Origin of the sequence: Maribacter ulvicola, assembly GCF_900155985.1 — a bacterium.
GTDB lineage: Bacteria > Bacteroidota > Bacteroidia > Flavobacteriales > Flavobacteriaceae > Maribacter > Maribacter ulvicola.
In genome coordinates, this window is record NZ_FTMA01000007.1 from 1 (window position 1) to 187,768 (window position 187,768).

Here is a 187,768-nt window from a genome sequence, read left to right on the forward strand (position 1 = left end):
CGTTGGGGGACATGTCCCCCAACGAATATATCGAAAAGAATCAAAATAGCCCGGATTCTCTACTTTTGACCGGTACATAATATGGGAGGAGGTCAATCTTTTAGATAAACAATGTTTTATAAGGAGTCTCTAAAGGTAAGTTAAACCATCATTCCTTAAAACCCATGATTAGAAAAACAAAATTGGCAGATGATAAAAGCAGTTTAAGAATTCTTTCCAATAAAATATTTTTATTCTAAAAAGATTATAGCTGTCGTAGGTAAATTAACTCAAAAAGAGATGGAAATTGATTTTCCTTGAAGTAAAATGGCTAGCTATTCTTTTAAATTTTATGATATAACAAGATGATTCATTATAATTTTGGCTTATTTTTTTAATAAAACACAAAATGTTGTTCAGGGTATATTTTCAGGTGTTTAGCTAAATTAACACATATGCAATAAACTTAAATGGGTACATTGAAAAAGCTAAATGGTTATGAAACTATTATATTTTCAATTTTTATACCCATTGAATTGAATGTTTTTATTTAAAAAATTTAAGGCATTGGAATGGGAATAGCATCGTTTTGCAATCAGTAGTACGTAGGGTAGTGTGTTTAGAGAGTTGCTTTAGTAAAATATAGGAGAATAGTATAACCTAGAAATATGGATAAATGGAAGTTTTAGATACATTGTATAATGAGGTAGTAGGATTTTTGGGAATATCACAAGCCTGGGAAATTTTACAGTCTGGTAATTATAGTACATTTAAAACATATGATGGGGTGGTATCGCTAATCTACCCAATAATTCCTTTGTTATTAATTTTAGAACTTATTCTAGGCTTGATTTATAAGAAGCCAGATACTAAGGTGTATAAAATAAATTTTCTAATTTATATATTCAATAGGTTTATAGGGAGGTTTATTGCGATAGCCATGATTACTATTTGTATTGGTCTATTTCAAAAATATGCTCCTTTTCAGACAGAGATGACATGGTATTGGTTCGTTTATGCCTATATCATATGGGAATTTGCACATTTTCTATATCATTATTGGGGACATAAAGTCCGCCTTTTTTGGTGTTTACATTCCACACATCACGCACCGGAAAATATGAATTTGTCGGTAACACATGCACATTTTTTCTTAGAAGCGCCATATGCAGATACTATTAGAACAACTGTATGCATTCTTTTGGGCGTGCAACCAGAATTATTGTTTTTGATCATGTTTATTGATGGTACCTATGGTGCTTTTATTCATATAGGGGAAAATGTTATTAAAGATGCGCGGTTTGGTCCCTTAAATAAGATTATGTTGACCCCTTCTCATCATAGAGTGCATCATGCAAGAAACCCTTTATATATGGATACCAATTTTTGTAATCTTCTTAATATTTGGGATCATGTTTTTGGCACCTATCAAGAAGAGGAAAAAGAGGTGAAAATAGAATATGGCATTACAAGAGAAATGGATTCTGGCAATTTTATGGATGTATATTTTGGGGAGTTTGTGGCCTTGTTTAGAGATGTTATAAAAGCACCGGGTATTAAAAACAAAATGCTATACATTTTTATGCCACCCGGTTGGAGCCATATTGGAGACCATAAAACATCTAAGGTTACACGTGCAGCATATTTTAAGGATAACCCCACTTATATTACTCAAAATAAATGGAAACTTACCAAAAATCTGAAAAGTGAGGTATAAGGTTTTTAATTTGTGAAATCTTTATGGAAACCACGAAATTATTATCATTTTTTCAGGACTTAACATTTTATAAACTGTTAAATTCTAGTAATTTTGTCGCTTTAAAAATGAAGTACATATCATTATAGTTTGCAAAATTTTTTCTTAGTAGTTTCTGTATTTGGGTTGGTATTGGCAATTTCATTATTTACCCGTAAATCTGTAAATAAACTACCAGCTTTTTTCTTAGGATTATTTTACATCATATTTTCTATTTATACCCTGCAAACCTATATTATTGAGTCTGGTTTACTTTTAAAATATACTTGGTTTTATGTTTGGCCGCTTCCTCTATATAATTTAATAACTGTACCCATATTTTTTTATTTCTTAATCTTAATAAAAGATAAATTTGTATGGCATTGGTTGTATTTACTTGTTTTTATTCCTTTTATCATTGGCGTTGTAGATGTTATAAATGTCTACGCTAAAACGCAAGAGTTTTATGATACAATTGTTTCAAATGCCTATTTAAAACCGTCAGAGCGACTTAAAGTTACGTACGGTATTTTAAATATAAACCAGCATTATGCTATGCGCTTTTTGTGGCAAATTCTAGCATTGATCAGCCTATTGCCAATTCTGGTTGATTTTGTGCGTAGTTTAATGAAAGAAAAGGACAAGAAATTGTTGATATGGGTTGTTACGTTATATTCTCTTTTTATGCTAATGTCTATATTGTCTACCATGTTTGCACTTGAAAAATTAGTTGAAGTCAGTTTTTTACGGTCCACGGGATCCGTTTTAAGAACGGTAAATTTTGTTTTCTATGTGATTATTTTTGCCATTGGAATTATGCCTATATATTTCCCTTCCATATTACTTGGTTACCCTAGAAAGGATAAACAAGAAACAAAACTAAGCGGTCCTTTAGACAGTAACGAGGTAGAATTAAAATTTGGGCTAGATGTGATTAAAATTTCTAACGGATTAGAAATATTGAGCGTAAAAGGCTTGTTTTATCAAAATGATTTTAACCTGAACAATTGTGCGAAGGCTTTAGAAATACCCCCACATCATTTATCACATTTTCTTAACCAGCACCGTGGTGTAAGTTTTGCTATTTTTAGAAATACAGTTCGTATAGAACATGCAAAAAATCTTATAGCATCTGGGTTTCTTGATAAAAGTACCATAGAAGCACTAGCAGCACAATGTGGTTTTGCAAATAGAAGTTCATTTAGTAAAATATTTAAAAAAATTACCCACAAGAATATCACTCAATTTGCTTCAGAAGTGTAGGGCGGTAGATATACAGCGTAGGGTGCTTAGCTTATGTTTACTTTCTAGATAATCTAGATATAAATGCTCTGACCTTTACGTTGAACTATTGACTATATTTTCAATTTATTGTCTCTCTCCACCTTTCTCCAAAATTATTTAGAATTCATAAATAGTAATGAAACTTCATTGCTAAGAAGCGGTTTTAACGTAGCTATTTTACGTTGAAATACATTTTTATGTGTCCAAATTCGATTTGGACACATAAAAATCAATAAAATTTTAGGCAGTATTAAATGATGAATTTTTTTCACGCCTTCTGTAATGTGTTAAGTTTTAATTATTGATGTACAGTTAGTTGTAGGGTTTCTTGGTGCGCTTCTGTCATTTTTTCAACGGCAATGTATGTGTCCAAATTTAATTTAGGCACTATTTTAGGCTAACGAAGATATATGAACTTAAGAATTCATCCGTTGTAAGCCTATCACAATTTAAGTAGGTAAATTATTACAATAACTAGAATGTGGTCATCATTAAAATATAAATACAACCAATTAATTTTTTTATGAAAAAACACTTAAAAAAAACGCTATTATTTCTCATCTGTTGCAGCAGTTTTGGCATTTTGCAAGCCCAGAATGCTCCTGTTATTATTTCTACGCCAATTGCAGATGCCACAGAAGATTCGGCTTATAACTATTCATTTAGGGCTGTCGATTCTGATAATGATGAAGTAAGCTTATCTGTAAAAAATGGAACTGCACTACCTTCTTGGTTAAATTTTGGCTCAGGAAGTTTAACAACGACCGATTTTGGAGATCCAATAGATCGTCCAGGAGGTGTTGCTATTGATGACCAAGGCAACGTTTATGTGGCAGAACAAAATGGTAGCTCTATTTATAAAATTACACCAAATGGAACAACCACTGTTTTTGCAACAGTAACCCCAAATCGTAAATTTGGAATGTTGGTAGATGGTACTGATCTATATATCTCTTATTTTGATTTAAATAAGATTACAAAGTTAGATTTAAATAACCCAGGAGCGGGAGAGGTAGATTTTGTTGCGGTCATAAACGGTCCTTTGTCCATAGTGAAAAAAGACGGCTATATGTATGTAGCACAATATAATGAAAGCAAAATAAGCAAAATTGATATGGCTAACACCAATGTGTCAGATTTTGTAACGGGATTAGATGGACCTTTTGGATTGGGCTTCGATTCTAACGGAGTACTTTATATAGCTAACTTTGACGGCCGTAATTTGTCAAAATTTGAAAATGGGGTGCTTACTAAAGATATTATGAGCTTTCCCTACCCTGCGAGCGACGTAAAATTAGATGCCGATGATAATATATATATTAGTAGTTATACAAGTGGTGTAAAAAAAATAGCTGCCGATCTCTCAACTACTACTGATATCTCTACTACAGGTATTGTTTGGGGGATGTCTATTTCAGCCAATGGTACCTTAATCTGGGGTATTGAAAGTCTAAACAAGGTGGTTAAATTAGAAACAGGTGCTGTATTAAGTGGTACCCCAACCAACGATGATGTAGGTGACCATAACGTGTGCTTATCTGCTACTGATGGTATTACAACGGTTGATCAGTGTTTTACCATTACGGTCACCAATGTAAATGATGCGCCTACAATTACAGGTACGCCAGCCCATGTAATAAACGTTGGAGAAGTATATGGCTTTACGCCAACAGGCAATGATGTAGATGCCTTAGATGAACTTACCTATAGTATTGTAAATAAGCCAAGTTGGGCCAGTTTCGATACTGCAACAGGTAAATTGTACGGCACTCCAGAATTTGTAGATCTTGGAGATTATTCAGGAATTGTAATTAGTGTAAGCGATATTGAAAGTGCATCTGTGTCTTTAAGTGGTTTTAGCATCACGGTAGAGGATAATATAGCACCAACAGCACCAGTTGTAACCTCTAATGCCCTACAAAACACACTTGAACCTATATTTACGGGTACGGCCGAGGCCAATAGTAGGGTTGTACTGAGTTTTAGTGATGGTACCAATAACCTTCAATATACTGTTCTGGTAGATGCTGAGGGAATTTGGAAAGTAGATACGGCAAATGCAGATGACAATGCCATAATACCAACCATCGTTGAAGGTGAATTAGAAATACGTTTAACGGCCACCGATGCCTCGGATAATACCTCTACCCAAACTATTCAGACCTTACAGATAGATACAACAGCACCGGTCTTACCGATCGTGCTTAGTCCGGCTAATGATGTATTGGTAAGCACAACAACCTATGACATTAATGGAACCCATAATGAAGATTCAATAACTATCTTATTATATGCAGATGATGATAATGATGGTGTTGCAGATACCAATACGTTTTTGACCAGTACTACGGTTGGAGAGAACACCAGCTTAACATGGTCTTTACAAGTTACCTTATCACTAACTGAACCAAACAATTTCGTGATAATTGCTGAAGATGATTTTGGGAATAGGTCACTTGCAGTAAATGTACCTACGATAACCATAGACACGGATAATGATGGTGTTCCAGATAATGTAGATGCTTGTGCCAATACACCTACCGGAGAAGCGGTAGATACCAATGGTTGTTCCGATAGTCAAAAAGATGCGGATAATGATGGTGTAAACGATGCTGAGGACGATTGCCCCAATACACCTACCGGTGAAACGGTAGATACCAATGGCTGTTCCGATAGTCAAAAAGATTCCGATTTTGACGGAGTAAACGATGCGGACGACCAATGTCCGGATTCACCCGAGGACGAAGCTGTAGATGCTGAAGGCTGTGCAGCGAGCCAGAAAGGTGTGGATACCGATGGTGACGGTATACCTGACGAAGAGGATACCGACGATGACAACGATGGTATTGCGGACACGGAAGATGCCTTTCCTTTAGATGAAGAAGAAGATACCGATACTGACGGTGACGGAACAGGGGACAATGCAGATACCGACGACGACGACGACGGCTATACCGATCAGGACGAGCTAGAGGAAGGCACCGATCCTTTGGAGGCGGACAGTTACCCTACGGATGATGAGGCCACCGTTGAAGAAAAGACCTTGGTTCCGGCACAGGCCTTTACACCCAACGGGGACGGAAATAACGATACATGGGTTGTTCCGGGTATTGAGAACTATCCAGGGAACATAGTCAAAGTTTACAACAGATGGGGACACGTAGTTTTCGAGACCAAGGGCTATAGCAATAACTGGGGCGGATTCTATAACAGCAATAAAGAACAACTTCCGGTAGGGTCCTATATGTACGTCATAGACCTTGGCAATGGCAGTGCGCCGCTTCAAGGATGGATCTTTATCAATAATTAACACCAACAAATAACCATAAAATGAACATATACCATAAAATTAAATTAATGGCCACAGCTTTACTGTTTGCTACGGCCATGTATGGACAACAAGACCCTAACTATACGTTTTACCGCTATAACATGAACATTTATAACCCTGCCTTTGCAGGAAGTTCAGATGTTGCGGAACTTTCATTGGGAATGCGAAGCCAGTGGGCTGGGGTGGAAGGGGCACCACAGAGCCAGAGTGCCATATTCGATATGCCGCTTGGAAAGAACATAGGGGTGGGCGCATCCATACTAAATGATAAGACCTTTATAGAACAACAAACATGGGTGGGCATAGATGTGTCCTACAACATTCAGTTAAGTGAGGACCATCGCCTATATTTTGGAATCAAGGGAAGTGCCAACTCCTATGATGCCAATACCCAGGGACTGGTGACTTACGGCGTGGGACAAGATGGCGCCCTGATGGATTTTAAGGGAAGGTTTACGCCCAATGTGGGAGCAGGTCTCTACCTAAAACATTACAGGTACTTTGTATCTTTGTCAGCCCCAAAACTATTTACACCAGACAGGCTGCAGGAAGAAGATGGTAACGCATACCTGGGAACGGATCGTCTGCATACCTATTTAAGCGGAGGCTACACTTTTATATTGGGCGGAAAAATAGATTTGAAAACAATGGGAATGCTTCGCTATGTGAACGCGGCACCCTTGTCTACGGAACTGACCGCCATTTTAGATTTTGGACAACGTTTTGAGCTTGGTACAAGTTACCGCTTTAACGAGAGCGTCAGTGGTCTTTTTCTTCTCAATATCAGTAGCGGGTTTCGTCTTGGCTATGCCTATGAAGCTGCTACTCAAAGTGCTATTTCCGGTATGGAATCCGGTACACACGAGCTTTTTATGAAAATACAACTATAGGTATATAGTGATCGAAAAAAGAGTCTCTCTATAGGAGGACCATTTTTAAAAAGTAAGATGTTAAACCTGAGGAGCTAGCTCCTCAGGTTTTTTTATGCTAAGAGGTTTTATAGTCCAAAGGCAAGCATGGTCCATAAGTTTTAAGCTTTGAAAATGAATTACTTCAAATAAAGAAACGGTACTTTTTTGATAATCAATAGTATACGGGTTAGTTGCTTGCAACAAAAGAGTAGAATTTGGATCTACCATTTTAAAAAATAACATGTGTAGTTATGACTATTGAAAGCGGAATATCATTAGATGATATTAGGATATAACGCCAGAAACATGAAGCTTGATTTAATTACCGTTTTTAAACAAGGAAGCTCTTAAGTGGCTGATTTTAAAATAAATGTCTCTAAAGCTAAAGCGTACAAATTAGGATAGGGTAAAACGAAACTAATAATTCACCGCAAATAATAGTAATGGAGTACGGAAATCCGTAATACTATTCCCCTTGTTATTTCTATAATTGTGTAGAACTTCATCTACCTAATGGTAAAATAAAATGAGCCCAGGGTATTGTAATTATAACCACGGATAAAAAATAATATGAATACAAATAAGAAAAAGCCAAAAAATATCTGCGAAAGTTTTACCCCAGAATTAACAAGACAATTCATAATTGATATTGATATAGCGCTAAAGAAAATTGATATTAATCCAGTAAAAGAACTTTTGGAGAAATATCATATTGAAAATTTTCAAGATTCTATAGATTTCATAGAAGCGCTAGACTATTGTCTTAATGGTTGGAAAAAGGAACATATGGGCTCCAAGATATACGGTGAAGTAACTACTTCAGACAGTAAATGCATTGCCTGTGAACATGGTAAGGGTATGGTTGTGTATGAATTTGAGTACATTCATTCGCTAGCTCCAGAGCCTATGAATAGGGTAGTGTACGGCAGAGATTTTGGGATCTTATTCGATATTAGAAATGAGATTCTTTTTGAGATCAGGGTATGCAATGCGTTTTTGGATAAAGGGGAGATGGAGAGATTGAGGATTGTTTAGGATTACCTAAACTTATTATATTATTCGTTCACCCTACGGAATCCCGTAACGCTAATTCTATTAAAGTTATAATTTGCAGAATGGTTATAGTAATGATGATTTAATTAATCATATATGTTTTCATTAATAATTATAAGTGGTAATTGATTAAAGGAAATGTGACTAACTATTTTTGTTATTTTTCTAATTACTAATGGTTTATAAATCATATGATTTTGACATTGAATACAAGGTGAAGTAATCGTATATTTAACCTCATAGTCTTTTGTTGAAATTTCCCTCGTATTCAACAAATTAGTTATTATTTAAGTAGTATAAATTAGTTCTGTTTTAATAGTAAGTATTATTGTTTTGTGAACTGAAGGATGAATTTTAAATGAATAAAAAAGACCTTTCCGAAAGAGATATATGTTCCAATTGTCATATTAGAGACAGAAAATGTAGAAAAGTCCGTTTGTTCCTTTCCACAATAGAAGAACAAAACGCCATTGCAGAAAAAGTAAATGCTTTAATGGGTTTGTTTGATGCTTTAGAGCAAGAAGTACAAAAAAGCCAAGTAAATAGTGAGATCCTAATGCAGAGTGTTTTGAGGGAGGTTTTTGAGGGGGTACGCAAAGTAGTTGAGATATGAAAATATTTCATTTAAATATTAATGATTCCTTATTGCAATCGGTTAAAGAAATATCTAACCCATGGGCGTGCTATGTCCTTTATCAAAATACTCCTATTTCTAGATTAGGCGGTATAGATTCAAAAGGTATTTTATACATAGGTAAAGCAGATAATTTATATAATCGTGTAGCTTCACTACAAAAATCAGTGCTTAAGAATTGTAACAACAATTATAAAGTTAAAATAGGAGGACATCAATCTTTAAGTAAGAAAGTATTTAGAATTCAAAGATTCCTTGATGTTTCTAACATGACAATTAAGATAGTTGTTTTACCAACTTATGAAAGCATATTGTATACAGAGAGCTACCTTTTAGAAGATTATGTGAACCAATTTGGAGAATTACCGCCGCTTAATGGACAATACGGTAATTATGAATTTAATGATGCTAAACAATATTTAGAAACACATAAAATTAAATTAGAGATTTAATTTCGCAAATGTATTAAGCTAAAAGAATATATAACTTAAAATAATAACCATCTTTTAACGCGAATTTTTATGATTAGCTTAAAAATGGAAAACAAAGAAATCCCAGAAATAGAACTCTTTACAGATGGCGGAGCAGACCCCAACCCCGGTAAAGGTGGATATGGGGTAATCCTCAGATATAAAGGAAGGCAGAAGGAATTCTTTGAAGGGTATGAGATTACTACCAATAACCGCATGGAGCTTATGGCAGTAATTGTTGGTCTAGAAAAAATAAAGACAAAATCAAAAGTAACCGTGTATTCAGATTCTAAATATGTGGTAGATGGCATAGAAAAAGGTTGGGCAGAAAATTGGGAACGAAACAATTGGATCAGGAAGAAAGGCAATCTAGTACTCAATAAAGATTTGTGGGAGCGCTTGTTAGATGTTATAGATGAACATGAAGTAACATTTAATTGGGTGAAAGGGCATGCAGGTCATATAGAGAATGAACGTTGTGATGCTTTAGCCACTAAAGGTATTAACGCTGAGAACAAAATTGAAGATGAAGGCTATTTGGAATACTTGAAGCATATAGATTGGTACCAAGAACAGAAAATAGAAAAAGTGGGTGATTTATGCAGAAAATGTAATACAGCCGTTATAAAAAAGACCCCAAAGAAAAGAAAGATAAAACCAGGGCAAAATTATTATTATGAGTATTATCTCTTTTGCCCAAATTGTAAAACCATGTATATGGTAGAAGTTGCAAAAAGAGAAGTTACAGATAACAAATTGTTTTAATGCAGAATATTCTCTTTTTAGATATAGAAACCAATCCTAAAAGTAAAAGCGTTGATTACGGTGCAGTATTCAATGGTAAAGAATTACATGAAAGGAATACTGGTAAACTTGAGCAATGGATAAAAGAGGCAAAATACATTTGTGGTCATAATATCATAAAGCACGATATCCCTGAACTTAAAAAAACTTAGGAAATTCAATTTTTGAGAATAAGAAATATGTAGATACCCTACTATGGTCACCGTTACTTTTTGTAAAACGTCCTAATCACAAACTCACCAAAGGCTACAGGATTGTAAATCCTTCAGAAGTAAACAATCCACTTTCGGACTGTAAGTTAACCGAGGATTATTTGATAAAAGAATGTAACAGATTTAATGCTTTAAGTAGTTCGGAGAAGAGCGTTTATTATTCGCTTTTAAAAAATCTACCTACGTTTAATTCTTTTTTTGACTTGGTTGGTTTTAATAGCGACAATGCAGAGGTAACCAGTGTAAAAAAAAATATTAGGAGAGACTATTTGTTCTAATATCGATTTAGAAAATTATATACAAAACAACCCAATTGATTTATCATATGTGTTTACATTGTTAAAATTAGGCGATAAAGACGCTGTATTACCACCATGGGTTCAACACGAGTTTCCAGAGACGGAACAAATTCTTGATCAAATCTGACATAAACAACAATTATTTATCGAATTTAGAGGTGTCCTAAAAAGAGGAAGGCTACAATAGCACTTGATATTAAATGGTTAAAAGCCAGCCAGTCTATTCATCTTTAATTTATTTTCTGTATTTAATAAATATTGAAATCAGCAAACCCACACCAACCACCACATCAACTATATTCCATAATTCCCTACCCAAAGCAATTTTATAAAAGGGCTGAAAGAGTAGGGCAAGCGCTATATAAATAAATACCTGCTCGCTCTTCTCTACTTGATTAGCCTTGTACGCTAAATAACCAAAACCTGCGAATGCTAGAAAGCGTACAAATTCGTAGTAGCCATAAGGCATGTCTAATAGGCATAGGAAGAAGAGGATTGCTAGGATTGATTTGATGAGAATTATAACCTTCATTCTTATTTTTTGAGTTAGTGTTTTTGATTTATAGAAATACTAAAGTCAATATTATATTTCAATAACTATTGCGGATTCCCGTAATGCACCTATTTATTTTGCTTTTTTATAAAGCACAATTGAAGATTTAGCCAATATCTGTGGTAGTAATTCATCGATTAAAATAAAAAATATGCCCCCTTTACGGAATCCCGTAAACATAAACTATTAGGTCGTTTTACATTTAGCACTCAATTACTAAAGGAAACTTCTTAATGAGAAAGACTTTATTACAATGTAGTGTTATAACTATTCTATTAGTGGTCTTCTGTTCTTGTGAAAGATCAGATCGCAGAGTGACTAAGGCAGAGCAGACCGTGGCGATAGATACAATAGCTAATTTAGAAACACCTGAATCTACCATTGCAGAGCAAAAAGCCTTAAAGGTTAAGTTGTACATAGAAAATTCAGGGAGTATGTTCGGCTATGTAAATGGAGGAACACAATTGAAAAATATGCTTCAGAATTTACTGGTTGATTTGAAACACAAGTATGATGAAGACAACATAGAACTTTATTTTGTTGCATCTAAAATTTATGCCAATCCCATAAAGACTGATGTTGTTGGTTTTGCTAATAAATTAGATATTTCTTCAATTCAAAAAGCAGGAACAAAGAGAGAGCGTGCTACTAGTGACTTGAATGATATTTTTAGACAAATTACAAACGAGATAGAAGATAATAGTATCTCTATTTTGTTATCTGACTTTATTTACTCCGTAAATGAAAGTGGAGAAGGTTCTACTGTAAATCGCTTGGGAGAGGCAAAAGCATTAACTAAAGATGTTTTTTTAACAGCTGATAAAAAAGGACAGAAACTTACCACCAATGTTTATCAGTTTGTGAGCGATTTTGATGGAAAGTATTATGATTTTAATGATGAAGGAAAAAAATTTAAAGGGCAAAGGCCCTATTATTTAGCAGTTATTGGTGAGCAGAGTACTATTAAGCAATTCACTAATCAAATGACTAATCAAATTGGACTAAAATTTCCCAATTACAAAGGCTATTCGAATGAATATTTGCTTACTGCAGAAGATTTTAAAGTTGAAGATTATACTGTGCTTAGCTCTACGTATAATGTTGGGAGAATTAAGCCAGTTAGAGGTAGTGAAGTTAATGGTCAGGTAAGAAAAATTGAAGTGGAAGATAGTGGCAGAGGTGATGTTACTTTTCAAATGGCAATTGCTGTCGATTTATCATCACTTGCTGTAACCAATAATTACATCACCAATATTGAAAATTATGAACTGGAGAATGATGATTATACACTATTTGAAATTGGACAAATAGAGGATGAAAATATAGTGTTTATTAATGGAGAGAAGCAGCCCATTTCTAAAACAGATTTAAACCATATGGCATTTAATGCTACACATGCTTTTATATTTCAATCGACCAACCCCAATAGTGGAAATCTAAGTTTTCGACTTAAAAATAATATTCCAAAATGGGTTAATGAGTCTAGTCTATTAGATGATATCGATTTAACTATTAATACAAATAAGCAAAACAAAACTTTTGGTCTTGAATACCTAATAAACGGTATCTCAGAAGCTTATTTACAAGCCACTAAAAAAGTAAGCTATTTCGATATAGACATTACGATAGAAAAACCTAAATCAAGTTCCTTTTTAGGTACGGCATTTGGAATTCTCTTTGTCTTATTACTTATCTCATTAATTGTAATTATGATTTTAAAACAAAAAACCAGAAAATAATGTCAGAACAAATTGCTGTCCTTTACGAACTTGGAAATTTCAATTATCTAGGTCCCTTTTCAGACCTTATGTTTGAAAATAACTTTTACACAGTTGTTGCTTTATATACGCTACCTATGGTGTTGGTATGCACTTTTTTGTACTATTATGTATTTGATAGACCTAAAACCAGTAAGCTTTGGGTATGGTCATTATGGTTGTTGACTATAGGGATTATAGCTTTTGTTATTGCTTATGTAACCGTAGAGAATAGTTTTTACGAAGTAGGTCAACTACCTAAAGATTATACAGTAGAAAATCTCATTTTTTCAGCTACCAATATGGTATACGCTTGTATCATAATGTTTTTGTTTTCTCTATTGATAAAATGGAAAAGCACTAATTCATCTCATGTACCTTTTTAAATAAAAAAATATGTCCAAATTATACGTTTTCGGAATAGGAGGTACTGGTGCGAGAGTACTTAAATCCCTTAGTTTTTTATTGGCATCTGGTGTTGCCTGTAAAAGTGATTCAATAGTTCCAATAATAATTGATCCAGATTCTGCCAATGGTGATCTAAGTAAGACTACCAATATCTTAAGGCATTATCAAAAAATAAGAAAAGAATTAAGTTTTGATACTTCATCGAAAAATGAATTCTTTAAAACCCCAATCGAAAGCTTAAGCCCAAATTTCAGTATTAAGGTTCAAAATTCTAATAAACGATTTAAAGAGTTTATAGACTATGGTACTTTAGATAGTAAAAACAAGGCTTTGATTTCGCTTCTTTTTAGTGAGAAGAACTTGAATGCAGATATGGAGGTCGGGTTTAAGGGTAACCCTAATATGGGTAGCGTAGTGTTAAATCAGTTTAATCAATCAGATGATTTTAAGGCTTTCGCAAGTAGCTTTGCCCAGGGTGATAAAATATTCATTATCTCTTCTATTTTTGGGGGTACGGGAGCTTCTGGTTTCCCACTACTACTTAAAAATATACGCTCTGCAGATTCGTCATTAGATAATTTTTCATTGTTGCAAAATGCGCAAATTGGAGCCATATCCGTACTACCATATTTTGGTGTTAAGAAAGATGAGGGTAGTGATATTGAGAAATCTACATTCGTATCTAAAACAAAAGCTGCACTTAGGTACTATCAACATGGTGTTAACGACAGTGTAAATGCAATGTATTACATAGGTGATGATGTTAATAAGGATTATGAAAATAATGAAGGTAGTACAGCTCAAAAAAACGATGCGCATTTTATAGAATTAGCTTCTGCATTGGCAATTTTAAATTTTGCAAATACTTCTGAGAGTGATGAGAATCAAGTAAAAGAATTTGGAATTGAGAATGATGTCAATAGCATAACATTCAATCATTTAAACGATAAGACAAAGTTTACAATTTATAAGCCGCTAACGCAATATTATCTTTTTCATTTATACACTAAAACTAAGTTAAGAGGCAAGTTGGATATGAATTTTGCGGCTAACATTGGTATAAATTCTAATTTCTTAGCAGAAGACTTTTACTCCACTTTAAGAGGTTTTAATGATGCTTATTGGCAGTGGCTAGTACAGATGTCAAAAAACGAGAGAGGTTTTAATCCATTTACACTAGAAGAAAGCAATGAAAATGTTTTGGATAGTATAAAGGGGATTCAATTAAAAAATGGCGGATTTCTGCAAGGAACAAGTAACTATGAACGCTTTACTGAAAAGCTGAATAAAACCTCTAAGCAAATTAATAAGTCTGTGAATATTGAAAATCGGTTTGTTGAAAATTTCTACTTGGCAACTGAAAATTTAGTTAAAGAAAAATAGCAACATGGCAAAAGTATTTAGATTTCATGACGGTAATGATTTATATGATTGGCAAGATTCCAATCCGTTAAATGATAAGGCTATTGCAGCTATAGTGGATCCTAATGGTGAGCACTCTTCAAGGGAAATAACATCTATACCTAGTCCGTTTGCAAGAATTGATTTGGTAAGAACGGCTTTTAATGTTGTATCTAAAATGGGTCCAGAAGGAGATAGTATTCATCATAAAATGGTATCTGATGCCTTAGATATTGGACAGATTTTCTTCAATTATGAAAAGTTCAAAGATAAAATTGAAATAATAAGTTGGAATCCAAGAAACGACCTTGAAGCATTGTTAAACAATGGTAACCCTAGTCATAAATTACTAGGTGAAAGCTTAAGATTATATTACGTGCAAGATGCTGACAACTATAATTTTAGCTATGATAGTAAACTCTATCTTATTAACTATAAAGACGGTCAAAACCCTATTAATATTATAGGCGGTACGTCACCAGCTTCTTTATTTTTTACATCAGCCAATACCTACAACTTAGATTTTGGTGATGGATCTGATATCTTTTTAGATGATGAGTATTTACCATTGCAAAAGAGGGATCCGGAGTATATTAAATATCTATATGCTCTAAAAGAAAGTATACCGAATTTCAGCTCTAAATTTAACGAAGTTGATGAGTATTTATCTATGATATTTCCGTTATTAACGCCAGAGTTAAGAACTTCAATAAAGAATGAAACAGTTAGTTTTTATAATTCATTATCAGATTTAAATATAGATGGCGGTGGCGAAGTTGTTGAAATTTTAAACACGCCTCTAAAGAAAGGAAAGGATAAAAGGGATAAAATAAAGGAGAGCAATTTTGTAATTGAACCGATTAATAATGTTGATCAAGAATTATTGCCTTTGGTGCTACCTAACGATAATTTTTCTGGTCAGTTAATGTATGTTACCGATTTTTGGAAAAATACAGATAAGACACCACATTATGACGCTACTCCTATCAGTGAACGTATTTTACCCTTTGATGGAAATAAGTTTCCTTACTTAACAATTAGTGATTTATTAGAGCCTGTTATCATAAGAACTGAATACCCTATAGATGGTTTTTATTTTGATAAGGCTAATTTCAATGGAGATAAGAGTTTTCTTCTTCCCTTGAAGCCTTTGTTCTTTAAATATTTCTCAACGGACTTTTTATCTAGTGTTATCAATAGCGAACGAGTTTTTGAATTAAAATCGTTACCAGCAGGTAGTGTAGAGGCTATACTTAGGGTGCCGGTAAAAAACGGGAATCATATCACTTTTAAAAGAATTTATTACAATCCTGTCAATCAGTCGCACAAACCAGAATTTAGTGAATTGGATAATAAAGGCGCTGTAATTGAAAATAGAATCAATATAGCAATTACTCCTTTTTACGAATTTCCAGAATCTATTCAACCAGCATATAATATAGCCTATTATGATGCTGATAGAATTCCTCTTTTAGAAGGTAATGTTTTTGATTATGAATATTACAGTTCTAAAAATGATTTAATACGAAACGTAGAGCCGGTTAGAAGGTAATGTTTTTGATTATGAATATTACAGTTCTAAAAATGATTTAATACGAAACGTAGAGCCGGTACAAAGGAGATTTAAGAAGGAAGAGAATGTTAATATGTTTGCGAACTTAGTTAAAGAAAATTTTAGCTATATAAGGTTAAAACATGGTTTTGCTAATGGTTTATTGATTCCTAAATTTAATAATAAAGTTAGTAACGGTACGTCGCAGTTTTCTTTTGCCATCGATTTTGGTACTACTAATACACATATAGAATACAAGGTTAATGATGGTATACCTAAACCATTCGAAATTGTAAAGAATGAGCCTTACCATTGCGGTAGGTTAATTAAAGATTCAGATTATGATGAAGCATATCTAAAACTAAGTAAAGATGATGTGTTGCCAGAAGAAATTGCGGCAAACAAAGAGTTTGAACTGCCACAACGTACTGCGATAAGTTATCATGGAAAAACTGATTTTAATAGAACTGTTTTTTCAATGGGTAACATAAATATTCCATTCAAATATGAGCGCTATTCCTTTGCATTAAATACGGAAGTTAAAACGAATTTAAAATGGAATACCGAGCATAACAGCGCAGCCATAATAGAGGGCTTTTTTGAGCAACTAATAAAAATGATACGGAATACTGTATTGGTAAATAATGGCAATGTAGATAAGACAAAGATAATATGGTCATATCCGGCAAGTATGTCTGGTTTTCAATTGTCATTACTTGAAGAGAAGTGGGAAAATACTATTCATAAATATTTTGGAAAAGAAGTAAGTATTCAAAAGGTTTGTGAGAGTTTAACTCCTTTTTACTACTATACAGGGGCACTAGGTGTTCCATCATTTAAACCAGTAGTCTCTATAGATATCGGTGGAGGAACATCTGATGTAGCAATATATCAAAATAATTCACCAATATTATTTTCATCATACAGGTTTGCGGGCGATGCCATTTTTGGAGATAATTATAAGAGAAATATCAATATTAACGGATTCGTCAATAAATATTTTACTAAAATTCAGTCCATATTAGAATCCAACAAACAAGCAGGTTTAAAAAATATATTAGACGAAATTAAAGCGAGAAACAATTCTAACGACATAGTAAATGCTTTTTTTAGTTTAGAAAATAACAGGCAGTTGCTAGACAAGAATATTACCATAAATTTTCTTGATCAGCTGAAAGGAGATACAGAATTAAAAATAATCTTCTTATTATTTTATACCTCGCAAATCTACCATGTAGCTCAGTTGCTGAAGTCTAAAGATATTGCAATACCGCACACCTTTATATTTTCTGGTACAGCTTCAAAATTATTATCGGTGGTGGATTCTTCTAGTAATAAGAAAAATTTACAAAAGATAATTAGTCTTGTTTTAAATGAAGTGTTTGATTCTAATGAAACCTATGCAATAAAGTTAGAATTACCAGAAAACCCTAAAGAACTTGCAAGTAAGGGTAGTTTATATTTTGAAGCTGATACAGAAATAGAATTAAGGGACATTAAAGAGGTTCTGATTTCTGAAGATGTGTTATTTGAAAGAGAAAAAGGACATACCTATGACAAGGTTGAGAAATTAGAAACAAAAGCTTTAGAAACATATAAAAACTTTTTGGACTTCTTTTTTAGTATGAATTCCAAAATACCGTTCAGGGATACTTTTGGCATTGAAAAAGATGCTATGGAGTTTTCAAAATCATTCTTATATGAAAAAGCTGAGGATAATTTAAAAATGGGTATTCAGACAAAAATACAAGAACTACAAGGACAAAGTGATGAGGAGATTGGCGAAACGCTATTCTTTTATCCATTGGTCGGTAGTTTAGGGTCATTAGCATTTGAATTGGTAAATAGAGAATAATATTTATGAAAATTATATATAAACTTATTTTAATAGGCAGTATTGTTACTAATACGATATACTCCCAAAATAGTATTGAAGAAAATGATGATTCTCGTTTTTCTCAAAAAGAGTGGAATAATTTAGTCAATTATCTGAATGCAGAAATAACGGCAATAGCAATTACTAATCAGGTAGAGAATAATGAATCTATAAGTTCTGGCGAAAAAGAAGATTATCAGGTGTTCTTGGAATCATTAGAAAATAATGAGCAAGAAAACCCTAAATCTTTTGTAGAAATCACAAAACAACTTAAAGATAATTGGGGGGTAACATTAAAAAATATTAGTCAACCAATAGACTCCTTAAAAAGATATGAACCAAGAATAATAGATTCATTGTTTGCTGAAATTGAAAATATAAAATCTTATAAAACATTAAAAATAGGCGAATCTAAAGATTACGCTGATTTAAAAAGTTTTTATATACCAATTTCGAAATCAATAGACCTTGTCAAAAAAGAAATTAAACAAGAAGTTAGCCAACCGGTAGTTGTAAGAGAGTCTAACTTTCAAAGAAAGAAGAACAGTTCGCTATTTAAATATTTGATAATACCTGCGTTACTTTTTTTTATATCTACAATAGTATTTTTTATAAAGTGGAAAAAACAAAATAAAAAATATAGTGATTTAAAAATTCGTAAAGAGAATGACTATAAAGAAAGAGAATCTGATATTAAAAACTTGAAAATAGATAATAATAGCCTAAGAAACGAAAATGCCAATTTAAAGAATGACTTGAAACAAATTAAGCAAGAGAAAGCTTTAAAGAAGCCAGAAGAAAGAAAGATTATTAAAGAGGAGACAAAGTCGCCAGCAATAGAATTAGTTGCAGAACCAGTTATTAAAGAACCTAAAGTGCTTTATGCAGGAAAGCCAACAACAGATGGTAAATTTATTCCAGTTTCTTCCTCTCCTTTATATGGGCAAACTATTTATAAGTTATACGTAAAGGAAGATGGTCTTTCTGCAGATTTTGAAATAGAGCTTGTTGATCAATTCATTACCAGAGAAGTTACCAATGCCCCAGATGAATATTTGTATAGGGTATGTAATCAAGAGAATTCAAACAAAGAATTTAGTAGAGAAATAACAACCACTAAAAGGGGTCTTGCTGTTTTAATCAATGACGAATGGCTTGTAAAAGAAGAGAATAAAGCAACAATAAAATTTCAGTAATGGACGAACAAATATTAAATATCATTATTGCCGTCATTATAATAATTCAGGTCATTGTATTTATTATAAATATGACAAGAATATTCGCTTATAAACAATCTATAGGTAACATACAAAATTACAAAATAAAGGACGCATTTGTTCCTGAAAAATATATGAATAGTATTACTGTAAGGGAGATATTGACAGACAATATTCCAGAGTCTTATATGCAACCAGTGCCTGAAAATGTTGAATATGTCACTGATGAAGAAAAAGAATATTACGATCCAAATTCTGAGCAGAGTTTAGGGGGACAGGAAGACGAAATTCTATAATTAATATTACTTGTTATAAGTATATCATAAACATAAAACTAAAATGAATATATCGCTTATTGATTTTAAGGGTAGAAAAAATAGATCTCAATATGAGATTTTAAAATCTATAAATAATTATTTACTAAGAAATAAAGGTGCAATTAGCGACTTTATGTTGGTGAAGGATATAGTTGATAGAAATATTGACAAGACCGATGATCAAATTACCAGTAGTATACCTACGCCTCTTTATTTAGGATTAATGGGTACCATGTTGGGTATTATCGGTGGCTTATATTTTATGCCTACAATTGCTGCACCTGTTCCTGGTGGCGTTGAGAGCGCTGACCCTATTTCTGGTATAGATTCTTTGTTAGACGGCGTTAAAATAGCAATGATTGCTAGTGTAGTCGGTTTGTTTTTGACTGTTATTAGTAATGTTGTTTTTTTAAGAGTGAGGAAATCTGTTGAGAATCAAAAAAATGATTTGTTTACATTTATTCAAACAGAACTACTGCCAATACTTTCAAAAAACACAGCATCAAGTTTACATACTTTACAGACCAACTTATTAAAATTCAACTCTGATTTTACCTCTAATATGACTCAATTTAGTGGTATAATAACAGCAGTAAAAGATACATTCGATAGTCAGTTAGATGTAGTTGAAGAATTAAAAAGAATCGATGTTGCTAATATTGCCAAATATAATATTGATGTGATGCAGCAATTAAAATCTTCTTTTAGAAACCTAAAAGACCTATCAGAGTACTTGCTAAAGACCAATAGTTTACTTAAAAATACCGAACAATTAAATCTTTCGATTAATAGTCAATTAGATAAAGTTGGTGATATTTCTGAAATGGTTAAAAAGTTTGATGCTCATGCTTCTCATATTTCTGATAATTCAAAATACCTAGCTTCTCATTTTGAGAATTTTGATGAAAGAGAGCAAGCTATCAATAATAGAATGATTGACTATGATAGAAATACAGGTAAAATGATTGACGAATTGTCACTTTCTTTCCAGAATAGAAAAGATGAATTTAATAAAAAAGATGTAGAAATATCTTCTGATTTCAACAAACTATTCGAAAATCTAAAATCAAAAACTGAAAAGGTTTTTGATGATGAGAGCGGGAATATTAAAGCAATAATGTCTAATGTAAAAGATGTTAAGAGTGATGTAGACAATTTGCAAGGAGTATCTTCTGAGTTGTCCGGTCTTAAAAAGAGCGTATCATTCCATGATGATACGATAAAAGATTTATTAGAGGTCATAAAAACCCAATCCATAATTGTTGAAAGACCTAAAATTATCAATATTGGCACAATTACATTTCTAAGTATCGGTATTATAACGTGCTTAGTAGCCATTTATAAATTATTGACTTACTAATGGCAGCAAAGAAAAAAAGTAGTGATTTCTTCTGGGTGAGTTTTGCAGATTTAATGACAAGTCTGTTTTTTATCATGCTTGTTTTGTTTGTGTTGACAGTAGTTTATTTACGTGTTGAGCAGAATAAAATAATAGCGGAAGTAGAGGAATTAGAAAAAATAGTACAATTAAAAGAGCAATTTAAAGCACTGCAAGGAGATGAAGATTTTTACTACTTGGAAGAATGTAAAAAATACGTTGCTTCAAGCTTAATGGGGATAGAAATTTTTGAACCTAATAAAACTGAAATTTTACCTGAGTATAGGGAGGTAACCTTAGAGGTGGGAGAAAAAATCGAATATTTTTTAAATACGCTACAAGAGAACAATCCAGATTTTTCTTATCTCGTAATAATTGAAGGTAACATGGGAAATTCATATGACATGAAATTTTCGCCTGATACAAAATTTGGTTATACGAGAAGCTATGATAGGGCATTGGCAGTATATAATTTATGGACTGAAAATGAAATAGATTTTAGAAAATCTAACGTTGAGGTTTTGATTGCAGGTAGTGGATTCAATGGACTGTGTAGAGAAGAAGATGAAGAAAAAAACAAACGGTTTTCCATTCAAATAATACCTAAAGTAAGTAGTAGATTATGAGGTTATTTATACTGATAATTTTGATTGTTTTTTCGTCGTGTAAGCGACCCAATAGAGGTAATAGCCCCAAACCTAGTTATAGCACACAGCAAGAAAATGTTTCTAATACTAGAGCACGAAAAATTACTGGTTCAGAAATTAAAATGATTTATGAAAATGGGGTTTATAAAATACCAACAGAAGTGAATGGTATTTCAATGAAATTTATATTTGATACAGGAGCAAGTACAATTTCTATTTCAGAAACTGAAGCATTGTATCTCTACAAGCAAGGAGCTATAAATGAAGAAGATATTTTAGGTAGTGTATATTTTCAAGATGCTACAGGAAATATTTCGGAAGGAACAGAAATTAATTTGAAATCTGTAAAAATTGGTAGTTACACCATGACCAATGTAAAAGCCTCTGTTGTACATAATTTACAAGCACCATTGTTATTAGGGCAATCTGCATTATCTAGATTTGGGAAAGTAACAATTGACTATGATAAAAGCATAATTCGTTTTGAATAGAAATATATATTACATTTTAGTATTGTTCTTGAGTCTAAGCTGTAAAAGAAATAGACCTCAGACTACTTTTAAGAAGGAAGCCGTTGTTGAAATACCGGTAGAATCTACAAGGGAATCTGGCGAGGCGAGAAAGAGCAAGGTTACTAAGAACAAAATTTTAGATGCTAAGATTATTAAAATAATCGACGGAGATACTGCTGAAATTTTATATGATGAATTACCCATTAAATTACGTTTAGCTCACATAGATACCCCTGAGAAACGAGGGAAGCAACCATATGGTAACAGAGCGAAAATTGCTCTTTCAGATTTATGCTTTGGTCAAATGGTAAAAATTCATACAGAAGGTAAATATGATGGGTTTGGAAGACTAATTGCTGTTATTTATAATAATCAAGGTCTTAATGTAAATAAAGAAATGGTTAGATTAGGTATGGCTTGGCACTATAAAAAACATTCTGATGACCACAGTTATGATGTATTGGAAAAGGAGGCGAGAAGCTTAAGAGTTGGTCTATGGCAAGACAATAACCCAATTGCCCCATGGAACTACAGAAAATAATACAAATAGGTTAGAAAATGGATTTAAATTCAATTAGAAGAATTATTTGTTTAGTTCTTTACTTATTAAGTTTCAACCTTTCTTCCCAAGAACAAATAAGCCTGATTTCTTGGAACATTAGAGACTTTGGTAAAACCAAAAACAGCGAAGAGTTAGATAGCATGGCAGAAATTGTACGTTATGCGGATATTGTAGCCATACAAGAAGTAGTAGCAGGCTTTGGAGGTGCACAGGCGGTGGCTAAACTTGCCGATAACCTCAATAGAAAAGGAGCTAAGTGGGATTATGTAATTAGCAACCCTACCAATAGCACAAAATACGTTACCGAGCGCTACGCTTTTATTTGGAAGACGAAGAACATAAAGATAAAAAATAGAGGAGCATTAATTTCTGAACTGGATGCTCTTGTTGATCGAGAACCATTTTTTCTTGATTTTTATGTAGATGGCCAAAAATTATCCATAATTAACTTTCATTCAAGGCCGCATGATAAAAACCCGGAAAAAGAAATTTTGGCAATTACTGATTATTTAAATTCAGATGATTTTCAACATCCAATTATATTGGCGGGCGATTTTAATTTGGATCAAAAAGAATCTGTTTTCATGGGTTTAAAGGCGCAGGGCTACAACGCCTCGGTTATAGATACTAAAACTACATTGAAACAAAATTGTTCAACAAATGGCTATTTAAATTACCCTATTGATAATATTTTCTATTCAAATAAAATTTCTGCCAAAAGCAGTTATGTAATTGATTATGTAAAAGCTTGTGAGAATCTTTCTAGTGCTAGAGCGTTGTCTGATCACCTGCCAGTGTTACTGAATTTTAGTTTGTATTAGTATTTTAATAAAAAAGAGGAGTGAGCAAATATTTACTCATTCCTCTTTGTAATTTAACTTAATTTGAAAGGTCAGGTGGCGGTGGAGGAGGTGGAATATCTCCGCCATCACCACAGCAAGCTTGAAGTTCTACTTCTTTTTCAGATAGATCTTGTGGGTCACATGATAAATAGACAGAACTGAAAATAACGGTTAATAAAACGATATATATTTTCTTCATTTTGTTTAAGATTTTTGGACATACCAATGGCTGTCCGATTTTGAAATCAGTGAATTGTGGCGATAGAAATCGCACATAAAAATGAAGGGACGTCTCCCTGGTTTGAGAAGTGGAAATCCAAATACGGTAGTGCCTAGTTACTTCTCAATCGGACTAGTTACCGACCGTATTTTAGATTCCCGAGCGTTTGATTTATATATGAGCTCTGGTAGCAATGCATAGCTCTAAATCAACCTGAAACAAAGAAAAGAGAAGTTGATGGATTAGGGCTAGACATAACCCCGACTTGTGTTCGACAAGTATTTGACACCAATGATAACGGTGCTTGGAAGAGGTTTTGTTAAGGATTGATAAAAATTAATTTGTAATTTTAAGACTATGAATGAGGAAAATATTAATGAAATAGTTGAGAAAGTTTTCCAAAAGGCGAAAAGTATTTGTTCAAAAAAATCAAAACATGCACTTAGTAAGCATATCGCAGAATCAACTTTCGTAAGTTCTAGAACAATTGAAAGACTTTATGATAAATACCTTGATAAAAAAGAAGGGGTAGGTGAGCAAAATGAACACACTATAAATGTGCTATGCCAATATCTGGGGTATGATTCTTATGCAGATTACGTTAAACAAAATGGTCTCTATACAACAATTTCAAATGTAGAGGCTCAAAAGAATGACAAGAGTAAAGTAGGTAAGGACGATTATAGGATATGGAAGGTATTGGCAGTGGTAAGTTTAATAGTGGTTGTTGGATTAATTCTTGGGTTAAGTGAAAAGCATAAGGAGACCTTGTGTATGACGTGGAAAACTGATCATTTTGAAAAGGTAGCGTGTGTGGCAGGAACTAATGAAAGCATAATTCCATTAGATGAAGTAAGGTTACGGAATTTTAGAAAAGTTGAGGTTGATTTAATTACAGATTTTTTTGATGAAACTACTCAGATGCCATTGATATGGTATTATAAGTCTGGAGGTAAGATGGAATATTATACTGCACCCGGGAAGCACCCCATTAACGGAAAAACCTTAAAAGAAATTACTGAGCATATGGTAGATACATATGTACCCCTTCATACGTATAAGAAAAATTCATTTGTAGAATAAATTAGTTTCAGAAATATTTTATGTGGAAATATTAACGATAATGAAATAAAATTTGGCATAAAAAAAACGGTCTAACTTTCGTTAAACCGTTGCTGTGCCTTTGCTTATTGTAGCGAGAGGGGGGCACGATCCCCCGACCTCCGGGTTATGAATCCGACGCTCTAACCAACTGAGCTACCTCGCCATATTATTTTTAAACGGCTGCAAATATAGTGGTAATTTATTAGTTCTTCAACAAAAGTTGATTAAAAAAATAATAATGGCCTTTTATTTTTTTATCATATAGAAATATATATATTGCTCGTAATTAAGTAGCATGAACATGAGCGATAAAATAAAATTTGAAATAGAGTTTGTAATTCAGTCTTCACCACAGATGTTATATCAATACCTGGCAACCCCATCTGGACTGTCAGAATGGTTTGCGGACAATGTGAATTCTAGAGGTGAAAGGTTTACATTTATATGGGACGGAGCTGAAGAGGAAGCTAAATTGTTGAAAAGAAAAACAGATGAGTTTGTTCGCTTCGCCTGGGAGGAAGCTGATGATGACAGTTTCTTTGAAATGAAAATAATAGTAGACGAAATTACTAAAGATGTTTCGTTATTTATTACCGATTATGCAGAAGAGGACGAAATTGATGAGTCTAAAATGCTTTGGTCCAACCAAGTGTCAGATTTAAAACAGGTGTTGGGATCATCTTAAAAATAGCCTTATTTACAGTATCTTTGAGCCTTAATTTTTTAAGGCTTTTTTTATGTTCAATTTTAATGGTGAACTTCTTGACGATAACACTTCTTTTTTAAACGAAAATAATAGGGGAATACACCTTGGCGATGCCGTTTTTGAAGAGCTTCGCGTTTTAAACGGAGATATTATTTTTTTAGAAGACCATTACTTGCGTTTAATGTCTTCTATGAGAATTCTTAGAATGGAGATACCCATGTACTTTACGATGGAGTTTATGGAACAGGAAATTCTTAAAAGTATCTCGGAAAATGGATTAAAAGAAGCCAAACATATAAAGTTTACGGTTTTTAGGAATAGCCAGAACAACTTTTCTATTTCTGATCATAGTATTTCATATTTAATCACTGGTAAAACGCTTACCAATCCTTTTTTTATTTTAAATGAGGGCGCATATGAAGTAGAGCTTTTTAAAGATTTCTATAAGAATTCTAGTATGCTCTCCAATTTAGATACCAATAATAAAATATTGAATGTCGTAGGAGCTGTCTATGCTCAAGAAAATGATTATCAAGATTGTTTGCTGCTGAACGAGAAAAAGCAGGTCATAGAGTCCTTAAATGGCAATTTGTTTGTAGTAAAAGGGAATCAAATCAAGACAGCACCAGTATCAGATGGCTGTGTGCACGGTATTCTAAGAAAAAAACTTATAGATTTGGTATCTAAACTTAATGATTTTGATGTTCTTGAAGAAAGTATTTCGCCTTTTGAGCTTCAAAAAGCAGATGAATTGTTCCTAGTAAATAATATTGAAGGTATTGTATCTGTAACAAAATATAGAAAAAAAGATTTTGTGAACACTACTGCCAAAAACCTGATCGGTAAATTAAATGCTGCGGCCAGAATGTCTTTAAGCTAGTATGTCAGTTTAAACTTGGGTTTTCAGGTGCATTGGACCATAAAAGGTAGTCGCCGCCTAGCTGGATCATATTTTCTTTCCAAATGGCTTTTGCCGCCTTTTGAATGATTCTGCTTTCGTGTTCATTTTCAACAACGATCCATGATTTAGAAGTAAGTTCTTCATCTAATTGTAATGAAGACCAACCGGAATAACCTAGAAAAAATCTAATATCGTCTTCAGATATAATTTCTTTATTGATGAGTTCTACGGTAGTTTCAAAATCTCCGCCCCAATAGATACCATCAGAAATTTCAACGCTATTAGCTATTAAATGAGGTACTTTATGAATAAAGTATAGATTGTCTTGTTCTACTGGTCCACCATTGTATACCTGAAAAGGTATTTCAATATCCGTAATCAATTCGTTAATTAGGTATTCTAATGGCTTATTTAAAATAAAACCAACAGAACCTTCAGTACTGTGTTCTGCTAACAATACAACGGACCTATTGAAAGAAACATCACCGGTTAGTGAAGGTTCTGCAATTAGTAATTTTCCTTTGGTTGGCTTTAATGCGATCATAAATTTAGTATGATTATCTACCTAAAGTAAGACAAATCCTCTTAAAACCAAAAACATACAAACAAAAAAAGCACCTATTAAGGCGCTTTTAATACATTTATCAGTGTAAAATTAGTTTACAGCTTTGCTTAAATCAGCACCTGCTTTAAACTTAACTACATTTTTAGCAGCAATTTGGATAGTTTTTCCAGTTGATGGATTTCTACCTTCTCTTGCATTTCTTTTAGATACGGACCAAGAACCGAAACCTACTAAAGAAATTCTATCTCCTTTTTTAAGAGAATTTTCAACATTTCCCAAGAAAGATTCCAATGACTTTTTAGCCGCAGCTTTTGTGATGCCAGCGTCAGCTGCCATTGCATCGATCAATTCTGTTTTGTTCATAATTTGATAATTAATTGTGATTAAATAATTTATACCTACTAACAAATTTATATGGATTTCTGAGCAACGCAAGTAAAACAGGGGGAAATACCATGTTTTGTTGATAACTCAGCGTGTTTGTTAATAAAGTAGGTTTTTTTTTACGTTTGTCGCAGCCCAATAAACACGGGGTCTCACCCCATTTTTGCATTTTCTTTCAAATTAAGGCCATTCAGTAGATCTCTTACAAGCATTCTTTTCTTGCCTTGTAGTTGTATTTCATCGAGATTTAAGTACCCGCCCTGTACGGCAACTTTCATCTCCTTTTTTGTGGAAATCAAAGATCCATACGGCATATTGTGGTTTGCGGCTTCTATATTCGCTTTGTAAATTTTTGCAATTATCGTTTGGTCTCCATTGTAAAGTGTAGTCCAAGCTGCAGGGTACGGACTTAAGCCTCTTATAAAATTGTATATATCTTCTGCCGGTGCACTCCAATCTATTTCACAGGTTTCTTTAAAAAGTTTATGGGCATCTTTTAAATCAGCTGAATCTGATTGTTTGGTTGTTTCAAAATTTCCTTCTTCTATACGTGCAACTGTTTTTACCACGGTTTCTGCGCCTAAATGCATTAACCTGTCATGTAAGTCTTCTGCATTATCTGTTTTTTCAATGGTTGCTTGATCTTGCAATATAATGGCACCGGTGTCAATCTTTTCATCAATAAAGAATGTGGTCACCCCTGTTGTAGTTTCCCCATTAATAATTGCCCAATTAATTGGTGCTGCACCTCTGTATTGTGGCAATAGTGATGCATGCAGGTTAAAGGTTCCGTATTTTGGCATATCCCAAACAAGCTTTGGTAGCATTCTAAAGGCTACTACTATTTGTAAGTTGGCATTTAAAGATTTTAGGGTTGCTAAAAAATCCGGATCTTTTAAATTAGTAGGCTGTAATACTTTAAGGTCGTTCTTTACTGCAAATTTTTTTACTGCAGACTCATTTAGCTTTCTGCCTCTTCCTGCAGGTCTGTCTGGTGCTGTGATGACACCAACTATATTATATTCCTTTTTTACCAGCGTATCCAAGATGCCCACGGCAAAATCTGGAGTTCCCATAAATACAATTCTCAATGCTTCCATATTATAATAGTTGGTATTCGTTTATTGTGTTTAATGATATAATGTTATCTTCTAGTAGTTCTTGTAACGCGGCAATTACTATTTTTTGTGAGATATTCAGGTGTTTTTGTAATTCTCTAGAATTTGCCGTTTGTCCTTTTAATATTTGAATGATCTTTATTTTGGCGTGAACGATATCATTATTGCCGGTTTTATGACTGATGCAAACATCACATATACCACATTCCTTTTCTTGAACTTCTCCAAAATATTCCAATAACTGAATACTTCTGCAGATAGTGTCAGTTTCAATGAAATTCAGCATCTTGGTTACTTTATCAATTTTAAGTTGGTTTTGTTCTTCTATATTTTTTGCGAACATGTTTATGGTACGGTCATCATCCCTGGGAACTAAAAACAGCATTTCTAAATCACTTGATGCACTGGTATATGCTATAATTTCACCTTTTGCCAACTGTTCAAAATTTTGATGTATCAATGATTCTGATATTGATGTTTTTTTGGATAATAGATACGTATTTATTTGGGTGTCATACTCAAAGAGACCGCCATAGGTTCGTAATACAACCTTAATAAAGTTGGCAAGTTTAGTGTTTTGATCTATATATCTATATAAAGTATCTTTATCTGTAATAAACTTTATGGTGATTTTTTTAGAGAAATTTTCAGACAATGATATCACTGAATTTCTATCTAATAGCTGTAATGCATTGTATGTTAAAAATGTATTCAGTTTATAGATGTTACAAAATTCATTAAAGTTAAGATAGTACGTAGCCTCTGTGAACTCACCGTATCCTATTTGAAAAAATGTGTTTAACTTTCGGTAGATCATTTTTACATAGGCTACATCCGGTAAAATCTCAATGAACTGTTTTTTGACCAATACCTTATCTGTAGTATTGGTAAGTAAAATTGCTTTGGCAAAATTTCCGTTTCTACCGGCCCTACCGGCTTCTTGAAAGTAATTCTCTAGACTATCCGGTATTTGAAAGTGAACCACCAACTCCACATCTGGCTTGTCTATACCCATACCAAAGGCATTGGTGGCAACCATAATTTGAATTTTATCCTCTAACCAAAGATTTAGGCGTTCGGTCTTCTTTTTTTGATCTACACCGCCATGATAGAACGTTGCCTTTATATTATTTTGAACAAGGAACTTTGATAGTTCTTCTGCTTTTCGTCTACTTCTAACATATACTATAGCACTATGTTCTATTTGTTGACAGTATTGTTTTAAACGGCCATTCTTATCTTCGGTCAATAGGACTCCAAAACCAATATTTTTTCTAAAGAAAGAGTCTTTTACGACAAAAGGATAGGTGAGCTCCAATGATGTAATGATATCATCACTAACTCTTTTTGTGGCCGTGGCCGTCAGTGCTACTATAGGTGGGGCGGGGTGTAGTTCTCGCAATATGGAGCAACTTAAATATGCAGGTCTAAAATCGTGACCCCATTGCGAAATACAATGTGCCTCATCAATAACGAACATAGATACGTTCATTGCCTTTATGCGTTCTTGAACCAGCTCTTGTTGTAAACGTTCTGGTGATAAGTACAAGAATTTATAATTACCGTAAATACAATTGTCCAACAACTTATCTACCTCGGTAAATTTGAGTCCGCCTCTTAGTCCAATGGCTTTAATGCCAAGTTTTTGAAGGTTGTCTACCTGATTTTCAATTAGTGCGATCAATGGGGAAATAACAATGCAAATACCTTCTTTCATTAATCCTGGTACTTGAAAACACAAAGATTTACCACCTCCTGTAGGTAGTAGACCTAGAACATCTTGACCGTTGGATATGGCGTTGATGATTTCTTCTTGAGAGCCTCTAAAGCTGTCAAAGCCCCAATATTTAGATAAGATTTCTTTTGGTGTGTTATTCACCCGTTTTATTTATAAAATCTACTACAAATTGCATACGATTTTCAATAGTGCCAAAAGGTACTTCTATTGGTGTATACCCAAGGTTAATATACGTTTGTTCAAGCTTTTCGTGAATTCCACAAGCTTGTTCAAAATTTTCCATTCGTTCGTTGTCCTGAACATAGATTTCTTTCCATGGTGGTAAAATCAATACCTCGTCATACCTGTGTTCTAGGCATAAATCAGCATAATATTGCTCAGAGGACTGACCAAAATAGTCCATATAGGCAATTACATCTGGCAAGCCACGATCATAGAACAAATGATCTTTTTCTATTTTATTACCGTTAATGAAATGTTGTAGACGAGCATTGATCAATTCATCATTAAAACTTTTAGCATCTTTAACAAAATCAATGGGATTAATTAATTGGTCATCTAAAGCTATATCTCCCAAAGCATCTAATGTCATGGTTCTTATTACTTCGTGAAAGCAATAGTAGCCATTTTCTTCTAGAGAGGATATCAATACTGTTTTGCCTGTTCCCGGACCTCCTGTTACAACAATTCTCTTGCTTTTCAAACTCTTAATTTATAAAAGCAAAAGTACAATAATCAACAGTATTAAAAAACTGGCACTTTACACTTATCTTTGCATAAAATACTAGTAATGGACGAGAATAACCCTGAAGAATTTTATAAAAAATTACACGAGCAACTATCAGAAACATCAAAGTGGCCTTCTGACTATCTGTATAAGTTTATAGTGGAGACCGCATCGGATAAGATTGATAAAATAAATACCATTTTCGATAATACGGGAGCGGTAATCAATTTAAAAAAATCTAAAAATGGTAAATATACCAGTGTTTCTATAACAGTAAACTTGAAGAACCCAGACGCGGTAATAGAAAAATATAAAGAAGTAGGTAAATTAGAGGGCGTAATATCCCTGTAAAATAGCATTTCATCCATAATTTTCTTATTTTGGCATCGTTATAAGAATACTTCTCAAATACATTAAGCTAAAATTTTCAATTTGCAATTAGTAGAAAACCTAGAATATAATACGGAGCGTGAGCATTTGATTATACCTGAATATGGTCGTCATTTTCAAAAAATGGTGAACCATGCAATATCAATTGAAGACCGTGAAGAAAGAAATAAAGTGGCGCAAGCAATCATTAGCGTCATGGGAAACATACAGCCCCATTTGCGCGATGTGCCAGATTTTCAGCACAAATTGTGGGATCAGTTGTTCATTATGTCCGATTTTAAGTTGGATGTAGATTCCCCTTTTCCAATTACCTCTAAAGAGGTATTAAGAAAAAGACCTGAGCCATTAGAGTATCCGCAAAATTTTCCTAAATATCGTTTTTATGGAAACAATATTAAACGTATGATCGATGTTGCGGTAGAGTGGGAGAAAGGTGATAAGCGTTCTGGTTTGGAATATGCGATTGCCAATCACATGAAAAAATGTTACTTGAATTGGAATAAAGACGTAGTTGATGATAAAGCTATATTTAAACATTTATTTGAACTAAGCGATGGTCGTATTGATCTTGCTGCGGAAGGCGAAAGTTTGACGGACAGCGGACAATTCCTTAAGAACAGAGTTGCAAAATCTCCTCGTTCCAATAATTCAGGAAAGAAAAATCAAAGAAATAATAATAACCGCGGTAAAAAACGCTATTAAATTTCCACTTCTCTAGATGGGGACATTCAAAATTGAAGGAGGGCATCAGTTAACTGGTGAAATAACACCTCAAGGAGCAAAGAACGAAGCTCTACAAATACTTTGCGCAGTACTACTTACAGATGAAAAAGTAACGATCAACAATATTCCGGACATTGTTGATGTAAATAAACTCATAGCTCTTTTAGAGGATCTTGGCGTAAAAATTCAAAAGAAAGGGAAAGGGTCTTATACTTTTAAGGCAGATGACGTTAACCTAGAATATTTGCAATCCGATCAGTTTAAACAAGATGGTAGAGGCTTAAGAGGTTCTATTATGTTAGTTGGACCGTTATTGGCACGTTTTGGTAAAGGTTATATCCCTAAGCCTGGTGGTGATAAAATTGGTCGTAGACGTTTAGATACACATTTTGAAGGGTTTATTAAACTTGGAGCTCAATTTCGCTATAATAAAGAGGAATACTTCTATGGCGTAGAAGCAGATAAGTTGAAAGGAACTTATATGTTATTGGACGAAGCTTCTGTAACCGGAACCGCTAACATTGTTATGGCAGCTGTCTTGGCAGAAGGACAAACAACAATTTACAATGCGGCATGTGAGCCTTATTTACAGCAGCTATGTAAAATGCTAAATAGAATGGGCGCCAAAATATCTGGTGTTGGTTCTAATCTTTTAGTTATTGACGGAGTTGAAAAATTAGGAGGTACAGATCACCGTATGTTACCAGATATGATAGAGATAGGTAGCTGGATCGGTTTAGCTGCAATGACTAAAAGTGAATTGACTATTAAAGATGTTAGTTGGGATGATTTAGGTCAAATACCCACTGTATTTGGTAAACTAGGTATTACGCTAGAAAGAAAAGGAGACGATATTTATATTCCTGCCCATAAAGACGGATATGAAATACAAAACTATATTGATGGTTCTATTTTAACCATTGCAGATGCACCGTGGCCAGGATTGACTCCTGATTTATTGAGTATCATTTTAGTGGTAGCCATACAAGCTAGAGGAGAAGTTTTAATTCATCAAAAAATGTTTGAAAGCCGCTTGTTCTTCGTAGATAAATTATTAGATATGGGAGCAAAGATTATTCTTTGTGATCCCCATAGAGCTACGGTAATTGGTCATGATTTTCAGTCTACATTAAAAGCTACTACAATGACCTCTCCAGATATTAGAGCGGGTGTTTCTTTATTAATTGCTGCTTTATCGGCAAAAGGGACTTCAACAATTCATAATATTGAACAGATAGACCGTGGTTACGAAAATATAGATGAAAGATTACGTGCTATAGGTGCTAAAATTGTTAGGATATAGGTTTTTACTTATATCTAATATAAAACTCCATAATCAGGTTTTAGACCTAATTATGGAGTTTTTACGTTTATACTATTTAGAAATTACTTTTCTATAACTGTGCCATCAGGATATTTGGCAAAACGTCCTTGGTTTATTTCATGTACATGATCAGGGTGCCTCCACGGCCAACCGCCAAACTGCGTAGTTCTAAATTCATTCATGGCATTTTGTAATTCTTGATCGTTATTCATAACAAACGGTCCGTATTTAGCCACTGGCTCATTAATGGGTTTGCCTTGTAACACAAGAATACTTGCAGCTTTATCAATAGCCTTAATTACTATTTCTGAAGTAGCCTCTACCTCAATACCATGATTAAGAGATATTGATTTGCCCAGAACTTCAATGGTATTACCATCATAGAAATAAATGGTTCGGGTAGTCCCTTCATTTGCTTTTGGTAAGGTTATGGCGCCTTTAGGTGCAATTTTTATATTCCAGACGGCTACATTGTTATCTTCAGCAGCAGCCCATGAATCTGGAGCTGGTGCTATAGCTTGTTGATCGTTGAAACTACCGGCAATTATTTTTACAGATGATTGTTTTAATTTCAGTATTGGTATATCTTCATGCCATAGCATTTTAAAATGAGGGTCTACGAATTTACTTTTTGAAGGTAGATTCAACCAAATTTGAAATAGCTCTAGTGTGTTTTCTTTATCTGTATGAATAAGAGGAAACATTTCTGCATGCTGAACGCCACTGCCGGCGGTCATCCATTGTACATCTCCTTCTCCAAAACGACCTGCGGCACCTAGAGAATCTGAATGATCACAAAACCCTTTATTTGCCACGGTAATAGTTTCAAATCCGCGATGTGGATGTGCTGGGAACCCGGGCACCGTAGTGCCGTGGTACATTCTATATCCGTTCTTAATTTGGAAATCATTACCTAGATTTCTTCCTTCTAAAGAATCTAACGGACCTAGTTCACCATTTCCTTTTGGGTAGTGGTCTAAATGGTAAACGCAGAATAAAAAAGGATCTTGCGTTTGCCAGGGAAAACTTAATTGAAAAATCTGTTTTATCTCGTTGCTCATACTTAACAAATTACATAGAATTAATGAGCCTCATTGTTAATTTCAACCCAATTGTTTTCTGGGGCTTTTAAATATATCTGTCGTACTCCGATTGTCCTTAGAGCAACTGGATTTTCTTTACTTGATCAGTTGAAAAAGTTTATTTAAAATAATACATGTTAATAATTTTTTTATGGTTGTTTAAGTTTGATAGTTCTTAGTACTAAAAATGCAAGAAGCTATCTGTTAAGATAGCTTCTTTATAGTAGTGTGTTACTTTCCATCTAATGGTGGTGGTCCATCGATCATGGGTTCATAAATTTCATCACCTTTACGTGTTTTAAATTCTTCTTTGACCTTGCTCACCAACTTCGGATTTTGAAACAAATCTAGCATGGTCATTCCCATGGCTTTAGATGCGTATATCATTCCTTTGTGACCAATAGACATCCCGCCGCAGGCAACAACTGCCCATGAATGCCAAGGTGTGCCTGTTGGTGCCACGGAAACCCCTAAATTAATGTTAGGTACATTCCAGCTAACATCGCCTACATCAGTAGAACCACCACCTGGATTTTCAAGTGTTTCTCTTAGTGGGTGAACAGTACCATCAAAGCCAACCTCTGGTTTTCCCGTAGCTTTCTGTATGGCTTTACCGAATACTGTTTCTTCCTCGGTATAGGTGATAGGACCTAATAATTCTAGATTGTTCTGCATAATTTCTCCACCCGAACGATTTACCAATGTTTCATAAATACCCGAAACTAACGAGATTTTATATTCTACATTCGCCATAATTGCAGCACCTTCTGCCATGGCTTTTACGCGCTCGTATGTTGGTAACATTTTAGACCTTTTAGGATCTCTAACACGTACCCAAAGTTTAGCATAATCTGGTACCACATTTACAACTTGACCGCCATCTTGTATATGGTAATGTATTCTTGAAGACGGTAAAATATGCTCTCTGTAATAATTGATTCCGGTAGTGTACAATTCTAATGCATCTGATGCGCTACGGCCGTTCCATGGATCCATAGAGGCATGTGCAGCCTGACCATAAAATTCTACTACGAAATCTATTAGTGATAATCCACTTTGTACATCGGCTTCAATGTCTGCAGATGGGTGCCAGCTTATATTGACATCTACATCATCCCAAAGTCCGGCTTTTACCATCCATACTTTTGCAAAATATTTTTCTTCGGCCGGTGTACCTAAGAACTTCACGGTACCTTTAATTTTTCCGGTATCCATCAATTCTTTAATAGCAATGGCAGAACCCAAACTGGCTGTACCAAACATGTTATGACCACAACCATGACCGGCAGCACCTTCTTTAAATGGTTCTTTTACTGGAGATGTTTTTTGCGAAATTCCCGGTAGTGCATCAAATTCACCTAAAATACTTATTACCGGACTTCCTGAGCCATAGGTCGCTGTGAATGCTGTTGGTATATTTGCTACACCTCTTGTTACGGTCATTCCGTTTTTCTCGGCATAATCTGCTAAAATTCTTGAGGATTCTGTTTCGTCAAAAGCGGTTTCGGCTAAAGCCCAAATAGAATCACTGATTTTAATAAGTTCTTCTTTATGTTGTTCAACAGAAGCAATAATCATGTTTTTGTCCTTACTCATTTTCTGAGCAAAAAGGGATATGCTCATGCAAAAGCATAGAGCCGTTAAAATGGTTTTTTTCATTATAGTAGTTTTGGTTATTTTCAACTCCAATTCATGATAGTGTTAACTACCTGATATTAAAGCATTAGTAAATATACCAAATTATGCGCTTTAATTCATGAAGATTAAATAGTGCTGACTATGAGAAAGATATGGTTATTTAGCTTTTAGAATTTATATCCTTAAAAAATGGACAACCTCTATTTACAGTAGCAATGTTTTATATTTCTAAGCAGTTATTAATTGTAAATGGTTTTACACAAGGAACTAATTAGAATATGAACATTATGGGGTTTTGGTCGTTACTTTTTTTTAATGGGGTTTGTTGTTCTATTACTGGAATGCTAATATATAGGGTGTCCAAGGCTTAGGTATCCGGAGTAAATAATATTATGAATGTAGCGATGGGAGTAAAGGAAATACTTTGAAAATAAAAAGTATGGGTTGATATGGATTTGGGATATCTCTAGATACACTCAATTTTAGCCAAGGAAAGTACTAAAATCTCCATTATGGAAATAAAATTAGGATAGAGACGAGGTGAAAAATTTCAAGTTATTCTAACCTTTGGAGTTCCTAAGGATACCGTTATGAAGTCAAGTGTCATTTCGGCGGAGCCTTTAAGGCAAATTATGGATCCTATTTTGCAAAGTTTAAAAAGTTGCTAAACCATATTTTCACCAACAAAAAATGCGTAACTATAGGTAAATATGCTTAGACGAAAGGTGGTTGCCTCATAGGAACTGCATCTTTAATTGGCGAAATAATTTAGCTGACCGCAGCCTTATACGTTTCTAAACATCTTTCTCTAGCCATTTTATGGTCTACCATTTTTTCTGGATACTTATCTGTGCCGTATTCAGGAATCCATTTTTTAATATATACCTTATTCTTGTCGAATTTATCTACTTGGGTCATAGGGTTGAATATTCTAAAGTAAGGAGCTGCGTCTACGCCACTGCCAGCCGCCCATTGCCAATTACCAATATTAGAGCTCATTTCATAATCCAATAACTTTTCAGCAAAATAGGTTTCTCCCCAGCGCCAATCTATTAATAGGTGTTTGCATAGAAAACTAGCCACCAACATACGAACCCTATTATGCATGTATCCGGTTTCGTTTAATTGACGCATACCGGCATCTACTAAAAGATATCCTGTTTCTCCATTTTTCCATTTTTCAAATTCATCTTCATTATTACGCCATTCTATACGGTCATATTTTGCTCTAAAAGCATTATCAACTGTACGGGGAAAATGATACAAAATGGTCATGAAAAATTCGCGCCAAATCAGCTCGCTCCAAAAAACCTTATTGTCTTCCGCAATGGCTTTTTTCATCATTTTACGCACAGATACTGTTCCAAAACGTAAATGTGGACCTAGTCGTGAGGTACCGCTTTCTTTGGCAGGGAAATTACGGGTGTCTTCGTAATTATCAATTAGGGTAGGGGTTACATTATATGCTGGAACCTCTATTTTAGATTTCACAAAACCGATGTCGCTTAGTGATACGTTTGGTAAACGTGAGTTTTTAATCAAGTTAGATAAATGTTGATTCGTGTAGTGAATCTCTAGATCTCTATCGGCGTTAAAATGCTCTTGCCACTTATTTTTATAGGGCGTATATACCACATATGGGTCGCCATCTCCTTTTACTATTTCTGACTTTTCAAATATCACTTGATCTTTAAAGGTTTTGAAAGTAATATCATTTTCAGATAAAAAGTCAGATATTTTTTTATCACGCTCCTTGGCATATGGTTCATAGTCTCTGTTAGTATAAACGCACATGACTTGGTAATCTTCTATAAGATTTTTTAGTATATCTATAGGTTTACCATGAAACATTGCTAGTGAGCTATCACGCTCTTCCTGTAGCTGATTTCGCATGCTCTGTAATGTTTCATGTATAAAAGTGATCCTTGCATCATCTTTCGGTAATTTGGAAAGAATTTCTTCATCAAAAATGAAAATAGGCAGTACAGGATAATCTCCTTTTAAGGCTTCAAGAAAACCAACATTATCGTCTAATCTTAAATCTCTTCTAAACCAAAATATAGCTACTTTTTTTAGCATTTAGTTAATGTTTAAAGTTGATAGTCCGCCATCTACGCCTATAATTTGTCCGGTTACCCATGTGCTTTTATCACTTAAAAGAAAAACTGCCGCATTGGCAATATCTTCAGGATTACCAACTCTTTTTAAGGGGTGGCGCTCACTCATCATATCACGTTTTTTATCGTTATTTAAAAGTCTTTTAGCTAATTGGGTATCCACCAAAGATGGCGCTACAACATTAACTCTAACTTTAGGGGCGTACTCTGCTGCTAAAGACTTGGCAAAACCCTCAATTGCCCCTTTGGCTGCAGAAACACTGGTATGAAACGGCATGCCCGTATTTACGGCAATAGTACTAAAAAAGACCATGCTTGAACCCTCGTTCATTTTTGAAATTACTTCTTTGACCACTTTCACCATGGAAAAGAAATTAAGTTCCATGTCTTCTTTTATGGTATCTAAAGACATCATTTTAAACGGTTTGAGATTTATACTACCAGGGCAATATACAAATCCGTCAAGTTTTTCGGGTAGTTGAGAAATATCTAGTTCGTCTTTAGTTACATCGAATTCGATATGAGTTATGTTTTCGTGCTGCAATTGTTCATCTGTTCGTGATGCAACAAATACATTATGCGTTTCTTGTAATTCTTTAACCATTGAAAGTCCAATACCATGAGACCCTCCAATTAATAATATATTTTTCATTTAAAAAGATTTTAGTTGAAGTTCATTAGGGATGGAATTTATAGTGCCGAAGAGCTCTTTCAGTTTGTCTTCTCTGAACTTAAATATTTCAATCAACTGTTTTTTTACGATGATAGGATGTGCTAATTGACCTAAAAGTCCTAATGGAATTTTGTAATCTATAATATCTTCCATAATTACACCTTCATCAATTTCATTGATAAAGTGCTTGTGGTGCCAAAGTGCATAAGGACCAAATCTTTGCTCATCAACAAAGTAATTACCTTGATTTACATGTGTTATTTCAGTTACCCATTTGGTGGTATACCCAGGGAAAGGAGAAACTTTATATTGTATAATTTGACCAGGAAACATGTCTCTATCTGCACCATCAAGTATATTAAAACCCATATGATCAGGAGTAATCACCTTTAAATTAGCAGGGTCTGATAAAAATTTCCACGCTACTTCTTTAGTAATTGGTAAGGCTTGTTTAGAATGTAATTGATATAGTTTCATAAATGCAACATTGAAATTTCAAGACCAAATAAATGTCTAACATAAGTCAAAAATAGTTAAACAAATTTTAATATGCCTTTTTATGGATTTAAAAATTAACTTTATCGATTAAATTAAATTTAGGTCGCTAAAATACAGTTCATTAACTATATTTTGGCTTATTTTATAATGATGAAAATTTTTACTCAACAGTTTGGCTTTATAATGCTATTCTTTTACACAGCAATTTTAGCTGCTCAAGAGAATGTGCAAACTATTGGGGAATTGCCTAGTGCTGTTTTTGAAACTTCAGGCTTGCTTTATTTTAATGGGAATTTAATAACCCATAATGATTCTGGTAACGAAGCCATTTTATATGAGTTAGATACGCTAACACTAGCTATTCAACGAAGGGTTACAATTCATAATATTAATAATATAGATTGGGAAGCGATAGCACAAGATGAAGATTATATTTATATAGGTGATTTTGGCAATAATGTAGGTATTAGAACAGATTTGGCGGTACATAGAATTTTAAAAGAAGCATATGTAAGTTCTAATTCCGTATCTGCTGAAACTATTAATTTCTCTTATGAAGATCAACAGGATTTTGAAAATACTGGAAATAGCGATTGGGACGCAGAAGCATTTTTTGTTATAGATGATAAGATAGTAGTCTTGACAAAACAATGGCAATCGTTTGGGTCGGTAGCTTATGAGTTTTCTAAATTTCCAGGAACACATGTAGCCAGTAGAGTAGGGGCAATTAATGATGTTGGTTTAATAACCGATGCGTCTTATGATACGGAATCAAATAGATTAGTGGTTATTGGGTATTCCTCTATTTTGAGTCCGTTTGTGGGGATGGTAGAACATTTCAATTTCAACGCTGTTTTTGAGGGGTATAAGCAACGATCTTTAGGACTCAATTTTATTCAAGCGGAAGGAATAACCCAAACAGGATCAGAAAGTTATTTCTTTTCATCTGAATATTATGCTAGGCAAACGCCAACCATTGAATCTGCATCACGTTTATTTTCTTTCCAAATCCCTTATGTGGAGACGGAAGAGCCAGAAGCTCCCGAAGAACCTGAGCATCCAGAAAATCCAGAGGAAACAGAAACGCCTGAGAATCCAGAAATTCCTGAAAACCCTGATGGTTCGTTACTACCTGAAACCCCAGGAAATGCCGCTCAAGATGATACACTAATAATATTTAGAGATCTTACTACTAGCCGTTATTATTACTCTATAGCTACGGATAAAACAGTTTTTGGGCAAGTTATTTATGATGTATCAGGGAAAGAGGTTTGGCAAAATACCGGGGATATTGAGAAGAAGGGTATTATTTCTCATCATTTGAAATCTTCCATTTATTACCTAGCCTTGTTTTTAGAAGATGGTGTCATTGCTACTTCTTTTGCCGTTTACTAGTATTTAAGAAATTGTTAACATTTTGACCTCTCCTTTATAAGTAATTTTGCTGTCAATAACTAATCAGTTAAACAATCATGAATAAAGTAGTACTCTTTTTATTGGCAATTGTAGCTTCCTTAACTGTTGAGGCACAAATAAATACACCTGCACCTAGTCCTGCAGCAAAAATAATGCAGACCGTTGGTTTAACCGAGGTAAGCATTGACTACTCTAGACCTTCAATGAGAGGTAGACAAGTATTTGGCAACCTAGTTCCTTTTGATAAATTATGGAGAACAGGAGCAAACGGATACACTTTAGTAACTTTTGATGCTGATGTTACTATAGGTGGTAAAGAAGTAAAAGCGGGAACATACTCCATATTAAGTAAGCCAGGAGCTTCTAATTGGGAGGTTTTTATCTATGCGGATACTGTTGGTGGAGGTACACCAAGAAATTGGGAAGATAGCAAGGTAGTTGCCCAATTATCTGTACCTGTTTACAATATTGAAATGCCTGTTGAGACTTTTACAATCACTTTTGATGATGTAAAAAGTAATGGCGCTAACATTGGTATTATTTGGGAAAATACGTACGTGGCAATTCCTTTCACAGTTGGTACTGATGCTACGGTAATGAATAGTATTGATAAAGTTTTGAACGGTCCTTCTGCTGAAGACTACTATGCTGCGGCCGTTTATTATTCTAGCGAAGGAAAAGATATTAAAAAAGCTAAAAAATGGATGGACAAAGCAATGTCTATGATTGAAAAACCAGCGTTTTGGCAACTAAGACAACAATCTTTGATCCTAGCAAAAGCAGGTGATAAAAAAGGAGCAATTGAAGCGGCTAAAAAATCATTAACGGGTGCAACTGCAGCCGGTAATAATGATTATATTAAAATGAACAATGATTCTATTAAAGAATGGAGTTCTAAATAAAAGCTATCTTATAAAACCAAAAAGTCCGTGTTGAAAAACACGGACTTTTTTTATGGAACTAAGTTTAAGATTTATTCAAATACCTTTACACCATCATCAATTGCTAGATGGTAGTATTCTGCATCAATAGTAGTTTGTTCTTTATACTGTTCTAGCACGGATTTTATACTAGTATCTAGCTTATCTGTTTTCATAAGGTTAATGGTGCAACCACCAAAGCCGCCACCCATCATTCTAGATCCTAATACCCCATCTAGGCTTTCGCCAATTTTTACTAAAGCGTCTAATTCGCTTGTGGTAATTTCATATTGTTTGGACATTGCCCAATGCCCTTCATTTAAAACACCACCAACAGCTTTTGCATCGCCTTCTACTAGAACTTTCATCATTTTACGAACACGATCATTCTCTTCAATGACATATTTGGCGCGTTGTGCATCAATGTTGTTGACGTCTTCTTCTACCTTAGTAATATCTTCTAAGGTTACCTCTCTTAAAGAGGTTATTTCCGGTTTGTACTTTTGAACCTGTTTGACAATGTTCTCGCAAGAAACACGTCTTTTGTTGTATTCAGAATCTACTGCTAAATTATGTTTGATGTTAGAATTGATCAACACCCAGCTATAACCTTCTAAATTGATAGGAATATAATTGTGACTTAAATCTTTGCAATCTAAAAAGAAAGCATTTCCTTTTTTACCAAAAAGCACAGCGTATTGATCCATTAAGCCGCAATTAAGTCCAATTTTGTGTTCAGCTTCTTGTGCAATCAATGCAATATCCTCCCTTGAAATTTCTTTTCCTGATATTTTGGTTATCGCATAAATAAATCCGCAACAAAGAGCAGCAGAAGAGGAGAGCCCAGATCCTATAGGTATGTCACCGCCAAAAACACAATCCATTCCTTTTAACGGGTATTCCCTAGCAACAAGTATTTCTATAATGGCTTTGAAATAATTGCCCCAGAAGGCCTCAAATTTTTTATGATCACCATTTAATTGAAAAACAATTTTCTCTGGCTGTGTTAAAAATGTTTCAATTAGAATATTACTTTGGTCATTGCCGGATACGGCAAAATAAATTCCTTTTTCAATAGATGCAGGTAGTACTAAACCTTCGTTATAATCAGTATGTTCACCAATTAAATTAATGCGTCCGGGAGCTTTTATAAGAGTAGGTAGATTGGTATAATTCTCTTTAAAATAAGACGTTATTTCTTTATGTATCATTTATGGTTATAGGTTGTTCTTAATGAGATGCTAATGGTTTATTGAGCATACGGTCAAAGGCTTCAAAAATAAAGGATATGGCAATGACCAAAGCTGCACCAAAAAAGTTAAGCCATAGATAGCCTAATTTTTCTTGACCAGAAGGATAGATATGAATTAGATAATAGTAAATAACACAAATGATAATTTGCGTGATTACGGCAGCAAAGAAAACGGCGTTTCCTTTAATAAATTTAAAGAAAAATGCAATCAAGAATATTCCCAAAACATTACCATAAAAAATACTTCCAATGATATTTACTAGTTGTATTAAATTATCAAATAGGTTGGCTACACATGCTATTAATATGGCGACAATTCCCCAGATTAATGTAAAAAACTTTGAAGCTTTTACATAGTGCTCTTCAGATAGGTTTTCTTTTTTTCTATTTCTTTTATATAGGTCTAATGCCGTAATAGTGCCTAACGCATTTAACTCTGACGCTGTTGAGGACATGGCTGCAGATAAAATAACCGCTAATAATAAACCTATTAAACCTGTTGGTAAATTGTTTAGGATGAAGTGAATAAAAACGTAATCTTTATCGTTGGATTCTACGACATCATTTGCTTGTTTAATTAATGATTTGGCAGCGATACGATTGGTGCTATCTTTTTGATTGATGCGTATAATCTGTTTTTTGGCTTCTTCAACTGCAGTATATTCCTTTATTTCTAAAGCAGCAGAAAACTTATTTTGTGCAATTCTTTTTTCCGCTTCTAGAGCAACTTGCCCTTGCTGTAATAATTTGTAATCCTCTGCGTAACTTGATTCCATCACGGCCTGTGTTGCAGACGGATTAAAGTTTAAAGGTGACGGATTGTATTGGTAAAATACAAATACCATAACACCTACTAAAAGAATAAAGAACTGCATGGGTATTTTTAGAACAGCGTTGAAGACTAGACCTAACTGACTTTCTTTAACAGATTTACCAGACAAATAACGTTGAACCTGACTTTGGTCTGTGCCAAAGTATGCTAAGAAAAGGAAGAGTCCGCCCGTAATACCACTCCAGAACGTATATCTGCTAGAAGTGTCCAAATCAAAGTTTAATATTTCTAGTTTATTACTTGCGCCAGCAATTTTCATAGCCTTGCTAAAGGTGATATCAGAAGGTAAATAACCTAATATAAAAAAGAAGGTAATGAACATACCTGTCATAATGATGAACATCTGCTGTTTTTGGGTAACACTGACAGCTTTAGTACCGCCCGATACGGTATAGATGATTACCAATGTACCTATGATAATATTTAATGTCCTTAAATCCCAACCAAGTACGGCAGATAGAATAATGGAAGGGGCAAATATGGTGATTCCTGCTGCAAGCCCTCTCTGAATCAAAAATAGAACTGCTGCCAATGAACGGGTTTTAAGGTCAAATCTACCTTCTAAAAATTCATAGGCGGTGTATACCTTCATTTTATGGTATAGCGGAACAAATACCATGCAAATGATAATCATGGCTAAGGGAAGTCCAAAATAGAACTGAACAAAGCCCATACCGTCATGAAATGCTTGACCGGGAGTAGATAAAAATGTAATTGCACTGGCTTGGGTTGCCATCACGGATAAACCAATGGTCCACCACTTAGAATCATTACCACCACGAACGTAGTCATCTACATTTTTGCTTCCTTTTGTTTTCCAAACTCCGTATACTACGATAAAAAGAAGTGTGCCGGCAAGAATAATCCAATCTAATCCTCCCATATTAATTGAATGAAGTCATTACGTAATAAAAAATAAGAACATAAATAAGATTGAGTACCAAAACAATACTGTACTCTTTTTTCCAAGTTTTATTTTCATCCCGTTCTTTGCTCATCCTTTGATTTTGGCTTTCGTTACTACTTTATTCTTTCCCACAGATAACATGTTAGAGAATAATTTATATGCACCTGGAACACCCACTGGTAATTCTCTAAAAAAGCTCAGTCCGGTATAAATATAGTTTCCCTTTCCGTAAGGGGCAATTAATAAGCTACCTTTTGTTGATTCTTCACCATCATCATGCATTTCTAATACGGGCGTAAATTCTGCACTCCACTTGTTAGGGAAATATAACCCGCGCTCCTGAACCCAACCATCAAAATCACTATGGCTAATTTCATTTGGGAAATGTACAAGCGAATTATCTTTTGCAATAATTTTTACTTCAGAATTTTCATTGGTAACACGATCTCTAGATATTTCTAAGGCATAAGGCGCTATATTTTCAAATTGAGCTCCCCATCTGCTAGCTGTATTGTACTGAACAATTACTGTACCACCATTCTTTGCATATTCTAAAATGAATTTTTGTTTAAATTTAAGCTCTTCAACAACATTGTAAGCCCGTATACCAAGTACCACCGCATCATATTTCTTTAATGATTCTTTAGTGATCGTTGTAGGGTCTATAAGTTGAACGTTATAGCCTATTTGTTCTAAACTGGTAGGAACTTCATCACCAGCTCCCATAATGTAGCCAATATTTTCGCCTGCTTTTTGAATATTTAAACGAACTACCTTAGTTTCTGATGGTAGTAATATTGTTTGTGTAGGTACATGGTCATAAGCTATAGTAACCAACTCTTTGGTAATCTCCTTTCCGTTTAGTTTAATGATAGGGGAGATGCTACTTTCGTTTTCTGTAGCTGGCGGACTCAAGGTGAAATAAACGGTTTGTTCATCTCCTTTTTTAACAATTGAAAATGGTTGTGATTTTTTGTCTACTTGCCATCCTTTGCCAAATATTAAATCAACAGTCCCGGAAATATTGTCTTTATGGGCCTTGATAGTAACAGGAATTCTCTTTGGTAATGCGTCTGCAAAAATTAGGACCTTATCTGTAAAACTGGCGGTAGCTTCAGGTACCACTTCAAAAGGTTGGTACAGTTCTCCTTTATCTGGTTTTGCATATTTATACACTATAGGTTTTGTAATAGGAACGGAAATTCCATTTATAGATATATTGAATATTGCATTAAAAGCTCTGGGTGTTTCCGGTTTACCTATTAAGTCTGTATTACTGACAGAATATGTGCCTAGAGTTCCCTTTTCCATTAACCAATACGGACTGGTGAAATTCGTAGTAGAGGGAATGTGTACATCAATTTTCTTTTCAAACAGCTCATTATTGTTCAAAGCACTACTTTCAATAGTAGTATTCTGTTCATTAAGATATACCGATTTTAATTCAATAGTAATATCACTTCTATTTAATGCTTGTATTTGAACATCTACATTTAGACCAGGATTAGAAAACGGTATTTTTGTAATAGCTTCTAAATGTAATCCTGATATTGCTGTAATTATAGCGGTTAACTCTGCGGTCTTTAAATTCTTCCAATGCTCATCAGAAACGTTCTGTAGTAACTGATAAGCTTTTAATAGGTTGGTTATGTGAACTGTAGGGTTTTTGAAATTGAAATTTTCTTGTACATCATAAAGAATATCACCAATTGCTTTTCCTCCATCAATTCTAGACCAGCTAGTGTCAATACCATCAAAAAGATTCGATTTGTCGTTTGGTAGACTGCCTTTTAACAATTCAACATATTCATCCGCTGTACCTCTAGAGCTTAGTCTGCCAAAACCTTGGCACAGATGTTGACTACTGGCTAATGATGCAATTTCGTTGTTAGACATGCCAAGCATTGGGTAGTAGGTGCCTACATCCATGTGCAACATTTTAGATTTGTCTGCTGCTTTAAATTTTTCTTCACTACCGTAAAACCACCAAGATGTATTGAAAAATAATCGTTTGGGTTGCCACGTATTTGTTGATGATAATTGCTCAGGGAAAGCGCTTGCATTATTTGCTAAGTCGAATGCTTCAAAACTTAACATGGCCGAAGAGGTATGGTGACCATGCGTTGTACCTGGGGTTCTATGGTCAAATCTATTGATGATTACATCTGGTTTAAACTTTCTAATGGTACGTACAACATCACTAAGAATGGCTTCTTTATTCCAGATTTCAAGGGTTTCGCCTGGTTGTTTAGAATAGCCAAAATCATTGGCGCGACTAAAAAATTGTTCTCCGCCATCAACTCTTCTTGCTGCAAGTAACTCTTGAGTTCGTAATACACCTAATAGTTCGCGTAATTCTGGACCAATTAAATTCTGCCCACCATCACCTCTTGTTAAGGATAGGTAACCCGTTCTAGCCTTAACATTGTTAGATAAATAGGATATTAAACGTGTATTTTCATCATCTGGGTGTGCCGCTATATAAAGTGCGCTGCCTAAAAAATTAAGCTTTTCAATAGCGTGGTAAATGTCAGTAGCAGAACTATTTTTAGGAGATTGAGCTTTCAGGGTGCTGAGTACAAAAAGACTACAGGTGAATAACCCTAATAAGTATCGCATTTTAAGTTGGTTTTGGTAGTAGTTTCAAATATAATAAGATTACTACCTAAGCTTACGTTTTTACGACTTCTTTAACAAAATCAAATATTTTGTTCTTTCTCTTCCTCCGAACTTAAAAACTCACCTTGTTGGTAGGTGGAAATTAGAATTACTCCTTTTTGAAGTACTAAGTTGTTGGGATAAGTTAAAATCTCGCCATTGCTTCTTCGTAAATGCAAATGAAAAGCTCTAATGTCCTCAATTACAAATGTATCTAAATCTGAGTTGTTAGGGTCTAGTAGTTCTTTATCTAAAATACGGATGGTGTTTCCTATTTTAAAAGGGAATGAAAAGAAAATAATTACACCGGCCGTAATATTGCTTAAAATAGACCATTGTGCAAATAATGCTACGCCAATTACGGCAAAGACAGATGATAGCATAACACCTAAATCTTGGTAGTTGACACTCCAGACCAAGGTTAGCGCCACTAAAGAGACTATGGTCAATGCAATATTTATGAACTTGATAATTAGATTGGTGCGCACAGGATTGAAATCACTGATCTTGCTAACTTTTTTTACCGCAGTGGTAAATAAAAACTTTAAAACTAAGATTACAAAAAGAACAATAAGACTGTAAATAAGCTCATTGTAATGCTCATTAATAAATTCTTTCATCTGTTATAAACCTAAACTATCGCGTAAAGATAAATCGTTATTCGAATTCTTTTGCCAGTAGGGTGTTGTAATCCTGTTAATTCTTGTTGCTTTAGAAGTTAAAAGTTTTTTATTATTGCCAAACCCATCATAGTAGGTGTCTGTCCAACTTTCTACTACATAAGGAAATCTATTTTCAAAGTTAATTTTTAAGGTACGCTCTAGCTGTGGGTAGTTAATTTTATAAGTTCTTATACCATCTACTTCTGTTAACGAGGTAATTGCTTTATAAGCCTTGAATTCTTTATGAGACAACCGTGTAAATTCTAAGGAGGGGATCATTGATATTTCGCCTATTGGCAAGTTTGAAGGATTGACTCTAATTTTATTCCATATTTCATTTTCAAGATGCGCTTTGTCTAATTGATACTGTTGGTCACCTTCAGATTGGAAATAGGAGTTGCTCATCATTTCAAAATGATCTTTGTTGTTCAACTGTGCATATACATGACCACACCACTCCTGAGAAGAAAAAGATAATTTTAGTGCATGTTGGTTATCATGTACGGGGTAAAAACTACTTGTCATAATGGAGTAGGGGTAAATTCCGGTAATGTAATTTTTGGTAGAATTCAGTTTTAAAACAGGAATGTTCCTTTTGTTGTTATTGTCTGCCTTTACCTGAGCATCAGGTAAAAAAGGTTCGGTAACATATATCATTACAGCATTACCTTTCCTTATCTCGCCATATCTAGCTTGTTCTAAATGGTAAGAAGTAATCTCTGCATTACCATTGTACCAATAATCTTTGAACTCTTGTGAAAGTTGCTTTTTAGGAGTTGGTACATTTGTAACGGTATTTCCCATGGCTATGGTGTTACTATTACTTTTAGATCTTTCTTTGCAGCTTGTAAGAAGTATTGCTATTGCGAAAATGCTGTAAATTACCGAGTTTAATTTTAATAGTCTCATGCTTGTCATGGGTTTTATTAATGCTATGTTACCAATTGCGATAAAGTTTTATAAACTAATTGTGTTGGTAAACCAACAACACTGGTATATGAGCCTTTGATCTTTTCAATACCTATGAGTCCTATCCACTCTTGAATGCCATATGCACCAGCTTTATCGTATGGTTTATATTTAGTAATATAATGGCGGATTTCGTCTATAGATAAATTTTTGAACTTAACTTTGGTTATGGAGCGTTGTACTATTTGTCGTTCAATTGTGGTAAAACATACAGATGTAATTACTTGATGCCAGTCTCCTGATAGTTTTTTGAGCATCTCTTCCGCTTCTGTACTATCCTTTGCTTTGGCTAAAGATTCGTTATTATGCCATACTACCGTATCTGAGGTTATTAAAATGTCCTTTGGTTGAAGTTCGGTAATAAGTACTTCTGCCTTTAGTTTTGCTAGGTAATCAGATATTTCCGCTCCTTTTAGTTCAGTAGGGTAAACTTCGTCTACCGATTTAACTCTTACTTCAAAATCAAGCTCCATTTCCTTAAAAAACTGGTGCCTTCTTGGAGAACCGGAAGCTAGTATTAAATGGTGCTCTTTTAATTCGTTCTTCAACATATGTTAATCGTTTGCAGCACTGAAATGGCTGGTCCAATCGCCTCGTACTTTTAAAACTTGTTCAATAACATCACGTACACAGCCATGACCCCCGTTAATGTGAGAAATGTAATTACTTACATTTTTTACCTCGGCAACCGCGTTCTGCGGACAGGTAGCTAATGCCACAGCTTTCATAGGGGGAATATCTGGTATGTCATCGCCCATATATAGAATATTCTCAGCTTCAATATGGTAAATATCCATATATTCTTCCAAAGCATCCATCTTGTAATGTGCGCCCATATAAATATCGGTAACTCCAAGAGCTTTTAGTCTTGTACGAACCCCTTCGTTTGTCCCGCCGGTGATAATACATACCTTATATCCTTTGTCCAAGGCAACTTTTATAGCGTAACCGTCTTTTACGCTCATGTTTCGTAATAACTCTCCTTTGCTGGTAACTAAAAGACTTCCATCTGTAAATACGCCATCTACATCAAATATAAATGTGGTTATGTCCTTTAAATACTCTTTATAGCTCTTTTCCATGTTTTTCTTTTATTGCATTACTTAAAAGGGTATAAAGTTCCCTTTGGTGTTTGTCTTTTATAATTTGTAGATGATTGTGTAATGTTTTTTGATCTCCACGTTTTGCGGGACCTGTTTGTGCTTGTATAGGTGTTAATGTATCTAATTTAGAAGCCGTCTCTTTTATAAGTGGTTTTAGTAATGAAAAATCAATGTTGTGCGCTGCACAAATCTCTGAACCCATAGTGTACATATAATTGGTAAAGTTATTCACAAAAACTGCAGCTACATGAAGTGTTTTTCGTTGTTCAGAGTTAACTTCTAAAACACTTTTGCTTAGTTGATTGCCTAAGGTTTTTAATATATTAAGGTCCTTTGAGTTGGTTGCTTCTAAACAAAGAGGAATAGTATCAAGTGAAATTATTTTACCTATTGTAAATGTCTGTAATGGGTAAAAAATACCTGGTCGTTGTGCAAATTTGATAGCATCTAATGAAGTTGCACCAGATGTATGTGCCAAAACTCCGTCTATCCCCTTAAACTTCTGGGCAACGGCACTTATAGCATCATCACTAACTGCTAATATGTAAACATCTGCGGTGATGTTATTAGAGAAATCAGTACTGATAAGCGCCTTGTTTTGGACAAAAGCTAAATGCTCCCTATTTCTGCCTATTACCTGTTTAATGTTTATTTCAGAGCTCTTTTTAAAAGCATGATAAAGATTCTGAGCTACATTTCCGGTACCAACTATTACAACTGATATCATTCTGCAAAAATACAAAGTTTATAGAAGTCTTGTTGTATTAAAATTAACAGTTTCATTGATGTTTAAAAGCGGTAAAAGGCATCGGTAAATGATGAAAAGGGCTTATTTTTGCAACTTGCAAATCAACTCTTTTCTTCCATGACGGAAATGTTAAAAAAAATTATCTTTTCTACTCGTTTAATGTCCATCTTATTTATCGCTTTTGCTATTGCCATGGCATTCGGTACTTTTATTGAAAGTTGGTATAGTACGGAAACAGCAAGAATCTGGATTTATAATGCATGGTGGTTTGAGCTGATCATGGTTTTCTTCGTGATAAATTTTATAGGTAATATTTCAAGATATCGATTATTGAGATTAGAGAAATGGCCGGTATTGATATTGCATTTGTCATGGGTACTGATTATTATAGGAGCCTTTGTTACACGTTATATCAGTTTTGAAGGTATTATGCCCATTAGAGAAGGAAAAACGGAAAATGTTTTTTATTCTGATAAAACTTATTTAACCGTTTATGTAGATGGTGAAATTGACGGAGAGGCTAGAAGAAAAATTTTGGAAGATGACCTGATCGTTACTCCTGAAGCTATAAAATCTAACTTACCTTGGAATGCTGATTTTAATGGTGAAGATTTTAGCATATCATATGTTGAATTTATTAAAGGAGCAAAACAAGGTCTTTTGCCAGATGCCAACGGTAATAAATTTCTTAAAATTGTTGAAGCCGGTGATGGTGAACGTCATGATCACTACTTAGAAGACGGTAAGGTAGCCAGTATACATAACGTGCTTTTTGCCTTGAACAATAAAACAGATGGTGCCATCAATATTATGACAACAGATTCTGTATACCAGATTCTAACACCTTTTGAAGGTGATTTTATGCGTATGGCAGATCAGTTTAAAGGGGTATTGGAAAAAGATAGTCTGCAGCCACTGCAATTACGTTCGCTATATAATACGGCAGGTATGCAATTCGTAATTCCAGATTCTATTACACAAGGTTCTTATGGTATTGTTGAAATACCTGAGGCCGAGAAAACTAAAATGGATCAAGATGCAATCGTTTTTGATGTTTCTGCCAACGGGGAAACCAAACAGATAAAACTTTTAGGAAGTAAAGGACCTTCTGATTTTAGTGAGAAAGTAAATATAGGCGGCCTCAATTTTTCTATACGCTATGGTTCTAAAGTGCATGAGTTGCCTTTTGGTATTAAGTTGAACGATTTTATTGCCGAAAAATATCCTGGAACAGAGAAAGGATACGCCTCGTTTATGAGTAGGGTTACCATTGAAGATGAACGGCCTTTTGATTATGATATTTTCATGAACCATGTTTTGGATCACCAAGGGTATCGTTTCTTTCAATCGAGTTTTGATCCCGATGAAAAAGGTACGGTGTTATCGGTTAACCATGACTTTTGGGGAACTTGGATCACCTATATTGGATACTTTCTTTTATATATAGGATTAATGGGGATTATGTTTTTTGGAAAAACTCGTTTTCAGGATCTAGCAGATTCTTTGGATAAACTTAAAATTAAAAAGAAAAAAATGTTCGGGGTAATTGCTGTTTTAATGGCTTTCTCATTCTCGTCATTTGCGCAAGAACAACATTCTCCAGAAGAAGGACATCAACAGGCGCCAAGTAAAGTACAAATAGATTCTTTGCTCAAAGCTAGTATGATAGCTAAAGAGCATGCCGATAAATTTGGTAAATTGGTTATACAGGATGAAGGTGGGCGTATGAAGCCAATTAACACCTTTTCGTCTGAACTACTTCGTAAGTTAAGTTTAAAGGATTCTTATTTAGGCTTTACTTCTGATCAGATATTACTTTCAATGATGATGATGAATCCTGCGGTTTGGTATAACACAGAGTTCATAGCCTTAGATAAGAAATCACAGAATGATAGTATTAGAAAAGTCATTGGTATTCCGTCTGGTCAAGAATATGTAAAGGCTACAGATTTCTTCGATAAAAAAGGCCAGTATAAATTAGAGCCATTTTTACGAGAAGCGACAGCAACTACTAATCCGAATAAATTTCAACAAGATTTTAAAGATGCCAATATTAGATTAAGTCTATTAAATCAGGCTTTAGGCCAAGATATCGTTAAGATATTTCCGCTATTGGATGATGAAAACAATAAATGGATATCAGCTGTAGAATATAGAGGCGGACAGTATGAAATTAGAGATTCTTTATACTCCAATTTTGTTAAGAATGCCATGCCATATTATTTAATGACGCTTGGTAAGGCTCAGCAAAGTGGTGATTATGCTTCTGCCGATAAATTGTTGGCTGCCTTTCAACAGAATCAGCTCAATCACGGTAGTGAAGTTTTACCATCTCAACAAAAAATAGATACAGAGGTTATTTATAATAAGTTGAACATATTCAATAGATTATATAGATTTTATGCTGTAGTTGGTCTATTGATGTTCTTTGTTTTGGTATTCCAGATTTTTAAGGATCGTTCTATTTGGCGCGTAGCTATTTACTTCTTTAAGGGTACAATAATGCTGCTTTTTATTTGGCATACTGCCGGGTTAATATTACGTTGGTATATCTCTGGTCATGCCCCTTGGAGTAATGCCTATGAAAGTATTTTATATGTTGCTTGGGCTACTATGGGTATTGGTTGGGCTCTTGGTCGTAAAAGTGATATGACCTTTGCTGCCTCTGCATTTGTAACTGCCATGTTGTTATGGATTGCCCACCAAAGTTGGATTGACCCATCTATTGCAAATTTACAGCCTGTTCTGGATAGTTATTGGTTAATGATACACGTTGCCGTTATTGTTGGTAGTTATGGTCCTTTGACAGTTGGTATGATATTAGGTCTTGTTTCATTGATATTAATGATTCTAACGACCCAAAAAAATAAAGAACGTATGGCAATCAACATCAAAGAATTGACTATAATCAATGAATTGGCATTGACCACAGGTCTTGTGATGCTTACTATTGGTAACTTTTTAGGCGGTCAATGGGCAAATGAAAGCTGGGGCCGCTATTGGGGCTGGGATCCAAAAGAAACTTGGGCATTGGTTTCTATTATGATATATGCTTTTGTAATACATACTAGATTAGTACCTGGTTTAAGGGGCAAGTGGACATTTAATTTTATGAGCGTTGTTGCCTTTGGTAGTATTATGATGACTTATTTCGGGGTAAACTTTTACCTAGTAGGTCTACATAGTTACGCTAGTGGAGCACAAGTAATTACTCCGACTTTTATTTATTACTTGGTAGCGGGAGTTTTAGTTTTGGGCGGAATAAGCTACTGGAGATACAAAGTTAATTACAGTAAGTAAAAAAAATATATAATGTAAAAGCCTCATGATAAATTCATGAGGCTTTTTGCTTTTTTAATGGTTTGTTATTATTTAATCTTGGCCTTCAAGTAGGTCCATTAATTCTTCGGCGGCAACTTTTCCTTTTTCTTTAAGAAAATCTCTTGGCGTGTTATCTCCTAATTCAAAAACGATAGCAGGCATACCGTGATTTACGTAAAAGTAATTACGTGATACCATAGTAGGTTTAATAGTTGTAGAAGGCTTTACATTAGTGTGTTTCTGAGGTAATTTATTGGTGATGTTATTAATCCAGTCAAAAACAATTTTGCCTTTTTCACCCGTAATTGTAGAATCTATAGGGTAGTAGATATCATCCCATGTAGAATGAAAATCTGCACCGAAAACAAACTCATACCCTCCAGATTCCTTTTTTATAAGAAAATCCCGTACACTCTGCGTTTCTGGTTGATTGAAATTTTGCCAATCCCTGTTCAAATCTATACCGCCCATATTATGTCGCCAATTGCCATTATCTACACCATCTGGGTTCATTAAAGGAACTACAAATAAATCATACTTATCTCTAAATTTTTGAGCTTTTGGAGAGTCTCCACATAACGTTTCAATGAAAGATTTCATGGCTAGGAAACCGGTAACTTCTGGTGGGTGCTGTCTAGAGATAACCATTACCGCCTTTTTATGTTTTCCATTACTTACTTCCATCAAGTTCACGGCTCTTTTTTCCCTACTTCTCCCTATTTCATAGGTAGATATAAAAGGTTTGGTAGCTAAAGAATCTATCCAATTTTTAACTCTTGTGGACCCGTATAACTCTTGTGCAGTAATAAATATAGGTTTCTGGCTTATGTTGACTGATATTTCTACAATTTCTGGTACGGCTTTTATGCCAAAAGAACCGGTACCTTTGTTAATTCCGGTAAAGTTAGCGCTGTCTAATGGAGTAAAGTTAACGCCATCTGTACTTATTTTGGGATAATACCTACTACGTGAATCTTGGTAAGTCATTTTTATTGTGATCGTCTTTGGGGTGTTTGACCATACTTTAAAAGCATACCACGGACTCACATTTATCGGGGTGTTTTCAGCTGTGATCAGTGCAGTGTAATGATTGTTTCCGTCAGAAGTGATTCCGTTTAATCGTCCGCTTTCAAAATCGTTACTAAAGAAAACAGATTCATTATCAAAAGACCATATGCCTTTCCATTGCTTTTGTACTGGTTTAGATAAAGTTGAAACCACCGCACTTTTACCTTGACCTTGGTAACCTTGAGCAGCAGTTTTTTGATTTTTACAAGCAATTAAGGAAAATATGAAAAATGATGTATAAAAGATTTTTTTCATAATTGTGTTATCTATAGTTAGGAGAAATGTTCTTTAATATGGTTAGTGATAGGCTTTTATAAATTTATCGACAAATATGGATATAATTCTGCGTTTACTGTTGAATTTTATAAAGTAATCTATATTGAATGCATCTTACCTTCTTTTATTGGATTATTGATGAAAATAAGCGGTTTATGAAAGGTTCTAACCATTTTTTAGACCTATGGGGTAACATTTAAAATAGTAGCACTTGCAAAGGGTTATAGGAGTTGTTTACATTCTAATTCCTTACCTTTATTTTTTATAATTACTAGCAAATGAAATCGAATATAAAAGGGTTGAACACCATATGTACACATATTGGTGAATTAGAAGATACACAACACAAAGGAGCTATTTCTCCTTTATACATGAGTACATCTTATGCTTATGAAGATGTAGATGTAAAACGATATCCTAGGTATTTTAACACGCCTAATCAAGAAGGGCTTTGTAAAAAAATTGCAGCCTTAGAACATGCAGAATCGGCTTTAATTTTTGGTAGCGGAATGGCAGCTGTGAGTACGGCATTATTGGCATTCTTAAATGCAGGTGATCATGTTGTTTTGCAGCAAACTCTTTATGGAGGAACCTATAATTTGGTGAACGAAGAGTTTTCTAAATACGGAATAGAATATTCTTTTACCGATGGATGGAAGGCTGATGCTTTTGAGGCTCAAATAAAAGAGAATACAAAGGTAATTTACATAGAAACACCGTCTAATCCTTTATTGACCATTACCGATTTGGAAGCGGTTGCTGCCATTGCTAAAAAACACGGTGTGGTTACAATGATCGATAACACATTTGCAAGTCCGGTGAATCAGAATCCTATTGATTTTGGTATTGATGTGGTGATACATAGTGCAACAAAATATTTGGGTGGCCACTCAGATATTTGCGCGGGTGCAGTTGCGTCTACAACAGAACATATGGACCGTATTTTTCAATTAGCTAAAAATTTTGGAGGCAGTTTAAGTGATTATACGGTTTGGTTATTGGAAAGAAGTATAAAGACTTTGGGTATTCGTGTAAGCGCACAGAATAAAAATGCACTGGCAATGGCACAATTTTTAAATGAATTGCCTGATGTGGAAAAAGTCTACTACCCGGGTTTACCTTCTCACCCAGAGCATGATTTGGCTAAAAAGCAAATGAAAGGTTTTGGGGGTATGCTATCTTTTGAATTAAATGCTAATTTAAATTCATCTCAATTTCAGAAAGCATTACAGTTAATTAAGCCATCAATGAGTTTAGCGGGGGTAGAAAGTACTGTTATTTCGCCCACACAAACATCGCACGCTTTAATGAGTGCAGAAGTAAGGGCTGAACAAGGTATTGCTGACGGATTAATTCGTTTTTCCGTGGGTATAGAAGAAGTAGAAGATTTAAAGCAAGATATTTTACAGGCTATTGCACTTATAAAATAAAGTTGTCAATTACAATTAGTAAAAAATGAAGTTGGATATTTTAGTATTTGGAGCGCATCCAGATGATGCAGAACTAGGAGCAGGGGGGACCATTGCCAAAGAAATTTCCTTGGGTAAAAAAGTAGGTATCGTAGATTTAACCCGTGGAGAGTTGGGCACAAGGGGGTCTGCAGAAATACGGGATAAGGAATCAGCAGCTGCCGGCAAAATCTTGGGAGTAGCAGTGCGTGAAAATTTAAGGTTTAAGGATGGTTTTTTTATCAACGATGAAATACATCAATTAGAAATTATTAAAATGATTCGTAAATATAGACCGCATACAGTTTTATGTAATGCTATAGATGATCGGCATATAGATCATAGTAAAGGCAGTAAACTGGTAAGTGATGCCTGTTTCTTAAGCGGGCTAAGACGTATAGAAACCAAGTTGGAGGAGGAAATCCAGCAAGAATGGAGGCCTAAGTTAGTATATCATTATATTCAGTGGAAGAATATAACCCCAGATTTTGTAGTAGATATTAGTAATCACATGAAAGCTAAAACTGATGCTATTTTGGCGTATACTTCGCAGTTTCATGATCCTGGCAGCAACGAACCGGAAACACCTATAAGTAGTAAAACATTTATAGAGAGTGTACAATATAGAGCTAAAGATCTAGGTAGGTTGGTAGGTGTGGATTACGCTGAAGGTTTTACCGTTGAAAGATTGGTGGCGGTAGCTTCTCTAGACCATTTAATTTAGGCAGATTCTTTATATTGTTTTTGTATTCTAGGTATAGTAAAATAAAAACTAGAACCTTTACCCAGGGCACTATGAACCCATATTTTACCATTGTTTTTCTCCACCATTTCTTTGCATAAAGAAAGTCCTAGTCCGGTACCTTTTTCATCATTGGTACCGTAGGTGGTATGGTTAGAATCTTTCGTAAATAGTTTACTTATAATATCCTCACTCATACCCAGCCCATTATCTTTCACATATATCTCGCAAGTTTTGATCTTTTGAATTGCACCAATTATAATTTGCCCGTTGTTTGGGGTAAACTTTAAAGCATTGCTTAAAAGATTTCTAATGATAATGTCTATTTGATTTGGATCTGACCAAACTTGGCAATTAGGTCCAATTCTATTGATTAATGAAATAGATTTAGATTCAGCAATTTCAGATAATAAAGCTATATTTTCTTCTACTATATCATCTAAATTAGTTACTGAATGTTTAGTGATAGCCCCATTCATTTGAGTTTGTCCCCATGATAGTAAGTTGTTAAGTGTAAAGGAGATAGTATCAATGTCTACTTTTAATTTAGGTACAAAGTTCAAGAATTCATCTTTGGTCATTTCTCCTTCTTTAAATAATTTCAAAAGCCCTTGAAATGCTCCTATTGGTCCTCTTAGATCATGACCAATTATGGAGAATAATTTATTTTTTGTCTGATTTAATTCATTTAAATACGCCTGCTTTTCTTCAAGATCAGATTTTTTATTTCTCAATTCTAAATTTAATTTTTTCTGCTCCTGTTCATTTCTATAAATAATAAACGTTATAATCGCGAAAATAAAGAGGACAATTATACCAACGTAGATATATACTTTTTGTTTTGCTAGGGCTTTTTCATTATCAATTATTAACTGTTGTTTTTGTTGATTGTATTCCATCTTGGTTTTTAGCATGTTCAGAGCATTTTCATTTCCTGCCTGAGTTAAAGATTCATACGTAACCTGATACATTTCATGAAACCATAACGACTTCTCATAGTCTTTTTTGTTCTTATATATTTTAGATAATTTATGTGCGCTGTTCTTTATTCCACTTCTTAAACCTATTTTTTTTGAAAGATTGTATGCGTTTAATGCGTACACCTCTGCTATACTATCTTTATTTTGATTCATGAGCGCTTCGGTCATACCATTTAATAAATCAATTTTTCCGCGATCATCCTCTATTTCTTTATGTAATAATTCACTTTGTTTATACCAATAAATTGCCCATGTGTTTTTATTTTTCTTAAGATAGATTTTTCCTTTAATTTCGTAACAATAGGCTAACCATTCTAGTATTTTTTCTTTTTCAAATGTAGCAATACTTACATTGATGTTATACATGGCGTAATCTAACTCGTTCATGTCAGCATATGTAGAGGCTATGTTACTAAGGGTTTCTGCTAAAAAAATAGGATTGCCAATTTCTTCGTGTATACTTTTAGACCGTTGTAAAAAAACCATTGCTTGTTTATAGTCTTTTTGGGCAAGATAGAGATGTGCAATATTGTCGTTTACAATGGATATAATATTTTTGTAATCATATTTTTCGGCAATTTCTATGGTTGCTAAATACCACTTTAAAGCTTTTGAGTACTCCCCTTTATAACCATATTCTTTGGCTAGATCATTTAAAGTTCTAACTTTTAAGAAATGATTTTCATGCATATTTGCTAGTTCATATGCTTTTATAAAATAGGAAATTGCTATATCTATCTTTCCTTTGTCCGAATAATAACCGCCTAATGAATGGTAAGAACTTATTACGCCATTAATAAAATTTGCTTTTTTACTAAGATCAAGACTTTTTTTACTTAAAATTTTTAAGCTGTCTAAATTATGAAAACGGTATTCGGTCGCTAGATTTTGAAGATGGTTTATATAGGTAGTGTCTTTAGTGCTGAAATTAGTAGATTTCTTAATTTGCTCAATTTCACTTAAAAGTTTATCTCTATTTGTATTTTGGGCATTTATGGTATGAACTGCTATTTTAATAAACAAGCATATAAACAAACAACCCCTAAAAAGGTAGTACAGTTTATAAATTTGTAAATGTCTATTATTCATATATTTTGCTCAATAATCTGATTCTAAAACTAATCTAGATAAATGCGGTGTAGTAATAAATGTTGTGAAATGCAGTTTATTGTGTGTTTTAACGTTGCAAACGTGTAGTTCGTCGATAATTTGATTTTTTGACACTGTATTGTGTCTAACCTAGAATATTCACGGTTAAAGCTTTAGGCATGTTATACATGAAGTTAAATACGATAGATTGTAAAGTCCAACTTTGCTACGTTGCTTGATCAACAGGAAGCTCAATTATGAATTGACTTCCTTTATTAGGTTGGCTTTTAACAGTGATATTTCCATTATTATTTATAACCATGGCTTTAACGAGACGTAAACCTAACCCTGTTCCTTTTTCTAAATTGGTCCCGTAATTGCTAAAATTTTCTGTGTCGCTAAATAGTTTGGACACATCAGCCTTTGCCATTCCAACACCGGTATCTGAAACTATAATAACTAATTTCTTATTTTTTATTTTAGTTGTAATAGAAATAGTGCCTTCATTCGGAGTAAATTTAATAGCATTGCTAATTAGATTTCTAAATATAATGTTGAATTGCTGTAAGTCTGCAAATACTTTATCATGTACAGAAACATTATTTTTTATATTTATAACCTTCTTATTAATTTCATTGCGGTATAGTTGTAAAATAAAATCCAATTCCTGCTTTACCATTATACTTCTAGAATGTATAGTATTTCCTTGCATTTGTGTTTTACCCCAGTGTAAAAGGTTATCCATAGTAAATTGTACTTGTTCTATATCTTTTTTTAATTGCGGGGCAAACTTGTCAAAATATTCTTTTCCTTCTGGATCTTCTAAGTATAAGGTTAAAATTTCTTTTAATGAGATAACGGGACCTCTTAAATCATGACCAACAATTGAGAATAACCGGTCTTGATTTGCGTTTATCTGAGTAAGCTTATTTTGGTTTTCATTTAATATCTCTGCTTGCTTGGCTAATTTTTTATTAAGAATTTTTTCTCGATTATTGGCTTTTAATATAAGGAATACAATTACTGTTAAACTTATAAGCCCCGCTATTGACCACTTAACATATTTACGTTGTTGATCTAAGGCTTGTTCATTTTGTGCTTTTAAATTTTCTGTTTCCTTTTCAAATTTTAGTTTAGCATTGAGCATCATTAAATTTTGCCTATTCTTTTTCTTAAAATTGTCATTAGAATGTTTTTCTGTCAATTCTAAATATTTTAGTGATTCTGCTGTTTTATTCTGTTTTTTTTTAATTTCATATAAGCTTCTGTAGGCTTGTTCTAAACCCATCTCATATTCAGAAGATTGATATAGTGCAAGACACTCAAGGATTGTCTCTTCAGATTTTGATAGCCTATTTAAGCCTAAATAGGCTCTTGCCAGACCATATGTCATATCGGCATTGGTTTTTACATCATTAAAGCCTTTGTGCAGCTTTAAAGCCTTCTGATAGTTTAAGACAGCATTTTCGTAATCCTGTAATTTTAAATAATAAAGTCCTAATGTAGAATGGGTCCAAGCCAACCAACTTGTATTATTATAAGTTTCGAATAACTTAAAAGCTGCATCGAGATTCATTTTAGCTTCCGTTAAGTTTTCTAGTTCAATGTTTAAGAATGCCATATTACTTAACATCATTACCTCTTTGGTTGGATCATTTAACTTTTTAACTGCTTCAAATGCCGGTAGGTAGTACTTTAGCGCTTCATCAGAATTTTGTAGGCGACTAAAAATAGTTCCTAAGTTCATATTCATTTGAAACAATTGTTGTTGGTCACTATTTTTTTCTGCTATTGAAAGGGCATGTAAAAATTGAGTATATGTAGAAGGATAATCGTTTTTATAAAAATAAGCTTGGCCGAGAATATTGTAAATTCTCATTTCTGTCTTCGGAAAATTCTTTAACTCAGAATTATTAATGATACGTAAACTAAAATTAATGGATTTATCTGTTTCTCCCTTATACAGATATAAAGTGGCAAAATTTGTTAACGCCTCAAGTTCACCATACGTATAATTATTTTTTATACTGAGTTCAAGTGCGGTTTCTGAATGAATTAACATTGAAACTTGTTCAGTTAATCTTTGATAGTAAGAGAGTTGGTTTAAATTATCAATATATTCAAGCTTGTTCTCATTAAAATCAGAACATTTAACCAATGCTGAAATTTTTGTCTTGAAAAATTGAATGCTATCTACTTGTGAAAAACCTGAGAAAAAGTTTAGAGTTACTAATGCAAGGAGTAGGAAATTATGTTTATAATTTGATATATAGTGCATTAGGAAGATTGTAAAAGCCAAGTAGGTTATTGTATATAAAACTTGAAGTTAAAAATAATAAATAGATGAATTCCAGAAATTAATTTTTTATTTAAAAACTCATTAATTATTTGCTAGAACTGTTTTAAAAAATTATCTTTGCACTCGCTTACAAATGGTGGTTGTAGCTCAGCTGGTTAGAGCATCGGTTTGTGGTACCGAGGGTCGCCGGTTCGAACCCGGTCTTCCACCCTAAAGCAAGTAAAAAGTCTTGGATTAGTTTCCAAGACTTTTTTATTTTATAGCTTTATCAACTAATGTGAAGCGTACAAAAAAAAAGCCTAATAGATTCTATTAGGCTTTTTTCATTGATGTAGGCTATATTACTAGTCTACTTTTAATTTTTTCTCTCTATTGGCAATTTCCCAAGCTGTGTGAAAAACTAATCTACTTCTATTTTCTAATAGGTCATAGTTAATCTTGTCTGGGGTGTCACCTGGTTTGTGGTAGTCTGCATGGGTACCGTTAAAGTAAAATATAATAGGAATATTGTTTTTGGCAAAGTTATAATGATCGCTTCTATAGTAAAAGCGGTTAGGATCATTCTCATCGTTATAAGTATAATCTAACTCTATATTCATAAACTTCTTGTTCACTTCTTCAGATAGTTCATGAAGTTCTAAACTTAGCTTATCGGAACCTATTAAATAGATGTAGTTACGGTCACCTTCACGTTCCGGATCTATTCTACCGATCATATCAATATTTAAATTGGCAACAGTATTTGCTAACGGAACAATTGGGTCTACATCTGTATAATATTTTGAACCTAATAATCCTTTTTCTTCGCCTGTTACATGTAAGAAAAGAATTGATCTTTTTGGACCTACACCTGCATCGGCTGCTTTCTTGAATGCCTCGGCAATTTCTAAAAGGGCAACTGTACCGGAACCATCATCATCAGCGCCATTATTAATTTCTCCATCACCGGTAATACCAATATGATCTAGGTGCGATGAAAGAACTATATATTCATTTGGTTTTTCTGATCCTTCGATCAGTGCCGCAACATTTTCAGATTCAATTTTTTCATTAGAGCTTTCAAAACTTAACTCTAGGTTTTTAGATAATACTTTAGTTTCATTATCGGCCTCTATAGTAGGCAATAGGTTTGTCGCTAATGTATGATCTATGAACAAGCTGTAAAATTCTGGTGCGTTTTTGTCAACCACTTCCATTCTACCACTATGATTTTGTTTCATAGATTCAAATCTGCGCTTAAACCTGCTAAAATTATCAGCATCATAAAATAAGACACCAATAGCACCTTTATCAACAGCAATTTGTATTCTCTTGGTTAGTGATTCTGACATATTACTCCAAATTGAAGCCTCCGTGGTTCCAGAAATAGTATATTTCCCATCAGAATTCTTTGGTTCGCCAGATTTTAATAATACAATTTTTCCATTAACGTCTATATCTTTGTAACTAGAATAAGTGGTGTCTTCTATACCGTAACCCACATATACTACCTTATCTACAGTGGTATTTGCTGCGGTAAAGGTTAAAACATGCTCGCCAATAGGAAAATCGGTGCCGTTTAAACTTAATTTTCCCACAGGAAGTTTACTAATTTCCAAAGGTACTTCTTGAAAATAATTACCATCTTTCTTTGCGGCAGGAATACCTAATTTTTCGTATTCTTCTTTTATGTATGCTATGGCCTTTTTTTGACCAGGTTGACCAGTTTCTCTTCCCTCAAATTCATCTGAGGCATAGATATATAAATGGTCTTTTAATTCTGTTTCTGTAATAGTTTCTGCAAAAGTAATTTCTGATACCGCAGTTGAGGCCTCTGTTGTACCATCTTTTATGGTTTTTTGAGATGAATTACATGAAATGGCCGTTGCGACCAATAAGAATAATGTTTTTTTCATTTTTATAGGAATCAAATTTTTTCAAAAATAATCAAATCTTTTCTAGTTTAAATGGGTAAGTTCCATATTCAAAAACTTTAATGAATTTTAATGGTTCAATGCGGCTGTAATAGCAGCTTCTACCAATGGTTCCATCACTTTATATCCCTCAATAGTGGGGTGGACTTCATCTTTGGCATATTTTTTAGGTAGGCCTTGACGTTCATCTACCATGGCAGAGAAGTAGTCTAAATAAATATGACCATTAGCGTGGGCGTATGCTTTTATCATCTTATTTAATTCAATGATTTTGCCGGAAGGCTCTATTCCTGGTTTCCATGGATAATCATAAACTGGTAGGGTAGAGGATAAAATAACTTTTATTTCGTTTGCAGCTGCTAATTCGGCCATACTCTTGAGGTTGTTCATAATCATCTTTAATGTAGATGGTCCTGTATTTCCTGCAATGTCATTAGTGCCTGCTAAAATGGTTACTACTTTAGGGTTGAGTTCAATTACATCTTGTCTAAAACGAATGAGCATTTGCGGTGTTGTTTGTCCACTTATGCCACGATTTATATACGGTTTTCCATTAAAAAATTCAGGTCGTTTATTTAACCATCCAATAGTAATAGAATTACCCATAAATACGACGCGGTCTTTATTGTTTTGCATTTCATGAACAGTTGCATTGGCTTGTTCAAAATGTTTTAAATCTGCCCAGTCTTGTGCGTTTATGATGGTTAACCCAAACAATGCTAGCATACAAGTAATAATTGAAGTATACTTTTTTTTCATTTTATTTGTTGTTTATGCTTGTTGAACCTGAATTTTTTCTTCTTTTGATAAGGGAGTGTTTTTAATGATATTATCTTTATTTGGTCGTTGTACCCCTAAATATGCTAATAGACAAATTGATATAACCAATGGTAACGCATTACCTGTACTATAATAGGCAAAAAGTCCAATAAAAGCAGGTATTTCTATAAGCGCATATTTTAAATGCAATGCAGATTGATATTTTTTTAATTTATCTCCTAACTTAATGTTGCCCTCAATTTTAGAAGTCATTTTTTTAAATACCCATTGACTGCCAAAATAGCCTAACATAGCAAACACAGGTACGATATATAAAAATATGCTTTCCCCATTACTGCTGGTGTTAAAGGTGTTGATTTGAAAAATCACCCAAATGGTAAAGATACTTAAACCTGCAAGTAAGAACAGATGCATGATAGATAGGCTTTTGATAAAATTTTTTAGTTCCATATGATTTTTAAAATTGTAAGATAATATAAATTATAGCTATAGAGAATTTAAGCAAGTAATAGTAATGATTTTTATACCTTATGCGCTCTGTAGAATTTTTATCTTTACCCGATATGAAAAAATTAATAGTAATTATCATTTTCGTTTTATCGTTACAAAGTGTTGTCGGTCAGATAGAACAAGATAAAGTCCTACACTTTTTAGGTGGTAATTTATATGGTCTTGTTGGTGCAGGAGTTGCAAATGAAATTTCGGAAGGAAATAGAACGTGGACCTTTATTGGTGCCGTAGGGGGCAGCTTGTTAATAGGCTTGGCAAAAGAGAGTATAGATCAACATCAATATGGCGGGTGGAGCAATGAAGATTTATTAGCTACCGTTTCAGGGGGTATTACTGTTGGGGTTACTATAGATATATTTAAGAAGAAAAAGCAGCGTAAAAGAGCGCAATTGTATAAAAATGCGACTACAACAGCCAATGTCAGTTATCAAAAAATATTCCCAAAAGAAACAATAAAAATAAATTCATTGCTTGTATTGGGAATGTCTACTACTGTTCTAGAAAAATAAATTAGAATAAATTTTAATATTTAGCGCTTTTATCCGTTGCAATGGTGCGTTTTATAAAGTCGCGAATATCGTTATTTGCATTTTTTAGATCTTCTCTTCTCAAATACATCATATGTCCTGATCGGTAGCCTTTAAAGGAGAACCTATCTTTCATACGACCGCTTGGGTCTACTTGCCACATGGTATATTTTGCATTAAAATACGTAGTAGCCCCATCATAGTAACCAGACTGTATCAATACATTTAAGTAGGGGTTTTGTGCCATAGCCTGTCTTAAATCATCTCTTGTAGTATCATTCTCATTGTTCCATGGGTGAACGGGACCAAAAAGGTTGTACTTGACATCGGTTTTAAAGTTCAATTCTTCTTGTAGGTAGTAGTTAATCGCAGGTGTAAAACTATGTAACCAAGAGGTAAGTTCAGAATTGTAGTCTGGTTTCATACCTGCTAGTTGTTTGTCAATACCTAAGTATCTAGAATCTAGACGACCAACGGTGTAGCCGCTTTTGTCTTTTAACAAGTTTTTCCAAAAGAAAGATGTGGGTACTACCAAGTTGTGATCAAGAATATCTTTTTTGTTTAATCCTGAATAATATGCCATTTTATCAGCTATAGCATCTTTTTCAGTGGCATCTAAAAATCCACCTTTTGCCAAAGCAGGTATTAATCTATCTATGGTATATGCTTCTGATTCCGGTAATATTTCTAATAAATCTTTGCTTTGTAATGCAGGTGGTAAAACTTTGTGATGCCAAGCTGCTGCCGTATAATACGGCAAGTTAATTGCTTCGGCTACTGGACCAGAATTACGAATTACCTTATAATCTGCCGGTGAAACCATAATAACACCATTCAAATACATCCATTGCTGGTTTTGTAATGCTAAGGAAAGCCCCATAACGCGAGTACCACCATAACTTTCTCCTATTATATATTTTGGTGAGCGCCATTTATTGTTTCTGGTTACAAAAGTATTCAGCCATTCTGCCAAATACTTTATATCGGCATTGATTCCGAAAAATTTTTCCCTATCAATCTCTTTTCCGCTTACGGGTATAGTTCTGCTGTATCCGGTGTTTACGGGGTTTACATATACAATATCTGCAATATCTAAAACAGAATACGGATTTTCACTTACGCCGTATGGTTGAACAGGGTAGCCTTCATTGTCTATTTTTAAAACCTTTGGGCCTGTGTAGGCTAAGTGCATCCAAACAGAGCCAGATCCTGGTCCGCCATTAAAGGATATTAACAATGGTCTTGCAGCTGTATCTTTAATATTGTTCCTGGTATAATAGGTGTAATGCAATGAAGCAATAGGTTTAGCATTTTCATCCCATACAGGTTGTGTACCCGTTTGCGCTGTGTATGAAAAAGTTGATCCATTTATGGTGGCCGTATGCTGTGTGGTAATTATAGTGTCTATAGGTAATTCCCTAGATTGGCCAACGGCAAGGACAGTGGCCATGCAAATTGATAGTTGTAGTAATTTTTTCATGGTTTGATAAGGTTCTGTTGTCTAACGAAAATAAGAAGAATTTTAAAAAACATCTATGTTAACAGTCAAAACCATATCGTAGAATTTTTTGATAGTGCGTGGTAGGCGCTATTTTTTATTTTGAATACAGCGCGGTAATCATTTACGCATAGTATAAAGACATATTTTATTATAAGAGTAAAGCTATGTCTTTATCTTTCTGATTATCCTATTAGTTATTGTATTGCGAGAGTATTTTTAATATCTGAACTTCAGTCATTATAATAAAAATACAATGTTAATTTTAAAACGATTACCAACGCTACTAGTAATTTAGATTCTATAACGATTATGAAAGCTACAGTTTAAAAGGTTGATTTAAAAGAGGGTAGAGGTGTGGTTACACCTATTATAGGGGGGTAGTCATCTGTTATTTATTTATTTATTTTTGATAGTACTATAGGTAAAAATTCAAGTGTCTTTTTAAAACAATCCATCAACCTTTTTGTGTCTATCTAAAATGGATTCTAAAGTAAATACAGCTTTAAAGGACGTGTTAAGTGAATAGATATCTGAAAATGTGTTTTAGAATTTCTCAAATACCCCCAGGCCAAATAAGGCAAAATCATATTTAACAGGATCTATTGGGTCTAGCTTTCTTAAGTTCCTATCTAACTCTGCAAGGGCTTTGGCATCGTTCTGTTTCCGTTTTAATAGTCCAAGTTTTCTTGCTACGTTGCCGGAGTGAACATCTAAAGGACAAGATAGTTTTGAAGTATCAATATTTTGCCAGATCCCAAAATCTACTTGCGTAGAAGGATCTCTAACCATCCATCTTAAAAACATGTTTATTCTTTTAGCTGCGGAACCTTTTATAGGGTCAGAAACATGCTTGGTTGTGCGTAGCTCATGCGGCAATTCAAAAAATATTTTCTTGAATTGAGAAATTGTAGGCTGTAAACTATCCTTGTCTTGATGTGTTGTAAAAATACCCTCTAGGCCGTTGTGGTTCGCATAGATGTTTTTAAGACTTCGAATAAAATATGTTAAATCAATTTCATTGAAAGTTCTATGAACAAACCCGTTTAAATTTTCAAGATGGTCATTAGTATGATTAAGAACAAAATCATATGGACTTTGACCCATTCTTTCCATGAGTTTATGTGAATTATTGATGATACTTTTTCTATTTCCCCATGCTATTGTTGCTGTTAGAAAAGCACTGATTTCAATATCTTCTTTGTCTGTAAAAAGATGTGGAATTTGTATGGGGTCTGTTTCTAAAAATTCTGGATTGTTGTATTGCAGAACCTTCTCGTCTAAAAAAACTTTTAATTCACTTTTTGTCATTCAATAGGGATATCTAAAAGTTGCATAATTAGTATGGGTAGCACCAAAACCATATTGTAGAGTGCATGTAAGGCCATAGACCAAACCAGTCCAAATTTAACACGTATAAATCCTAGTAAAAAACCAACACCTATTTGTGGTGCTACCAATAATGGAGAAAATAGTAACACTTGGGTGTTCATTTCAAAATTACTGATGTGCATAAAACCAAAGGCAATGGTAAAGAGGTAGAAGGCATGTTTAAAGTATTTAGAGTGCTTAAAAAATACTAATGGCCCCCTGAACAATAATTCTTCAAAAAAAGGTGCTATTATTACAGCTAAAAAGAATATTAGAACAACTGAGTAGTGATCCAATAAATCGCTCATTGCATGTTTGCCCATCTCTAGCTCCAGTAGATTTTCTACTGCACCGGCAAGCATTAATAGTAAAATACTGGAGCATAGTCCTATTATCAATAATGTAAAGAAAACCCTTAATTTATTAGAAAACGAAGTTGTAATGTTTGGCTCGTAAACAGGATTTTTAATAAAAAAGAGCAGTTCTTGTAGCATTGGTTGTTTGCTTATGCTAGAATAATTTCTTTGTCTACAATCTTGCCATCTACCATAGTTAATTTGCGGTCCGCCATTTCTGCCAACTCGCCATTATGGGTTACGATAACAAAAGTTTGTCCAAATTTTTCTCGTAATTCAAAAAACAATTTATGTAGGTTGTCAGCACTTTCAGAATCTAGATTGCCACTTGGTTCATCAGCAAAAATTATTGACGGATTATTGATCAAAGCCCTTGCTACTGCTACTCGTTGTTGTTCGCCGCCAGATAATTCTGATGGTTTGTGATTATAGCGATGAGATAAACCCAAAAAATCTAAAAGTTCTTTAGCTCGGACTTCAGCGACCGCTTTCGGTGTTTTTTTAATAAACGCAGGTAAGCAAACATTTTCAATAGCGGTAAATTCTGGTAATAATTGGTGAAATTGAAAAATGAAACCTATATGTTCATTTCTGAATTTTGCTAAATCCTTATCATTTAGATTTGTGGTTTCTATGCCGTTGATAAGTAGTTTGCTATCATTTCTGTTAGACTGCAGGTCCAGTGTTCCTAAAATTTGCAACAGGGTTGTTTTACCAGCCCCTGAAGCACCTACAATTGATACTATTTCTCCCTTTTTTATATGTAGGTCAACTCCTTTTAATACTTCTAATTCTCCGTAGTATTTATGAATGTTAGAAGCTTTTATCATGAGTTATCGTTTGTTTAAGGTAAAAGTTAGTTGCTATTCAAAATTAATGAAAAAGAAGCATGCTAAAAATAGTTATTCGTTTTATGTTCTTATCCTAGTACAGTTTTAGCTTGTTTAGGTAAAGCAAAGCCCAAATATGAACTATTTATGATATTTTTACGTTTGATGATGAAAGAAAATATTAAATTGTTCAACCTATGATTAAGTTATTTGAAACGCAAATAAAAATTTATGTCTCCTTATAAAAATTTAGAAGAATACAATCTTGAAATTACCGATGAAGTTAAAAGTAGATATTCATCTATTATTGATGAAATTGGCGAAGATGTAGCTAGAGAAGGTCTGGTTAAAACACCGGAACGTGCTGCCAAGGCTATGTTGTTTTTAACACAAGGCTATCAACAAGATGCAGTAGAAATTTTACAAGGGGCAATGTTCAAAGAAGATTATGATGATATGGTCATTATAAAAGATATAGAACTATACTCTTTATGTGAACATCATATGTTGCCTTTTTTTGGTAAAGCACATATTGCTTATATACCTGATGGACAAATAGTTGGTTTAAGTAAAATACCACGTGTAGTAGATGTTTTTGCTAGAAGATTGCAAGTGCAAGAAAGGCTTACACATGATATTTTAGAATGTATTAATAATACTTTGAAACCTAAAGGAGTGGCAGTTGTAATTGAAGCTTCGCACATGTGTATGATGATGCGTGGTGTTCAGAAGCAAAATTCCGTAACAACAACATCAGGATTTAGAGGTCAGTTTGAAAAGATTGAGACCAGAAATGAATTCTTAAAATTAATTAGCGCAAAACTTTCTTGAGAAGACAACGGTTCTATATTTTAATTTTTTAATTATAGCATCTTTGTTGTATTATTTAGTTAGAATAAGTAATTTTTCAGCATGTCAATTTTAAAAAATAAAAAATACAAGCAGCTTTTTATGGGATTGCTTTTTGATGGTATAGGCATGCTGTCATTCGCTATTCCTTTTATAGGTGAATTTTCTGATATTGTATGGGCACCATTATCGGCTTGGTTAATGACTCGTATGTATAAAGGTAAAATTGGTCAAGCGGCCGGTGTATTTACTTTCGTTGAGGAAATTCTACCGGGAATTGACATCATACCTTCATTTACCTTAATGTGGTTATATACCTATATTTTCAAGGGAATAAAAAATGGAAAGACAATAGAAGTGTAGAAATTACCTTTATTTTTATAAAATCTATTAACTTTACCTCAAATACAATGAATTTTGAAAAGAAGAAGTTTTGTTGCAAAATCTAGTTTAAGCGGTTTAGCTGCTTTACTAGGAGTAGATATCGTTTTTAAAGAATTAATGCCAGCTGATTATACGCTAGTGGCTTTACAAGATGCTGATCCATTTAAATTATTCAATAAGGATAAAGGTATGGTCGTTTTAAACGATAAACCGTGGAATATAGAAGCGCAAGCTCATCTTTTAGATGATAAAGTGACTCCTAACAAGTCTATTTTTGTTCGAAATAACGGACTAATACCTGAAGAAATAGATGTTAAGAATTGGACGCTAACTATAGATGGTGAGTCTGTAAAACAAGAGAAAACCTATACGCTTGCAGAGTTAAAATCAAAGTTTGAACATCATACCTATCAATTAACCCTAGAATGCGGAGGTAATGGTAGAAATGAATTTGATCCACCGGCAAAGGGAAATCAATGGTCAATTGGCGCGGTATATTGTGCTAGCTGGACAGGTATTAGATTACGGGATGTATTAGAAGATGTGGGCATTAAAGAAGATGCTGTTTATTTTGGATACCATGCGGCAGATGTACACCTTAGTAGAGACCCAACAAAGGAACCAATTTCTAGAGGTGCTCCTATGTCAAAAGCAATGCAGGATGAAACTATATTGGCATTTAAAATGAATGGGGAGGATATTCCTTTAGCTCACGGTTATCCTTTACGGGTAATTGCGGGTGGTTGGCCGGCATCAGTTTCAGGGAAATGGTTACAACGTATTAGTATTAGAAACATAGTTCATGATGGAACTAAAATGACAGGTACGGCTTATAGAGTACCTTGCAAGCCTGTGGCGCCTGGTGAAAAGGTGGCAGATGAAGATATGTGTATTATTGAATCTATGCCGGTTAAGTCTTTAATTACTTACCCTAAATCAGGGGCTACCTTAGCTAAAGGAAAGAAATTGAATATTAGAGGTCATGCCTGGGCTGGTGAATTAGAAGTTTCTAAAATGGAATACTCCATAGATTTTGGAGCTACTTGGCACGCTTGTCCTGTAGAAAAACCGGCCAACCGTTTGGCATGGCAGCATTTCTCAGCTTCTATATCATTTCCGCAAGAAGGGTATTATGAAGTATGGGCCAGAGCTACCGATGCCAATGGTGTTAGTCAACCCATGTTATTGCCGGGTTGGAATCCTAAAGGATATTTAAACAATGCTTGCCATAGAATAGCTGTAAAAATCGCATAGATGAAAAAGCAAAACCATGACAAATTAAAACGCGATTTTCAAGAATTATATAGAAAGACCATACTTGCAAGTGCTGTTATAGCAATAGGAGGGATTGCGTTGGTATATTTTATTGTAGATCCTAGTTTATCTGCTTTTAAGACCAACAAGCCAATAACGGAAATTGTTGATGTGCCTGTTGAAGAGGATTACGATAAAATAGAAAATGGTATTCATGTGCGCACCGGTTTTATTGATGCGCCCGGAATGATGGAAACTGTTCAGAATTGTACTAACTGCCATTCATCTAAATTGGTTATGCAAAATAGAATGAATGAAGAGCGTTGGAAGTCTACTATAAAATGGATGCAAGAGACTCAAAATCTATGGGATCTTGGAGAAAATGAAAGCGTAATTATCAATTACTTAGTAACAAATTATCCGCCTAAAAAAGTGGGTAGGAGAGCGGCTTTGGCTAATGTTGAATGGTATCAATTAGAAGAGTAATTTTAATAAAAGAGCTTGTTACCGCTTACCGTAATAAGCTCTTTTATTGATTTAATAGATTAGAGTGGTATGTTAATACTTAAATTGATGTTTCTACCAATGTTAGATATTCCATCAGTTTTAAGTCTTGATAAGTGCGATATGTATTCTTTATCTAAAATGTTATTTGCACTTAACTTTAACTCCATTGGCTGATTTGAGATAGTTATTGTGCCTCCTATACCTAAGTTTAATAGGGAATACCCATCAGATTTAGTTTCAAAATCACTTACATTATTCTGTGCAAAATAGGATTTTATGGTTACAAATCCGTATCCGTTATTAAAACTTTCATTGATTTCATTAACCTCTATTCGTAAGGTGTTTGCCCAATTATTAGCAGGTATTAACGGTAGGTAGCCACTGCTTTTTAATTTTCCGGTCACAGAAGAAAAATTACTTTCCATATGTAACCAATCTAGTGGATGTGGGTGGTAATGTATACCTGCTTCACCACCATAAAGATTGGCATCTTGTTGTTGATATAGGAAAACCGCATCTCCATTTAACGTTGTTCCGTTTGGTTCTAAGTAAATGTAGTCGGAAATAGAATTATAAAATCCGTTAACGTAAAATTCAAAATGCTCATTTGAAAATTCCAAAGACAAATCGGTCTGAATATTTCTTTCATTGTTTAAGTTGGCATTTCCTATTTCAAATCTATTGGTGCCTTCATGTGAACCGTTAGAAGTTAGTTCAGCCAAGTTAGGGGCTCTAAAGCCAGAGGCTATATTTAAACGGGTAATAAAGTTATTTGAAACATCTAATTTATAACCTGCAGCAATATTAAAACTGTTGAAATTTCTATCTACGGTTTCTATAAAACCTTCTTCACCTGCTGTACCTGATGCTTCAGCTACAATACTTCTTATATCGTAACGAACACCTAGTTGAATATCACTTTTACTAAAATGAATATGAGAAGTGGCTAAAAGTCCAATATCATTTGTTGTAGCATCCGGAATTAATATTTCTTCACCATAATTGCTATTTTTTTGATTCATGCCCTGTAGGCCAACTATGGTCTCTACTGCCCCTATTTTAGGCATATTATATTGTAAATTGTAACTTAAAGTTTCAAGCAGCATGTCTAATGCAGCGCCTTCTTCTTCATGTTCCTCTTCATGTTCCTCTTCGTGCTCTTCTTCGTGCTCTTCTTCATGATGATGGTCCTCAAATTCCTTTCTGTCGTTTCGAGTAAATCCAATTATGGCCTGAAGACTAGAATTGTTAAAGTATAAATTAGATTTAGAGCTAATAATATGGCTGGTGATATCTTGAAATGGTTCAACTGCTGAGCGGCTGGTGGTTTGTGCACCAATTTCTTCGGGAATACCTAATTCTGAATTATTGTAATTGTAGCGTAACTCAGTTTTAAAATGAGCTAATTGATACGCTAAACCTGTTTTTATATCTTTTTCGTTAAATCTAGAATTGGTAACTCTTTCATTGTTACCTGTCTTATAATCAACATGAGAACTACCACCAGCTCTAAGTAGAAATTTTATTTTTTCTGAAGAAGTTTTAAATCCGGCGCTACCATTATATCCTTGGGTGTTGGTAAAATAATTAAAGTTTACATCACCTTCTACATCATTAGAATTTGCAAACTTCTCAGGATTTAGATATAATACCCCGCCAAGTGCATCTGAACCATATAATAATGATGCGGGACCTTTTATAACTTCTACACTTTCTATGCCTGCATCACTTATGCCTAAGCCGTGTTCATCACCAAATTGTTGATTTTCTAGACGAATACCTTGGGTGTAGGTCAATACTCTGTTAGCGCTTAGTCCGCGTATGACCGGTTTCCCAATTCCAACTCCTGTAGATACACTTTCTACTCCAGGTATAGTGGTTATGCCTTCGGAGAGATTGATAGATCCTGCATTTTTTAAATCTTTAATGCTGGTTCTTTCTACCTTCATTACATTTTCACGTTGTAATTTGTGAAAAGGGGTAGATACAATTACTTCCTCTATTTCTATAGCGCTGGGCATTAAATTGAGAGATAGCTTAGTGTTATTGTTTTTAATTTCAACAGTTTGTGAATATGTTTGAAACCCTATATATGATATTACGATTTTAAATTCACCTAAAGGTAAATTGTTGATTTCATAATATCCAGCTGAGTTTGTAACCGTACCTTTTTCCAACTGAGGAAAATAAATTGAGACTTGTTCTAAAGGTGTTTGATCATCTTGACTATTAATAGTGCCCTGTAATGTGTTCTGTGCGAATGTAAATTGCACCAACAATGCTAACAGCATTGTTATATAAATATTTTTCATATAAAATTATATTAAGATTTTTAGACTTTACCGTAATTAAAATAATGACTTAATACGAAGGTGGTCCTCTTAATACAAAATGAAGTTGCTGATATTTGGTTAAGAAGTAGTAATTGTTGATATTAACTTTTGTAATTGGTGCGAATGCAACAAACTCAGGATATAAGAAATCTGGGTAAAATAACGAAGCTATCTGATAATGTTCAAAATCGCAATCGAACTCGATAGCATGAATATGTAATTCTTTAGAGACACAATGCAACTCTTTATGTTCATTTACTGCATGCGAAATTTTAACAAAATATGGTCCCAATAAGCCTGCCAATAAAATTACGGCAATCAAGGGATAGATAATTTTGTCTTTCACAAAACTCATTACGGCAAAACTAATTAATGAAGATATGTTAAGTGTTAAATAACTATTAAATTAATTGAATAAAAAACCTAGACCTATACGTTTAAGCATTTTTTTCTCAAAAGCCCAAAAGAATTTGAATTGACCCAATAACCACCCATAAATTATCAAAAGAATTTGGTAAAATGGGAAAATTAATAAAATTCTTAAAATCCAATAGATGGTTATTCCCCACCATGCATCTGGAAAATTAGATTGCTGTAAGCCTATTAAATTTAGAAAAGGTTTAGCAACATAGACCGAGGAGGATCCTGTAATTGCAAAAACAATGAAAATAATGGTTAATTGAAAATTGCCGGTAACGCCCCAACGTTCTTTTAATCTTTGCATGACATAAATTGAATACCGCAAATATACTTTTTATATGCGGGGTACAAAAGGACCTAAACGTTGATTGTACTTTCTTTGAAAATAGATAAAGTAATTATATAGTTTGTAATTAACTTCATATCCGTAATCTATTTGACTAGAGTAATCTATTTGTAGTTCATATAAATTAGGATCATAGCGAGAAGATTGTATAACTCTATTGTTCCATTCTAAGACCATAATATAATTTCTGTTTTCAAGGAAACTTTGAGAATGATACCCTTGGGGCTTTGCAACTGAGCTTAACCAAAAATTAAAGCCTGGTTCAATAATTATTATGTCATATTCTGTTTTGTCACTAGATATATTAATGGTATCCCCTTCTATTTGATTAAAAGCTTGTTGCTCGTCTTTTGAAAAAGACAATGACTTTTTTGTGGGGCTACAACTCATCCATAAAAGTATAATAGCTCCTAAAACGGATATGTTTATAAATAGAGAGTATTCTTTTTTCATAAATATAAGATACAAAAAAACCCGCTTGCAACTGCAAGCGGGTTTTTTAATTTAATCTTAAAATATTATTTGCCGAAAAGTCCCCCTAAAAGACCTCCAATTCCTCCTTTAGTTTTATTGCTTCCCATTACCATACCGGCTACGTCATCTAATATGCTACCATCACCATCGGCATCTAACAAAGAAGTAATTAGACTTTGGTTTTCTTGTGGCTGTCCACCTAGCATGCTGCCTAAAAGCGCATTCATGCCTGAACTATCATTTACATTACTTTGTGCAGTTTGCTTACCTAAAAACCCCATTACAATGGGGGCAGCTATTTTTAATATTTGCGCAACCGATCCGGCATCTAAACCAGATTTCTGACTTAATGCGTTTTCAACTTGTGGTTGTTTGTTGCCAAATACATGGCCTAATATACCAGCGCCATCAGCCATTACGCTGTCATCAACACCGCCACCAAAGAGACCGCTTAAATTGTCTAAGATACCACCATCATGATTGTTAGATGATAATGCGCTCATTAAGCCTTGAGCTCCTTCTGGTGTAGAAACATTTTTCTTCATTGCCCCAAGTATAAGTGGCATAGCCATACTTAGCACATTTGCGGTTTTGTCTTCAGGTTGATTTGTCTGCCCTGCAACACCACTAATTAATTGTTGCCCCATGGGGCTGTTCAATAAATCTAATAATCCAGCCATTGTAATAGTTAATTTAATGTTTATGCTGAAAAATACGAAAAAGAGTCAATAAAATAAGTTATTGAGTATCATTAATTTAATAAGGAAATGATTTGATCTGCCAATTCTAGTCCAATTCTTTCCTGTGCCTCAAGTGTTGCTGCACCAATATGCGGAGAAAGTGATATGCTAGAGTGCATCAATATTTTAATTTCCGGCTTTGGTTCAGATTCATAAACATCTAAACCTGCAAAGGCTACTGTTCCATTTTCTAGCGCTTCTATAAGTGCTACTTCATCTAAAACACCACCTCTTGCAGCATTTACGATTCCTACACCTTTTTTCATTTTTGCAAATTCAGATTTTCCAAGAACATAATTGTCTTGTCCTGGAATATGCATTGAAATATAATCTGCCTGTTTAAGTAAATCTTCTTTCTGTGTATTTTTAAGGTTGAAGTTCACTTTCTGACCATCAAAAAAAGAAATTTCAATATTGGCCTGATCCACTTCTGGGTCACAATACACCACCTTCATACCTGCGCCAATGGCAAGTTTTGCAGTCGCTTGACCAATATTTCCAAAGCCAAAAATACCTAAAGTTTTACCTCTTAGTTCAGTTCCTTTTGAATACGATTTTTTAAGAGCTTTAAAGTTGCTATCTCCCTCTAAAGGCATATTTCTGTTGGCATCATATAAAAAACGAGCGCCACCAAATAAATGGGCAAATACGAGTTCTGCAACAGATTCTGATGAAGCAGCCGGTGTGTTTATAACATGAATACCTTTTTCTTTTGCGTAGGCTACATCTATATTGTCCATGCCAACACCACCACGACCAATTAATTTTAAGCTGGGGCAGGCGTCTATTAGATCTTGCCTAACCTTGGTAGCACTACGCACTAACAAGGCAGCAATATTATGTTCGTTTATATAATGGGCCAGCTGTTCTTGCGCAACGGTTGTTGTTAAAACTTCAAACCCTGATTTCTCTAGCGCAGAAATACCGTTCTGAGAAATACCATCATTTGCTAATATCTTCATATGTTTTACTCGATAATCGAGATATTAATGTTCTTAGGCTAGCTAGTGCTTGCCATTTGGACAAACCTCGAAATTTTACGTATATTTTCTAAAGCAATACTTTATAGGTTTCGCTTAAAGTGTATTACTCAATTTTTAATTTAGAACTGAATGTAAGGAAAGCTTTCAAAATAAATCGTTTAAACCAATTATCCTTTACGCTCCATTTCACTCATTACATCAACCAATACGCCAACGCTTTCTAAAGATAGGGCGTTGTACATGCTAGCTCTGTAACCACCCACAGAACGGTGCCCGTTTAAACCATTTATTCCAGCTTCTTTCAACATAGTATCAAAAGTGGATTTCAAAACCTCGTCTGTAATATTAAATGTAGCGTTCATTAATGAGCGATCTTCAATATTTGCATAGCCTTTAAATACAGGGTTTAAATCTATCTCAGAATATAATAATCTTGCTTTTTTCTCATTAACCTCTTCTATGGCAGCTATACCACCAAGGTTTTTTAGCCATTCTAATGTTAGCATGGATGTATAAACCGCAAAAACTGACGGAGTGTTGAACATGCTATCTTTGGCTATGTGTACCTGATAATCAAGCATAGAAGGAATTTTTCTAGAAACCTGTCCTAAAATGTCCTCTTTTACTATAACTAAGGTTGTGCCTGCTGGACCCATGTTTTTCTGTGCACCTGCATAGATTAAATCGAACTGAGAAAAATCCATAGTTCTAGAAAAAATATCAGAACTCATGTCACATACCAATGGACAATCTGTTTTTGGGAACTTCTTGAACTGGGTACCGTAAATGGTATTGTTTGATGTTATGTGAAGATAATCTAAATCAGATGGAACTGAATACTCTTTAGGAATATATGTAAATTTTTCATCTTTAGAAGAACCTACTTCAACAACATCCCCAAATAATTTTGCTTCTTTAATTGCTTTGTCGCTCCAAGTGCCGGTGTTTAAATAGCCTGCTTTTTTTTCTAATAAGTTATAAGCAACCATTAAAAACTCAAGACTTGCTCCACCTTGTAGAAATAGTGCTTTATATCCTTTATCCTTAAGGTCTAAAAGTTCTAGTGCTAAAGATCTTGCATTTTCCATTACAGCAACAAAATCTTTACTTCTATGTGAAATTTCTACTAGTGAAAGTCCAGAACCGTTGAAGTCCATAACTGCTTCAGAAGCTTTTAACAATACTTCTTTTGGTAATATACAAGGACCTGCGCTAAAATTATGTTTTTTCATCTGTGTGTAAATTAAGGATGCAAATGTCAGGATTTTTTAAAGATTTTTCGATATGGAACGGTATTTAATTCTATGAGGTCCGCAATAAGAAATCAACCGTGTCTATACCATCGGCGTAATCATTTAAGGAAGGTTTTTGGGTATTGCCAAAAGAAATCTCACCATCAATAAAGCCTGAAGATACAATACATTGAATTTTTTCTTCTTGATTTTTTAAGGTTGATTTTAAACGAGATGTATCTTCATAATACTCAAAAAATAACGATGCAATAGGAGAGCCAAAACTTTCTTCTTCTTTTAAAATAAGAAAACCGTTATCCAATATTTTAAACTCGCTCATTAAATAAACTGCCTTGTTGTAGTCGTAATTATTGGCATATTTATTATGGTTTATAATATCACTATAGGGAAACATCGCTTTAAAAAAGGTGTCAATAGTATAGTCTTTTGGGATGTAAATTTTAGAGACACTTCTACAGCCTAAGCCAAAATATCTAAAAATATCTTCGCCAAGAGCGGTTAGTTCTTCAATTGTTTCTGTTCCGTTTAATACAGCTACTGAGTTTCTGTTTTTGCGGATAATGTTTGGTTTTTTGCTAAAATAATACTCAAAGTATCTGGCGGTATTGTTGCTTCCGGTAGCAATTACGGCATCATAATTTTCAAGCTTTTCCTTTGTAAAGGTTACTTTATTCTCAAAAGATGGTTCAATGTCAATTAAATAATCTATTAATAAAGGAATCAGCTTTTGATCGTTGCTAGATAATTTTATTAGAGCCTTATTTCCTGTAATTAGAACGCATAAAAGGTCATGAAAACCAACTAAAGGAATATTGCCGGCCATTATCAACGCAACAACTTTTTCTTTATTAGCGCTTAAATCATAGTTGTTTAGCCAGGTTTCTATGTTTTCTTTGGTAAGTGTATTGCCCCATTCTTGGAATGCGTGTATGCAATTTTCTTCTGTAAACCAACCATTATAGTGCTGTGCTCTTTCGGCTTCGGTTTTAAAACGCTCGATCCATTTGTCATTTAAATGATCAGAAATGGTATTTGTTGTGACTAAATTGCAAAATGTTCTTAGAAAATTTCCAAGTTTAACAAAAGCTTCTGTCGTTGGGTTGCTATGGGTCATTATATTTGTATACTAGTTGACTAGGAATTACCTTTGTGCAAAAATAAGCATGCCCGTACTTTTTTGGGCATTTTAATGTAGAAGAAATTATGGCAATAATAATAACAGATGAATGTATAAATTGTGGGGCTTGTGAACCTGAATGTCCAAACACTGCAATATATGAAGGAGCAGACGAATGGAGGTACGCAGATGGTACTTCTTTAGATGGCAATGTTGTTTTACCAGATGGCAAAGAAGTAGATGCCAATGACGTTCAAGAACCTATTAGTGATGAAGTGTATTACATAGCGCCAGATAAATGTACAGAATGTATGGGCTTTCATGAAGAGCCACAGTGTGCAGCGGTTTGCCCTGTAGATTGTTGTGTGCCAGATGATGACCATGTGGAAACCGAAGAAGTACTTTTGGCGAAGCAACGTTTTATGCATCCGGAGTAAGCCTGCAAAGCATTGTATTGAGAATTTAATTTAAATCTTGATAATCGAATATAAAGTATTTAATTTTCTTAAAGGATGTGGGATTTCAAAAAATTAAAATGTGAGTGTTATTTAACCTACTATTAATTTAATTACTAGAGAAACTAAGAAATCACTTAACATACTTATACTAAAAGAAAAAAAGCTACCTAAATTAATGGGTAGCTTTTTTTTATAAATTAAATCGACCTAAAATTTGTAATTCAAGGAGAGGTTGAACATTGCCCCTAATTGACTAAAGTGATAGCCGTCATAGGTCATTTGAGAATAACGCTGGTTGAAAGTAATCAAATTAGATTGGTTTTGAGTCTGGGCGGCATCTGCTAAAATAGCATCACCTACAGCGTTCTTGGATTTAAAACTCCATTCAGGTAAAACATTCAATAGGTTGTTAATGTTTAATGCTAAAGTCAACTTATTTGTAGCACTGTAGTTGATCCCTAGATCAGTAACAATTTTTGGAGTAAACTCTGTGAATAAATTGCTGTCTAAACCTTGTTGTTGAAAAGTTGTTTTTCCAAAATAGGTATTGTTCAAAGAAATACCAAATTTGTTGATATCATAGTTGGCACCTAAAATCCACTTTGTTTTTGGTCTAGAAGTAAAGAATAAAGCTTCTTGGGTTTCATTTACAACAGATTGGCCTGAATTGGCTACCAATGGTACATCCTTTACAGCCCCATCCCTTTCGTTTTGAATGGTGTAGTTACCAGATAAATTTAAATCAAGGCTACCTGCGCCAATCTCAATTCCTTTATAAGCAAGAACAACATCTATACCAGAAGTTTTAGTGTCTATTGCATTAGAAAAGAAACTTACGTCACTTAAATTGTTGTTCGTTAACAGAATATCAAGAGGATTTGCAGCATCTCCGCTCGGACCAATTTCAGACCCTAATACTATTCTATCTTTTACGGCAATATTATAATAATCTAATGTATAGCTGAATTTGTTATCGATTTTACCGCCAAAACCTATGGTGAAATTTGTAGATGTTTCAGCATCTAATTGAGGTATACCTAATAATTTAGCTTGCGTAGAAACATTGTTAATTAAACCACCAACTTGAATACCTTGGCCCGGTACAAAGCTATACTGGGCTTTCTGAGTATAAATTTGGTGTAGAGTAGGAGCTCTGAAGCCAGAAGAGATAGAGCCTCTTAAAGTGAAGGCATCACTAACTTTATAACGTGAGCTAAACTTATAAACGAATGCGTTGCCAAAATCTGAATAATTCTCAGTTCTAATAGTACCGCTTAATAAGAATGCATCAGATACGTCATAATCCAAACTTAAATATCCGCCAATATTGTATCTGTTGAATTTTCCTGCATTTTGAGGAGAAGCACCTGCAAAAGAATCTGCCCCACCCCCGTCATAAGAAGCTAATTCACCTTCAATAACCTCAAAAGTCTCAGTTCTGAACTCAGCACCAACACCGATACTAATTTTATCAGAAAGAATTCTAGAAATATCAATGTTACCTACGTTATGGGAAAATCTGGTTCCTCCTGGATCAAATGATTGTTGACTGTTTTCTCTGTATAATTGAGATCCTTCGGTAAGTTCACCGTCATCTACAGAGCCATTTCCATTAGAGTCAACCCAAGTAGAAGGTGAGTATACTACATTTCTATTATGAGTTTGGTTTACCTTGTATGTCTGTGTGTTTCCACCTGTTGTAAAGCTGGCATCTATATTCCATTCGTTAATGGTAGATTTAAATCCTATGGTTCCGTTGTAATCACTTAATAAACCCTCAAATGTTGGTACATAACCGTCGTACCCACCAGCTGTGTTTGGATTGTTTCCGGGGAAAAAATCAGCCAAATACGGAAAATCATCTACTGTTCTCCAGTATGGGGTTCTGTAGTTTGCAAAACTGTTCACCGCTTTATAAACGTAAGCAGCATTGGCATATAGGGAGGTGTTATCGCTTAGGTCGTAGCCAAAGTTTAGAGAAAATTTAGCAGCTGCCGTTTCGGGAGACCCGTTAATGTTTCCTGCGTCGGGTCTTCGTGATAAAAAGGATTGCACATCAGCAATATCAGCACCAAAATCTGCTGCTTCACCTGCTGCATTAACAGTGCCCGGTCTATTAGCTTGGTTAACTTTGGAGAAATCTGCTGTATAGTTGACGAATCCTTTGTCATCGGCAATAGAAGAGCCGTTGTTCACCGCTACTCCAAACATTTCACCATCACCTTCAGAGGTTATGCCTGTTCTTACGGTGGCAGAGCCATCATTTGGAGAGTCTTTAAGTATAATATTCATTACACCGGCAATAGCATCAGAACCATATTGGGCAGATGCGCCATCACGAAGAATCTCAACTCTTTTAATCGCATCTGTTGGTATTGCTGAGATATCAGCTCCTGTTTCACCACGCCCCGGAGATGTTTGTGTATATAATAATGCACTGAGGTTTTTGCGTTTACCGTTTATCAATATTAACGTTCTAGAAGGTCCCATGTTTCTTATTTCATATGGGTCCAATAAAGAAGTTGCATCATTTACAGGAGTTTGTACTGTGTTAAAAGAAGGGATTTTGTATTGTAACGCCTTATCAAAGGTTGCTTGGCCTGTTGAGCTTAAATCTTTAGCTCCAATAACATCTACAGGTAATGGCGTGTCTGCATTACTTCTAGGAGCGGTTCGTGAGCCTACTACGATAAACTCATCTAGTTGCATACCTTCAGATAATTGTACGTTAATGGTGTTTTTTCCGGCGGTTGAAACTTCTTGAGTAGCAAAGCCAACATAGCTAAATACTAATTTTGTGTCATCTGTTATATTGATTGTGTAGTTGCCATCAAAATCTGAAGTAGTACCGTTAGTTGTACCTTTTTCAATAATATTAACCCCGGCTAATGGCATTCCAGAATCATCTGTTACTTTACCAGTAATGCTATTTTGAATTTTTTTATTTAGAGTCATCGCTGTGATGCCATTGATGTTTAAGTTGATTTTCATAACCTTAACCCTTTCTGGCTTCTTGTGGTAAACCACATAATATTTGTTACCTAAATATTCAAAATCAAAACTAGTCTGGCGTTCAAGTTTATTGATAATCTTATCTAGTACAGGGAATTTGTATTCCTCAGGGTTTAAACTGGTGCTGGATACCAGTGCGGGGTTGTAGGTAAAAAAGACCTCATGTTTTTCACTGACCTCATTAAGAAACTCGCTTAGGGTTACATTTTTTTTGAGTTCATTGGTGGCAAAAACGCTGGTAATGCTAGAAAAAAGCATTACTGCAAGCAGTAATCTCATTAATTTGTTCGTTCTCATAACTAAAAAATTTAATTAATAAATAGGATTTTCTTGTATGCGTAATATGTTGTCTTTGTGTATAATTCTTGTTCCTGTGGCTTTTTCTATTGCGGCAATGCATATTTGTAAATTGTGATTGGGAATACCTCCGGAAATTAGTATTTCCATTAATTGATTTGATTCATATTGTACTTCTAGTCCATAGGTGATTTCTAGGTTAAACATAACTTCCTTTAGGGGTATTTCATTGAAAGCATATGTGCCACCACGCCATAGTGCATAGGGGGTTTCGGTATCCACTTTTCGGTGGATTAGTTCTTTACTTTTGTTTGAAAAAGAAACCATTTCACCAGGAATCATTTTAGTAACTTTTCCATTGTTTAGCTCTAATTGAATAGATCCTTGGTCAAGCACTACATTGGTTTTTTGTTTTCTCGTATTTACATGAAATTGGGTTCCTAGTACCGCTACTTTGAGATCTTCTGTAGCTACCCAAAATTTTGCGTTCGTATTTGGAATGGGCTTTACTTTAAAGTACGCTTCCCCTTTTAAGTGTATGTATCGGGGATTTTCGTTTTCATACCATATTACTGAGTTTCCATTCAGTACAACTGAGGTGCCATCTGGTAATTTTAAATCAATGATCTCTCCAAAGTTGGTTTTGTGAACCGTTGAAGAATTGGAATTAAAAAATGAATAGCTGGTGTAGCTTATTAGTACAAGTAACACTGCAGCAACAATAGTAAATAAAGAGCTGTTTATAGTACGTGTTTTGTTAAGTTTAGTTTTAGTAGAAGGTTTAAGACCTATTTTAGGTAAAACACGTGCAAGAGCCTGATCTACTTTTTCGTTACTTGGGTAGTGTTGATTAAATTTAATTCCGGTAATTATAGATTTAGCATTCTCTACGGTTTCTATATGCTCAGCATTGTTTTGGATCCAATTATTCCAATAGGTGATATCATTTTTGTTTAAGCCCTTTGCCCAATTTTCAAATGATACATCCGATAGGAAATAATGTAGGTCGAATTTATTTTTGTTGTCCATGTAGTATGGTCTTCCATTTATAAGAGATTTAATTCTTAAAAATATACCCTACTATTTTTAACTTTTTTTTAAAATATTTCTAATCTGTTTATTTTCAGATGATTTGCGAAGTTTTGATAACCCTTTTTGCAAAACATTCAGAACGCTTTGGTAACTTATATCCATAACTTCTGCAATGTCAGCACTTTTCATTCCGCTATAATATTTTAAATATAAAACCTCTTTTTCTCGTGATGATAGTTTGTTTATAAGGGTAGCTAGGGTAGAAGTACATAGAAATTGTATCTCCTGATGTACGGAAATTTCTTCTGCAGAAAACGTAAAATTAGATTTAAATAACTGGGCTTCTATGATAGGGATATTATTCTGATTCTTTTGAAGTTGTTTTATTAATCTTCTTTTAAATGATACAAATAAGTAAGCTTTTAAGTTGTTAATGGAATTTTGTTTATGTCGGTCTTCAAATAGTTGAATGAAGAAATTCTGAAGACAATCTTCCGTTAGTGCCTGATTATTGCTAAGCTTTAATCCATACACCTGTAATGGAGGGTAATATTTTTTAAAAAGTAGGCTAAAACCGGTAGCCTCACCTTTCTTGAAAAAATACCATATAGTTTCATCTGAGTGAAGTTCCATAAATTCTTACATGTTCTGTGTACAAAGTAATAATTATTTCTTAAATTATGTTAAAAATAGCCAATTTTATTATCATTAGTCTAAATTGTTTTAATATTAAATAAATTAATTGTATGGTTTAAGTGTTGATTTTAGATGTAAAAATTGGATGCAATTTGCGTAACTAAAAACTATATTTGCACCCTTGAAATATTCTAAATTATGAAAGCAGGTATTGTAGGGTTGCCAAATGTTGGTAAATCAACACTTTTTAATTGTTTGTCCAATGCGAAAGCTCAAAGTGCAAATTTTCCCTTTTGTACAATTGAGCCTAATATAGGGGTTGTAAATGTGCCAGATTCACGGTTAGAAAAACTTGAAGAGTTGGTAGTTCCAGAAAGGGTTTTGCCTGCTACTGTAGAGATTGTTGATATTGCGGGACTGGTTAAAGGTGCTAGTAAAGGTGAAGGACTGGGGAATCAATTCTTAGGAAATATTCGTGAAACTGATGCTATTTTGCATGTGTTGCGTTGTTTTGATAATGATAATATTGTGCATGTTGATGGTTCTGTGGATCCAATTAGGGATAAGGAAACTATTGATATGGAGCTTCAATTGAAAGATTTGGAGACTGTAGATAAGAAGTTAGAGAAGGTAAGGAGAGCTTCTAGGACTGGTAATAAGGAAGCTCAGAAAGAAGAAGCTGTGCTACTTGCTATAAAAAACGGATTGGAAGCTGGTACTTCGGTTAGAGCTATTGAAATTGAAGAGGAGTCCAGATTGGAGTTTGTAAAACCTTTACAGTTCATTACGGATAAACCGGTGATGTATGTTTGTAATGTAGATGAAGATGCCGCTGTTTCTGGTAACGCTTATGTAGAAAAGGTGAAAGAAGCTGTAGCTGCTGAAAATGCTGAAGTTATCTTCTTGGCGGTTGGTACCGAAGCAGACATTACAGAATTAGAGACCTATGAAGAACGCCAAATGTTTTTAGAGGATCTAGGTTTGGAAGAGCCTGGTTCTGCTAAATTGATCCGTGGAGCTTACAAGTTATTGGATTTGGAAACTTATTTTACCGCAGGTGTAAAAGAGGTGCGTGCGTGGACTATTCCTGTTGGAGCAACTGCTCCACAAGCAGCGGGAGTTATACATACCGATTTTGAAAAAGGCTTTATCCGTGCAGAAGTAATTGCTTATGATGACTACGTTGCTTTTGGCAGTGAAGCAAAAGTAAAGGAAGCCGGTAAAATGAGAGTAGAAGGTAAGGAATACATTGTTAAAGATGGCGATGTAATGCATTTCCGTTTTAATGTTTAATGTTCATATATAGTCAACCGGTCACGTAGCAGTTTTAATTCTTGCTCTAGCCGGTTGACTTTTTTTATCATATGGTTTAAGGTGTCTATGCCTTCCATATTTATACCGAGTTCTTCTCGCAACCTATAAACACGTTCAATTTCTACAATATATTGTGGTTCAACGTATATTTTATTTTCAATTTGCTGTACTTCGATCATTTCAAATTCTAGAAGGTCCTCTATGAATTCCATCGGAGTTTGCGTTTGTTGGCAGTATACTTCTATTTGTATGTAGTTTTCTGAATTCATATTATCGTAATTCTGAAAGTTGTTTAAATAATTCTTTTTCTTTTTCTGATAACTTTGTGGGCATGGTCACTTTATAGGTGATATATAAATCTCCGTGCGCACCTTTTTTCTTATAAACCGGCATACCTTTTCCTTTTAACTTCACCTTGGTGTCATTTTGGGTTTCAGGCTTCACTTTTAATTTTACTTTTCCTGTCAAAGTTTCTACTTCTATAGCGCTTCCTAGCATTGCATCATATAAAGAGATAGATTCATTTTTGTATAAATCGTTCTTCACTCTTTTAAAGTTGGTGTTGTTGTTTATTTCAAAGGTTAGGTATAAATCTCCCTTCGGTCCGCCATTGACACCTTCACCACCATAACCAGAAATTTTAATGGTTTGCCCATCTTCTACACCTGCAGGTATGGTTATTCTTATTTTTTTAGAACCTAGGTCCAAAGTTTGTTTTTGATCCTCAAGAATATCTAGTAAGTTTAATTTTAAAGTAGCATTTAAGTCTTGTCCCTTAAATTGTGTAGCTCTTTGTCTTCCTCCTCCGCTAAAACCACCGCCGGTGCCGCCAAACATAGATTCAAAGAAATCTGAAAAATCTTCTTGTGATCCTGTAGAACTAGAATATGTTCTTCTGTTTCCGCCAGAAGAACTGCGTTGTTTTCTTTTGGCTTCCTCAAAAGCATCGGCATGTTCCCAATCTTTGCCGTATTGGTCGTATTTTTTTCTTTTTTCTGGATCACTTAAAACCTCATTTGCTTCGTTTACACGTTGAAATTTCTCTTGTGCAGTTTTATCATTCGGATTTAAATCTGGATGAAGTTTACGTGCCAACTTACGATATGCTTTTTTAATATCGGCTTGTGATGCTTTCTTGTCAATTTCAAGAATTTTGTAATAATCAATAAATTCCATAGCTGTTTAAAATCTAGTTTAAAGATATAAAAAGCTTAAAATTATTTTTATGATACATGTCATCATTTAAATAGTCTTTTTTATTATTTACCTGTAGTTTGATTTTGTTATATTTAGCATTAACCCATTCGGATATCAACAAATAGGTTTGTTTTATTGTTAATTACTTTAACAGGTAGGTGTTTTATTTTTTGCCGAGTGGTGCTATCTTTAACCCAACTTTCTTAAATTTTTTTAGATGTCTCAAGACCCAACTCAATATACTGAAGATAATATACGCTCGCTAGATTGGAAAGAACATATCCGATTACGACCAGGTATGTATATCGGTAAATTGGGAGATGGTTCGTCTGCAGATGATGGTATTTATATTCTACTGAAAGAGGTTATAGATAACTGTATTGATGAGTTTGTAATGGGTGCCGGTAAAACCATTGAGATTTCTATTAAGGATAAAGTGGTCAAGGTTAGGGATTATGGTCGTGGTATACCTTTAGGTAAAGTTGTGGACGTGGTTTCTAAAATGAATACCGGTGGTAAGTATGATAGCCGCGCCTTTAAAAAGTCAGTAGGTTTAAACGGGGTAGGTACCAAGGCGGTAAATGCTTTATCCAGTTTTTTTGAAGTTCAATCTTCTAGGGATAGTCAATTAAAAACGGCCCAATTTAGTTCTGGTAATCTAGAGAGTGAGGTTGGTCCTGAAGATACAGGTAAGCGGAAAGGAACAAAAGTTACTTTTATACCGGATGAAGCCATATTTAAAAATTATAAATATAGAAACGAGTATGTGGAGCGCATGCTTAAGAACTATGTATACTTAAATCCGGGTCTGACTATTGTTTTTAATGGTGAAAAGTTTCATTCTGAAAACGGATTAAAAGATCTTTTAGAGGATAACAATAATGTAGATGATATGCTATATCCTGTCATTCATTTAAAAGGTGATGATATTGAAGTAGCTATTACCCATAGTAGAACGCAGTATAGTGAGGAGTACCACTCTTTCGTTAACGGTCAACATACAACTCACGGTGGTACGCACCAAGCTGCTTTTAGAGAGGCTATTGTAAAAACTATTCGTGATTTTTACGGGAAAACATATGATGCATCTGACATTAGAAAATCTATCATCTCCGCAATCTCCATAAAAGTAATGGAGCCAGTTTTTGAGAGTCAGACAAAAACAAAATTAGGGTCTACGGATATGGGAGGTAATTTTCCAACGGTACGAACCTATATCAATGAATTTATTGGCAAATATCTAGATAATTATCTTCATAAGAATGCGGACACTGCCGATAAGCTTCAGCGTAAAATTATGATGGCCGAGAAAGAACGTAAGGAACTTTCAGGTATTCGTAAACTTGCACGTGATAGAGCTAAAAAAGCAAGTTTACATAATAAAAAATTACGGGATTGTAGAGTGCACCTTAGTGATATGAAGCATGACCGTAGGCTAGAAAGTGCTCTGTTTATTACAGAGGGTGATTCCGCTTCTGGTTCTATTACAAAATCAAGGGATGTAAATACACAAGCGGTATTCAGTCTTAAAGGAAAGCCGCTGAATTCTTATGGTATGTCCAAAAAGATTGTGTACGAGAATGAGGAATTTAATTTGTTGCAAGCAGCTTTAAATATAGAAGAGTCTATTGAAGATTTACGCTATAACAATATTATAATAGCTACTGATGCCGATGTTGATGGTATGCATATTCGTTTACTATTGATTACATTCTTTTTGCAATTTTTTCCAGAATTGATTAAAGAGAATCATTTATATATTTTACAGACGCCTTTGTTCAGGGTTAGAAATAAGAAAGAAACGGTTTATTGTTACAGCGATGAAGAGCGTCAAAAAGCAATAAATAAGTTATCTGGAAAACCTGAGATTACCAGATTTAAAGGTTTAGGAGAAATATCCCCAGATGAGTTTAGGCATTTCATAGGAGATGATATTAGATTAGAGCCTATTATGCTTGACAAGGCGATGTCCATTGAAGAACTGTTAAGTTTTTATATGGGTAAAAACACACCGGATAGACAGAAATTTATTATCAACAACCTTAAAGTTGAAGTAGATTTAATTGAAGATAAAGTAGTATAAACTAGATTAATACGATTGCTTCTGAATGGAGGAAAATGACGATTTGAACGAGGAAATTAACGACAACCTTTCCGAAGAAAATAACGAAAATACAGAGCCCTCTGAAGCATTGACGAGGGTTACTGGTATGTATAAAGACTGGTTCTTGGATTATGCTTCTTACGTAATTCTGGAGCGAGCGGTACCTGCAATTGAAGATGGGTTTAAACCGGTGCAACGCCGTATCATGCACTCTTTAAAAGAACTTGATGATGGTCGTTATAACAAGGTGGCCAATGTTGTTGGTCATACCATGCAATACCATCCTCATGGAGATGCTAGTATTGCAGATGCCATGGTGCAAATTGGACAAAAAGACCTTTTGATCGATACTCAGGGTAACTGGGGAAATATTCTTACTGGAGATAGAGCTGCTGCATCTAGATATATTGAAGCCAGACTTTCTAAATTTGCCCTTGAAGTAATTTTTAGCCCTAAAATAACAGAATGGCAGGCTTCTTATGACGGTAGAAAAAAAGAGCCGGTTAACCTACCTGTTAAGTTTCCTTTACTCTTGGCTCAAGGGGCGGAAGGTATTGCTGTTGGTTTGTCAACAAAGGTGCTTGCCCATAACTTTGTAGAGCTTATTGATGCTTCTATAAAACATTTAAAGGGACAACGATTTAAGATTTATCCTGATTTTCCTACGGCAGGTATCATAGATGTTACAAATTACAATGACGGACTTAGAGGTGGTAAAATAAGGGTTCGTGCAAAGATATCACAGGTTGATAAAAATACACTGGTAATCAATGAAATACCTTATGGAACTAACACTGGTAGTTTAATTGATTCTATCTTAAAGGCTAATGAGAAAGGGAAGATAAAAATCAAGAAAATTGAAGATAATACCGCTGCAGATGTTGAAATTTTAATTCATTTGCCTTCAGGTATTTCTCCAGATAAAACGATTGATGCATTATACGCGTTTACCTCCTGTGAGTCTTCAATTTCTCCGTTGGGTTGTATAATTGAAGATAATAAACCACTATTTATTGGGGTTACGGAAATGCTTAAAAGATCCACTGACTCTACAGTAGATCTGTTGCGGCAAGAGTTAGAGATTCAATTGCGAGAATTAGAAGAACAATGGCACTTTGCTTCTTTAGAAAGAATTTTCATTGAGAATCGTATTTATCGTGATATAGAAGAAGAAGAAACTTGGGAAGGTGTCATTAATGCAATTGCCAAAGGTCTAGAGCCGCATACCAAACATTTAAAGCGTGCAGTTACTGAGGAGGATATTACAAGACTTACTGAAATACGTATCAAAAGAATATCAAAATTCGATTTAGATAAGGCGCAGCAGCACTTAGAGAGTTTGCAAGAGCGTATTGCAGAGGTTAGGCATCATTTGGCCAATCTAATTGAATTTGCAATTAACTACTTTAAAAATCTTAAGGAAACCTACGGTAAGGATAGAGGACGTTTGACTGAAATTCGTGTTTTCGATGATATTGAAGCTACCAAGGTCGCTATCAGAAATACCAAATTATATGTGAATAGGGAAGAAGGCTTTGTGGGTACCTCCTTAAAGAAAGATGAGTATGTAGCAGACTGTAGTGATATAGATGATATTATCATGATTACCAATGAAGGTAAGATGATGGTGTCAAAAGTAGATTCAAAAATATTTGTGGGTAAGGGTATTATTCATGTTGCGGTATTTAAGAAGAAAGATAAGCGTACTACTTATAATTTGGTATATAAAGACGGAAAAGGCGGTCCTGCTTATATAAAGCGCTTTAATGTAACCAGTGTTACTAGAGATAGAGAATATAACCTAACTACCGGTAAAGCTGGTTCTCAGGTGTTGTATTTCTCTGCTAACCCAAATGGGGAGGCTGAAGTGATTACGGTTTTGCTTCGTCAAGTGGGTAGTATTAAGAAGTTGAAATGGGATATTGATTTCTCTGATGTGCTTATTAAAGGAAGGGCGTCAAAAGGAAATATTGTAACTAAATATTCTGTTAAAAGAATAGAACTAAAGGAAAAGGGGGTCTCTACCCTTAAACCAAGAAAAATTTGGTTTGACGATGTTGTTCGTAGGCTGAATGTTGACGGAAGAGGAGAACTGCTAGGTGAGTTCAAAGGGGATGATTTAATTTTGGTCATTAATCAGAAAGGTGTAGCAAAAACCTTCTTGCCCGTACTGACTTCCCATTTTGATGATGATATGATAGTGTTAGAGAAATGGATACCTGAGAAACCTATTTCCGCTATCTATTGGGAGGGAGAAAAACAGCGTTATTATATTAAGCGATTTTTAATTGAAAGTGAAAACAAAGAAGAATTGTTTATTTCTGAGCATCCAAAATCGTTCTTAGAGCTTGTTTCTACAGATTGGAAGCCAATGGTTGAAATTGAATTTCCTAAGCCAAGGGGTAAAGACCCTAAGGAAAACGAATCTGTTGATGTAGAGAATTTTATAGCAATTAAAGGAATTAAAGCTTTAGGTAATCAATTTATCACTGAGAAGGTTAAAAATATTAATCTTCTTGATCCTTTGCCATACGAGTCTAAGGCTCCGGAAGAAGTAGAAAATATTGAAGTTGTAGATGAGGAAGCTGTAGGGGCAGCTGATGATGAAGGGAAATCTAAAGGGGAGGACAGTGCTTCTGCAGATGAACCAACATTATTTGATTAATTGATACTATGAAAAAGTTTTTAGAAGAATTTAAGAATTTTGCCATTAAGGGCAATATGATTGACTTAGCTGTTGGTATCATTGTAGGTACTGCATTCAATAAAGTTATAAGTACGATTGTTTCTGCTGTTATTATGCCGCCACTTTCGTTATTGACTGATGATGTTAAACTATCAAATAAAAAATGGATTCTTAGGGAAGCTGCTGATTCAGTGGAAGAAGTTGCCGTAGGTTATGGTGAGCTTATTGAGTCGCTAATAGATTTCGGAATAATTGCTTTTACCATTTTCGTAATGGTAAAATTTATTAATAGATTTAAAGAGAAATCGGAAGACCCCTCAAATAAAGAGGTGGAAACTCCAAAAAACATTGCTCTGCTGTCAAATATGGAAAAACTACTACAAGAACAAAATGCTATACTTAAAAATAAAAAGTGATTAAACTGTTTAATTATTGAGTTGTCTTATCATAAGATAGAATGTTAAGATTAGACAAATTTTAAGAGCAATAGCTTTTATAACTACCTTTACAAAAATTTAAAATTAATGGATTTTACGAACCCCCTGGTGTATGGCGCACCAGCTTTTATTGCCTTTATTTTATTAGAATTGACCTACAGCAAAACCCATGGAGATGATGACCTTTATGATTGGAAAGATTTTGCAGCAAGTAGTGTAATGGGAATTGGATCAGCAATTATTGGTCCTTTGCTAAAAGTGATCTTATTGGTAGTGCTCTTTGAGTATGCTTACGAGTTGTTCAACCCAATGGTTGACGGTGTAAGAACTAATATTATGGGGTATAAGTCTTTTGGTTACGCTTGGTATGTATGGTTGCTTTGTCAGTTGGCAGATGATTTCACCTATTATTGGTTCCATAGAGCAAATCATGAGATTCGTATACTGTGGGCTGCTCATATTGTGCATCATTCATCAGATAATTTTAATCTTGGTACCGCCATTCGTAATGGTTGGTTTACATTATTGTATAAGCCATTTTTCTATGTTTGGATGCCAATTATTGGTTTTCCGGTAGAAATGGTAGTAGTTTGTCTGGCTATTGAGTCTTTCTGGCAATTTCAATTACACTCACAGTATGTTCCTAAAATGGGGTTTATTGAAAAAATATTCAACACACATACTATGCATCAGGTGCACCACGCTCAAAACGTAGAGTATTTAGATAAAAACCATGGTGGGTTTTTGAATTTCTTCGATAAAATTTTTGGTACATGGAAAGAGTTTGATGAAGATATAGATGTTAAATTTGGTGTTATTCACGCTCCTAACTCTAATAACCCAATTGTTATTCTTACTCATGAGTTTAAGGATATTTGGGCAGATACCAAAAAATCAAAAAAACTGAGTCATAAGTTGATGTATATTTTTGGACCTCCGGGATGGAGTCACGATGGCAGTACAATGACGGTTAAGCAGCAGCAGCGATTATTTAAAGAACAGAAGAAGGCAAATCCAAGTGTAGCTTTTGATAGGCCTAATTAAATTACTTAGAACGGCTGAAATAATAAATTAAATCAGTTTGGCATGTTAATGTCCTTGTCAAAGAAGCCTTAATTAAACATTCGTTTAATTAAGGCTTCTTTAATTTTGTATATGTTGTTATAATCCTTTGTTGCGTGCCTAAGTCAGAAAGCACTGTAATGAAAGGGAATGTTATATGGTAAGCGTTTTAGTATCCTATTTTTCAAATATTGTATAATGCGGTAATTGAATCAACTCAATTTTAACTTGTAAGTCATCTTGCTTTTTAAGATGACAGGCTTAGTGTTTGAATTAAAGAGAGTCTGTTTGTAAATTCATCTTGTCGGTTTATTCCAAAATAGAGTATTAAACACTCCTAAGCTTGTGTCAAAATATTAATAAATTCCTTATGGCTTTGCTCTCGTGTATATTTACCAGAAGTAATTTCAGTGAGAAATACACGTAATTGTGTTTAAAGTAATTTTCAAAAATAGTTTGTATGGCTCGTGTAATTCAGCTGACCGGTAGCATAAATAATTGGAATATTTTTAGTCAATTTTAATGGCGGTTCCCGTTTTTACGATTAACTGTTTATTAGGATCCTTTACAGCGGTTTTATATTGAAAAGTATAAGAGGAATCTGTAGTACTAATAATTTTGTAGTGTATGGCCGCTTTACTGTTGATGTCTTGTAGCACAAATTCACAATCATTAAACCAGCGCACCGTAGCACTATCTATTTTGTTATCGTAATAGTCTACACTATAATCTTTGGTTCTTGTAAACTTTCCTTCTTTTGTCATTCCTTCAACTTCATAGTTAAACTTAAAAGTGCCGGTTTTATATTTTTCACAATCACGTTCAGGTTCATAGCATGATCCTAAAATTAAACATAAAGCAACGGTCAAGAGTGTATATTTTATCATGCTGCAAAATTATGAAAATAGAGGTGATTTGGTTAGAGAAAACAAAGAATAGTTCGCGATAATAATAGCTTTTAAAGTTCTGTATATGTTTTAAATGTTCCATCAGTATAAAACATGATTATTCGCTCTAAACGTTTTTCATTTTCGTTATTTGTTCTTTGAGTTGGAACGTTTTTAGAAGTAGGGGTAGGGGTCTTTTTTTTAGTTTTAGGGAAGGTGCCTGATCCATATAATAACCACTGTAAATCAACCTCGGGAAATGCATCGTTTACTTTCATGATAAACTCCAAACTAGGTTTGTTTCTTCCGTTTAATAAATGTGAAATACTAGACCGTTGCACGTCAACTAGATCCGCAAAGGCTGCAGATGATAGGTCGTTGTGTTCTAAGATTGTCTTTAATCTTAAGAGAAAAGAAGCAGTGTTCAGCATGTTTACAAAGTTAATGTATTCTTTATCCCTGTATAATATAAGCGTCATAATATTACCTTAAATACGGTTAAAAAAATGAAAGTTTTAATTTAGATTAAACTACCTAAGTGTCTGAATTTAAATAATTTGGATTATAATAGTATTAAAAAGTTAAAATTGTAAAAAATCTAAAGTTTTTTAATGGAGTTGTTACATATTTAAATGTTTACAATTGTAAACATAGGCTGTAGTATTTTTGCTGTTTGTTAAATTGATGTGAGGATGGATGATTTTAATTATGATAAAATAAAGGTGCCTACTATTTCTGGGAGGTACATTAACTATGACCATATTGCCGAATTTTTAAGGGCACTACCAGCTACTTTTGATATAGAAGTTGTAGGTAAATCTGTTAGAAAAGAATCTATATTGAGTATTACGTTTGGTAGTGGTCCTAATAAGATTTTAATGTGGTCTCAGATGCATGGTAACGAGTCAACAACCACTAAGGCGGTTATTGATTTGTTAAGCTATCTAAAAGAAGGTAATGCCGGAGTTTCTGAAATTAAAGATTCTTGTACCATAAAGATTATACCAATATTAAACCCAGATGGAGCTCGTGATTATACCAGGGTCAACGCTAACGAAATTGACCTTAATAGAGATGCTCAAGATTTGTCTCAGCCAGAGAGTTTGGTTTTAAAAAAGGTCTATGAAAATTTCAAACCTAATTATTGTTTTAATCTACATGATCAGCGTACCATTTTTAATGTAGGGGAAACAAACAAACCTGCGACGGTTTCATTTTTGGCGCCGGCATTTGATGAAGAGCGAAACAACTCGTCTTCACGTTTATTAACTATGCAAGTTATAGCAGCTATGAATACTATGTTGCAGAAAGAGATTCCTGGTCAGGTTGGTAGGTATGATGATGGTTTTAATGCAAATTGTGTTGGCGATGCTTTTCAAATGAAAAAAACACCTACCATTTTGTTTGAATCTGGACATTTTCCGGGTGATTACGATAGAGACAAAACCAGAGAGCTTATTTGTAAATCAATCTTAAAAGGAATTGAGGTAATAGCCAAAGATCTTGTTTCTAATTTTCCAATTGAACACTATTTGTCCATACCGGAGAACGGAAAACAGTTTGTTGACATTCTTGTTATTAACCCTAATAACATTAAAAGTAATATGACGAATACTCAAAGCGTGCCTATACAATATAAAGAGGTGTTGCAAAAAAATAAAATAGTCTTTGAGCCTCATTTGCATTATTTTGATAAGGAGCCAAAGGTCATATTTGCGCATAAGACATTGAATTGCAATGATGAAAATGATGTTACATGGTTAAAAGATAATAATTTAATGCATCTACTTTCTTGATATTTATTGTTTTATTTCTTTGAAAATGTATTATTGTTTACGTTTTCATTAAATAAAAACAAGTTTCAATAAATTTAATGTGATTATTTTTTATTTTTGGCAAAAATTGTACAACTATGGGTAAAGTCAAATTAGACGAAATAGACCACCAAATTCTGGATATGTTGATTGACAACACCAGAACTCCTTTTACTGATATTGCAAAGAAACTTCTTATATCTGCCGGTACGGTACATGTAAGAGTTAAGAAAATGGAAGAAGCAGGTATCATAAAAGGTTCTTCACTTACTTTAGATTATGTAAAACTTGGTTATGCTTTTATAGCATACGTTGGTATTTTTCTTGAGAAAACACACCAAACTAAATTTGTGTTGGAGCGTTTAAATCAAATACCTAACGTAACCATTGCACATATTACAACAGGTAAGTTTAATATTTTCTGTAAGATTAGAGCAAAAGATACTACACATGCTAAAAATATCATCTTTAAAATTGATGATATAGATGGTATTAGTAGAACGGAAACAATGATTTCATTAGAGGAAAGCTTTAACGACAAAAAACGTTTAATGCATACCATCTTTAATGAATTATAAATAAAGGTTGTTCAACTAACTTTTAAAAAAGCTCGGTTATATTTTATGATTGGGCTTTTTTTTATTTATGATATTTAAATATTTAAAATGACGGTTAAAGATTTACGGGAAGATGAATTGCAATTTTTTTATAGTACTTATTTAAAAACTCTTGATGAGCAAGAAGATTTAAGGTCTGCTTTGTTGAAAGGGCGAAAAAGTTTTGAAGATTTAGTTCGTGGTTTGACCAATGAACAATTTCTGTTTAGCTACGGAGAAGATAAATGGACTGTTGCGGAAGTACTGGTCCACATAATTGATACGGAGCGTGTATTTCAATATAGAGCATTTAGAATATCTAGAAATGACAAAACTTCTTTACCAGGTTTTGATCATAATGTCTTTGTTGAGGAGAGCAAAGCTAATTTGCGTACAAAAGAAGATATTTTATCGGAATACCTATCTGTTCGTAATGCATCTATTAGCTTGTTCAACACAATAATGGATGAAAATTTAAAAAAAATAGGTACTGCTAGTGGTATTCCTTGGTCTGTTGCCGCTTTAGGACTGGTAATAAGCGGGCATCAAAAACACCATGTAAATATATTGCAAGAACGCTATCTTAATTAATCTAGCTCTTCTTCGCTCTCGGTTTCAAAATTAAGGTAAAGTGCTTTGGTCATATCTTCGGAATGCATTACTTCCTCTGGAGTTTTTGATTCTAGCTCTTTCACAATATTTTCTTCAAAATTGGCAATAAAGTTAGAAAGGCTTTTGCTTATTTTGACTAGGTATAAGGTGTCATTTGTTTTAATTTCAACAGCTTCAACATAATCTCCTTTTACATTCTTGAACGATATGATGTCTTCATCGCCATATCCATAAGGGTAGGTTTCAATTAAAAGGGCAGCTAATTGGTGATTTAATTTGCGATAATCAATAAGGCGTCTTGTCATAACTATTTTATTTATAGTGAGTTGGGTTTATCTATAACTAAACTAGTCATAATACCTACATCTCTCTTTATAGAGTTGTGAAAGTACTATTTTTGGTATGTGAAGTTTTTAAACTTTGTAGTAAGCGAACGCTTCGTTGAATAATTCTAAAGGAATTTCAACATCAACCTTAGGCTCCCCAATCTGTTTTAGCAGTACAAAATTTACTTTTCCGTGAGAGTTTTTCTTATCGTACTTCATCAATTTTAAAATGTTCGCAATATCATCTTCAGAAAATTCAATTTTATCGTATCTGTCCAAAAAAGTAGTTTTAATATCGTCTAAATATTGCTCAGATAAACCTAAAAGTTTGTGAGATAGGTAAGCTTCTAAAATCATACCTATAGCAATAGCTTCGCCATGCAATAACATTTCTTTAGATTCATTTTCCAGAAAATAAGATTCTATAGCGTGACCAAGGGTGTGGCCATAGTTTAAAATCTTACGTATGTTTTGTTCTGTAGGGTCTCGTAATACAACTTCATTCTTTATTTGGATAGAGGAGAGAATGTGTTGCTTCATATCCGCTAAGCTTTTGGCTTCTTTCAGTGCCTCCCAATAGCTTTTGCTTTGAATAAGTCCATGTTTCAGCATCTCTGCAAATCCACTTCTTACTTGTCTGTTTTCTAAAGTATCAAGAAAATCAGGAACCACAAGTACCATTACAGGCTGATTGATAACGCCTATTTGGTTTTTTAAAGCACCTAGGTCTACTCCTGTTTTACCGCCAACAGAAGCATCAACCATAGATAAGAGGGTCGTGGGTACGTTAATAAAGTCTATGCCTCTTTTAAATGTTGAGGCAATAAAGCCTCCCATATCTGTTAGCACTCCACCGCCTAAATTGATCATAACGCTTTTTCGGTCAGCTCCTAATTCAGACAAAGCTTCCCATACACCCACACAGGTTTCAATATTTTTATTGATTTCACCAGATTCTATTTCAATAATTTCAAATTCATATTCTCCATTGATTTCTGCCATAAAATTGGGTAGGCAAAGTTCATGAGTGTTCTCATCGACCAAAATAAAAACAATTGAATATTTTTTATCCGCTAGATGGTTGTTTAAAGCTTTAAAAGCTTGCTCGTTAAAATGTACTGCGTAAGAATCTGAAATTATTGAATCCATTAAAAATATGGCTTTTTTTGTTTGCTATTCTTCCGCAAAATAAAGGTTATTTTTAGTCTTAGGAATATAAATTCTGTGATTATATTTGATCGTTATTGAAATTGTAAAAAATGGATCAAATTTTTGAAAATACCGCAACTGCATTTGCCTTAAAAACCGATTCGGAATTAGAAAGGGCTTATTTTCTTTTTAAAATGATTTCCAATGAACCATTGGTGAAAATGGGGTCAGTAATTACAAACTTTGCATTTAAAGCGCATTTGCCGGTAGAAAGCTTGATACGCGCTACTGTTTTTGATCATTTCTGTGGTGGAATAAATGAGCGCGACTGCTTGCCAGTAGTAGATAGAATGTGGGAAAAAGGTGTTAGTTCTGTTTTGGATTATTCTGTAGAAGGTAAAGATGAAGAGGATCCTTTTGATGCGGCTACCCAGGTTATTTTGACTATTCTAGATTTTGTGAAGGAGAAGGAAGCAATACCATATGCTGTGTTTAAGCCAACAGGTTTTGGTCGTTTTGCGCTTTATCAAAAAATCAGCGAAAAGAAAAAACTGACCAAACTAGAAGAGGAGGAGTGGCAGCGTGTGGTGAATAGGTTTGATAAGGTATGTAAGAAAGCACATGATTTAGAGGTTTCTTTATTGATCGATGGAGAGGAAAGTTGGATGCAAGATGCGGCAGACGATCTAGCGGAGGACATGATGCGCAAGTATAATAAGAAAAAGAGAATTGTTTTTAACACCTTACAAACGTATAGGTGGGATCGCTTGCCCTATTTAAAGTCATTGCAGGAGCGTGCTGTGAAAGATGGGTTTTTGGTGGGTATGAAAGTGGTTCGTGGTGCTTATATGGAAAAGGAAAATGAACGCGCAAAAGAAAAGGGGTATCCTTCTCCAATTTGTAAATCAAAAGCCACGACCGATGCTAATTTTAATGCCACTATTGAGTACATGCTCGATCATTTAGATTCTATTTCCATATTTGCCGGAACGCATAATGAGGATAGTTGTTACCGTTTAATGCAGTTGATGAAAGACAGGGGAATAGAAAAAAACAACACCCATATTTGGTTTGGCCAGCTGTATGGTATGAGTGACCATATTTCTTATAACTTGGCTGCAAACGGGTATAATGTAGCAAAATATTTACCATTTGGTCCCGTAAGAGATGTTATGCCGTATTTAATTAGAAGGGCTGATGAAAATACATCGGTTGCCGGGCAAACAAGTAGGGAGTTATCTTTATTGAAAAAAGAAAGAAAACGTAGAAAAATGTAAGGAAGTTTTATTCTCTTTCAACTTTTTGAATTATGGCTTTTTCCCTGCAATTTCTAACTGTAAAAACATAATCTTGTTCCTTATAATCAGACGCTACTATGTAAGTCTTACAGGGAACGGATTTTGTATCGCTTTTACTAAAATCAACATCGCCTTCAGTTAAGATGTAAGTAACGGCAACTGAGTCTAATTTATATTCTTGAAGTTTTTGTTTGGCTTCATCGCTATAGTACATGGACTTTGAACGAATGTCTTTTAAAGTTCTGCAGTCTGGCAGGTAACAAAAGTATACTCCGGTATCTTGTGATTTTTTTTTCAGAAAAAAAGTAAGAAATACAATACCAATGGATAATCCTACCAAGAAGAACCCTAATCTTTTCACAAAATCCATATTCATACGATAACCAATTTTAAGATCGCAAACTTATGCCTTTTAAAACGGATAGAAAAAGGAATGATTAGTGTATTCTAAAAAATAAGGAAATTAATGTCGCTGTATTGTAGATCAAACCATTCGCCCACAGATTTATTGGTTAAAATACCGTGGTACATATAAAGTCCGTTACGTAGCCCTTTATCAAACCGAAGCGAATTTTCCAGTCCGCCATCTTCACCAATTTTTAATAGGTATGGAGTGAAAATATTACTAATACTGACCGATGCCGTTTTTGGGTATCTAGAGGGTATGTTGGGTACACCATAGTGGATTACATCGTATTTCTTTCTAGTAGGTTTGTTGTGATCTGTAATTTCGCTGGTTTCAAAACAACCACCGGTATCAATACTAACATCTATAATTACTGCGCCTTTTTTCATGTGCTCAACCATAGTGCTGGTGACAACAACAGGAGATCTGTCTTTTCCGCGAGTGGCGCCAATAGCAACATCACATCGTTTTAAAGCTTTTAAAAGATTCTTTGGTTGAATGGTAGAGGTATAGACCGTTTGTTTTAAATTGGTCTGTATATTTCTAAGTTTGGTAATGGAGTTGTCAAATACCTTTACATTAGCTCCAATACCTATCGCCGATCTTGCAGCAAATTCGCCAACAGTTCCTGCACCAATTATTACCACTTCAACAGGAGGTACACCACTAATGTTACCAAACATTAGTCCGTTACCATTATTATTAGCGGCCATCAGTTCTGCTGCAATTAAGACAGATGAAATTCCGGCAATTTCACTAAGTGATCGCACAGCAGGGTATTTACCTTCCTCATCACGAATGTATTCAAACGCAATAGCTGTAATTCGTTTTCTTGCCAATTCTTCAAAATACGCTTTGTATTGTGTTTTAATTTGAAGGGCGGATATGATTGTGGTCTGCGGATTTATAAATTCTATTTCTGTTAGGGTAGGCGGTTCTACTTTTAGAATTAAAGGACATGCAAAAACTTTTTTGGTATCTCTAGTTATTTCGCCACCTGCATTAATGTAATCATTGTCAGAGTAATGGGCACCTTCACCTGCACCAGATTCTATTAGTATACGATGACCATTTGCAGTAATTGCATTAACGGCATCGGGTGTAAGACAAATTCTTTTTTCTTGATATTGATTCTCTTTGGGAATACCGATAAATAATTCACCTTTTTGACGTAAAACCTCTAAGGTTTCCTCTTGCGGAATTAATTGATGCTTGCTAAAAGGAGATGTAGGTTGATTCATAACTTAGTAGTGAGTTGATCAAATCATTGACTTGAAACTCAAATGTACAATTTTTAAAGAAATGAATGATTTATACGTAAATAATGATATTAGAGGTTTAAAATTTTAGGTGTAGCCATCCCTGTATTCGGTCTTGTATGTTTTTTAAGAAGTTTTCTAAAGTTCCAGTGGATATATTTTTATCTGATATCTCTTTTTGATTAGCAACATCTTTAAATTCACTACTCAAATCGGTCTTTTCGCTAGAGTAACCTTTTGCTTTAAGTTCATCAAGTTCAGCCTCTATAGCTTCCAAATCTATTCCTAATACATATTTATCGTATAATTTAATTCTTAAAAAGTAAACAAATGGAATTATAATTATACATATAGGTAAGAGCCAAAGTAAATTTTCAGTATCAATATCATTATCATAGTTATATAACACTTCAAAAATTTGAAAAGCATACATCGCTATTGGAATAAGTATTATATGATACCACCAATTTTTAACAGTTAAAAACCAAAATATTAGTAGATAAAGAGGAACAATTTTCCCCATCATGAACCATATAAAAGTAGATACATCTGCAAAGCCATGACTAGTTATTGTAATCCCTAGAAAAGATACAGAATCGCCTGTAGCACCAGGTATGTATTCGTATAACTTATATAGAAAAGGAGAGATGGCTACAAAAAAGACCATAATAGATTCCATTAGAATCTTTCTTTGGGCTTTTTTATTTTTTATTTTCGGCGTCATTAAAAATTATATATAAACTTCTAACGACAGTATTAGTAAAAAATTATAAAAAAAAGGGTGTATTTAAATACACCCTTTTTTTAAAGAAAAAAATAACGGAATTAGATTTTTTCTTTAAGCTTTCTCTTATCTATTCCTACTTGTTGATTATCAATGTCAATAACTGGTGCAGTTAATGCTAATAAAAATACGCCTAAAGCGATTGAAGCTAAGAATGTTCTCTTGTTTTTCATTTTCAAGGGGTTTTTTGGTTATACTTATATAATTTGTTCTCTTACAAACGTAAGAAAAAATATACAACTAAAATTCTTTTCATCGTTAAAATAGAACACTTTAACGGATTAATCATGCTTTTTGTCGAATAATTTGATTTTCATCTAAAAAAATGCAATAAAAACTTTTTGAGTAGGCGAAACTGTCCCATCTAAATATTTGATTTTATTGATACACCTTTATTCTGAGAGGGTTAGCTTTCTTGTGGTTTCGTTTAAAATTTGTATTGTTATGTTTTGAACTTCACTAGGAAGTAGGTTCGGAATTTTTTCAGGCCACTCCATAAATACCCATTTGCCAGAATCTAAATAGTCGTCAAGCCCTATATCCATAGCTTCCTCCTCGTCATCTAGTCGATAAAAATCGAAATGATACCCTAATACCTTTCCTGAATCTAAAGCATATTCATTGACTAACCCAAATGTAGGACTGCTTACATTATCTCTACTCCCCAATTCTTTAATTAGTGTTTTGATCAATGTTGTTTTACCTGCACCCATAGGTGCGTAAAAAGCTAGGGTCTTACTGCTCGTGTGCTCAATGATTTGCTTAGCAATATCCGCTAATATATCTTCTTGATAGATGAACTCCATACCTCAAATCTATTTAGGTTCCAAAACTACAAAAGGAATTATCATTTCTTCTAAAGAAACACCGCCATGTTGATAAGTGTTTCTATAATAGCTGACATAATGGTTGTAGTTGTTAGGGTAGGCAAAAAACAAATCGTTTTTGGCAAAAATGTAAGAACTGCTCATATTTATACTTGGCAAATGTATTGTTTTTGGGTCTTTGGCTGCTAAAACATCGTTCTTCTCAAACGTTAAACTTCTACCTGTCTTATAGCGTAAGTTTAAACTGGTATCTCTGTCACCTACAACTTTAGAGGGCGATTTAACATTAATAGTGCCGTGATCGGTTGTAATTATCAACTTCATTCCCAAAGTCTGTGCTTGTTGAATAATTTCGAGCATGGGTGAATTCTTGAACCAACTCGTAGTTAGTGATCGGTATGATTTATCATTTGATGCCAACTCTTTAATTACCTCCATCTCTGTTTTGGAGTGTGATAGCATATCTACAAAATTGTATACGATAACGGTAAGGTCATTGTCTTTTTGTCCTTTAAAATTCTGACTTAAATGTTTGCCTTGTTTTAAGCTGCTAATTTTATGATAATCCCATTTTAAATTAAGCCCTAATCTTTTCAGTTGGACATCAAGAAACTTATCTTCAAACAGATTCTTTCCACCTTCATCTGTGTCGTTTTTCCACCAATCCGGATATTTTTTTTCCATATCTAGTGGCGTTAATCCTGAGAAAATTGCATTGCGTGCGTATTGTGTTGCGGTGGGTAGTATGCTGTAATAGGATTCTTCTTTTTTCTTTTTGTAGAAAGAGTTTACGGTATCTTCAAAGGCATACCACTGATCATAACGCAAATTGTCTACTACGATCAATAATGTTTTTTGATCTTTAATTTCTGGTGCTATCCACTCTTTAAAAAGGGTGTGAGACATTACAGGAGCATCAATATCAGTGAACCAATCAACATAGTTACGGTCAACAAATTTTCCAAATTGCTGATTTGCTTCCGCTTTTTGAGATTCTAAAATTTCGAACATTCCGCTGTCTTCAATTTCTTCTAACTGTAATTCCCAATAAATTAACTTCTTATATAAGTCTGCCCATTCTTGATAAGTGCTTACCATAGATAAATCCATCGCAATTTTCCTGAATTCTTGCTGGTAGTTACTCGTGGTCTTCTCAGAAATCAATCTAGAATGATCTAAATTCTTTTTTAAGGAAAGTAAAATCTGATTGGGGTTTACCGGTTTTATCAGGTAATCTGCAATTTTAGAACCAATGGCTTCTTCCATGATAAACTCTTCTTCGCTCTTGGTAATCATGACCACGGGTAAGGAATTGTCAATAACCTTAATTTCTGAAAGTGTCTCTAAACCAGATATGCCAGGCATGTTCTCGTCTAAAAAAACGATATCCACTCTTGTTTCTGCTAATTCTTCTAGCGCTTCTTGACCACTTTGGCAGGTGATTACACAATAATTTTTAGATTCTAAAAAAATGATATGTGGCTTGAGTAAATCGATTTCATCGTCTACCCATAATATTTTTATTTTGTTCATTGAAGTATTATTTGACGATAATCAAATTCTATGCTAATGCTTTTGTATAACTTTGAATTGTTAATTTCAGAAAAGACAACGTTATCTTGAAGACATCAAACAAATTGAAAATCTTTAATGATCCAATTTACGGATTTATTAGAATTCCCAATGCACTCATTTTTGACCTCATAGCCGATCCTTATTTTCAAAGACTTCGCAGAATCTCTCAAATGGGTTTATCCTATTTAGTATATCCGGGTGCACACCATACAAGATTTCATCATGCGCTGGGTTGTATGTATTTAATGCAAAATGCCATTCAAGTGCTTCGTTTTAAGGGTGTTGATATAACAGAGAAAGAAGAAGAAGGGCTTTTGTGCGCTATTCTTTTACACGATATTGGACATGGTCCTTTTTCTCACGCCATGGAGCATAGTATTGTAGAGGGTGTAAGTCATGAATTTATTTCGTTGCAATTTATGCAAGAACTCAATAAACGATTTAACGGAAGTTTAACGGAAGCTATATCCGTTTTTACCGGAAAGCACTCAAAAAAATTTCTAAATCAATTGGTTTCTAGTCAATTAGATATGGATCGATTGGACTATTTGAAAAGAGATAGTTTCTATACTGGTGTTGCTGAAGGTAATACTAATGCAGAACGTTTAATAACCATGTTAAACGTTGTAGATGGTAATTTAGTGATAGAAGAGAAAGGAATCTATTCTGTAGAAAAATTTTTAATGGCACGCCGGTTTATGTACTGGCAAGTCTATCTTCATAAGACTGCGGTAGTTGCAGAACGTTTGCTTATTAGTATTTTAAAACGTGCACGTTACTTAATTGAAAAAGGAGTTGCTTTAAATTCTAGCAAGGCTTTACATTATTTTTTAACACACCATATCGATATTGATAATTTTAATAGTGAAACTTTGGTAAAGTTTGCAAAGCTTGATGATGTTGATATTCTTGCAGCGTTAAAGGAATGGCAATTTGCAGATGATTTTGTGTTAGCTTCTCTATGCGGTATGATTATCAATAGAAAACTTCTTCATATTAAGGTAAAGAAGGATCCAATAACAGAAAATAAGTTTTTAGTACAATTAAATAAGGTAAAATCTCAATATAATCTAACAGATGAAGATGCCTCTTATTTTGTGTTTAAAGGAGAGCTTAAAAATAAAGCTTATGATAGGCAATACCAGACTATCAACATTTTAAGGAAAAACGGCAAGATTACCGATGTTGCTAAATTATCTGATCACCTTAATTTAAATGCGCTTTCAAAAACGGTAACCAAATATTATATCTGTTATCCTAAAGAAGGGGTTTAACAATTTTTATTACTTTTACGCCCATGAAATTTACAGCAGGTCAGATTGCAGGTATCTTAGAAGGAGAAGTGCATGGAAATCCAGAAATAGCCGTACATAAACTTGCTAAAATCGAGGAAGGCGAAGAAGGTTCCCTTACTTTTTTAGCTAATCCTAAGTATACTTCATTTATATACAAGACAAAAGCATCAATTACTATAGTCAATAAGAGTTTTGTTCCAGAGCAAAACCTAGATACTACTTTAATTAAAGTAGAAGATGCCTATAAGTCTTTTTCTAAATTATTAGAATACTACAACCAAGTTAAAAATAATAAGGTTGGTATTGAGGAACCCATCTTTAAATCAGATACGGCCACATTTGGTACTGATGTATATATAGGTGCTTTTGCTTATTTAGGGAACAATGTTACATTAGGCGATAATGTAAAAATCTACCCTAATGCATATATAGGGGATAATGTTAAAATTGGAAACAACGTAACCATTTTTGCGGGTGCCAAGGTTTATTCAGAAACTATTATTGGTAACAATTGTGTGGTAAATAGCGGCGTTGTTTTGGGTGCGGACGGATTTGGTTTTGCTCCAAATGATCAGGGTGAATTTGCTAAAGTTCCTCAGACCGGTAATGTCATTTTAGAGGATAATGTGGATATAGGGGCTGGTACTACTATTGATAGGGCCACTTTAGGTTCTACAATCTTAAGAAAAGGAGTGAAGTTGGATAACCAAATACAAATAGCCCATAATGTAGAAATTGGAGAGCATACCGTTATTGCTGCCCAAACAGGAATTGCGGGTTCAACCAAAATTGGCAAGTATTGTATGATCGGTGGGCAAGTAGGCATTGTAGGTCATATTATTATTGGCGATAATGTAAAAATACAAGCACAATCCGGGATAGGTAGAAGTGTGAAAGATAATGAAGTACTACAGGGATCGCCCGCATTAAATTATGGCGACTACAATAAATCATATGTCCATTTTAAGAATTTACCAAGAATAATAAGTAGAATCGACACCTTAGAAAAGAAAGATTGACGATGAGCACAACAAACAACAAACAAAGAACAATCAGTAAAGAAGTAAGTCTAACAGGGGTTGGCTTACACACAGGAAGTAATGTTACTATTAAATTTTTGCCCGCAGATGAAAACCACGGTTATGCGTTTAAAAGGGTAGATTTAGAAGGTGAGCCAGTTATTCCGGCTGATGCTAACCTAGTGATAAATACACAGCGAGGTACCAATTTAGAGAAGAACGGGGTTAAAATTCAAACTTCAGAGCACGTTTTGGCCGCTTTGGTTGGTCTTGAAATTGACAATGTGCTTATAGAGCTAAATGCTGCCGAGCCTCCTATTATGGACGGTTCTTCTAAATTCTTTGTAGAGGTATTGGAAAGTGCCGGTATTGTAGAGCAAAAGGCAGAGCGTGAAGAGTATATCGTTAAAGAGGTTATTTCTTTTAAGGATGAGGAAACAGGTAGCGAGATAACCATAATACCTTCAGACGAGTATCAGGTGATGACGATGGTAGATTTTGGTACCAAAGTATTAGGAACACAGAACGCGACCCTAGATAAAATTTCCGATTTTAAATCTGAGATTTCTAATGCCCGTACTTTTAGCTTCCTTCATGAGCTTGAAATGCTTTTAGAAAACGGCCTAATTAAAGGTGGAGATTTAAACAATGCCATTGTTTATGTAGATAAAGAAATTTCTCAAGCCACCATGACCAAGTTAGAAAAGGCTTTTGATAAAAAGAAACTTTCGGTAAAAGCAAATGGTATTTTAGATAACCTGACATTACACCAGCCCAATGAAGCTGCAAGACATAAATTGTTAGACGTTATTGGTGATTTAGCGCTGATCGGTACGCGTATTAGAGGTAAGGTAATAGCTAATAAACCAGGTCATTACGTAAATAATCAATTTGCGAAGAAACTTTCGCAAATTATCAAAATAGAGAAAAGAAATAAAGTACCCAAGTATGATTTAAGCTTACCTCCGTTAATGGATATCCATAAAATTATGGATATGCTGCCTCATAGACCACCGTTCTTATTGATAGATCGTATTATTGAACTATCGGACGAACATGTTGTGGGAATGAAAAACGTAACCATGAACGAACCTTTCTTTGTGGGGCATTTTCCTGGTGCGCCTGTAATGCCAGGTGTTCTTCAGGTGGAAGCTATGGCTCAAACAGGTGGTATTTTAGTATTAAGTACGGTACCTGACCCAGAGAATTATTTGACTTTATTTATGAAAATAGATAAAGTAAAATTCAAAAGACAAGTTTTACCGGGCGATACTTTAATCTTTCATTGTAGTTTAATTACACCAATTAGAAGAGGTATTTGTCACATGCAAGCATACGCCTATGCAAATGATAAATTGGTAAGTGAAGCCGAATTAATGGCGCAAATTGTTAAAAGAACATAGAATGAATCAACCTTTAGCCTATATACATCCGGGAGCTAAAATTGCTAAAAATGTAGTAGTAGAACCTTTTACAACTATACACAATAATGTTATTATTGGTGACGGCACTTGGATCGGGTCTAATGTGACGATAATGGAAGGCGCTCGCATTGGTAAAAATTGTAATATTTTTCCTGGTGCAGTAATTTCTGCATCTCCGCAAGATTTAAAATATGACGGTGAGGACACAACTGTTGTGATCGGGGATAACACCACTATTAGAGAGTGTGCTACCATTCATAAAGGTACGTCTGATCGTATGAAGACTGTTATTGGTAAAAACTGCCTTATTATGGCGTACTGCCATATAGCCCATGATTGTTTGGTGGGTGATAACTGTATTTTTTCAAATAATTCAACATTGGCAGGTCACGTTACTATTGGTGATAATGTAATTCTAGCAGGTTTGGTTGCGGTGCATCAATTTGTATCGGTAGGTCAGCACGCATTTGTTACAGGCGGGTCTTTGGTCAGAAAGGATGTTCCTCCCTATGTGAAAGCGGCAAGAGAGCCGTTATCGTATGTAGGTATAAATTCTGTAGGATTACGACGTAGAGGATTTGTATCTGATAAAATCAGGGAAATACAGAACATTTATCGTATTCTGTATCAGAAGAACTATAACAATACACAGGCTGTACAAATAATAGAAGCAGAAATGGAGGCAACTCCAGAACGTGATGAAATACTTCAATTTATTCGCGATTCTCAACGTGGAATCATGAAAGGATATTTCAGCAACAATTAAAACAATACTTTAAACTTAAGTTAACAATATTAATACTCATTAAGAATGGCATCTACATCAGATATACGAAAAGGACTTTGCATTAGATATAACAATGATATCTACAAGATAATTGAATTTTTACATGTTAAACCAGGTAAAGGTCCTGCTTTTGTACGTACGAAGTTAAAGAGTGTTTCTACGGGTAAAGTGTTAGATAACACTTTTTCTGCCGGTCATAAAATTGAGGATGTTCGTGTTGAAACACGTTCTTATCAATACTTGTATCCAGAAGGTGAAACATATCACTTTATGAATACAGATGATTACAATCAAATTACTTTGGAAGAAAGTTCACTTGATGCACCAGGGCTTTTAAAAGAAGGTGAAGTTGTGAAAATCATGTTCAATACCGAAGATAGTATGCCGCTTTCTGTTGATATGCCAGCGAGTGTAGTGTTAGAAATTACGTATACAGAGCCTGGTGTAAAAGGTAATACTGCAACGAACGCAACTAAACCGGCTACTGTAGAAACCGGAGCAGAAGTCAATGTTCCTTTATTCATCAATGAAGGTGATAAGGTGAAAATAGATACGTCTAACGGTGCTTATATGGAGCGTGTTAAGGAGTAGTAGTACTTTCTTTATAATTCACTAATTAGATACCAGTCTATTAATTGAAATTTCCAACTACTTTTTCGTTAAAACAGATCGCGGATATTATATCTAGCGAATATGTTGGGCATGATGATTTTCCTGTTACGGGCATGAACGAAATTCATGTTGTAGAACCAGGAGATATCGTGTTTGTTGATCACCCAAAATATTATGACAAGGCTTTAGAATCTAAAGCTACGGTAATCTTAATCAATAAAAATGTGGAATGTCCTGAGGGTAAGGCACTATTGATTTCAGATGATCCGTTTAGGGATTTCAATAAATTAACCACTTTCTTTCAGCCATTTGTTCCAAGTAGTCAGAGTATTGCTGCTACGGCTAAAATTGGTAAGGACACTGTTATACAACCAAATTCTTTCATTGGTAATAATGTTGAAATTGGTGATAACTGCCTTATTCATTCAAACGTTACTATTTATGATAATTGTATTGTAGGTAATAATGTTACCATACATGCGGGCAGTATATTAGGTGCGGATGCATTTTATTATAAAAAACGTGCCGAAGGATTTGATAAATTAATTTCCGGAGGTAGGGTAGTGTTAAAAGATAATGTTGATATTGGGGCTCTTTGTACTATAGATAGAGGTGTTACAGGCGATACTACTATTGGGTTTGGGACAAAATTGGATAACCAGGTCCATGTTGGGCATGATACGGTAATTGGAGAAAAATGTTTGATTGCTTCACAAACCGGTATTGCGGGTTGTGTTATCATTGAAGATGAAGTAACGTTGTGGGGGCAAGTTGGTACTAATAGCGGAATTATAATTGGTGCCAAAGCTGTGATCATGGGGCAGACCGGTGTTACAAAATCGGTCAAAGGAGGTAAAAGTTATTTTGGCACGCCCATAGAAGAATCGCGTGAAAAGTTGAAACAATTGGCATATATCAAGAAGATTCCAGAAATAATTAAAAAAATGGATAAGAAATAAGGGTGTAAATGCCTAAAAAGTCATTAACAACTTATATTTTTGTTCTAATAAAAAATAAAACTACAGTATGAGCGTATTAGTAAATAAGGATTCAAAGATAATCGTACAGGGTTTCACGGGTAGTGAAGGTACTTTCCATGCCGGACAGATGATTGAGTACGGTACTAATATCGTAGGTGGTGTTACTCCGGGTAAAGGAGGGCAAGAGCATTTAGGAAAACCTGTTTTTAACACGGTTGCTGAATCTGTTGAGAAAGTGGGTGCAGATACTACTATCATATTTGTTCCGCCAGCATTCGCTGCAGATGCAATTATGGAAGCTGCAGAAGCTGGTATCAAAGTTATTATTACAATTACAGAAGGTATTCCTGTTGCCGATATGGTGAAGGTGGCCAACTATATTAAGAATAGAGATTGCCGTTTGATCGGTCCTAACTGTCCTGGTGTTATTACCCCAGGTGAAGCCAAAGTTGGTATTATGCCAGGTTTTGTTTTCAAAGAAGGTAACGTAGGTATCGTTTCTAAATCAGGTACATTAACTTATGAGGCTGCTGATCAAGTAGTACGTCAAGGTTTAGGTATTACAACTGCAATTGGTATTGGTGGTGATCCAATTATTGGTACAACTACCAAAGAAGCTGTTGAGCTTTTGATCAATGATCCAGAGACTAAATGTGTAGTTATGATCGGTGAGATCGGTGGACAATTAGAAGCAGATGCTGCAAAATGGTACAAAGCTAGTGGAAGTAAAAAACCAGTTGTAGGTTTTATTGCAGGTGAAACTGCTCCTGCAGGTAGAACAATGGGGCATGCAGGGGCTATTGTTGGTGGAAGCGATGATACCGCACAAGCTAAAAAGCAAATTATGAGAGATTGTGGTATTCACGTAGTAGATTCTCCTGCAGAAATTGGTTTAAAAGTAAAAGAAGTAATGGGTTAAGCACTCATTTATTTGATATAAAATCCCGTTTATAGCGGGATTTTTTTTAGCCTATAAATTAAACAAAAGGTATATTTGGTAAACTACGGTTTTAAATAACGGACTTATGAAATTATTAGAAGATAAAAACGTAATCATTACAGGAGCAAGTAGAGGAATTGGTATGGGCATTGCCCAGGTATTTGCCGATCACGGTGCAAATGTTGCATTTACATATAGCTCTAGTGAGGCACCTGCCTTAGAATTGGAGAAGGAGTTAATAGCAAAGGGAGTTAAGGCAAAGGCTTATAAAAGTAATGCTGCTAGTTTTAAAGAAGCTGAAGATTTGGTTGCCAAGGTTTTAGAAGATTTTGAAGGTAGAATTGATGTCTTGATCAATAACGCCGGCATCACAAAAGACAATCTTCTTATGCGTATGTCAGAAGCTGATTTTGATGCGGTAATCGATATTAATTTGAAATCTGTGTTTAATATGACAAAGGCAGTTCAAAGAACGTTATTGAAACAACGCAAAGGCTCTATTATTAATATGAGTAGTGTTGTTGGGGTAAAAGGTAACGCAGGTCAAACCAATTATGCCGCTTCTAAAGCAGGTATGATCGGATTCACAAAATCTGTTGCGCTAGAACTAGGTTCAAGAAATATTAGATGTAATGCCATTGCACCAGGTTTTATTGAAACAGAAATGACAGATAAGCTTGATGAAAAAACGGTACAGGGATGGAGAGATGGTATTCCTTTAAAAAGAGGTGGTTCTACAGAAGATATCGCTAATGCTTGTCTTTATTTTGCATCAGATTTGTCTAGTTATGTTACGGGGCAGGTATTGAATGTTGATGGTGGTATGCTTACCTAAATCATAATAGTTTATCCTTGGAGTAGGAGCAAAATACTCTTTTTCTAAGTTCAACTTTACAACATACATGGAGAGCATAACGGTATTGTATATTATTCTTGCTGCGATAGTAGCGTTAGGTATCGTTGGTTTTCAGTATATATATAAGCAGAAGGCTAAAAGCAAAATTCATTGGCTTTTAGCCTTCTTGCGTTTTTTAGGTGTTTTTGGATTGTTATTATTACTTGTTAATCCGAAATTTTCACAAAAATATTACACGCTAGAGAAACCTAATTTGGTTATTCTTGCTGATAATTCAACCTCCATTTCAGAGCAAAATAATGAGTTGCAGCAGTTAATTTCTGAACTAAAAGATTCTAAAGAAGTTACGGACAGGTTTAAAATAGCATCTTATAAATTTGGGTCAGAATTAGATGTTCTTGATAGTCTTTCGTTTACTGAGAAGAATACTAATATTTCCAAATCACTTTCTGCGCTAAAAAATGTTTACGCCCGTCAACAAAATGTGACTATTTTACTTTCAGATGGTAATCAAACTATTGGTGAAGATTATAGTTATTTTAAAACTGATCAGAATACTACAATTTATACAGTGGTATTAGGAGATACTACGAAGTACAAAGATATTTCAGTTGGTCCAATTTTAACGAACAAGTATGCATTTCTAAATAATAAATTTCCCTTGGAAACCTTTGTTTCATATCAAGGAAGTGCCACAGTTTCAACAACTGTAACGGTTAAAATGAATGATAAGGTGGTACATGAAGAAAACTTAAAGCTAGATGCTCAGGTTAACTTAAAGACTATAGCTATTGAGGTTGATGCCAATACCGTGGGGGTTAAAAACCTTACTGTAGAAGTCACTAAACTATCAGCCGAAAGAAATGTTAAGAATAACCGTAGGGGCACCAACATTGAAGTTATTGATGAAAAAACTAAGATTGCTTTAATTTCAGATATACTGCATCCAGATTTAGGAGCCCTTAAAAAATCTATTGAAAGTAATAAACAGCGAGAAGTAACTATTTTACAATCAGACACTCCAAATAGTATTTTGGAAGAAATTGACTTATTTGTTTTTTATCAACCTACGGTTAAGTTTAAAAACGTGTACGACTTTGCTAAAGCTAGGAACTCTAACACCTTTATTATAGCTGGAGCTAACACAGATTTTTCTTTTTTGAACACAGCTAAAGTTGGGTTAGAAATAGAAGATGGATATCCTGAGCAAGAAGTTTTTGGCTTATTGAACAATGGATTCACCAAATACGATATTTCTAAATTTGATTTATTTGATTTTCCTCCATTGGTAAGTGATGCCGGTCCTATTTTGATTACAACACCTTACCAAACCTTATTAGGCACACAGATAATGGGATTGGATGTGCAACAACCTTTGCTGGCTGTAATGGATGAAAATACAAGTAAACATGCTTTTTTGCTAGGAGAAAACCTTTGGAAGTGGAGGGTACAGACATTTAGGAACACAAAATCATTTGTCAATTTTGATGAATTTATCGGAAAGCTAATCCGTTATTTAACCAGTTCTAAGAATAAATCTAGATTAAATGTTTCATATGAGAAAGTATATGAGGGTAGTAGCAATACTTTAATAACAGCAACTTATTTTGATGAGGCCTTTATTTTCGATCCAAATGCTAAGTTGAAAATTAAAGTGACGAATAAGGAAACTACAAAGGTACAAACAAACCCAATGGTCTTAAAAAATGGCTATTTTGAGGCTGATCTCACTAACTTAATTGCGGGCTCTTATGACTTTATTGTTTCGGTAGAGAATGAACCTAAATCAGCGTCAGGTAGTTTTGTTATTTCAGAATTTGAGATGGAGAATCAGTTTGTGTCAAGTGATAATGTAAGATTGGAAAAACTTGCTTTGAATACAGGAGGAGCATTGTTTTATCCTTCCGATATTAAAAAGCTGATACAGGATCTGAAAGAAAATGATGCTTACGTAGCAACACAAAAAAGCACTGAAAATATTGTATCTTTGATTGATTTTAGACTGCTTTTAGCGCTTATAGTTTTTGGGTTTGCTGGGGAGTGGTTTATCAGAAAATATAACGGATTAATTTAAATAGACACGAATGGATAAGTTACCTAAGATTGCGTTGCCCGCAATATTTATTTTTATTGTAATAGTAATTGCTATTTCAAAATCAACAGTTACCATAGACTCCGGTAAATCAGGCGTTTTATATAAAACCTTTGGAGGGGGTGTTGTTACGGATGAACCGCCTATGGGTGAAGGATTTCACCTAGTAGCGCCATGGAATAGGGTTACTGTTTATGAAGTACGTCAACAAGAAGTACTTGAAAAAATGAATGTATTATCTAGTAATGGTTTGGATATTAAATTAGAAGCATCTGCTTGGTTTGAGCCTATCCGTAATGATTTAGGGAAATTACATCAAGAAAAAGGAGAGGATTATATTCAAAGAGTTTTACTCCCAACAATTAGATCGGCAGCCCGTTCTGTAGTTGGTCGTTATACTCCAGAGCAATTATACTCAAGTAAAAGAGACGCAATACAACAAGAAATTTTTGATGAAACTCAAAAAATTGTTTCTGGTCAGTATATTCAATTAAATGAAATTTTGGTTAGAGATGTAACTTTGCCACCAACCATTAAGGATGCCATTGAGAGAAAATTAAAACAAGAACAAGAGTCTTTAGAATATGAGTTTCGTTTAGTTACCGCTAAGAAAGAAGCGGAAAAAGTAACTATCGAAGCGCAAGGTAAAGCAGATGCTAACCGAATTCTAAGTGCTTCTTTAACAGATAAAATTCTTCAAGATAAAGGGATTGATGCGACATTGAAGTTATCTCAATCTCCAAACTCTAAAGTAATTGTAGTAGGTGGTGGAGAATCTGGTCTGCCTTTAATTTTAGGTAATAACTAAAACACGTACTTAGTTATTTTTGTTTCATTTTAAACTTTTGTTTTGTGAAATGGAAAATACCATTTACTTTTACAACATAATGAAAAACAGAACTACACATCATCATTTCCATATTCACGCTCAGGCGAGGTAGGAATGTATTGTAGTAGTGCAACATATTTAAAAACCCGTTTGAGCAATCAAACGGGTTTTGTATTTAAATCTCTTTTGGTTGCCAAGCTTTAAATTAAGAAAATGACAAAAATTAGAATTGCTATTCAGAAATCGGGAAGACTAAATGAGGAGTCCCTACAAATTTTAAAAGATTGCGGTATTTCCATAGATAACGGTAAAGATCAATTGAAGGCTTCATCTAGAAATTTTCCTATGGAAGTCTTTTATTTAAGAAATGGGGATATTCCACAATATTTAAGAGACGGAGTAGTAGATATAGCCATTATTGGTGAAAATGTGTTAATTGAAAAAGGAGAGGATATTTCAATTGCCGAAAGACTTGGTTTTTCTAAATGCAAAGTATCATTGGCAGTCCCAAAATCTGTGAAGTATAATTCTGTTCAAGATTTTCAAGGAAAACGTATAGCAACTTCTTACCCAAATACAGTATTGAACTACTTAAAAGGTAAAGGCGTAACGGCAGATTTGCACATTATAAATGGTTCTGTGGAGATTGCACCAAATATTGGTTTGGCAGATGCTATTTGTGACATTGTTTCTAGTGGTAGTACACTGTTCAAGAACAACTTAAAAGAAGTTGAAGTAATGCTTACTAGTGAAGCCGTACTTGCAGTTTCACCGAAAATAACTACAGAGCGAAAAGAATTGCTTGAAAAACTACAATTTAGAATCCAGTCGGTGTTAAGAGCTAGAGGATCTAAATATGTATTATTGAATGCCCCAAATGAAAAATTAGATGGCATTCTAAAACTTTTACCAGGAATGCGTAGTCCAACAGTATTACCTTTGGCAGATGAGGGTTGGAGTTCTGTACATACCGTAATTAATAAGGATAAGTTTTGGGAAGTTATAGACGAGTTAAAGAAAGCTGGCGCAGAAGGTATTCTAGTTTGCCCAATTGAGAAGATGGTATTGTAAGATAGTATCAAACACTAGGTATTAAGTATTATTTGGAATTGATAATTGTTCTTTGTTCTATTTACATTTTGTAAACCAACAACTATCAACGAACAACTAAATAAATAATGAATAAAATATATAACCCAGAGAGAGCAGATTGGAAGAAGGTGTTAAAACGCCCTACACAAACTGTTGCCGATATAGAAGGATTGGTGAATGGTATTTTCAAAGAGGTGGCCAGCGATGGCGATGAGATATTGAAAAAGTATACGGCACAATTCGATAAGGTTAGTTTAGATAACCTTTTAGTATCCGAAAGCGAAATTGAAGAAGCTAAATCGCTGGTTTCAGAGGAACTGAAAGCGGCTATTCAATTGGCTAAATCTAACATAGAAGTATTTCACAATGCTCAGAAAACGGGTAGGGTAGAAGTGGAAACTGCTGTGGGGGTTTCTTGTTGGCAAGAGAAAAGACCGATACAGAAAGTGGGCCTTTATATTCCGGGAGGAACGGCTCCTTTATTTTCAACAATACTAATGTTAGCGGTACCCGCTGCAATTGCGGGTTGCTCAGAAATAGTCCTGTGCTCACCACCGGATAATGAAGGAAAATTGAACCCTGCAATTCTATATACCGCAAATTTATGCGGAGTAACCAAAATTGTAAAAGTTGGGGGAATTCAGGCTATTGCCGGTATGACCTTTGGTACGGAGACAATACCTGAGGTGTATAAAATATTTGGTCCAGGTAATCAATATGTAACCGTCGCTAAACAAATAGCAACTAAATATGGAGTTGCCATAGACATGCCCGCTGGTCCATCAGAGCTTTTAGTTCTTGCCGATGATTCTGCGAATGCTGCTTTTGTGGCTTCAGATTTATTAAGTCAAGCTGAGCATGGTGTTGATAGTCAGGTAATTTTGGTGTCCACTTCTAAAGCTATGATAGATGCTGTAGAAATAGAAGTAGAAAATCAATTAGAAGATTTACCTAGAAAAGAAATTGCCAGGCAAGCCATTGCCAATAGTAAGTTGATTTATGTGGATAGCGATCAAGAAGCAATTGATTTAATCAACGAATACGGACCAGAACATTATATCATTTGTGCAGAAAATGAAGATTTTTATATAGCCAATACTCAGAATGCAGGTTCTGTTTTTATTGGAAATTATACGCCTGAAAGTGCTGGTGATTATGCTTCTGGTACCAACCATACTTTACCAACAAATGGCTATGCCAAACAGTATAGTGGTGTAAATTTGGATAGTTTTATGAAGAGTATGACCTTTCAAAAGATTAATGAAGAAGGTATTAAAACAATAGGGAAAGCAATTGAGCTAATGGCAGCGGCAGAAGGTTTACAAGCGCATAAAAATGCCGTGACCCTAAGATTAAATAGTTTAAAATAGTGTCATTTTGGCTACCCTCAATGACCCATACAGAATTGAAGTAATGAGTTTCAATCTAGATAATATAACAAGGGAGAATGTAAAGGGCTTAAGTCCGTATTCCTCTGCAAGAGACGAGTATGTTTCAGATGGTTCTACCATGGTTTTTTTAGATGCCAATGAGAACCCGTTCGAAAATGGAGTAAATAGGTATCCTGATCCACAACAACGAGGTTTAAAGGCTATTTTAGCGGAACAGAAAGATATTGAGGAAGAAAATATTCTGTTAGGAAATGGAAGTGATGAAGTACTGGATTTATTGTTCAGGGCTTTCTGTGAGCCTAAAGAAGATAATATTATTTCTTTGCCACCTACATACGGCATGTACAAAGTTCTTTCAGGCATCAATTTGGTAGAGAATAGAGAAGTTTTGTTAACGAACGATTTTCAACCCAACGTAGACAAAATTTTAAAAACGATCGATAGCAATACAAAACTATTGTTTATCTGCTCGCCTAATAATCCTACGGGGAATAGTTTTTCAACTCAGATAATAGAGGAGCTTTTAAACTCATTCAACGGACTGGTAGTAATTGATGAAGCCTATATCGATTTTTCATCCGAGGAAAGCTGGATATCCAAGCTTTCGGAACATCCTAACTTAATTGTAACGCAAACGTTGTCCAAGGCTTATGGTATGGCAGGTATCCGACTTGGGTTGTGTATGGCATCTTCGGAAATTATTGCTGTTTTAAATAAGATTAAACCTCCGTACAACGTAAATCAATTGACTCAAGATAAAGCTATTGAAAGAGTGTTAGATGTAGCATCTGTTGCGCAAGAAGTAAAAGATATCTTATCTGAAAGAGAAAAGTTAAGGGAAACCTTGAAAACGGTTTCTTTTGTACAAACAATATACGCTACTGATGCTAATTTTATATTGGCAAAAGTGGATAATGCCAACTTACGATATACCCAATTATTAGAAAAAGGAGTGGTAGTCAGAAATCGTACTACACAACCTTTGTGTGAGAATACCCTACGTTTTACAGTGGGTACGGCAGAAGAGAACAAATCATTAATTAGTGCATTAAAAACATTATCAAATTAATATGGGAAGTAAAAAACGAGTATTGTTCATAGACCGAGATGGTACTATTATCAAAGAAACGGTTGATGAACAGATTGATGCATTTGAGAAAATGATTTTCTACCCGAAGTCTTTTACATTTCTTGGTAAAATTGCCAAAGAACTGGATTATGAATTGGTGATGATTACCAATCAAGATGGATTAGGTACAGACGTGTTTCCTGAAGATACCTTTTGGCCTGTTCATAATTTCATTCTAAAATCCTTTGAAAATGAAGGGGTAGTTTTTGATAAAGTTTTTCTTGATAGAACTTTTCCGCATGAAAATGCCCCTACTAGAAAACCGGGCACTGGATTGTTGACTGAGTATTTCTCTGATGATTATGATTTAGAAAATTCTTTTGTTGTCGGTGACCGATTAACGGATATGGAATTGGCCAAAAACTTAGGTTCTAAAGGAATTTTTATAAATGATGAAACCAATCTGGGCACTGGAGAGATTACGGTAAAACGAGACGAGTTGGATAGCCACATTGCTATTGAAAGCAATGATTGGGAGAAGATTTATGAGTTCTTAAAATTAAAGGATAGAACGGCAGAAATCCATAGAAAAACCAATGAAACGGATATTGCCATAAAACTAAATCTTGAAGGTACCGGAAAAAGTGATATAAAAACCGGATTGGCATTTTTTGACCATATGTTAGACCAATTGGCACGTCATGGTCAAATGGATTTAACCATTAAAGTAGTTGGTGATTTAGAAGTGGATGAGCACCATACAATAGAAGATACCGGAATAGCCCTTGGTGAAGTATTCCATAACGCATTAGGTAATAAATTAGGTATAGAACGGTATGGTTTCTGTTTGCCAATGGATGACTGTTTAGCACAATCTGCAATCGATTTTGGAGGTAGAAATTGGTTGGTATGGGATGCAGACTTTAAGCGTGAAATGGTAGGTGATATGCCAACGGAAATGTTTTATCATTTCTTTAAATCGTTCACTGACGGGGCAAAAGCAAACCTTAACATTAAAGCAGAAGGCACCAACGAACATCACAAGATCGAAGCTATTTTTAAAGCCTTTGCAAAGAGCATTAAGATGTCTGTGAAGAGAGATGTGGAGAAGATGGTGTTACCGAGTACGAAAGGAGTCCTATAAAAATAGTACTAAGTATTAAGTACAAAGTATTAAGTCTTTTTTGAGATTTGCTTTGTACTTAATACTAAGTACTTAATACTAGTTTTGATGAAAATTGTAATAATAAATTACGGAGCAGGAAATATACAGAGCATTAAGTTTGCTATAAAACGCTTAGGTTACAATGCAGTTTTAAGCAATGATGTGGAGGAAATTAAAAATGCCGATAAAGTTATTTTCCCTGGTGTAGGCGAGGCGAGTAGTGCTATGCACAAACTTCGCTTTAGTGGTCTGGACAAATTAATTCCTACATTAAAACAACCTGTTTTAGGTATTTGTTTGGGTATGCAATTAATGTGTCACTCTTCTGAGGAGGGAAATACAAAAGGACTTAGCATTTTTGATGTTGCTGTCGTAAAGTTTAGTTCTTCAGTAAAGGTTCCTCAAATTGGGTGGAACCAGATTACGAATTTGAAATCTAAACTTTTTGAAGGTGTAACTGAAAAAGAACATATTTACCTAGTTCATAGTTTTTATGCTCCTTTATGTAACGAAACCATAGCAGAATGTTCTTATGGTATAAATTATAGCGCGGCCCTACAAAAGGATAATTTTTACGGTACTCAATTTCATCCGGAGAAATCTAGTAATGTGGGAGAGAAGATTTTGGAGAACTTTCTTTCTTTATAGTTTAGAGTACAAAGTAGTATGATTCATTTGTATGAATAATTATAGAGAACTACATATTTGGAATAAAGGAATGCAGCTTGTGGAAGATGTTTATTTTCTGGTTAAGAAGTTGCCTGATGACGAAAAGTTCGGGTTGATTTCTCAAATTAAAAGATGTAGTGTTTCTATTCCATCAAATATTGCTGAGGGTGCTGGCAGAAACTCTAAAAAAGAATTCGCCCGTTTTCTTAGCATTGCAAATGGTTCAACAACAGAATTAGAAACACAATTAATACTATCTGTTAACTTAAAATTTTTAACAGAAAAAGAGATAAATAATGCTTTGACATTATGCAAAGAAATAAAGAACATGAACTTTGCATTACAAAAGAAATTAAGATAACCAAAACTGGAGACTTTGTACTTAATATTAAGGACTTAGTACTTATTACTATAAAAAATGAGAATAATACCAGCCATAGATATCATAGACGGTAAATGTGTACGTCTTTCAAAAGGTGATTATAATACCAAGAAAATATATAACGAGAATCCGTTAGAGGTTGCGAAGGAGTTTGAAGCTCACGGAATTCAATATTTACATTTAGTTGATCTAGATGGCGCAAAATCTAAGCACATAGTCAACCATAGAGTATTAGAGCAGATAGCTTCTAAAACCAGTATAAAAATTGATTTTGGTGGCGGTCTAAAAACTGATGATGATTTGCGTATCGCCTTTGAAAGTGGTTCGCAGCAAATTACGGGCGGCAGTATTGCGGTTAAAGATCCTGATACTTTCCTTGGTTGGATAGAGAAACATGGTTCTGAAAAAATTATTCTTGGTGCAGATGCCATGGATGAAAAAGTAGCGGTTTCTGGCTGGTTAGAAGAATCTAAAGAAGAGTTGGTTCCGTTTATACAATCGTACCAAAGAAAAGGTATACAGTATATAATTTGTACAGATATCAGTAAAGATGGCATGTTAGAAGGTCCGTCTTTTGATTTATACTCAAAAATTATAAGTTCAACGGAAAAGGGAATAAAACTAATAGCTAGTGGTGGAATTTCTACTTTTGATGAACTTCCTAAACTTGCTGAAATGGGTTGTGAAGGTACTATTATTGGTAAAGCCATCTATGAAAATAGAATTAGCTTAAAGCAATTGGAAAATTATATTCTAGGCAATGGATAAAGAAGCGCAATTAATTGAAGAATTTGTAAAGAATGCATTGTACCGTATGGATGAGAGTACGCGTATGATTAAAAAAAGTCTAGCTGAAATTTCAGAAGAAGAAATGTGGCAAAAGCCGAATACTTCTTTAAACAGTGTGGCAAACCTTATACTTCATTTATGCGGTAACATGACCCAATACCTAATTTCTTCGTTGGGTGAAACAGAAGATAATAGAAATCGAGATACTGAGTTTTTAGTGAGTTCAGGACTAACGAAACAGGAGTTATTACAGAAATTAGAAGCTACTGTTGATACGGCAAAACGTATTATTTTTGATGTGAATCTAGATAAGTTGATAAAAGTAAGGTCAGTTCAAGGAATGTCCTTTTCAGGTATTGGACTGATCATGCATGCTGTAGAACATTATTCTTACCATACTGGTCAAATTGCTTTTTATGTGAAACTGATTAAGGAAAAGGATTTGGGATTTTATGATGGGGTAGATTTGAATATTAAAAATGAGTAACGAGAAAATAGTATCATGTATAGCGTACAGCGTATTAAGTACAAAGTAAGGGATACAGAATTGCATCAGGTATAAAACACCTGAAATTTAAATATTGATTTTATAATACTTATTACTAAGTACTTAATACTTTTAAAAAATGCTTGCAAAAAGAATAATTCCTTGTTTGGATATCAAAGATGGTAGAACCGTAAAAGGCGTGAATTTTGTTGATTTACGTGATGCGGGCGATCCAGTTGAGTTGGCTGAAATTTATAGTCGAGAAGGTGCAGATGAATTGGTCTTTTTAGACATATCTGCAACGGAACAAAAAAGAAAAACTTTAGCAGATTTAGTATATCGCGTAGCGGAAAAAGTAAATATTCCGTTTACTGTTGGTGGCGGAATTTCATCTGTTGAAGATGTAGATGTTTTGCTGCATAATGGTGCCGATAAAGTTTCTATAAATTCATCTGCCGTTAAGAATCCGCAGTTGATCAATGATTTGGTAGCTAAATTTGGCTCGCAATGTATTGTGGTGGCTATAGATGCTAAACAGATAGATGGAGAGTGGATAGTGCATTTAGTGGGTGGCAAAGTACCTACAGAGCGTAAATTATTTGAATGGGCAAAAGAAGTAGAGGAACGCGGAGCAGGAGAAATTTTATTTACATCAATGGATAATGACGGTACCAAAGACGGATTTGCAAATGAAGCTTTAGCGAGATTGTCAACAGAGTTGAATATTCCAATAATTGCTTCAGGAGGAGCAGGGAACAAACAGCATTTTTCCGATACCTTTATTGATGGAAAAGCTGATGCAGCTCTAGCAGCAAGTGTTTTTCACTTTAAAGAAATAGGGATTCAAGAATTAAAACAAGAATTACAAGGAAATGGGATTCCGGTGAGAATTTAGTTTTCAGTGGTTAGTTGGCTGTATTAGTTTACAGTTTTGACAAACGAAATGTCACTTCGGCTACGCTCAGTGACCCATTTTAAAATTGAAGGTTTAAAGTATAATAAAATTAGAATACAATACATATGGAGTTTAATACACCAAATTGGGAAAAAATGAGTGACGGATTAGTACCTGCGATCATACAAGATGCACGTACTAAAAATGTATTAATGCTGGGTTATATGAATGCAGACGCATTAGCAAAGACTACGGAAACAGGAAAAGTAACTTTCTTTAGTCGTTCTAAACAGCGCTTATGGACCAAAGGAGAGGAGAGTGGCAACTTCCTAAATCTAGTCTCGATCAAGAACGATTGTGATAATGATTCTCTTTTAATTACAGTGAATCCTGTCGGACCTACTTGTCATACAGGAACAGATACGTGTTGGAATGAAGAAAACAATTCACAATTCGGATTCTTTTCTGAGTTAGAAGATACTATTAAAGAAAGACGAACAAGTGCCGACGATAGTAAATCTTACGTAGCTTCATTGTTTAAAAAAGGTATTAATAAAGTAGCCCAAAAAGTAGGGGAGGAAGCTGTTGAAACGGTTATTGAAGCAATGGATAATAATGATGAACTATTCTTGTATGAAAGTGCAGATTTGTTATTTCACTACTTAATGTTATTACAAGCAAAAGGCTTTACCCTTAAAGATATTGAAGCCGAGCTAATGAAACGAAAAAAGTAAAATATACTTTAATATATTCTAACACCAATACCTATTTGATTGCTGTATATGCTGTTAAATAGGTGTTTGCTTTTAGTGTAGTGGTATCAGAACCTAATTTGTTTCGTAATTCCCATTTTAAATGTTCATAAACATTTTCTTTACCCAATACGGTGGCAATACTGGTATAATTATCTTTTGCCGATAATAGCAAATGAGCCATATCAGAAATTTTGATATCAAAAATTATGGATTCCCTATAACTTTTATTAATAGCAATTGAATTTAAATCAAGACCGGAAAAATTAGTTTGATGATCATAAACGTCATTATTGACTGCTGTATTGTTAATTCCTAATAAGGTAAAAGTGTCTTTCATAAGTACTTCAAAATCATATAAAATGATGGTAGCTATCGGTTTAGATACCCTTATAACTTCATCAAGTAATTTTTGTGATTTTGCATAAAATAAAGATCCGGCAAACGTAATGATATCAAAACTATCATTGTCAAAATCTAGAATATTGGTCTGCATGATTTGGTAAGTTACACCAGTGTGAATAATGGACTTTTCTATCATTTCTTTACTTGTGTCAACACCAACCACCTTTTCACAATGATCAAATAGACTAATGGCAGACTGTCCTGTACCGCATCCTATATCTAATCCGTAATTGAATTTATCATCAACATTTAGGTAAGATTTTAATATTTGAGAATGTAAAGAGGGTCTATAAGCTGCGTAATGTCTTGCGGTAATACTATCGTACTCTTTTGCCATATCTTACAAAAATCTTTCCATGATTATAAAATCAATTCCGCCTTTTACATAGGTTTTATGGGTCTCTTTCATCCCAAATTTGGTATAAAAATCACTTTTGTTAAGTCTGGCATTACACCAAATTCTGGTAATGGATTTTTTCTTAGCTATGAGCATAATTTCTTTTAGTAGTAAGCTACCATACCCTTTTCCTTGAAAGATTTTTAAAGTAGCAAATTTTCTAAATTGAGCTTCGCCACTATTTACAAATAAGGAAATTACAGAAATTAATTTGCCGTCTAAAAATAGACCATAATGCTTACCCTCATCATCCTTTGGCAATTTTACATAATCAATTGGTTTATTTGGCCACATTACCTGATGTCGTATTAGTAAGGTGGCATCAGCAGTAATTTCTATGATTTTTGGGGTCATATACCTATGGGCATTTTCTATTTCAAAGGTAATTACGTTTTAGAGGTTATTCAAGCACTAAACAATCTTGAACCTTCCCAATAAGAACCCATTTGAAATTTATAGGTGACCATACTTCTTTTCTACTATTAATATTAGAATCTTTATCCTTTATATACACTTGGGCATCTTTTGTAAATACATGCTGGGTGTCAATAACTTCTTGGGAATACACTTTATTAGATTTCTTCTTTTTGATCATTTCACGTTTTTCTTATAACGGTTACGGCCCATATTAAATATACCAACCTTTATACCAAGACCGGCAGAGAAGCCGCTAATACGGGTAATTCTAGTTGGAGGTAAATCTATTTTACTGGAATAAAGATATTTTACACCTGCCTCTAATTGTAAGTATCTTGATATATTGAATAATGCGCTTATGCCAGCTTCAGAAACAAATATGGCGTCTACTTCATCTTTGGTAAGATTATCTCCAAAACTATCGTTTTCTCTGTACGTATCATCTTCTATGTAGCCTACCGCACCGGCTCCAAACATTAGTGGAAAAGATAAATTAACACGTCTTTTGCTAAAAAAGATGGGCTCTAAATGTAACCCGCCATAAGCGCCAATTAGGTTTTCATTTCTTGAAAGGTTGCTGTTATATATATCTTGTTTGGAGAATAAAAAGTTGGTGGCAAAACCTACTTCAAATTTTTGATTGGCAACATAGGCAACTTTTAATCCCCCATTGTATGCATTTTTGCCATCTATTTCACCAATGCCCATATTTATACCAATATAGACGCCGTGTACTACATTATTTCGATCATTAAATTCTAGGTACTCGCCGTTTTCTTCTTGACCGTATGAGACTAAGTTGAAAACAAGAAATAATAAGAGAAGGCTGAACTGTAATGGCCTCATTACTGTTTGTATTTTAGAATGGTTATTGTAAAGACAACGGAAATTTCTAATAGTTGCATCAAAAACCATTTTTTTTAATAAACCAATATTTTTATGATTTGTTGTGTTGTATTAAGATTTAATAAGTTTGATTATAGGTATCCGTTGCTCCCCAGGAATCTAAACCTAATAAAATGTTTTTAAGTGATTTTCCACGATCACTTAAATCATATTCTACTTTCGGTGGTACCACGGGAAAAACCACCCGGGTTACCAATTTGTCTTTTTCTAATTCTCTAACCGTTTGGGTGAACATTTTATTGGAAATACCTGGTATCTTTTTCTGAAGCACACCAGAGCGCAACGGACCTTCTAATAGATGAAAGAGTACAATTGGTTTCCATTTGGTACCAATTAAATTCATTGTATGGTCTAAGGGACAGAAATTTTTTGAATTCATATAAAGTATAACTTACTGTAAATCATTAATTTACTCTTTTTGGTTACTATGGTACTTTTTGGTAAGTTATTGCCAATAAGGCAAATATAAATTTATTTTGTATTAAAATTAGAACTATGGATACTAAAAAAGAATACCCAAAATCATTTTCTCATATAGGTTTAACCGTTCCAGATATAAAGAAAGCAGTAGAATTTTACTCAGAAGTAATGGGATGGTATGTAATCATGAAACCTTCTAAAATTAAAAAAGATAAAGAATCAGCAATAGGTTTAATGTGTATTGATGTCTTTGGCAATAATTGGGAAGAGTTTGAAATTGCACATATGGCTACATCTGATGGAATTGGAGTAGAATTATTTTCCTTTCCTAACGGGGTAAAAGAAGCACCAGAATTCAATCCGTTCAACACAGGATTATTTCATTTTTGTATTCAAGATCCAAATATAGAAGATTTGGTAGCTAAAATTGTGTACCATGGAGGTAAACAACGTATGCCTATTCGTTCTTACTATCCTAAAGACAAACCTTATAAAATGTGTTATGTAGAAGATCCTTTTGGTATTGTGTTTGAAGTCTATACACACAGCTATGAATTAACGTATTCTTCTGGTGCGTATACAGAATAGCTTAAAAAGTTAATGTTAAAAAAAGCGATTGGTTGCATAAAGTTAACTTATCGCTTTTTTTAATTAACATTTAAACGACCAATATTTAATCATATATCATCATAAAATTAGCCTTATTTTTTATATATTTAGTTGTTCCTCAGACTGTTTCATTTTAAATCGCCACCAAACTATGAAATCATCTGCTACTATTGTTAAAGTATTTTTATTAGGTCTAATCTGGCTACTTTTTACATCATTTCTTGAAACTCCTAATGGTAATAAATTAGCTACTGCTAATAATACCAAACTATTGGAGCTAAATACAGACGGACTCTATTACGCCGAGTTTTACGATTATATTTTCCGTGGTCATTTTGAAGAGCTTGATATAGCAAGGGATGACATGCAGTTTCTAATGATTTTTAGCCAGTACTTAAGAGCTTACGGTGCACAATGTTCTGGTGCTTTGCCTAGCAACAAAGTGGAAATTATGAATGAAGAATGTGCTACGGAAGAGGTTACAAGAAATGGATGGGGAGATGTCGTTAGTAGGGTGTGTATTAAGTATGTTTGGGTAGGTAGCGGACTTTACGCAAAACCAGGATTGTATGAGGCGTATGGAGAGATCGATCAAATACAACGATCAAAAGGATTAGGTACCATGATGAAAATGATTACCGATCCCAATAGTATGGGAAATTCGGTAGATATGATGCATAAAACCAATGGACTTAAAAATGATATGGTCAAGATATTTAAACTTAATACTTGTCAAAGTCCGGGTTTACAAAGATTTGAAGAAAACTTGAAATTGTTTGCCCTGAACAAGCCTGGTATACGAATGGATGAAGCAAGTAAGTATACGACCATGAAAAAATCTGGCGGGCCAACCGGTAACCAAGACTATGCTAAACTAATAGATGACTTGGTGTATGACCAAGCTAAAACATGGTCTTTTAATAGATATACCTCGGGTAGTATTTCTGGTGTAACTACTTCGTCTCGTGATAAGCAAGGTAGGCCTGTAGAATTAAGCGCCAGTTATAGCTTTTCTGGATTTAGCGGTAATAGCAAAGGTTCTGTTCGTATTGTTTTTAAAAACGGATTGCCCAATTGTATTTATTTTTATGATTTTCCACAGAACTGTAAATCACCTAATAGTAGTATTTTATCAGCCTATGCCCAAGGAGAATATACATATTAAAGAACAAAGCTTTTCAGGTTGTGGACATTGTTTATAATTCATTCAATACAATGACTCCCTTTTTACCGGAAATTGAAATCTCTCCGTTTCCATTTTTTCCATAATAAGCTTTAATTTCTCGTAATTTTTTACCCTTGTCCAACATTTTAGAATCAACGTCATGAAAAGCTTTTGGTAACCTAACCAAGCCTTCTTCTAATGTAGCCGAGAAAAGATGTGGAAAATTTAATACGTTAATACGTATTTCAGATGATTCTTGTGCTATATCTATTTTTGAATTGGCATTATGAACACTTTCAACCCATAAATCTGATATCTTTAAATTTAAATCAATATCCTTTTGTAAATGATGTATGCGTAGTTTACTAAATTTAAGGTTACCGTATAACATTCGTACTTCTTTAATATCGACTTCATCTTTGTTAGAATAAAATTCTAAAGATTCCACTTGCTGAATGTCAATGCTACTACCACTGCTATTTAAACGTAACGAATTTGCATAGGCCATATCTAAACCGCCATTATTTATAACTATGTTGGCGTTGTTAATACCTTTAGCTCTCATTTTCCCATATTTCATAGTAATGTCTGCCTTGTTCAGGTTGTTGTTCATCCACATATCGCCATGTTGTACATTTGCCACTAGTATTCCTACCCAGTCCTCCATAAAAACATCGCCAAATTTATTGTTGATTTTTATTGCAAGTCTTTTTGGCACATATACTTTGTAATCTATCCGTACATTACCTCTGTCAAAATCAAACGGATTAGCTTTTTCAAAGAGGTTAGAAAAGAATCCTAAGTTTTTATCGGCTATTTCATAATTGACGTTTAATTGTGTATCACTATGCGTAATTAAAGGGCTTATGCGCTGTAACAACTCATTTGCATTTTCCTTTTTCTTATCGGTCACTGTAATATTTACGGTGATAGAAACTTCTTCTTTCTCCCAGCCGTAGATATTTATGTTACCATATTTATTTTCTAAAAGTAATTCTCCCGAGGGACTGAACGGGTAGTTCCGGGTAATTTTTTTAGAAACTTTTTCTTGTGCTATGGCTGTAAAACCAACAACCATCGCTAGTGCGAAAAGCTTTAGTTTTTTACAAAATATATCCATAATGATCGTCTTTTATTTTAGATTCGTTTAGCTGCTGCAACAAATTCTCAATGAGTTCTATTCGCTTTCTGTAATTAGATACTATGGCTTCAAGAACTTGTTCGTTGTCAAGACTACTATGCATTTCAAGTATCAAATCGTTATATTCTTCATCTAGCTCTACCATAAAGGATAGGAATTCTTCTTTATCTGCCTTAGAAAGTTGTTTGTTTTTTTCTACCAATTGTACTTGGTACGTCACCAAGCCTTTGTAGTGCATATCTATATCCTGTAATTCTTGTGATATCTCATTGGTCTGGGAATTGCCATTACCAAAGAAGGTAAGGTTCACCATGGTTGCTATACCTATTAGAATTAAAACACTGGCGGCCTTACCAATCATTGGCGATTTCCAAAGAGGTATTACTTTTGGTTTATTTGTTGGTAAGTGTGGTTCTATATGCGCCCAAATTTTTGCACGGTCTGCTTTGTGGTCATTGAATACCTGCTTGTTATCGCGTATATATTTTTCAAATTGGTCCATTATAATGTGTTTATAATTTCTACTAGTTTCTTTTTGGCCCTATGGTATTGAGATTTTGAAGTAGATATCGTAATACCCAATACGTCGCTTATTTCATTATGGTCATAACCTTCTATTAGGTAAAGGTTTATTATCTGTCTATAGCCTACCGGAAGTTTTTCAATTCCGGATTTCACTTTAAACATATTTATAGTATCGACTTTTTCATACTCCACCTCGTCCGTTAGGTGGTATTCATGATTATCTATTGTAGTAAGTGGTATGCGTTTAACTTTTAAATGGTTGATACTTTTATTAATGACAATGCGCTTTAACCACGATCCGAAAGTTGATTCATATTTAAATTTTTCTAGATTTTTAAATGCATCTACAAAACTATCTTGCACAATATCTTCGGCATCTTCCTTTATACCTAAAAAGCGCATACTTACATTATACATTGCATCTACGTAGAGCTCGTACAGTTGATACTGTGCGGTTCTATCGCCAGACTTGCTGCGTTCAACAAGAGATCGATGTGTAAAACGAATTTCGGTTTCCAATGAATTTATACCGTTGATGGTGTGCTAAACTTGGTTTCTTTTATAAAGACAATAAAAAATAATGATAGTTGCATTTCAACCAAATTAAACACTAAAAGTAGGGGTATTAAGATAGTGTGATTATTGCGCTACACTGTTAGCATTTTCTTAAAATTGCTTTTTAATGCAACTTTTTTAAAATTATGTTGTCAATTAGGGTGTTCATCAATCAATTAAAATAAGATATGATACAAAAACGAAAACAGAAAATAAGTTATAGTTGGCAGAAAGCCATGAGCATTATTGTTTTGCTACTTGCCTATGCTCAAATTATGGCTCAGGAAAACTACACCATAAGTGGTAAAATTACCGATATAGCAAATGGAGAAACTCTTTTTGGCGCATCTGTATTCTTAGAAGGAACAACCATTGGGGTTGTTACCAATGAATACGGATTTTATTCTATTACTGCCCCAGAAGGGAAGTACCGTTTACTTATTAGTTATATAGGTTATGCAGATATTAAACAGGAAGTAAACCTCATTAGAAATCAGAATTTCAATTTTGAAATTTCTGAAACTTCCACAAAATTAGATGAAGTAGAAGTTACGGCACAGGAGTCTGAAATTGCCGTATTACGTAAACCAGAAATGAGTGTTCTTAAAATGAACATTGAAACTGTTAAACAAATGCCCGTGGTTTTGGGCGAAGTAGATATACTTAAATCTTTACAAATGCTTCCCGGTGTTACCAATAATGGTGAGGGTACAGGTGGCTTTCATGTTAGAGGTGGTGCCGGAGATCAAAATCTGGTGTTATTAGATGAGGCCATTATTTACAATACATCACATATGTTCGGTTTTTTCTCAGTCTTCAATGCAGATGCCATCAAAGATGTAAAACTGTACAAAGGCGGTATACCTGCCAGATATGGCGGTCGTGTTTCTTCAGTGTTAGATGTACGGCAGAAAGATGGTAACAGTAAACGATTTGCCGCCACTGGTGGTATTGGTATAATTTCTAGCCGTTTGGCTATTGAAGCCCCATTATTCAATGATAAAGGGTCTTTTTTAATTGCTGGTAGACGCTCATATGCCGATCTTTTATTAAAAGCCGCAGGGGAAGATAACAGTGTTAGTTTTTATGATTTAAACTTAAAAACGAATTATAAAATAAATTCTAACAATAGACTTTATCTTTCAGGATATTTTGGTAGGGATGCTTTTGAATTGGGAGAGAATTTTAGCAGTTCTTATGGAAACTCAACCGCTAATCTACGTTGGAACCATATTTTTAACGACAAGCTCTTTTCTAATCTTTCTGCTGTGTATAGTAAGTACGATTATGAACTAGGTATTACTTCGGCAGAGTTTGATTGGATCTCTGCTATCACTAATTACAATCTAAAATATGATTTTAAGTATTACCTCAGTGATATATTTAAATTAGATTTTGGCGCAAGTGGTATTCGGTATGAATTTGATCCCGGAGAAATTAAACCAACCACAGAAACATCATCTGTGAACCCTAGATTGTTAGATGAAAAGAAAGCACTGGAAACGGGAGTATACATAGATGCCGAACATAAACTGACCCAAAAACTAACCGCCCAGTATGGATTACGTTACAGCGCTTTTTCTAGACTTGGCGGTCAGCCATTGGCAACATATGCCAATGACCAGCCGGTAGTCTACAATACAGACCTTGGTATATACGAACGTGGAACCCAAGTGGGACAAACGGTCTATGATAAAGGTGATGCCATTAAAACCTTTGGAAATCTAGAGCCTAGGGCTTCTTTAGCGTATTCCATAAATGACAACGCTTCTTTTAAAGCCGGGTTCTCTAGGGTAGCGCAATACATTCACCTATTATCGAATACCTCATCTGCCACACCTTTAGATGTATGGGCACCTAGCGGAGAGTTTATTGATCCACAATTATCTAATCAATATGCATTGGGGTATTTTCGCAACTTTAAGAACAAAGCCTATTCCATAGAGGCAGAAATCTATTTCAAGAATACAGATAACAGAATAGATTATATAGATGGGTCAGATTTAATTGGGCAAAATAACATTGAAACCGAAATTTTAAAAGGAGAATCTAGAGCATACGGTTTAGAGCTTTTATTTCGTAAAAATGAAGGGAAATTTACAGGGTGGATTTCTTATACCCTTTCTAAATCCGAACAAAGAACTCCGGGAGGTACTGCAGGGGGACTAGGGATTAACGATGGTGAATGGTACAATACTCCGTATGATAGAACGCATGATGTTTCAATTTCAGGTTCTTATAAATTAAATGAAAAATGGAGCTTTGGAACCAATCTAGTTTTCCAGACCGGTAGACCGGTTACCTACCCCAATGGTCAGTATGAGTATGAGGGGATTTCCATAGCCAGTTATTCCGATAGAAATTCTGATAGATTGCCGGCATATCACCGTTTAGATGTATCAGTGAATTACAAACCCAACAAAAAGCCCGATGCTAAATTAAAAGGGGAGTGGGTACTAGGAATTTATAATGCCTATAACCGTAAAAACGCAGCATCTGTTTCATTTGGTCAAAATATAGAAACCGGAGCAAATGAAGCTACCAGAACCGCTATATTCGGTATTGTACCATCTATCACCTATAACTTTAAATTTTAATTTGATGAAAAACTATATAAAACTATTTTTAGGGGTATTTGCCATAACCATAATAAGTTGCGAAGATGTTATCGATGTTGATGTACAGACAGATACTATTCGTTTGGTAGTAGAAGCGTCATTAGATTGGGAAAAAGGAACTACCGGTAATGATCAGAGTATTACTTTACGTACTTCTACGCCATTTTTTAACACTCAGAATACAGCTGTTATCGGTGCAGAAGTTAAGGTTACCAACGATACTACAGGAGAAGTATACCTTTTTATCGATCAAAATAATGGTACATATACCACAAGTACCTTTGAGCCGCAAGTAGAAGTAACCTATACCTTAGAGATTATCTATGATGGGCAACGCTATATCGCCCAAGATACCATGAACGCGGTACCTGATATTACCCAGGTGTACCAAGATACAGAAGATGGTTTTGATGATGAAATCATTGAGGTACATGTTGTTTTCAATGATTTTGAAGAAGAAGGTGATAGTTATCTTTTTAAGTATAAAAGGGCACAAGATCTTTTACCCTCATTTGATGTAATTGATGATGATTTCATTAATGGGAACGAGGTAGATAGAAGTTATGAAATTGATGATGATGAAGATTCTGATATAAAAGCTTTGGCACCGGGCGATGTGGTTAATATTACCATGCACAGTATTTCTAGACCATACTATAATTATATGGATATTGTTATTGATCAAATGGGTGGAGTGGGTATTTTTTCAGCTACACCGGTAGACGTAAAAGGAAATTGTATTAATACAACAAATGCAGATAATTACGCTTATGGGTATTTTAGGGTTACTCAGAAGAATTCAGTAACCTATACGGTAGAGTAGCGGGTTTTAAAGGTTTTATAAAAAAGCCAAGTCCTGAAGTTTATTTGGTCTTGGCTTTTTTATATTTTAATGTGGAGAATGCAGTCCCATTTTATTCCCTTCTGAGTCCAAAAATATAGCGTAATACCCACTTTCATCTGCATGGAGTGATTTTGGGACCATTATCTTTCCACCATTCTGCGACACCTTATCAAGAATCGTTTGAAGATTGTCACCTCCATTGAGATAAATAGTTACTCCTTTTGCTGAAGGTATATACCCTTCAGCTTTCATGATAACACCCGTTATCATTTGGTCTTTATATGGAAATACACCTAATTGCATCTCTGGGAATTTCACTTTTTCTATTTGAATGTTCAAAATTGCTTGGTAAAATTTGATTGCTCTTGAAATGTTAGTTGCTGGAATTTCAAAAATTGAAATAAAACTTTTCATATGGTTCATGTTTTGTGTGTTATTTAAATTTAATAGTGTATCCTTACTATTGGTGTGATCTTGATTTTTACAGTTTAAAATGCAGAAGAAAAATAAAACCGTTAAGTATAGCATTATTTTTTTCATGTGTTCTGTTGATATATAAAGAACAAAGATGAAGTATTAACTAGGTATAAAATTGTATAAATGCGACACGCTAATTATTTGTAGAAAAGTGATGAAAGTGCCATATTTTCATTCCCTAAAAATTCCTTTGGGTTTATTCCCGTAAATTCTTTAAAATCTTTAGTAAAATGGGCCTGGTCAAAATATTGACTTTCGTAGGCAACCTTGGTAAGGTTATCTCTTTTTTTGTTCAACAACAGTTTTAATGCAGTTTGGAGCCGTATTACTTTACCTAATTGTTTTGGACTAACACCAATTTGCTTTTTAAAGTTTCTTTCTAATTGTCTTCTTTTAGATAAATTTTCTTTAAGAATTGTAGTTATGGAATTAGATCCATTAGATGAAAACAGCGCATCAACAGTCTGTTTTACGATAACATCAATGGTAGATTTATCTTTCAGTTTCTGTAAAAGAAAGTTTTCCATGATTTCTATTCGTTGTCTACTGTCTTTTGCTTTTATTATGTTTTGTTCCAATTCTTTTGCACTATTTTTTTCGAACAAGAACTGTAGCGGTGTTTCTTTATTTACCAAATCTTTAATAGGCATAGTAACAAAATTGGCAAAACCATAAGGGTAAAACCTAATTGCAAATGTGTTTACATAACCTGTGGGTTCTATAAAAAACGGTTCAATAGTTTGCCCAAGTACCATGGCACGTGGTTGCAGTATAAATTTATCTTGAGAAGTATAGCGCTTTATATCATCTCCAAGAATAAAAGCCATTTCAATGCAGCCATCAGGTATAATTCGCTGTTTTTCTGAACTAGCCTTTTTAGGAATTTCCAAAGTCCAATAACAACTTACAAGAGACTCTAAATCTGAATGTGGAAGAAATGTTTGGTAGTTCATTGGTTAATTAATGAGGGTATAACGGTTTTATAATGGAAAACTAAGGCAAAGTTCACTGTTAGTTACGGAAATTAGCAGATTTTATCATTAGAGACTTTCAATATTCTTTATAAGTATAAAGTACTAGTTTCAGTAGTATACCCATTATTTATCAAACGTTTTATTCAAATGAAACTTACCAAAATAAAGCAGATATGGGCATTACCAAAGCTATATAAGTACGCTCTGATCAACAAAGACCATATTAAAAGCGCATGGCTAGCAGTAACAAAATGCAAGGGTAAGCTGTTTTAGGACTACTCTTAAACTATATTTATTTTCTGCCTTTTTTTAAAAAATGGTTTTCCTTATAATTTTATAGAGGTTCTATAAATTTTGCTCAGTCCGTTTTTGTTTTCTCGAATATATTTTTTGAAATCTGATATACTTTTAAACTTTTTAGGTGTAATATTTTGCCTCTTACTTGTAAAATATAATATTTGATTTTTCTCATCATAGAAGGGGCAGTATTCCATAAATTTGGTGTTTACAGGTGTGCCTAAATTTGTTGATTTTCCCCATTCTCCGTTTAAATCTTTTTTTGAAATATATAAATCACCACTTCCTTGACCATCTTCCTGTGCATACTTTGTGTACAGTATAAAGTCCTCTTTCTTGGAAATAAATGCATTAAATTCATACCCATCACTATTTATATTTTCACCTAAAAGAACAGGGGCTAAGTACTTTCCATCTTCCCATTTACAAAAATAAATATCATCTTTTCCAAAACCACCTGGAGCGTCCATTGTAAAATATAGGTTATTGTTATCACTAATAGTGGGGTAAAATTCGTCTAAATCTGAATTAATGGGTTTTCCTATATTTTTACATTCAGACCATTTTTCATTTTTATTATCTCTATCAATGTACCAAATATCAAAATCCTTTTTTTTATCAAGTGAATCGTCCAAAGGCCTATCGGAAACAAAATATAATCGATTTCCATCCTTTGATAAAAAAGGTTCTAAGTACATATATGAGTCAGAAAATGTCAATAATTCTGGCGCTAACCATTGACTATTTTCTTTCCTAATGGTCGCTAATTGGGAAATTTTACCATTAGGGCTTTGTATGGTGAAAAAAGCTTCATCTCCATTGTTTGAAATACAAAAATCCCGAACATTATAGAATTGATCAAGTAATTTATTAAAATGAAAAATGTCATTTTCATTTTGAGCCGACAATACATTTGAAATTAAAATTAACGTGCTTAGTAAAAAAGTTTTTATCATAATTACATTTTTTTGATTGTTGTTTAACGACTTTTTAGGACAAATGCTAAACATTAAGGTTTACACCATATTAATTTTTAATCTTATTACCCGTTTCTAAGGGACTTTTACCATAGAAATCTAAAAATAAATTTCTATTATATATACTGCAAATACCGTTTTTTCTTTTTTGAATACTTACATGTTTTTCCATTAATGAAGCGGTGACATTCGCCCAAAAATATAATTACTTTCTATAGGAGCTATTCTGTGTTGTTTTATGAATTTTGCATTATTGTTAAAGTCAGGTATTTTTTAAAGTAAGGCTCTTACCTTTTTGTATAGTCCACTATATGTTCTCATATAATGAACCACTTATACCAAACCTGTACCTACGGTGGCGTAAGAGGTGCAACGTGGGTTTTAGCGTTCACGGTCGCTTATTCCACTGCATATTCATACTATGCTTAAAAGTTTGTATAAATAGCTGGATTTTCCAGTTGAAATTTATCGCTATTCCCAATGAAAATATCTAAGTAGGCTGTATGTGTAGCACCTGCCAAAATAAATATTCTGTCATTTTTGGTTAATTGCAAATCATTAAGATTAGAGTACATCCTTAGATTTCTTTCATAAAATTCTGAAATTACTTTTGCTCCTTCATAATTGTTTTCAGAATGTTGAGTTGCCAAAAAATTATAAAAATTAAAAGTTTTCATTTTTGATTGTTTGGTATTCATTTCTATAAATTGTTCTTTTAGCTTAAGACTATTAAGCTTTTTATAATAGCCCATCATTTTTGTAACAAATAAACTGTCAGTTTTGTTTTGATTTGCTAATTCTATTAAACTTGGATAGTCAAAACCAATCTGGCTATCTATGCCATAAATTCTTTCCGTTTTACTTAGTCTACCAACTTCAAGTCCAATTGAATTTAGTTCATCAGAATAATTAAGTCTATGGGTTTGGTCAACTTTATATTTTTCATAAGTTTCCTTTATATATTGATTGTTTTTGGGTTCTAATTCAAGTAAAATTACTGTTGGTCTGAACTCGGCTATTTTTTTGACCATTTTTTTTAAATCCTCCAGTTCTTTTGGGTCCTTTAAATTTATCATTGAAGAGTTCGCATCTGAAGTATGGCTTAAATGTGCAGTTCCAAAATTCAATACTCGAATTTTATTTGAGTCATTTCTTTCAAGAATGTCTGTTGTTTTTATGTGATCTAAAGATTCGTTAACTTCTGATTTACAAGAAAAAATTAAGCAGATTATTAGTCCAAAAATTATTCTTTTCATTTATTGGCGATGTTTGTTACGTAAGTAAGTCTAAAAAACAATTAATTATACATGATGTGCGTACCCAGATATGGGTATTTTACCTTTTAGCAATATAAGAATTTATTTAGACGGTATAAGTCCTTTATGGATAGGAGGAAAGCCTTCAACCACTAGTAAGTTGCAAGGGTGGTAACCGTAAGTTGACTACGGAGATAGAAAACAGGCTTTGATCTGGTGAGCCACTATGGTTGTGGGAGGGGGCACTCCGTAGTTTGATGGCGGAGACATCCACCGGTTTGGCATACGTTTTTTATTCAAGAGATTCCAGTTCTGTTATTTCATTGTCTTTATAAGTAATACTAAGGAAACCTTCTTGTTGGTTGTTTATGGGTTCTAGAGTTACCTCAAATTCTAATTTTTTATGATTTGAATATATGGGAGAGATCATTCCTACATAAAATTCGCTTTTCCAATTATTATAATTATTGTTTAAGTTTAATTTTTTTGATCGTATTTTATGTTCAATAGTTTGGATATGTTTAGTCTCCCATCCATTCATCAACTCAACAATACCATTAATTTGTGCTGAATTAGGTTCAGAATTATTACCATCCAAAAACAGAGAAGTTTTTTCATGTTTTTTGTCAAGTTTAATTTCCCCATACCAGGAATAAGTTTTGGTTTTGTTATTCCCTTTTATCCGTTGACTAGTTAAGTCTCCTAATATGGGATGATTTATAGTCTTTTTTTTACCAAGTAATATATCAAGTATATTCATTTTTCCAATGTTTCCTCACGGTTAGACCTATGCACAGTATGAGAGTAAAGTAGTATCTGATTTCCGCCAAGCACATAGCGAAATCTTTTGGTTTTGAATTATTTTATCTATCCAAAGCAAAATCCCAAAGATTTTTCGGACTTCATAAATATACACAAACCATTCGTTTAAACCCTAAACCCATATTGTTTATAGGTATTATGAGTGCCCAGCATAGGCATGCTTTTGTTTGTTGCAAAGTAAATAATTAATCAAGAGGTTGCACGTCCCTAATGGGCAGGGGTAAGGTCTAGATATATTAGTAAGTTGCAAAGGAGGTAACCGCAAGGTACCATCTATTGGAAGCGAGACTACAAAACACGGCACTTACGCACAAGAACCATATAGAGAGGCATATTTACTTGGATAAACAAGTTCACTTCGGCAAACTCAGTGCATTGCATCATTTGGTATTTTAAAACACTATTAGGTAAATGTGAAAGCAGTAAATCTGGCAGAACAGGAGTTACGGAAAGCTGTATAGGACTCACCCGTGGAGTAGGATGGAACGCAGTCCTTCTGAAAATTAAAATGGGAGCATTGATGTTGTTAATAGGGTGACCTATTCTCAAGTAAATCCATTGCCTATTCATACGCGTATGGAATGTTCCAATAGGTGTAAAGAGCAATTGAAAGGAAGGATTACGAACCGCCAAATATCTGTCGGTTCCAGTCAGGCGTGCGAGACCCGTATGTACGGTGGTGAGCGGGGTGCACTCCGTCATTTGACGGCGGAGCCATTTATTCCATTGTAAGCAGTTTTTATTTCAAATTTCCATTTTTGCATACTTATTTAGAAAACAGGTAAAGTCCTAGTGGCAGAATAGTTTCAATTTTGCAGTATGAATAAAATATCAAACTTCGGAATTTTCACCTTGCTATTTGTGAGCAGTTTAACCATAATGGTGGGTACGGTAATTGCACCATCACTTTCAGGAATTGTAAAACATTTAGATTTTGGCTTTGCACCAAGTTGGTTAATAACGCTTCCTTCTCTTGGTGTTGTGGTATTCGCCCCAATAATTGGGCGTTTAGTAAACAAGTTAGGACCGCTCAAATTATTACTTTTAGGTTTGGTTCCCTATTCCATATTAGGTATTGTAGGTGCATTTATAGCTAATGATTATTTGTTGATCGCAGACCGGTTTTTACTAGGTGCAGCCACGGTTGCCATTCAAGTATCTGTCACCATATATATTGCAGAATTTTTTACAGGTGAAGCAAGAATGAAAATGATTGCCTGGCAAGGGATGGCCATTGAAATGGGTGGCGTTGTTTTTCTCGCTATTGGCGGTATTTTAGGAGAAATGAACTGGCAGTTTCCTTTTTACATTTACCTTGTTGCCTTACTATGTTTAGTATTGGTTTTAAAAACCTTGCCTAAACCAGAGCCTAAAACACAAGAAGAGGGCAATATCTCAAAGCAAAAAACTAATAGTAAATTTAAGGTTCAACTTATTTTTTATGCCTCCTTATTTTCTATGATGTTGTTCTTTGTGGGCTTTGTTACGTTACCCTTATATCTGCCAGAAACGTTTGGTTTTAGCGAATCGCAAACAGGTTATTTCATGGCTTCTATTTCTGTTATAGCAATTATTACCGCAAGTCAAATGCCTAAAGTCGTTAAAACACTAAGCGATGGTAAAACGGTCGCACTTGGTTTTCTGTTTTTTATGCTTGGCTATTTGGTTTTAGCACTTGCCGGGAGTGTTCCATTTTTAGTATTAGTGGCTATATTTACAGGAATTGGTTTTGGCTTTACTATTCCTTTATTAAACCATATGACGATTGAAGCCAGTACTTTACAGAATCAAGGTAAAAATTTAGGATTGTATTCTATGGGTGTTTTTGGTGGACAGTTTTTATCTACTTTTATTGAATATATTTCTAATAATTACGCGGTTGTATATGGTGTTTCTGCTGTTTTGGCATTGGTAATTGCTAGCGTCTTTTTAGGGTTGTTTCGAAAGTTTGCTAAAAATTAAATTTGATAAATTTCTACTTACATTTGAACAAGACTTTAAATGTAAATGAACAAACCGGATTGGAATACTAAAATTCAAATTATTCATAAGTTTGGTGATAGCCCTAAAATGCTTTCAGTTAACTCTATGGGAATCTACTTTGAGTATCATTCAGAAGCCTTACTCATTGTTCATTTTAAGCCTTTAAACGAAGATTTTAAGTGTAAGGTATTCCATGAAAATATAGGAGTTTTAATAAATTTTGAACGTGACCTTATTGATGAAGACGATATTGAATATGCTTTAGATGTGCTGTCTATATTTAATAAATATCCAGAATTTCATATTCGTAAAACCCATCAAACTAATAAAATACAGCAGCTTATTAGTTTGCTTAAAGATGAGTTTTTCCATGAAAAAGCTTCATATATTATGCTTAAAACGCTGCTTAAACTGTTGTTGCTTCATTTAATTCGTTTTCAAAGCGATGAATTATTAGAGCAAGATTTGAATCAAAAAAGAGTATTTCAATTTTTAGAATTAATGGAAACTAATTTTATAAAAGAAACAAGTACCGATTATTATGCCAAGCAAATAGGGATAAGTAGTAAGCGATTGAACCAAATTTTAAAAGAAAAACTAAGCCTCACTGCAAAACAAATTATTCAGCAACGCCAAATTACAGAATCTAAACGTATGCTTGTAAAAGGAGACATTACCACAAAAGAATTGGCATACTGTTTAGGGTTTGATTCCTTAAGTAGTTTTTCTAGGTTTTTCAAGAAAAAGACAGGTATCAGCCCATCCGGTTTCAAGACTCAAAACTAGTTTCAATAAATTATTAAGTTCAGCTTTTTGTCAAAATAGTTGCTAATGGTTTTATACCCTAGAGCTATTACAATTAGAGAAGAACCGAAAGTAATTCTCTTTAAAATTCGCATAGGAGCACACGTTGTAGCCTATGCCTAAATTAGAAGATGGTGCCAACGGAGGAAAGAGCCTTGGTTTAATGATTTATGAATTGCCGTATACGAGACCCGTACGTACGGTGATGTGAGAGCTGCACCGTGGGCTTTAACGCTAACGGCCGTCTACTCGATTAAGTGCTTTTATCTCTTATAAACCAACTAGACTTTTAGACATAGAGATTTATTTTTCTTCTTTCTGATATCCAGACTCTAGAAAGCTCACAATTTCATCTTCCCATTTTTCATTATTATTTCTAAAATCAATAAGACCTTCTATATCTTGAAGTTCAAATAATTGTCCCAACTCCTTTAATTCAGCCTCACTCTTACTATAGAGAAATGATCTAAAAATGTGACCAAGCAACCCTTTGTATGAGTTTGAGAGTACTTCATAGTCATTTGGTCCATCTTCATATGCCCACGAAATGTATAGGTTTTCATTTTCAAGATACCCAGTCAATTCATGCCCATTATTTTCCCAAAGAGGAACCAGTTGATCTGATTTACAAAACCCATCTGGATGCTCAGAAAGAATTTCATACATTTTTCTTGGAGAACCAAATTTAGAACCAATTATATCTGGTGCTTTATCATACCAAATTAAAGAAAATATTTTTGGTAAATTTAAATTATCTAGTCGATTCATAATTATTAATAGTTTGGCAATTAGCGGTTTAGATGTGAGCAGTACGGAAGTAAAATAGCGTTTGCTTTCCACCTCGCTCAAAGCAAAATCTTTTGGTTTTATTTTTTTCTTGTCCAAAGCGAAATCCATAAGATTTCGCGACTTCATAAATATATACCGATTTTGGCGATGAAACCTTAAGCCTGTATTGTTTAAAGGTTGTGTATGCCCCGTAGGGGTCTCTTTTCCTTTTAGCAATATAATGATTTATTTAGAGGGTGCAAGTCCCTTATGGGCAGGGGTAACGCCTAGTACCATTAGTAAGTCGCATGAGCGGTAGCCGCAAGGTTACATATAATGAAAGCGAGATTACAAAACTCGGTTCTTACGTAAAGGAACCATATAGAGCGGCGTATTTACTTGGGTAAACAAGCACACTTGGGCAAGCTCATTGCATTGTATCCTTGGGAAGTCCGTCATTCAATGGCGGAGCCATCCACTTAATTGGCAGTAGTTATATTTTTTTTCTTTCTTGATTTGGGGTAAGTGAAGTATTCTTTTTGTAATAATTAATAAAGTTAGAGGTATCATTAAACCCCAATTCAAAAGCTATTGTATCAATGGTTTTTGAAGTATTTTTCAAATGAGTTTTGGCTTCCAACAAGATGTAATCGGTTAAAATACTTTTAGCTGTTTTACCTGTGGTTGCTTTTATGCATTCCGAAAGGTAAACAGGACTAATGTGAAGTTGTTTAGCATAAAAACTAATCTTTTGGTTTTTTTGTTCAGAGTGTTTAATCAGATTTTCAAATTTATAAGTAATCTCTGCTTTTCTTGAATTGTTTAGTGGACTAATATTTAAGTGCTCATTTAATTTTCTTTTGGTTTCGAACAATACCATAGTTAGTAACGACTTAATAATTTCAATAGAATCGGAATTTATATTTTGAAATTCATTATAAATCCTCTCCATGTAATCAAGGTACATTTTGCTAACTTCTTTTCTTGTGTAGTAAACAGAAAAGATAGTCATATTGAAAAATGGAAAACGCTTGATTATATGATACTCAGAAGGAGAAAAATCTAAAAATTTAGAAGTGAATAAAATTATAAATGTGTCATCCACTTCAGTTTCTTCAGTAGAATCCACATTCATAGTTTGCCCTGGTGATAAAAAAAGAAGATGCTCCTTATCCAGTTCTATTTTTTTTCTATCTATATCTATATGTGTTCTTTTAGATTTGGAAAATGTTATTTCAAAGAATCCTTTTGATTTAAAGCTTAATTTTTTTGGTATCTCATGTAGATGCTTCTCGAATTTTAAGATATGGAAATCCTCATGCTTTTGGTAAACATCCAAATGCATATGTTGCAGCAATTCTTTAATGTTTTCTATTTCGGGTGTTGTATGCTGCATTACATCAAAATTACCTAATTATTTACAGTTTTAACCTAATTTATAACATTAAAACACATCTAAAAGCCTTGTAATTTTGCATTGTAATATTTTAAACAATAAAAATGAACAAAGTAGTTATAATATTTTTAGTGTGTTTTGGAGTATCAATAAACCTTTATTCACAGCAAGCAGAAGAAAATCAATCACTGCATTCGACTCCTGTTCCAATTCAAGTTACTGTTGGCAACCAGTCAAGTTTATATCAAATGATTTTTAGTAAGCAATTTGGAAATAATAATCAATATACTTTTTTCAATTTGTCAGAGTACGAATTGAGCTATGAGTCTGAAACTCCAGAAAATTATCTCATTCAATCAATATTTTTTTATAACATCAATCAGAATTTTAGTTTAGGAACTGGTGCCAATTTAAAAGCTCATGGCGGCTTTAAGCCATTAATTGCTGGAGCATATAGTTTTTTTAATCGAAATTTTGATGTCGTGATACAACCAAGTATTGAATTGGAAAAAGATGGTGTTGGCGAAGTTTTTGTATTGCTTGAATGGCACCCAATGAAAAATAAGAAAGTTAATCCTTTTGTAAGTATTCAAGGATTAACCTCATATAAGGCTGAAAATGGAAATCACGATTTTAGCTACGCCTATTTAAAGATAGGTGCTCAGCTTGGGTCCTTTATCGTTGGTCCCGCAGTAAACTTCTCAGAAGCGGGTAAAGGTTTGAATTCTCAAAGTAATGTGAACGTAGGAGGGTTTTTAAGAATAACCATATAAAATGACACGTATGGAAATAAATAAAATTGTGTACGCACTCATTTCTACTGCCTCAATAACTCTTGTAATGGCGATTTTGGTGTCTTTTGTTGTAATGATAGTGAATATGGGGTTTGTATATGATTTTCTAATTAGAGGTATTAAAGGTGTTGGTGTTGCATTTGTAGTAGCCTTACCTTTTTCAATGATAACTATTTCTTTAATAGAAAAACGCTTAAATAAATTGGTGAAGATCAAATAATCGTTAGCCATAAACTAAATAATAATAAAACTTATAATTATGAAAAAAATTGATGTTGTAACAAGAATGTTCTTAGGGATTGGAATTTTGTTTTTTGGAATGAATGGATTTTTCCATTGGTTTACACCTCCACAAGGACCTGAAGCTGAAGTAAAATTCTTATATTCTTTATATATGGCAGGTTATGTATTTCCAATAGTAAATACTATTCTTATAGTTTCAGGTGTATCATTACTTACTAATAAATTCGTTTCCGTTGGATTGATAATCCTAGCTCCAATAATGTTGAATATAGTGTTGATTCATCTGGCGTTTAACCCTAAAGGGGCACTTTTAGGTGGTATTTTCTTTGTTTTTATGGCAATTCTATACTTTACTAGATGGAAAAGTTTCTCTCCTCTCTTTAAGTAATTTAGATTTTTTAATTAATACCATAGGTTTAGCTATGCGCGGTGTCCCGCAGGGCATTGCGTATAGCATTTATGTAAAAGCAGCATGTCTTTTATCTTTTAAGGATACTAAAACAAAAGATTTGAAAACAAAACATACTGCAAGACTTAAGTTATTCATTGGTATCGATATTCACAAACGTAGTCGGAAGATTTATTGTTAGATCAATATTACCGGTGGTAAGGCATTTTCCATGTCCTCATCTCCCGAGGTGAACTTACTATATTAAATTGGGCATAATGAGTAGCAGAAGTGGGTATTATAATTGGCTTAAATCTAGTTCATCCATGAGAAGGCGTTGCAATAAGCCGCTATCCGTTGAAAAACAACCATTTTTCGAAGATACTTTTGCGGGTTATGTAACTCCTTGACTAACAAAGGAACTGTTCAGTAGAGGATATTCTGTTTCAAGACCAAGGGTAATAAGGCTTATGAGAGCTAATGGGTTATTCGTTAGAAAGAAGAGAAAGTGTATACCTACCACGAATGCTAAACATAATTATCCCATAGCGCCCAATTTACTCAGTAAAGAATTTGATGTAGAAAAGGAAAATCAAGTAAAGGTTTCGGTTATAACCTATATAGATACGAAACAATATTGGGTGTATTTAACGGTAGTTATTGTTTTGTTCCATCCAAAAAATAATTGGCTGGTCTATGAGAGGTAATTTAAGTTTACAACCTGCCATAATCCTAGCTTGGAATATGGCTATTACATCAAATCACATTACCAAAAAACTTATCTTTTATTCAGATAGCGGTTTACAATGGGCTAGTTACAGGTTTAGTTGTATCCTAAAGAGTTATAATAGATTAGAAAACAAAGCATAAGTAGAAAAAGAAGTTGTTGGGGTAATGCAGTAGCAGAATCTTTCTTAAAGAGCTTTGAAGTTGGATGGGGCTATAAACATAACTATCAACTTAGGTCGTCTGGGATTATAGAAGAATTTGTTTGTTATTTATCTCAGTTCTTTGTTGGCAACTGGCTACTTGATATGCTTATTCCCTTTATTATCTACAAAGCCAACCATTATTTCGCCATCAGGACCTCGTTTTTTAAATTTTGCTAAATTGAATTCAAACGGTTGTAAATCTAAATATTGAGTTTGTGTAATATTATAATAGCCATAAAGTTTATTTCTCATTACTTTTATTGGATTTTTACTTAAGTCTATGGAATCAAAATATTGTATTCCATATTGGTTTGATAAGATTCCAAAATAAGTGCCAAAATCTATTACAACATCTTCTTTTTCTAGAAAATTTGCATCAAATGTTAACTCTCGTTTTTTATTTAAAAAATAAATATCTTTCACTTTTTCAATGCTTACAGCGTCTATTATTTTATAATCATTGAAACTATAATTTGTGAATCCAACCGCTTTTTTTATCAAAAAATATTTTTCATTTTCTTCTATTCTAAAACCATAAGTGTTAACATTTCCACAGATCTCGGAAAATTCCTTTTGTATAGGTGGTGCTTTTTGGAGTTTATTTAACCCTAAATCATAATATGCTATCTCTTTGCTTTTGTTTAGTACTTGAAAGCCATTGTTTATTTGTGAGATATGCTCAATATCTTGTAATAAAATCTTGCCGTTTTCATCGCTGACTTTTAGTTTTCTATGTGATATCTTTTCAACTTTATACTGTTTCCCTTGATTAAAAAGATTCCAAGAGTCCTTTACAGGTAATGATTTATTATATTTATTTATTGTTTTAGTGCTTATTTTTCTAGGTAGTTTAATATTAATTATTGAGCCTTTCGAGTGTAATTCTTCCTCGCTCCAAAACCACTCGTTTATATTTGAAATCATAGCTATAGAAGCTGTACCTATTATTTTGTTTTCCAATTCATCATATAAATGTATTTTTCCTCCCTTATCGCCAAAATTAGAAAAGGCAATATCTAGATTAAAATATTTGTTTCTCGATGCGTAAATACTATACTGGCCATCTGGACTATGCCTCCTATAATATTCTCCTTCTGTTTGATTGCTAAACCAATATAAAGCAATAAGTGTGCAGGTTAGAATTCCTAATAGGATTTTAATAGGTAGTTTCATTTTTATACTCATAAATTTCTAAAGAACTGATTTTAGTTCTCGGTTTGTCTTTTATATTTTTTAAAGTTAGAATTGTTATAAATTTCTCCCTCACATTTACATATCCATCGCTTTTTTCTGAACGTAGTTTATTTTGATTTGTAGCTATATCTTTTAACCCATTAAAAAAGGATTTTACTGATTTGTTATTCAAATTATCTGTTCCAATATAGAACGCGTATTCACCCTCTTTACCTAACCCATCTTCTACAAACATTTCAAATGACTTCAATTTATTATTCGCTTCAATTTTTTTTATATAATCTATTATAGGTTTTTTAGAGGGCGTTCCGCAACAAATACTTGAATAATCAATACCTATATAATTTTCATTCGTTTGTGAAAAAGTAAGTATTGGAACAAATCCTAAAGCAACAATTAACACCTTGAATATTCGTTTCATTTTTTCTTAATTATCTAGCAAGGTTAGCTTGTAGTTTTAAATTACAGCCAAAGTCTCGGCTTTTTTGTTTGATTTATAGCTTGAATATATTATTAATTATATAAATAAGTAGAGAGATTTAGCTAGATACAAGTTGCTTGATATCTTTTCATAAATGAACTACTCTTCTTAAGCTCCTACTTTTATAAAAGTAGGAGTTTGTATACAAACAAAATCAAAAAGTACCTAAAATTCGAGAACAAACGCCCGAAAAGCGGGGCGGGGAAGCTTGCCCTGCCATTATTTGTAAAAATCATGGTTTATTACGTGAAAAGCCTTTCTCCAATACACATGAAATTTAGGTTCAGCTTTTAACATGGCATAAAAAAAGCCCCTTAAAGAGGCTTATATCAATAGTGATTTTCTCTAATTATAGGCTTGTGCAACGGTTACCGGTGTTGTAACCAGTTATTTTCTTTTAATAATATATAACCCTTGGCTTTTACTTTCGTTTTGATTTGTAGGGAACGAATACCGAATAAAAGAAAGTTTAGTTTTTGTATTGAATTTCTCAGGGATAGTATAATGATTTAAATAGGAATCTGATTTGAAAAACTTAAATGGATATTTTAATGCCTTTTCTTTAAATCGTATATATTCATTTTCTTTTTTTAATTTGTAATAACCAATTCCTTGAAATTGTGCGATGATTGGTGTGTATCTGTACGTTTCGGATAGTACTGTTTTTTCAAATGAAATTTTTTCAATTTTATTATTCAAATAATTTAACTCTTTTTCAGGGTAATTAAAGTTTTCTAATTCTACATTTGGATACTTTTTATCAATACTTGAGCCTGAATGAGACATCCAATCTGAATAAGTGTTTGATTTTTGGTCTTTTAGAAAAATTAATTTACTAAATTTTGCAGGATAATTTTCAAAAGTTCTTTCAGTAATATTATCACCTTCTAAATAATGATTATCAGAGATATGTAGCGATACCCAACCTTCATTAATTTTAAAATAAATCAAGTCATTATTACTATAAATTACGGTAGAGGCATTATAATAATACTCTTCAAATATTGATATCCATTTTGTTTCTAATTTTTCTGTAGCGGGATTTATTTTTTTAAAGAAAGTTTCTATTTCTAATTCGTTTTTTGAAAAATCACATATTGTACTATCTGTAAATACATAATGTGTTTTATATGGTAATTCACCTGATGGGTGAGGAATGTTGATTAACAAATTTCCTTCAGCACTAAGTTTCATTTTATTATAGCCATCATTTACAATAAAATAATTATTTATAGAATCATAAGTAACATACAAATATGTCTTGTCTGAAATTTTATCTATAACGAAGTTTTTAGAGTTAACTTTTTCACTTAAATATTTGTATTCACTCTTTTTACAAACAAAACTAGGTAATAAATTAGTATTTGAACATTGTTGAACAAAGAAGAAAAGAAGTCCAATTATTAAGAGTATGAATTTTTTATATTTTTTCATTATAAATCCTTTATTAATAGATGTTTCAGAGATTTTTTAATCAAATTTTTTATAAAATTCTCTAAAGATTTGACGTTATCACTAGGAATTAATCTCGGTTTTCCGTGATGTAGTGAATTGGTTACAACGGTTTAGCTAAGCGTAGTGCGGTTTTAAGGAAACTTTTCGTTTCCGTCTTAGCACGAAGCTAAAGCTTATTGTTTAGTTTTATTTTTTCTTATCCAAAGCTAAATCCATAAGATTTGGCGACTTTATAAATATACACAGACCTTTCGGTTTTTCCCTAAAGTCCGCATTACGTTTAGGTTTTGTTAGCTGCTGTACTTTTTTTAGCCTAAATTGTATTTAAGTCCGTCCTCAAAGTATTTAGAATCAATTCCAATATGATTTAATAAGCATGATATAATGATTGCTCTATTTTGCCTAGTTAATTCTGAAAGCTCTTTACCCTTGAGTGCTTTTTTCTTTTTCCTAATGTCATAATGAGTGTAGTAATTACGGTTTTCAGTTGTTATTCGAGCGAATTTATTAACTTTAGGTACATTCTGTTTAATAAAATCATTTGAATGTTTTTCAACCAATTCTTCGATTCTAATTTTTAAATTAGGTTCGTTACCTATTAGTCGTTGTTTAAGCCAATTTAAGTCCTGCTCTTCAAGCTTTACTTGAGTTAGGATATTAGTAACTAGTTGTTCAAATTCATCTTTTGGTATTCGGTCATTATTAAAATGAATTCTATGATAACTTTCAAGAGCTCTTGTTGTATCTATAAATTTATCATTGGTAAACCTGTATTTGTCTTTAAAATGGTTTAGAATTAAGAATATTACTTCCTCTGTATCCTCGTAAAGATTATACCAATTTTCAATTATTTTTGGGAATTTGGTTGAGATATCCTCAAAACTAACGAGATGTTCACCTTTATTTCTAAGCCTATGCCTTTTACTGTAACTAGTGTGATTATAGAAGCATTTGATATACTTGTTTCTTTCTAAAGAAATGGCGTTTCTTTTATATTCATCATCACTTAATACAATGCTTTGTGGGTAACTTTGTTCGAAAGTAACAAGAGTAAAAAAGCCAATTACTTTTGAAATATCACTCAATATTAATTCATAATGTTCACTGTTAGAATAATCCAGAGTTATATATGCCGCTTCTTTCAATTCTATGGAATTATAAGGACCATTGGTTGTAATAGGTCCATCAAAAGTAATTTTACCTTCGCAATTTTCTCCTAATTTGAATTCAATTTTGGGTAATTCATCATATTCAATTTCATATGATTTAGATTGATTTTTTATATTAACCTCTAATCCAGTAAGGTTTAACCATTGGAATAAATTAAAAACTCTGAATATTACTTTTGAAAATTTTATTTCTGAAGATTCTATGAAATGATGACCTTCAAGTATTATTGAAGGGGTATATTTTCCAATAATTATTCCATTATGACTTGTTTTCGTACTCCTGTACCAGCTGTTGATTAAGGTTATATCTCCATTAGTAGTTTTACCTAGAATAATTTTCTGTTCTTCACGGTCAAAAAAAGGTTGATTAAATGTTCCGAACAATTCTAAACTTGTTCCTTGTTCAATATCGAATTTAAGAGTGCCATTAATCCAATTTTCATCGTTCGGCAATTTCCATTCTCCTTTATGTTCAAATTTTGAGGTCATCTTAGTATTGCACATAACAATTGTATATGTACACAATTACACATATTCCGAAATAATCAGAAATATGTGTAATGTATTTTTCCATGCATACTAATATACCATTAAAGAATAAACCTACAATTAATTGCTCACACTACATTACGGGAAACCATAATCACAAAAAATGTTTTAATCTAAGTCAGAAATGACTAATATTCATCAACAACCAGTCTGATTTTAATACGTTAAACGTGCTATGAATCCGTTAAAATATAAACGGCAATCGTAATTATATTGTATTGGAAAAATTAATTTTAAAAAGCTAAAAGGAGTTATTTGGTAACGTTGCCCCAGTTCATAGGATTGTGAAAAATAAATACGATCGGACTCGCACAGGCGAACAAGGTCATGCGCCTGTCCGCAATCGCCTATAATCTCAAGAAGTACCTAAAATTCGAGAACAAACGCCCGAAAAGCGGGGCGGAGAAGCTTGCCCTGCCATTATTTGTAAAAATCATGGTTTATTACGTGAAAAGCCTTTCTCCAATGCTCCTAAAATTTAGGTCCAGCTTTTATCATGGTATAAAAAAAGCCCCGTAAAGAGGCTTATATCAATAGTGATTATTTCTAATTATAGTCTTGTGCAACGGTTACCGGTGTTGCCAACAGTATTTTTATTTAATAATATATTGTCGTTTCAGATTTTGGAAATTTTAATACCGTATTTCCAGGATAAAAACCATTCATTGTGGGTAAAGTTTCCAATTTCCTAATCATTTCTTCGTGCTCTATTTTTGAGTTTTCAACTTCACAATCTTCGGTTTCCTTTTCGTAAATTATTTTTCCGTTTGACAGATTGTAGTCAAAAGTGAAGAAATAATCACAAGGCGAACCAAAATGCACAGTTGCTCCGATTAATTGAAATTCTTCGCTTTGAAATCTAAACCTATGAGTATAATTCCATTTTTGACGACTTCCGCCAAAATGATTAATAACTATACAATTTCGTTCAATTGATATTCCCTCAAAAGGGTCTCCCATCATTCCTCCGTGTTGACTTGGTAATATTGCTCCAACTGATTCTTTCCACAGTTCCCATTTATTATCTTTTTTTTTATAAATAAATATTTGTCTTTCAGTTCCAAAATCAGTCACTTTTTCTGTATCGTAAACTAGAACTTTTTCAGATATTCCATCATTGTCTAAATCGCCTTCTGTTTCGTCAATAATTTTAAACGATTTTGGTGTTTTAATTAGTTCAGATTGTTTGTTTTCCTGACCTCTACAAGACAGAAAAGACATAATTAGTATAACAAAAATGTATGTAGATGTTCGTTTTTTCATATTGTTGGCAACCCTTATTATTTTTATACTTTGTGTGTGCTGACTATTTTGTTTTTAAATTCTTCAATTTTAATTCTGAGAGGCTTGATAGCGTCATGTTTTCTCCAATCTCTTTTGCTTTTAGATGCACTTTTCTTTTTGGCGTTTTTACTAAAATACCAACTGAATCAATTTTGTACTCTACATTCTTGTTAATAAAAGTCAAAGTGTTTTTATTTTTATGATATATAAATTCATCTCTGTAGAGTAATTCTATTTTACTGTCTTTATCTGTAAATACGTAAAATAAATAATCTTCAAAAGCAAAAGCTCGAAACACACTCATCTTCTTTCCATTTTCAAAGTTCATGGAATACACTTCAATAATATCAACTTCTTCAGCTAGGTAACTGTATTTCATCTCTACTAAAGTATCATTTATTATATTTTTCTCTACATAGTCTTCAGTAAGACCATCTGGACTAAATTCTCGTTCAATTATTTTTATTAGGATAGGTTTATTTTCTTCAACTTTAAATTTTGAGAATTGATGCCAACAACACCCACTTTTTGTCATGGTATTAATTGTTTCTGATTCATAATCAACTTGGAACATACCACAATACTCCTGAGCTAATCTTGTAAATTCAGGACTATGTTTCAAGTCGTTTCCTGTTTCAAGATATACTTGAAAAGACGGACCGTGATAACAACTATATTGTCCATCCATTACCGCTAAATCTTTTTTACCGTCAAAATTGAAGTCTTGATAAATGATAATACTTTGCTTCCCATAAGGTAGTTCTATAATATCCGTTTCTATGTTTCCATCACTGGTCAATTCAAATGTAAACTCTTCCGATTTTATTGTTATAATGTTCTTATTAATATCATAAATTGAAATTTCTCCTTTCTTGAAAATATCATCTTCTAAACCTTTTTCAATAATCAATTTACCTTTGTATTTTTCAGAAAAACTATTAATCTCGTAAGTAGTTTGACTTAAAATGGAAAAAGAAATTAGACTCAATAGTATTGTCAAAATTTTATTCATATTCTTTTGTTCAGTTTGCACAATTACACATATTCCGAAATATGTGTAATGTTTTTTTCCATGCATACTAATATACCTTTAAAGAATAAACCTACAATTAATTGCCCACACTATATAACGGAAAACCATAATCACAAAAAATGTTTTAATCTAAGTCAGAAATGACCAAAATTCATCAACAACCAGTCTGATTTTAATACGTTAAACGTGCTATGAATCCGTTAAAATATAAACGGCAATCGCAATTATATTGTATTGAAAAAAATAATTTTAAAAAGCGAAGAAATTATTTTGTAACGTAGACCTAGTTCATGGGAATGCTGAAGATACATACGATGGTACTCGCTCAGGCGAACAAGATCATGCACCTGTCCGCAATCGCCTATAATCTCAAGCAGTACCTAAAACTGGAAAACAAACGACCGAAAAGCGGGGCAAGGAAGCTTGCCCTGCCATTATTTGTAAAAATCATGGTTCAATACGTGAAAAGCCTTTCTCCAATGCCCCTGAAATTTAGGTTCAGCTTTTAACATGGCAAAAAAAAGCCCCTTAAAGAGGCTTATATCAATAGTGATTTTCTCTAATTATAGACTTGTGCAAAGGTTACCACTGTTGTAAGCTGTGCTTTTTTAGATTAATATTTTTTTAGACTTTATGATGCCAATTATAAACGCAATAAAAGCTAGTAATGGAGAATTACCTAGCTACCCATTATCTCTTAATTTTATTAGTTAGTATTTCTGAAATAATTCAGAATCAAAGAGATAGTATAAAAACGCTCAGTGTAATGTGGGCGTTTTTATTTATTTAGAAAAAAATAAAGCACTTACAGAAAAATACGCTAAAGATTAATAGCATAAATAGTAATTTTGTTTAATTAGGAGATATGTTACGTTATTTAAAATGCATATATGTAATTTTTTTTACCTGTATTTTACAGGCACAAAATGTAGTTTCGGTAAAAATGTCTAAAGTCTCAAACCTTCCAGATGTTGAGTTTTATGATATTGCAGAAGACTACCAAAACTACATTTGGCTGGCAGCAGATAAAGGTTTATACCGTTACAACGGAAAAAACTACAAACACTTTAGTCATCCTCAACAAAGAGGTAACTCTCTTTTTCAATTAAAATTTGATTCTAAAAACCGACTTTGGTGCAACAATATTTACGGACAATTATTTTATGTTGAAAACGATAGATTAAAGCTATTTCATGATGCTAGTAAATTGGTAAACGGACAATTAGCAAATTTTGAAATACTAGAAAATAGCATACGTTTATTTACTGTTATTGGCATTTTTGATATTAATAAAAAAACAAAGCAAGTAACCGATGTGTTTAAAGGTATGTGTATTTCAAATGCTAAAGATGGTAACAATAACTACACATTTATAATTAATCTTGAAGGTGATTTAGAGCGGCATCGAATATATAAATTCGATAGCAATACAAATACAGAAATACTTGAAATTGCAAGTAGTAATCATATACATTCACCACAAATTTTAGCCTTTAAAAACACTATTTTTTTTACGTACAAAAGTTCTAATGAAAATGTCATTTATAGAATAGATAAAAACAAAAACACATCAAAAAAAGTAGTAACGCCTGCAAGGTTAAAAAATGAAACCATTTATAATGTTTTAAACATTGAAAACAATTATTGGTTTTTAACTAGTTCTGGCGTGTTTGTTTATGGTTTTGAAAATGAAACTTTCACGTTTATAGAACAACTTTTTAAAACAGAATCTATTACCGATGTTCAAGTAGATTTTAATAAAAACTATTGGTTTGCAACTTTAGATAATGGTGTGTTTGTATCGCCAAACTTAAATATTCGTCGTGTTGAATTATCAAATATAGACTCTAAAATCACAGCTTCTGTTGCGTTACAAAACAATCAATTTGTTTTAGGAACCAATGATGGTAAATTATTGTTTTACAATCACAATCAGCTAATAAAGACACTACAATTACCAGGGAAAAAAATCATCGGGAAACTTTTTTTTGATGCGCAAAGCGAAAAGCTAATAGTAAGTATTAATGCTTCAGAATCGTTTGTAGTCAATTTAAAAACTTATAAAATTACCGATGTAAATAACCGATTTTCAGTTGCTAAAACCTTTTCAAAAATTGATGATAATACCATGTTTTATGGTAATTACCGTCAAGGTATTGTATATAAAAATCCGTTTAATCATCCTGAACAACAAATTCTTAAGGAAAGTCGTGTAAAAGCTTCGGTGGTTTCTAATAATCACTTGTTTGTATCGTACATCGACGGACTTTATAAATACAATATCCAAACATTTAATGCAGAAGAAATCACGTTCAATTCTAAAAGTTTACTGGTTAATACACTAACTAAAACTAACGGAACAGTTTGGATTGCAACCCAACATAACGGATTATTAAAATACGAAAATAATACCCTAAAACCTTCAGGAATTAAGCTTACTGAAAATCTTCAAATTAATGCCATTAATGCCGATGGTTTAGTGTTATGGATTTCAACCGATGCTGGATTATTTCAATATCATACAAAAACACATCAGCTTAAATCGTTAAGTGCGCAAGATGGGTTAAATACAGCGGTTAATGATTTTTTAATTCTTCAAAATCAAATTATTGTAAGTCTGCCTAAAGCATTTTATGCGTTGCCAAAATCGGATGCCTTGTTCAAAGCTTTTAAAACAGCAAAGGTTAGGGTAGAAGAAGTAAAAATTAATGATCGTGACACATTAGTTGCAACTAATTACAAACTACCGCACCATTTAAATAAAATTGATATTTCGTTCAACTCAAACGGATTTCAATCTAACCAACACATAAGCTACCAATACCGCGTTAAACAAATAGATACAAGTTGGCAAACCATACCTTTAAACACACATTTTGTTACTTTTAATAGTTTGTCTAATGGCACATATACTTTTGAATTAAAAGCCCAAAATTTGAGTGCAAAACAACCTGTTTTTGCAACACCAATAACCTTTATTATTGCTAAACCATTCTGGGAAACCTATTGGTTTTATGGGTTAGTTATAGCAACAATAATAGGTTTAGTTTGGCTGTATTTTAGATGGCGATTACAGCAAAAAGAAGCGCAACGTATTGCCGAAATTGATAAAATTTTAATCGATAAAAAAATAACGAATTTAAGACTGGAAAATCTACGCTCGCAGATGAATCCGCATTTTATTTTCAATGCTTTAAATTCCATTCAAGATTATATTATTTCCAACGAAAAGGAATTGGCAAGCTCGTATTTAGTGAAGTTTAGCCGTTTAATCCGCATGTATTTAGATTACAGTCAGCAAAATGAAATTACTTTAGAGGAAGAATTAAACGCCTTAAAGCTGTATTTAGAATTAGAAAAAGTACGTTTTGAAGATGAATTGGAATACAAGATTACTATCGATAATCAGTTAAAAACAAAACAGATAAAAGTACCATCGTTATTCATTCAACCCTATGTTGAAAATGCTTTAAAACACGGATTACTACACAAATTAAACGACCGAAAATTACATATTGAAGCGAAAATTATTCAGCAAAACAAATTGCAAATTACTGTTGAAGATAACGGAATTGGTCGCGCACAATCAGAAAAATTAAAGAGACCAAAGCAACAGCACAAACCGTTTGCAACTAAAGCTAACGAAGAACGTGTGCATCTTTATAAAAACAAATTAAAACGTGATATAACCATAACTACCAACGATTTGTATGACGAAAATGACGTAGCTGCAGGTACAAAAGTGGTTATCACCATGCCAATACATTAAGATATGGAAGCGATAATTATAGACGACGAAAAACGCGCAAGACATTTACTATCAAACTTGCTAACCGAACATTGTGCAAGTATTACTAGCATTGAAGAAGCGCAAGATTTAGCATCTGGTGTAGGTTTGATTAAAACCAGTAAACCTGATGTTGTTTTTTTAGATATTGAAATGCCAAACCAATCAGGATTAGATATTTTAGAATACTTCCCAAATCAGATAGATTTTAAAATCATCTTCGTGACGGCATATAATCGATATGCAATTGAAGCTTTCAAACTGTCGGCTGTAGATTATTTGTTAAAACCAGTTGACACCAACGAGTTAAAAGAAGCTGTTGCAAAAGCTGAAGAAGGGATAAAAGCCAATAATTTAAACGATCAATTAAATAAGTTGCGCGACTCGTTAAAGCAGCTCTCAATAGATAAAATTGCTTTAGAAATACCAAAAGGCATCATGTTTGCATCACATAATGATATCGTGTATTTTGAAGCCGATGGAATGTACACTAACGTACAACTTATGGATGGTAAACAAAAAGTTATTTGCAAGCCATTAAAACATTTTGTTGAGCAATTAGAACGCAACGCAATGTTTTTTAAATGTCATCGATCGTATTTAATCAACCTAAAATATGTAGACGAATTGGTAAAAGATGATGGCGATTATTTGCTAATGAACAATCAAAAACGCATCCCAATTTCAAAATCTAAACGCGATCAGTTTTTAGAAGTGATTAAGGAAACCTTTATGTGATTTATTTGAAATTTTTGAAATTCCTTCAGAAAAAAAATCATCATTTTCAGAAAAAACCAAGTTAAGAATAGTAGTTAAGTGTTTTATTTTGAAGTCTATTAAACACAATTCTTATGAAAAAAATAGTTCTATTATTGGTTTTAGCATTATGCTACAACGTCTCGCATGCACAATTTGGAAAAATGCTAAAAAAGAAAGCCAAAGCAGCAGTAGAGAAGAAGTTAGATAAAAAAGAAACGAGTAATTCATCTTCAAAATCTGAAAACGCTTCAGGAATGGTTGGCAGTTCTTCAACATCAAATCAAGAAGCATCAAAAACAGAATATACCGATGAAGAGTTTAAGGCAGAATTGGCCAAAAAATATCCAAACGATCAAGCGAAGCAAGATTTATACTATCAAAAATATCTTGAGAAAAAGAAAGAAGAAGCCGAAGCTAATAATCCTAAAGCGGCTAATTCAGTAAGCGATGCGTTTTTATACATGTCGTATTCTTTTGCAATGACCAAAGGGATGAGTGCCGTTGGTGTAGATCGTGTAAAATTAAGACGTCAAACGACAGACATGGGCGATAATGTAGATTTATTGCCTGCACAAGATCCAGATTATGCATGGTTACGTTTTTTAACAACACCAGAATTAGTGGCTATGTCACCAGAAGGTTATGTTGGTTACGAGTTGGTTTCAGGAATGTTTACAACCAAAGTTGGTGCAGACCGATCGCAAACTTTAGAGCTTGGTACAGGTATGCCAATTTTAGTAAGAGGAATGTTAATTGCAGACGATGTATTTGTTATTTATGCTGCATCGCACCAAGGCGGACACGCATTTAATGTACCATCATATATGCACGAAAAAGATATTACCATTCTAAACGTGATTGGTAAAGGCGAACAACAATTCCATTTAGAGTGGTTAGAAAAAGCAAAACCAATTGTAAAAGAATTTGAAGCAACGCTAAAAGCAAATTACGATGCAGCTGCAAAATCAACCATGGATGCTATAAAAATGCCAAAAGCAGGAGCAATGAATAGTAATACATCATTAGTAAGCTTTGCTAAACAAAATGTGTCTAAAACTATTGAAAAAGATGGTGCTAAACTTTTAAAATTGAACATAGAATCTAACGACTGGAGTATTGTAAAAAACAAATACACAGGTCATGTTTTATACCGTTGGATAAAAGGTGCATTCACAGAAAAAAATAAAAATAACGACTGCTATTTACAAGGTTTTTTAATCAAGCAACAGTACAACGGAAGTGGTTATGGTAGTTCTGAGTTTGGAGGTGTTATCCACGGACAAATGCCTTATGGTCAGAAAATGAACTGTGAAAATACCAATTAAAATATAGGTGCAATCTAAATTTAATAAGTTGTAAATCATGAAAAAGTTATTAATACTTCTAGCTATTATGGCTATAGGCGCAGCACAACCGACACATGCGCAATTCTTTAAAAAAGTTAAAGAGAAATTAGATAAACCACTTATAAAAAAGAAGAACAAAAAAATAAGTGAAGAGGAGTTAGAAAGAAGAAAAAATATTAAGCTGCCAAACGCTGGTACTTTGGATAACGATGAAGCTTTAAAAGCCATTGCTGTTAAAGGTTTAGATTCGTATTACAGTAAGCATAGTATGAGTAATACGCATCAATATATTACATCGAATACTTGGTCTACTGTAAAACATAAAGATACGGGAGTACCTTTATACCAATGGGCTGTAGGAGCAGTTGTTCAGAAAAATTCAGATGGACAATGTATGCTATATGAGTTTATTTTAAGACGCGATTATACAGGTGGTGGCAATTATGGTGATGTTTTTTTTAACGGTATAAATAGAGGAACGATAAAAGCCCCTTATGGTAATTATATAGCTTGCGTAGAATAACACTTAAACATTTTTGCAATCAGATTTTAAAAGAGTTTACGGTATGTAGACTCTTTTTTTTGTTTAGAAGAAAATCGTGGTGTTTTAGAAAAATGTAAATTGATTACTGCAAATTCAGTTGTCAATGTTAACTGGTTCATTGGAAATTCAGTATACCAAGCATGTCGTAAAATTTTAGACATCTTTTTTGTATCTACATCTTTGTTTGAATTTTTTTAAACGCTCTATTCGCTGTTATTTGGTCAAGGAATGAATCTATTTCCTCAACATTATTTTCAACACATTCAGAAATTGATTTTAAATAACTGAAATATGTATCAAATGCGACTTGTTCTTTGTCGTCAAAACGATTAGTAAATTGATTTGTAATGAGCATTTTTTTAATCACCTACAGCGGTTTGGCTAAGCGTAGTGCGGAGGCAAGGAAACTTTTCGTTTCCGTCTGCCGACGTAGCTAAAGCTTATTGTTTATTTTTTCTTTTCTAAAGCTAAATCCATAAGATTTAGCGACGCTATAAATATACACCGACCTTGCGGTTTCGCCTTAAAGTCCGCATTACGTTTAGGCTTTGTAGTAAAACGTTATTTTTCCAGTAACGATTTTGATTATGCTTTTCCATTTCCGTCTTTAAGATTTTTTTGTCCATCGTTTAATCTGCCAAATCAAAGCGGAAATTGATATTGTTAGTAACAAACTATTTACAACTATTAGTAAAATATTATTAGAAACATCTAACTGAGTTTCTTCATTCGTTGCATAGTTATCTTCTAAAATTGGATGATACCAAATCCATATAGAATCATTGCTTGGTAGATAAAATGTGCTGTCGTTTTTAGTTTGGGATAAGAAATGATTGAAGTTTTGTTTTTGTTTTTTGGTTGAAAAAAGTACATCTCGATAATCCAGTAAGCTTATATAATCTTTTTTATTATGGTAATAAATATAGTAATGTTGTGCTCCAGGTCCATCAATATTTGAAGTTTGAATATCAATCGAATCAATTCTCACTTTTTGTTTAATAAATTCAGTTTTATGAATTAGTTCTTTACTTTCTTTTTCAATCGTCAAAAAATAAAAAGGCGAAAAAGTAATTATTAATAGAGTTATAAAAACAAGAATAGTCTTAGTGATTATTTTTAGATTCATTGTTCAATTTGGTAACTGCATAATGTTATATAACGGTTTGGCTAAGCGTAGTGCGGAGGCAAGGAAACTTTTCGTTTCCGTCTGGCGACGCAGCTAAAGCTTATTGTTTTGCTTTTTCTTTTTTTGTTCCAAAGCTAAATCCATAAGATTTAGCGACATAATAAACATACACAGACCTTTCGGTTTTGCCCTGAAGTCCGCATTACGTTTAGGCTTTGTTGTGTTTAGTGCTTTCCGCGCAGTTTGGTTCTTCATAAACCAAATCCGAACGGCTTTCTTCCATTTACTCCGTTTTTCAATTCGGCTGGAATCTCCCAAATATCATACTTAGTTGGCCAGTCCGTTTTATAACCTTCTTCGGTTGGGATGAACTTAAATCGGCTTTTTGCGAAATCATTTGCTTTAAACCTTTTGACAATGCTTTGAAGTAAATTCCAAACATCTTTTTCATATTCGTCTATGGTCTCAGCGGTAAAATCATAATAATAGTCTGGCTCAGCATTCCAGAAAATTTTGCAAGCAGTCCCCTTATCGCATTTTGGACTGTTGATTATCCATTGCAGAACAATTGGTCCATCATCCCAGTTGTAGATGTCCGCTAAATAATATTGCTCCGCAGCATTTAGAGATTTAAACTTCTCAAAATCAGGAATTGTTTCTTCGTCATTATCAACATCGTCGTTAAACGAAAACTCAAAAAAGTTTTTCTTAATCAGTAGTATTTTATGCGGACGAACTATCACTAATTTGAATGAGGTTTTTTCTTTTTCAGCATTAAACACAACAATTGTATATGTGCACAATTACACATATACCCAAATATCTCTAAGTATATGCAATGTTTTATTTTCTGTGCACACTAATATACCATTAAAGAATAAACCTACAATTAATTGCCCACACTACATTACGGGAAACCATAATCACAAAAAATGTTTTAGTTTAAGTAAGAAATGACTAAAATTCACCAAACAACCAGTATGTTTTTTACAGGTTAAATGTGCTATAAATCCGTAAAAACATAGACGGCAATAGCAATTGTATTGGAAAAATTAATTTTAGAAAGCGAAATGAGTTATTTGGTAACGTGGACCCAGTTCATTGGACTGAGTAAGATACATACGATCGGACTCGCACAGGCGAACAAGGACATGCACCTGTCCGCGATTGCCTATAATCTCAAGAAGTACCTAAAATTCGAGAACAAACGCCCGAAAAGCGGGGCGGGGAAGCTTGCTTTACCATTATTTATAAAAAGTATGGTTCAATACGCAAAAAACCTTTTTCTACTGCACCTAAAATTTAGGTCCAGCTTTTAACTTGGCATAAAAAAAGACCCTTAAAGAGGCTTATATCAATAGTGATTTTCTCTAATTATAGACTTGTGCAACGGTTACCATTGTTAGCATTTGTACTTTTTTTTCAGCCGTGATTTCCACTTCTCAATTATAGGATAAGGACTGTACAAATCAAAGACTCCTCCAAAATACTGGATTTTTTTGTCCGAATTTATATATTCTAGAGCTTTGGATTCCATTCCGTATTTTTTTGCCAACTCCATCACGTATGCTTTTTGTTTTTCTTTAAGTGTTTCAAAAACTGTAATTCCACGTTTAAGAGTTGAAATTTCTTCTTCATTCCATTTTAATTTACTGTAGATAATTATCAGTCTTTCAAATGGTTGTTTCCCCTCAAATTCCTCGACAATCAGCTTTTCGTATGCCTCAATTGCAGTTTTATAATCGCTTTGATTTTCTGCGATTTTCGCTTTGCTAAGGATAAGTTCAAAAGCGTCTTTAAAACTTCTCAAATCCTTTGCTTTGTTTGGTGGAATTGTTCTGCCAAGCCTTAAATATTCAAAGGTTTGCATATCTTCTGGCATATCGTGATAGAAGTTAAATTCGGGTAAGGTATTTTTAAAACTTTTAAATTGCTCGCCAATAGTTGGATTGCCTGCAACTTGCTTTTTTATATCAGAAGGTTTTAATTCAGCCGTTGGTGTTTTAGTTTCAGATAATTTTGAAAGTCTAACAGCCCATTTTTTTACATCTCTATAATCGGGATAATTAGAAATTACCTTTTGTAGAAATATTATTTGATTTTCGGGTTCTTTGATTTTCCCGTAAAGTATAATAATCCGCTCGATGTCGTGAGAATAGTTGTTGATACTTAATTTTGCTGAGTTTTCCCCAAAATCCACCGATTTTAAATAATATTCGATTGCCTCAGATAATTTACCCGACTTTTCCAAATCAGTTGCTTTGTCCCTAAATCCTATTATTTTGTTGAAATCCTTTTGCCAAAGGTCATTTTCATTCCTTAGTCGGTCGGTTTCATTTTTTAATTTTTCGTAACTGTTTATAATTTCTCTTTTCGGTTTTGATATCAATTCCGATTTTTTCTTTGGGGTAGATTTGAAAAGGTCGAATAATCCCATATTAGGTAGATTTTTTTTTCAGTATAAATGCTAACGGTTGGGCTAAGCGTAGTGCGGAGGCAAGGAAACTTTTCGTTTCTGTCTGCGCACGAAGCTAAAGCTTATTGTTTTACTTTTTCTTTTTTTGCCCCAAAGCTAAATCCATAAGATTTAGCGACTTCATAAATATACACAGAACTTGGCGTTTCAACCATAAGCCCGTATTGTTTATAGGTTTTGTTGGCAAATCGTTTTATTTTATTAATCGTAAAAAAAACTTCTAAAGAGAATCTTGTATTTTTTCTTTAACCTGTGGTTTTGCGTAGAGAGTGTCCTTTAGTATGTATAATTCTTTTTCTGATGTATTTGGGTTTATTTTGTTATCACTATTATATGAATTTATGAACGCCAAAAATGATATCAAAACACTAGCAAAAGCAATGTAATAGGGTAGTCTTGGATATTTAGCTTGAAATTCCAATATTTTTAATTCAAAATCTTCTTTTTTTTCTTTTTTAATTTCAATCTTTTCTTTTCGCTCAAGATATTTTATCCAACCACCTTGTCGCAATACTTTTCTTCCCTTTGCAGTTAGGCTATACAGATTAAATTCTGCTTTCACATTTTCTACTAGTCTTAATAACTTAACCTCTTCAATAAGATAAGTGAAATTTATACTTTCAGTTATTTTGTCCGCCAATTTGTATTCATCAGAATAATCATCATTTTGATATTCAAAAGGGATTAGTGGATATTGTTGATTCTCAAACTTTTTTAAAATTTCATCTATTTCTTTGTCTGTCATTTTTCAACTATTTTCCCATTTTGCTAAATGTTTGCCAACGTTTTAGCTATGAACAGTACGGGAGCAAACTAGCGTTTGCTTTCCGCCACGCACATAGCGCAATCTTTTGGTTTTGTTTTATTTTTTTCTTGTCCAAAGCGAAATCCCAAAGATTTCGCGACATTATAAATATACGTAAACCTTAGCGTTTAAAACCTAAGCCCGTATTGTTTATAGGTTTTGTTACCCAACGTTTTTTTCGTCTGAGTTAGCTTTTCCGTTTGAGTGGTAAGTCCATCAGCGCAACAGTTACGCCTTAGTAAGAAGTCCATTTATTCCAAACGAGTAATTTTTTCGTCAAACCAAACATCTTCATAACCCTTACTATCAATTTGAAATCTAAATCCGATATCAAGACTTAGATATTTTGATATTTCAGGTTGCATTTCAATCAAATGCTCAATGCAAATTGGTTTAAAGAAATTATCTGTATCAGACCATTCTCCACTCCAAATATACCATCCGTTCATTGTTCCGTGTTCGGGATGGCGTAGTCCATTTATTGGTTCAAACTCTAAATCAGTTCCTATTCCAATAAATAGTTGGTCATCTAAAGGTTTAAATTCCGAATTATATTTTTTGCAAATTGACTTTTGAGATTCGATATTTTCCTTCAATATTTCGATTTTCTAAAATGTTGGGTAACAATTGTATATGTGCACAATTACACATATTTCCATTTTAAAAATAATCTAATTCCGGTTCACCTAAAAATAGATCTGTCAACAATTAGTAACAGCTACTTTTAATCATCATATTTTAAACTTAGAATTACCACCATACCACAAAAAATTTCTCAAATTCATGATCATCTTTCTTCATCCAAACCATGGGTGCACTGTTGTTTTGTAAACGCTCTGTAATTGCTATAACAGCAACAACATAAGAAACCCATGCAACTTCTAAATATGGGTTAAACACCCAATCATTTTTAGTAGGAATATAAAATTTGTGATGGATAAACTCAGTGGAGTTAAACTCCGCCATCCGTAACCAATACCCCACAATACAATGGGAGTTTATGGGTGAAATATTAAGAGTATAATTTTTATAGGGTTGAAATAATTGTGCCTTATAACAAACTTGCTGCTTTATATTTGTAGTATCTATTCCTTCCATTAAAAGTGCAGAACGCCCAATTTGGGTATGGATTAATGAGAATTGATTGTTCTTTATTTTCTCTAGCTTTTTATAAAATGCATCACTTCTATTTGGACCAATTAATTGATGAATTGGGTTCTTGATTGCAGTATCAATCAAGTAGAATTTATAGGTAAGTTCCACATGTATCAGCTGTTGTATAGCCGTTTCTTTCAGTATAAAATCTATTTCTCCAATGGTCTGTTTTTCTTTCCTAACAGGTACATTATGCAATACTACTTCATATTCTTTACTAGCATTTAGAAGTTGCTTACAAGCATATTCCATTTGATGTCCCAACCGTAATTTGGACGGAATTGGGGTGGGAGTAATATCGGTTACATCCAACTCAGGAAACTTAAATTGGGTCACCCCAAACGCTACACCCTCCCATATTGGTGGCGTAGCTAAAAAGCTTTTAAGTTGGTTGATAGTTGTTTGTTCTTTATTGATGATCTTTTGTTTAGTTGTTGGTTGTCGATTTTCCGTTAATCGTTGCTCGTTATAGTAGTATCATGGCTATTGATACGGTCACTGAATACTGAAAACTGATACTGTTTACTGCCAACTGATAATTGCTAATTGTTTATTGTTAATTGTATCCAAGTAGCCGAAGTTACTTTTTAAAACGCTATGCGCAAAACGTTGGACCCTTTGCGCTTTTCGCCATGCGGCAATCACCTGTCACTTTGGTACATTCAACTAACAGATTGCTTCGTCGCTAAAAAGTTCCTCGCAAAGACAAACGTTATTGCGCAATGCCCTAAACATTGCGCGCCTTATGCTTTTAGCAAATCGATATATGTATTAAAATAGCGCTCAGCGCATTGTATACAGCGTTTAGCGTTTAACGAATTCCATCCATCTCAACACGAACAACCATCAACCAAATAAGTTAACATTTCTTAAATAACACTAGCATCCATTGTAAAAGCGTTAAATTTATACTATGGCTATGAATGAAAGAAAAGGGTTCCGCTTTGAAACTTACGAAGCACCCGAACAATCGATTTTTGATAAGCTATTTGATATTTTTCAAGAGCTTATTACACATACTTCCGGTGATTTTGACGAGGCTATAGATTGGTTACGTGAACTGGACAAGGAATATGAACTTACAACTGAAGCGTATACCATAGACGACTTTATTGAAGATTTAAAGGCAAAGGGTTACATACGTGAAGAATTTAAAGATGGCGGTGGCAACGGTAAAGATGGTGAGGAAAGTTCTGGTGGTGGCGACATCTCTATTACAGCAAAAATGGAACGCATTATTCGTCAGCGTGCCTTGGACCAAATTTTTGGCAAGCTGAAAAGGAGTGGTGCCGGTAACCATAAAACAGGTAAATCAGGCCAAGGAGATGAGCACACAGGCGATTTACGAGAATACCGCTATGGTGATGGTCTAGAAAACATATCTATGACGGAGAGTCTTAAAAATGCACAAATAAATCATGGTGTAGGTAGTTTTCAGTTGAGCGAAGATGACCTGGTGGTAGAAGATACCCAGCATAAGGCGCAAATGAGTACTATTCTAATGATAGATATAAGTCATAGTATGATTTTGTATGGAGAAGACCGTATTACTCCCGCTAAAAAAGTGGCAATGGCTTTGGCAGAATTGATTACCACGAGATATCCTAAGGATACACTTGATATTTTAGTTTTCGGTAACGATGCCTGGCCTATTCCTATTAAAGATTTACCCTATTTAAAAGTGGGTCCGTATCATACCAATACTGTTGCCGGATTACAATTGGCCATGGATATGCTGCGTAGAAAACGGAATACCAATAAGCAGATTTTTATGATTACAGATGGTAAGCCAAGTTGTCTTCGCCTGCCCGATGGTACTTACTATAAAAATAGTGTAGGCTTAGATGATTTTATTGTGGAGAAGTGCTATAATATGGCACGCCAGGCTCGTAAATTGCATATACCCATCACTACATTTATGATTGCCCAAGATCCTTACTTAATGCAGTTTATTCGTCATTTTACAGAGGCCAATAAAGGTAAGGCATTCTTTACGGGATTACAGGGATTAGGAGAGATGATATTTGAAGATTACGAGGCTAACAGAAAAAAAAGATTGAAATAAGGCTAAGAAATGCATTCTTATAAAAGACCTTGGTACAAATTAAAGAGGACATGGATACTGCTGTTCTTTTTAGTTTTTATAGGTTTATTCGTTTTCACATTACCTGAAGAATTGTCACGTAATATTACTTATTTGACAAAGGCATATTCAGAACCAGAAATATGCGAAGGGGCTTTAGAAATTGCAAAAGCGGATTCGATAGTTTTGAAATTGCTTGGTAATTTAGAACCTTTAGGTTCTTTAGATATGTTAAATGGTTCTGTTGGTTATTCGCAAACTGGTGATGCTGTAGGAATTACTATTGATGTTAGAGGAGATAAACAGATAAAAAATATCCGTTCAAAAATGGATATTTTGGCTGAAAAAAGAAACGATAAGTGGGAATACATTTCTATAAATATCCGAATTAAGAAACCGGAAAAATTAAAACAAACGATTGCTATTTTAAAGAGATAAGTTTTTATGAAATTAGATGATAAAAAAATACATACACTAGGGGAGTTAAAAGCTGCCGGATACAAATCTAAAAGTGTAAAGGATGAATTACGAGATAACCTTATTGAAAAGATTAAAAAAGGGGAAGACGCTTTTACAGGTGTTTGGGGTTATGAAGATTCTGTAATTCCAGAGTTGGAGCGTGCTATTCTTTCTCGACACAATATCAATTTATTAGGTCTGCGTGGTCAGGCGAAAACCCGTTTGGCGCATTTGATGGTGAATCTATTAGATGAATACATTCCGGTGGTAGAAGGGTCAGAAATCAATGATGACCCAATGAAGCCCTTGTCTAGATTTGCTATGGAATTGATTAAGGAAAAAGGTGATGATACTCCTATCACCTGGATGCATAAGAGTGAACGTTTTGCTGAGAAATTGGCTACTCCAGATGTTACGGTAGCAGATTTGATCGGAGATGTAGACCCCATTAAGGCGGCAAATTTAAAATTGTCTTATGCAGATGACAGGGTAATTCACTTTGGGATGATTCCGCGTGCCAACCGTTGCATATTCGTAATCAATGAACTGCCCGATTTACAGGCACGTATTCAGGTTTCTTTATTCAATATTTTGGAAGAAGGAGATATTCAGATCCGTGGATTCAAATTGAGATTACCTTTAGACATTCAGTTTGTATTTACGGCGAATCCAGAGGATTATACCAATAGGGGAAGTATAGTTACTCCGCTAAAAGATAGAATTGGTTCACAGATATTAACACATTATCCTGATGATATTGAGATTGCTAGAAAAATTACGGAGCAAGAAGCAAGACTAGATACTCGCCAAACGGATGCCGTTTATGTACCAGATTTGGCAAAGGACTTATTAGAGCAGGTTATTTTTGAAGCACGTGAAAGTGAATATGTAGATGCTAAAAGTGGTGTTAGTGCGCGTACCAGTATTACGGCTTTTGAAAACTTGTTAAGTACTGCAGAGCGTAGGTCTTTATTGAATGGTGGTAATCATACCATGGTACGTTTAAGTGATTTCTTAGGAATCATTCCGGCAATTACGGGTAAAATAGAATTGGTGTATGAAGGAGAGCAGGAGGGAGCAGACGGAGTTGCAGCTATTTTAATAGATGATGCCGTAAAATCTTTATTTCCTAAATACTTCCCTAAGATAAATAAGTTGGAGCGCAAAGATGAAGAAACCGTTTATGATGAATTATTACATTGGTTTTTTCAAGGTGAAGGCTTTGAATTAATGGACGATTTTACCGATGAGGAATACAAACGTGCTTTAGATAGCATACCCGCTTTAAATCAGTTGCAAAAAGAGCACCAACCAGATTATGAAGCAACAGATGTATATTTCTTAAAAGAACTCTTGCTTTGGGGCTTGGTTTCTTACAAGAAATTGAACAAACAACGTTTTACAGATGGGTTTGAGTTTAAAGATCTTTACAGTAGTTTTCTGAACGATATTTAACATCAAAAAAGCCCTATCCAAATTCCGGATAGGGCTTTTTCTTCTTCATAGCAATAATTAAACTCATTGTAATTGATAAGCGGGCAATTTAAAAATGAAAGAACTTCCTTCATAGGGTTCACTTAATACTACAATGGTGGTATCATGCAGATCCATTATTTTCTTAACTATAGCAAGTCCCAATCCTAAACCTTGTTTTTGAGTGCTCTTATTTACCTGTTTATATCTATCAAATATAAAAGGCTGATCGTTTACGGGTATTCCGTTTCCGGTATCGGTTATATTTATTTCTATTTGTTTGCCCATTTTTACAAGACTTAAGGTAACCTTGCCATTAGGTTCGGTATATTTTATAGCGTTCTCGATCAAGTTTTGCAAAGCTCTTTCAACCAACCCTATATCTGCATAGACCATACAGTTTTCTTCGGGATTGTCTATTTGAAGCTGAATCTCTTTTTTTTCTGCCAATAATTTAAATTTGGCAATAAGGTCATGTGAAAGCTCAGTGATAGAAAAAGGTTCTTTGATAGGTGTTACTTGTTCGGCTTCTAATTTCGAGTATTCAAATAACTGATTGATCAAACTTGAGAGCTTATCAATATTATTATGTGTAATTTGTAAATACTCTTGTTTTTGACTTTCCGTTAAGCTATCTTTTTTAATCTGAAGGGTTTCTATATATCCCTTTAAAACAGCCAATGGCGTGCGTAAATCATGAGAAACATTGGCAATCAATTCTCTACGTAAATTATCTACAGACTTCATTTTGTCCATATTATCAACAATAGTATCGGCCATTTCGTTAAAAGATAAGGCCACCACTTCTATATCTGATTGCTCCGGATTCTTAATTCTAATATCTAAATCGCCTTCTTGAAATTTACGTACCGTTTGGGTAATCAATCTAAGATTTTTAGTCAAAAACCATATACTTAAAACTCCTATCATGGCAGCAAATACCATTGTTAATACTATTGCTCCAATACTTAATTTGGTAAAGTATGAACCAAAAAGACTATCACTAATTTGTGCTAATTGTTTTCCTGCTACAATAATATAAATGTACCCTTGGTGTCCGTCTATAGAAAATGGAGCTGCTGAGAAAATGTTCTGCTCATCTGCATTTAAAGGGTCGTCTCCTAAGATAAATTCTTCTCCTTTGGTCTCAATAAATCTATTGATCGGCTCTAAAGCAACTGAATTTAAAGGTTCATTTGTATTATGCTCAAGGACAACAGAGTATAAAATAGCTCCATGTTTATCAAGAAGATAAACTTCTATACCCCTGTTTACTGCCATCATATCATGCATAAGATCACCAAAAAGTGCCTTATTAACGGTGCCATCTTCTAAAAAAGGAGCAGCATTTTGAAATTTTTCCTGTATGACGTGGTCTGCAACCTTGGCATTAATTCGTTGTGTAATTGCTTGGTTGTAGTTAAGAGTTAGGTAGCAGGTAATAAAAATATAGGATGCTCCTATTAATACGATCATAAATATAAAGGCTATCCATAATTTTTTTATCAATTTTGGAGTAAGGGTTTTGCCATTGTTTACCATGCCATTATCTCTTCATTAAATTTATAACCAACTCCCCAAGTAGTTAATATGTAATTAGGGTTTGCCATATCTGATTCTATCTTGGCACGTAGTCTGTTGATATGAGAATTTACCGTGTGTTCATACCCGTCAAAATTATAGCCCCATATAATATTTAACAATTCTGTTCTAGTATAGTTTCTACCCGGATTAGATGCCATTAAAACCAACAGTTCAAACTCTTTTGGTGATAAATCTATTTTGTAATCTCCTAAAACCACTTTACGTTTATCAATATCTATTGATAAGCCTTCTGCCGAGATAATGGAAGTATCTTCTTGCTTCTTTTCAACTTTGTTGGTACGTCTCAACACTGCCTTAATACGAGCCAATAATTCTCTAATACTAAAGGGTTTGGTGATATAATCGTCTGCCCCAATTTCTAGCCCCAAAACCCTATCAATTTCTTCAGATTTGGCAGTAAGCATAATCACTGGGGTGTTTTTAGTTGCACGTAGTTTTCTACATACTTCAACTCCGTCTAAACCAGGTAGGGTAAGGTCTAGAAGTATTAACTGAAAATCATTTTCCAATGCTAAACGTAGTCCTTCATTTCCATCCGTGGCCATAGTAGTTTCATAGCTAACGTCCGAAAGATGAAGTTCTAATAGTTTAATGATTTCAGGATCATCTTCAATAATTAAAATACGTTTCATAATCACATACGAAATAAAATAAAAAGTATCACAGAAAAATCACAGCGCAAAGAAAAGCGTTTGACACAAAGTAATTTTACTTGATTATATGTCGCATAATATTTTTATAATTACATGATCATCAAATAATTGTTGCCATGATAGCTAGTTTTCCTTTTCATCATGATTAATTATTAGACAAAGAAAACCTCGATAACTTCTTATCGAGGTCTGTATATCATATTGATTTTTAGTTATTGTAGTGATCTACATGTTGGTTCATATCATCAAATATGTAGGTGCCTACCATTTCTTTTCTGTACACTACCGCTAAGAGCGTTACAAGTAACAAAACGGCATAAAGAGTGAGCATTATGTATCCAATAGGTAAGAAAGTACTTGGTATAAGGTGATTCTCAAAATCTGAATAGCTTGATAAAACAATCATTGTTTCCACTAATTTATATAGATATACCAATGAAATAATATAGAGAACATATTCTAGGGTTCTCATTGGTGGATCACTGAGCTCTTTCTCGCTAATTTTAAACCAAAGAACATATAAAAATAATATATGAATGATAGATAGCACCGGAAAGATGTAATTGTCTATTTTAAAAAAGTAGAATTTATTGGTATACAATCCATAAAAACTAAAGATATTCAACAGAAAGAGTACAATAATAGAGACAATTAGTGTTCGTTTCCAAGTAAGTAATCCCTTAATAGAATTCATAAAATATGGTTTTTATGGGTTCAATAGAACTAGAATTTATAGGCAATTACGGGGAAGCTTTGGTATTACTTAAAACAATTCGATGAACGGTTAACTTTGTTGTTCAAGCCCTTGATTTATAGCGATCCATGGTATAATATTACTACTTATTATGCAGTTTAACAATAAAAAACGTATCCTATTTTGTAAGAAGAAATAATGTAAATAATGCCTAAGTGAATAAAATGGAATTAAAACGAGTGCATACATTTACATGAGATTACTGGTTATATCTATAATGTAATTACATTTACGTTATGAAGAAACAGCGTTTTTGTTATTTGGTACGACTGCAGTATTTAGGGTTTAGGTTTAATGGTTGGCAGGTACAACCAAAGCTTAAAACTATAGTAGGAATGCTGAATAAGACATTTACATTTTTATATCCTAATGCTCCTTATAAAATTTTGGGTGCTGGTAGAACAGATGCTAAGGTTTCCTCTCTTGACGGGGCTTTTGAACTCTTTGTGGAAGAACCAATTTTAGATTTCGATATTTTCCTTCAGGATTTTAATAAAAATTTACCTTCAGACATCCGTTTACTCGGTATGGAGTCTGTGGATAACAATTTTAATATTATAAAGGATAGCAAGACCAAAGAATATCATTATTTTTTTTCCTTTGGATCTAAGAACCACCCATTCAGCGCTCCTTTCATTACCAATTATTTGGATGTACTTGATTTGGATGTAATGAAAGAAGGAGCCTCTATGTTTGCTGGTAGGCATGACTTTAGTGTATACACGGCGTCGTTAAAACCAAATGCCATAACAGTACGTGAAATTGAAACCTGTACTATAGTTCCCAATGATATCCTTACCGCCAATTTTTTTCCTGAACAGAGTTATGTACTAAAGATCGTGGGAAAGGGATTTATGAGATACCAAATTCGTATGATTATGGGGGCGTTGGTGCAACTAGGTAAATACGAACTGACTTTAGATGACATTAGGGATTCTTTGATTACCGGTTCTACTCATAAATTAAATACGATAGCCCCAGGATCAGGTTTAATTTTAAGTAAACTAGAATTCAATAATTAGTTTGTAATTTTAATACATCAATAAAAATTGTTCATGCCCGCACATAGAAAACTCAATTTTCCGAAAAGAAAAAAGAAAAAATCTCGCCAGCAAAATAAACTAGGAAAAGCTCCGGGAACCATTAGCTACATGGGCGATAAGGAGCGTAGTGATAGTATCATATTTAGTACCTCCTATAATGAAAATGGTTTTGAAACAAGCAAATTTGACAATTTAGAGCAGTTTTTTAAAGAAGAGCGTGCAGATAAAATATCATGGGTTAATGTTGTGGGTATTACAGATGAGCCTTTTATAGAAAAATTAGGTAAGCATTTTAACCTGAATCCCCTAGTACTAGAAGATATTGTAAATACAGAACAGCGACCAAAAATAGATGAATACGAGGATTATATTTTTGGGATTTTTAGAATGCTGTATATCTCTGAAGAAGAGGAAATTATTGGAGAACATATTGCTATTGTTTTACATGAGAATACGGTTTTGGTTTTTCAAGAGGTCAAAGCTGATGTATTTAATGGTTTACGCGATCGAATTACAGGTAAGTTGGGGCGTATTAGAACCAGGGGAGCAGATTACCTGTTTTTCGCCTTACTTGATGCTATTGTAGATAACTACTTTTTAGCCATTGAAAACCTTAATAATAGAATAGAGAACTTAGAAGAGGAGGTATATCAAAACCCTGAGCCAATAGTAGCGCAAAATATTCAACAGTTAAAGAAAGAAATCTTAAAAATTAGAAGATGGATCTATCCTGTTAAAGAATTGATAAGCAGATTGATAGAATCTGAAAATCCTAAAATCACTAAAGACACCAAATTGTTTTTACGTGATGTCCTGGACCATGCCATAGAAATTAATGAGAGTTTACAGATTTATAGAGAAATGTCTATGAGTTTAATGGAGATGTATATGAGTAACATGAGTAATAAAATGAATGAAGTCATGAAGGTTTTGACCATTATGGCATCTATATTTATTCCGTTGACATTTATTGCCGGTATCTATGGTATGAACTTTGATCATATGCCAGAACTTCATTACAAATATGGGTACTACGTAGTCTGGGCGGTAATGATTATTCTATTTGTTGGAATGATGTTTTACTTTAAAAAGAAAAAATGGCTTTAATGCTATCCTTTGTTTGGTATCTATATGTCATAGTGTCTTTTTTTAAAATTAAATCCATTAATTATTAATTTTTATGAATCAGTAAATTTTTCAGTTTTCATATATCTTGTAACTATCTAAGATATTAGATATGAGGGACTTCATACCAGTTAAGAGAAGGATATAAGTCTAAACATAATTTTAAAACTTTATATATGAAAATTAGAACAATGTATATGTCTATTGCGGGACTGTTTCTTATGACGGGAACTGTAATGGCGCAAGAAAAGGACCAAGAGGTGTTAGATACTAAAATCTCAAAATCCTATACGGTAAACGATGGTAAAAAACTAGTTAAGAACACGGTTGAGATTACTACAAAACGTTTAAACACTATTGAACGCTCAAAAGATGATGAAGGAAAGGTTGATCAAGATAGGGTAGTGGATAGTGTTTCTACTATTATTAAAACAGTACATATAGATAACGACGACGATGACGCCTTTGATGAAAAAATAGTATTTAGCTACGAATCTAAAACTCCAGAAGATTTTGTTTTAGTTTCTAAGAACAATGAATTGGTGGTTGCCATGAATGAAGGTGACAATTTAAAAGTTGTTGAAAGCATCAACTTAAAAAGTAAAAAAACAATGAATGATAAAACCACTTATATTTTCACCAACGAGCATGGCGAAAATTTAGAATTTTTAGTTCAAGAATATAGTAGACCTAGAAATACTGCTATGTTAGAGAAATAATTTTTTAACTTTTAGCGTATAAAAAAGAGCCGTTTTACGGCTCTTTTTCTATATTATAATCTTGGCTGTATCTTAGTCGAATAGGCTTGACGATAGGTAACGGTCTCCACGATCGCAAATGATAGATACAATAACGCCATGATCTATCTCTTGTGCTAATCGCAACGCAACTGTAGCGGCACCGCCGCTGCTCATTCCTGAAAATATACCTTCTTCCTTAGCTAACTTTCTAGCCATTGCCTTAGCTTCAATTTCATTAACTTCCATAATGCGGTCTACTTTCTTGGCGTCGAAAATTTTTGGCAAATACTCTTGCGGCCATTTTCTAATACCGGGTATGCTGGCATTATCGCTTGGCTGTACACCTACAATTTGAATATCACTGTTTTTCTCCTTTAAATAAGTTGATGTACCCATGATAGTGCCCGTGGTACCCATTGCAGATACAAAATGAGAGACTTTACCATCAGTATCATTCCAGATTTCTGGTCCTGTAGTTTTGTAATGTGCTTTCCAATTATTAACGTTTCCAAATTGGTTCATCATAATGTAACCTTCATTGGTAACTTTATCTTCAGCATAGTCACGCGCCCCTTCAATACCTACATCAGCAGAAGTCAAAGTAACTTTTGCACCGTAAGCCCTCATGGTCTGCACTCGCTCTTTTGTTGAATTCTCTGGCATAACCAATTCAATATCTAAGCCGTAAATACCAGCTATCATTGCTAAAGCGATCCCGGTATTACCACTAGTGGCTTCAATAAGCTTATCATTTGTGGTAAAGTCGCCATTGTCATAACCTGTTTTGATCATGTTGTAGGCCGCACGGTCTTTAACGCTGCCACCAGGATTGTGTCCCTCCATTTTAAAAAAAACGGACACATTGGGGTTTGTATTCAGTACCCTTGATTTTACGAGCGGTGTATTACCAATAAGCGATAATAAAGAATTAGACATGGGGTAATGTTTTTATTTTAATTTCTGGAGTATGAAAAACCGTAGAATGAGCAGGAACAGAGGTTGTAATCCATGCATTTCCACCAATTACACTGTTAGCACCAATAATAGTATCTCCGCCTAATATTGTAGCATTGGCGTAAATAGTTACATTATTCTCTATGGTAGGATGGCGCTTGATCTTTTGTAAATTTTTAGCAACAAAGAGTCCGCCCAAAGTAACACCTTGGTATATTTTTACGTCATTCTTGATAATGGCAGTTTCACCGATTACAACACCTGTACCATGATCAATATGAAAAGATTTGCCAATTTGTGCACCAGGGTTAATATCTACACCGGTTTGTCTATGGGCATATTCTGTCATTAATCTAGGTACCAACGGAAAACCAATTTTATAAAGTTCATGTGCCAATCTATATACTGAAATGGCATAAAAACCTGGGTAGGCCATATACACTTCCTCAATTGATAAAGAGGCAGGATCGCAATTTACGGTTGCTTCAGCGTCTAAATTTAAACTTTCAAGAACTAGTGGCAACTGTTCTACATAATTTTCCCAAACTTTCTTACAAGGTTTTTCACTTTCCCAGCAAGCCAAAGCTACAAGTTCATCAAATTGCTTTTCTAAATTGTCAAGACTTTCGGCTACCGGTGTTTCAATGTCAAACAACATATAGAATAAAAGGTCTGTAAACTTCTCGGTATTCTTTTTTAATCGAAATCTTAAATTCGGTTGTTTCTTGTGGGTGTTAATCTTTTCGATAATAGATCGATGGTTCATGAGTCTTCATTAGTTGATCAAAATTAACCAAATAAGTAAAAGTACTTCTCATCTAATGGTTAACTTTAGCTTAAAATCACAACAGCTAAGTCGAATGTTAGAAACGAATATTACAAATAGTACATTGCAATTTTTAAATAAATTAAAGAATAACAATAATAGAGAGTGGTTTACAGTACATAAAGATGAGTTTAAAGCTGAAGAAAATAAGGTTAAAGGTTTTTTTAATCACCTACTTGAAAAGCTAAACTTACATGATGAAATTGAAAAATTAAAAGTCTTTAGAATTTATAGAGATGTACGTTTTTCTAAAAATAAGACTCCTTATAAATCTCATTTTTCTGCTTCTTTTGCTAGGGCAGGAAAACACCGTAGAGGCGGATATTACTTACAGATAGCACCCGGTAACAGCTTTATTGCAACAGGATTCTGGAATCCGGAAAAAAACGATTTATTACGTATAAGAAAAGAGTGGGAGATAGATACGACTGACTTATCCGATATTATTGACGATGAAAACTTCAAATCTATTTGGGGAGAATTAGCTGGCGATGAATTAAAAACTGCTCCAAAAGGATTTGATAAAGAAGACCCCAATATAAAATATATACGCAAAAAGCAGTACATTTTTGTAAAGAAGTTTACGGACAAAGAAGTACTTTCAGATGATTTTGCCAACAGAGTCAATGACAGCTTTAGGGCAATACGTCCTTATTTTGATCTAATGAGTAACATTCTAACCACTAATTTAAATGGCGAATCTTTATTGGACTAGTTCATATTTCTCAAAATATTGAATTTGATCTTGAATCCTTTTTACGACCATATTCATCATTCTTTTGTTTAGTGCAGAAGAGTTTTGAATATAGACTTCATACTCATCAACGGTAAATTGACCAATAATCATTCCTTTTAAAGCATTTCTGAACTTTATATCTTTTTGTATTGAATTGGCAATGTAGCCTATACGCTTATCAAGCTTTAGCTCGTAAAAGCTATTTTTCATTTTAGTAATATAATTTTGATAAGATGCTAAAAGTAAGTCGTTTTGAAGTTTTAGAATTGGGCGTAACGTTTGGTTTTGAAACCGTTCATCATCACTCATATTGCGCATTATTTTGGCAGAGGCAATTAAAGGGCGTATAGATTGCAATTTTTGTGTCCTGTCCATTATATTTTTATTTTACTCGTTGATCGAGATTTAAATGCTCTGACGCTTGCGTCAAAATATTAATTATGTTTCCAGTCAATACCTTTTGGTCTTGCCTTAAGGTCGTTACCTAAAGGTACGTATTAGATAAAATTGATAATTATGTCCAGTAATAAGTTTTTAACCTGTTATGAACAATGAAGCTAAAGTCAAAAAAAAGCACATAAAATTAAGGTTCTACTAATTCTATGAAGCAACAATTATAGATATGTAACTTATTAAATATGTAATTGTTACAATTGGCAAATCGGTCTGTGTACTGGGCTAAAATTGTAGATTTTATTTTATTAGACCTAACTTTGCATCGTAGAATTTCAAATAAAATAAAGCTATGAGATTTCATACTAGAAAGCTAGTTAAACCAGGTGATTTAAACTCTAACGGAACATTATTCGGTGGTAGGTTATTGGCTTGGATCGATGAAGAGGCCGCACTTTACTCAATTATTCAATTAGAAAATGGTAAAGTGGTTACGAAATATATGTCAGAAATTAATTTTATGAGTGCCGCAGTAAAAGGTGATGTTATTGAAATTGGTATTGAAGTAGTTACGTTCGGTAAAACCTCATTAACGTTAAATTGCGAGGTTCGTAATAAAATGAACCACAAAACCATTGTTACCGTTGATAATATCATTATGGTAAACCTTGGCGAAAATGGGAGGCCTGCAGCCCATGGAAAAACGAAAATTGAGTTTGTAAAAGATCGTTTGGCGGCAAAGGGTGATGTTAATTAACTTCACCCATTTTACTGGCAATAATCTGTACTTCATCAAGCACACGCATAAGGTTACCGCCCCATAATTTTGCAATGTCGTCTTCAGAATATCCACGTTCAACAAGTTCTAGAGTTACATTAAAAGTTTCTGACGCATCGTTCCAACCCTCAATACCACCACCACCGTCAAAATCAGAGCTGATACCAACGTGGTCAATGCCTATTAACTTTACCATATAATCTATATGGTCTACAAAATCGCCAACATTTACCGCTTCTGGTGCATCAGTTTTACTTGCTACTAATTCCTTGCTTATTTGTATGACCTTTGGATAGTTCTCCATAAAGGCTTCTTTTTCCGTGTCCGATAAACCTGAGAACTGATAGCGTTCATACCACGTAATGTTCAAAGAATCTGCTACCTGCTGGTAGATAGATTTCATATATGCCGTTCTGGCTTCATGTTTTTCTGTATTTAAATATGAGCTAAACGCTACTGTTTGTACTACTCCGCCATTTTCCTTCATCAGCATTAATTGCTCGTCATCTAAATTTCTACTATGGTTACATAAAGCCCTGGCTGATGAGTGAGAGGCTATAATAGGTGCTTTGGATAAAGCGATCATTTGTTTCATGGCTTCTTTTGATGGATGGGAAACATCTATCATAATACCCAATTTGTTCATTTCCACCACGGCTTGCTTTCCTAAATCGCTTAAGCCATGGTGTAACCACACATTATCAGCTTCACCGGTATTTGAGTCTGAAAATTGACTATGGCCATTATGCGCCAAAGAAATATAACGCGCACCTAAGTCATGATAGGTTTTGAACTCAGAAAGATCGGTTCCTATAGGGTAGGCATTTTCAACACCGATCATGGCGGCTTTTTTTCCTGAACCAACAATGCGTTTTACAGCTGCAGAAGTCAAAGCTAATGCTATTTGATCAGGTGCAATTTCTTCGCACAATTTATGTATAGCTTCAAATTTGGACATAGCATTCTCCCTTGCTTTTGCATAACCTTCTGCTGTAAGCGTATCTTGCCCTGTGTAAACGATCAACCAGGAAACATCTAGACCACCCGCTACCATTTTTGGTAAATTCACTTGAGAATTTAGCTTTTGAGTATAATTAACACTGTCTGTAAAGTTTTTGATGTTGATGTCATTATGCGTATCAATAGTAATTACGCTAGCATGGATCCGTTGTGCTTTTTCTAGCGTTGTTTCTTCAATTTTTTCTTTTTTTTCTCCGCAAGAGAGTATAGTAGTAAAACACAAAAAATAGAGTAGTTGCTTCATAGTATTGGTTTATGACCTACAATTTAAGAGTATTCACAACAAATAAGCACCTGTAGGGAACATTTTATTGCTTACACACCTTCATTGGTGCATTTTTAGAGAATTATAAGTAGTACCCGTTTAATTAAAGCATACTTAATTATGTCAATTTCAAAAACTAAGGATTTACTTGGTCAATTATCTCAGTTAGAAAGTACGGTAAGTGCGTTCTCCTTCGAGGAGTTAAATGCCGATCAAGCTAATGAGCTAAAAAGCTCTTTTAATTCTTTTAGAACTAGTCTAGAAAAGCATATTTATACTCCAAATATGGATGAAATCGTAGCTAATAAAATGGAGGTAACAGCTACAAATCAACAAGATATTTCAGAAAAGCAATTTATTACCCAAGTTAGCCACGAGATAAGAACACCGCTAAACAGCATAATAGGTTTTGCCAATCTTTTAAAAGAAGAAAAGTTAACTAAAGGACAACATAAAAAGGTAGATGCCATACAATTTGCATCAAACACACTTTTAAAACTTATCAATGAAGTTTTAGATTATGCTAAAATATCTTCTGGCAATAGCAAATTTGAATCTGTAGATTTTAATCTACATAGTTTACTTAAAGATGTGATGTTCCTATGTGAGACCTTGGTTTTGGACCGTAAAATAGAGTTGTTAATTGAAATAGATGAAAACGTACCCAAAATTATAACAGGAGACCCTTCAAAATTATCTCAAATTCTACTTAACCTTTTAGGTAATTCTGTAAAATTTGTTGAAAGAGGGTTTATAAAACTAGAAGTATTCACTAAACAAAGAAATGATAATGCTTTTCTATTAGAATTTTCTGTTGCAGATACCGGTATTGGTATACCTAAAGAAAAAATGGACACCATTTTCAACGGTTATATTCAAGCAGCGGATGATACTTGCAAGAAATATGGAGGTACGGGACTGGGTTTAACGATAACGAAAGAAATTATAAATAAGCTAAAGGGTAATATTGAAATTGATAGTACGGTTAGTAAAGGAACAACTGTACGGTTTAGATTGCCTTACCTTCAAGGTAACATAGCTACCTTACCAAACAAATCTATTAAAAAAGCTAAGCATAATTTTAAAACTGAATTACTGGCAGGTACCGAAATATTGGTATTTGAAGATAATAAAATGAACGAATGCTTAATTGTAGAACAATTGACCAAATGGGGATGTACCGTTCATGTGGATACTGATTTAGATAAAGGCCTGTATGTATTGTCTACAAAAAAAATAGACCTTATTCTAATGGATTTAAAAATGCCAGGTCAAAACGGATTCGAGGTGTCTAGAGCTATTAGAAGTCATAAAAATGCAAAAGTAAATTCAGTTCCTATAATTGCATTTAGTGCAGATTTTACCCAACAGGATAGTGAAAAATGTAAAGAAATAGGAATTAATGATTTTCTATTAAAACCCTATACCCTAGAAGATTTGCAGACTACTCTTTTAAAGAATAAAGAAAATAAAATTGAACAGACAGAATTTTTGTCCATACTTCAAAAACCTATGATAGAACCAAAAGAAACTACGGTTGTAGACCTAAACCTTCTATTAAAAGATTGTTTCGGTGAAATTGATATGCTAAGCCAACTGGTAAAATTGTTTAAAATCAACGCTATAGAATTTATTGGAAATGTAAAAATTCATTTAAAATCTGGAAATTTAAAGGAGATTGGCTTGTCTGCTCATAAGTTAAAGGCCGGTTTTGCGATGATTAAGGCAGAGGGTATGCGCAAACTTATTGTAGAATTAGAGCATAGTTGCAAAGCCAATGAACTTGAAAAGGTAAAAGAGCTATATGAGGTATTCTTGAATGATTATCCATTACTGGAAGATAATCTAAGTAAAGAGCTAGAAATAATGAAAAAGAAATAGCATGGGTAAACGTGTACTGTTAGCAGATGATGACCAACTTTTAGCCTCATTATTAAACTTTAGGCTTAAAAAAGGAGGCTATGAAGTACATCATTCCGCTAATGGAAAAGAAGTTAAGGAGTATTTAAAAAATGAAATGCCAGATATTATTGTGAGTGATATTATGATGCCTTATTTCTCAGGTATAGAACTCATTGATTATGTAAGAAATGACCTTAAATCAAAAACGCCTATCATTATAATTTCATCGGCAGGTAATGAACAAAATGTACTAACCGCTTTTGAACTTGGAGCAAATGATTTCGTAACCAAACCTGTAAGCCCCACAGAATTGTTGGTGAGAATACAACGAGAAATATATAAATAGATACGTAGATAAAAGATAAAATTTGATAATTCCCCCATCTCAAATTAAAATATCGCTGATTACCGCACCAGAATTCAATCTAGAATATCTGTGGTGGTTGACTATACTGTTTTTTGTATTGGCCGTAACGTATTTGATCGGAGTTTTTATTATTAGAAACAAAATTAAATTAAAGAACAGTCGGACTAAAGAAAAGAAAATCGAATTTTCCCCCATGATCAATGAATTTTTATTCTATGAGGATTCAAATACTAAGGAGGAAAAAATGAATTATCTAAATCTTAAAATTCAGATTAGGGAATTGATTAAAAATACATTTGATCGTGATGTATTAACAGAGGTATTACTTGATTTACGAAAAGATTTATCAGGAAACTCGCAAAAAGTACTCATAAATCTGTATAAGGATTTAGGTTTACATCATGACGCTTATGAAAAATTAAGAAGTAAAAAATGGCAAGTGGTTTCTAGCGGTATTCTAGAATTGACTACTATGGAGGTTGAAGATTCATACGGATTAATCATAAAATTCATAAACCATAGGCAGCGTACTATCCGTAAACAGGCAGAAATTGCTATTGTTAGTTTAAAAAAAGAAGGAGTTAGATATTTTCTTGATAATACCAAATACAAAATAGCAGAATGGCAACAGCTTAAACTCTTAGATGTACTAAGACATAAACCAAATTATACCCCACCGCAATTTGCTCTTTGGTTAACTTCTACCAATGCACATGTAGTCTTGTTTGCATTACGCTTAATAAAATATTACAGCCAAAACGATGCAGAACAATCTATAATTACGTTATTAATGCATAAGGAACGGGATATACAGGCAGAAGCTATTGAATGTATTAAGGATTTTCATTTTGTAAATGCCTTACCAACTTTAAAATTAGTATATCCTAAGGCTAGCCATGATATTAAAATAGCCATTTTAGATGCTATTGGAGAGCTTGGAACAATAGCGGATGTTCCTTTTTTAGAAAATTTGCAACGAACCGAACGCAATTTCAATATTAAGAGTAAAGTTATTGGTACCCTTAATAAAATTGATCCAGAAAGTATATTACCTACCACAAATATTTCTTCTCCAGATTTCTATGATGTGGAAGGTGAAATTTTAGACCATGTAAATGATCAAGAAATAATTGATAAAGAAGTTCTTAAAGAAGAAACAATTCTTGAAAGTGAATTGCAACCAGAGGAAATAAAGAAAAAAGATGCGTTAGATCATATCGATTTTAACTTTTTACCAGACCTTATAGATGAAGATGTAGTAAAGCAAAGTAACCAAGTTGTAATCACTGTACATGATTTGGAACCTGATCATGACTTGGAAGAAGTACTTTCTTTTAATTTTCTCCCATTAATAATAGATGAAACTACGTTTCAGGATAAAGATCAGTCTACAGAACAAGATGATTTTGAACCCATATTTGTATTGAATGACTTACCTGTTGAAGAAGAACATATAGATATAACTATTGGGCAACAGAATGGTGCTTCAGATATAAACATAAATAATCTAGATGGTTCTTTTTTAAATAAGAAAGCGACAAATAAGGGTGAAATTAAAAATGCTAGTGCTGAGGAGACATTGATTTCATTTGAAAATGAAAGAGTCTCTTTTTCTCCAAATTTCATGTGTCAAGAAGAGCTTGACGCCATGGTACTGTTAGAAAACATATCTGAGCTTGGTGACTGTCGTGAGTTACTATTACTTTATCAAATCATTGAAGCGCATAGTTCTGATGTGGTTATAGATAGAGCTAATGAGTTAATTCAAAAATTCTCATATGAATCTCTGCGACCAGGTGAATTGTTTTCTGAAAATTATAATCTCGCAGAAAGTGTGTTTACCGATGTTTATCATTTGGCGGATCATGAGACAAAACTACTTTTACTAGATGAAATGATGAATGTTGGTGACCATAAAGAAATACATTTGCTTGAAGGTATTTTAGATTCAACATCAAAGTCACTCGTAAAAAAGGCTACAAAAGTTTTAGAACATATTAAGTCACAAACATCTGTTGCTACAGAAGCACCCATTTCAACATTAAAAGAAGATTTCTTTTTCAAGGTTGATTTTGAACTAGAATTAAATGAGCCTACTGAGTATAAAGGAACGGCCCCGATCAATAATGGTTATACGTTGTTTGATCAGTTATGTTCCATGTCCAACTCTTTATACAATAAGATAAATGGATAGTGAGCTATTTGCCGTGGTACTGGAATACATCAACTTTGTGTTCTTTGTATTTACCATAATCCTGTTTATTCTATTTTCTTTAATGGCTTATTTCTCTACCAGAAATTCGCTTCATTATAGAAATAAAAACAGCTTTACGGATATTTCTAAAATAATGGCTTCTCCATTAGCTCCAACAATTACCATAATTGCACCTGCGTATAACGAAGGGTTGACCATTGTAGAAAACATTCGCTCCTTATTATCTCTTCAATATGTCAATTATGACGTTATGGTAGTTAATGATGGTAGTAAAGATGATACGTTACAAAAACTGATAGATTCTTATGACCTGGAGAAGGTAGCTATTCAAATGGATCCTGACTGGAAATCTAAACCTGTACGAGGTATCTACAAATCAAAAAACAGGGCTTTTGAAAAGCTAACCGTTATCGATAAGGTGAACGGTGGTAAATCAGACGCTTTAAATGCCGGTATAGCCTTATCTACCAGTAAATATGTAGGTTGTATAGATGTTGATTGTCTTCTACAACCAGATGCTTTGTTACATGTGGTTAAATCATTTTTTCAACGCTCACAGAAAAGAGTAATTGCGGTTGGTGGTGTTATACGTGTGGCAAACTCATGCATTATTCAAGGCGGTCAACTAGAAGAGATTAGGTTGCCCAAAAATTGGTTGGCTAGATTTCAATTGTTAGAATATACCCGTTCTTTTATTTTAGGAAGAATGGCTTGGGGTAGAATTGATAGCCTACTTATTATCTCTGGGGCGTTCGGTTTTTTTGAACGTGAAATAGCATTGGCTGTTGGGGGATATGATACTGATACTGTTGGTGAGGATATGGAGATTGTTTTTAAAATGCGTCGTTATATGCATGATAGAAAGGAATCATACACCATAGAATATATACCGGACCCCTTATGCTGGACAGAAGTACCTGAGGATCTAGAAATACTTGACCTCCTCCCATATTATGTACCGGTCAAAAGTAGAGAATCCGGGCTATTTTGATTCTTTTCGATATATTCGTTGGGGGACATGTCCCCCAACG

The 187,768-nt window shown here is 33.8% G+C and carries 180 protein-coding genes and 2 tRNA genes; 94 read left to right on the forward strand and 88 right to left on the reverse strand.

The window, feature by feature from the left end; all coding sequences use genetic code 11:
* Window positions 1-655 precede the first annotated feature (655 nt).
* From BW936_RS15255 to BW936_RS15300, 9 genes are all read left to right on the forward strand, one after another.
* Window positions 656-1,696, forward strand: coding sequence for a sterol desaturase family protein (locus BW936_RS15255; RefSeq protein ID WP_076549750.1), 1,041 nt, complete (start codon window positions 656-658; stop codon window positions 1,694-1,696).
* Window positions 1,697-1,825: 129 nt separating this feature from the next.
* The gene (locus tag BW936_RS15260; RefSeq protein ID WP_076549752.1) at window positions 1,826-2,977 is read left to right on the forward strand and encodes a helix-turn-helix domain-containing protein; all 1,152 of its coding nucleotides are present in this window, start codon (window positions 1,826-1,828) and stop codon (window positions 2,975-2,977) included.
* Window positions 2,978-3,521: 544 nt separating this feature from the next.
* Window positions 3,522-6,308 carry a T9SS type B sorting domain-containing protein gene (locus tag BW936_RS15265; protein WP_084182107.1) on the forward strand — a complete coding sequence of 929 codons (2,787 nt, stop codon included), beginning with the start codon at window positions 3,522-3,524 and terminating at the stop codon, window positions 6,306-6,308.
* Window positions 6,309-6,355: 47 nt separating this feature from the next.
* The gene (locus tag BW936_RS15270) at window positions 6,356-7,219 is read left to right on the forward strand and encodes a PorP/SprF family type IX secretion system membrane protein (RefSeq protein WP_262494010.1); all 864 of its coding nucleotides are present in this window, start codon (window positions 6,356-6,358) and stop codon (window positions 7,217-7,219) included.
* Between the two features lie 591 nt (window positions 7,220-7,810).
* The gene (locus BW936_RS15280) at window positions 7,811-8,275 is read left to right on the forward strand and encodes a hypothetical protein (RefSeq protein ID WP_076549758.1); all 465 of its coding nucleotides are present in this window, start codon (window positions 7,811-7,813) and stop codon (window positions 8,273-8,275) included.
* A 376-nt stretch (window positions 8,276-8,651) separates the two neighbouring features.
* Window positions 8,652-8,906 carry a restriction endonuclease subunit S domain-containing protein gene (locus BW936_RS15285; protein ID WP_076549759.1) on the forward strand — a complete coding sequence of 85 codons (255 nt, stop codon included), beginning with the start codon at window positions 8,652-8,654 and terminating at the stop codon, window positions 8,904-8,906.
* A complete protein-coding gene (locus tag BW936_RS15290) occupies window positions 8,903-9,379 on the forward strand; it encodes a hypothetical protein (protein WP_076549761.1) in 477 nt (158 codons plus the stop codon). Before BW936_RS15285 ends, BW936_RS15290 begins: the two co-directional genes overlap by 4 nt.
* An 84-nt stretch (window positions 9,380-9,463) precedes the next feature.
* Window positions 9,464-10,162: a ribonuclease HI gene (rnhA, locus tag BW936_RS15295; RefSeq protein WP_208611133.1), complete on the forward strand. Its 699-nt coding sequence runs from the start codon at window positions 9,464-9,466 to the stop codon at window positions 10,160-10,162.
* Window positions 10,162-10,353 carry a hypothetical protein gene (locus BW936_RS15300; RefSeq protein WP_076549764.1) on the forward strand — a complete coding sequence of 64 codons (192 nt, stop codon included), beginning with the start codon at window positions 10,162-10,164 and terminating at the stop codon, window positions 10,351-10,353. Before rnhA ends, BW936_RS15300 begins: the two co-directional genes overlap by 1 nt.
* 594 nt (window positions 10,354-10,947) lie before the next feature.
* Here the strand turns inward: BW936_RS15300 and BW936_RS15305 are convergent.
* On the reverse strand, window positions 10,948-11,244 hold the full coding sequence (locus BW936_RS15305; RefSeq protein WP_076549766.1) for a DUF6804 family protein: 297 nt from the start codon (window positions 11,242-11,244) through the stop codon (window positions 10,948-10,950).
* A gap of 254 nt (window positions 11,245-11,498) precedes the next feature.
* On the opposite strand from BW936_RS15305, the gene BW936_RS15310 reads away from it, so the two are divergent.
* The 12 genes from BW936_RS15310 (at window position 11,499) to BW936_RS15365 (ending at window position 23,713) form a co-directional block, all read left to right on the forward strand.
* A complete protein-coding gene (locus BW936_RS15310; RefSeq protein ID WP_143744184.1) occupies window positions 11,499-13,004 on the forward strand; it encodes a hypothetical protein in 1,506 nt (501 codons plus the stop codon).
* Window positions 13,004-13,408, forward strand: a complete 405-nt coding sequence (locus tag BW936_RS15315) for a hypothetical protein (protein ID WP_076549770.1) — start codon at window positions 13,004-13,006, stop codon at window positions 13,406-13,408. Before BW936_RS15310 ends, BW936_RS15315 begins: the two co-directional genes overlap by 1 nt.
* Before the next feature lie 10 nt (window positions 13,409-13,418).
* Complete coding sequence (locus BW936_RS15320; RefSeq protein WP_076549772.1) at window positions 13,419-14,813, forward strand: hypothetical protein; 1,395 nt, start codon at window positions 13,419-13,421, stop codon at window positions 14,811-14,813.
* 4 nt (window positions 14,814-14,817) lie between these two features.
* The gene (locus tag BW936_RS15325) at window positions 14,818-16,383 is read left to right on the forward strand and encodes a hypothetical protein (protein WP_076549774.1); all 1,566 of its coding nucleotides are present in this window, start codon (window positions 14,818-14,820) and stop codon (window positions 16,381-16,383) included.
* Window positions 16,384-16,477: 94 nt separating this feature from the next.
* Window positions 16,478-18,238 (forward strand): hypothetical protein, encoded by a 1,761-nt coding sequence (locus tag BW936_RS15330; protein ID WP_076549777.1) that lies wholly within the window; start codon window positions 16,478-16,480, stop codon window positions 18,236-18,238.
* Window positions 18,239-18,243: 5 nt separating this feature from the next.
* The gene (locus tag BW936_RS15335; protein ID WP_076549780.1) at window positions 18,244-19,455 is read left to right on the forward strand and encodes a hypothetical protein; all 1,212 of its coding nucleotides are present in this window, start codon (window positions 18,244-18,246) and stop codon (window positions 19,453-19,455) included.
* Window positions 19,455-19,772 carry a hypothetical protein gene (locus tag BW936_RS15340; RefSeq protein WP_076549783.1) on the forward strand — a complete coding sequence of 106 codons (318 nt, stop codon included), beginning with the start codon at window positions 19,455-19,457 and terminating at the stop codon, window positions 19,770-19,772. The genes BW936_RS15335 and BW936_RS15340 overlap by 1 nt, the downstream gene beginning before the upstream one ends.
* A 43-nt stretch (window positions 19,773-19,815) precedes the next feature.
* Window positions 19,816-21,153, forward strand: coding sequence for a hypothetical protein (locus tag BW936_RS15345; RefSeq protein WP_076549785.1), 1,338 nt, complete (start codon window positions 19,816-19,818; stop codon window positions 21,151-21,153).
* Complete coding sequence (locus tag BW936_RS15350; RefSeq protein ID WP_076549787.1) at window positions 21,153-21,797, forward strand: hypothetical protein; 645 nt, start codon at window positions 21,153-21,155, stop codon at window positions 21,795-21,797. Before BW936_RS15345 ends, BW936_RS15350 begins: the two co-directional genes overlap by 1 nt.
* Complete coding sequence (locus BW936_RS15355) at window positions 21,794-22,309, forward strand: retropepsin-like aspartic protease family protein (RefSeq protein WP_076549789.1); 516 nt, start codon at window positions 21,794-21,796, stop codon at window positions 22,307-22,309. The genes BW936_RS15350 and BW936_RS15355 overlap by 4 nt, the downstream gene beginning before the upstream one ends.
* Window positions 22,302-22,871 carry a thermonuclease family protein gene (locus BW936_RS15360; RefSeq protein WP_076549791.1) on the forward strand — a complete coding sequence of 190 codons (570 nt, stop codon included), beginning with the start codon at window positions 22,302-22,304 and terminating at the stop codon, window positions 22,869-22,871. Before BW936_RS15355 ends, BW936_RS15360 begins: the two co-directional genes overlap by 8 nt.
* Before the next feature lie 17 nt (window positions 22,872-22,888).
* Window positions 22,889-23,713, forward strand: coding sequence for an endonuclease/exonuclease/phosphatase family protein (locus BW936_RS15365; RefSeq protein WP_076549793.1), 825 nt, complete (start codon window positions 22,889-22,891; stop codon window positions 23,711-23,713).
* 58 nt (window positions 23,714-23,771) lie between these two features.
* On the opposite strand, the gene BW936_RS19750 is transcribed toward BW936_RS15365, so the two are convergent.
* Entirely contained in the window at window positions 23,772-23,933 is a 162-nt protein-coding gene (locus BW936_RS19750; protein WP_167368355.1) for a hypothetical protein, read from the reverse strand.
* Between the two features lie 378 nt (window positions 23,934-24,311).
* Here BW936_RS19750 and BW936_RS15370 point away from each other — a divergent pair, with 378 nt between their 5' ends.
* The gene (locus BW936_RS15370) at window positions 24,312-25,037 is read left to right on the forward strand and encodes a hypothetical protein (RefSeq protein WP_076549795.1); all 726 of its coding nucleotides are present in this window, start codon (window positions 24,312-24,314) and stop codon (window positions 25,035-25,037) included.
* 110 nt (window positions 25,038-25,147) lie between these two features.
* On the opposite strand, the gene BW936_RS15375 is transcribed toward BW936_RS15370, so the two are convergent.
* A tRNA-Met gene (locus BW936_RS15375) sits at window positions 25,148-25,221 on the reverse strand.
* Window positions 25,222-25,359: 138 nt separating this feature from the next.
* Between BW936_RS15375 and BW936_RS15380 the strand changes: the two genes are divergently transcribed.
* The gene (locus BW936_RS15380; protein ID WP_076549797.1) at window positions 25,360-25,743 is read left to right on the forward strand and encodes an START-like domain-containing protein; all 384 of its coding nucleotides are present in this window, start codon (window positions 25,360-25,362) and stop codon (window positions 25,741-25,743) included.
* A gap of 52 nt (window positions 25,744-25,795) precedes the next feature.
* Entirely contained in the window at window positions 25,796-26,644 is an 849-nt protein-coding gene (locus BW936_RS15385; protein WP_076549799.1) for an aminotransferase class IV, read from the forward strand.
* A gap of 4 nt (window positions 26,645-26,648) precedes the next feature.
* Here the strand turns inward: BW936_RS15385 and BW936_RS15390 are convergent, their stop codons facing one another.
* The 5 genes from BW936_RS15390 to BW936_RS15410 all read right to left on the reverse strand — a co-directional run bounded on the left by BW936_RS15390 (window position 26,649) and on the right by BW936_RS15410 (window position 31,173).
* The gene (locus BW936_RS15390; RefSeq protein WP_076549801.1) at window positions 26,649-27,209 is read right to left on the reverse strand and encodes a YqgE/AlgH family protein; all 561 of its coding nucleotides are present in this window, start codon (window positions 27,207-27,209) and stop codon (window positions 26,649-26,651) included.
* Window positions 27,210-27,320: 111 nt separating this feature from the next.
* Window positions 27,321-27,596: an HU family DNA-binding protein gene (locus BW936_RS15395; protein WP_394333592.1), complete on the reverse strand. Its 276-nt coding sequence runs from the start codon at window positions 27,594-27,596 to the stop codon at window positions 27,321-27,323.
* 170 nt (window positions 27,597-27,766) lie between these two features.
* Complete coding sequence (gene fmt / locus BW936_RS15400; RefSeq protein ID WP_076549805.1) at window positions 27,767-28,714, reverse strand: methionyl-tRNA formyltransferase; 948 nt, start codon at window positions 28,712-28,714, stop codon at window positions 27,767-27,769.
* Between the two features lies 1 nt (window position 28,715).
* On the reverse strand, window positions 28,716-30,611 hold the full coding sequence (locus BW936_RS15405; protein WP_076549808.1) for a RecQ family ATP-dependent DNA helicase: 1,896 nt from the start codon (window positions 30,609-30,611) through the stop codon (window positions 28,716-28,718).
* Window positions 30,604-31,173, reverse strand: coding sequence for an AAA family ATPase (locus BW936_RS15410; protein ID WP_076549811.1), 570 nt, complete (start codon window positions 31,171-31,173; stop codon window positions 30,604-30,606). Before BW936_RS15410 ends, BW936_RS15405 begins: the two co-directional genes overlap by 8 nt.
* An 87-nt stretch (window positions 31,174-31,260) precedes the next feature.
* Here BW936_RS15410 and BW936_RS15415 point away from each other — a divergent pair, with 87 nt between their 5' ends.
* The 3 genes from BW936_RS15415 (at window position 31,261) to murA (ending at window position 33,613) form a co-directional block, all read left to right on the forward strand.
* Entirely contained in the window at window positions 31,261-31,548 is a 288-nt protein-coding gene (locus tag BW936_RS15415) for a DUF493 family protein (protein ID WP_076549813.1), read from the forward strand.
* An 81-nt stretch (window positions 31,549-31,629) separates the two neighbouring features.
* Window positions 31,630-32,289 (forward strand): DUF4290 domain-containing protein, encoded by a 660-nt coding sequence (locus tag BW936_RS15420; RefSeq protein ID WP_076549815.1) that lies wholly within the window; start codon window positions 31,630-31,632, stop codon window positions 32,287-32,289.
* Window positions 32,290-32,305: 16 nt separating this feature from the next.
* The gene (gene murA, locus BW936_RS15425) at window positions 32,306-33,613 is read left to right on the forward strand and encodes a UDP-N-acetylglucosamine 1-carboxyvinyltransferase (RefSeq protein ID WP_076549817.1); all 1,308 of its coding nucleotides are present in this window, start codon (window positions 32,306-32,308) and stop codon (window positions 33,611-33,613) included.
* An 83-nt stretch (window positions 33,614-33,696) separates the two neighbouring features.
* On the opposite strand, the gene BW936_RS15430 is transcribed toward murA, so the two are convergent.
* The 5 genes from BW936_RS15430 to BW936_RS15450 form a co-directional block, all read right to left on the reverse strand.
* The gene (locus tag BW936_RS15430; protein ID WP_076549819.1) at window positions 33,697-34,695 is read right to left on the reverse strand and encodes a pirin family protein; all 999 of its coding nucleotides are present in this window, start codon (window positions 34,693-34,695) and stop codon (window positions 33,697-33,699) included.
* 252 nt (window positions 34,696-34,947) lie between these two features.
* A complete protein-coding gene (locus BW936_RS15435) occupies window positions 34,948-36,375 on the reverse strand; it encodes an amidohydrolase (RefSeq protein WP_076549821.1) in 1,428 nt (475 codons plus the stop codon).
* 747 nt (window positions 36,376-37,122) lie between these two features.
* On the reverse strand, window positions 37,123-38,433 hold the full coding sequence (locus tag BW936_RS15440; RefSeq protein ID WP_076549823.1) for a cryptochrome/photolyase family protein: 1,311 nt from the start codon (window positions 38,431-38,433) through the stop codon (window positions 37,123-37,125).
* Window positions 38,434-39,123, reverse strand: a complete 690-nt coding sequence (locus tag BW936_RS15445) for an SDR family NAD(P)-dependent oxidoreductase (protein WP_076549825.1) — start codon at window positions 39,121-39,123, stop codon at window positions 38,434-38,436.
* On the reverse strand, window positions 39,124-39,621 hold the full coding sequence (locus BW936_RS15450) for an SRPBCC family protein (protein WP_076549827.1): 498 nt from the start codon (window positions 39,619-39,621) through the stop codon (window positions 39,124-39,126).
* A gap of 171 nt (window positions 39,622-39,792) precedes the next feature.
* Between BW936_RS15450 and BW936_RS15455 the strand changes: the two genes are divergently transcribed.
* Together BW936_RS15455 and BW936_RS15460 are read left to right on the forward strand one after the other, a co-directional pair.
* Window positions 39,793-41,037 carry a hypothetical protein gene (locus BW936_RS15455; protein WP_076549829.1) on the forward strand — a complete coding sequence of 415 codons (1,245 nt, stop codon included), beginning with the start codon at window positions 39,793-39,795 and terminating at the stop codon, window positions 41,035-41,037.
* Between the two features lie 77 nt (window positions 41,038-41,114).
* Window positions 41,115-41,960, forward strand: a complete 846-nt coding sequence (locus BW936_RS15460; protein WP_076549831.1) for a DUF2911 domain-containing protein — start codon at window positions 41,115-41,117, stop codon at window positions 41,958-41,960.
* 71 nt (window positions 41,961-42,031) lie between these two features.
* On the opposite strand, the gene galK is transcribed toward BW936_RS15460, so the two are convergent.
* The 8 genes from galK to BW936_RS15500 all read right to left on the reverse strand — a co-directional run bounded on the left by galK (window position 42,032) and on the right by BW936_RS15500 (window position 51,088).
* Window positions 42,032-43,189: a galactokinase gene (galK, locus tag BW936_RS15465; protein WP_076549833.1), complete on the reverse strand. Its 1,158-nt coding sequence runs from the start codon at window positions 43,187-43,189 to the stop codon at window positions 42,032-42,034.
* A 19-nt stretch (window positions 43,190-43,208) separates the two neighbouring features.
* Window positions 43,209-44,945: a sodium:solute symporter family protein gene (locus BW936_RS15470; RefSeq protein ID WP_076549836.1), complete on the reverse strand. Its 1,737-nt coding sequence runs from the start codon at window positions 44,943-44,945 to the stop codon at window positions 43,209-43,211.
* A 111-nt stretch (window positions 44,946-45,056) separates the two neighbouring features.
* A complete protein-coding gene (locus BW936_RS15475) occupies window positions 45,057-47,588 on the reverse strand; it encodes a PIG-L family deacetylase (RefSeq protein WP_076549839.1) in 2,532 nt (843 codons plus the stop codon).
* 80 nt (window positions 47,589-47,668) lie between these two features.
* The gene (locus BW936_RS15480; RefSeq protein ID WP_076549841.1) at window positions 47,669-48,247 is read right to left on the reverse strand and encodes a mechanosensitive ion channel domain-containing protein; all 579 of its coding nucleotides are present in this window, start codon (window positions 48,245-48,247) and stop codon (window positions 47,669-47,671) included.
* Window positions 48,248-48,250: 3 nt separating this feature from the next.
* On the reverse strand, window positions 48,251-49,198 hold the full coding sequence (locus tag BW936_RS15485) for a septum formation inhibitor Maf (RefSeq protein WP_143744188.1): 948 nt from the start codon (window positions 49,196-49,198) through the stop codon (window positions 48,251-48,253).
* 23 nt (window positions 49,199-49,221) lie between these two features.
* Window positions 49,222-49,809, reverse strand: a complete 588-nt coding sequence (locus BW936_RS15490) for a Maf family nucleotide pyrophosphatase (RefSeq protein WP_076549847.1) — start codon at window positions 49,807-49,809, stop codon at window positions 49,222-49,224.
* A gap of 3 nt (window positions 49,810-49,812) precedes the next feature.
* Window positions 49,813-50,340 carry a KdsC family phosphatase gene (locus tag BW936_RS15495; RefSeq protein ID WP_076549850.1) on the reverse strand — a complete coding sequence of 176 codons (528 nt, stop codon included), beginning with the start codon at window positions 50,338-50,340 and terminating at the stop codon, window positions 49,813-49,815.
* A complete protein-coding gene (locus tag BW936_RS15500; protein ID WP_076549853.1) occupies window positions 50,324-51,088 on the reverse strand; it encodes a Rossmann-like and DUF2520 domain-containing protein in 765 nt (254 codons plus the stop codon). The genes BW936_RS15495 and BW936_RS15500 overlap by 17 nt, the downstream gene beginning before the upstream one ends.
* Before the next feature lie 138 nt (window positions 51,089-51,226).
* Here BW936_RS15500 and ccsA point away from each other — a divergent pair, with 138 nt between their 5' ends.
* On the forward strand, window positions 51,227-54,409 hold the full coding sequence (gene ccsA / locus BW936_RS15505) for a cytochrome c biogenesis protein CcsA (RefSeq protein WP_076549856.1): 3,183 nt from the start codon (window positions 51,227-51,229) through the stop codon (window positions 54,407-54,409).
* Window positions 54,410-54,481: 72 nt separating this feature from the next.
* Here the strand turns inward: ccsA and BW936_RS15510 are convergent, their stop codons facing one another.
* Window positions 54,482-55,753, reverse strand: a complete 1,272-nt coding sequence (locus BW936_RS15510; RefSeq protein ID WP_076549859.1) for a M14 family metallopeptidase — start codon at window positions 55,751-55,753, stop codon at window positions 54,482-54,484.
* A 299-nt stretch (window positions 55,754-56,052) separates the two neighbouring features.
* Between BW936_RS15510 and BW936_RS15515 the strand changes: the two genes are divergently transcribed.
* Complete coding sequence (locus BW936_RS15515) at window positions 56,053-57,204, forward strand: trans-sulfuration enzyme family protein (protein ID WP_076549862.1); 1,152 nt, start codon at window positions 56,053-56,055, stop codon at window positions 57,202-57,204.
* Window positions 57,205-57,229: 25 nt separating this feature from the next.
* Window positions 57,230-57,946, forward strand: a complete 717-nt coding sequence (gene bshB1, locus BW936_RS15520) for a bacillithiol biosynthesis deacetylase BshB1 (RefSeq protein WP_076549865.1) — start codon at window positions 57,230-57,232, stop codon at window positions 57,944-57,946.
* Here bshB1 and BW936_RS15525 read toward each other — a convergent pair.
* Complete coding sequence (locus tag BW936_RS15525; protein WP_084182109.1) at window positions 57,943-60,033, reverse strand: tetratricopeptide repeat-containing sensor histidine kinase; 2,091 nt, start codon at window positions 60,031-60,033, stop codon at window positions 57,943-57,945. The two genes, bshB1 and BW936_RS15525, sit on opposite strands and share 4 nt — an antisense overlap.
* Window positions 60,034-60,259: 226 nt before the next feature.
* On the reverse strand, window positions 60,260-62,311 hold the full coding sequence (locus BW936_RS15530; protein WP_076549868.1) for a tetratricopeptide repeat-containing sensor histidine kinase: 2,052 nt from the start codon (window positions 62,309-62,311) through the stop codon (window positions 60,260-60,262).
* Window positions 62,312-62,467: 156 nt separating this feature from the next.
* Here BW936_RS15530 and BW936_RS15535 point away from each other — a divergent pair.
* A tRNA-His gene (locus tag BW936_RS15535) sits at window positions 62,468-62,543 on the forward strand.
* Between the two features lie 133 nt (window positions 62,544-62,676).
* Here BW936_RS15535 and BW936_RS15540 read toward each other — a convergent pair.
* The 3 genes from BW936_RS15540 to BW936_RS15550 all read right to left on the reverse strand — a co-directional run bounded on the left by BW936_RS15540 (window position 62,677) and on the right by BW936_RS15550 (window position 65,439).
* On the reverse strand, window positions 62,677-64,227 hold the full coding sequence (locus tag BW936_RS15540) for a M28 family metallopeptidase (protein ID WP_076549871.1): 1,551 nt from the start codon (window positions 64,225-64,227) through the stop codon (window positions 62,677-62,679).
* 87 nt (window positions 64,228-64,314) lie between these two features.
* Window positions 64,315-65,004, reverse strand: coding sequence for an SGNH/GDSL hydrolase family protein (locus tag BW936_RS15545; RefSeq protein WP_076549874.1), 690 nt, complete (start codon window positions 65,002-65,004; stop codon window positions 64,315-64,317).
* A gap of 12 nt (window positions 65,005-65,016) precedes the next feature.
* On the reverse strand, window positions 65,017-65,439 hold the full coding sequence (locus tag BW936_RS15550; protein WP_143744190.1) for a hypothetical protein: 423 nt from the start codon (window positions 65,437-65,439) through the stop codon (window positions 65,017-65,019).
* Window positions 65,440-65,588: 149 nt separating this feature from the next.
* On the opposite strand from BW936_RS15550, the gene BW936_RS15555 reads away from it, so the two are divergent.
* Window positions 65,589-66,044, forward strand: a complete 456-nt coding sequence (locus tag BW936_RS15555) for a hypothetical protein (RefSeq protein WP_208611134.1) — start codon at window positions 65,589-65,591, stop codon at window positions 66,042-66,044.
* Between the two features lie 13 nt (window positions 66,045-66,057).
* On the opposite strand, the gene BW936_RS15560 is transcribed toward BW936_RS15555, so the two are convergent.
* From BW936_RS15560 to BW936_RS15575, 4 genes are all read right to left on the reverse strand, one after another.
* Window positions 66,058-67,542 carry a S10 family peptidase gene (locus BW936_RS15560; RefSeq protein ID WP_076549881.1) on the reverse strand — a complete coding sequence of 495 codons (1,485 nt, stop codon included), beginning with the start codon at window positions 67,540-67,542 and terminating at the stop codon, window positions 66,058-66,060.
* A gap of 564 nt (window positions 67,543-68,106) precedes the next feature.
* Complete coding sequence (locus BW936_RS15565) at window positions 68,107-68,871, reverse strand: TIGR02757 family protein (protein WP_076549884.1); 765 nt, start codon at window positions 68,869-68,871, stop codon at window positions 68,107-68,109.
* Window positions 68,868-69,425: a CPBP family intramembrane glutamic endopeptidase gene (locus BW936_RS15570; RefSeq protein WP_076549887.1), complete on the reverse strand. Its 558-nt coding sequence runs from the start codon at window positions 69,423-69,425 to the stop codon at window positions 68,868-68,870. Before BW936_RS15570 ends, BW936_RS15565 begins: the two co-directional genes overlap by 4 nt.
* Window positions 69,426-69,436: 11 nt before the next feature.
* Window positions 69,437-70,117, reverse strand: coding sequence for an ABC transporter ATP-binding protein (locus BW936_RS15575; protein WP_076549890.1), 681 nt, complete (start codon window positions 70,115-70,117; stop codon window positions 69,437-69,439).
* A 231-nt stretch (window positions 70,118-70,348) separates the two neighbouring features.
* Here BW936_RS15575 and folE point away from each other — a divergent pair, with 231 nt between their 5' ends.
* The 4 genes from folE to BW936_RS15595 all read left to right on the forward strand — a co-directional run bounded on the left by folE (window position 70,349) and on the right by BW936_RS15595 (window position 73,090).
* Window positions 70,349-70,948 carry a GTP cyclohydrolase I FolE gene (gene folE / locus BW936_RS15580; RefSeq protein WP_076549892.1) on the forward strand — a complete coding sequence of 200 codons (600 nt, stop codon included), beginning with the start codon at window positions 70,349-70,351 and terminating at the stop codon, window positions 70,946-70,948.
* An 81-nt stretch (window positions 70,949-71,029) separates the two neighbouring features.
* On the forward strand, window positions 71,030-71,329 hold the full coding sequence (locus BW936_RS15585; protein ID WP_076549895.1) for a hypothetical protein: 300 nt from the start codon (window positions 71,030-71,032) through the stop codon (window positions 71,327-71,329).
* Between the two features lie 54 nt (window positions 71,330-71,383).
* Complete coding sequence (locus tag BW936_RS15590; RefSeq protein ID WP_076549898.1) at window positions 71,384-72,604, forward strand: sulfite oxidase; 1,221 nt, start codon at window positions 71,384-71,386, stop codon at window positions 72,602-72,604.
* On the forward strand, window positions 72,605-73,090 hold the full coding sequence (locus BW936_RS15595) for a monoheme cytochrome C (RefSeq protein WP_076549900.1): 486 nt from the start codon (window positions 72,605-72,607) through the stop codon (window positions 73,088-73,090).
* 59 nt (window positions 73,091-73,149) lie between these two features.
* Here the strand turns inward: BW936_RS15595 and BW936_RS15600 are convergent, their stop codons facing one another.
* The 8 genes from BW936_RS15600 to BW936_RS15635 all read right to left on the reverse strand — a co-directional run bounded on the left by BW936_RS15600 (window position 73,150) and on the right by BW936_RS15635 (window position 80,774).
* Window positions 73,150-75,423, reverse strand: a complete 2,274-nt coding sequence (locus BW936_RS15600) for a TonB-dependent receptor (protein ID WP_076549903.1) — start codon at window positions 75,421-75,423, stop codon at window positions 73,150-73,152.
* A 49-nt stretch (window positions 75,424-75,472) separates the two neighbouring features.
* Window positions 75,473-75,799 carry a hypothetical protein gene (locus BW936_RS15605; protein WP_076549906.1) on the reverse strand — a complete coding sequence of 109 codons (327 nt, stop codon included), beginning with the start codon at window positions 75,797-75,799 and terminating at the stop codon, window positions 75,473-75,475.
* A 51-nt stretch (window positions 75,800-75,850) separates the two neighbouring features.
* Window positions 75,851-76,168, reverse strand: coding sequence for a DUF6787 family protein (locus BW936_RS15610; protein ID WP_076549909.1), 318 nt, complete (start codon window positions 76,166-76,168; stop codon window positions 75,851-75,853).
* 30 nt (window positions 76,169-76,198) lie between these two features.
* Window positions 76,199-76,663: a DUF6146 family protein gene (locus tag BW936_RS15615; RefSeq protein WP_076549912.1), complete on the reverse strand. Its 465-nt coding sequence runs from the start codon at window positions 76,661-76,663 to the stop codon at window positions 76,199-76,201.
* Window positions 76,664-76,728: 65 nt separating this feature from the next.
* Window positions 76,729-77,364: a DUF937 domain-containing protein gene (locus BW936_RS15620; RefSeq protein WP_076549915.1), complete on the reverse strand. Its 636-nt coding sequence runs from the start codon at window positions 77,362-77,364 to the stop codon at window positions 76,729-76,731.
* 71 nt (window positions 77,365-77,435) lie between these two features.
* Window positions 77,436-78,386 (reverse strand): D-2-hydroxyacid dehydrogenase, encoded by a 951-nt coding sequence (locus BW936_RS15625; protein WP_076549917.1) that lies wholly within the window; start codon window positions 78,384-78,386, stop codon window positions 77,436-77,438.
* A 188-nt stretch (window positions 78,387-78,574) separates the two neighbouring features.
* Window positions 78,575-79,639 (reverse strand): 3-phosphoserine/phosphohydroxythreonine transaminase, encoded by a 1,065-nt coding sequence (gene serC / locus BW936_RS15630; RefSeq protein WP_076549920.1) that lies wholly within the window; start codon window positions 79,637-79,639, stop codon window positions 78,575-78,577.
* 70 nt (window positions 79,640-79,709) lie between these two features.
* Window positions 79,710-80,774 carry an acyl-CoA reductase gene (locus BW936_RS15635; RefSeq protein WP_076549922.1) on the reverse strand — a complete coding sequence of 355 codons (1,065 nt, stop codon included), beginning with the start codon at window positions 80,772-80,774 and terminating at the stop codon, window positions 79,710-79,712.
* Between the two features lie 89 nt (window positions 80,775-80,863).
* Here BW936_RS15635 and BW936_RS15640 point away from each other — a divergent pair, with 89 nt between their 5' ends.
* On the forward strand, window positions 80,864-81,214 hold the full coding sequence (locus tag BW936_RS15640) for a 4Fe-4S dicluster domain-containing protein (RefSeq protein WP_076549924.1): 351 nt from the start codon (window positions 80,864-80,866) through the stop codon (window positions 81,212-81,214).
* 228 nt (window positions 81,215-81,442) lie between these two features.
* Here the strand turns inward: BW936_RS15640 and BW936_RS15645 are convergent, their stop codons facing one another.
* From BW936_RS15645 to BW936_RS15655, 3 genes are all read right to left on the reverse strand, one after another.
* Entirely contained in the window at window positions 81,443-84,190 is a 2,748-nt protein-coding gene (locus BW936_RS15645; RefSeq protein ID WP_244156251.1) for a TonB-dependent receptor, read from the reverse strand.
* Between the two features lie 369 nt (window positions 84,191-84,559).
* Window positions 84,560-85,573 (reverse strand): FecR family protein, encoded by a 1,014-nt coding sequence (locus BW936_RS15650; protein WP_076549927.1) that lies wholly within the window; start codon window positions 85,571-85,573, stop codon window positions 84,560-84,562.
* 57 nt (window positions 85,574-85,630) lie between these two features.
* On the reverse strand, window positions 85,631-86,209 hold the full coding sequence (locus BW936_RS15655; protein ID WP_076549930.1) for an RNA polymerase sigma factor: 579 nt from the start codon (window positions 86,207-86,209) through the stop codon (window positions 85,631-85,633).
* A 201-nt stretch (window positions 86,210-86,410) separates the two neighbouring features.
* On the opposite strand from BW936_RS15655, the gene ychF reads away from it, so the two are divergent.
* Window positions 86,411-87,505, forward strand: coding sequence for a redox-regulated ATPase YchF (ychF, locus tag BW936_RS15660; RefSeq protein ID WP_076549933.1), 1,095 nt, complete (start codon window positions 86,411-86,413; stop codon window positions 87,503-87,505).
* Here the strand turns inward: ychF and BW936_RS15665 are convergent.
* Together BW936_RS15665 and BW936_RS15670 are read right to left on the reverse strand one after the other, a co-directional pair.
* Window positions 87,502-87,795 carry a chaperone modulator CbpM gene (locus tag BW936_RS15665; protein ID WP_076549936.1) on the reverse strand — a complete coding sequence of 98 codons (294 nt, stop codon included), beginning with the start codon at window positions 87,793-87,795 and terminating at the stop codon, window positions 87,502-87,504. The genes ychF and BW936_RS15665 overlap by 4 nt on opposite strands.
* A gap of 1 nt (window position 87,796) precedes the next feature.
* Window positions 87,797-88,702, reverse strand: coding sequence for a DnaJ C-terminal domain-containing protein (locus BW936_RS15670; RefSeq protein WP_076549939.1), 906 nt, complete (start codon window positions 88,700-88,702; stop codon window positions 87,797-87,799).
* 238 nt (window positions 88,703-88,940) lie between these two features.
* On the opposite strand from BW936_RS15670, the gene BW936_RS15675 reads away from it, so the two are divergent.
* From BW936_RS15675 to BW936_RS15690, 4 genes are all read left to right on the forward strand, one after another.
* Complete coding sequence (locus tag BW936_RS15675) at window positions 88,941-90,806, forward strand: DNA topoisomerase IV subunit B (RefSeq protein WP_076549942.1); 1,866 nt, start codon at window positions 88,941-88,943, stop codon at window positions 90,804-90,806.
* A 25-nt stretch (window positions 90,807-90,831) separates the two neighbouring features.
* On the forward strand, window positions 90,832-93,492 hold the full coding sequence (locus BW936_RS15680; RefSeq protein ID WP_076549944.1) for a DNA gyrase/topoisomerase IV subunit A: 2,661 nt from the start codon (window positions 90,832-90,834) through the stop codon (window positions 93,490-93,492).
* 8 nt (window positions 93,493-93,500) lie between these two features.
* On the forward strand, window positions 93,501-93,929 hold the full coding sequence (gene mscL, locus BW936_RS15685; RefSeq protein ID WP_076549947.1) for a large-conductance mechanosensitive channel protein MscL: 429 nt from the start codon (window positions 93,501-93,503) through the stop codon (window positions 93,927-93,929).
* Between the two features lie 108 nt (window positions 93,930-94,037).
* The gene (locus BW936_RS15690; RefSeq protein ID WP_076549950.1) at window positions 94,038-94,994 is read left to right on the forward strand and encodes a sterol desaturase family protein; all 957 of its coding nucleotides are present in this window, start codon (window positions 94,038-94,040) and stop codon (window positions 94,992-94,994) included.
* Window positions 94,995-95,521: 527 nt separating this feature from the next.
* Here BW936_RS15690 and BW936_RS15695 read toward each other — a convergent pair.
* On the reverse strand, window positions 95,522-95,899 hold the full coding sequence (locus BW936_RS15695; protein ID WP_084182110.1) for a hypothetical protein: 378 nt from the start codon (window positions 95,897-95,899) through the stop codon (window positions 95,522-95,524).
* A 71-nt stretch (window positions 95,900-95,970) separates the two neighbouring features.
* On the reverse strand, window positions 95,971-96,378 hold the full coding sequence (locus tag BW936_RS15700) for a helix-turn-helix domain-containing protein (RefSeq protein WP_244156244.1): 408 nt from the start codon (window positions 96,376-96,378) through the stop codon (window positions 95,971-95,973).
* A gap of 213 nt (window positions 96,379-96,591) precedes the next feature.
* On the opposite strand from BW936_RS15700, the gene BW936_RS15705 reads away from it, so the two are divergent.
* The 3 genes from BW936_RS15705 to BW936_RS15715 all read left to right on the forward strand — a co-directional run bounded on the left by BW936_RS15705 (window position 96,592) and on the right by BW936_RS15715 (window position 98,900).
* On the forward strand, window positions 96,592-97,695 hold the full coding sequence (locus tag BW936_RS15705; RefSeq protein WP_076549953.1) for a M14 family metallopeptidase: 1,104 nt from the start codon (window positions 96,592-96,594) through the stop codon (window positions 97,693-97,695).
* Between the two features lie 116 nt (window positions 97,696-97,811).
* Entirely contained in the window at window positions 97,812-98,291 is a 480-nt protein-coding gene (locus BW936_RS15710; protein ID WP_027066901.1) for an Lrp/AsnC family transcriptional regulator, read from the forward strand.
* An 87-nt stretch (window positions 98,292-98,378) separates the two neighbouring features.
* Window positions 98,379-98,900 carry a DinB family protein gene (locus BW936_RS15715; RefSeq protein ID WP_076549956.1) on the forward strand — a complete coding sequence of 174 codons (522 nt, stop codon included), beginning with the start codon at window positions 98,379-98,381 and terminating at the stop codon, window positions 98,898-98,900.
* Here the strand turns inward: BW936_RS15715 and BW936_RS15720 are convergent.
* Together BW936_RS15720 and aroB are read right to left on the reverse strand one after the other, a co-directional pair.
* On the reverse strand, window positions 98,897-99,226 hold the full coding sequence (locus BW936_RS15720; RefSeq protein WP_076549959.1) for a hypothetical protein: 330 nt from the start codon (window positions 99,224-99,226) through the stop codon (window positions 98,897-98,899). The genes BW936_RS15715 and BW936_RS15720 overlap by 4 nt on opposite strands.
* A gap of 108 nt (window positions 99,227-99,334) precedes the next feature.
* On the reverse strand, window positions 99,335-100,396 hold the full coding sequence (aroB, locus tag BW936_RS15725; RefSeq protein WP_076549962.1) for a 3-dehydroquinate synthase: 1,062 nt from the start codon (window positions 100,394-100,396) through the stop codon (window positions 99,335-99,337).
* A gap of 110 nt (window positions 100,397-100,506) precedes the next feature.
* Between aroB and BW936_RS15730 the strand changes: the two genes are divergently transcribed.
* The gene (locus BW936_RS15730; protein WP_076549965.1) at window positions 100,507-101,673 is read left to right on the forward strand and encodes a proline dehydrogenase family protein; all 1,167 of its coding nucleotides are present in this window, start codon (window positions 100,507-100,509) and stop codon (window positions 101,671-101,673) included.
* A 7-nt stretch (window positions 101,674-101,680) separates the two neighbouring features.
* On the opposite strand, the gene BW936_RS15735 is transcribed toward BW936_RS15730, so the two are convergent.
* The 6 genes from BW936_RS15735 to porX all read right to left on the reverse strand — a co-directional run bounded on the left by BW936_RS15735 (window position 101,681) and on the right by porX (window position 106,503).
* Window positions 101,681-102,070: a DUF4258 domain-containing protein gene (locus tag BW936_RS15735; RefSeq protein WP_317042899.1), complete on the reverse strand. Its 390-nt coding sequence runs from the start codon at window positions 102,068-102,070 to the stop codon at window positions 101,681-101,683.
* 71 nt (window positions 102,071-102,141) lie between these two features.
* Window positions 102,142-103,341 (reverse strand): alanine dehydrogenase, encoded by a 1,200-nt coding sequence (locus BW936_RS15740; protein ID WP_076549968.1) that lies wholly within the window; start codon window positions 103,339-103,341, stop codon window positions 102,142-102,144.
* 97 nt (window positions 103,342-103,438) lie between these two features.
* Entirely contained in the window at window positions 103,439-104,083 is a 645-nt protein-coding gene (locus BW936_RS15745) for a hypothetical protein (RefSeq protein WP_076549971.1), read from the reverse strand.
* Window positions 104,084-104,184: 101 nt separating this feature from the next.
* Window positions 104,185-104,316 (reverse strand): hypothetical protein, encoded by a 132-nt coding sequence (locus BW936_RS20065; protein ID WP_262494008.1) that lies wholly within the window; start codon window positions 104,314-104,316, stop codon window positions 104,185-104,187.
* Between the two features lie 219 nt (window positions 104,317-104,535).
* The gene (gene tsaE, locus BW936_RS15750) at window positions 104,536-104,949 is read right to left on the reverse strand and encodes a tRNA (adenosine(37)-N6)-threonylcarbamoyltransferase complex ATPase subunit type 1 TsaE (protein WP_076549974.1); all 414 of its coding nucleotides are present in this window, start codon (window positions 104,947-104,949) and stop codon (window positions 104,536-104,538) included.
* A gap of 9 nt (window positions 104,950-104,958) precedes the next feature.
* Window positions 104,959-106,503, reverse strand: coding sequence for a T9SS response regulator signal transducer PorX (porX, locus tag BW936_RS15755; protein WP_076549977.1), 1,545 nt, complete (start codon window positions 106,501-106,503; stop codon window positions 104,959-104,961).
* An 86-nt stretch (window positions 106,504-106,589) separates the two neighbouring features.
* On the opposite strand from porX, the gene BW936_RS15760 reads away from it, so the two are divergent.
* From BW936_RS15760 to hisIE, 20 genes are all read left to right on the forward strand, one after another.
* A complete protein-coding gene (locus BW936_RS15760; RefSeq protein WP_076549979.1) occupies window positions 106,590-107,819 on the forward strand; it encodes an HD domain-containing protein in 1,230 nt (409 codons plus the stop codon).
* A 23-nt stretch (window positions 107,820-107,842) separates the two neighbouring features.
* Entirely contained in the window at window positions 107,843-108,859 is a 1,017-nt protein-coding gene (lpxD, locus tag BW936_RS15765; protein WP_076549982.1) for a UDP-3-O-(3-hydroxymyristoyl)glucosamine N-acyltransferase, read from the forward strand.
* A 2-nt stretch (window positions 108,860-108,861) separates the two neighbouring features.
* Window positions 108,862-110,262 carry a bifunctional UDP-3-O-[3-hydroxymyristoyl] N-acetylglucosamine deacetylase/3-hydroxyacyl-ACP dehydratase gene (locus BW936_RS15770; RefSeq protein WP_076549985.1) on the forward strand — a complete coding sequence of 467 codons (1,401 nt, stop codon included), beginning with the start codon at window positions 108,862-108,864 and terminating at the stop codon, window positions 110,260-110,262.
* A gap of 1 nt (window position 110,263) precedes the next feature.
* Window positions 110,264-111,049: an acyl-ACP--UDP-N-acetylglucosamine O-acyltransferase gene (gene lpxA / locus BW936_RS15775; protein ID WP_076549987.1), complete on the forward strand. Its 786-nt coding sequence runs from the start codon at window positions 110,264-110,266 to the stop codon at window positions 111,047-111,049.
* 45 nt (window positions 111,050-111,094) lie between these two features.
* Complete coding sequence (efp, locus tag BW936_RS15780) at window positions 111,095-111,661, forward strand: elongation factor P (protein ID WP_076549990.1); 567 nt, start codon at window positions 111,095-111,097, stop codon at window positions 111,659-111,661.
* Window positions 111,662-111,705: 44 nt separating this feature from the next.
* Window positions 111,706-112,641, forward strand: coding sequence for a UDP-3-O-(3-hydroxymyristoyl)glucosamine N-acyltransferase (locus BW936_RS15785; RefSeq protein ID WP_076549992.1), 936 nt, complete (start codon window positions 111,706-111,708; stop codon window positions 112,639-112,641).
* 67 nt (window positions 112,642-112,708) lie between these two features.
* Complete coding sequence (gene sucD, locus BW936_RS15790) at window positions 112,709-113,581, forward strand: succinate--CoA ligase subunit alpha (protein WP_076549994.1); 873 nt, start codon at window positions 112,709-112,711, stop codon at window positions 113,579-113,581.
* 106 nt (window positions 113,582-113,687) lie between these two features.
* Complete coding sequence (gene fabG / locus BW936_RS15795; protein WP_076549996.1) at window positions 113,688-114,437, forward strand: 3-oxoacyl-[acyl-carrier-protein] reductase; 750 nt, start codon at window positions 113,688-113,690, stop codon at window positions 114,435-114,437.
* A gap of 67 nt (window positions 114,438-114,504) precedes the next feature.
* Window positions 114,505-116,532 (forward strand): vWA domain-containing protein, encoded by a 2,028-nt coding sequence (locus tag BW936_RS15800; RefSeq protein ID WP_076549998.1) that lies wholly within the window; start codon window positions 114,505-114,507, stop codon window positions 116,530-116,532.
* A gap of 10 nt (window positions 116,533-116,542) precedes the next feature.
* Entirely contained in the window at window positions 116,543-117,358 is an 816-nt protein-coding gene (locus tag BW936_RS15805; RefSeq protein ID WP_076550000.1) for a prohibitin family protein, read from the forward strand.
* Window positions 117,359-117,592: 234 nt separating this feature from the next.
* Window positions 117,593-118,450 (forward strand): ATP phosphoribosyltransferase, encoded by an 858-nt coding sequence (gene hisG / locus BW936_RS15810; protein ID WP_076550002.1) that lies wholly within the window; start codon window positions 117,593-117,595, stop codon window positions 118,448-118,450.
* 107 nt (window positions 118,451-118,557) lie between these two features.
* Window positions 118,558-119,841 (forward strand): histidinol dehydrogenase, encoded by a 1,284-nt coding sequence (hisD, locus tag BW936_RS15815; RefSeq protein ID WP_076550004.1) that lies wholly within the window; start codon window positions 118,558-118,560, stop codon window positions 119,839-119,841.
* A gap of 43 nt (window positions 119,842-119,884) precedes the next feature.
* Entirely contained in the window at window positions 119,885-120,931 is a 1,047-nt protein-coding gene (gene hisC / locus BW936_RS15820; protein ID WP_076550006.1) for a histidinol-phosphate transaminase, read from the forward strand.
* Between the two features lies 1 nt (window position 120,932).
* Entirely contained in the window at window positions 120,933-122,075 is a 1,143-nt protein-coding gene (gene hisB / locus BW936_RS15825; protein WP_076550008.1) for a bifunctional histidinol-phosphatase/imidazoleglycerol-phosphate dehydratase HisB, read from the forward strand.
* 87 nt (window positions 122,076-122,162) lie between these two features.
* Window positions 122,163-122,744, forward strand: a complete 582-nt coding sequence (gene hisH / locus BW936_RS15830; RefSeq protein WP_076550011.1) for an imidazole glycerol phosphate synthase subunit HisH — start codon at window positions 122,163-122,165, stop codon at window positions 122,742-122,744.
* Window positions 122,745-122,775: 31 nt separating this feature from the next.
* A complete protein-coding gene (locus BW936_RS15835) occupies window positions 122,776-123,126 on the forward strand; it encodes a four helix bundle protein (protein ID WP_076550014.1) in 351 nt (116 codons plus the stop codon).
* Between the two features lie 57 nt (window positions 123,127-123,183).
* Complete coding sequence (gene hisA / locus BW936_RS15840) at window positions 123,184-123,915, forward strand: 1-(5-phosphoribosyl)-5-[(5-phosphoribosylamino)methylideneamino]imidazole-4-carboxamide isomerase (protein WP_076550016.1); 732 nt, start codon at window positions 123,184-123,186, stop codon at window positions 123,913-123,915.
* The gene (locus BW936_RS15845; protein WP_076550018.1) at window positions 123,908-124,423 is read left to right on the forward strand and encodes a DinB family protein; all 516 of its coding nucleotides are present in this window, start codon (window positions 123,908-123,910) and stop codon (window positions 124,421-124,423) included. Before hisA ends, BW936_RS15845 begins: the two co-directional genes overlap by 8 nt.
* 139 nt (window positions 124,424-124,562) lie before the next feature.
* Window positions 124,563-125,318, forward strand: a complete 756-nt coding sequence (gene hisF / locus BW936_RS15850) for an imidazole glycerol phosphate synthase subunit HisF (protein ID WP_076550021.1) — start codon at window positions 124,563-124,565, stop codon at window positions 125,316-125,318.
* 125 nt (window positions 125,319-125,443) lie between these two features.
* Window positions 125,444-126,052, forward strand: a complete 609-nt coding sequence (gene hisIE / locus BW936_RS15855; RefSeq protein WP_208611135.1) for a bifunctional phosphoribosyl-AMP cyclohydrolase/phosphoribosyl-ATP diphosphatase HisIE — start codon at window positions 125,444-125,446, stop codon at window positions 126,050-126,052.
* A 31-nt stretch (window positions 126,053-126,083) separates the two neighbouring features.
* On the opposite strand, the gene BW936_RS15860 is transcribed toward hisIE, so the two are convergent.
* From BW936_RS15860 to BW936_RS15880, 5 genes are all read right to left on the reverse strand, one after another.
* A complete protein-coding gene (locus tag BW936_RS15860) occupies window positions 126,084-126,812 on the reverse strand; it encodes a class I SAM-dependent methyltransferase (protein WP_076550027.1) in 729 nt (242 codons plus the stop codon).
* Window positions 126,813-126,815: 3 nt separating this feature from the next.
* Window positions 126,816-127,226 (reverse strand): GNAT family N-acetyltransferase, encoded by a 411-nt coding sequence (locus BW936_RS15865; protein ID WP_076550029.1) that lies wholly within the window; start codon window positions 127,224-127,226, stop codon window positions 126,816-126,818.
* 46 nt (window positions 127,227-127,272) lie between these two features.
* Entirely contained in the window at window positions 127,273-127,467 is a 195-nt protein-coding gene (locus BW936_RS15870) for a hypothetical protein (RefSeq protein WP_076550032.1), read from the reverse strand.
* Window positions 127,464-128,135, reverse strand: a complete 672-nt coding sequence (locus BW936_RS15875; protein ID WP_076550034.1) for a hypothetical protein — start codon at window positions 128,133-128,135, stop codon at window positions 127,464-127,466. Before BW936_RS15875 ends, BW936_RS15870 begins: the two co-directional genes overlap by 4 nt.
* Before the next feature lie 118 nt (window positions 128,136-128,253).
* Window positions 128,254-128,574, reverse strand: a complete 321-nt coding sequence (locus BW936_RS15880; protein ID WP_076550037.1) for a winged helix-turn-helix transcriptional regulator — start codon at window positions 128,572-128,574, stop codon at window positions 128,254-128,256.
* Between the two features lie 116 nt (window positions 128,575-128,690).
* Between BW936_RS15880 and BW936_RS15885 the strand changes: the two genes are divergently transcribed.
* Window positions 128,691-129,203: a VOC family protein gene (locus BW936_RS15885; protein WP_076550040.1), complete on the forward strand. Its 513-nt coding sequence runs from the start codon at window positions 128,691-128,693 to the stop codon at window positions 129,201-129,203.
* A 172-nt stretch (window positions 129,204-129,375) separates the two neighbouring features.
* A complete protein-coding gene (locus BW936_RS15890) occupies window positions 129,376-130,389 on the forward strand; it encodes a hypothetical protein (protein ID WP_076550041.1) in 1,014 nt (337 codons plus the stop codon).
* 31 nt (window positions 130,390-130,420) lie between these two features.
* Here BW936_RS15890 and BW936_RS15895 read toward each other — a convergent pair whose 3' ends face one another.
* Genes BW936_RS15895 through BW936_RS15905 form a run of 3 tightly spaced genes read right to left on the reverse strand, consistent with a single transcriptional unit; the run spans window position 130,421 to window position 132,574 of the window.
* Window positions 130,421-131,509 (reverse strand): hypothetical protein, encoded by a 1,089-nt coding sequence (locus BW936_RS15895; protein WP_143744191.1) that lies wholly within the window; start codon window positions 131,507-131,509, stop codon window positions 130,421-130,423.
* Window positions 131,493-132,032, reverse strand: a complete 540-nt coding sequence (locus tag BW936_RS15900; RefSeq protein WP_076550047.1) for a hypothetical protein — start codon at window positions 132,030-132,032, stop codon at window positions 131,493-131,495. Before BW936_RS15900 ends, BW936_RS15895 begins: the two co-directional genes overlap by 17 nt.
* Window positions 132,032-132,574, reverse strand: a complete 543-nt coding sequence (locus BW936_RS15905) for an RNA polymerase sigma factor (protein ID WP_076550049.1) — start codon at window positions 132,572-132,574, stop codon at window positions 132,032-132,034. The genes BW936_RS15900 and BW936_RS15905 overlap by 1 nt, the downstream gene beginning before the upstream one ends.
* Window positions 132,575-132,798: 224 nt before the next feature.
* Between BW936_RS15905 and BW936_RS15910 the strand changes: the two genes are divergently transcribed.
* Together BW936_RS15910 and BW936_RS15915 are read left to right on the forward strand one after the other, a co-directional pair.
* Window positions 132,799-135,207 (forward strand): TonB-dependent receptor, encoded by a 2,409-nt coding sequence (locus BW936_RS15910; protein ID WP_084182111.1) that lies wholly within the window; start codon window positions 132,799-132,801, stop codon window positions 135,205-135,207.
* 4 nt (window positions 135,208-135,211) lie between these two features.
* Window positions 135,212-136,051 carry a DUF4249 family protein gene (locus tag BW936_RS15915; RefSeq protein WP_076550192.1) on the forward strand — a complete coding sequence of 280 codons (840 nt, stop codon included), beginning with the start codon at window positions 135,212-135,214 and terminating at the stop codon, window positions 136,049-136,051.
* 66 nt (window positions 136,052-136,117) lie between these two features.
* Here BW936_RS15915 and BW936_RS15920 read toward each other — a convergent pair whose 3' ends face one another.
* The 5 genes from BW936_RS15920 to BW936_RS15940 form a co-directional block, all read right to left on the reverse strand.
* Window positions 136,118-136,495, reverse strand: coding sequence for a VOC family protein (locus BW936_RS15920; RefSeq protein WP_244156245.1), 378 nt, complete (start codon window positions 136,493-136,495; stop codon window positions 136,118-136,120).
* Between the two features lie 191 nt (window positions 136,496-136,686).
* Window positions 136,687-137,502: an AraC family transcriptional regulator gene (locus BW936_RS15925; RefSeq protein WP_076550055.1), complete on the reverse strand. Its 816-nt coding sequence runs from the start codon at window positions 137,500-137,502 to the stop codon at window positions 136,687-136,689.
* A gap of 347 nt (window positions 137,503-137,849) precedes the next feature.
* Window positions 137,850-138,776 carry a TolB family protein gene (locus tag BW936_RS15930; RefSeq protein ID WP_076550195.1) on the reverse strand — a complete coding sequence of 309 codons (927 nt, stop codon included), beginning with the start codon at window positions 138,774-138,776 and terminating at the stop codon, window positions 137,850-137,852.
* Window positions 138,777-139,222: 446 nt separating this feature from the next.
* On the reverse strand, window positions 139,223-140,053 hold the full coding sequence (locus BW936_RS15935; RefSeq protein ID WP_076550058.1) for a DUF5694 domain-containing protein: 831 nt from the start codon (window positions 140,051-140,053) through the stop codon (window positions 139,223-139,225).
* Window positions 140,054-140,345: 292 nt separating this feature from the next.
* Entirely contained in the window at window positions 140,346-140,813 is a 468-nt protein-coding gene (locus BW936_RS15940; protein WP_076550060.1) for a hypothetical protein, read from the reverse strand.
* 881 nt (window positions 140,814-141,694) lie between these two features.
* Here BW936_RS15940 and BW936_RS15945 point away from each other — a divergent pair.
* Both BW936_RS15945 and BW936_RS15950 read left to right on the forward strand, forming a co-directional pair.
* Window positions 141,695-142,837, forward strand: a complete 1,143-nt coding sequence (locus tag BW936_RS15945; protein ID WP_076550062.1) for an MFS transporter — start codon at window positions 141,695-141,697, stop codon at window positions 142,835-142,837.
* Window positions 142,838-142,882: 45 nt separating this feature from the next.
* Entirely contained in the window at window positions 142,883-143,644 is a 762-nt protein-coding gene (locus tag BW936_RS15950; protein ID WP_076550065.1) for a helix-turn-helix domain-containing protein, read from the forward strand.
* Between the two features lie 321 nt (window positions 143,645-143,965).
* Here BW936_RS15950 and BW936_RS15955 read toward each other — a convergent pair whose 3' ends face one another.
* Together BW936_RS15955 and BW936_RS15960 are read right to left on the reverse strand one after the other, a co-directional pair.
* Window positions 143,966-144,577: a hypothetical protein gene (locus BW936_RS15955; RefSeq protein ID WP_143744192.1), complete on the reverse strand. Its 612-nt coding sequence runs from the start codon at window positions 144,575-144,577 to the stop codon at window positions 143,966-143,968.
* 346 nt (window positions 144,578-144,923) lie between these two features.
* Window positions 144,924-145,826 carry a helix-turn-helix domain-containing protein gene (locus BW936_RS15960; protein ID WP_076550070.1) on the reverse strand — a complete coding sequence of 301 codons (903 nt, stop codon included), beginning with the start codon at window positions 145,824-145,826 and terminating at the stop codon, window positions 144,924-144,926.
* Window positions 145,827-145,930: 104 nt separating this feature from the next.
* On the opposite strand from BW936_RS15960, the gene BW936_RS15965 reads away from it, so the two are divergent.
* The 3 genes from BW936_RS15965 to BW936_RS15975 all read left to right on the forward strand — a co-directional run bounded on the left by BW936_RS15965 (window position 145,931) and on the right by BW936_RS15975 (window position 147,251).
* On the forward strand, window positions 145,931-146,599 hold the full coding sequence (locus BW936_RS15965; RefSeq protein ID WP_076550073.1) for a hypothetical protein: 669 nt from the start codon (window positions 145,931-145,933) through the stop codon (window positions 146,597-146,599).
* Between the two features lie 106 nt (window positions 146,600-146,705).
* Entirely contained in the window at window positions 146,706-146,840 is a 135-nt protein-coding gene (locus BW936_RS20185; RefSeq protein ID WP_394333593.1) for a hypothetical protein, read from the forward strand.
* 39 nt (window positions 146,841-146,879) lie between these two features.
* Window positions 146,880-147,251: a hypothetical protein gene (locus BW936_RS15975; RefSeq protein ID WP_076550079.1), complete on the forward strand. Its 372-nt coding sequence runs from the start codon at window positions 146,880-146,882 to the stop codon at window positions 147,249-147,251.
* 1,025 nt (window positions 147,252-148,276) lie between these two features.
* Here BW936_RS15975 and BW936_RS15985 read toward each other — a convergent pair.
* The 6 genes from BW936_RS15985 to BW936_RS16015 all read right to left on the reverse strand — a co-directional run bounded on the left by BW936_RS15985 (window position 148,277) and on the right by BW936_RS16015 (window position 155,327).
* Window positions 148,277-149,356 carry a hypothetical protein gene (locus BW936_RS15985; protein ID WP_143744193.1) on the reverse strand — a complete coding sequence of 360 codons (1,080 nt, stop codon included), beginning with the start codon at window positions 149,354-149,356 and terminating at the stop codon, window positions 148,277-148,279.
* Window positions 149,340-149,798 carry a hypothetical protein gene (locus BW936_RS15990; protein WP_076550087.1) on the reverse strand — a complete coding sequence of 153 codons (459 nt, stop codon included), beginning with the start codon at window positions 149,796-149,798 and terminating at the stop codon, window positions 149,340-149,342. The genes BW936_RS15985 and BW936_RS15990 overlap by 17 nt, the downstream gene beginning before the upstream one ends.
* Window positions 149,799-150,245: 447 nt before the next feature.
* Window positions 150,246-151,292: a hypothetical protein gene (locus tag BW936_RS15995; RefSeq protein ID WP_076550089.1), complete on the reverse strand. Its 1,047-nt coding sequence runs from the start codon at window positions 151,290-151,292 to the stop codon at window positions 150,246-150,248.
* Window positions 151,293-151,621: 329 nt separating this feature from the next.
* Window positions 151,622-152,971: an ApeA N-terminal domain 1-containing protein gene (locus BW936_RS16000; protein WP_076550092.1), complete on the reverse strand. Its 1,350-nt coding sequence runs from the start codon at window positions 152,969-152,971 to the stop codon at window positions 151,622-151,624.
* A 657-nt stretch (window positions 152,972-153,628) separates the two neighbouring features.
* On the reverse strand, window positions 153,629-154,294 hold the full coding sequence (locus BW936_RS16010; RefSeq protein ID WP_076550094.1) for a hypothetical protein: 666 nt from the start codon (window positions 154,292-154,294) through the stop codon (window positions 153,629-153,631).
* A 43-nt stretch (window positions 154,295-154,337) separates the two neighbouring features.
* On the reverse strand, window positions 154,338-155,327 hold the full coding sequence (locus tag BW936_RS16015) for an XAC2610-related protein (protein WP_143744194.1): 990 nt from the start codon (window positions 155,325-155,327) through the stop codon (window positions 154,338-154,340).
* A 654-nt stretch (window positions 155,328-155,981) separates the two neighbouring features.
* On the opposite strand from BW936_RS16015, the gene BW936_RS19510 reads away from it, so the two are divergent.
* The 5 genes from BW936_RS19510 to BW936_RS16040 all read left to right on the forward strand — a co-directional run bounded on the left by BW936_RS19510 (window position 155,982) and on the right by BW936_RS16040 (window position 161,763).
* Window positions 155,982-156,062, forward strand: a complete 81-nt coding sequence (locus BW936_RS19510) for a hypothetical protein (protein WP_317042901.1) — start codon at window positions 155,982-155,984, stop codon at window positions 156,060-156,062.
* A 229-nt stretch (window positions 156,063-156,291) separates the two neighbouring features.
* A complete protein-coding gene (locus BW936_RS16025; RefSeq protein WP_244156247.1) occupies window positions 156,292-159,117 on the forward strand; it encodes a sensor histidine kinase in 2,826 nt (941 codons plus the stop codon).
* A gap of 3 nt (window positions 159,118-159,120) precedes the next feature.
* Window positions 159,121-159,873 (forward strand): LytR/AlgR family response regulator transcription factor, encoded by a 753-nt coding sequence (locus tag BW936_RS16030; RefSeq protein WP_076550103.1) that lies wholly within the window; start codon window positions 159,121-159,123, stop codon window positions 159,871-159,873.
* Between the two features lie 113 nt (window positions 159,874-159,986).
* Window positions 159,987-161,219, forward strand: a complete 1,233-nt coding sequence (locus tag BW936_RS16035; RefSeq protein ID WP_076550105.1) for a hypothetical protein — start codon at window positions 159,987-159,989, stop codon at window positions 161,217-161,219.
* A 37-nt stretch (window positions 161,220-161,256) separates the two neighbouring features.
* The gene (locus BW936_RS16040) at window positions 161,257-161,763 is read left to right on the forward strand and encodes a hypothetical protein (protein ID WP_076550108.1); all 507 of its coding nucleotides are present in this window, start codon (window positions 161,257-161,259) and stop codon (window positions 161,761-161,763) included.
* A gap of 628 nt (window positions 161,764-162,391) precedes the next feature.
* Here BW936_RS16040 and BW936_RS16050 read toward each other — a convergent pair.
* From BW936_RS16050 to BW936_RS16080, 6 genes are all read right to left on the reverse strand, one after another.
* Window positions 162,392-162,910, reverse strand: a complete 519-nt coding sequence (locus BW936_RS16050; protein WP_076550113.1) for a hypothetical protein — start codon at window positions 162,908-162,910, stop codon at window positions 162,392-162,394.
* Window positions 162,911-163,161: 251 nt separating this feature from the next.
* Entirely contained in the window at window positions 163,162-163,692 is a 531-nt protein-coding gene (locus BW936_RS16055) for a DUF4274 domain-containing protein (protein WP_076550116.1), read from the reverse strand.
* A 620-nt stretch (window positions 163,693-164,312) separates the two neighbouring features.
* Complete coding sequence (locus tag BW936_RS16065) at window positions 164,313-165,347, reverse strand: hypothetical protein (protein ID WP_076550122.1); 1,035 nt, start codon at window positions 165,345-165,347, stop codon at window positions 164,313-164,315.
* Between the two features lie 259 nt (window positions 165,348-165,606).
* Window positions 165,607-166,131, reverse strand: a complete 525-nt coding sequence (locus BW936_RS16070; RefSeq protein WP_076550125.1) for a hypothetical protein — start codon at window positions 166,129-166,131, stop codon at window positions 165,607-165,609.
* Between the two features lie 311 nt (window positions 166,132-166,442).
* On the reverse strand, window positions 166,443-166,787 hold the full coding sequence (locus tag BW936_RS16075; RefSeq protein WP_076550127.1) for an immunity protein Imm33 domain-containing protein: 345 nt from the start codon (window positions 166,785-166,787) through the stop codon (window positions 166,443-166,445).
* A gap of 154 nt (window positions 166,788-166,941) precedes the next feature.
* Window positions 166,942-167,682 (reverse strand): DUF1853 family protein, encoded by a 741-nt coding sequence (locus tag BW936_RS16080; protein WP_076550129.1) that lies wholly within the window; start codon window positions 167,680-167,682, stop codon window positions 166,942-166,944.
* A gap of 577 nt (window positions 167,683-168,259) precedes the next feature.
* On the opposite strand from BW936_RS16080, the gene BW936_RS16085 reads away from it, so the two are divergent.
* Genes BW936_RS16085 through BW936_RS16095 form a run of 3 tightly spaced genes read left to right on the forward strand, consistent with a single transcriptional unit; the run spans window position 168,260 to window position 171,343 of the window.
* On the forward strand, window positions 168,260-169,411 hold the full coding sequence (locus BW936_RS16085; protein WP_076550131.1) for a vWA domain-containing protein: 1,152 nt from the start codon (window positions 168,260-168,262) through the stop codon (window positions 169,409-169,411).
* A 9-nt stretch (window positions 169,412-169,420) separates the two neighbouring features.
* Window positions 169,421-169,867, forward strand: a complete 447-nt coding sequence (locus BW936_RS16090) for a hypothetical protein (protein WP_076550133.1) — start codon at window positions 169,421-169,423, stop codon at window positions 169,865-169,867.
* A gap of 6 nt (window positions 169,868-169,873) precedes the next feature.
* Window positions 169,874-171,343 (forward strand): MoxR family ATPase, encoded by a 1,470-nt coding sequence (locus BW936_RS16095; RefSeq protein WP_076550135.1) that lies wholly within the window; start codon window positions 169,874-169,876, stop codon window positions 171,341-171,343.
* A 63-nt stretch (window positions 171,344-171,406) separates the two neighbouring features.
* Here the strand turns inward: BW936_RS16095 and BW936_RS16100 are convergent, their stop codons facing one another.
* From BW936_RS16100 to BW936_RS16110, 3 genes are all read right to left on the reverse strand, one after another.
* The gene (locus BW936_RS16100) at window positions 171,407-172,837 is read right to left on the reverse strand and encodes a sensor histidine kinase (RefSeq protein ID WP_244156248.1); all 1,431 of its coding nucleotides are present in this window, start codon (window positions 172,835-172,837) and stop codon (window positions 171,407-171,409) included.
* 59 nt (window positions 172,838-172,896) lie between these two features.
* Complete coding sequence (locus BW936_RS16105) at window positions 172,897-173,598, reverse strand: response regulator transcription factor (protein WP_076550139.1); 702 nt, start codon at window positions 173,596-173,598, stop codon at window positions 172,897-172,899.
* Window positions 173,599-173,827: 229 nt separating this feature from the next.
* Window positions 173,828-174,313 carry a hypothetical protein gene (locus tag BW936_RS16110; RefSeq protein WP_076550141.1) on the reverse strand — a complete coding sequence of 162 codons (486 nt, stop codon included), beginning with the start codon at window positions 174,311-174,313 and terminating at the stop codon, window positions 173,828-173,830.
* A gap of 395 nt (window positions 174,314-174,708) precedes the next feature.
* Between BW936_RS16110 and BW936_RS16115 the strand changes: the two genes are divergently transcribed.
* From BW936_RS16115 to BW936_RS16125, 3 genes are all read left to right on the forward strand, one after another.
* Window positions 174,709-175,395, forward strand: coding sequence for a tRNA pseudouridine synthase A (locus BW936_RS16115; RefSeq protein WP_317042900.1), 687 nt, complete (start codon window positions 174,709-174,711; stop codon window positions 175,393-175,395).
* 33 nt (window positions 175,396-175,428) lie between these two features.
* Window positions 175,429-176,523 carry a magnesium/cobalt transporter CorA gene (gene corA / locus BW936_RS16120; RefSeq protein WP_076550145.1) on the forward strand — a complete coding sequence of 365 codons (1,095 nt, stop codon included), beginning with the start codon at window positions 175,429-175,431 and terminating at the stop codon, window positions 176,521-176,523.
* 194 nt (window positions 176,524-176,717) lie between these two features.
* Complete coding sequence (locus BW936_RS16125; RefSeq protein ID WP_143744196.1) at window positions 176,718-177,260, forward strand: hypothetical protein; 543 nt, start codon at window positions 176,718-176,720, stop codon at window positions 177,258-177,260.
* A gap of 72 nt (window positions 177,261-177,332) precedes the next feature.
* Here BW936_RS16125 and cysM read toward each other — a convergent pair whose 3' ends face one another.
* On the reverse strand, window positions 177,333-178,217 hold the full coding sequence (gene cysM, locus BW936_RS16130; protein ID WP_076550151.1) for a cysteine synthase CysM: 885 nt from the start codon (window positions 178,215-178,217) through the stop codon (window positions 177,333-177,335).
* Complete coding sequence (gene epsC / locus BW936_RS16135; protein WP_076550154.1) at window positions 178,210-179,001, reverse strand: serine O-acetyltransferase EpsC; 792 nt, start codon at window positions 178,999-179,001, stop codon at window positions 178,210-178,212. Before epsC ends, cysM begins: the two co-directional genes overlap by 8 nt.
* A gap of 94 nt (window positions 179,002-179,095) precedes the next feature.
* Between epsC and BW936_RS16140 the strand changes: the two genes are divergently transcribed.
* Window positions 179,096-179,776, forward strand: coding sequence for a DUF2461 domain-containing protein (locus BW936_RS16140; RefSeq protein ID WP_076550157.1), 681 nt, complete (start codon window positions 179,096-179,098; stop codon window positions 179,774-179,776).
* On the opposite strand, the gene BW936_RS16145 is transcribed toward BW936_RS16140, so the two are convergent.
* Window positions 179,765-180,175 (reverse strand): glyoxalase, encoded by a 411-nt coding sequence (locus BW936_RS16145; RefSeq protein ID WP_394333594.1) that lies wholly within the window; start codon window positions 180,173-180,175, stop codon window positions 179,765-179,767. The genes BW936_RS16140 and BW936_RS16145 overlap by 12 nt on opposite strands.
* A 367-nt stretch (window positions 180,176-180,542) precedes the next feature.
* Between BW936_RS16145 and BW936_RS16150 the strand changes: the two genes are divergently transcribed.
* Window positions 180,543-180,947, forward strand: coding sequence for an acyl-CoA thioesterase (locus BW936_RS16150; RefSeq protein ID WP_076550162.1), 405 nt, complete (start codon window positions 180,543-180,545; stop codon window positions 180,945-180,947).
* On the opposite strand, the gene BW936_RS16155 is transcribed toward BW936_RS16150, so the two are convergent.
* Complete coding sequence (locus tag BW936_RS16155) at window positions 180,940-182,232, reverse strand: dipeptidase (RefSeq protein WP_076550164.1); 1,293 nt, start codon at window positions 182,230-182,232, stop codon at window positions 180,940-180,942. The genes BW936_RS16150 and BW936_RS16155 overlap by 8 nt on opposite strands.
* Window positions 182,233-182,373: 141 nt before the next feature.
* On the opposite strand from BW936_RS16155, the gene BW936_RS16160 reads away from it, so the two are divergent.
* Genes BW936_RS16160 through BW936_RS16175 form a run of 4 tightly spaced genes read left to right on the forward strand, consistent with a single transcriptional unit; the run spans window position 182,374 to window position 187,728 of the window.
* On the forward strand, window positions 182,374-184,134 hold the full coding sequence (locus BW936_RS16160) for an ATP-binding protein (RefSeq protein ID WP_076550167.1): 1,761 nt from the start codon (window positions 182,374-182,376) through the stop codon (window positions 184,132-184,134).
* Window position 184,135: 1 nt separating this feature from the next.
* The gene (locus BW936_RS16165; RefSeq protein WP_076550170.1) at window positions 184,136-184,501 is read left to right on the forward strand and encodes a response regulator transcription factor; all 366 of its coding nucleotides are present in this window, start codon (window positions 184,136-184,138) and stop codon (window positions 184,499-184,501) included.
* Between the two features lie 22 nt (window positions 184,502-184,523).
* Complete coding sequence (locus BW936_RS16170) at window positions 184,524-186,716, forward strand: HEAT repeat domain-containing protein (protein ID WP_143744197.1); 2,193 nt, start codon at window positions 184,524-184,526, stop codon at window positions 186,714-186,716.
* Window positions 186,709-187,728, forward strand: a complete 1,020-nt coding sequence (locus tag BW936_RS16175; protein ID WP_244156249.1) for a glycosyltransferase family 2 protein — start codon at window positions 186,709-186,711, stop codon at window positions 187,726-187,728. Before BW936_RS16170 ends, BW936_RS16175 begins: the two co-directional genes overlap by 8 nt.
* Window positions 187,729-187,768: the final 40 nt, after the last annotated feature.

Excerpts from the sequence above, each read along its gene's own strand:
- BW936_RS15430 (WP_076549819.1), bottom strand. The coding sequence starts at position 34,695 with ATGAGCAACGAGATAAAACAGATTTTTCAATTAAGTTTTCCCTGGCAA.
- ccsA (WP_076549856.1), top strand. The coding sequence starts at position 51,227 with ATGACGGAAATGTTAAAAAAAATTATCTTTTCTACTCGTTTAATGTCC.
- BW936_RS15770 (WP_076549985.1), top strand. The coding sequence starts at position 108,862 with ATGAGCACAACAAACAACAAACAAAGAACAATCAGTAAAGAAGTAAGT.
- BW936_RS15255 (WP_076549750.1), top strand. The coding sequence starts at position 656 with ATGGAAGTTTTAGATACATTGTATAATGAGGTAGTAGGATTTTTGGGA.
- BW936_RS16105 (WP_076550139.1), bottom strand. The coding sequence starts at position 173,598 with ATGAAACGTATTTTAATTATTGAAGATGATCCTGAAATCATTAAACTA.
- BW936_RS15345 (WP_076549785.1), top strand. The coding sequence starts at position 19,816 with ATGAATATATCGCTTATTGATTTTAAGGGTAGAAAAAATAGATCTCAA.
- BW936_RS15470 (WP_076549836.1), bottom strand. The coding sequence starts at position 44,945 with ATGGGAGGATTAGATTGGATTATTCTTGCCGGCACACTTCTTTTTATC.
- BW936_RS16095 (WP_076550135.1), top strand. The coding sequence starts at position 169,874 with ATGAAATTAGATGATAAAAAAATACATACACTAGGGGAGTTAAAAGCT.
- BW936_RS15340 (WP_076549783.1), top strand. The coding sequence starts at position 19,455 with ATGGACGAACAAATATTAAATATCATTATTGCCGTCATTATAATAATT.
- hisF (WP_076550021.1), top strand. The coding sequence starts at position 124,563 with ATGCTTGCAAAAAGAATAATTCCTTGTTTGGATATCAAAGATGGTAGA.
- BW936_RS15655 (WP_076549930.1), bottom strand. The coding sequence starts at position 86,209 with ATGGAACTTCACTCAGATGAAACTATATGGTATTTTTTCAAGAAAGGT.
- BW936_RS15705 (WP_076549953.1), top strand. The coding sequence starts at position 96,592 with ATGGATGATTTTAATTATGATAAAATAAAGGTGCCTACTATTTCTGGG.
- BW936_RS15845 (WP_076550018.1), top strand. The coding sequence starts at position 123,908 with ATGGATAAAGAAGCGCAATTAATTGAAGAATTTGTAAAGAATGCATTG.
- BW936_RS16155 (WP_076550164.1), bottom strand. The coding sequence starts at position 182,232 with ATGAAGCAACTACTCTATTTTTTGTGTTTTACTACTATACTCTCTTGC.
- BW936_RS15800 (WP_076549998.1), top strand. The coding sequence starts at position 114,505 with ATGGAGAGCATAACGGTATTGTATATTATTCTTGCTGCGATAGTAGCG.
- BW936_RS15920 (WP_244156245.1), bottom strand. The coding sequence starts at position 136,495 with ATGAACCATATGAAAAGTTTTATTTCAATTTTTGAAATTCCAGCAACT.
- BW936_RS15625 (WP_076549917.1), bottom strand. The coding sequence starts at position 78,386 with ATGAAGATATTAGCAAATGATGGTATTTCTCAGAACGGTATTTCTGCG.
- BW936_RS15300 (WP_076549764.1), top strand. The coding sequence starts at position 10,162 with ATGCAGAATATTCTCTTTTTAGATATAGAAACCAATCCTAAAAGTAAA.
- BW936_RS15555 (WP_208611134.1), top strand. The coding sequence starts at position 65,589 with ATGAAAAAATTAATAGTAATTATCATTTTCGTTTTATCGTTACAAAGT.
- efp (WP_076549990.1), top strand. The coding sequence starts at position 111,095 with ATGGCATCTACATCAGATATACGAAAAGGACTTTGCATTAGATATAAC.
- BW936_RS16015 (WP_143744194.1), bottom strand. The coding sequence starts at position 155,327 with ATGAATAAAATTTTGACAATACTATTGAGTCTAATTTCTTTTTCCATT.
- BW936_RS19750 (WP_167368355.1), bottom strand. The coding sequence starts at position 23,933 with ATGAAGAAAATATATATCGTTTTATTAACCGTTATTTTCAGTTCTGTC.
- mscL (WP_076549947.1), top strand. The coding sequence starts at position 93,501 with ATGAAAAAGTTTTTAGAAGAATTTAAGAATTTTGCCATTAAGGGCAAT.
- BW936_RS16090 (WP_076550133.1), top strand. The coding sequence starts at position 169,421 with ATGCATTCTTATAAAAGACCTTGGTACAAATTAAAGAGGACATGGATA.
- BW936_RS15975 (WP_076550079.1), top strand. The coding sequence starts at position 146,880 with ATGAAAAAAATTGATGTTGTAACAAGAATGTTCTTAGGGATTGGAATT.
- BW936_RS15435 (WP_076549821.1), bottom strand. The coding sequence starts at position 36,375 with ATGAAAAAAACCATTTTAACGGCTCTATGCTTTTGCATGAGCATATCC.
- BW936_RS16040 (WP_076550108.1), top strand. The coding sequence starts at position 161,257 with ATGAAAAAGTTATTAATACTTCTAGCTATTATGGCTATAGGCGCAGCA.
- BW936_RS15265 (WP_084182107.1), top strand. The coding sequence starts at position 3,522 with ATGAAAAAACACTTAAAAAAAACGCTATTATTTCTCATCTGTTGCAGC.
- BW936_RS15450 (WP_076549827.1), bottom strand. The coding sequence starts at position 39,621 with ATGAAACTATATCAATTACATTCTAAACAAGCCTTACCAATTACTAAA.
- BW936_RS15640 (WP_076549924.1), top strand. The coding sequence starts at position 80,864 with ATGGCAATAATAATAACAGATGAATGTATAAATTGTGGGGCTTGTGAA.
- BW936_RS15615 (WP_076549912.1), bottom strand. The coding sequence starts at position 76,663 with ATGAAAAAAGAATACTCTCTATTTATAAACATATCCGTTTTAGGAGCT.
- BW936_RS15335 (WP_076549780.1), top strand. The coding sequence starts at position 18,244 with ATGAAAATTATATATAAACTTATTTTAATAGGCAGTATTGTTACTAAT.
- BW936_RS15320 (WP_076549772.1), top strand. The coding sequence starts at position 13,419 with ATGTCCAAATTATACGTTTTCGGAATAGGAGGTACTGGTGCGAGAGTA.
- BW936_RS15390 (WP_076549801.1), bottom strand. The coding sequence starts at position 27,209 with ATGATCGCATTAAAGCCAACCAAAGGAAAATTACTAATTGCAGAACCT.
- BW936_RS15440 (WP_076549823.1), bottom strand. The coding sequence starts at position 38,433 with ATGCTAAAAAAAGTAGCTATATTTTGGTTTAGAAGAGATTTAAGATTA.
- BW936_RS15290 (WP_076549761.1), top strand. The coding sequence starts at position 8,903 with ATGAAAATATTTCATTTAAATATTAATGATTCCTTATTGCAATCGGTT.
- fabG (WP_076549996.1), top strand. The coding sequence starts at position 113,688 with ATGAAATTATTAGAAGATAAAAACGTAATCATTACAGGAGCAAGTAGA.
- BW936_RS15620 (WP_076549915.1), bottom strand. The coding sequence starts at position 77,364 with ATGGCTGGATTATTAGATTTATTGAACAGCCCCATGGGGCAACAATTA.
- BW936_RS15875 (WP_076550034.1), bottom strand. The coding sequence starts at position 128,135 with ATGAGGCCATTACAGTTCAGCCTTCTCTTATTATTTCTTGTTTTCAAC.
- BW936_RS15610 (WP_076549909.1), bottom strand. The coding sequence starts at position 76,168 with ATGCAAAGATTAAAAGAACGTTGGGGCGTTACCGGCAATTTTCAATTA.
- BW936_RS15305 (WP_076549766.1), bottom strand. The coding sequence starts at position 11,244 with ATGAAGGTTATAATTCTCATCAAATCAATCCTAGCAATCCTCTTCTTC.
- BW936_RS15310 (WP_143744184.1), top strand. The coding sequence starts at position 11,499 with ATGAGAAAGACTTTATTACAATGTAGTGTTATAACTATTCTATTAGTG.
- BW936_RS16115 (WP_317042900.1), top strand. The coding sequence starts at position 174,709 with ATGCTGAATAAGACATTTACATTTTTATATCCTAATGCTCCTTATAAA.
- hisD (WP_076550004.1), top strand. The coding sequence starts at position 118,558 with ATGAATAAAATATATAACCCAGAGAGAGCAGATTGGAAGAAGGTGTTA.
- BW936_RS15740 (WP_076549968.1), bottom strand. The coding sequence starts at position 103,341 with ATGAATCAACCTACATCTCCTTTTAGCAAGCATCAATTAATTCCGCAA.
- BW936_RS15560 (WP_076549881.1), bottom strand. The coding sequence starts at position 67,542 with ATGAAAAAATTACTACAACTATCAATTTGCATGGCCACTGTCCTTGCC.
- BW936_RS15730 (WP_076549965.1), top strand. The coding sequence starts at position 100,507 with ATGGATCAAATTTTTGAAAATACCGCAACTGCATTTGCCTTAAAAACC.
- BW936_RS15350 (WP_076549787.1), top strand. The coding sequence starts at position 21,153 with ATGGCAGCAAAGAAAAAAAGTAGTGATTTCTTCTGGGTGAGTTTTGCA.
- BW936_RS15385 (WP_076549799.1), top strand. The coding sequence starts at position 25,796 with ATGTTCAATTTTAATGGTGAACTTCTTGACGATAACACTTCTTTTTTA.
- BW936_RS19510 (WP_317042901.1), top strand. The coding sequence starts at position 155,982 with ATGATGCCAATTATAAACGCAATAAAAGCTAGTAATGGAGAATTACCT.
- BW936_RS16050 (WP_076550113.1), bottom strand. The coding sequence starts at position 162,910 with ATGAATCTAAAAATAATCACTAAGACTATTCTTGTTTTTATAACTCTA.
- BW936_RS15895 (WP_143744191.1), bottom strand. The coding sequence starts at position 131,509 with ATGGATATATTTTGTAAAAAACTAAAGCTTTTCGCACTAGCGATGGTT.
- BW936_RS15865 (WP_076550029.1), bottom strand. The coding sequence starts at position 127,226 with ATGACCCCAAAAATCATAGAAATTACTGCTGATGCCACCTTACTAATA.
- BW936_RS16000 (WP_076550092.1), bottom strand. The coding sequence starts at position 152,971 with ATGACCTCAAAATTTGAACATAAAGGAGAATGGAAATTGCCGAACGAT.
- BW936_RS15525 (WP_084182109.1), bottom strand. The coding sequence starts at position 60,033 with ATGAATAATAGACATTTACAAATTTATAAACTGTACTACCTTTTTAGG.
- BW936_RS15675 (WP_076549942.1), top strand. The coding sequence starts at position 88,941 with ATGTCTCAAGACCCAACTCAATATACTGAAGATAATATACGCTCGCTA.
- hisB (WP_076550008.1), top strand. The coding sequence starts at position 120,933 with ATGGGAAGTAAAAAACGAGTATTGTTCATAGACCGAGATGGTACTATT.
- BW936_RS15475 (WP_076549839.1), bottom strand. The coding sequence starts at position 47,588 with ATGCGATACTTATTAGGGTTATTCACCTGTAGTCTTTTTGTACTCAGC.
- hisA (WP_076550016.1), top strand. The coding sequence starts at position 123,184 with ATGAGAATAATACCAGCCATAGATATCATAGACGGTAAATGTGTACGT.
- BW936_RS15485 (WP_143744188.1), bottom strand. The coding sequence starts at position 49,198 with ATGAGACTATTAAAATTAAACTCGGTAATTTACAGCATTTTCGCAATA.
- porX (WP_076549977.1), bottom strand. The coding sequence starts at position 106,503 with ATGAACAAAATAAAAATATTATGGGTAGACGATGAAATCGATTTACTC.
- hisH (WP_076550011.1), top strand. The coding sequence starts at position 122,163 with ATGAAAATTGTAATAATAAATTACGGAGCAGGAAATATACAGAGCATT.
- BW936_RS15700 (WP_244156244.1), bottom strand. The coding sequence starts at position 96,378 with ATGACGCTTATATTATACAGGGATAAAGAATACATTAACTTTGTAAAC.
- BW936_RS15635 (WP_076549922.1), bottom strand. The coding sequence starts at position 80,774 with ATGACCCATAGCAACCCAACGACAGAAGCTTTTGTTAAACTTGGAAAT.
- fmt (WP_076549805.1), bottom strand. The coding sequence starts at position 28,714 with ATGGAAGCATTGAGAATTGTATTTATGGGAACTCCAGATTTTGCCGTG.
- bshB1 (WP_076549865.1), top strand. The coding sequence starts at position 57,230 with ATGAAGTTGGATATTTTAGTATTTGGAGCGCATCCAGATGATGCAGAA.
- BW936_RS15365 (WP_076549793.1), top strand. The coding sequence starts at position 22,889 with ATGGATTTAAATTCAATTAGAAGAATTATTTGTTTAGTTCTTTACTTA.
- BW936_RS15735 (WP_317042899.1), bottom strand. The coding sequence starts at position 102,070 with ATGAATATGGATTTTGTGAAAAGATTAGGGTTCTTCTTGGTAGGATTA.
- BW936_RS15935 (WP_076550058.1), bottom strand. The coding sequence starts at position 140,053 with ATGAAAAGAATAATTTTTGGACTAATAATCTGCTTAATTTTTTCTTGT.
- BW936_RS16110 (WP_076550141.1), bottom strand. The coding sequence starts at position 174,313 with ATGAATTCTATTAAGGGATTACTTACTTGGAAACGAACACTAATTGTC.
- BW936_RS15930 (WP_076550195.1), bottom strand. The coding sequence starts at position 138,776 with ATGATAAAAACTTTTTTACTAAGCACGTTAATTTTAATTTCAAATGTA.
- BW936_RS15890 (WP_076550041.1), top strand. The coding sequence starts at position 129,376 with ATGAAATCATCTGCTACTATTGTTAAAGTATTTTTATTAGGTCTAATC.
- BW936_RS15570 (WP_076549887.1), bottom strand. The coding sequence starts at position 69,425 with ATGCTACAAGAACTGCTCTTTTTTATTAAAAATCCTGTTTACGAGCCA.
- BW936_RS15990 (WP_076550087.1), bottom strand. The coding sequence starts at position 149,798 with ATGAAACGAATATTCAAGGTGTTAATTGTTGCTTTAGGATTTGTTCCA.
- BW936_RS15490 (WP_076549847.1), bottom strand. The coding sequence starts at position 49,809 with ATGTTGAAGAACGAATTAAAAGAGCACCATTTAATACTAGCTTCCGGT.
- BW936_RS15515 (WP_076549862.1), top strand. The coding sequence starts at position 56,053 with ATGAAATCGAATATAAAAGGGTTGAACACCATATGTACACATATTGGT.
- BW936_RS16160 (WP_076550167.1), top strand. The coding sequence starts at position 182,374 with ATGTCAATTTCAAAAACTAAGGATTTACTTGGTCAATTATCTCAGTTA.
- BW936_RS15955 (WP_143744192.1), bottom strand. The coding sequence starts at position 144,577 with ATGAAGTCGCGAAATCTTATGGATTTCGCTTTGGACAAGAAAAAAATA.
- BW936_RS15805 (WP_076550000.1), top strand. The coding sequence starts at position 116,543 with ATGGATAAGTTACCTAAGATTGCGTTGCCCGCAATATTTATTTTTATT.
- hisIE (WP_208611135.1), top strand. The coding sequence starts at position 125,444 with ATGGAGTTTAATACACCAAATTGGGAAAAAATGAGTGACGGATTAGTA.
- BW936_RS15415 (WP_076549813.1), top strand. The coding sequence starts at position 31,261 with ATGGACGAGAATAACCCTGAAGAATTTTATAAAAAATTACACGAGCAA.
- lpxA (WP_076549987.1), top strand. The coding sequence starts at position 110,264 with ATGAATCAACCTTTAGCCTATATACATCCGGGAGCTAAAATTGCTAAA.
- BW936_RS15355 (WP_076549789.1), top strand. The coding sequence starts at position 21,794 with ATGAGGTTATTTATACTGATAATTTTGATTGTTTTTTCGTCGTGTAAG.
- sucD (WP_076549994.1), top strand. The coding sequence starts at position 112,709 with ATGAGCGTATTAGTAAATAAGGATTCAAAGATAATCGTACAGGGTTTC.
- BW936_RS15945 (WP_076550062.1), top strand. The coding sequence starts at position 141,695 with ATGAATAAAATATCAAACTTCGGAATTTTCACCTTGCTATTTGTGAGC.
- BW936_RS15455 (WP_076549829.1), top strand. The coding sequence starts at position 39,793 with ATGAAAATTTTTACTCAACAGTTTGGCTTTATAATGCTATTCTTTTAC.
- cysM (WP_076550151.1), bottom strand. The coding sequence starts at position 178,217 with ATGTCTAATTCTTTATTATCGCTTATTGGTAATACACCGCTCGTAAAA.
- BW936_RS15595 (WP_076549900.1), top strand. The coding sequence starts at position 72,605 with ATGAAAAAGCAAAACCATGACAAATTAAAACGCGATTTTCAAGAATTA.
- BW936_RS16175 (WP_244156249.1), top strand. The coding sequence starts at position 186,709 with ATGGATAGTGAGCTATTTGCCGTGGTACTGGAATACATCAACTTTGTG.
- BW936_RS16030 (WP_076550103.1), top strand. The coding sequence starts at position 159,121 with ATGGAAGCGATAATTATAGACGACGAAAAACGCGCAAGACATTTACTA.
- BW936_RS16070 (WP_076550125.1), bottom strand. The coding sequence starts at position 166,131 with ATGACAGACAAAGAAATAGATGAAATTTTAAAAAAGTTTGAGAATCAA.
- BW936_RS15370 (WP_076549795.1), top strand. The coding sequence starts at position 24,312 with ATGAATGAGGAAAATATTAATGAAATAGTTGAGAAAGTTTTCCAAAAG.
- BW936_RS16150 (WP_076550162.1), top strand. The coding sequence starts at position 180,543 with ATGAGATTTCATACTAGAAAGCTAGTTAAACCAGGTGATTTAAACTCT.
- corA (WP_076550145.1), top strand. The coding sequence starts at position 175,429 with ATGCCCGCACATAGAAAACTCAATTTTCCGAAAAGAAAAAAGAAAAAA.
- BW936_RS15860 (WP_076550027.1), bottom strand. The coding sequence starts at position 126,812 with ATGGCAAAAGAGTACGATAGTATTACCGCAAGACATTACGCAGCTTAT.
- folE (WP_076549892.1), top strand. The coding sequence starts at position 70,349 with ATGTCTCCTTATAAAAATTTAGAAGAATACAATCTTGAAATTACCGAT.
- BW936_RS15550 (WP_143744190.1), bottom strand. The coding sequence starts at position 65,439 with ATGCATCTGTTCTTACTTGCAGGTTTAAGTATCTTTACCATTTGGGTG.
- BW936_RS16140 (WP_076550157.1), top strand. The coding sequence starts at position 179,096 with ATGTTAGAAACGAATATTACAAATAGTACATTGCAATTTTTAAATAAA.
- BW936_RS20185 (WP_394333593.1), top strand. The coding sequence starts at position 146,706 with ATGGGGTTTGTATATGATTTTCTAATTAGAGGTATTAAAGGTGTTGGT.
- BW936_RS15530 (WP_076549868.1), bottom strand. The coding sequence starts at position 62,311 with ATGCACTATATATCAAATTATAAACATAATTTCCTACTCCTTGCATTA.
- aroB (WP_076549962.1), bottom strand. The coding sequence starts at position 100,396 with ATGGATTCAATAATTTCAGATTCTTACGCAGTACATTTTAACGAGCAA.
- BW936_RS15585 (WP_076549895.1), top strand. The coding sequence starts at position 71,030 with ATGTCAATTTTAAAAAATAAAAAATACAAGCAGCTTTTTATGGGATTG.
- BW936_RS15745 (WP_076549971.1), bottom strand. The coding sequence starts at position 104,083 with ATGACGCCGAAAATAAAAAATAAAAAAGCCCAAAGAAAGATTCTAATG.
- BW936_RS15960 (WP_076550070.1), bottom strand. The coding sequence starts at position 145,826 with ATGCAGCATACAACACCCGAAATAGAAAACATTAAAGAATTGCTGCAA.
- BW936_RS15270 (WP_262494010.1), top strand. The coding sequence starts at position 6,356 with ATGGCCACAGCTTTACTGTTTGCTACGGCCATGTATGGACAACAAGAC.
- BW936_RS15285 (WP_076549759.1), top strand. The coding sequence starts at position 8,652 with ATGAATAAAAAAGACCTTTCCGAAAGAGATATATGTTCCAATTGTCAT.
- BW936_RS15280 (WP_076549758.1), top strand. The coding sequence starts at position 7,811 with ATGAATACAAATAAGAAAAAGCCAAAAAATATCTGCGAAAGTTTTACC.
- rnhA (WP_208611133.1), top strand. The coding sequence starts at position 9,464 with ATGGAAAACAAAGAAATCCCAGAAATAGAACTCTTTACAGATGGCGGA.
- BW936_RS16035 (WP_076550105.1), top strand. The coding sequence starts at position 159,987 with ATGAAAAAAATAGTTCTATTATTGGTTTTAGCATTATGCTACAACGTC.
- BW936_RS16010 (WP_076550094.1), bottom strand. The coding sequence starts at position 154,294 with ATGAAAAAACGAACATCTACATACATTTTTGTTATACTAATTATGTCT.
- BW936_RS15510 (WP_076549859.1), bottom strand. The coding sequence starts at position 55,753 with ATGAAAAAAATCTTTTATACATCATTTTTCATATTTTCCTTAATTGCT.
- BW936_RS15495 (WP_076549850.1), bottom strand. The coding sequence starts at position 50,340 with ATGGAAAAGAGCTATAAAGAGTATTTAAAGGACATAACCACATTTATA.
- hisG (WP_076550002.1), top strand. The coding sequence starts at position 117,593 with ATGACAAAAATTAGAATTGCTATTCAGAAATCGGGAAGACTAAATGAG.
- BW936_RS15925 (WP_076550055.1), bottom strand. The coding sequence starts at position 137,502 with ATGAACTACCAAACATTTCTTCCACATTCAGATTTAGAGTCTCTTGTA.
- BW936_RS15460 (WP_076549831.1), top strand. The coding sequence starts at position 41,115 with ATGAATAAAGTAGTACTCTTTTTATTGGCAATTGTAGCTTCCTTAACT.
- BW936_RS15885 (WP_076550040.1), top strand. The coding sequence starts at position 128,691 with ATGGATACTAAAAAAGAATACCCAAAATCATTTTCTCATATAGGTTTA.
- BW936_RS15330 (WP_076549777.1), top strand. The coding sequence starts at position 16,478 with ATGTTTGCGAACTTAGTTAAAGAAAATTTTAGCTATATAAGGTTAAAA.
- BW936_RS15695 (WP_084182110.1), bottom strand. The coding sequence starts at position 95,899 with ATGATAAAATATACACTCTTGACCGTTGCTTTATGTTTAATTTTAGGA.
- BW936_RS15325 (WP_076549774.1), top strand. The coding sequence starts at position 14,818 with ATGGCAAAAGTATTTAGATTTCATGACGGTAATGATTTATATGATTGG.
- ychF (WP_076549933.1), top strand. The coding sequence starts at position 86,411 with ATGAAAGCAGGTATTGTAGGGTTGCCAAATGTTGGTAAATCAACACTT.
- BW936_RS15565 (WP_076549884.1), bottom strand. The coding sequence starts at position 68,871 with ATGACAAAAAGTGAATTAAAAGTTTTTTTAGACGAGAAGGTTCTGCAA.
- BW936_RS15315 (WP_076549770.1), top strand. The coding sequence starts at position 13,004 with ATGTCAGAACAAATTGCTGTCCTTTACGAACTTGGAAATTTCAATTAT.
- BW936_RS15680 (WP_076549944.1), top strand. The coding sequence starts at position 90,832 with ATGGAGGAAAATGACGATTTGAACGAGGAAATTAACGACAACCTTTCC.
- BW936_RS15995 (WP_076550089.1), bottom strand. The coding sequence starts at position 151,292 with ATGAAAAAATATAAAAAATTCATACTCTTAATAATTGGACTTCTTTTC.
- BW936_RS16025 (WP_244156247.1), top strand. The coding sequence starts at position 156,292 with ATGTCTAAAGTCTCAAACCTTCCAGATGTTGAGTTTTATGATATTGCA.
- BW936_RS15715 (WP_076549956.1), top strand. The coding sequence starts at position 98,379 with ATGACGGTTAAAGATTTACGGGAAGATGAATTGCAATTTTTTTATAGT.
- BW936_RS16065 (WP_076550122.1), bottom strand. The coding sequence starts at position 165,347 with ATGGGATTATTCGACCTTTTCAAATCTACCCCAAAGAAAAAATCGGAA.
- BW936_RS15575 (WP_076549890.1), bottom strand. The coding sequence starts at position 70,117 with ATGATAAAAGCTTCTAACATTCATAAATACTACGGAGAATTAGAAGTA.
- BW936_RS16165 (WP_076550170.1), top strand. The coding sequence starts at position 184,136 with ATGGGTAAACGTGTACTGTTAGCAGATGATGACCAACTTTTAGCCTCA.
- BW936_RS15710 (WP_027066901.1), top strand. The coding sequence starts at position 97,812 with ATGGGTAAAGTCAAATTAGACGAAATAGACCACCAAATTCTGGATATG.
- BW936_RS15900 (WP_076550047.1), bottom strand. The coding sequence starts at position 132,032 with ATGGACCAATTTGAAAAATATATACGCGATAACAAGCAGGTATTCAAT.
- BW936_RS15540 (WP_076549871.1), bottom strand. The coding sequence starts at position 64,227 with ATGAAAAAAACATTATTCTTATTGGTCGCAACGGCCATTTCATGTAAT.
- BW936_RS15940 (WP_076550060.1), bottom strand. The coding sequence starts at position 140,813 with ATGAATATACTTGATATATTACTTGGTAAAAAAAAGACTATAAATCAT.
- BW936_RS15690 (WP_076549950.1), top strand. The coding sequence starts at position 94,038 with ATGGATTTTACGAACCCCCTGGTGTATGGCGCACCAGCTTTTATTGCC.
- BW936_RS15480 (WP_076549841.1), bottom strand. The coding sequence starts at position 48,247 with ATGAAAGAATTTATTAATGAGCATTACAATGAGCTTATTTACAGTCTT.
- BW936_RS15880 (WP_076550037.1), bottom strand. The coding sequence starts at position 128,574 with ATGAATTCAAAAAATTTCTGTCCCTTAGACCATACAATGAATTTAATT.
- BW936_RS15985 (WP_143744193.1), bottom strand. The coding sequence starts at position 149,356 with ATGAAACTACCTATTAAAATCCTATTAGGAATTCTAACCTGCACACTT.
- BW936_RS15645 (WP_244156251.1), bottom strand. The coding sequence starts at position 84,190 with ATGACTCTAAATAAAAAAATTCAAAATAGCATTACTGGTAAAGTAACA.
- BW936_RS15605 (WP_076549906.1), bottom strand. The coding sequence starts at position 75,799 with ATGAGTTTTGTGAAAGACAAAATTATCTATCCCTTGATTGCCGTAATT.
- BW936_RS16125 (WP_143744196.1), top strand. The coding sequence starts at position 176,718 with ATGAAAATTAGAACAATGTATATGTCTATTGCGGGACTGTTTCTTATG.
- BW936_RS15545 (WP_076549874.1), bottom strand. The coding sequence starts at position 65,004 with ATGAAAAAAAAGTATACTTCAATTATTACTTGTATGCTAGCATTGTTT.
- BW936_RS15650 (WP_076549927.1), bottom strand. The coding sequence starts at position 85,573 with ATGGACAACAAAAATAAATTCGACCTACATTATTTCCTATCGGATGTA.
- serC (WP_076549920.1), bottom strand. The coding sequence starts at position 79,639 with ATGAAAAAACATAATTTTAGCGCAGGTCCTTGTATATTACCAAAAGAA.
- BW936_RS16100 (WP_244156248.1), bottom strand. The coding sequence starts at position 172,837 with ATGATCGTATTAATAGGAGCATCCTATATTTTTATTACCTGCTACCTA.
- BW936_RS15380 (WP_076549797.1), top strand. The coding sequence starts at position 25,360 with ATGAGCGATAAAATAAAATTTGAAATAGAGTTTGTAATTCAGTCTTCA.
- BW936_RS15835 (WP_076550014.1), top strand. The coding sequence starts at position 122,776 with ATGAATAATTATAGAGAACTACATATTTGGAATAAAGGAATGCAGCTT.
- tsaE (WP_076549974.1), bottom strand. The coding sequence starts at position 104,949 with ATGGAGTTCATCTATCAAGAAGATATATTAGCGGATATTGCTAAGCAA.
- BW936_RS15965 (WP_076550073.1), top strand. The coding sequence starts at position 145,931 with ATGAACAAAGTAGTTATAATATTTTTAGTGTGTTTTGGAGTATCAATA.
- BW936_RS15910 (WP_084182111.1), top strand. The coding sequence starts at position 132,799 with ATGATACAAAAACGAAAACAGAAAATAAGTTATAGTTGGCAGAAAGCC.
- BW936_RS15500 (WP_076549853.1), bottom strand. The coding sequence starts at position 51,088 with ATGATATCAGTTGTAATAGTTGGTACCGGAAATGTAGCTCAGAATCTT.
- BW936_RS15915 (WP_076550192.1), top strand. The coding sequence starts at position 135,212 with ATGAAAAACTATATAAAACTATTTTTAGGGGTATTTGCCATAACCATA.
- BW936_RS15870 (WP_076550032.1), bottom strand. The coding sequence starts at position 127,467 with ATGATCAAAAAGAAGAAATCTAATAAAGTGTATTCCCAAGAAGTTATT.
- BW936_RS15950 (WP_076550065.1), top strand. The coding sequence starts at position 142,883 with ATGAACAAACCGGATTGGAATACTAAAATTCAAATTATTCATAAGTTT.
- BW936_RS15720 (WP_076549959.1), bottom strand. The coding sequence starts at position 99,226 with ATGACAAGACGCCTTATTGATTATCGCAAATTAAATCACCAATTAGCT.
- BW936_RS15445 (WP_076549825.1), bottom strand. The coding sequence starts at position 39,123 with ATGAAAAATATATTATTAATTGGAGGGTCTCATGGTATTGGACTTTCA.
- BW936_RS20065 (WP_262494008.1), bottom strand. The coding sequence starts at position 104,316 with ATGAAAAACAAGAGAACATTCTTAGCTTCAATCGCTTTAGGCGTATTT.
- BW936_RS15600 (WP_076549903.1), bottom strand. The coding sequence starts at position 75,423 with ATGAAAAATATTTATATAACAATGCTGTTAGCATTGTTGGTGCAATTT.
- BW936_RS16085 (WP_076550131.1), top strand. The coding sequence starts at position 168,260 with ATGGCTATGAATGAAAGAAAAGGGTTCCGCTTTGAAACTTACGAAGCA.
- murA (WP_076549817.1), top strand. The coding sequence starts at position 32,306 with ATGGGGACATTCAAAATTGAAGGAGGGCATCAGTTAACTGGTGAAATA.
- BW936_RS15670 (WP_076549939.1), bottom strand. The coding sequence starts at position 88,702 with ATGGAATTTATTGATTATTACAAAATTCTTGAAATTGACAAGAAAGCA.
- epsC (WP_076550154.1), bottom strand. The coding sequence starts at position 179,001 with ATGAACCATCGATCTATTATCGAAAAGATTAACACCCACAAGAAACAA.
- lpxD (WP_076549982.1), top strand. The coding sequence starts at position 107,843 with ATGAAATTTACAGCAGGTCAGATTGCAGGTATCTTAGAAGGAGAAGTG.
- hisC (WP_076550006.1), top strand. The coding sequence starts at position 119,885 with ATGAGTTTCAATCTAGATAATATAACAAGGGAGAATGTAAAGGGCTTA.
- BW936_RS15665 (WP_076549936.1), bottom strand. The coding sequence starts at position 87,795 with ATGAATTCAGAAAACTACATACAAATAGAAGTATACTGCCAACAAACG.
- galK (WP_076549833.1), bottom strand. The coding sequence starts at position 43,189 with ATGATACATAAAGAAATAACGTCTTATTTTAAAGAGAATTATACCAAT.